This window comes from Chitinophaga agri (assembly GCF_010093065.1).
Taxonomy (GTDB): domain Bacteria; phylum Bacteroidota; class Bacteroidia; order Chitinophagales; family Chitinophagaceae; genus Chitinophaga; species Chitinophaga agri.
Window position 1 is genome coordinate 5,075,089 of sequence record NZ_CP048113.1, and the last position, 230,686, is coordinate 5,305,774.

Annotated in this window: 193 protein-coding genes and 1 tRNA gene (2 of these 194 running past the window's edge); 131 read left to right on the forward strand and 63 right to left on the reverse strand. The window is 44.4% G+C overall.

All coding sequences use genetic code 11. From position 1 onward, the window contains the following. On the reverse strand, positions 1-2,115 hold the 5' portion of the coding sequence (locus GWR21_RS20215) for a S41 family peptidase (RefSeq protein ID WP_238429908.1). The gene continues 1,230 nt to the left of window position 1, outside the view; only the first 2,115 of its 3,345 coding nucleotides appear in the window; the start codon lies at positions 2,113-2,115; its stop codon lies off the left edge, out of view. A 634-nt stretch (positions 2,116-2,749) separates the two neighbouring features. On the opposite strand from GWR21_RS20215, the gene GWR21_RS20220 reads away from it, so the two are divergent. The 4 genes from GWR21_RS20220 to GWR21_RS20235 all read left to right on the forward strand — a co-directional run bounded on the left by GWR21_RS20220 (position 2,750) and on the right by GWR21_RS20235 (position 8,436). Further along, entirely contained in the window at positions 2,750-4,843 is a 2,094-nt protein-coding gene (locus GWR21_RS20220; RefSeq protein WP_162333500.1) for a ComEC/Rec2 family competence protein, read from the forward strand. Between the two features lie 12 nt (positions 4,844-4,855). Continuing rightward, the gene (gene purH, locus GWR21_RS20225; RefSeq protein WP_162333501.1) at positions 4,856-6,367 is read left to right on the forward strand and encodes a bifunctional phosphoribosylaminoimidazolecarboxamide formyltransferase/IMP cyclohydrolase; all 1,512 of its coding nucleotides are present in this window, start codon (positions 4,856-4,858) and stop codon (positions 6,365-6,367) included. Positions 6,368-6,461: 94 nt separating this feature from the next. Next, positions 6,462-7,040, forward strand: a complete 579-nt coding sequence (locus tag GWR21_RS20230; protein WP_162333502.1) for an RNA polymerase sigma factor — start codon at positions 6,462-6,464, stop codon at positions 7,038-7,040. Beyond that, on the forward strand, positions 7,033-8,436 hold the full coding sequence (locus GWR21_RS20235; RefSeq protein ID WP_162333503.1) for a TonB family protein: 1,404 nt from the start codon (positions 7,033-7,035) through the stop codon (positions 8,434-8,436). Before GWR21_RS20230 ends, GWR21_RS20235 begins: the two co-directional genes overlap by 8 nt. On the opposite strand, the gene GWR21_RS20240 is transcribed toward GWR21_RS20235, so the two are convergent. The 7 genes from GWR21_RS20240 to mutY form a co-directional block, all read right to left on the reverse strand. Further along, the gene (locus GWR21_RS20240; RefSeq protein WP_162333504.1) at positions 8,437-8,637 is read right to left on the reverse strand and encodes a YqaE/Pmp3 family membrane protein; all 201 of its coding nucleotides are present in this window, start codon (positions 8,635-8,637) and stop codon (positions 8,437-8,439) included. A gap of 12 nt (positions 8,638-8,649) precedes the next feature. Next, positions 8,650-10,026 carry a LutB/LldF family L-lactate oxidation iron-sulfur protein gene (locus tag GWR21_RS20245; RefSeq protein WP_162333505.1) on the reverse strand — a complete coding sequence of 459 codons (1,377 nt, stop codon included), beginning with the start codon at positions 10,024-10,026 and terminating at the stop codon, positions 8,650-8,652. A gap of 132 nt (positions 10,027-10,158) precedes the next feature. Next, a complete protein-coding gene (locus GWR21_RS20250; RefSeq protein WP_162333506.1) occupies positions 10,159-10,734 on the reverse strand; it encodes a DUF3109 family protein in 576 nt (191 codons plus the stop codon). A 97-nt stretch (positions 10,735-10,831) separates the two neighbouring features. After that, the gene (gene gldD / locus GWR21_RS20255) at positions 10,832-11,428 is read right to left on the reverse strand and encodes a gliding motility lipoprotein GldD (RefSeq protein WP_162333507.1); all 597 of its coding nucleotides are present in this window, start codon (positions 11,426-11,428) and stop codon (positions 10,832-10,834) included. A 29-nt stretch (positions 11,429-11,457) separates the two neighbouring features. After that, a complete protein-coding gene (gldE, locus tag GWR21_RS20260; protein WP_238429910.1) occupies positions 11,458-12,819 on the reverse strand; it encodes a gliding motility-associated protein GldE in 1,362 nt (453 codons plus the stop codon). 170 nt (positions 12,820-12,989) lie between these two features. Further along, positions 12,990-13,445, reverse strand: a complete 456-nt coding sequence (locus tag GWR21_RS20265; RefSeq protein WP_162333509.1) for a single-stranded DNA-binding protein — start codon at positions 13,443-13,445, stop codon at positions 12,990-12,992. Positions 13,446-13,626: 181 nt separating this feature from the next. Further along, entirely contained in the window at positions 13,627-14,691 is a 1,065-nt protein-coding gene (gene mutY, locus GWR21_RS20270) for an A/G-specific adenine glycosylase (RefSeq protein WP_162333510.1), read from the reverse strand. A 570-nt stretch (positions 14,692-15,261) separates the two neighbouring features. On the opposite strand from mutY, the gene GWR21_RS20275 reads away from it, so the two are divergent. The 4 genes from GWR21_RS20275 to GWR21_RS20290 all read left to right on the forward strand — a co-directional run bounded on the left by GWR21_RS20275 (position 15,262) and on the right by GWR21_RS20290 (position 20,207). Beyond that, a complete protein-coding gene (locus tag GWR21_RS20275) occupies positions 15,262-15,549 on the forward strand; it encodes an HU family DNA-binding protein (RefSeq protein ID WP_073084475.1) in 288 nt (95 codons plus the stop codon). A 23-nt stretch (positions 15,550-15,572) separates the two neighbouring features. Next, the gene (locus GWR21_RS20280) at positions 15,573-16,415 is read left to right on the forward strand and encodes a tetratricopeptide repeat protein (protein WP_162333511.1); all 843 of its coding nucleotides are present in this window, start codon (positions 15,573-15,575) and stop codon (positions 16,413-16,415) included. A 434-nt stretch (positions 16,416-16,849) separates the two neighbouring features. Then, the gene (locus tag GWR21_RS20285; protein WP_162333512.1) at positions 16,850-18,400 is read left to right on the forward strand and encodes an Rne/Rng family ribonuclease; all 1,551 of its coding nucleotides are present in this window, start codon (positions 16,850-16,852) and stop codon (positions 18,398-18,400) included. 244 nt (positions 18,401-18,644) lie between these two features. After that, on the forward strand, positions 18,645-20,207 hold the full coding sequence (locus tag GWR21_RS20290) for a L,D-transpeptidase family protein (protein ID WP_162333513.1): 1,563 nt from the start codon (positions 18,645-18,647) through the stop codon (positions 20,205-20,207). A 39-nt stretch (positions 20,208-20,246) separates the two neighbouring features. Here GWR21_RS20290 and GWR21_RS20295 read toward each other — a convergent pair whose 3' ends face one another. Then, positions 20,247-20,627, reverse strand: coding sequence for a RidA family protein (locus GWR21_RS20295; RefSeq protein ID WP_202928969.1), 381 nt, complete (start codon positions 20,625-20,627; stop codon positions 20,247-20,249). Positions 20,628-20,688: 61 nt separating this feature from the next. On the opposite strand from GWR21_RS20295, the gene GWR21_RS20300 reads away from it, so the two are divergent. The 6 genes from GWR21_RS20300 (at position 20,689) to GWR21_RS20325 (ending at position 25,672) form a co-directional block, all read left to right on the forward strand. Then, a complete protein-coding gene (locus tag GWR21_RS20300; RefSeq protein ID WP_162333515.1) occupies positions 20,689-21,366 on the forward strand; it encodes a 3-hydroxyacyl-CoA dehydrogenase family protein in 678 nt (225 codons plus the stop codon). A 20-nt stretch (positions 21,367-21,386) separates the two neighbouring features. Further along, positions 21,387-22,064 (forward strand): tRNA (adenosine(37)-N6)-threonylcarbamoyltransferase complex dimerization subunit type 1 TsaB, encoded by a 678-nt coding sequence (gene tsaB, locus GWR21_RS20305; protein ID WP_162333516.1) that lies wholly within the window; start codon positions 21,387-21,389, stop codon positions 22,062-22,064. A gap of 294 nt (positions 22,065-22,358) precedes the next feature. After that, positions 22,359-22,718, forward strand: a complete 360-nt coding sequence (locus GWR21_RS20310) for an ArsR/SmtB family transcription factor (protein ID WP_012788619.1) — start codon at positions 22,359-22,361, stop codon at positions 22,716-22,718. Positions 22,719-22,956: 238 nt separating this feature from the next. After that, entirely contained in the window at positions 22,957-24,360 is a 1,404-nt protein-coding gene (locus tag GWR21_RS20315) for an MBL fold metallo-hydrolase (RefSeq protein ID WP_162333517.1), read from the forward strand. Between the two features lie 96 nt (positions 24,361-24,456). Then, positions 24,457-25,266, forward strand: coding sequence for an SDR family oxidoreductase (locus GWR21_RS20320; protein ID WP_162333518.1), 810 nt, complete (start codon positions 24,457-24,459; stop codon positions 25,264-25,266). Positions 25,267-25,339: 73 nt separating this feature from the next. Further along, positions 25,340-25,672 carry a BON domain-containing protein gene (locus GWR21_RS20325; RefSeq protein WP_162333519.1) on the forward strand — a complete coding sequence of 111 codons (333 nt, stop codon included), beginning with the start codon at positions 25,340-25,342 and terminating at the stop codon, positions 25,670-25,672. 37 nt (positions 25,673-25,709) lie between these two features. On the opposite strand, the gene GWR21_RS20330 is transcribed toward GWR21_RS20325, so the two are convergent. The 5 genes from GWR21_RS20330 to GWR21_RS20350 form a co-directional block, all read right to left on the reverse strand. Continuing rightward, on the reverse strand, positions 25,710-26,579 hold the full coding sequence (locus GWR21_RS20330; RefSeq protein ID WP_162333520.1) for a lysophospholipid acyltransferase family protein: 870 nt from the start codon (positions 26,577-26,579) through the stop codon (positions 25,710-25,712). Between the two features lie 11 nt (positions 26,580-26,590). After that, positions 26,591-28,189: an L-aspartate oxidase gene (nadB, locus tag GWR21_RS20335; RefSeq protein ID WP_162333521.1), complete on the reverse strand. Its 1,599-nt coding sequence runs from the start codon at positions 28,187-28,189 to the stop codon at positions 26,591-26,593. 61 nt (positions 28,190-28,250) lie between these two features. Beyond that, positions 28,251-28,949 (reverse strand): lysoplasmalogenase, encoded by a 699-nt coding sequence (locus tag GWR21_RS20340; protein ID WP_162333522.1) that lies wholly within the window; start codon positions 28,947-28,949, stop codon positions 28,251-28,253. A gap of 49 nt (positions 28,950-28,998) precedes the next feature. Next, positions 28,999-30,336: a sensor histidine kinase gene (locus tag GWR21_RS20345; RefSeq protein ID WP_162333523.1), complete on the reverse strand. Its 1,338-nt coding sequence runs from the start codon at positions 30,334-30,336 to the stop codon at positions 28,999-29,001. 9 nt (positions 30,337-30,345) lie between these two features. Further along, entirely contained in the window at positions 30,346-31,698 is a 1,353-nt protein-coding gene (locus GWR21_RS20350; RefSeq protein ID WP_162333524.1) for a sigma-54-dependent transcriptional regulator, read from the reverse strand. Between the two features lie 292 nt (positions 31,699-31,990). Here GWR21_RS20350 and GWR21_RS20355 point away from each other — a divergent pair, with 292 nt between their 5' ends. From GWR21_RS20355 to GWR21_RS20425, 15 genes are all read left to right on the forward strand, one after another. Then, on the forward strand, positions 31,991-33,238 hold the full coding sequence (locus GWR21_RS20355) for an efflux RND transporter periplasmic adaptor subunit (RefSeq protein ID WP_162333525.1): 1,248 nt from the start codon (positions 31,991-31,993) through the stop codon (positions 33,236-33,238). A gap of 93 nt (positions 33,239-33,331) precedes the next feature. Next, on the forward strand, positions 33,332-35,731 hold the full coding sequence (locus tag GWR21_RS20360; RefSeq protein WP_162333526.1) for an ABC transporter permease: 2,400 nt from the start codon (positions 33,332-33,334) through the stop codon (positions 35,729-35,731). 34 nt (positions 35,732-35,765) lie between these two features. Further along, the gene (locus GWR21_RS20365; RefSeq protein WP_146303326.1) at positions 35,766-36,455 is read left to right on the forward strand and encodes an ABC transporter ATP-binding protein; all 690 of its coding nucleotides are present in this window, start codon (positions 35,766-35,768) and stop codon (positions 36,453-36,455) included. Positions 36,456-36,713: 258 nt separating this feature from the next. Continuing rightward, entirely contained in the window at positions 36,714-39,104 is a 2,391-nt protein-coding gene (locus GWR21_RS20370) for an ABC transporter permease (protein ID WP_162333527.1), read from the forward strand. Positions 39,105-39,199: 95 nt separating this feature from the next. Beyond that, a complete protein-coding gene (locus GWR21_RS20375; RefSeq protein ID WP_162333528.1) occupies positions 39,200-41,542 on the forward strand; it encodes an ABC transporter permease in 2,343 nt (780 codons plus the stop codon). 22 nt (positions 41,543-41,564) lie between these two features. Then, positions 41,565-43,976: an ABC transporter permease gene (locus GWR21_RS20380; RefSeq protein WP_162333529.1), complete on the forward strand. Its 2,412-nt coding sequence runs from the start codon at positions 41,565-41,567 to the stop codon at positions 43,974-43,976. 3 nt (positions 43,977-43,979) lie between these two features. Beyond that, positions 43,980-44,642, forward strand: coding sequence for an ABC transporter ATP-binding protein (locus tag GWR21_RS20385; RefSeq protein ID WP_162333530.1), 663 nt, complete (start codon positions 43,980-43,982; stop codon positions 44,640-44,642). 169 nt (positions 44,643-44,811) lie between these two features. Next, the gene (locus GWR21_RS20390) at positions 44,812-46,167 is read left to right on the forward strand and encodes a TolC family protein (RefSeq protein WP_162333531.1); all 1,356 of its coding nucleotides are present in this window, start codon (positions 44,812-44,814) and stop codon (positions 46,165-46,167) included. Between the two features lie 32 nt (positions 46,168-46,199). Beyond that, on the forward strand, positions 46,200-47,555 hold the full coding sequence (locus tag GWR21_RS20395; RefSeq protein WP_162333532.1) for an efflux RND transporter periplasmic adaptor subunit: 1,356 nt from the start codon (positions 46,200-46,202) through the stop codon (positions 47,553-47,555). Positions 47,556-47,812: 257 nt separating this feature from the next. Further along, positions 47,813-48,352, forward strand: a complete 540-nt coding sequence (locus tag GWR21_RS20400) for a hypothetical protein (protein ID WP_162333533.1) — start codon at positions 47,813-47,815, stop codon at positions 48,350-48,352. A 254-nt stretch (positions 48,353-48,606) separates the two neighbouring features. Then, positions 48,607-48,915: a hypothetical protein gene (locus tag GWR21_RS20405; protein ID WP_162333534.1), complete on the forward strand. Its 309-nt coding sequence runs from the start codon at positions 48,607-48,609 to the stop codon at positions 48,913-48,915. Positions 48,916-49,029: 114 nt separating this feature from the next. After that, positions 49,030-51,072 carry a glycoside hydrolase domain-containing protein gene (locus tag GWR21_RS20410; RefSeq protein ID WP_162333535.1) on the forward strand — a complete coding sequence of 681 codons (2,043 nt, stop codon included), beginning with the start codon at positions 49,030-49,032 and terminating at the stop codon, positions 51,070-51,072. 66 nt (positions 51,073-51,138) lie between these two features. After that, on the forward strand, positions 51,139-52,140 hold the full coding sequence (locus GWR21_RS20415; RefSeq protein ID WP_162333536.1) for an NAD(P)H-dependent glycerol-3-phosphate dehydrogenase: 1,002 nt from the start codon (positions 51,139-51,141) through the stop codon (positions 52,138-52,140). Between the two features lie 90 nt (positions 52,141-52,230). Continuing rightward, positions 52,231-55,512 (forward strand): SusC/RagA family TonB-linked outer membrane protein, encoded by a 3,282-nt coding sequence (locus tag GWR21_RS20420; protein ID WP_162333537.1) that lies wholly within the window; start codon positions 52,231-52,233, stop codon positions 55,510-55,512. A 23-nt stretch (positions 55,513-55,535) separates the two neighbouring features. Next, complete coding sequence (locus tag GWR21_RS20425; RefSeq protein ID WP_202928970.1) at positions 55,536-57,050, forward strand: SusD/RagB family nutrient-binding outer membrane lipoprotein; 1,515 nt, start codon at positions 55,536-55,538, stop codon at positions 57,048-57,050. Positions 57,051-57,103: 53 nt separating this feature from the next. On the opposite strand, the gene GWR21_RS31705 is transcribed toward GWR21_RS20425, so the two are convergent. The 4 genes from GWR21_RS31705 to GWR21_RS20445 form a co-directional block, all read right to left on the reverse strand. Then, entirely contained in the window at positions 57,104-57,226 is a 123-nt protein-coding gene (locus tag GWR21_RS31705) for a DoxX family protein (RefSeq protein WP_262888461.1), read from the reverse strand. A gap of 175 nt (positions 57,227-57,401) precedes the next feature. Next, positions 57,402-58,712: a DEAD/DEAH box helicase gene (locus tag GWR21_RS20435; RefSeq protein WP_162333538.1), complete on the reverse strand. Its 1,311-nt coding sequence runs from the start codon at positions 58,710-58,712 to the stop codon at positions 57,402-57,404. 35 nt (positions 58,713-58,747) lie between these two features. Beyond that, positions 58,748-59,893, reverse strand: a complete 1,146-nt coding sequence (locus tag GWR21_RS20440; protein ID WP_162333539.1) for a FecR family protein — start codon at positions 59,891-59,893, stop codon at positions 58,748-58,750. Between the two features lie 66 nt (positions 59,894-59,959). Then, a complete protein-coding gene (locus tag GWR21_RS20445) occupies positions 59,960-60,508 on the reverse strand; it encodes an RNA polymerase sigma factor (protein ID WP_162333540.1) in 549 nt (182 codons plus the stop codon). 370 nt (positions 60,509-60,878) lie between these two features. Here GWR21_RS20445 and GWR21_RS20450 point away from each other — a divergent pair, with 370 nt between their 5' ends. From GWR21_RS20450 to GWR21_RS20460, 3 genes are read left to right on the forward strand one after another with little or no spacing between them, the layout of a single operon-like run. Further along, entirely contained in the window at positions 60,879-64,265 is a 3,387-nt protein-coding gene (locus GWR21_RS20450; protein WP_162333541.1) for a SusC/RagA family TonB-linked outer membrane protein, read from the forward strand. 15 nt (positions 64,266-64,280) lie between these two features. Beyond that, positions 64,281-65,702, forward strand: coding sequence for a RagB/SusD family nutrient uptake outer membrane protein (locus GWR21_RS20455; protein WP_162333542.1), 1,422 nt, complete (start codon positions 64,281-64,283; stop codon positions 65,700-65,702). 26 nt (positions 65,703-65,728) lie between these two features. Continuing rightward, positions 65,729-68,299 (forward strand): metallophosphoesterase, encoded by a 2,571-nt coding sequence (locus GWR21_RS20460; protein WP_162333543.1) that lies wholly within the window; start codon positions 65,729-65,731, stop codon positions 68,297-68,299. A gap of 170 nt (positions 68,300-68,469) precedes the next feature. On the opposite strand, the gene GWR21_RS20465 is transcribed toward GWR21_RS20460, so the two are convergent. The 9 genes from GWR21_RS20465 to GWR21_RS20505 all read right to left on the reverse strand — a co-directional run bounded on the left by GWR21_RS20465 (position 68,470) and on the right by GWR21_RS20505 (position 77,417). Then, complete coding sequence (locus GWR21_RS20465; protein ID WP_162333544.1) at positions 68,470-69,594, reverse strand: DUF4221 family protein; 1,125 nt, start codon at positions 69,592-69,594, stop codon at positions 68,470-68,472. An 18-nt stretch (positions 69,595-69,612) separates the two neighbouring features. Further along, on the reverse strand, positions 69,613-70,773 hold the full coding sequence (locus GWR21_RS20470) for a DUF4221 family protein (RefSeq protein WP_162333545.1): 1,161 nt from the start codon (positions 70,771-70,773) through the stop codon (positions 69,613-69,615). Positions 70,774-70,824: 51 nt separating this feature from the next. Beyond that, positions 70,825-71,736 carry a metallophosphoesterase family protein gene (locus GWR21_RS20475; protein ID WP_162333546.1) on the reverse strand — a complete coding sequence of 304 codons (912 nt, stop codon included), beginning with the start codon at positions 71,734-71,736 and terminating at the stop codon, positions 70,825-70,827. Positions 71,737-71,750: 14 nt separating this feature from the next. Continuing rightward, a complete protein-coding gene (locus tag GWR21_RS20480; protein WP_162333547.1) occupies positions 71,751-72,263 on the reverse strand; it encodes a hypothetical protein in 513 nt (170 codons plus the stop codon). A 98-nt stretch (positions 72,264-72,361) separates the two neighbouring features. Beyond that, complete coding sequence (locus GWR21_RS20485) at positions 72,362-72,676, reverse strand: hypothetical protein (protein ID WP_162333548.1); 315 nt, start codon at positions 72,674-72,676, stop codon at positions 72,362-72,364. Positions 72,677-72,849: 173 nt separating this feature from the next. After that, positions 72,850-74,982, reverse strand: a complete 2,133-nt coding sequence (locus GWR21_RS20490) for a protein kinase domain-containing protein (RefSeq protein ID WP_162333549.1) — start codon at positions 74,980-74,982, stop codon at positions 72,850-72,852. Between the two features lie 29 nt (positions 74,983-75,011). Beyond that, positions 75,012-75,278: an HTH domain-containing protein gene (locus tag GWR21_RS31710; RefSeq protein ID WP_162333550.1), complete on the reverse strand. Its 267-nt coding sequence runs from the start codon at positions 75,276-75,278 to the stop codon at positions 75,012-75,014. Between the two features lie 383 nt (positions 75,279-75,661). Beyond that, positions 75,662-76,369, reverse strand: coding sequence for a hypothetical protein (locus GWR21_RS20500; protein ID WP_162333551.1), 708 nt, complete (start codon positions 76,367-76,369; stop codon positions 75,662-75,664). A gap of 67 nt (positions 76,370-76,436) precedes the next feature. Continuing rightward, on the reverse strand, positions 76,437-77,417 hold the full coding sequence (locus GWR21_RS20505) for a helix-turn-helix transcriptional regulator (RefSeq protein ID WP_162333552.1): 981 nt from the start codon (positions 77,415-77,417) through the stop codon (positions 76,437-76,439). Positions 77,418-78,068: 651 nt separating this feature from the next. On the opposite strand from GWR21_RS20505, the gene GWR21_RS20510 reads away from it, so the two are divergent. The 3 genes from GWR21_RS20510 to GWR21_RS20520 all read left to right on the forward strand — a co-directional run bounded on the left by GWR21_RS20510 (position 78,069) and on the right by GWR21_RS20520 (position 80,630). Then, a complete protein-coding gene (locus GWR21_RS20510; protein ID WP_162333553.1) occupies positions 78,069-78,500 on the forward strand; it encodes a response regulator transcription factor in 432 nt (143 codons plus the stop codon). 59 nt (positions 78,501-78,559) lie between these two features. Further along, positions 78,560-80,029 carry a sigma-54-dependent transcriptional regulator gene (locus GWR21_RS20515; protein WP_162333554.1) on the forward strand — a complete coding sequence of 490 codons (1,470 nt, stop codon included), beginning with the start codon at positions 78,560-78,562 and terminating at the stop codon, positions 80,027-80,029. Positions 80,030-80,144: 115 nt separating this feature from the next. Continuing rightward, positions 80,145-80,630, forward strand: a complete 486-nt coding sequence (locus tag GWR21_RS20520) for a low affinity iron permease family protein (RefSeq protein WP_162333555.1) — start codon at positions 80,145-80,147, stop codon at positions 80,628-80,630. A gap of 64 nt (positions 80,631-80,694) precedes the next feature. On the opposite strand, the gene GWR21_RS20525 is transcribed toward GWR21_RS20520, so the two are convergent. The 3 genes from GWR21_RS20525 to GWR21_RS20535 are packed head-to-tail and all read right to left on the reverse strand — an operon-like array spanning position 80,695 to position 83,968. Next, on the reverse strand, positions 80,695-82,128 hold the full coding sequence (locus tag GWR21_RS20525; protein WP_162333556.1) for a hybrid sensor histidine kinase/response regulator: 1,434 nt from the start codon (positions 82,126-82,128) through the stop codon (positions 80,695-80,697). Positions 82,129-82,131: 3 nt separating this feature from the next. Beyond that, a complete protein-coding gene (locus GWR21_RS20530; protein WP_162333557.1) occupies positions 82,132-82,587 on the reverse strand; it encodes a response regulator in 456 nt (151 codons plus the stop codon). Continuing rightward, a complete protein-coding gene (locus GWR21_RS20535; protein ID WP_162333558.1) occupies positions 82,580-83,968 on the reverse strand; it encodes a sensor histidine kinase in 1,389 nt (462 codons plus the stop codon). The genes GWR21_RS20530 and GWR21_RS20535 overlap by 8 nt, the downstream gene beginning before the upstream one ends. Before the next feature lie 453 nt (positions 83,969-84,421). On the opposite strand from GWR21_RS20535, the gene GWR21_RS20540 reads away from it, so the two are divergent. The 4 genes from GWR21_RS20540 to GWR21_RS20555 all read left to right on the forward strand — a co-directional run bounded on the left by GWR21_RS20540 (position 84,422) and on the right by GWR21_RS20555 (position 87,467). After that, positions 84,422-84,766 carry a hypothetical protein gene (locus GWR21_RS20540; protein ID WP_162333559.1) on the forward strand — a complete coding sequence of 115 codons (345 nt, stop codon included), beginning with the start codon at positions 84,422-84,424 and terminating at the stop codon, positions 84,764-84,766. A gap of 27 nt (positions 84,767-84,793) precedes the next feature. Beyond that, positions 84,794-85,453 carry a YciE/YciF ferroxidase family protein gene (locus tag GWR21_RS20545; RefSeq protein ID WP_162333560.1) on the forward strand — a complete coding sequence of 220 codons (660 nt, stop codon included), beginning with the start codon at positions 84,794-84,796 and terminating at the stop codon, positions 85,451-85,453. A 77-nt stretch (positions 85,454-85,530) separates the two neighbouring features. Then, positions 85,531-86,397, forward strand: a complete 867-nt coding sequence (locus GWR21_RS20550) for an SDR family oxidoreductase (protein WP_162333561.1) — start codon at positions 85,531-85,533, stop codon at positions 86,395-86,397. A gap of 17 nt (positions 86,398-86,414) precedes the next feature. Beyond that, a complete protein-coding gene (locus tag GWR21_RS20555) occupies positions 86,415-87,467 on the forward strand; it encodes a DNA topoisomerase IB (protein ID WP_162333562.1) in 1,053 nt (350 codons plus the stop codon). A gap of 194 nt (positions 87,468-87,661) precedes the next feature. Here GWR21_RS20555 and GWR21_RS20560 read toward each other — a convergent pair whose 3' ends face one another. Beyond that, complete coding sequence (locus GWR21_RS20560) at positions 87,662-88,009, reverse strand: hypothetical protein (protein ID WP_162333563.1); 348 nt, start codon at positions 88,007-88,009, stop codon at positions 87,662-87,664. Between the two features lie 94 nt (positions 88,010-88,103). On the opposite strand from GWR21_RS20560, the gene ku reads away from it, so the two are divergent. From ku to GWR21_RS20575, 3 genes are read left to right on the forward strand one after another with little or no spacing between them, the layout of a single operon-like run. Then, positions 88,104-88,892 (forward strand): non-homologous end joining protein Ku, encoded by a 789-nt coding sequence (gene ku, locus GWR21_RS20565; protein ID WP_162333564.1) that lies wholly within the window; start codon positions 88,104-88,106, stop codon positions 88,890-88,892. Next, positions 88,889-91,456, forward strand: a complete 2,568-nt coding sequence (ligD, locus tag GWR21_RS20570; RefSeq protein WP_162333565.1) for a DNA ligase D — start codon at positions 88,889-88,891, stop codon at positions 91,454-91,456. The genes ku and ligD overlap by 4 nt, the downstream gene beginning before the upstream one ends. 53 nt (positions 91,457-91,509) lie before the next feature. Continuing rightward, positions 91,510-91,971 carry a hypothetical protein gene (locus GWR21_RS20575; RefSeq protein WP_162333566.1) on the forward strand — a complete coding sequence of 154 codons (462 nt, stop codon included), beginning with the start codon at positions 91,510-91,512 and terminating at the stop codon, positions 91,969-91,971. On the opposite strand, the gene chrA is transcribed toward GWR21_RS20575, so the two are convergent. Next, positions 91,963-93,117, reverse strand: a complete 1,155-nt coding sequence (chrA, locus tag GWR21_RS20580) for a chromate efflux transporter (protein WP_238429914.1) — start codon at positions 93,115-93,117, stop codon at positions 91,963-91,965. The genes GWR21_RS20575 and chrA overlap by 9 nt on opposite strands. A 260-nt stretch (positions 93,118-93,377) precedes the next feature. On the opposite strand from chrA, the gene GWR21_RS20585 reads away from it, so the two are divergent. Then, positions 93,378-94,418, forward strand: coding sequence for an alpha/beta hydrolase (locus tag GWR21_RS20585; RefSeq protein ID WP_162333568.1), 1,041 nt, complete (start codon positions 93,378-93,380; stop codon positions 94,416-94,418). A gap of 69 nt (positions 94,419-94,487) precedes the next feature. Here GWR21_RS20585 and GWR21_RS20590 read toward each other — a convergent pair whose 3' ends face one another. The 3 genes from GWR21_RS20590 to asnS all read right to left on the reverse strand — a co-directional run bounded on the left by GWR21_RS20590 (position 94,488) and on the right by asnS (position 97,855). Next, positions 94,488-95,444: an isopenicillin N synthase family dioxygenase gene (locus tag GWR21_RS20590; protein WP_162333569.1), complete on the reverse strand. Its 957-nt coding sequence runs from the start codon at positions 95,442-95,444 to the stop codon at positions 94,488-94,490. Between the two features lie 28 nt (positions 95,445-95,472). Then, entirely contained in the window at positions 95,473-96,006 is a 534-nt protein-coding gene (locus GWR21_RS20595) for an ExbD/TolR family protein (RefSeq protein WP_162333570.1), read from the reverse strand. Positions 96,007-96,415: 409 nt separating this feature from the next. Continuing rightward, a complete protein-coding gene (asnS, locus tag GWR21_RS20600; RefSeq protein WP_162333571.1) occupies positions 96,416-97,855 on the reverse strand; it encodes an asparagine--tRNA ligase in 1,440 nt (479 codons plus the stop codon). A gap of 485 nt (positions 97,856-98,340) precedes the next feature. Between asnS and rho the strand changes: the two genes are divergently transcribed. Beyond that, positions 98,341-100,068, forward strand: a complete 1,728-nt coding sequence (gene rho / locus GWR21_RS20605; RefSeq protein ID WP_202929129.1) for a transcription termination factor Rho — start codon at positions 98,341-98,343, stop codon at positions 100,066-100,068. 37 nt (positions 100,069-100,105) lie between these two features. Here rho and GWR21_RS20610 read toward each other — a convergent pair whose 3' ends face one another. From GWR21_RS20610 to trmB, 7 genes are all read right to left on the reverse strand, one after another. Then, positions 100,106-100,861, reverse strand: coding sequence for a LytR/AlgR family response regulator transcription factor (locus tag GWR21_RS20610; RefSeq protein WP_162333573.1), 756 nt, complete (start codon positions 100,859-100,861; stop codon positions 100,106-100,108). A gap of 20 nt (positions 100,862-100,881) precedes the next feature. Beyond that, positions 100,882-102,966, reverse strand: a complete 2,085-nt coding sequence (locus tag GWR21_RS20615; protein ID WP_162333574.1) for a histidine kinase — start codon at positions 102,964-102,966, stop codon at positions 100,882-100,884. 17 nt (positions 102,967-102,983) lie between these two features. Further along, positions 102,984-103,214 (reverse strand): 4a-hydroxytetrahydrobiopterin dehydratase, encoded by a 231-nt coding sequence (locus GWR21_RS20620; RefSeq protein ID WP_162333575.1) that lies wholly within the window; start codon positions 103,212-103,214, stop codon positions 102,984-102,986. Between the two features lie 75 nt (positions 103,215-103,289). Then, on the reverse strand, positions 103,290-103,733 hold the full coding sequence (locus GWR21_RS20625) for an IPExxxVDY family protein (RefSeq protein ID WP_162333576.1): 444 nt from the start codon (positions 103,731-103,733) through the stop codon (positions 103,290-103,292). Positions 103,734-103,764: 31 nt separating this feature from the next. After that, positions 103,765-104,193, reverse strand: coding sequence for an MGMT family protein (locus GWR21_RS20630; RefSeq protein WP_317165745.1), 429 nt, complete (start codon positions 104,191-104,193; stop codon positions 103,765-103,767). Further along, a complete protein-coding gene (locus GWR21_RS20635) occupies positions 104,096-104,296 on the reverse strand; it encodes a DUF5522 domain-containing protein (RefSeq protein ID WP_162333578.1) in 201 nt (66 codons plus the stop codon). Before GWR21_RS20635 ends, GWR21_RS20630 begins: the two co-directional genes overlap by 98 nt. Continuing rightward, positions 104,268-105,083 carry a tRNA (guanosine(46)-N7)-methyltransferase TrmB gene (gene trmB, locus GWR21_RS20640; RefSeq protein ID WP_238429916.1) on the reverse strand — a complete coding sequence of 272 codons (816 nt, stop codon included), beginning with the start codon at positions 105,081-105,083 and terminating at the stop codon, positions 104,268-104,270. Before trmB ends, GWR21_RS20635 begins: the two co-directional genes overlap by 29 nt. A 616-nt stretch (positions 105,084-105,699) precedes the next feature. On the opposite strand from trmB, the gene GWR21_RS20645 reads away from it, so the two are divergent. From GWR21_RS20645 to GWR21_RS20715, 15 genes are all read left to right on the forward strand, one after another. After that, a complete protein-coding gene (locus GWR21_RS20645) occupies positions 105,700-106,167 on the forward strand; it encodes an Lrp/AsnC ligand binding domain-containing protein (RefSeq protein WP_110053192.1) in 468 nt (155 codons plus the stop codon). 96 nt (positions 106,168-106,263) lie between these two features. Then, positions 106,264-107,190: a tryptophan 2,3-dioxygenase family protein gene (locus GWR21_RS20650; RefSeq protein WP_162333579.1), complete on the forward strand. Its 927-nt coding sequence runs from the start codon at positions 106,264-106,266 to the stop codon at positions 107,188-107,190. A 418-nt stretch (positions 107,191-107,608) separates the two neighbouring features. Beyond that, positions 107,609-108,331, forward strand: a complete 723-nt coding sequence (locus GWR21_RS20655; RefSeq protein WP_162333580.1) for a DUF4290 domain-containing protein — start codon at positions 107,609-107,611, stop codon at positions 108,329-108,331. After that, positions 108,328-109,641 carry a UDP-N-acetylglucosamine 1-carboxyvinyltransferase gene (murA, locus tag GWR21_RS20660; protein WP_162333581.1) on the forward strand — a complete coding sequence of 438 codons (1,314 nt, stop codon included), beginning with the start codon at positions 108,328-108,330 and terminating at the stop codon, positions 109,639-109,641. Before GWR21_RS20655 ends, murA begins: the two co-directional genes overlap by 4 nt. Before the next feature lie 127 nt (positions 109,642-109,768). After that, positions 109,769-110,335 carry a guanylate kinase gene (gmk, locus tag GWR21_RS20665; RefSeq protein WP_162333582.1) on the forward strand — a complete coding sequence of 189 codons (567 nt, stop codon included), beginning with the start codon at positions 109,769-109,771 and terminating at the stop codon, positions 110,333-110,335. Between the two features lie 82 nt (positions 110,336-110,417). Continuing rightward, complete coding sequence (locus GWR21_RS20670) at positions 110,418-111,683, forward strand: hemolysin family protein (RefSeq protein ID WP_162333583.1); 1,266 nt, start codon at positions 110,418-110,420, stop codon at positions 111,681-111,683. A gap of 737 nt (positions 111,684-112,420) precedes the next feature. After that, positions 112,421-113,272: a twin-arginine translocase subunit TatC gene (gene tatC, locus GWR21_RS20675; RefSeq protein ID WP_162333584.1), complete on the forward strand. Its 852-nt coding sequence runs from the start codon at positions 112,421-112,423 to the stop codon at positions 113,270-113,272. Between the two features lie 109 nt (positions 113,273-113,381). Beyond that, on the forward strand, positions 113,382-113,843 hold the full coding sequence (rpiB, locus tag GWR21_RS20680) for a ribose 5-phosphate isomerase B (RefSeq protein WP_162333585.1): 462 nt from the start codon (positions 113,382-113,384) through the stop codon (positions 113,841-113,843). A 715-nt stretch (positions 113,844-114,558) separates the two neighbouring features. Then, positions 114,559-115,059 carry an RNA polymerase sigma factor gene (locus tag GWR21_RS20685; protein ID WP_012788694.1) on the forward strand — a complete coding sequence of 167 codons (501 nt, stop codon included), beginning with the start codon at positions 114,559-114,561 and terminating at the stop codon, positions 115,057-115,059. A gap of 174 nt (positions 115,060-115,233) precedes the next feature. Continuing rightward, a complete protein-coding gene (locus GWR21_RS20690; RefSeq protein ID WP_162333586.1) occupies positions 115,234-117,585 on the forward strand; it encodes an ATP-dependent helicase in 2,352 nt (783 codons plus the stop codon). 64 nt (positions 117,586-117,649) lie between these two features. Beyond that, on the forward strand, positions 117,650-118,111 hold the full coding sequence (locus tag GWR21_RS20695) for a regulatory protein RecX (RefSeq protein ID WP_162333587.1): 462 nt from the start codon (positions 117,650-117,652) through the stop codon (positions 118,109-118,111). A 168-nt stretch (positions 118,112-118,279) separates the two neighbouring features. Continuing rightward, a complete protein-coding gene (locus GWR21_RS20700; protein ID WP_162333588.1) occupies positions 118,280-119,074 on the forward strand; it encodes an amidohydrolase in 795 nt (264 codons plus the stop codon). Further along, positions 119,074-119,457: an SMU1112c/YaeR family gloxylase I-like metalloprotein gene (gene gloA2 / locus GWR21_RS20705; protein WP_162333589.1), complete on the forward strand. Its 384-nt coding sequence runs from the start codon at positions 119,074-119,076 to the stop codon at positions 119,455-119,457. Before GWR21_RS20700 ends, gloA2 begins: the two co-directional genes overlap by 1 nt. Before the next feature lie 69 nt (positions 119,458-119,526). Beyond that, on the forward strand, positions 119,527-120,633 hold the full coding sequence (gene nagA / locus GWR21_RS20710; protein WP_162333590.1) for an N-acetylglucosamine-6-phosphate deacetylase: 1,107 nt from the start codon (positions 119,527-119,529) through the stop codon (positions 120,631-120,633). Between the two features lie 21 nt (positions 120,634-120,654). Beyond that, positions 120,655-122,328 (forward strand): ArnT family glycosyltransferase, encoded by a 1,674-nt coding sequence (locus tag GWR21_RS20715; protein ID WP_162333591.1) that lies wholly within the window; start codon positions 120,655-120,657, stop codon positions 122,326-122,328. A gap of 82 nt (positions 122,329-122,410) precedes the next feature. On the opposite strand, the gene thiL is transcribed toward GWR21_RS20715, so the two are convergent. After that, complete coding sequence (thiL, locus tag GWR21_RS20720; protein ID WP_162333592.1) at positions 122,411-123,445, reverse strand: thiamine-phosphate kinase; 1,035 nt, start codon at positions 123,443-123,445, stop codon at positions 122,411-122,413. A gap of 16 nt (positions 123,446-123,461) precedes the next feature. Beyond that, entirely contained in the window at positions 123,462-124,235 is a 774-nt protein-coding gene (locus GWR21_RS20725; protein WP_202928971.1) for an inositol monophosphatase family protein, read from the reverse strand. A 157-nt stretch (positions 124,236-124,392) separates the two neighbouring features. Here GWR21_RS20725 and GWR21_RS20730 point away from each other — a divergent pair, with 157 nt between their 5' ends. Next, on the forward strand, positions 124,393-125,925 hold the full coding sequence (locus tag GWR21_RS20730; protein WP_162333594.1) for a GH3 family domain-containing protein: 1,533 nt from the start codon (positions 124,393-124,395) through the stop codon (positions 125,923-125,925). 110 nt (positions 125,926-126,035) lie between these two features. Further along, positions 126,036-126,677 (forward strand): LysE family translocator, encoded by a 642-nt coding sequence (locus GWR21_RS20735; protein ID WP_162333595.1) that lies wholly within the window; start codon positions 126,036-126,038, stop codon positions 126,675-126,677. Between the two features lie 80 nt (positions 126,678-126,757). Here the strand turns inward: GWR21_RS20735 and GWR21_RS20740 are convergent, their stop codons facing one another. After that, positions 126,758-127,792 (reverse strand): 2-oxoacid:ferredoxin oxidoreductase subunit beta, encoded by a 1,035-nt coding sequence (locus GWR21_RS20740; protein ID WP_162333596.1) that lies wholly within the window; start codon positions 127,790-127,792, stop codon positions 126,758-126,760. 101 nt (positions 127,793-127,893) lie between these two features. After that, positions 127,894-128,247, reverse strand: a complete 354-nt coding sequence (locus tag GWR21_RS20745) for a carboxymuconolactone decarboxylase family protein (protein WP_162333597.1) — start codon at positions 128,245-128,247, stop codon at positions 127,894-127,896. A gap of 291 nt (positions 128,248-128,538) precedes the next feature. Here GWR21_RS20745 and GWR21_RS20750 point away from each other — a divergent pair, with 291 nt between their 5' ends. The 3 genes from GWR21_RS20750 (at position 128,539) to GWR21_RS20760 (ending at position 134,477) form a co-directional block, all read left to right on the forward strand. Next, positions 128,539-130,176, forward strand: a complete 1,638-nt coding sequence (locus GWR21_RS20750; RefSeq protein WP_162333598.1) for a tetratricopeptide repeat protein — start codon at positions 128,539-128,541, stop codon at positions 130,174-130,176. A 399-nt stretch (positions 130,177-130,575) separates the two neighbouring features. After that, complete coding sequence (locus GWR21_RS20755; protein ID WP_162333599.1) at positions 130,576-133,392, forward strand: TonB-dependent receptor; 2,817 nt, start codon at positions 130,576-130,578, stop codon at positions 133,390-133,392. Positions 133,393-133,424: 32 nt separating this feature from the next. Then, a complete protein-coding gene (locus tag GWR21_RS20760; RefSeq protein WP_162333600.1) occupies positions 133,425-134,477 on the forward strand; it encodes a phytase in 1,053 nt (350 codons plus the stop codon). Between the two features lie 80 nt (positions 134,478-134,557). Here the strand turns inward: GWR21_RS20760 and GWR21_RS20765 are convergent, their stop codons facing one another. From GWR21_RS20765 to GWR21_RS20775, 3 genes are all read right to left on the reverse strand, one after another. After that, positions 134,558-134,890: an SdpI family protein gene (locus tag GWR21_RS20765; protein ID WP_162333601.1), complete on the reverse strand. Its 333-nt coding sequence runs from the start codon at positions 134,888-134,890 to the stop codon at positions 134,558-134,560. 20 nt (positions 134,891-134,910) lie between these two features. Beyond that, positions 134,911-136,647: an N-acetylmuramoyl-L-alanine amidase family protein gene (locus GWR21_RS20770; RefSeq protein ID WP_162333602.1), complete on the reverse strand. Its 1,737-nt coding sequence runs from the start codon at positions 136,645-136,647 to the stop codon at positions 134,911-134,913. A gap of 85 nt (positions 136,648-136,732) precedes the next feature. Then, entirely contained in the window at positions 136,733-138,526 is a 1,794-nt protein-coding gene (locus GWR21_RS20775; RefSeq protein ID WP_162333603.1) for an acyl-CoA dehydrogenase family protein, read from the reverse strand. A gap of 72 nt (positions 138,527-138,598) precedes the next feature. Here GWR21_RS20775 and GWR21_RS20780 point away from each other — a divergent pair, with 72 nt between their 5' ends. The 10 genes from GWR21_RS20780 to GWR21_RS20825 all read left to right on the forward strand — a co-directional run bounded on the left by GWR21_RS20780 (position 138,599) and on the right by GWR21_RS20825 (position 146,819). Further along, positions 138,599-139,402, forward strand: coding sequence for an alpha/beta fold hydrolase (locus GWR21_RS20780; RefSeq protein ID WP_162333604.1), 804 nt, complete (start codon positions 138,599-138,601; stop codon positions 139,400-139,402). A gap of 63 nt (positions 139,403-139,465) precedes the next feature. Beyond that, positions 139,466-140,608, forward strand: coding sequence for a glycosyltransferase (locus GWR21_RS20785; protein WP_162333605.1), 1,143 nt, complete (start codon positions 139,466-139,468; stop codon positions 140,606-140,608). Positions 140,609-140,612: 4 nt separating this feature from the next. Next, on the forward strand, positions 140,613-141,758 hold the full coding sequence (locus GWR21_RS20790; RefSeq protein WP_162333606.1) for an ABC transporter permease: 1,146 nt from the start codon (positions 140,613-140,615) through the stop codon (positions 141,756-141,758). A gap of 57 nt (positions 141,759-141,815) precedes the next feature. Next, positions 141,816-142,238, forward strand: coding sequence for an outer membrane protein assembly factor BamD (locus tag GWR21_RS20795; RefSeq protein ID WP_162333607.1), 423 nt, complete (start codon positions 141,816-141,818; stop codon positions 142,236-142,238). 258 nt (positions 142,239-142,496) lie between these two features. After that, complete coding sequence (locus tag GWR21_RS20800) at positions 142,497-143,591, forward strand: glycosyltransferase family 4 protein (RefSeq protein WP_162333608.1); 1,095 nt, start codon at positions 142,497-142,499, stop codon at positions 143,589-143,591. Positions 143,592-143,637: 46 nt separating this feature from the next. Then, positions 143,638-143,994, forward strand: coding sequence for a gliding motility protein GldC (locus tag GWR21_RS20805; protein ID WP_162333609.1), 357 nt, complete (start codon positions 143,638-143,640; stop codon positions 143,992-143,994). A 24-nt stretch (positions 143,995-144,018) separates the two neighbouring features. Beyond that, on the forward strand, positions 144,019-144,471 hold the full coding sequence (locus tag GWR21_RS20810; protein WP_162333610.1) for a GatB/YqeY domain-containing protein: 453 nt from the start codon (positions 144,019-144,021) through the stop codon (positions 144,469-144,471). Between the two features lie 71 nt (positions 144,472-144,542). Further along, positions 144,543-145,085: a CvpA family protein gene (locus tag GWR21_RS20815; RefSeq protein WP_162333611.1), complete on the forward strand. Its 543-nt coding sequence runs from the start codon at positions 144,543-144,545 to the stop codon at positions 145,083-145,085. A gap of 71 nt (positions 145,086-145,156) precedes the next feature. After that, positions 145,157-145,924 carry an alpha/beta fold hydrolase gene (locus GWR21_RS20820; RefSeq protein ID WP_162333612.1) on the forward strand — a complete coding sequence of 256 codons (768 nt, stop codon included), beginning with the start codon at positions 145,157-145,159 and terminating at the stop codon, positions 145,922-145,924. Between the two features lie 235 nt (positions 145,925-146,159). After that, positions 146,160-146,819: a CBS domain-containing protein gene (locus GWR21_RS20825; protein WP_162333613.1), complete on the forward strand. Its 660-nt coding sequence runs from the start codon at positions 146,160-146,162 to the stop codon at positions 146,817-146,819. Positions 146,820-146,894: 75 nt separating this feature from the next. On the opposite strand, the gene GWR21_RS20830 is transcribed toward GWR21_RS20825, so the two are convergent. After that, positions 146,895-149,135, reverse strand: a complete 2,241-nt coding sequence (locus GWR21_RS20830; protein ID WP_162333614.1) for a sensor histidine kinase — start codon at positions 149,133-149,135, stop codon at positions 146,895-146,897. Further along, positions 149,135-150,520: a sigma-54-dependent transcriptional regulator gene (locus tag GWR21_RS20835; protein ID WP_162333615.1), complete on the reverse strand. Its 1,386-nt coding sequence runs from the start codon at positions 150,518-150,520 to the stop codon at positions 149,135-149,137. Before GWR21_RS20835 ends, GWR21_RS20830 begins: the two co-directional genes overlap by 1 nt. Before the next feature lie 322 nt (positions 150,521-150,842). On the opposite strand from GWR21_RS20835, the gene GWR21_RS20840 reads away from it, so the two are divergent. The 13 genes from GWR21_RS20840 to GWR21_RS20900 all read left to right on the forward strand — a co-directional run bounded on the left by GWR21_RS20840 (position 150,843) and on the right by GWR21_RS20900 (position 163,965). Beyond that, positions 150,843-151,598, forward strand: coding sequence for an SDR family oxidoreductase (locus GWR21_RS20840; protein ID WP_162333616.1), 756 nt, complete (start codon positions 150,843-150,845; stop codon positions 151,596-151,598). Between the two features lie 201 nt (positions 151,599-151,799). Then, positions 151,800-152,687, forward strand: a complete 888-nt coding sequence (locus GWR21_RS20845) for an NAD kinase (RefSeq protein WP_162333617.1) — start codon at positions 151,800-151,802, stop codon at positions 152,685-152,687. Positions 152,688-152,816: 129 nt separating this feature from the next. Then, positions 152,817-153,683, forward strand: a complete 867-nt coding sequence (porG, locus tag GWR21_RS20850) for a type IX secretion system protein PorG (protein WP_162333618.1) — start codon at positions 152,817-152,819, stop codon at positions 153,681-153,683. Positions 153,684-153,914: 231 nt separating this feature from the next. Then, positions 153,915-154,676: an isoprenyl transferase gene (locus tag GWR21_RS20855; protein ID WP_202928972.1), complete on the forward strand. Its 762-nt coding sequence runs from the start codon at positions 153,915-153,917 to the stop codon at positions 154,674-154,676. Next, positions 154,657-157,398: a BamA/OMP85 family outer membrane protein gene (locus GWR21_RS20860; RefSeq protein ID WP_162333619.1), complete on the forward strand. Its 2,742-nt coding sequence runs from the start codon at positions 154,657-154,659 to the stop codon at positions 157,396-157,398. The genes GWR21_RS20855 and GWR21_RS20860 overlap by 20 nt, the downstream gene beginning before the upstream one ends. A gap of 182 nt (positions 157,399-157,580) precedes the next feature. Beyond that, a complete protein-coding gene (locus GWR21_RS20865; RefSeq protein ID WP_162333620.1) occupies positions 157,581-158,117 on the forward strand; it encodes an OmpH family outer membrane protein in 537 nt (178 codons plus the stop codon). A 62-nt stretch (positions 158,118-158,179) separates the two neighbouring features. Further along, entirely contained in the window at positions 158,180-158,689 is a 510-nt protein-coding gene (locus GWR21_RS20870; RefSeq protein ID WP_162333621.1) for an OmpH family outer membrane protein, read from the forward strand. Positions 158,690-158,863: 174 nt separating this feature from the next. Further along, positions 158,864-159,019 carry a 50S ribosomal protein L34 gene (gene rpmH, locus GWR21_RS20875; protein ID WP_012788729.1) on the forward strand — a complete coding sequence of 52 codons (156 nt, stop codon included), beginning with the start codon at positions 158,864-158,866 and terminating at the stop codon, positions 159,017-159,019. Positions 159,020-159,117: 98 nt separating this feature from the next. Next, complete coding sequence (locus GWR21_RS20880; RefSeq protein WP_162335773.1) at positions 159,118-159,507, forward strand: ribonuclease P protein component; 390 nt, start codon at positions 159,118-159,120, stop codon at positions 159,505-159,507. Then, positions 159,507-159,737 (forward strand): membrane protein insertion efficiency factor YidD, encoded by a 231-nt coding sequence (yidD, locus tag GWR21_RS20885; RefSeq protein ID WP_162333622.1) that lies wholly within the window; start codon positions 159,507-159,509, stop codon positions 159,735-159,737. The genes GWR21_RS20880 and yidD overlap by 1 nt, the downstream gene beginning before the upstream one ends. A 120-nt stretch (positions 159,738-159,857) precedes the next feature. Next, the gene (locus GWR21_RS20890) at positions 159,858-161,528 is read left to right on the forward strand and encodes a S41 family peptidase (RefSeq protein ID WP_162333623.1); all 1,671 of its coding nucleotides are present in this window, start codon (positions 159,858-159,860) and stop codon (positions 161,526-161,528) included. Positions 161,529-161,777: 249 nt separating this feature from the next. Further along, a complete protein-coding gene (locus GWR21_RS20895) occupies positions 161,778-163,166 on the forward strand; it encodes a Gfo/Idh/MocA family protein (protein WP_162333624.1) in 1,389 nt (462 codons plus the stop codon). 10 nt (positions 163,167-163,176) lie between these two features. Further along, positions 163,177-163,965 (forward strand): 3-keto-disaccharide hydrolase, encoded by a 789-nt coding sequence (locus GWR21_RS20900; RefSeq protein WP_238429920.1) that lies wholly within the window; start codon positions 163,177-163,179, stop codon positions 163,963-163,965. 59 nt (positions 163,966-164,024) lie between these two features. On the opposite strand, the gene GWR21_RS20905 is transcribed toward GWR21_RS20900, so the two are convergent. After that, positions 164,025-164,630: a superoxide dismutase gene (locus GWR21_RS20905; RefSeq protein WP_012788735.1), complete on the reverse strand. Its 606-nt coding sequence runs from the start codon at positions 164,628-164,630 to the stop codon at positions 164,025-164,027. 353 nt (positions 164,631-164,983) lie between these two features. Here GWR21_RS20905 and GWR21_RS20910 point away from each other — a divergent pair, with 353 nt between their 5' ends. The 3 genes from GWR21_RS20910 (at position 164,984) to GWR21_RS20920 (ending at position 167,126) form a co-directional block, all read left to right on the forward strand. Further along, on the forward strand, positions 164,984-165,688 hold the full coding sequence (locus tag GWR21_RS20910) for a LuxR C-terminal-related transcriptional regulator (protein WP_162333625.1): 705 nt from the start codon (positions 164,984-164,986) through the stop codon (positions 165,686-165,688). A 153-nt stretch (positions 165,689-165,841) separates the two neighbouring features. After that, positions 165,842-166,051, forward strand: a complete 210-nt coding sequence (locus GWR21_RS20915) for a hypothetical protein (protein ID WP_162333626.1) — start codon at positions 165,842-165,844, stop codon at positions 166,049-166,051. Positions 166,052-166,196: 145 nt separating this feature from the next. Further along, the gene (locus tag GWR21_RS20920) at positions 166,197-167,126 is read left to right on the forward strand and encodes an SPFH domain-containing protein (protein WP_162333627.1); all 930 of its coding nucleotides are present in this window, start codon (positions 166,197-166,199) and stop codon (positions 167,124-167,126) included. A gap of 55 nt (positions 167,127-167,181) precedes the next feature. Here GWR21_RS20920 and GWR21_RS20925 read toward each other — a convergent pair whose 3' ends face one another. Both GWR21_RS20925 and ligA read right to left on the reverse strand, forming a co-directional pair. Next, positions 167,182-167,622 carry a nucleoside deaminase gene (locus GWR21_RS20925; protein ID WP_162333628.1) on the reverse strand — a complete coding sequence of 147 codons (441 nt, stop codon included), beginning with the start codon at positions 167,620-167,622 and terminating at the stop codon, positions 167,182-167,184. A gap of 14 nt (positions 167,623-167,636) precedes the next feature. Continuing rightward, positions 167,637-169,739, reverse strand: a complete 2,103-nt coding sequence (ligA, locus tag GWR21_RS20930; protein ID WP_238429922.1) for an NAD-dependent DNA ligase LigA — start codon at positions 169,737-169,739, stop codon at positions 167,637-167,639. Between the two features lie 659 nt (positions 169,740-170,398). On the opposite strand from ligA, the gene GWR21_RS20935 reads away from it, so the two are divergent. After that, on the forward strand, positions 170,399-170,656 hold the full coding sequence (locus tag GWR21_RS20935; protein WP_162333630.1) for a hypothetical protein: 258 nt from the start codon (positions 170,399-170,401) through the stop codon (positions 170,654-170,656). A 199-nt stretch (positions 170,657-170,855) separates the two neighbouring features. On the opposite strand, the gene GWR21_RS20940 is transcribed toward GWR21_RS20935, so the two are convergent. Then, positions 170,856-174,182 carry a methylmalonyl-CoA mutase family protein gene (locus GWR21_RS20940; protein WP_162333631.1) on the reverse strand — a complete coding sequence of 1,109 codons (3,327 nt, stop codon included), beginning with the start codon at positions 174,180-174,182 and terminating at the stop codon, positions 170,856-170,858. Positions 174,183-174,359: 177 nt separating this feature from the next. Here GWR21_RS20940 and GWR21_RS20945 point away from each other — a divergent pair, with 177 nt between their 5' ends. The 6 genes from GWR21_RS20945 (at position 174,360) to GWR21_RS20970 (ending at position 183,497) form a co-directional block, all read left to right on the forward strand. Then, positions 174,360-175,793 carry a glycoside hydrolase family 125 protein gene (locus GWR21_RS20945; protein WP_162333632.1) on the forward strand — a complete coding sequence of 478 codons (1,434 nt, stop codon included), beginning with the start codon at positions 174,360-174,362 and terminating at the stop codon, positions 175,791-175,793. A 96-nt stretch (positions 175,794-175,889) separates the two neighbouring features. Continuing rightward, complete coding sequence (locus tag GWR21_RS20950) at positions 175,890-177,671, forward strand: MutS-related protein (RefSeq protein WP_162333633.1); 1,782 nt, start codon at positions 175,890-175,892, stop codon at positions 177,669-177,671. 50 nt (positions 177,672-177,721) lie between these two features. Then, entirely contained in the window at positions 177,722-178,804 is a 1,083-nt protein-coding gene (locus tag GWR21_RS20955; protein ID WP_162333634.1) for a PA0069 family radical SAM protein, read from the forward strand. A 794-nt stretch (positions 178,805-179,598) separates the two neighbouring features. After that, on the forward strand, positions 179,599-180,222 hold the full coding sequence (locus tag GWR21_RS20960) for a DinB family protein (protein WP_162333635.1): 624 nt from the start codon (positions 179,599-179,601) through the stop codon (positions 180,220-180,222). A gap of 830 nt (positions 180,223-181,052) precedes the next feature. After that, positions 181,053-182,114: an AAA family ATPase gene (locus GWR21_RS20965; protein WP_238429924.1), complete on the forward strand. Its 1,062-nt coding sequence runs from the start codon at positions 181,053-181,055 to the stop codon at positions 182,112-182,114. A gap of 183 nt (positions 182,115-182,297) precedes the next feature. Continuing rightward, on the forward strand, positions 182,298-183,497 hold the full coding sequence (locus tag GWR21_RS20970; protein ID WP_202929130.1) for a sterol desaturase family protein: 1,200 nt from the start codon (positions 182,298-182,300) through the stop codon (positions 183,495-183,497). Here the strand turns inward: GWR21_RS20970 and GWR21_RS20975 are convergent. Then, the gene (locus GWR21_RS20975) at positions 183,494-183,982 is read right to left on the reverse strand and encodes an RNA polymerase sigma factor (protein ID WP_162333638.1); all 489 of its coding nucleotides are present in this window, start codon (positions 183,980-183,982) and stop codon (positions 183,494-183,496) included. The genes GWR21_RS20970 and GWR21_RS20975 overlap by 4 nt on opposite strands. Positions 183,983-184,331: 349 nt before the next feature. Between GWR21_RS20975 and glf the strand changes: the two genes are divergently transcribed. The 23 genes from glf to GWR21_RS21090 all read left to right on the forward strand — a co-directional run bounded on the left by glf (position 184,332) and on the right by GWR21_RS21090 (position 212,483). Continuing rightward, positions 184,332-185,435, forward strand: a complete 1,104-nt coding sequence (gene glf, locus GWR21_RS20980) for a UDP-galactopyranose mutase (RefSeq protein WP_162333639.1) — start codon at positions 184,332-184,334, stop codon at positions 185,433-185,435. Between the two features lie 32 nt (positions 185,436-185,467). Continuing rightward, a complete protein-coding gene (locus tag GWR21_RS20985) occupies positions 185,468-186,454 on the forward strand; it encodes a hypothetical protein (protein WP_162333640.1) in 987 nt (328 codons plus the stop codon). Between the two features lie 408 nt (positions 186,455-186,862). Continuing rightward, entirely contained in the window at positions 186,863-189,256 is a 2,394-nt protein-coding gene (locus tag GWR21_RS20990; RefSeq protein WP_162333641.1) for an SLBB domain-containing protein, read from the forward strand. A gap of 58 nt (positions 189,257-189,314) precedes the next feature. Beyond that, complete coding sequence (locus tag GWR21_RS20995; RefSeq protein WP_162333642.1) at positions 189,315-190,388, forward strand: lipopolysaccharide biosynthesis protein; 1,074 nt, start codon at positions 189,315-189,317, stop codon at positions 190,386-190,388. Positions 190,389-190,435: 47 nt separating this feature from the next. Then, positions 190,436-191,434 carry an NAD-dependent 4,6-dehydratase LegB gene (locus GWR21_RS21000; RefSeq protein ID WP_162333643.1) on the forward strand — a complete coding sequence of 333 codons (999 nt, stop codon included), beginning with the start codon at positions 190,436-190,438 and terminating at the stop codon, positions 191,432-191,434. Positions 191,435-191,440: 6 nt separating this feature from the next. After that, positions 191,441-192,595: a LegC family aminotransferase gene (locus tag GWR21_RS21005; protein WP_162333644.1), complete on the forward strand. Its 1,155-nt coding sequence runs from the start codon at positions 191,441-191,443 to the stop codon at positions 192,593-192,595. Between the two features lie 33 nt (positions 192,596-192,628). After that, positions 192,629-193,273, forward strand: a complete 645-nt coding sequence (locus GWR21_RS21010) for an acetyltransferase (protein ID WP_202928973.1) — start codon at positions 192,629-192,631, stop codon at positions 193,271-193,273. 25 nt (positions 193,274-193,298) lie between these two features. Further along, positions 193,299-194,303 carry an N-acetylneuraminate synthase gene (gene neuB / locus GWR21_RS21015; RefSeq protein ID WP_162333645.1) on the forward strand — a complete coding sequence of 335 codons (1,005 nt, stop codon included), beginning with the start codon at positions 193,299-193,301 and terminating at the stop codon, positions 194,301-194,303. Further along, positions 194,300-195,457: a UDP-N-acetylglucosamine 2-epimerase gene (neuC, locus tag GWR21_RS21020; RefSeq protein WP_162333646.1), complete on the forward strand. Its 1,158-nt coding sequence runs from the start codon at positions 194,300-194,302 to the stop codon at positions 195,455-195,457. The genes neuB and neuC overlap by 4 nt, the downstream gene beginning before the upstream one ends. Then, positions 195,458-196,510, forward strand: a complete 1,053-nt coding sequence (locus GWR21_RS21025; protein ID WP_162333647.1) for a nucleotidyltransferase family protein — start codon at positions 195,458-195,460, stop codon at positions 196,508-196,510. 10 nt (positions 196,511-196,520) lie between these two features. Next, positions 196,521-197,210 carry an acylneuraminate cytidylyltransferase family protein gene (locus GWR21_RS21030; protein WP_162333648.1) on the forward strand — a complete coding sequence of 230 codons (690 nt, stop codon included), beginning with the start codon at positions 196,521-196,523 and terminating at the stop codon, positions 197,208-197,210. Positions 197,211-197,212: 2 nt separating this feature from the next. Beyond that, positions 197,213-198,430 carry a sialidase family protein gene (locus tag GWR21_RS21035; protein ID WP_162333649.1) on the forward strand — a complete coding sequence of 406 codons (1,218 nt, stop codon included), beginning with the start codon at positions 197,213-197,215 and terminating at the stop codon, positions 198,428-198,430. A gap of 28 nt (positions 198,431-198,458) precedes the next feature. Next, positions 198,459-199,730 carry a lipopolysaccharide biosynthesis protein gene (locus GWR21_RS21040; protein WP_162333650.1) on the forward strand — a complete coding sequence of 424 codons (1,272 nt, stop codon included), beginning with the start codon at positions 198,459-198,461 and terminating at the stop codon, positions 199,728-199,730. Then, positions 199,727-200,878, forward strand: coding sequence for a hypothetical protein (locus GWR21_RS21045; protein ID WP_162333651.1), 1,152 nt, complete (start codon positions 199,727-199,729; stop codon positions 200,876-200,878). The genes GWR21_RS21040 and GWR21_RS21045 overlap by 4 nt, the downstream gene beginning before the upstream one ends. A gap of 41 nt (positions 200,879-200,919) precedes the next feature. Continuing rightward, complete coding sequence (locus GWR21_RS21050) at positions 200,920-201,969, forward strand: glycosyltransferase family 4 protein (RefSeq protein WP_162333652.1); 1,050 nt, start codon at positions 200,920-200,922, stop codon at positions 201,967-201,969. Continuing rightward, positions 201,970-203,043: an EpsG family protein gene (locus GWR21_RS21055; RefSeq protein ID WP_162333653.1), complete on the forward strand. Its 1,074-nt coding sequence runs from the start codon at positions 201,970-201,972 to the stop codon at positions 203,041-203,043. A 142-nt stretch (positions 203,044-203,185) separates the two neighbouring features. Continuing rightward, on the forward strand, positions 203,186-204,076 hold the full coding sequence (locus GWR21_RS21060; RefSeq protein ID WP_162333654.1) for a glycosyltransferase family 4 protein: 891 nt from the start codon (positions 203,186-203,188) through the stop codon (positions 204,074-204,076). A gap of 13 nt (positions 204,077-204,089) precedes the next feature. After that, positions 204,090-205,223, forward strand: a complete 1,134-nt coding sequence (locus tag GWR21_RS21065; protein ID WP_162333655.1) for a glycosyltransferase family 4 protein — start codon at positions 204,090-204,092, stop codon at positions 205,221-205,223. A gap of 162 nt (positions 205,224-205,385) precedes the next feature. Further along, positions 205,386-206,708, forward strand: coding sequence for a glycosyl hydrolase family 28-related protein (locus tag GWR21_RS21070; RefSeq protein ID WP_162333656.1), 1,323 nt, complete (start codon positions 205,386-205,388; stop codon positions 206,706-206,708). Between the two features lie 32 nt (positions 206,709-206,740). Further along, entirely contained in the window at positions 206,741-207,853 is a 1,113-nt protein-coding gene (gmd, locus tag GWR21_RS21075; RefSeq protein ID WP_162333657.1) for a GDP-mannose 4,6-dehydratase, read from the forward strand. A gap of 6 nt (positions 207,854-207,859) precedes the next feature. Continuing rightward, complete coding sequence (gene fcl, locus GWR21_RS21080; protein ID WP_162333658.1) at positions 207,860-208,792, forward strand: GDP-L-fucose synthase; 933 nt, start codon at positions 207,860-207,862, stop codon at positions 208,790-208,792. A gap of 120 nt (positions 208,793-208,912) precedes the next feature. Then, positions 208,913-210,484, forward strand: a complete 1,572-nt coding sequence (locus GWR21_RS21085; RefSeq protein ID WP_162333659.1) for a hypothetical protein — start codon at positions 208,913-208,915, stop codon at positions 210,482-210,484. 94 nt (positions 210,485-210,578) lie between these two features. Then, the gene (locus tag GWR21_RS21090; RefSeq protein ID WP_162333660.1) at positions 210,579-212,483 is read left to right on the forward strand and encodes an ABC-F family ATP-binding cassette domain-containing protein; all 1,905 of its coding nucleotides are present in this window, start codon (positions 210,579-210,581) and stop codon (positions 212,481-212,483) included. Between the two features lie 273 nt (positions 212,484-212,756). Here GWR21_RS21090 and GWR21_RS21095 read toward each other — a convergent pair whose 3' ends face one another. Further along, a complete protein-coding gene (locus tag GWR21_RS21095; RefSeq protein WP_162333661.1) occupies positions 212,757-213,059 on the reverse strand; it encodes a hypothetical protein in 303 nt (100 codons plus the stop codon). Between the two features lie 125 nt (positions 213,060-213,184). Here GWR21_RS21095 and GWR21_RS21100 point away from each other — a divergent pair, with 125 nt between their 5' ends. The 6 genes from GWR21_RS21100 (at position 213,185) to GWR21_RS21125 (ending at position 222,147) form a co-directional block, all read left to right on the forward strand. Next, entirely contained in the window at positions 213,185-213,793 is a 609-nt protein-coding gene (locus GWR21_RS21100; protein ID WP_162333662.1) for an RNA polymerase sigma factor, read from the forward strand. A gap of 99 nt (positions 213,794-213,892) precedes the next feature. Further along, positions 213,893-214,894, forward strand: coding sequence for a FecR family protein (locus GWR21_RS21105; RefSeq protein ID WP_162333663.1), 1,002 nt, complete (start codon positions 213,893-213,895; stop codon positions 214,892-214,894). A gap of 70 nt (positions 214,895-214,964) precedes the next feature. Further along, positions 214,965-218,390, forward strand: coding sequence for a SusC/RagA family TonB-linked outer membrane protein (locus GWR21_RS21110; protein WP_238429928.1), 3,426 nt, complete (start codon positions 214,965-214,967; stop codon positions 218,388-218,390). A gap of 10 nt (positions 218,391-218,400) precedes the next feature. Further along, complete coding sequence (locus tag GWR21_RS21115; RefSeq protein WP_162333665.1) at positions 218,401-219,870, forward strand: RagB/SusD family nutrient uptake outer membrane protein; 1,470 nt, start codon at positions 218,401-218,403, stop codon at positions 219,868-219,870. A 17-nt stretch (positions 219,871-219,887) separates the two neighbouring features. Further along, complete coding sequence (locus tag GWR21_RS21120; RefSeq protein WP_162333666.1) at positions 219,888-220,715, forward strand: DUF4843 domain-containing protein; 828 nt, start codon at positions 219,888-219,890, stop codon at positions 220,713-220,715. Between the two features lie 16 nt (positions 220,716-220,731). Then, positions 220,732-222,147 carry a PKD-like family lipoprotein gene (locus tag GWR21_RS21125; protein WP_162333667.1) on the forward strand — a complete coding sequence of 472 codons (1,416 nt, stop codon included), beginning with the start codon at positions 220,732-220,734 and terminating at the stop codon, positions 222,145-222,147. A 96-nt stretch (positions 222,148-222,243) separates the two neighbouring features. Here the strand turns inward: GWR21_RS21125 and GWR21_RS21130 are convergent, their stop codons facing one another. Beyond that, positions 222,244-222,714, reverse strand: a complete 471-nt coding sequence (locus GWR21_RS21130) for a hypothetical protein (RefSeq protein ID WP_162333668.1) — start codon at positions 222,712-222,714, stop codon at positions 222,244-222,246. A gap of 179 nt (positions 222,715-222,893) precedes the next feature. Between GWR21_RS21130 and GWR21_RS21135 the strand changes: the two genes are divergently transcribed. The 4 genes from GWR21_RS21135 (at position 222,894) to GWR21_RS21150 (ending at position 225,094) form a co-directional block, all read left to right on the forward strand. After that, positions 222,894-223,304 carry a MarR family winged helix-turn-helix transcriptional regulator gene (locus tag GWR21_RS21135; RefSeq protein WP_162333669.1) on the forward strand — a complete coding sequence of 137 codons (411 nt, stop codon included), beginning with the start codon at positions 222,894-222,896 and terminating at the stop codon, positions 223,302-223,304. Between the two features lie 97 nt (positions 223,305-223,401). Further along, positions 223,402-223,683: a hypothetical protein gene (locus GWR21_RS21140; protein ID WP_162333670.1), complete on the forward strand. Its 282-nt coding sequence runs from the start codon at positions 223,402-223,404 to the stop codon at positions 223,681-223,683. A 67-nt stretch (positions 223,684-223,750) separates the two neighbouring features. Next, on the forward strand, positions 223,751-224,539 hold the full coding sequence (locus GWR21_RS21145; RefSeq protein ID WP_162333671.1) for a PhzF family phenazine biosynthesis protein: 789 nt from the start codon (positions 223,751-223,753) through the stop codon (positions 224,537-224,539). A gap of 105 nt (positions 224,540-224,644) precedes the next feature. Beyond that, the gene (locus GWR21_RS21150; protein WP_162333672.1) at positions 224,645-225,094 is read left to right on the forward strand and encodes an ester cyclase; all 450 of its coding nucleotides are present in this window, start codon (positions 224,645-224,647) and stop codon (positions 225,092-225,094) included. A gap of 30 nt (positions 225,095-225,124) precedes the next feature. Here GWR21_RS21150 and GWR21_RS21155 read toward each other — a convergent pair whose 3' ends face one another. Together GWR21_RS21155 and GWR21_RS21160 are read right to left on the reverse strand one after the other, a co-directional pair. Continuing rightward, the gene (locus GWR21_RS21155) at positions 225,125-225,736 is read right to left on the reverse strand and encodes a hypothetical protein (RefSeq protein WP_162333673.1); all 612 of its coding nucleotides are present in this window, start codon (positions 225,734-225,736) and stop codon (positions 225,125-225,127) included. Between the two features lie 184 nt (positions 225,737-225,920). Beyond that, positions 225,921-226,181 carry a hypothetical protein gene (locus GWR21_RS21160; RefSeq protein ID WP_162333674.1) on the reverse strand — a complete coding sequence of 87 codons (261 nt, stop codon included), beginning with the start codon at positions 226,179-226,181 and terminating at the stop codon, positions 225,921-225,923. A 126-nt stretch (positions 226,182-226,307) separates the two neighbouring features. Between GWR21_RS21160 and GWR21_RS21165 the strand changes: the two genes are divergently transcribed. Then, positions 226,308-227,135, forward strand: coding sequence for a hypothetical protein (locus GWR21_RS21165; protein WP_162333675.1), 828 nt, complete (start codon positions 226,308-226,310; stop codon positions 227,133-227,135). A gap of 282 nt (positions 227,136-227,417) precedes the next feature. Here GWR21_RS21165 and GWR21_RS21170 read toward each other — a convergent pair whose 3' ends face one another. The 3 genes from GWR21_RS21170 to GWR21_RS21180 form a co-directional block, all read right to left on the reverse strand. Beyond that, entirely contained in the window at positions 227,418-229,184 is a 1,767-nt protein-coding gene (locus tag GWR21_RS21170; protein ID WP_162333676.1) for a WD40/YVTN/BNR-like repeat-containing protein, read from the reverse strand. 145 nt (positions 229,185-229,329) lie between these two features. Beyond that, positions 229,330-229,401, reverse strand: a tRNA-Arg gene (locus GWR21_RS21175). A gap of 88 nt (positions 229,402-229,489) precedes the next feature. Further along, on the reverse strand, positions 229,490-230,686 hold the 3' portion of the coding sequence (locus tag GWR21_RS21180; RefSeq protein WP_162333677.1) for an AMP-dependent synthetase/ligase. It continues 585 nt past the right edge of the window; 1,197 of the gene's 1,782 nt are visible here — the last part of the coding sequence; its start codon lies beyond the right edge, outside the window; its stop codon occupies positions 229,490-229,492.

Genomic DNA, 230,686 nt, shown 5'->3' on the forward strand with positions numbered 1-230,686 from the left:
ACCTTCTCCCGCATTGGATTTACTGCCTGTACCTACGATGCCGCAGGCGGAGTTAGTAACATACAGTAATTTCTCCCCGTTCTGACTTACGGTATAGCTATTGATACCACTCATCAGTACATCACTTTTCCGCTTGCTGATATCATAACTGTATAATGTATTGCCGGAGCGGTATAAAAGTTTGTTGGCGACATGGCCATTCAGTTGTTCATAGCCTTCAGCAGGCAATGCCAGTGCCACAATACGCTGATCTATGTTGTCAAGATCAATGCGGGTTTGTGGTTGTTTGGATGCGTTCTTTGCAGTGTCTTTAGCCGGTGCTTTTTCGTCTTTGGGGGCATCTTCTTTTTTTTCTGGTTCATCGTCGCTTTCAGGCGCCAATAATGAAGGAGCATTGTCGGATAATACGATCGCATAGATACTGTTGCGGGTATTGCGCTCATAATTCGACATGTCCAGCCAGCCGGTATTCTGCGCGTAGTTGGTACTGGCAACAAAGAAAATATATTTACCACTCTGACTGAACACAGGTTCTACTGCTTCACTGCGACCGTCAGTGATCTGATAGCTTTTTTTATCAGCTGTGTTGTAAAGGAATATGGCACTAAGGCTGTTAGGCAGGCGTCTGTTATAAACGATCCAGCGTGAGTCCGGACTCCAGTTGGCGTTGAAAGTCTGATCAGGACGATCGTAACTGTCCTCATCAATCTGAGTGACTTTTTTGGTGTCAACATCTACATAATAAAGACGCAGTCTTTTATCGCTGTAGAGTATTTTCTTACTGTCAGGAGACCATACAGGACTATAGTAAAAGCTGGGATCTCCCAGGGGGATGATCGTCGCCGGTTTCTCCGCTTTCTGATCTCGGATATGTAATGCGTATTCGCCATCTGCATCGGAAAAGTAGGCGATAGATTTACCATCCGCCGACCATGCAGGATTACGTTCGTGTGTACCTGTAGTAGCTGTGATACTGCGTACATCACCTTTGTCAGCAGGAATTGTAAGTATGTCACCACGGAACTGCACCACAGCTCTTACACCGGTAGGAGAGAGACTGATACCACCGATGTTGTTCAGCGAGGCGTTGACGAAGTGGGGTCTTTTATATGGCAGGTCTGATTCTATGCTGATAGTAAGGGGGGTACTTTTACCGGAAGCAGCCTCCCATTTATGAATTTTACCGGCTTGTTCATATACCAGTGTCTTACCATCAGAAAAAAGTGTTTTTACATCAAAGTCTTTATGAGTAGTGATCTGTGTAACTGCTTTAGTAGAGGTCGTATAACGGAAGATGTTCATCGTGCCGTTACGGTCACTCAGAAAATATACATCATTCCCTAACCATACAGGATGGACGTTGTTGGAACCTGCATCAGGGATGGCTATTACAGCACTCGTCTGGTTGTTGAAGATCCAGACTTTAGGCATATTACCACCTCTATAATGTTTGAACGGGCGATAGGTGCCTGCTCTTTCAGTAGGATCAGGATGTTTGATGTATGCTGTGTATAACCCGTCAGGAGAGATATTACCCTGGTGCGCCTCCGGCATCTTTAATTTTGTGGGCATACCTCCATTTATGCCAACTTCAAACAGCTGCTGAAAGCGGGTCGTAAAAGAACTGCGGGTAGACGAAAAAATGATCTTATCATTGCCATGCCAGCCACGTATGATATCCGCATCAGGATGATGCGTGATGCGCCTTGGCATACCACCATTGACCGCTACAACATAGATATCTACATTACCGTCATAGTTGCCGCTAAAAGCAATCCATTTGCCATCAGGAGATAACATGGGGTCAAGTTCCACGTCCGGGTTAACGGTGATACGTTGTGGATGTTGGCCATTTTCATCAGTTGTCCAGATATCACCTGCATAGTTAAATGCAATCTGATGCTGACTGATCGAAGGAGAACGCAGTAACAGCGTTTCAGTGGACTGTGCCTGAGCAGTGGCAGTTGCGCAGGCAATGCCTGTCAGCAGAAGTAGAGAAATAGGTTTGTGTAACATGTGGGTCTGGTTAAACTGTTGAAGTGTATGTACTAATTTATACTTTTTCTCAGTACCGGCCGTACCAGCCATCATTTGGGTATTCTTTATAAATGCCATGGTATAGTTTTTCAGGATTAACAACAAAATGCCTGTTGCCGTAGCCGCTGTCTGTAGCAGAAAGGGAGATACTTAATGTTACAAATGCCGGCTGTGGGATGACGCACAATGTACTACTGGCAAGGATTTTAAGAGGATGCTGGAGAAAGTACACGAGTCGTCCCAAAGCTTACGAAAGTTTAACTATTATGTTAGTAGAGATAATAAAAGATTTGCCTGGAAGATACTTAACGGGATGTGACAATTGCCTTAAAGAAGTACAGGAAGCGCTTAAAATAATCAGAGCCTGATGAAGATCAGGCTCTTTCTTTTCCCTCAAAATAACCATTAAAGACACGACTATTTATGTGTATAAATAGCGTGACCGGTAATGCAGTTTACTATAAATATTAAATATTAAAAAGATGTTAACTAATCAATAACAGATGTGGAATTGTTTAATGATTATATAGCTGTAAAACAATTTATTAATAATTTTATTAAATGGGAATATATAAAATGCATGTTATTTTAGAAAAAAATTCCGTGTCGTAATCTTATCAAGTGGGTAGATATTTATCATACCTTAAAAACATATTTCATGTGTGAAAGCCTTACATTCACTGCTTGAATTGGTTAACCTTATCCCGTTGTCATGTTTGTTAGCTTAGTGAAGTCTGCGCCATTTCTGCGCCTTGTCCTGTGTTTATCCACAGGTGTATTTATACAGGTATTTCTGCCTTTAAGACTCCTGATAATATTATCAGCAGCAGGCTTGGCGACGATCGCCCTCTGGTTTTTATCCTTTTTAGCACTGCGTTATCAGTACAGGGCCGACTGGCTGAGAGGCATCGCTTTGCAAATGCTCGTTATCTGTAGTGGAGGTGTGTTATTTCATCTGTCAGATGTGCGTGATCACCCGCATTATTTTGAAAAGATGGTAAAGCCGGGAGATTATTTGCTGGTGCAGATCACAGTGCCTGTCCAACATGCTGGTAAACGCCTGAAAACAATGGTGGCAGTACGATATATTGTACGTGACAACATGTGTATTGCAGCTGAGGGAAAGTTACTGGTTTACCTGGAGGCAGATAGTAGTGCCGTGCGCTTGCAGACCAGCGATCAGTTGCTGATAGATAGTCATACGGAAACAGTGGGGCGAAACGGTAATCCGGGTGCATTTGATTATAACAGGTATTGCGCTTTGCAGCAGGTTTACCGGCAGGCATATCTGCGGGAGAAGCATTGGTATAAGTTGCTGTGGGGGGACGAAAATGTATGGCGGAACAGGTTGCAGCAAAGTCGTTCCTATTGTTTGCGGATACTTCAGCAGTATATCGGTGGAAAGGAAGCAGGGCTTGCATCTGCACTGCTGATCGGGTACAGATATGATCTGGACAGGGAATTGGTACGGGATTATACCAATACCGGAATTGTGCATATTATTGCCATCTCAGGAATGCATCTCGCCCTGATATATGGTGCATTGTTGTGGCTCACGCAATGGTGGCCACAGCAACGGTATACGAATATTGTCAAAGGAGTACTGATCATACTGGTGTTATGGGCGTTTACATTGCTGACGGGCGGGGCGGCATCAGTGTTACGTGCGACCGTGATGTTTACTTTTCTCACTATCGGGAAGTGTATGTTAGCACGGCATACAAATGTATACAATACACTGGCAGCATCTGCATTCATATTGTTGTGTTATGAACCCAGATTGCTGGTGGATGTGGGTTTTCAGCTATCCTATCTGGCGGTATTGAGTATCGTCGTATGCTATCGCAGATTGTATCACCTGATACATATTGACAATAAATGGCTCAGTAAGCTGTGGGATATGACGGCGTTGACACTCGCGGCCCAGCTATTTACAATACCTGCATGCCTCTATTATTTTCATCAGTTTCCCTTGTATTTTCTGCCGGCTAATTTGCTGGCCGTGCCTTTATCCACAGTGGTCCTGTATGCAGAGATCTTCCTGCTGCCATTTGGGAATATGCCCGTTATTGCAGATAAGATTGGCATGCTGCTAAAGGGCCTTATGCAATGTATGAACAGCCTTACAGGTATCATCGGACATCTGCCGGGAGCATTGATCACCGGAGTGGATATACAGCTGATCAGTGTCGTTTGTATGTATGGTTGTATCGGAGCACTGCTGATCTTATTGTCACAAAGGTGGCGCATCGGCGTACTACTCATGTTAATCAGCACGGCCTGCTGGAGTGCAGGCGTAATGTTTCTGCGGATAAGTGAACAACATCAGCATAAAATGGTTGTTTATAACATACCCGGACATACTGTGATAGACATCATACAGGGCCGGAGTGCCGCCATGGTGTCAGGAGAGGAGATAGCAGACTCTTTATATGAGCGTTACCTGCGTCCGGCGCATGCCTTATATGGAGTGAAGCACAGGCCATCTTTCAATGACCGGGAAGAAGACAGCTGTCAGTTGCCGGGATTTCGCATACGGGCTGTAGGCGATAAGCGGCTGGTTGTGGTAGATAGTTTGCTGCCAGATAGGTATCCGCAGAAAAAAATCAGGACAGATTATCTTTTACTTTCACATAATCCGCGCGTGGATATCAGACAATTGGAGCGGATGTTCTGTGTGGATCGCTATATTTTTGATGCTTCCAACTCCCGGCTGAACATTCAACGGTGGAAAAGTGATTGTTACGTGCTAACTTTGCGCTTCTTTTCGGTTCCGGATCAGGGAGCCTTTGTTATAAATTTCTAATGATTGCCATACATGCAAAAGCAAATTAAATCTGCATTGATCTCCGTTTTCTATAAAGATAACCTGGAGAACATTGTTAAAAAATTAGGTGAACAGGGAGTAACTATTTATTCAACTGGCGGTACTCAGCAATTCATTGAGGACCTGGGCGTGAAATGTGTGGCGGTGGAAGACCTGACAGCGTATCCTTCCATCCTGGGCGGACGTGTAAAGACTTTACACCCGAAAGTATTTGGTGGTATCCTGGCGCGCCGCGAAAATCCACAGGATCTGGAGCAGCTCCAGCAGTATGCTATTCCTGAGCTGGACCTGGTGATTGTTGATCTGTATCCATTCGAAGAAACAGTGAAGAGCACTAACGTGGAGCAGACCATTATCGAGAAAATTGATATCGGTGGTATTTCCCTGATCAGAGCAGGCGCTAAGAACTACAAAGATGTAGTGATCGTAGCTTCCAAAGATCAGTATAGTGATCTGGAGCAGGTACTGAACAACGGCGGAGCTACCAGCATTGAAGAGCGCAGAACGTTTGCTGCCAAGGCATTCGAAGTATGTGCCAACTACGATGTGGCGATCTCTCAGTACTTCCTGAACAATGAACCTGCCGCATACTTCCAGGTATCTGCACCACAGGGTCAGATCATGCGTTACGGAGAGAATCCGCACCAGAAAGGCGTGTTCTACGGTAACCTGTCTGAAATCTTCAATAAACTGCACGGTAAGGAGTTATCTTATAACAACCTCGTGGATGTTGATGCTGCTTGTCAGCTGATACAGGAATTCACAGAGACTACCTTCGCTGTGATCAAACATACCAACGTTTGCGGTATCGCAAGCCGCCCTACACTGAAAGCAGCATGGGACGGAGCACTGGCGGGTGACAAAGAAAGCGCTTTTGGTGGCGTACTGGTGACCAATGCCGTTATTGATAAAGCTACAGCTGAATCTATCAGCGAGATCTTCTTCGAGATCCTGATCGCTCCGGGTTTTGATGCAGATGCACTGACAGTGCTGCAGGCTAAGAAAAACCGCATCCTGCTGCAACAGCTGCAGCCGGTAAAAGCACCTTATGTGTATAAGAACGTGCTGAATGGTGTATTACTGCAGGAAAACGATAAAGGTAACTATCAGGAGTGGAACGATGCAGGTGCGCGACCAGCTACAGCGGCTGAAAGAGCAGACCTGGAATTTGCCAACCTGGTATGTAAACATCTGAAATCCAATGCTATCGCACTGGTGAAAGACAAGCAGCTGATCGGTAAAGGTTGTGGACAAACTTCCCGTATTGACTCACTGCGCCATGCTATTGCAAAAGCTGCTCAGTTCAATTTTGATCTGAAAGGTGCTGCTATGGCTTCAGATGCATTCTTCCCATTTGATGACTGCGTACGTATTGCGCATGAAGAAGGTATCACCGCTGTGATCCAGCCGGGTGGTTCTGTAAGGGACAATGACTCAGTAGAATTCTGCAAACAGCATGGTATGGTAATGGTAATGACCGGCACCCGCCACTTCAGACACTAGTCTGTTTTCTGGATAGCAAAAGTATATTTAAAAAAGCACTGGCTGTCGCCGGTGCTTTTTTGCTAAAAATTCTTTACTATTGTCCATCTAATCTATGGCCTTTTTACACCAGAATATCATGAAAGATGCTGATGATGCCGGCTTGATACAGGAGTTTAAGCGCTCCGGTAAGCTGGATTATCTGGCAGCGCTATACCAGCGCTACATGAACCTGGTATATGGGGTATGCCTCCGCTATTTCGATGAAGAAGAGAGTAAGGATGCGGTCATGCAGATCTTTGAGGAACTGATAGTAAAGTTGCAGCAACACGAAGTACAGAACTTTAAGAGCTGGTTGCATGTGCTTACCAAGAACCATTGCCTGATGAAACTGCGTGCTATGAAAAACCGGGAAGGGAAAGAAATTTCTCTGGATGGAATGCCGGTTATGGAAAATGAGTCTTTTGGACATCATGAGAACGGAGTAAACATAGAAGCGCATTTACAGGGCATGGAGAAATGCCTGGACGCCTTGCCGGAAGAGCAAAAGCGAAGTGTTGACCTTTTTTACCTCAAAGAGAAAAGTTATCGTGAAGTCTCCGATTTGACAGGATATGATATGAAGAAGGTGAAGAGTTATATACAGAATGGTAAGCGCAACCTGAAAATTTGTATGGAACAACAAGATGTCTGATAAACACAGTCATATTAACCATAATGTGGATGCTGAGTTGATCCGTAAATATCTGGCTGGTGAGCTGGATAATAAGGCAATGCATGCATTGGAAAAACAAGCCCTGGACGATCCGTTTCTGGCGGACGCACTGGATGGTTTTGCCGAGTATAAGCCCGATCAGCGAATGAATCTGTCCGACCTGCACAAGCGGCTGGAACTGCGTACGCAGGGACAGGGAAACGCCGGGAATAAGGGTGGACAGGGACGTGTTTTCAGACTGGATACCCGCTGGCTGGCTGCTGCCGCTGTCGGGGCTGTTATTGTGGCCGTGTTGGTGTGGATGTGGCAGGATGGAACAAAAGATCCTTCGCTGGCATTAAAAGAGACAAGTGTAGCAGACAGCGCTATTACAGATACCTTGCAATATTATAATCAGGAGGAAACCAGTGGACTGGTGTATAAGTCAACAGTTGAGAATAAACCGGGTATTCATATCTCTTCGGATAGCATCAGTAACATTCCTACTATTATACAAGCGCCATCTGCTGAAAGTAAACAGCTGGCAGATGCCGTGGAGAAGATCCAGCACCGTAATGACAGTGTTGCACTCGCCGTTGCACCAACACCAGTCGCCGTTGCAGCCGCTGCTCCTACATTGACGGACGATCGTCAACATCAATATGCGATGGATTCCGTTACCACGAAGATCATTGATATTGCAGGCGTAACAAAAATGAAAGAGCCTGAAATTCCTGTCACGACCGGCAGGAACGTCACCTATGCCTCTGCAGGCGCAGCATCTGCTAAATACACCGGACCAATGCGTACCATACAGGGTCGAGTGATCGATGGTGAGAGTGTACTATCCGGCGTTACCGTGAAGGTAGAAGGCACCAGTAATGGCGTACTGACCGACGCCCAGGGCCGCTTTTCTCTCAGCGTACCGGATACCATGCAGGATTTAAACCTGATGGCCACCATGTTAGGATATGATTCCAGGAAATTAAAGGTACGTAACAGGCAAAATAACCTGAAGATCATATTGGAACCGAACGCCAATGCATTGAGTGATATGCTGATCACAGGCTCGGATAAGACAAACTACACCAAAAATAAGAAAGGATATTACCAGGCACCATTGCCTGCGGAAGGATACGATAGCTACAGACAGTATCTGTCAAAAAATACAAAATACCCAGCTTCTGCGGCTGCCGCCGGCGTGAAAGGAAAAGTGAAGGTCTCCTTCAGGGTATCACCTGATGGAGCACTTGATGATATCAGGATCACGAGACGTTTACAGCCGGATTGCGATGCGGAAGCATTACGCGTCATTAAAGAGGGACCGGGATGGACCCCTGCGTCCGACGGAACTGCAACCCGCGTACAGATTGAGGTGGAGTTTCCGCCCAAATAATTATCTGCCCTGCTTCATTGCTTTTACTATTTTCCGTGTTCTACGGTCTTCCCTGGCATTCTGTAGGGATATAACAGCCCATATAGCTGCGGGAATCCAGCCAATAAGTGTGATCTGAAGTATAAGGCATAGTATACCTGTAAGGATCCTTCCCCTTAACATAAAGGAGAGCCAGGGCAACAAAATAGCGATTAGTGTCATGTCAAAAAGATACTATTTTTTTCTCTCTTTCCATTGCTGATTGAATGATTTCGAAGCGAAGACAGGTAGGGCTCTGTCGTCTCCCCAGGCTTCGGAAAAGAATTTTTTCATGAAGAAGTTTTTGGTATTGCCTCCTACAAGGTTCATCATCCGGCGGCTCAGACTTGCCTGTTTCCAGCCAAACCAGGACATTTTTTCTCCTCCGGACGTATGGTTCTCTTCCACAGCCTTATGACGATTGTGGAGCAGTAACTCGTGGATATTGATCCTTACAGGGCATACTTCCGTGCAGTTCCCACAAAGAGACGATGCATAGCTAAGGTGCATGAACGAGTCCATGCCCTGCAGGTGTGGGGTGATAACAGATCCGATAGGACCACTATAGGTCGTACCGTAGCTATGTCCGCCGATGTTCTTATAAACGGGGCATGCATTCAGGCAGGAGCCGCAGCGTATGCAGTAAAGGCTTTCGCGGGCATCTACGTCCTGTAGGATATTGGTACGGCCGTTATCCATCAGGATGACATACATTTCTTCCGGACCGTCAGTCTCATGTTCCTGGCGGGGACCGCTGAAGATTGAATTATAGACAGTTACCTGCTGACCGGTACCATAAGTGGCCAGCAAAGGCCAGAACAGTGCGAGGTCATTGATGGAGGGCAGCATTTTCTCTATCCCTACGAGTACAATATGTGTTTTGGGAAATGCGGTGCTCAGACGTGCGTTGCCTTCATTTTCAGTGACAGCTACACCACCGATATCTGCAATAATAAAGTTGGCACCTGTAATACCGATCTCCGCATCCAGGTATTTCTGACGGAGTTTCTCTCGGGCCACCAATGTCATTTCTTGTGGCGTGAGGTCGGGAGGAGTGCCTAACTTTTCGGCGAAGAGTTTGGCTACGTCTTCCTTGCTTTTATGCATCGCAGGCGTCACAATATGATAGGGGGGCTCATCATCCAGCTGTTGGATATACTCGCCCAGGTCCGTCTCCACACATTCTATATTATGTTGCGCGAGGAAGTGGTTCAGGTGTACCTCTTCGGTTGCCATGGACTTGCTTTTTACAATGCTCTTGCACTGTTTGGCTTCGCAGATAGCGAGTATTTCATCCAATACCTGCTGGGAGTTCTCCGCCCAGATCACTTTTCCGCCTCTGCGGGTGAAGTTACTCTCAAATTCCTCCAGGTGCTTGTCAAGATGCTCGATCGCTCTCCACTTAATATTTTTGGCCCTCTCACGCGCGATAGTCAGCTCAGTAAACTGTTGTTTACCTGCTTTAACGGCAGTATTATACTTGCCGATATTAAAGTTGATAGTCTGGCGGTGTATGAGGTTAGTCGCTTTTTTCTCGCTGTTTTCGAGAAAGGTGGAGGCGTTCTGATGCATAAGTTGTCGAGTATTGCTGATTTCGGAATTACAAAACCCATACCGCTTTACGGTTGGGGAATGAATGAACAACTGTCAGTTAGTAAAAAGTAAAGATAGGAAATGCAGAGATAGCATCAGCAGGCAGTTCCACTACTCTGGCTTATATTGTTTCCGGGCGATCTTATCCAGCACCTGATAGAATTCCTCTCCGTATTTACGGATCAATGCATCTTTAAGGAAGCGGTATACCGGTACACGAAGGCTTTTACCGTTCTTACACGCAGGTTTACAGATGTCCCAGCGGTCGTAGTTCAATGCTTCGAAGGATTCGTATTTTGTCACTCTGATGGGGTAGAGGTGACAGGAAATAGGCTTTTTGTAGTCAACTACACCTTCGTTGTAGGCCTTTTCAATACCGCAACCTACGGTACCGTGGTCGTCAATGACGGCATAGGCGCAGATGCCTTTATTGACGATTGGTGTTACATAGCCATATTCGTCGTCAGTGGTATGTGTTCCTGTTTTTTCTATTTCAGCGATGCCATCGGGCCGAAGGTATGATTTGATCTTCGGATAGATCTTCTTCAGTTTCTTCACTTCCTCTTTATCGAGCGGCGCTCCGCAATCACCTGCAACGCAGCAGGCGCCTTTACAGGCTCCCAGGTTACAGACGAACTGTTCCTCAATAACTTCGTCGCTGATGTACTTATCGTCAATGATGATCATAAAAAATTGATGGCCGATAGACCGGCAGCGTTGGCATGGCTGACGGTATCGGTATTCCTTAAAACTGCAAAGTTACAAAATAGTCGCAGTTCCTGGATTATCTCCATTTCAATGTTTGTACGAGGTGCCACATGTCTTCCTGGAGGAACTGTTGCACAGGTGCGAGGGAGTCTGCATTGGGAGCGGCATCAAAGTACAGTGCGCCACGTAGGAAGTGTGCAGAAGAATCAGTAGCATAGAATTGTTTGGCGGAGGCGGCATTACCACCTACATCATAGAATTCTCCGGTTACATGATTGGGGGTGCTGATTGTTTTTTCGTCGATATATTCAGCCTTGTAAGTGTGTTTGTAAGTCATCTTAAAGGCGTCATTAACGAGTTGCTGGAAGCTGTTCTTATCGCCTTTACCGATCTCCTTGTAGCTCATATATATTTTGCCATTGAGCGTAGGGAATTCAACATTGATCCAGTAGGGATTTTCGGTTTTCTCACCGAAGAACAGGGTGTCTTTGACGATATTGGCGTAAGCAGGATACTCGAAGGTATATGGATAGCCGGGCACGTCGAACACTCGGTATTCCCTTTCAGGGAAGTTGATGTGAAAATAGCCGCGGGGCTTGGGTGTATAGGATTGTTCGCAGGCTGCAAATGACAGCAGCAGCAATAGACAGATGATATTCCCGGTTAATTTCATAGTAGCTTCTTGTAATTAGGTGTCCTGCACTATTTCTCGTCGTCCACGTTTTGCCTGATGGTGACCTGTACTTTCTGGATACGCATTTTGCTTACTTCCAGTACGGTAAAGTCGTATCCATCGTGGGATATTACGCTGTTTTCCTCAGGGAATTTACCGGCAAGTTCCAGTATGAGACCACCGATAGAATCGCTTTCTCCTTTTACGACTTCAAACGTATCGGGAGCGATGTTCATTATACGGCAAACATCATTTAACATGGTTTTGCCTTCAAATACGTAGGTATTGCTGTCTACTTTACTGTAGTTAAATTCTTCTTCATCGAATTCGTCTTTGATATCGCCGATCACTTCTTCCACAATGTCTTCAAGGGTGACGATACCGGAGGTACCGCCGAATTCATCTACCACTACGGCAAAATGCATACGTCTGCTCTGGAATTCGGAAAGCAGGTCTTCTATCAGTTTATGACCATGTACGAAGAAAGGCTGGCGCATTACAGTATGCCAGTCGAAGTTCTTGCCTTTATCGAGGTGGGGCAGGAGGTCTTTGGTGTGAATGACGCCTACGATATTATCGAGGTTGCCTTTGTATACCGGGAGACGGGAGTAATGCAGGTCGGCCACTCTTTTCACAACGATATCAAAAGTATCGTCATATTCTATCCCCGATACGTCCAGGCGGGTGTGCATGATCTGCTTAACAGTGATATTCCCGAATTTAAGGATGCCTTTAAGGATATTCTTTTCTTCCTGGGAGGCGGTCGGGTCTACGCTCATTTCGATAGCCTGGTCTATTTCCTGGTAGTTGACAGCGCCACTGCCTCTGTGAAAGAAGCGGGCTTCAATGCTTTCGCTGATGCTTACATAGAAGTCGCTTACGGGTTCCAGGGTAGCGTGTATCAGGCTGACGAACCAGGCGAAATAGGTCGCAAAGCGGATATTATTCTGCGCTGCCCATACTCTTGGGAGTACCTGTCCACAGAACAGGAGGACAAACAGGATAATGGCTATACGTACTACAAAAGATACGACCGGAACGGTCTGCAGGTCCTCCATCTGTGTGATGAGGTAGCTGGTCACCATGATAAAGGCGAGGGAGAGCAGTACGCCGGCTATCTGGAGGGAGGCCAGCAGGGAGCGTGGTTTTTCCAGTAGTTTGGTGATCAGCTTTCCGCTGGTGTTCTGCCTTGTTTTCAGGGCATTCAGGTCTTTATAGTTCAGGGAGAAGAAAGCTACTTCTGCGCCGGATACGATAAAGGCCATGAGGAGGAGGACGAATATCACAAGCAGATAGATAACCACGTTAGGAGTGGCGATGGGCGCCGCTGCTTGTAACAGGGTAAGCTTACCAGGTAAAATGCTTGCCGGATAGGTGTACAAAATGTTCAACTTTGACGTGATAAATATTAGAACCCCGAGCATATAGCAAAGTAAGTTCCAAAAAAATGGGAAAGTAATTCAGGTCTTTAAATGAATCGCTTTCCCTATATGCAAATATAAGTAATGTCCCATAAAGGGATTATCAATCAAAAAAGAATATAGTATTTTTTATTGGATAGTTAAAAAGGAAGATCGTCCGCTGTGTCGTTCAGTTGGGGGGGTATTTCCATATTGGGGAAATTATCACCTGTATTGCTGCCTGTATTGCTGTGATGTATGGCATGTTCGGCATTGTTCAGGTCCATACGTTTATCGAGCATAACGAGGTTATCGCCTACTACTTCAGTGGCAAACTTCTTATTACCCTCTTTGTCTTCCCAGCTACGGGTACGGAGGCGTCCTTCAATATATACAAGGCTACCTTTGTGCAGGTACTTTTGGGCTAATTCAGCCAGTCCGCGCCATAATACAACTGTATGCCATTCTGTTTGGGATATCAGCTTACCAGCCCTGTCTTTGAATGTTTCTGTTGTAGCCAGCGAAAACTTAGCTACTGCGATATTACCTTCTAAAAACTGTACGTCTGGATCTCTACCCAAGTTGCCAATCAGGATTACTTTATTAACACCTCTCATTGTTGCAGGTTTTAATCTATTGATTTTAAACTATTGAAAATATACGCTTCTTATAAATGAACAACCTTTCTAAAGTTAATGTTTTTTTCAAATCGACAGTGAAAATTTTACTGTATAGTTTTTAGCTCAAATACCTTGCCGTAGCAAGTTGAGCGCTGTTGACAGGCAGTAAGTTTTCGTATCAGAACAGGGTCAGTTCCCTGTTCTTTAGGAAGTCGGTTATGGTTTTGGGAAAGGCGTAGCTGTCCAGCTGATTACGGGGGACTGCGGTATAGCCCTGTATTTCAGGCTTTTTACTAACAGAAAGGAGTAGGAACTGGCTATGAATTGTCTGGTGTGTAAGCTGCTGTTTAAAGGTAGCAGAAGCCGCATCCATGTTGTAACGTATATCACCCATGATCGCTTTAAAGGCTGCGGATGACTGTAACGTGGCCGGATCTTCAGGACCGGAGGTCTCTATCAGTATAAACTCGTGAAGGTTTTGCCAGATATCATTTTCGGTACGTTTGCGGATATAGACGTTGTCTTTATGCTGCAGGACAAGGTAGTAGAAGTACCGTTTTTTGATAACGAGTTTCTTGGTTTTGACAGGCAGGAGGGCGGTCAGGCCCTGTTGATAGCCTTTGCATTTTTTAGCCAGGGGGCATGTGTTGCAGGCAGGTTGCTGAGGTTTGCATACTACTGCACCAAAGTCCATAATGGACTGGTTATACGAAGCCGATAAACCGTGGGGGAGTAGTTCCTGTGCCAGCTGTGCAAATTGCTTTTTACCTGCGGTACTGTCAATTGGGGTGTCTATATCAAAGAAGCGGGATAATACACGGAACACGTTGCCATCCAGCACGGCATGTGGCAGATTAAATGCGAAGGATGCAATAGCAGCCGCCGTGTATGGTCCTATGCCTTTGAGTGACAGGATGCTATCATGCGTATTGGGAAAATGACCATGATACTGTGATACGATCTGTTTTGCAGCGGCCAGCATATTCTTACAACGTGCATAGTAGCCCAGGCCCTGCCAGAGGCGGAACACCGCTTCTTCCGGCGCAGCAGCCAGGTCCTGTACCGTGGGATAGTTTAAGATAAACTTTTCGTAGTAGGCCCATCCCTGTTCCACACGTGTTTGCTGGAGTATGATTTCAGACAGCCATATCCGGTAGGGGTCTTTCTCGCCTTTCCAGGGCATGGAACGGGTATTCTCGTTATTGTTCCAGTCCAGGAGTGCATTCGTAAAAAACTGCTTCATTTCTGCAAATATAATAGGATGAGTTGTAACCGGAATAATGGTAACGGCGAGACTGTTTGTATAGTTATTTATTCAGGAGAGTGGAGTGAAAAGGGGATAGGGAAAATTCTTCATCTGCGTTAGATATATTTACGATAATTTTCAACTGTAGGGCGGTAGCAGTTAATTGGAATGGAAGTTGTTGAAATATAGACGAATATGTGGAAAAACGCGTTATAATAAGCAAAGAGTGTTTATTTGTTAACGGTTGAGCAGGAGAGATCTTTTTCATTAAGTAAAGAAAAAAAAGGCGAAATGAATATATTTTTTTGTATATTCGTTAATGTGTGGTTTAGTGAAATATTGTGATTTACCCTAATGAATATGTACTTGTACTGGCCTGGCGCAATGGATCCCTCTCTTTTGGTGATAGCCTGTTAAATACGTATTTTAGAAGTAAGTAACTGATTCGCAAATAAATACATTAGATAATTGCTTGGTATAAGAAAAAAAGTTAAAATTTATTTGCTTAAAATTCAGCAATTAGAAAAAAATAAATAATTTTGGGACAAGTAATCCTTCGCTTCAATTATGAGAAAAGCTGACTTAATTAACAATATTGCTGAAAAAACCGGCATACCTAAAGTAGATGTGTTAGTAACACTAGAGGCCATGTTTAAGGAGGTCAAGGAAGCGTTGGCTAATGGCGAGCATATCTATATCAGGGGCTTTGGTAGCTTCATTACGAAAAAGAGAGCTGCTAAAATTGGCCGTAACATCAAGAAAAACGTTGCCGTTGAGATTCCGGAGCATTTTATTCCAGCGTTTAAGCCTTCTAAAGAATTCGTTGCAGAAGTAAAGAAGCTTAAAAGTTCGTAATTTTGCAGCCTAATATTTAAGGCGTGCAAAAATCACAAATTCTCCTGGTCGGTGCCGCAGCGACATTACTTGTAGTATTAGTCGCCTTCGGCCGCACCGTGCCTCATTCGGATAAAAAAGCGATGCCAACTGCCGATCATATGCATGACGGACAGAGTGGAACACCTATTGCCTTTGATGAATTGCTGGCATCTGCCAAGCAAAAAATCCCTGCAGACAAACTCGTTTCGATCACCGCCTTGGAGAACAAGACGGTGCGAGGCGACGTTAAAACACAGCAAATAGACGCTTACAAACAATTATATGCCTCCTGGGACAGCCTTAACCAACTGCCCATAGCTGCGTATTATCTTGGCGAATCTGCTAAGTTGGAAAATTCCGAAAAAAGCCTCACCTTTGCAGCCAATTTATTTTTAGAACATCTGGAACACGCAGAGGACCCTGCTATTGCCAAATGGGAAAGCGAACAGGCCATCGGCCTGCTGGAAAAAGCTATTAATCTGAATCCGGCAAACGACTCCCTTAAAATTAAACAGGCGCTGCTGTATATGAATACAGGAGAACCTATGGTAGGTGTCCAAAAACTCAGGGATGTGGTGGCAGCCAATCCTGATAACGCAGATGCTCAGATCACGCTGGCAAATCTAGCTATTCAATCAAATCAGTTTGATAAAGCCATAGAAAGGATGGAAGCGTTCACGCAGAAACATCCTGAAGAGGCTAAAGCTGTATTTGTATTAGCAGAAGCGTATCGCGGCAAAGGTGATATTAAAAAGGCAGTTGAATTGCTGGAACACTGTAAGACACTGTTACAAGATCCCTCACTGAAGGCCGAAATAGACACGTATATTAAGAGTATTAAATAATATTCATTTTTTCAAACATTAAAACTTATTAGCGTATGCCTTGCGGTAAGAAAAGAAAAAGACATAAGATAGCAACTCACAAGCGTAAAAAAAGACTGAGAAAGAACCGGCATAAGAAGAATAAGAAATAATTTTCTCCTATTTCCCGCCATTTATACTAACCAGGTTTTATTTGCGGCGCGGTGATCGGATAAAAATTTTTATATATCCTGCATGATTTTAGCGATTATTGTTAAATTGCTGAAGTCATGCAGGTTTTTCCACAAATCCCGCTTAGAATTCCGGATATTACCTGCTGATCGCTAAACCCTTAAGCAATCCATCATCACGTACGCTGGCTTTCCGCCAGCAGTAATCTGGTATGCAGTACGCTGTTATTAAATAGCCCGTGCATAACTCAAAGGTGAAGTTATAATGGTTAAAATTTTGGACGCTTGAACAAGGAACTTATTATAAATGCGGCACCTACCGGTGTGGAAATAGCGTTGCTGGAAGATAAGAAATTGGTTGAATTGCATCATGAGAGCGGCAATCCCAATTTTTCTGTAGGGGATTTATACCTTGGGCGGGTGAAAAAACTGATCCCAGGCCTCAATGCGGCTTTTGTTGATGTGGGTTTTGAAAAAGATGCCTTCTTACATTACACAGATCTTAGCCCATATATACGTTCTATACTCAAATTTACCCAGCAGGCTATTTCGGATAAAACCCCCGAAGGGTTTGACTTTACAAAGTTTAAGAATGAGCCGGAAATCGTAAAGACCGGCAAAATCACAGATGTGCTGGGCGGAAAGCCCAACATCCTGGTGCAGATACTAAAAGAACCGATTTCCTCTAAAGGTCCTCGTCTTAGTTGCGAAATTTCTCTTCCCGGAAGATTTATCGTGTTAACACCCTTTAATGACATTGTCGCAGTATCTAAAAAGATACACTCTTCCGAAGAAAGAAAAAGATTACAGAAGATAGTCGAGGCGATCAAAACGCCCAACTTTGGTGTAATTGTCCGCACGGCGGCTGAAGGAAAGAAAACGGCTGAACTGCATGAGGATCTGACCACTCTTGTGGAAACCTGGAAAAATATACAGGCCAACCTGCGTGGCTCACAGCCTCCGCAGAAAATCCTGAGTGAACAGGCCAAAACCACCAGCATCTTACGTGACCTTCTTAACGAAAGCTTTAACCGGATCGTGATCAATGACCGGAACATGTTCGCTGATACCAGGGCCTATATTCAGAAAATAGCTCCTGAAAAACAGGATATCGTTCAGCATTATCACAACGGCGCTCCCATTTTCGATCACTACGGCGTGACCCGCCAGGTAAAAGCATCCTTCGGGAAGACCGTCAACCTGGACAGTGGCGTATACCTGATCATAGAAGCAACAGAAGCATTACATGTCATAGACGTTAATAGCGGATATAAAAGCTCCAGCAATAACCAGGAACAGAATGCACTCGCATCCAACCTGGAAGCCGCCGGTGAAATAGCCCGCCAGCTACGCCTCCGTGACCTGGGTGGTATCATCATCATCGACTTCATTGATATGAAGTTGCCCGAAAACAAGAAAGTAGTATATGAAGCCATGGAGAAATTCATGGCGCAGGACAGAGCCAAACACACTATCCTGCCTATTTCTAAGTTCGGTTTGATGCAGATCACCCGCCAACGTGTAAAACCTGAAGTCACCATATCAGTGGCGGAAGATTGCCCTACCTGCCACGGCACCGGTAAAATAGGCGCTTCTGTACTGATTATTGATGAAATCGAAAAGAACCTCCAATACCTGATCAACCATCAGCATAAAGGTCTTACGATCAGGGTACACCCTATATTTTATGCCTACCTGGCTAAAGGTTTCCTGACCTCCCGCCGGTGGAAATGGTATTTCCAGTATAAAAAATGGGTCAGGATCAAAGCTGATTCTAACTATCATCTGACAGAATATCGCTTCTTTGATGCCAACGAAGAAGAGATCAAATTATAATTACATCCTAACTGCTTTATCTAAAACGCTTAGCACAATATTGTGTTAAGCGTTTTACATTTGTACTATCAAACATTTCAGCAGCAATGGCTGTTGTTCTTTAAAATGCTACCTCCAGGGGACTTTCTCACTCATTACTAAAACTCCTATTACGTTTATGTTTTTGCGTTACACGTGTCTTTTACTTTCCTCAATTATCTTCTTGACTGCCTGTGGCGGACGATTCGGCAGAAAAAAAGGGCTCGTGAGAGACACCTCCCATTATACCCAACAGGAATATATCGATCTCACGCTGGACAGTAACACGGTTAACAGGTTCCTCGAAACAGATACCGCTTATGCTGAATACATCCGTGATTTCTACCGCCAGCGTGATTTTCACTATGCATGGATCGGCAATGATGGTCAGCTGACAGAGCAGGCAGGTAACTTCATCAATATGATGAAAGCAGATGCGGAGTATGGGCTGCACGACAGTACCGTGATCAGTAAACCCCTCCGTGAAATGTATGATACATTGCTGATGGAGGGAGAAAAACTACGCCCAGGTGATAAAGCTGCCCCTACAGCAGAGCTGCTCCTCACCGCGCAGTTCTTTGCCTATGGAAATAAGGTATGGAGCGGGTTGACGTCAGATAGTGCCAAGTCGCTGGAATGGTTTATTCCACGTAAGAAAATAAACATGGAAAGCCTGCTGGATTCCATGGTGAATAAGCCTGCAAGCGCATTTGAAGAGCCGGTAAACAAACAGTATAAATTGCTGCGCGATCAACTGAAGAAACTGGATGTGCTGGAGAAAATGCAGTGGGATTCTTTAAAGGGAACCCGGAAAATATATAAAGCAGGCGAACAGGATATACTGATCGCAGGTGTAAAACACAGACTGCATCTGCTGGGAGATCTGGCCGTAGCCGATACCTCACAGTTGTTTACACCCGCACTCGACTCTGCTATCCGTAATTTCCAGGATCGTACAGGACTCAAACCCGACGGTACCATCCAGCAATCTTTGCTGAATGCCCTGAACATTACTCCTAAACAACGTATCCGTCAGATACTGATCAATATGGAACGTATTCGCTGGGTGCCTGCTGAACCACCGGCAAAATACCTGTTGGTCAATATCCCTGCATTTAAACTCTATGTATATGATAATAATCAGCTGGACTGGAGTTGCAATGTGGTAGTCGGAAAACCGGGCGCAAATACGGTCATCTTCAGCAATGAAGTAAAATATGTTGTCTTCGCTCCCTACTGGAATGTACCTCCCGGTATACTTGTGCACGAAGTATTACCTGCAATGAGGAAAAATCCAGGTTACCTCGCACGACAGAATATGGAAGTGGTGACTGGTTCAGGTGGCCCGGTAAATGCAGGGTCGCTGAACTGGAGTAAATACTCAGGCGGCAATTTCCCTTATATCATACGACAGAAACCCGGCGGACATAACGCATTAGGGAAGGTAAAATTCCTGTTCCCCAATGAGTACAACATCTACCTGCACGATACGCCTTCCAAGGGTTTATTTGGAGAAAATAAACGCACATTCAGCCATGGTTGTATCCGCGTATCAGCACCACAGCAGCTGGCAGAATGGCTGTTGCGCAGTGATTCTTCCTGGACAAAACAAAAGATTGTGGAAGCCATGAACGGTAGCAAAGAGAAGTTCGTCAGCCTCAAAGAAAGAGTGCCGGTATATATAGGTTATTTTACTGCGTTTGTAGACAGTGACGGCCGGCTGAATTTCCGTGATGATGTATACGGACATGATGCTAAACTGGCAGCCACATTGTTTGGCAGTAAGTAAAGAAAGAGGCCTGCACACGGGCCTCTTTCTTTTTACTAATTATTTGCTCGCAATGACAGAGATCTCTACATTCACACCTTTAGGCAGTGCAGCTACCTGTACTGTTTCACGGGCTGGATAATCGCTGGTGAAATAAGAACCATATACTTCATTGATCAGCGCGAAGTCATTCATGTTCATAATGAAAATGGTACTCTTAAGCACATTACTGAAGTCCATACCCGCCTCTGTAAGTATACCCTTCAGGTTTTTCATTACCTGATGGGTCTCAGTTTTGATATCATCCAGCACCAGTTGATTGGTTTCCGGATTGATGGCTATCTGTCCGGATACAAACAGCAGATTGCCTGATAATACCGCCTGGTTATACGGGCCGATAGGAGCAGGAGCGTTATTCGTATTGATGATCTGTTTTTCCATGAGCATAAAAATAGGGTCTTATTATTAGTTATTAATTAATAGGTTTGCGAAAATTTTGCACATGAATATCCTCGTTATAGGAGAGGAGCCACATTATGCGGCTTTTCTTGAAAAGGGTGGTTTGAATGGGCACCGGGTGCAGCAGGTTACATCGCTGGAGCGGACAGGCACACTGGCTGATCATGAGCTGGTAGTAGACCTGAATTTTGATGAGCATACCGGACGGGCGCGTATCTACGCCAAGTACCCACAGGTACCGGTACTGGCTTCCATCGTACGCACCTCTTTGTCAGAACTGATGAGCAATTACGCTTTCGAACAGGGATTCAGTATCATTGGATGTAACTGGCTACCTGGATTTGCAGCAATGCCCGTAACAGAGGTATCTGTGATAGGAGAAGAGCAAAAGCCGCTGCTGGCAGAGATAATGACTTCATTAGGTTGGGAATATGAAATTGTGGAAGACAGGGTCGGACTCGTGACGCCAAGAGTGATCTGTATGATCATCAATGAAGCGTACCTGGCTGCTGAAGAAGGAACCGCTTCCAGAGAAGATATCAATACTGCTATGCGACTGGGAACTAATTATCCGATGGGCCCTTTCGAATGGTGTGAAAAAATAGGTATCAGGCACGTATGTGGTGTGCTGGATGCGGTGTACAAAGCCACCGGTAATGAACGGTATAAAATAAGCGCATTGCTGGCACGTGAAGCCGGTATGAATGTGACTGTCATGTGAAATCATTAAACTGAAAAACATTGTCTTTAATACTGCACATAGATACAGCTACTTCGGTAGGTTCTGTTTGTCTTTCAAAAGATGGACAAGTACTGCAAACACTGGTAAACGATAAACAGCAGGATCATGCAGCATCCATGGTGCTGTTTGTGAAGGATATCATGCAACAGCAGGGCATCGCACCCGCTGATCTCGATGCAATAGCTGTAAGCGCCGGCCCTGGTTCCTACACCGGGCTCAGAGTTGGTGTGGCTACAGCAAAAGGACTGTGTTACACATGGGAAAAACCATTGATAGCAGTATCAACATTGCAGATGATGGCGCAGGGCATTTTGTCACGTACGCAAGACGTGAATGCGTTGTATTGTCCGATGCTTGATGCAAGAAGAATGGAAGTATACACCGCAATGTATGATGCTTCATTGAATACCACGATCGCACCGCATGCGCTAATACTCACTCCTGAGGCTTTCGCCGAACAGATAGCAAAACATAAAATATACTTCTTTGGGAATGGTAGTGACAAATGGCAGCAACTGATGTTACCTTCGGATAACGCAGTGTTTGTTACCTACACATTGAATGCTGCGGATATGGTGCCGTTAGCAACCGCTGCTTTTGCCCGTAAAGCATTTGAAGATGTAGCTTATTTCAGCCCGTTTTACCTCAAGCCTTTCCACTCTACAATGAAAAAATAGGTCATTTTCACAGGTTGAAAATCCATCCATCGATATGATAACAGGCTTTTTATGTCTTATTAAGAAGCGTAATTCCTACACTTGCGTCAATTTGTGTCATGAAACTGTCAAATTACGTTTATTTGGCAAGTAATCAGTGTGCATATATTAAAAAATAAGGTATAGAAGTTTTTTTTATTACGACTAATATTATATTTTTGTATAAATCGATACCCGGTTATTGTTGTCTAACAAGTTATGGGTTTACTGTCCGTTGATCCCTTTCATTTCATCATTTTTTAAAACTATTATGCGATGGAAAAAACATTATTAACGACCTCTTCTAATACTCTTATTATTTCTAGAGGTACCAATGAAAAAGACCAAATTAAATTGGATTACATTGCCGTTAAGAAGGCAGCTATGGTTTTACGTGCGATAAACCATAAGCTCCGCCAGCAGATGATTAAGCTGCTGGAAGATCACAAAAAAATGACAGTAACTGAAATCTACGTTAAGCTGCGTCTGGAGCAGTCAGTAGCTTCACAGCATCTGGCTATTCTGCGCCGTGCCGGCATTGTGATTACAGAAAGAGATGGTAAGTTCATTCACTATACGATCAACAAACAGCGTATAGCAGAAGTTGCCAAATTCGTGGAAGAGCTGGTAGGCTAATCTGGTTTTGGAATACTGGTCATACAGCATTACTTACATTAATCCGGGCCTAACTAAGAGTATATAAAAGGACTTTTAGTTAGGCTCTGATTTTTTGTAGTGATCTCATTTTCGTTTCGTACGATTTAATTAAAGGTATTATTCCGGTTATGAAGATAACGGGCGGACTGTTTTATGCCTGATCATCCTGCACGGATTTAAATCCGTATTTTTGCAGATAAATCAGAAATCAAAAACCATGTTCGTCAAGCAACTTTATACCAATTGCTTATCAGAAGCCGCCTACTTTATTGAGTCAGAAGGAGAAGCTGTTGTGATTGACCCGCTAAGGGATATTGACGCTTACCTTGATTTAGCTAAAGAGCGTAACGCTACCATTAAGTACATTTTCGAAACGCACTTTCATGCCGACTTCGTATCCGGTCACCTCGACCTGGCTGCAGCAACAAAGGCACCAATTGTATACGGTCCTGAAGCAGTGACCAATTTCCCGATATATCTGGCTAAAGACAAAGAGAAATTTACCATCGGTAAACTGACACTTGAAGTACTGCATACACCGGGACATACACTGGAATCAACCTGTTACCTTTTATATGATGAAGCAGGAAACCCTGACAGCCTGTTCACCGGCGACACACTGTTCGTTGGTGACGTAGGACGTCCTGACCTCTTCAGTGGTAACCTTACCAAAGAAGAACTGGCCGGTTACCTGTATGATTCATTGAACAATAAGATCAAGGTATTGCCGGATAACGTGACCGTATACCCTGCACATGGTCCTGGTTCATCCTGTGGTAAGAACCTGGGCCCTCATACCTACAGCACATTGGGAGATGAGAAAAGCGCTAACTATGCACTGAAAGCTGAAGATAAAGATGCCTTCATCAAAGAAGTAACATCTGGCCTGAGCACTCCTCCATCTTACTTTCCGATCAACGCCCGTATCAACAAAGAAGGATATGATGCATTACAGGCAGTAATGGAGAAAAGTAATCGTCCGCTGTCCGTAGCCAAAGTGAAAGAGAAACTGAAAGACGAAGTATTGATCCTGGATACGCGTCCTGCAGCTGAATTTGCGGAAGGTTTTGTACCTGGTTCCCTCAGCATTGGTCTGGAGGGCCGTTTTGCAGAGTGGGCAGGAAGCCTGCTGCCGTTTGGTGAAGAGATCATCCTGGTAACAAGCCCTGGTAAGGAAGAAGAAACCATCGTACGTCTGGCACGTGTAGGATTTGACCACGTAGCTGGTTACCTGGAAGGTGGTTATGAAGCCTGGATCGCAGCTGGCGAACAGCGTGACCTCATCATCACCGTAGAGCCGGATGAGCTGGCGATGGACCTGCCTCATGACGAGAACCTGGTGATCGTAGACGTTCGCAAGCCCGCGGAGTACGCAGATGGTCATATCGAAGGAGCAATAAACCTAAGCCTCAGCGACATGACAGATCCTGGAAATCTGGCTGATTTTGATGATAATCATAACCTGTATGTACACTGCCAGGGTGGGTACCGTAGTATCATTGCCTGCTCTATGATGAAGAGAGAAGGTATTCACAATATCCGCAACGTGGATGGTGGGTTCAATGCAATGAAAACACAGGAAGGACTGAAGGTGGTGCAGGAAAAAAATGTGCTGAATTAATATCAAAATATTGATAATGAAGGCTCCGCAGTACCGCTGTGGAGCCTTTTTATTTTCGCAGGTATACTTTTTGACCCTTTTCCCGAAAACCTTGCAATGGGAAAACTCTTAAACGGACAGATTGCGCTCGTTACCGGTAGTAGCAGCGGTATTGGCGCGGCAATAGCAGTGGCCTTCGGTGAGGCGGGTGCTACGGTGGTAGTAAATCATCACAGCGACAAAAGCCTGAAAGACGCAGAAGAAGTACTGGCAAAGATTAAGGCGGCAGGTAGTGACGGTTTCATTCAGCAGTGTGATATCAGTAAGGAAGACGAGGTGAAAGCCATGTATGCGGAAATATTTTCCCGCTTTGGTACGATAGACATAGTCGTAGCAAATGCCGGTATCCAGCAGGATGCCTCTTTTCTTGATATGACACTGGAGCAATGGAACAAGGTGATCGATACCAATCTTACCGGACAGTTCCTCTGTGCCCGCGAAGCTGCCCGTGAGTTTAAACGCAGAGGGGTGGTAGAAGGCCGGTCAAAAGCCGCGGGTAAGATCATCTGCATGAGTAGTGTACACGAAGTAATCCCCTGGGCTGGTCATGTGAACTATGCTGCCAGTAAAGGCGGGGTGAAGCTGTTAATGGAGTCCATGGCACAGGAACTGGCTCCGCAACGTATAAGGGTGAACAGCCTGGCTCCCGGAGCCATTAAAACCCGTATCAATGAAGATGCATGGGATACGCCGGAAGATGAAAAGAAACTCCTGGAACTCATTCCATATGGCAGAGTAGGAATACCCGAAGACGTAGCTAAAGCAGCCGTGTGGCTGGCCAGCGACGAGAGTGATTATGTGACCGGAACGACACTTTTTGTGGATGGTGGAATGACCCTTTACCCGGGGTTTGCAGATAATGGTTGATTAACAGTTGTTTGTGGCAAAACAATATAATGGTTTAGCATGTTATTTGTTTTACTTAGTTAAACTTTTAACCATGAAATGTAAAGCTTTCCTCATGGCGGGAATGATGTTCCTGGCCGTATGTTTATTCTCCTGTTCGCCAAGTGATTCCAGCGTTCAGCAATCTGTTAACGAGAAACTCACCGCTAGCCCCGGCGTAACTGCTGAGGTGAAAGAAGGTGCAGTAACCCTTAATGGTGAAGTAGCTGATGATGCTGCAAAGATGGCCGCTGAAGATGCCGTTAAAGGCGTTAGCGGCGTAAAATCTGTGACTAACAATATTATGGTGCAGGCAGCAGTTCCGCCGCCTCCTCCTCCAGCAACAGCTGATACTGCTATGAGTGCAGATACCACTGTTAAAAAGTAACTGACCCGGCTGAATTGGTGAGTTAATACTAGCCAATTCAGCCTTTTTGTTCCTCTCTGTACTCATGTTTCCACCTTCTGTGGCTCCACACCCATACCTCAGGTTGTTCCCTGATATTCCCTTCCAGAAATCTCACAAACGCTTCTGTAATTGTTCCCTCTGGTACTGCTGCTGGTTCTTCGAAAGCAAGTTTTAAGGTGGCGTGGTAATAACCGCGCCTGGTTTTACGGATATCCACAAATACAACAGGAATATTATTTCTACGTGCCGTCATTTCCGGACCCTTATAAAACGCGGTCATTTTATTCAGGAAGGGCACCCAGTAACTTCGCCTTGGATTACCGGGATTCTGATCGGCTACCAATGCGATCAGGTATTGTTTGTCCATCCAGGGCAACATGCTGTTCTTGATATCATTGGCAGGTAATAATGTACTACCGAACTTCTCACGGAAATGCCTGAATACCCTGTCGCCGACCTTACTGGTCAATGGCATATATACTACCAGGAAAGGATAATTCACGCCCTGCATACAGAACAGATTAGCCCATTCCCAGTTGAAGTTATGTCCGAGGTGCATCTGGCAGCTCTTCCCCCTGTTATACAGGTCGTGCAGTACACGCAGATCGCATATAAAGCGGCGTTGTAATTCCTTTGGGCTGATGGTCAGCAGTTTGACTGTTTCCACCATCATATCTGTCAGATTGAGATAATACTTCTTTGCAAGCTGTGTGATCTCCTGCTTGTTCTTTTCAGGAAATGCCTGCTTCAGGTTCTCAAATACAACCGATCTGCGATAACCAACAACGTAATAAATGATCAGGTATAAAACATCACTTATGCGATATAATAACCATAGCGGCAATATTGAAATGCCGTACATAAATGCCAGTAACAAATAATACATGTCATCAATTTCTATAACACAATATTCTGTACAAGGGCGCTCTTCTGAGGATAGTCTGTATTAAAATGTAAACCGCGGCTTTCTTTACGGAATGAAGCTCCCTTTACAATGAGATAGCCAACAGTGATCAGGTTTCTTAATTCACATAGCTGAGGAGATACTTCTGTTCTCTCGTACAACTGCTCCGTCTCTTCATGCAGAATGTCAAGCCTGCGGCTCGCGCGCTGCATACGTTCATTTGTACGCACGATACCAAGATAGTCACTCATGATCTGCTTCAGCTCTTTCAGGCTCTGGGTGATGAGGATCATTTCTTTGGGAGCAGTGGTGCCGCCGGCATTCCAGTCAGGTACCTTCGCTTCAAATGAGATGGTATTTATTTTCTCAATACTGTCTAAATAACAACGATGTGCAAATACCATTGCCTCCAGTAATGAATTGGATGCAAGTCTGTTGGCCCCATGTAAACCTGTGCTGGAACATTCTCCGCAGGCATACAGGTTATTGATGGACGTACGGCCGTATTCGTTCACTTTAATACCGCCACAGCTATAGTGTGCAGCTGGCGCTACCGGTATCATGTCTCTCTGTACATCTATACCCGATTCCAGGCATTTATCATAAATGTTTGGAAAGTGGTGTATGAACTTCTGCATGTCCATATGCCGGCAATCCAGGTATACGTACTCGGTACCGGTTATTTTCATCTCACTGTCAATCGCTCTTGCCACAATATCACGTGGTGCCAGAGACAGACGTGGATCATACTTATGCATGAAATCCTCTCCATGTATGTTGCGTAAGATACCGCCATCGCCACGTACTGCTTCCGTGATCAGGAAGGCATTATTGACGCCTGGCTGATACAGGGCGGTAGGATGGAACTGGATAAATTCCATATTCTCGATCCTGCCTTTTGCACGGTATACCATGGCTACACCGTCACCGGTAGCAATGGTCGGATTGGTAGTACTACGGTACACCTGTCCGTTACCGCCGGTAGCCAGCACAGTGATACTGCTTAATACCTTTTCGATCTTATTGGTCAGCAGGTTCAGCACATATACACCATAACATTCTATGTCAGGAGTAGATTTTGTAATGAGATAGCCGAGGTGGTGCTGGGTGATAAGGTCAACTACGAAACAATGTGTGACCAGTTCGATATTGGGCTGTTTGTGTACCGCATCCAGCAGGGCGCGTTCAATTTCCTTACCAGTGACATCCTTATAGTGGATCACGCGAAATTCGGAATGACCGCCTTCTTTACCCAGTGAAAAGTCGCCTGAAGAATTTTTATCAAAGTTGGCGCCCCATTCAATGATCTCATTGACACGTTCCGGACCTTCTTTTACAACGATTTCCACAATTGCCTCGTTACACAGGCCGTCGCCGGCAATCAGTGTGTCTTCGATATGCTTTTCAAAGCTGTCATTCTCGAGGTCGTTCACTACGGCTACTCCACCCTGTGCATATTTTGTATTGGTCTCGTCTTCACGCGATTTGGTGATGATGGTAATTTTCTTGTCAGGACATGCGGCCGCAACCTTGAGGGCATAGGTCAATCCTGCTATACCGGAACCAATTACTAAGAAATCTGTTTGTTTCATAAGCTGTTCTCATCAAGCAAGGACCAAATGTACGGTTTATGTGCGGTTTATGTGTACCGATTTATTGCGTAGCATAACCCCTGCGCATGCGCAGGTAGAGTAGCCCGCCCAGTACCAGTCCCCATTGCGCCAGTCCATAGGTCAATACGATAAAGAAAGGACCTGTCTCCATGGGGTGATAGAAGTGATGGATCGCGATAAGCGCACAGGATATGATATATAGCCCAGCCCCTGCCAGGGCATACCATCCTGACGGTTGTTCTTTTAGCCTGAACGCATGTTTCACCGCCTGCAGCATTACGGAGGCAATGATCGCAAACCCCAGTACTGGTATTGTCATGGATCCCAGATAAGGCATTATGAAGAACATAAAAGCAATAATAGCTGCCTGCATTCCAATGATAAATGCCCACTGACAACGGGGGAGTGGGTAGTTAGAATACCTGATCTTCAGGAAAAAGGCAATGTACGCAAGTAATGACACGCCGAATGTGGCCAGTGCAAAAGTGAAAAAGAGGGGATACTGATCAGAGAAAAGCAGGAAAATATCACCAAATCCTGTCAGGAAAAGTGCGGCCACCATAGGAACCCGGAAAACCGAAGGCACACCCTCTGTTCCCAGAATAAACTGTATAACCAGTATAAATGACAGCAGGAACTTGGATGCGTAAGACAGTACTTCCAGATGGAACACGATGGCTAGCAGGTGAACAAATAACGTGACGGCATATAAGATGTTAAAGACACTTCTTCCTTGCATAATAAAGAGGAATAATGCCTTAAAATACGATTTCTTTACCTAAATGGTTTCAGCTTACAGGAAGTAATACTGAAAAGGTGGTGCCATTGTTGCCGGAACGACTCACTTTCAGTTGCCCGCCATGCGATTGTATGATCTGCTGTGAAAGGCTCAAACCAATACCACTGCCTTTTTTCTTGGTAGTATAGAAAGGTATAAAGATCTTATTCATTGCTTCTGCATCAATACCCGGACCATTATCAATGATCTCAATATGCAGCTGATTAGGGCTATTCATGGTCGCCTTTACCTCTATGGAAGGTGTGGGCGTCTGTTCCAGTGCATCCATGGCGTTTTTGATCAGATTGATCATCACCATCTGCAGCTGGGCTACATCCGCATGGATCTCCGTTCCTGAAGACTCAATCTCGTAGTGGTAATAAATACCTGCCTGCTTTAACTCCGGCTGCAGCAAACTGCTTACTCCAGTGATCAGTTCTTTCACATTAACATGGGTGAACTGTGGTTTAGGCAATGTCGTATAATCCCTGTAAGCGTTGACAAAGTTCATAATACCCTTGCTCCGGCTCTTAATGGTTTCCAGGGCTTCCTGTAAATCGGCAATGGCCTCTTTCTGGGCCGCCTCCGGAGAAATGTCCTGCTCTACGATATCCTGCATGGTGCCTATCAGCGATACAATAGGCGTGACGGAGTTCATGATCTCATGACGGAGTATCTTGGTCAGATTCTGCCATGCTTCCAGTTCTTTTTGTTGCAGCTCGGCATGAATGTTCTGCAGCGAGATCAGCTTGATCAACCGGCCCTGCAGCCTTACACTGGCGGCATGAATCGATAATTGCTGTTCCTGTCGTGTGCGGTATAGTAATTTGCTGCCGGAACGTATCTCCAGCAGATATTCTGCTAACCCCGGGTGGGTGTTTTTCAGCTCAGAAATATTCCTCAGCCGGTAAATGCCCAGTAACCGGAAGGCGGCAGGGTTAATGAGTTCAATACGCCCTTCCGTATCAAATGACAGTACGCCGATGCTGATATGCTGAACGATCGTATCAATATATTTCAGGTTCGCCTCTTTTTCAGCCCTGGTTTGCCGGAAAGCTTCCAGTACTTCATTGAACTGGTGGTTCAGTGCCTGGAAACTCTTACCCAGTTTATTATCAGCACTGAACCTGATCGAAAAGTCTTCATACCGGATAGACTCCAGGAACAGGGTGAGTTTCCTGTTTACCCGGTTAATATAGTAGTACATGCCATATATCTGCATACATATAAGGATGGCCATGGCAATGCCAGGGAAGGCGCCCAGCACAGACCATACCCACACACTGGCAATTGTGCTGACGGTAAGCAGGATGATACGCAGTAATATATTGACACTGAACTTGTTCATTGTAAGCTACTAGATGTTATATTTTTCCAGTCTTCTGTACAGGGCGGCTCTGCTTAATCCCAGTTCCTTTGCAGCTTCCGTAATATTGCCATTACATTTTTTCATGGCCTGCGTAATGATGTTGCGTTCCATTTCCTCCAGGTTATAACCGGTATTGAGGGTCTGGTCCTGTACAGGGTTCTTCACAAACACGTCCTTAGGCATCAGGATCTTACCCTGGCACAGAATGACCGCTCTTTCCATGGCATGTTGCAGTTCCCGGATATTACCCGGCCATTCATACTGTCTTAATTGCTGTGCCAGTGTTTCATGGATGGACGTAACGGTGCGTTTATATTTTGTCGAATATTTCTGAAGGAAATATTCTGCCAGTGGTACGATATCTTCCAAACGTTCCCGTAAAGGAGGGAGCTGGATCTCTATGGTGTTGATACGATAGAGTAAGTCCTGCCGGAACTGATATTCGGCAGCCATACGCTGTATATTCCGGTTGGTGGCCGTAATAAGCCTGACATCCACCGATATGGATTTATTACTGCCTACCCTGGTCACAGCCCTGTTCTGGAGTACAGTCAGCAGTTTGGCCTGTAACGGCAGGGAGATGTTTCCCAGTTCATCCAGAAAGATCGTTCCACCGTTGGCTTCTTCGAAGCGGCCGGTACGGTCTTCCCGGGCGTCGGTAAAGGCGCCTTTCACATGTCCGAAAAGCTCACTTTCAAACAGCGTTTCACTGATCGCTCCAAGGTCTACACTTACAAATGATTGTTTATTACGGAGTGACAGGGCATGTATATGTCTGGCAAGAAGGTCCTTTCCGGTACCGTTTTCTCCCAGGATCAGGACGTTGGCGTCGGTACTAGCCACCCTGGCAGCGGTATCGAGTACCTCCTGCATAGCAGGACTGCTACCGATGATCTGAATGTCCGATTGTGGAGTGGCCACTGCAACCGGTCCCTTTTCCTTATTACCATGCTTCTTATTGTAGGCTGCCTGCATGGTAGCCAGCAATTTGTCATTTTCCCAGGGCTTGAGCACAAAGTCGACTGCGCCGGCTTTTATAGCCCTTACTGCCATTTCCACATCTCCATAGGCGGTGAACAGTACAACGGCTACTTCCGGCCTGATGTCCAGGATGCGGTCCAGCCATTCAAACCCCTCTTTCCCGCTACTGAGGTCGCGGGTGAAGTTCATGTCCAGGAGAATAACATCATATTCGAAATTGGTAACGAGGTAGGGTATCTTTTGCGGATTACGTTCGAAATCCACCTGTTCAAAGTGGCGCTTTAACAATAAACGTGCAGCACGCAGCACGTCCATGTCATCATCTACAATAAGAATTTTACCGGGCAACGGTGTGGTCATAAAAGTAACGTCTTATCTAAGTTATTGCTGTAATGAATCCGCAAACAGTGTTCCCGACAGGGCTTGTGGAATGGCTGCCCGTGGCGGATGCGGCCACTGGCAATATTATAAAAAGATTTCGGTTTTTACAGACTGCCCGGAACTTAGCGCCCGAATTGTCCGGAAATGGACGTCTGGTGTGCGCTTCAGGACGATTATAAGAGGGGGTGTGCCGCTGTAATGCCCTGCTGTACTGTATTTCGGGCTTTGGCATGCCCGTTGCCTTACCTGGTCAGGAAAGTAAGTAAAACCTATGGACAGAAAAATAGAAAAGAAGTACTGGTCTAAAAAGAGGATCGCCCTGATCAGCGGGGGAGCTGTAGTAGCGATGTTACTTCTGTACAATCTGATATTTGCTGATCACCGCTCTAAGTTGAATGTAGAGAAAGACAAGATCACAATATCCACCGTAAGCAAAGGCACCTTTGATCAATATATTGCTGTTACAGCAGTGGTATTACCGCTCAAGACCATCCGCCTCGATGCCATCGTCGGTGGATATGTTAGCCAGAAGTACCTGGAAGGTGGTAGCATGGTCAAGAAAGGCGACAGTATCCTGCGCCTAGAAAACCAGAACCTGATGATGGACTTTGTAAACCATGAAACAGAGATCTACCGCCTGATCAATGAACTGCAGAATACCAGGCAATCACTGAAACAAAACCGTTTTACCATGAAGCAGACGGTCGCTAACCTCGATTATCAGATCGAACAGGCCAAAGACCTGTATGACCGTACCAAACAGCTGGTAGATGAAAAGATCGTTTCCAGACAGGAATTCAATAAGAATAAGATTGATTATGAGCGTCTTGTAAAACAACGGCAGATAGAAATAGAAAGCCAGCAGTTCCAGGAAGAGAACGCCAAAATACAGATAGACCGTCTTGAATCTACCATTCTGCGTACCCAGCGTAACCTTCAGATGATGAAGGATAACCTGAGCAATCTGGTGCTGAAAGCACCTATCGATGGACAGTTGTCTTCTGTTGACGCGGAAATCGGTAGCAGCATCACTTCCGGACAGAACATTGGCCAGATCGATGACCTCGACGGTTTTAAGATGCGCGCTGAAGTAGATGAACACTATATTTCCCGTGTGTTCCCCGGCTTGAAGGCCTCTTTTGAGTTTAATAATAAAAGCTATGCATTGTCCATTATCAAGGTATATCCGGAAGTGAAAAACGGACGCTTTAATGTGGATATGAAGTTTGAAAAAGAAACCCCAGAAGGTATACGCCGCGGACAATCTTCTCCTATCCGTCTGGAACTGGGTAAGTCCTCCTCTGCACTACTGCTTCCGGTAGGTGGTTTCTTCTCTGATACCGGTGGTAACTGGGTATATGTAGTGGATAAGGGTGGAAACAGGGCTGTGAAACGCAGCATATCCCTGGGACAGAAAAACCCTCAGTATTTTGAAGTGCTGGAAGGCTTGCAGGAAGGTGAGCAGGTGATCACCTCTTCCTACGAGAATTTTGGAGACAAAGAGGTTTTAGTATTTTAATATAGCAGTTACAGTTGTTTTAGTTCCGGTGCCTGCCTCTGCCCAGATGCAGAGGTGGTATCCTGAACGCCTCACCTGAAAATTTATATGCAGATGATCAGCATGTACATCACAATTGCCTTAAGGCACCTTGCCAAACGTAAATTGTTTTCGTTTATCAACATCGCAGGACTGGCCATTGGTATCACGTTCTCTTTGCTTATCGGGGTTTACATAGGCGAGGAGAAACTGGTCAATGGAGACATCAAAAATCTTCCCCGGCAGTACTATATGCAGTCCGCATGGAAGGCTGATAATATGTATATGCCACTGATCACGCCAGGCGCGCTGGCCAAAGGACTGCACGACCAGTACCCCTCCCTGGTGGCCAACTATTACCGTACTTTTCCCTGTTCAGCCAATGCTTCCTACCAGGATAAACATTTCAGGGTAGGTATGCAGCCAGGCGATACTACCGTTGTGTCTGCCTTCGGCCTGACGATGTTGTATGGTGATCCTAATCACGCCTTCCGCGATAACAATTCTATTGTTATCACAGAGGAAACGGCAATGAAATTCTTTGGTAAAGCCAACGCACTGGATGAAGTGCTAACAATAGATACAAGGAAGGACGGCAAAAAGGACTACACTGTTACCGGGGTCCTGAAGAAAGAAAGCCGGATGAATAGTGTCACTACTATCAACGGTTTTAAGAATGAGATCTTTCTGCCTATGCAGAGTGTAGACTACTTTGCTGCCCCTGATGCCGATAAGGACTGGAATAACGTGTGTATGGCCTCCTATCTGCAGCTGCAACCAGGGGTAACTCCCGCGCAGCTGGATGGACCTATCCGTAAACTGGTGGCTATGAACTGCAACCAGCAGCTGAAAGACAATATGACCATTCAGCTGGTCGGATTGGATACGTTCCATCTCGATACCAACAATGGACTCGTAAGGAAAATGATCTATATTCTAGCTATCATAGCGGGCTTTGTACTGCTGATGGCGGTGATCAATTATGTGAATATCAGTGTGGGTACTTCCATGTACCGACTGAAAGAGATCGGTTTGCGTAAAGTGTTTGGTGGCAAACGTAAGCAGCTGATCACACAATTCCTCGCTGAGTCGATCGTACTCACCGGCATAGCGGCCTTTCTTTCCATTGCGCTTTATGAATTACTCCGTCCGGTATTCGGACAGATACTCAACAAAACGTTACCCCATGTATGGTCTTTTTCCGGATGGATGGTATTGTTTTATTTGCTGCTGGTCGCAGGAGTCGGATTAGTAGCCGGTGCTTATCCCGCTTTTGTCCTGACAGCCAGCAATCTGCTGAAAGTACTGAAAGGGAAGATCGCTGTAGGTAAAGGCGAGCTGCTTTTCAGAAAGGCGTCTCTCGTACTACAGTTTTCCCTGGCTATTCTGGTGTTTGTGTGTACCCTGTTCATTTCCAGGCAGATCAATTATTTCTTTAAAAGGCAGCTGGGATATAACAAGGAACAACTCCTGGTGATCTCTTCCGTACCGCGTCAATGGGATAGTGCAGGACTGAAAAGAGTGGAACTGGTAAGAGATCAGATGATGCAACAGGCAGGTGTAAGCAGTGCTACGGTATCATTCGAAGTCCCCGATGGCATGAATGGGGGTAGTATACCCGTGTTGCCTGAAGGTGCTGCTAATGACGCTTTCGTCAATGTCGAGAGACTGGTGACCGATGGTAATTATGCAGCTGCCTACGGATTACAGCTACAGGCAGGACGTTTTTTCACCGATCAGGATAATCCGTTAGATGTTGTACTTAATGAGACCGCTGTTAAAGCGTTACACCTGAAACAGGGCGTCGGAGAAGAAATACGCCTTGCTGATAGTGATACCAAACTGACAGTAAGAGGTGTCGTGAAAGATTTTCACTTTACACATATAGGACAGAAGATCGCCCCGATGGTGATCTTAAGCCAGGAGACTGGTCCGATGTACCGCTATCTGAGCGTTAAATTAAAAACGACTGATATTAAAAAGCATATCGCCGGTATCGAAGCTATCTGGAAAGCCCGTTATCCTGATTCTCCATTTGACTATTTCTTTATGGATGAGAAGTTCCAGGCAATGTATTTCAGTGAAACCCGCCTGAGCAAAGCTGCGGATGTAGCAACTGCGCTGAACTTTGTGATCATATTACTGGGGGCTGTCGGTGTAGTCGCTTTCAGCCTTACACGCAGGGCAAAAGAGGTAGGTGTGAGAAAGGTACTGGGTGCAGATACCCGCAATATCATCTTCCTGTTCCTGAAAGAATATACCGTCGTGATCATCATCGCTAATCTGATAGCCTGGCCGGCTGCCTATTTTATTGCCAATAAGTGGCTCGATGAATATGCCTATCGTACAAGTATGAGTGTGGGACCTTTTATCGTCGCAGCGCTCATCACCTTCAGCTTAACCTATTTACTGATCGCGTTACAAAGTTTCCGTACAGCAAATGCCAGCCCTACCGGCTTGCTGAGGAATGAATAATAAACTATCATTCAAAATTTAATAAACCGAAGTCATGATACGTACAGTCAATCTGCAAAAGATTTTTACTACGGAAGAAATAGAAACCTCCGCGCTGAATGGAATTAATATGGAAGTGAAGGATGGTGAGTTTGTTGCTATCATGGGCCCATCAGGTTGTGGTAAATCCACCCTGCTCAACATCCTGGGACTGCTGGACAATCCAAGTGGTGGTGAATACCATTTCTGGGATCACGAAGTAGCCCGTATGAGCGAACGCCAGCGTGCACAACTCAGGAAAGGTTCTATCGGATTTGTGTTCCAGAGCTTCAACCTGATCGATGAACTGACTGTATTTGAAAACGTGGAACTGCCATTGTTATACCTGAAAGTACCTGCCAGCGAAAGAAAGGAAAAGGTAGAGAAGGTACTCGAGCGTATGAATATAATGCATCGCCGTAACCACTTCCCGCAACAGTTATCCGGTGGTCAGCAGCAGCGTGTGGCGATTGCCCGTGCTGTAGTGGCTAACCCGAAGATGATCCTGGCGGATGAGCCTACCGGTAACCTGGATTCTACTAACGGAGAAGAAGTAATGAAACTCCTGCAGGAACTGAATGAAGCAGGTACTACCATGATCATGGTGACCCACAGCCCGTATGATGCTGGTTTTGCTCATCGTGTGATCAACCTGTTTGACGGCCGTGTCGTAACTGAAAATATTAAAGAGCAGTTCCACGTATAGTAGCTGCCTGATATCCCCCCCTGACCAATGACCTTTTAAACTGACTCATATGCTTAATAACTGTCTGCGTGTAGCCTGGCCTAATCTCCGGCGTTGATGCCTACAGGATAACCATCAGCTGGTGGGTATTTCTTGCCGCCGGTGGACTGCCTATTATTGTAGCGTTGTGTACTCTCAGCTTTCAGGCGGTGAAGGCCGCATTAAGAAACCCCGTACGCTCATTAAGAACTGAATAGTTCACCAAATAAAAACACGGATATGTTAAAGAACTATCTGAAAATAGCCTGGAGGAATATCACCAAACAGAAATTCTATTCCTTCATCAATATACTGGGGCTAACAATAGGTATGACCTGTTGCTTCCTGATCTTTATGTACGTGAAGTTTGAGTTGAGTTATGATAGTTTTCATGAGCATAAAGATCATATCTACAGGCTTGTTACTGATGTGAAAACGCCTACTGAAGTGATCCCCGCGGGTATTACTTCAATGCCAATGGCGCCTAATCTGAAACAGGATTTTCCGGAAGTAAAGGAAGCTGTCCGGATTAATTTAACCAATATGCTGGTTCTTGTAGGCGAGAACAAGTACCAGGAAGATGAAATTGCGGTAGCTGATTCTAACCTGTTTAAAGTATTTTCTTTCCCATTGATAAGTGGGAATAGCAGAACTGCGTTGTCCGAACCTTTCAACGTCGTGCTGACGGAAAGTGCTGCCATGAAATACTTCGGTACGACCAATGTCATCGGTAAATCCATTCAGATCGGAGGCAGTCAGTACACTGTCAAGGTGACTGGTGTGATGAAGGATGTACCTGAAAATTCTCAGCTTCCTTTTAATATGGTGTTTTCCATGGCCACTTATAAAGCCCTGGGAGATAACTTCGATAACTGGGGAGGATTCGGTGTAAATACATATCTCCTCTTAGAAAAGGGCGTTGATCCCTTAAAGCTTGAAAGTAAGTTTCCCGCGTTTATGGAGAAACATGTGGGTGAGATGATGAAGAAGCAGAATATGTATTACACCTTGCACCTGGAGCATTTAAAAGACGTATACCTCCATTCCAACAGAAGGGATAACAGGGTATCACAGGGTAGCATCACCAATGTATACATCTTCTCTTTTGTTGCGCTCTTTATTATGCTCATTGCGGTGATCAATTTCGTTAATCTGGCCACGGCAAGAGCCACCGAAAGGGCACGGGAAGTAGGCGTGCGTAAAGCAGTAGGCGCGTTTGAATCTCAGCTGACATTCCAGTTCCTGTGTGAAACATTGGTGTTAAGCCTGTTTGCATTTGTGTTGTCAGTGGTGCTGTGTCAGTTGCTGTTACCCGGCTTTAATATATTGACCGGGAAAGAAATTGCCAGCAATATATTCCTGACTGGCACCGTAGGTATATTCCTGCTGATAGCTATCTGTGTTGGTTTGCTGGCTGGTATTTATCCTGCGCTGGTGCTGTCGTCCTATAAGCCGGTAGTGGTGTTGAAAGGTGCTTTCAGCAATAGTAATAAGGGATTATTCCTGAGAAGAGGACTGGTCGTATTCCAGTTTGTGATCACTATTATATTGATCGCAGGTGTGATCATTATCCACTATCAGTTACATTACATGCAGTCCCGGGATCTTGGATTTAAGAAAGATCAGCAACTGGTAGTAGAGTTTAGCAGCATAGATGCGATCAAGGAAAAATGGCCGCAGATAAAACGGGAGGTCGCTGCTATCACTGGTGTGACGTCTTGTTCCTTTTCTTCTGCTATACCAGGAATGTCCCACAATTCTGCCTATACCAATATGGAGCTGAAGAGTGGTGATATGCAGGCAAGTAATATCAATCTCTATTTTGTAGACTATGACTTCCTGAAGGTATATGATGTGAAGGTACTGGCAGGACGTGGCTTCTCTGAACAAATGGGCACTGACAGTACACAGGCGATGATCGTGAATGAGGCGACGGTATCTTCTCTGGGTTACAGCAAACCTGAAGACATAATAGGAAAGAAGTTTTCTCAGTGGGGACGGGAGGGAAAGGTGATCGGTGTGATCAAAAACTTCAATTACCATTCACTCCGGGACGAGGTGGCACCATTGAGCCTGCGTATTGAGCCCTGGGGGTATATGCCAATGACAATTACCATTAGCCCCTCCAAACTAAAAACAATACTGAAAGATGTAGAGGCTGTTTACAACAGATATGCGCCGGATGGAAGATTTAATTATTTCTTCGTAGATGAGTCATTTGACAGGCAGTATAAAGCTGATTACCGTTTTGGCCGCCTGGTACTGACATTTACCGTGCTGGCTATTTTCCTGGCTACTTTAGGTCTACTGGGACTGATTTCCTATATCGTTATCCAGCGTACCAAGGAGATCGGTATCAGAAAAGTATTAGGTGCTTCTGTAGGCAGTATTCTGTTCCTGTTGTCCAGCGACTTTCTGAAACTGGTCGTAATTGCCTTATTGGTAGCCACGCCGCTTGCCTGGTACCTGATGTACCAATGGCTGAAGGACTTCGCATACCGCATAGATATACAATGGTGGGTGTTTGTATTAGCAGGTAGTGTGGCCGTTGTATTAGCACTGGTGACAGTTTACATACAGACAGTAAAGACGGCACTGGCCAGCCCTGTAAAATCATTAAGGACTGAATAGTTTCTGTAGTAGTTACGTTTAAATATGACAAGTGAAATGTGTCATGGGCAGGTATCTACCAGCCCATTATTTCTTACACGCTTTAAAATGTTACTATGGTAGAGAGTTATATAAAGATAGCCTGGAGGAATTTGTGGCGCAACCGCACATTTTCCGCCATTAATATCGCTGGTCTGACAGTAGGTATGACCGTGAGTTTTACGCTGTTATTATACGTATTGTTTCAGTTCAGTTATGACAGCTTTCACAAGCAGCGACGGGATATTTATCTGATGCGTACAGGTGCTGAAGGTAGCCGGAATACACCTGTGCCATTGGCTGGTTATCTGCAGAAGAATATTCCTGAGATCAAGGCGGTAGTCCGTTCTACCTATACTGTCTCTCACTTACTGAAGGCGGGAGATAAGTCTTTAAAGCTGGCAGGACCTAATGTTGATCCTAACTTCCTGGATGTATTCACCTTCCCGCTCATTAAGGGGCAACGCAAGCTGAAAGATCCCAATGTCATTGTATTAACGGAAAGTACTGCGCGTAAGCTATTTGGAGATGCAGAGCCAATAGGACAGATCGTTACTCTCGACATGGCGCATCCGCTGGTCGTAGAAGGTGTTGTAAAAGACCCTCCTGCAAATTCCAGTATACGGTTCTCATACCTGTTAAGCTGGTCATTCTGTGAAGTGATCATGCCGTGGGTGAAAGAGAATCAATGGGGAAATTTTAGTCTGCAGACATATGTACAACTGCTACCAACCGCTGATCCTGCGGTGGTCTCCCGTAAGGTGAGAGACATTCTTCATAAACAGAATGGTATTGTAGCCGAGACATCTTTTTTGACTATCCATCCTATGAGCCAGTGGAAGTTATATGGAAAGATGAAGGAGGGGAAAGTAGTAGGAGGGGAGATTGCTTCTGTGCGCTTATTTGGTTTACTGGCACTGGGTATTCTGCTGATCGCCTGTGTGAATTTTATCAACCTGAGTACCGCCCAGAGTGAGCGCAGGGCAAAGGAAGTAGGCGTCAGGAAGTCTGTTGGGGCCGACAGGCACATGTTGATCGGACAGTTTATGTCGGAGTCCATGCTGGTCGTCTTTATCTCGCTCATCCTGTCAGTCGGATGCATGTGGCTCGTGTTGCCTGGCTTCAATGCGCTTGCAAACAGTGCCTTAAAGTTGTCTCTTGCACCGGCTTACTTCTGGATCGCTGTAGTAGGACTGGCTATTGTGACAGGTATTATCTCAGGCAGTTATCCTGCCTTTGTATTGTCTTCCTTTAGGCCTGTCAAAGTGCTGAAAGGCGGGTTAGTTGAGATCAAAGGGAGTTTCATATCAAGACAAACACTCGTTGTATTCCAGTTCAGTCTGGCTATTATATTAATACTGGTCACGATAGTTATTTACCGGCAACTCGATTTTATCCGTAGCCGTCCGCTTGGATACGATCCGAAAGGATTAGTGAACGTAGAGCTGGAAGGAAAAGTATATGATGATTATAATACGTTCCGGCAGGAAGCGACCGCAACTGGCGCTGCTGTCAATGGCAGTGTGATGATGTCTTCCATTGCGGAGGTAGGAGGTTCGGTATGGGGACTGAAATGGCCCGGGCAATTGCCGGGAGAGGAGAATACAACATTTGGTATCCTTACCGCTACAGAAAACTTCGCCGCTACGTTTGGTGTACAAATAAAGGAAGGACGTGACTTTCAGTCGGCCGGTGACTCGCTGTCCATACTATTGAACGAGGCCGCAGTGAAGGTCATGCATCTCAGGGAACCAGTGGTAGGGCAGCAAATAGTATTGAATGGTCAGACCAGGACGATCACTGGCGTTGCAAAGGATTTTGTATGGGAGATGGCGTATGTGCCTACCAGCGCAATGGTGATACCTTACAATCCTGGCTGGAGAGGTTCGATCACTTTTAAGTTAAATCCTCATTTATCTGTCAGTGAAGGAATGGCCCGCCTGGAAAAAGCCTATCATAAGCTGAACCCTGATTTTCCTTTCGAATATACTTTCGTTGATCAGGCTTATGAGCAGAAGTATGCATCTGAGAAATTACTGGGTACACTGATCAACATATTTGCAGGACTCGCTATTCTGATCAGCTGTATGGGATTACTCGGACTATCAGTATTTGCCGCTGCCCGCAGAAAGAAGGAGATAGGAATACGCAAGGTGATGGGCGCTGGTGTGGCACAGGTAACGATGCTGTTATCAAAGGACTTCCTGAAACCGGTATTAATAGCAATAATGATCGCTTCTCCGGTAGCCTCCTATATCATGCTGCAATGGTTGCATTTGTATACTTACCGTATCTCCCTGGAGTGGTGGATGTATGCATCAGCAGGTATAGCAGCGGTTATGATCGCCCTGCTGACAGTGAGTATACAATCAGTCAGAGCTGCGTTGATGAATCCTGTTAAAGCATTGAGATCAGAATAAAACATTTTAAATCCTGCAAGTGATGTTCAGAAACTATATCAAGATAGCATGGAGGAACCTGAAGCACAATAAGGTCTTCAGTTTTATCAATATCGGCGGAATGGCAGTCGCTATCTGCGTCGCGTTGCTGCTGGGTATTGCCGCTTATCATGAGTGGTCTTATGATCAGTTCCATGTGAACAGATCTTCGCTATATGAGCTGTACATGGAAGAGGGCCTGCCAAATGGTAAAATAGCAGTGGGGGCCAATCACCCTGCACCACTGATGGCAGCTTTAAAGCATGAATGTCCTGGCGTTGGGCAGGTAACCCGTTATCAGTCCAGTAAAAGAGGTATCAGCTATAATGGGAAGACTATATCCGGCATCATCGGATTTGCAGATACGTCTTTTCTGCGCATGTTCACTTTCCCTTTGCTGAGAGGGAATATAGACGCATTGAGGAACAGAGATCAGGTACTGATCTCCGAAGAAACAGCTAAAAATATCTTTGGTACGGCAGATCCATTAAACAAGATCATTGAAGTGAAGATCGGACAGTTAATGAAAAGCTATACTGTCGGAGGGGTGATGGCCAATGTACCTAAGAACTCAAGTATTTATTTTGAGGTGTTGGTAAACTTTTCCTCCCTGTTGGAATGGTACGGTAATGAAAGTTCCTGGTCTTACAGTTCTTATTACACCTTTGTGCAGTTACAGGAACATGCAGCCGTGCCGGGAGTATTGAAACAGATGCAGGCGCTCCCCGTAAAATATATGTCAGAGAAGCTGGAAAGTATGAAGAAGAATGGCGTGCAGCCGGGAAAGGACGGTCTTTTACTAAGGTATGGCCTTATTCCGCTGAAAGACATTCATTTTGATAATCGTGGCGGATGGGCTGGTATCAGTAAGTTTTATCCCTGGATGATGGTGATCATTGCTATCATGATCGTGATCATCGCCGCAGGTAACTTTATCAATCTCTCTATAGGACGGTCATTTACGCGGGCCGGAGAGATCGGTATGCGCAAGGCAATGGGTGCACAAAAAGGGCAGCTCATTGCCCAGTTCTGGGGAGAGGCATTTATACTGTGTAGTATCTCGTTGTTTGCAGGTGTTGTCCTGGCTTCCTTTCTGCTACCATCCTTCAATGAGTTATTCAGGTATCATTTCAGCATGTCAGCTGTATTCGGAGATATCCGTATCCTGGCGGGTATTATAGCAGGGTTCCTGCTGGTGACGCTACTGGCCGGCGGATATCCTGCCTGGATGATCTCCAGGTTTAAAATGCTGGAGGTGCTGAAAGGTAAACTGAATCTGGGCAGGAAGAATATATTCAGGAATGCCCTGATCGTTGTACAGTTTTCAATAGCCGTACTGCTGATCAGTTGTACGGTCATTCTGTGGCAGCAGCTAACCTATCTGCGGTCGAAACCACTGGGTTATAATGAGCATGAGGTGATCAGTATTCCGGTAACTCCTAATCTGCGTCCGGAGGTGCATGCGCTGGCCAGACTGAGAGCAGCCCTGGCAGGAGATCCGCATATTATAGCTATCAGTGGGTCTAATACCAATTTCGGCGATGGCCTGGATGGCGGAAGGAATGCAGCTACCTACGGATTTGATTATAAAGACCGGAATGTGAAGACGAACTGGACGATGGTGGATTATGATTATCTTCAGACATTAGGACTTGAGCTGGTCGCTGGCCGCGATTTCTCCCGTGCCTTTGCCACTGATTCCAGTGCTGTGATCATCAATGAGCTGATGGCGAAACAGCTGGCCGAGAAAGACCCTATAGGGGTGGAAATGGATGTGATCAGGAAGATGCACGTGGTGGGCGTGGTGAAAGATTTTAACTTCCGTTCGCTGAAAGAAGAATCCGGTCCGATGACGATGGAGCTTGTTCCGGGAATGAAACCAATGTATATTTTTGTAAGGGTAGTGCCGGCCGATCTGCCGCTGGCAATGGATCGGGTACAGAAGGCCTGGCGTACCATTGACCCTGAAGGTGTGTTTGAAGCCTCTTTCCTGGATGAAAATGTAGACAGAATGTACAGATCGGAAGCCCGGCTGGCTAAGATCATTGTCAGTGGCGCCGTGATCGCTATTGTCATCTCCTGTATGGGGCTTTTTGCCATAGCAGTACTGGTCATCACACAACGTAATAAAGAAATAGGTATCCGCAAGGTACTAGGCGCTTCCGTGTCGGGCATAGTGGCCCTGATAGCCAGGGATTTCCTGAAACTGGTGATAATGGCCATCCTCATCGCCACTCCGGTGGCCTGGTACATGATGCATGCCTGGTTACAGGACTTTGCCTATCATGTGAATGTGCAATGGTGGGTGTTCGTGCTGGCAGGTGTTGCTGCGGTAGTGATCGCCTTTGTCACGATAAGTTTCCAATCCGTGAAGGCCGCATTAATGAATCCCGTTAAATCGCTAAAAACAGAATAACCAATGATACAATTAAGACATATCTCCAAACATTATCCCGTAGGATTTGGTAAGAATGAAATATTAAAAGATATTGATCTCCGGATCTTCGATGGAGAGTTTGTATCCATTATGGGGCCTTCCGGTTCCGGCAAATCGACCCTCCTGCATATCATGGGATTGCTGGAGGAGCCTTCCCAGGGAGAATACCTGTTTGACGGTGAGTTGGTGCATAAAATGAATGAAAAGAAGAGAACACAATTGCACCGGGGAGCGATAGGGTTCGTATTCCAGGCTTATCACCTGATTGACGAACTGACCGTTTATGAGAACATTGAGACACCACTGCTATATAAAAATGTTCCTGCCGCAGAACGAAAGAGCCGTGTGGCCGATATCCTGGACCGTTTCAATATAGTAGCCAAAAAAGACCTTTTCCCAAATCAATTGTCTGGTGGACAGCAACAGCTGGTGGGTATAGCACGTGCCCTCGTAGGAGAACCTAAAGTCATCCTGGCGGACGAGCCCACCGGTAACCTGCATTCCGATCAGGCGAAGGAAATTATGGAACTGTTCAAACAGCTGAATGAAAAAGACAAGATTACAATAGTACAGGTAACCCATTCCGAAGTGAATGCCACTTACGGTCACAGGATCATACAGATCCGGGACGGTAAGATCGCATAAGTTCTGGCTGGCAATTCCCGACATTAGGTAATCTTATCAAGCAGATACACGCCGGTGCATGCTGTTGTAAGTGACCTGATGTCGGGAATTGTGTATCTATAGCATTTTTACACCGTTCTTAAAGAATTTATTTATGTTATCATCACAATTATTATATTTTTGGAAGGTCATGAAATTATCCAAGATCCCGGGATGTCTCCTGGCACTGTGCTTATTGTTTGCTAACGCTGTCGCCCTGAAAGCGCAGGATACCTGGACACTGCAACGCTCCGTAGAATATGCGCTTCAAAATAACATATCTATCAAGCAGCAGGATGTACAGAAACGCTATGCAGCACTGACACTCAGACAAAGCCAGCTGTCGCAGATCCCAACATTAAACGGTGGCGTACAGGCCACAATAGGTTCCGGTCGTAACATTGACCCGTATACCAACGTGTTTGTTACCCAGTCGTATTTCAACCTCGGTGGAGGTCTGAATGCGAATGTTGATATCTTCAACTGGTTCTATAAACGCAATAACATTGCTGCCAATAACTATGAAACGCAGGCACAGATCCGCTTCCTGGAAAAGGTAAAGAACGATGTCTCTTTTAATATCGCCAGTACTTTCCTGCAGATACTCATGAACATTGAGCAGGTACACGTCAGTGAGTTACAGGTTAAACTGACCACTTCACAGCTGGAGAATACCAAAAAGCTGGTAATTGCCGGTTCTGTTCCCGAAAGTAATCAGGCTGACCTGGAAACAAAACTGGCCAGTGACAGTGTGACCCTGGTCTCTGCACAGAACCAGGTGATCCTTTCTACGCTTCAGATGAAGGCGTTACTGAACCTGGGCTTTGATCAGTCTTATGTGCCACAGGTACCGGAGAATATATCTCAGTTACCCGTACCCAGACTGGATGAAGTAGATCCTGAAATGGTATTCAGCGCAGCGCAGACAACTAATCCCCTGATCAAAGGCGATAAACTGAAGGAACAGTCCATGCAACGTGCCTATGCCGCACAGAAAGGCCTGTTATATCCTTCCCTGGCTGCCAATGGTAGCTTGAACACCAGTTATACTGACGTAGCGAAAGACGGGACAGGAAAGACCATCCGGTTCGGCGATCAGTTCAGTAACAACTTCCGCCAGTCCGCAGGATTGACACTGAATATTCCTATTCTCAATGCATGGCAGCAGCGTACCGCTGTTAACCGCGCAAAGCTGAATATTGAAAATCAGGAGCTGACAACCGCACAGGACCTCCAGAAACTGCGCCAGGATATCTATACTGCCCATGCCAATGCGGTAGCCGCTATTCAGAAATTCTCCGCTTCTTCGAAAGGCGTAGAGGCCTCCCAGCGTGCGTATGATTTTGCGACCAAACGGTATAACCTGGGATTAATGAATACTATTGACTATATTACTACCCAGACAAACCTGTTTAGAGCGCAGATAGATAAGGTGTCAGCGCAATACGATTTCATATTTAGAATGAAACTACTGGAGTTTTACAGAGATCAGAAGATCACGCTGTAATAGCTCCCCTCCTTTTGAAATAACGCCGTTTTATGAAGAGAAAGACTCTTTTTTGGATCCTGGGGATCATTGTTGTGCTCATTGCTATTATAGCCTTGAGCAAAGCCAACAAGGATGACAGCATCAAAGTCGCTGTGGACAAAGCAGCCGATAAAAATATTATTGAGGTGGTCTCTGCCAGTGGCAAGATCTACCCGGAGACAGAAGTAAAGGTAAGCTCCGACGTATCCGGTGAAATTGTAGACCTCCCAGTACTGGAAGGTGACTCTGTTAAAAAAGGCCAGGTATTGGTACGCATCTATGCCGATATATATGGTTCCGTACGTGATAAGGCCACTGCCTCCCTCAGTCAGGCCCGTGCACAGCTGGCAAATACTGCCGCCTCTCTCAACGCCTTTAAAGCCAAACTGGAACAAAGTAAAGCTGCCTACGACCGTAACAAGGAACTGCTGGCACAGAAAGTAGTGTCCCGTAGTGAGTTTGAAACAGCGGAAGCTACTTACCGCTCCGCACTGGCTGACTATAACGCCGCGGCAGAACAGGTGAACAGTAACCGTTTTGCCGTACAAAGCGCCAATGCAGGACTGACTGAAGCGAATACCAACCTGAAACGTACAACTATCGTCGCCCCGATGGACGGTGTCGTGTCCCTGTTACCTGTTAAAAAAGGTGAGCGTGTGGTAGGTACCGGACAGATGAGCGGTACAGAGATCATGCGTATTGCTGACCTGAACATTATGGAAGTACAGGTGGATGTAGGTGAGAACGACATCCCCCGTGTAAAATATAACGATACTGCTGTTGTAGAGGTAGATGCCTACAGCGATCGTAAGTTCAAAGGTATCGTTACCCAGATTGCCAGCTCCAGTAAAGGTGCGGCAACTGCTACTGCTACCACCACCTCTTCTGCGGAGCAGGTAACCAGCTACATTGTACACATCCGTATCCTGCCTGAAAGCTATGCGGACCTCATAGATCCGACACATCCCAAAAACTTCCCTTTCCGTCCGGGTATGAGCGCCAGCGTGGACATCCAGACCCGCAGGAAGAACAATGTACTGGCAGTGCCTATTAATGCCGTTACCACCCGCGATATTGTCGATACGACAAAAGCGGTGGGTGCCCGGAAAGAAGACCTGGCAGCAGAAAAAGAAAGCGGTAAGAACCAGAAAGAGGTTGTTTTTGTACTCCAGGAAGACAAGACAGTACGTGCGGTAACTGTTACTACTGGTGTGCAGGATGATGCAAATATTGAGATCCTCTCAGGACTGAAGAAAGGTGAGACAGTGATCAGTGCACCTTACTCTGCAGTATCTAAAGATCTGGAGCAGGGTAAAAAAGTGAAGGTTGTACCTAAGAAAGAACTGTTCGAAGGAACAGGTAAGTAAGCCGAAAAAGATAGTTTATTATAATAAGCCGAAGAGGGCGTATCAAGCAATTGGTACGCCCTCTTTTTGTTTAGTATCTGCTATCGGTCAGCTCCCGTATTTATAATGTTACTTTCAGGTCACTTATATATCACTTCAATATCTCCAGGATAATAAAGTGATATACAAATAACGTATAAGTACGCAATTTGTATGAAGACCTGACCGATTTCAAAAGACTAGTTGTACCTTAGGAGTATACCTCAAAAGCAACTATTATGGCCATTGTTAAAGACAATATTCTCCTGCAACTGGTGCGGGGCTCCATCGGGAAACAAATCACGATCTACGAACGGAACGGGCAGATCATTATGGCGAAGAAGCGCCGCCCTTCTAATAAAAAACCAACACAGAAACAGCTGGAAGCCAGGCATAAGATGCGCATAGCGGCAGATCTGGCGAGAGACATGATGAACGATCCGCAGATAAAGGCGTATTACGCCTCGCTGGCAGGTCCGGGACAGAATGCCTATAACATGGCTGTGAAAGATGCGTACCGCTCTCCTGAAGTGCAGAATATCCGCCTGGAAGATACCGACATAGTGGTGACGGCTAAGGATGAATTCAGGGTAGCCGAGGTAAAGGTACAGGTACTCGATACTGATGGCGTTGTTACTGAAGGCGGTCCGGCTGTATTGGGCAGGAATGGTGTAGACTGGTATTATAAAGCAGCATCGTTACCAGCAGGGGGGCGTGTTATCGTGGTGGCTGCAGACCTGCCGGGGAAGGAAACTGTGAAGGAATTGCTCCTTAACTAATGAGGGGAACCGGGCCTATGCCAGAATAGCCTGCATGGGATAGAGACCTCTATATAAATAAGCATACAGGTGTTTCTAAAACAACGCAAACAGTGGCGTGAAATAGCAGTAAAAGGTAGTACTTCTACTACTGCTTGTAGAGGTGTATCTATTTGTATTTCATATCATTATAAGGGTGATAAAAAACTTAACATTGTCCAGTGTTAATTTAACATTAAATTTATGTTATCACATCATTTAACGACTTATAAGTTATGTCAAGTACAGATACTGCGAAGCCCGCCAAACCTGCCAAATCATCCCGTAAAGATGCCCGCGACACTATAGAGAAAAAATTAGACCTCCTGCTGGTAGACCTGAAAACTGAGTTAGGAGAAACAAAATTCAGGAACAGGATCAGAAAGGCTGCAAAGCTGCTGAGTAAAGGCCTGGACAAGCCTAAGAAGAAAAGCCTGGTGAAGAAGAAAGCTGCGAAAGGTGCTGTGAAGAAGGCGAAACCGGTTAAAACCGCTAAAGTGCCTAAACCGGCAAAGGCAGAAGCAATCACTAAAACAGCAGAGTAAATATGTGCCGCAGTATGCGGTTACTGATATTTACCGGTAATAAATATTTAACGGCCCACACGTAACAGTTAACTGTTATTTGTGGGCCGTGTGCCATATATTTAGGGCTTTTGTATGAAAAAGTCGCTAATATATCTACTGAGTCTGCTATCGATCACCGCAGTCGCTCAGCCATCCAGTCAGGTGAATGTGTTCCTGGGTTCTTCCGGGGACAATGGGCAAATGTCTCCCGCAGCATCCTATCCTTTCAGCATGTTAAGCATTGGCCCGGAGACCTATCCCAATACCCATACGGGATATGAATATTACGCCAAAGAGTTTCTCGGGTTTACCCATAACCGTATGGAGGGCGTCGGCTGCCAGGGATGCGGAGGTAATCTGCTCATACGCCCGTTCCTGGGAGATGGGCCTGTGAAAGCAGATCTGATGAAATATGAGGAACAGGCCTCTCCTGGTTATTACCATGTAGGATTTACCAATGGTATCAAAGCCTCGTTTACTGTATATAAAAATGGCGGTTTACATCAGTATAGTTTTCCTGAAGGAAAGAAAGGTCTGCTGCTTGATCTCGCATATGCACACGTAGGACGTTTTGTGGCAGAAGAACATACCATTGAAGGCAATGCGGTCAGTGGCTGGGTAGAATCCCGGACTACCTGCAGTGCTGGTATCTACAGGATCTACTATTATGTGGAAGCGGATCGTCCGGTAACATGGACCGCTACTACTGCACATCAGCTGGTGGTGAATATGACTGATAGTAACCTGGGGCTGAGAGTGGGCCTGTCATCCGTAGGAACAGCTTATGCGAAAGCGGCTGTTACCAAAGAAGCTTTTGATGTTGTAAAGAATAAAAGTGCAAAGGAGTGGAATGATATGCTGGGACATATCAAGGTAAAGGGTGATCCGGAAAGGGAAAAACTTTTCTATTCACTGTTTTACAGGTCTGTTCAGTCGCCCTATGTTGTGTCAGAACCAGATGGTGCTTATGCTGCGACCGATGGAACGTTACAACATACCAGCAGCAAAATATATAATGGCTGGGCTATCTGGGACAATTACCGCACACAGTTGCCATTGTTATCAATCGCCTTTCCAACCGAATATCAGGACATGACGAACTCCATTGCCGGACTGTATAAACATGGCAAGAAGGACTATGCTACCCTGCATGAACCCTCTATTACTGTGAGGACAGAACATGCGGTAGTGGTATTGCTGGATGCACTTAAAAAGGACTATAAGCTGGATTTTAATGCTATTTCAGATTCGGTTGTCAGGGAGATACAAGGACTGGATTACGCGCATCCTGATAAGGCGTTAGAGTCTTCCTATGACGCCTGGGCATTGTCGGAGATCTATTACGCACAGAAAGACAAGGCACATGGCGATCAGTATAAGCAGCAGGCAGCAGACTATAAGAAATACTGGCTAAAAGACTTCCAGGACCTGACTAAGCGTGATGTAGACCGTATGCAGGCAAGAGGACTTTATCAGGGTACGATCTGGCAGTACCGCTGGTTTGTGCCATTTGATCTGAAAGGACTGATGGAATTATGTGGCGGAGAGGAGGCTTATGTATCGCAGCTGGACGAGTTTTTTGATAATGATTACTATTGTCATGCTAACCAGCCTGACCTGCAGGCCCCATTTATGTATAACGTTACTGGTCAGCCGTGGAAATCGCAGGCCCTTATCCACAAGATCGCTGTAGATACCATGGTGCAGCATTATTTTAATGATAATAGCCGTGGTATTGGTTCAGAGATTGATCTGATCTATAAGAACCAGCCGAAAGCCTATGTCAGAACGATGGATGATGATGCGGGTACCATGTCTTCCTGGTTTGTACTGGTATCAACCGGCATTTTCCCGGCGTGTATTGGTACGCCGGTATATTACCTGAATGTGCCTTTATTTGAGTCCGTAGAATGGCAATGGCCGGGTAGGAAGCCATTTGCTGTGCATGTGAAGAACTTCGGTCCTGAGAATGTATATATACAGGAAGTGTGGCTGAACGGCAAAAAGCTGGACCGCAACTGGATCAGTCATTCAGAGATCGCTAAAGGCGGGAAACTGGAAATAGTAGCGGGTGATAAGCCTGCGCAGCAACAGGGACAGGGTAATAAGTGGATCACTGATCTTACCCGTCAATAGGTGGGGACTTAACGATATGGTAATATTAGTTGCTAAATTCCTTACTTTGCGGAAAAAGACAGATACGTGAAAGCAGGTATTATCGGTAGCGGCAGTTGGGCAACAGCGTTGGCCAAGATTTTAACGGATAATGGTAATCAGATCTCCTGGTGGATCAGGAATGAGGATACGATCCGGTATATGCAGCTGCGTCATCATAACAGACACTATCTTACCTCCGTATATTTTGATACGAATTTGGTGAAGCTGAGCAGCCATCTTGAGGAGGTTGTAGCAGCAAGTGATGTATTGGTGCTGGCGGTACCTTCCGCTTTCCTGGAGGATGTGATGCTACAGTTATCGCCGGAAGCCCTGCAGGGCAAGAAGGTGGTGAATGCGGTAAAAGGGCTTGTGCCGGGAAGCAACCTGCTGATCAATGACTACCTGTCCGATATTTTTGATCTTCCGCTGGAGCAGTATTATGCCATTACAGGGCCTTGTCATGCGGAGGAAGTAGCCAATGAAAAACTCTCTTACCTGACCTTCTCCGGGTTACAGGAGGCAGCTGCGCAGTCCATCGCAGATATGTTCACCAATAGTTATTTACAGACCATTGTGAACCGCGATGTGATCGGCGTGCAGCTGGCAGCGGTACTCAAGAATATTTATGCACTGGGGGCGGGTATTGCCCATGGCCTGGAATATGGGGATAACTTCCTCAGTGTGTATATCACCAACTGTTTCCGGGAAATGCAGCAATTCCTGGACGTCTACGGGAAAGATCATACGGAAGCGGGTACGCATAATTACAATGCCAGTGCCTATCTGGGTGATCTGCTGGTGACCTGCTATTCTTTACATAGCCGTAACCGTACCTTCGGTAATATGATCGGTAAAGGCTACTCTGTAAAGGCGGCACAGTTAGAGCTGAATATGATCGCGGAGGGCTATTACGCCAGTAAGAGCCTGTTTGAGAAGAATATGGAAGTTGGCGCCTATATGCCTGTGGCACAGGCAGTGTATACTATATTATGGCAGCATCTCAATCCCAGAGAAGCCTTCCTTGCCCTGGAAAAGGGATTTATTTAACTGATTGTTAACGTGTTGTTAAAATGTAGATAAGATTGTAGTGTAACCTTCGCAGCAGAATTTAATCAACCAGTAAAACTATATTCTGCTATGCGTAAAGCACGTCTATGCCTTTTATCTTTATCCGCAGGCGTTTTCCTCCTTTTATTTTCCTTAAGTGTGATGGCCCAGCAGGCTATCAGTGGGAAAGTAATTTCAGGGGATGACAGGCAACCACTGCCCGGCGCCACCATCCAGGTGAAAGGTGCATCAAAGAAAACCATTACAGACAATACCGGCAGCTTCACTATCGCCGCTGGCAATAACGACATAATTGTCATCAGCAGCATTGGTTTTACTACCCAGGAGATAAGTGCCTCCCGGGCGGGTAATATCGTACTGGCTACAGATACCCGTGGATTGGGTGAGGTAGTGGTCACAGCTCTTGGTATCAAAAAAGAACGTAAGAAATTAGGTTATGCCCTGCAGGAAGTGAAAGGTGAAGACCTGACCGTAGCCAGGGAATCTAACGTGGTCAACCAGCTGGCCGGTAAAGTAGCCGGTGTAACCGTGATTGGTAGCCCTTCGGGCGTCGGCGGTTCTGCAAGAGTATCTATCAGGGGTGAGCGTTCCGTAGACCTTAATAAGAACCAGCCACTGTACGTGGTGGATGGTGTGCCTATCAGCAATGCCATCAATGGCGGTTCGGGCAGCAATAATACTGAAGTGGATTTCGGTAATGGAGCCAGCTTCATTAACCCGGATGACATAGAAAGTATGAACGTACTGAAAGGACCAGCGGCAGCGGCGCTGTATGGTTCCCGTGCGGCCAACGGTGTTATTATGATCAAGACCAAATCCGGCCGCAAGCAGAAAGGTATCGGTGTAGAGGTGAATAGTAACCTGACACTGGAATCGGCTTTGAAGCTGCCTGAGTACCAGAAGGTATATGGACAGGGTAATGCCAGCGGTGGTGACTTTGCTTTTGTAAATGGTGGCGGTGCTGGTTTAGCAGATGGTACTGACGAAGGTTGGGGACCTGCCTTCCGTGGACAGCTTTTTCCACAGTTCAACTCTCCTCGTACCCTGAATGGTCAGGCGATCCCTTATACTGGTGGTGATATGAATGCGCCTGCAGGTAGTGTCATCACCCCGACAGCCTGGGTGCCGGATAATGATAACCTGAAGAATTTCCTGGAGACAGGCCGTACATTCACCAATAACGTAGCCCTTGTTGGTGGTAATGATCATGGCGATTTCCGTCTGAGCTATACGAACCTGAACCAGACAGGCATTGTCCCTAATACTGATCTGAAAAGGAATACAACCAGCTTTTCAGCCGGGTATCACTTCACCCCTAAATTCACTGCCAAAGCTTTCGTAAGCTATATTAAAAGTGAAAGTGATAACCGTCCTTCCATCAGTTATGGTACAGAAAGTATCATGTACCTGTTTAACTGCTGGCTGCCGGCTTCTGTAAGCGTACGTGACCTGAAACGTTTGTGGCAGCGTGGCCGCGAAGACAGGCAACAGTACAACTGGAACTATAACTACCATGATAACCCGTATATGACCGTGTATGAGAACACAAATGGTCAATATTATGATCGCCTGATCGGGAATGTTATTTTAAGATATGATCTGACCAGCTGGCTGAACCTGCAGGTACGTACAGCTACTGACTGGAGCAGTGAGCGTCGTGAGTATCGCAGAGCATTCAGTACCCAACGTTTCCCATTTGGTGAGTACCGTGAGGTGAATATCATCAATGAAGAACGTAACACTGACTTCCTGTTCGCAGCAGATAAAGAAATAAATTCCAATTTCTCCTTCAATACCACTTTGGGTGGTAACCAGATGCGTCAGACTTCCCGTTTCTCCGAAGATGTGGCAGGGCAGCTGAATATTCCCGGAGTATATCGCTTAACCAACTCAAGAATTGCCCTGGTAGCTAACCAGAACAATGTTGGTAAACGTATCAACAGCTTTTACGGATCAGGTGGTATCTCCTACAAGAACAAACTTTTCCTGGATGTAACCGGCCGTAATGACTGGAGCAGTGCACTCACATTGCCGGAAGACCTGAAAGCTTTTGGTACGGAGCAGAACGGTTATTTCTATTCTTCAGTGGCCCTGAGTGCAATTATCAGTGATATGATCAAATTACCGTCTGTGATCAGCTTCGCAAAACTGAGAGGTAGCTTTGCACAGGTAGGTAATGACACGGATCCGTTTGCATTTACACAAACTTTCAACCGTAGCGATCCATTTGGTGCCTCCCAGGTATATGGGGAAACCAGCCGTTTATCTAACCTGAACCTGAAACCAGAGATCAGCTCCGCATTTGAATTTGGTGCAGACATCCGTTTCTGGCAGAACAGAGTGGGCCTGGACCTGACCTATTACCAGAGTAATACAAAGAATCAGATCCTGAATATCCCATTGTCTAATACCAGTGGGTATGAGAGCCGTGTGATCAATGCCGGTTCTATCCGTAACAATGGTTTTGAGGCGATGCTGAATGTAACTCCGGTCAGGAAGAATAACTTCTCCTGGGATGCTTATGTGAACTTCTCGATGAACCGGAGCAAAGTGCTTGAGCTGACTGATGGTCTGAGCAACTATGTGATGGCAGACAGAAGTGTATCAGTAGAGGCAAGGGTAGGAGAGCGTATGGGCGATCTGTATGGTATTGGCTTTGCCCGTGTGCAAAATACCAATCCGGAGGGACCTTATTATGACGCATCAGGTCAGTATACCGGTCAGATGGTGTTTGCAGCGAATGGTCGTCCGGTAGCTACTACTGAAAGGATCAGACTGGGTAACTATAATCCTGACTGGCTGATGGGTATTGGTAACACATTTAATTATAAAGGTATCCGGCTGAGCTGCCTGTTTGATGTGCGTCATGGCGGAAAACTGTATTCACACACCCAGACCGTAGGTCGCGAGGGTGGCATCATAAAGGAAACCCTGGAAGGTCGTGCAGACGGTTATGATATGAGCAAAGCCGGCAACGGTGTGATCGGTAATGGTGTGGTACAGCAGGCAGACGGCAAGTTTGCAGTTAACACGACCAAGGTAGCAGTACGTGAGTGGCACAGTGCCTGGACAGGTGGCCGTAACATTGCAGAAGGCGTGATGTACGATGCTTCTTTTGTAAAGCTGCGTGAACTGCAGATCGGTTATTCCTTCCCGGGATCATTTAAAAAAGGCGTGATCAAAGGCATGAACGTATCGCTGGTAGGCCGTAACCTCTTCCTGTGGGATAACGTACCGCACGTAGATCCGGAGGTAATGTCCTATTCCGGAGGTACAGCGCTGCCAGGTATTGAGTATATGAGCTTACCGAGCAGCCGTAGCTACGGTGTGAACCTGAGCTTCAAATTATGATGATCACCATTAAACAAGCAATCATGAAATTCTTAAAGATATTTTTATTAGCCGGCCTTTTATCATCCTGTACACACGACTTTAGTGAGACCAACACTAATGAGAATAATCCCACCAATGTAACGCCTGATCTGCTGCTGAGTGGCGTGATCAGGAATATGATGAACTCTCAGGTGAATACCGCCTGGGGCATCGGTAATATCGTAGTGCAGCATCATGCCAAGATACAGTTCGTTAATGAGGACCGTTATCTGTGGGGTGAGCAGAATGGAGTATGGGACGAGGTTTACAATAACTATCGCAATCTGCAGAACATCTTTACCGCAGTAGGAGCAGATACAACGAACCCATACCTGGGAGTATCGCTGGTATTAAAATCCTGGATGTTTGCACTGGCGACGGATACTTATGGAGATGTACCGTATACTGAAGCTGGCAGGGCCAAGCTGGAGGGCAAATATCAGCCTAAATATGATGAACAGGAGGCGATCTATGCCGGTATACTTGCAGACCTTAGGCGGGCGAACACCCTGCTGATGAACAGCAATACCAATCTGGATGGTGATATTCTATATGGAGGAGGCGCCAGTGCGATCCTGAAATGGCGTAAGCTGGCCAACTCTCTGAGGCTGCGTTACCTGCTGCGTTTGTCTAAAAGAAAGGATGTGAGCGCAGAAATGAATGAGATCGTGGCTAATCCGGTCCTTTTCCCTTTATTCTCAGATAATGCAGACAATGCAGAGCTGGAATACCTGTCATCGGCGCCTAACCAGTGGCCTTTATATGGAGCACGTGTAGGTTCATTTGATGAGTTCAGGGTGAGTAAGACCTTAAGCGATCGGCTGACAGCGCTGGGCGATCCTCGTCTGAAGGTATTTGGTCGTCCGTCACAGCGGTCGGTTACAGCAGGTACACCGAAGATAGAGGGTATACCCAACGGGCTGAGTGATGTGAATGCACTGGCCTATAATGGTGGTGTACAGGGTGTATCGAGAGTAGGGTATACATTTGCCTGCCTGGTATGCAATGACCAGGGGCAGGCAGCACCAGACCCGGCGGCGGCTAAGGGTACACTGATGACCTATGCAGAACTGATGTTTACACTGGCAGAGGCGAGAGAGCGTAATATGATCACAGTTGGAGAGGCGGCAACATATTACAATAACGGGATCACTGCCAACTTTAACTACTGGAAGAGCATCGTGCCTTCTCAGTATGGTATTGATGTGACGATGCCGGCAAATTATCTTACCCAGACAGGGGTGGCCTATACAGGCACCCAGGAGGAGAAACTCGCAAAGATCGCTTTACAGAAGTGGGTATCCTACTATTTTACTGGTTTGGAGGCCTGGTTTGACTGGAGACGTACGGGGATGCCTGAAATTGTTCCAGGTCCGTCCAACCTGAATAATGGTCGGGTACCGGTGAGATTTATCTATCCTCAGAGAGAACAGTCGCTGAATGGCATCAACCGTGGAGATGCGGTGAAGCGTCAGGGTGCTGATGATCTGAATACACGCATGTGGATCGCTAAGTAGCAGTGTATCTGTTTTGTATTGTCCGGCCATTTCTGCGAAGGGATGGCCGGATCTTATTTAGTGAACCGCCAGGCCCAACCGATCAGTGCCAGCTGAAAGGGGAGTCGTAGCAGGGCCAGCCAGAGCATGGAATGTCCTATTGCGTAGTAGTTGATGGCCACATGCCACTTCCACACCGCCACTGATATGAACCAATGCAGTCTGGAAGGGCAGCCAGGGAGGCATAATGCCTAGATAAATGTCTGGATTGATGAAGTGATTGATACCAGCAGCCACGTATAAGGCGGCCATGATATACAATGAGAGTTTGCCGAGCATATTCGTATAAACGCGAATACCCCTGTCAACTGTTTACTTGGCTACATCAATCTTTACTTTCTTATTCTTGATCTTCTCGTTTTGGATCAATACCAGGGTATGGGCAGCTCTGCTTTTTCTTACCGCCACAAAAGAGAAGAAGTCTTTTACTTCGATCAGTCCCACATCCTCTTTTTTGAGCTGTCCTTTGTTAGTGAGGAAGCCTACGATGTCAATCTTATTGACTTTATCTTTCTTACCTGCTCCTATGAAGAAGGTAGTCCACTTTGGTTTTTCCGGCAGCTCGTATTGTGCCTCAAGGGTGATGAGTTCCGGATCGTCCTGTACATAGGCCGGCATTTTTTCGTCCGGACCGATCAGGAGGATGGCGGTACCACTGGCATCCATTCTGGCAGTACGGCCATTACGGTGTGTATAGGTATCTTCCGTATGAGGGAGGTGGTAGTGTACGATATATCTGATATGAGGAATATCCAGTCCGCGGGCGGCCAGGTCGGTTGTGACCAGCAGGTTACTGGTACCGTTCCTGAATTTGCACAAAGCCGCGTCCCTGTCTCTTTGTTCCATAGCGCCGTGGTAGAATACGCTGGTCAGGCCATTTTCCTTCAGGAAACTGTTGGTGCGTTCCACAGCTTCGCGGTGGTTACAGAACACGATAGTGGACCTGTTGCCCAGGTAGCAGATGAGGCGGAATAAGGTGTCGAGTTTGTCTTTATCCTCACTTTCCACGTACTTGATAGCCAGCGCTTCGGACTTTTCTTCTGTGAGGAAGTTGAGTCTGATGGGTGCTTCGATGCCCACGAAGTCAGGGATGTCCACGGCTTCGGTAGCGGAAGTCAGGATCCTTTTTTTCAGGTTAGGCAGCGATTCAATGATAAAGGCGATTTCATCCTGGAAGCCAAGTTCCAGGGATTTGTCAAATTCATCCAGCACCAGGAGTTTGATACCTGCGGTTTTGATGTTCTCTCTGCGGATGTGGTCGCCCAGTCGTCCGGGTGTACCGATGATCAGCGCAGGGGCTTCGAGCAGGTTATTCTCTTCTGTTTCGCGCAGGTGTCCGCCATAGCAGCAGGTTACCTTGAATCCGGTGGTCATGGTTTTCCAGACCTTTTCGATCTGCATGGCCAGTTCACGGGAAGGCGCTATCACTAAAGCCTGGGTACCAGGGGTATTTTTGTCCAGTTGTTCCAGTATCGGGATCAGGAAACCGAGGGTTTTACCTGAGCCGGTATTGGAGAGTAGAATGACGTTGTCAGCCTTTTGGTTAGCATCAATAGAGGCGAGCTGCATCTCATTGAGTGCGTCGATTTTAAAGGCGGAGAGTATGGAGGCGTAATTTTGCATCGGAGCAAAAGTACGGATTTCTTAGTGAGTGGAATTTACCGGATGTGCAGTACACCATCTTTATAGTAGGATTCGGCGCCAGTGGTAAGCTGAATGGCATCCAGGAATTCCTGCATAGGTTCTGCTTTCAGAATAGTGCCGGTAAAGCGTTTTTCAGCAATTTCCGGGTTATCGATCACTACCTGTACACCATACCAGCGGGGTAATACTTTAGTGATTTCTTTCATTGGCGTGTTATCAAGTTTATATTTCCCTTTGATCCAGAGTAGTTCGTTTTGATTTAAGGCGGTCAGTGCTGTGCCTTTGTCCTGCTGATATGTGATGGCTTGTCCGGGTTTGAGAACTGTTTGTTTACCGGCTATAGCGACAGAAACAGCGCCTTCTACCAGTGACACCTTTATGCGTCCGGAGTCGTAAGTATTTACGTTAAAGGAGGTACCCAGTACTTGTACAGTACCTTTGGGCGTATGTAGTATGAACGGCCGGTTCTCATCTTTAGCGACCTGCAGCCAGGCTTCTCCATCGACAGTGATCTCTCTGGTATTGCCGGAGAAGTGGAACGGAAATCTAAGCGTAGTGGCACTGTTCAGGAATACGTGGGTGCCGTCAGATAATGTAATATGATAGTCCATTCCAGGAGGGACCCATAATTGGTTTACCTGGTCAGGGACAGCAGTATTTGTCTTAATGGTATATGTGAGGGAATTGTTTTGATTGTGGAGTTGTGCGGTACCGCCGTTAACAGCGATACTATCTTTCCGGGACGAGAGATCGACAATTTCCCCACTGGCAAGACGTAACTGTAGCGTCTTATTACCGGTTGACATCAAAGCTACCTGTGCTTTGCGTGGATGGCTGGTAATAAGTGGATAAGTAAATATGGCAAGTGAGGTAATAGTAGCGGCTATAAACAGGACACCAAACGTCTGGACGCTCCGTTTACGGAGTTTCCTGTGTTTTAGTTCATCTTCGACATAAGCGAAGTCTGCTTCACTGTTGAGTGTTCTTACAGTGGGGTTTTCGGACCAAATGGCGTATTCCTGTTGAAGCTGTTCGAATTCGGTTTGTAATTCCGGATACTCTTTTAATGCATTTTGAAGGAGTTGCTCATCTGTTTCGTTAATAACCCCCATCACTTTTTCATTCATCAGCTGATGAATATGATCCCTGTCTAATTCCATGAAGTATTATTAAATCAAGTATAAGAGTACCGTAGTCTGAAAATGGGTGATATAATTATATGATTATTATGACAATTTCTCGCGTAATGTTTTAATAGCTGTAGCAAGATGAGTCTTGATAGTATTATCACTTAATCCCATTACGTTGGCTACTTCTTTTCTTTTCATACCCTGAAGAACATAGAGTTGAAATGCTTTACTTCTTTGTGCTGGCATGTATTTAAGTAGCTCGTTCACTTTGTTATCAATGTAATCGCGTATGCCTGGTTCCTGTTCATCTTCGGGTTGAACAGTTGGCTCCTGTTGGGAGGAATAATACGCCTGTTGTGATTTTTGCAGGCTCTTCTGTCTTTTTAAAATAAGCATACAGTTATACCGGATGGAGATATACAGATATCCCTTGAGGTTGGTATGTATGCTATTATATCGTTTTTTCTCGAAGAAGTCTATAAAGAAATCCTGTACCACATCCTTTGCTTCTTCGACACTTCCTAAAAGCCGGCTGGCTTCAAACAAAAGAAGTTTCTCAAAACGGATGTACATCGTTTTGTAAGCCTTGGTATCGCCGGATTTTAGTTCTTGTAGCAGCAGATCGTCATTCACGTCGGTGTGCATGCTGATTGATTCAGGTATGAATGATTAGATGAAAAGCACGTGTAAACTTAGTTCCCTTTAAATTAATATCATTGCATTCTCTGTTAATTTATTGTTCTCTATTCTGATGTACGGCAGTTTAATTTACACAGTTTCTCCGGATTTATTTCTTAATAATCAGTTAACATAGCCGGAAATGACTGATTCTATTGGTGTTAGTAGGTGGGGTGAGTGTCTGGCGTACTTTTTTTTAATAAAGCTTTCACCCATATTCTGCTACTTCTACTCTTAGATATAAAATCAGTAAACCAGAAACAGGGTGCTGTACTACACTAGCTAAATTCATTACAAATTCATGTCAGGAATTAACTAACCATTTAGACTTGTCCTTATGCATCGAAACTTTACTTACTGCTACGCGCAGCGTAGCTTAATGGCTATGCTATGGCTATTACTTCCCTGTATTTATTCATTTGCGCAGCGAAGTGCGCAGCCTGGAAGAAATGTTACACTTACCAATGCCCGGATTCCATTAGGTGAAGTGTTTAATATTATTGAAAAACAGACGGGTGTGCTGTTGTTTTTTGGAGAGCTGAATGTGGATCAGACGGTAGGGGTAAAGTTTGTTTCTACACCCGTAGAGGAGGCGCTGGGGACGATATTGCCACCGATAGGACTGACGTATGAGTATGTGAAGGGGAACAGGGATAAGATATTTATAAAGTCGGTAATGCCGACGAAGAAGGATACGGTGATGATGACAAGTATTAGTGGCGTGGTGACGGATGAGAAGGGGGAGCCGCTGCCGGGGGCGACGGTGCGGATAAAAGGAGCACAGGTGGCAACAGCTACTAAAGACAACGGTTCCTTTACGTTGAATCATTCAGGAGAGAAGGACGTTTTACAAATCAGTTTTATGGGATTTGTATCTGCTGAAGTGGCGGTGGCGGGCAAAAAAAGTATAAAGGTGAAGTTGAGGCAGGGAGATAATAGCTTACAAGTGGTGACAGCTTATGGTACGACAACACAGCGTGCATTAACGGGTGCTGTTACGGTAGTGAAAGGAGCTGAGATACAGAATTTACCGAATAGGTCATTTGATAAAAGTCTGCAAGGTTTGGTGCCTGGGTTATTAGTGACAAGTGGTACTGGTCAGCCTGGAGGCGGGCTTAGTAATTTTGTTTTAAGAGGGATTGCGTCGGCAGTGAATCCTGTAGCTGGTACAACTGTCAGGAATCCATTAATTATAATAGATGGGATGCCCATATCCCAGGATGCGGCTCAGTTATATATAAACGAAAGAACCTCAATGACGCCTGTAAGTAATCCTATTGCCCAGATTAACCCATCAGACATTGAAAGCATGTCTATTCTCAAAGATGCCGCGGCAATTGCGTTATATGGCGCAAAAGCGAGTAATGGTGTGATATTGATTACAACAAAGAGAGGTAAAGCAGGTAAAACACAGTTTAACTTCAGGCATCAGACAGATATCGCATCAGCGCTTTTAGGAACAAATGATTTTCTGGATCAGACAGAATATATGGACTTGCTATACGAGACCTATAAGAATACTCCTCGTATAGTGAACGGTGTGTCGATGCCCTGGACAGATCCTGAAATACAGGAGGATCTTAAAAATAAATTCCCAACCCGCGCGGATGGTAGCTTTTATCCCGCTCCTGATTGGCGGAGGGAGATGTTCAATTCGGCGGCACTTACGGTTGGAAATGAAATTTCTATGTCCGGAGGTAATGATAGGAGTAATTACTATTTAAATGCGGAATATACAAAGCAAAATGGCGTCGTAAAAGGTACGGGTTACGATAGGAAGTCTGTCAGGTTTAATTTCGAAAATCGTCCTGCCGACTGGGTGAAAGTCGGATTTAATAATCTTTTTTCCTACAATGTGCAGGATTATGGGGGGGCTCTTCAGAATGATGGGAATGTTTATTCTTCCAGTGTAGGCAAATTATCTCCTTTATTGCCAATTAGATTAGAGGATGGCAATTATCTCAACAATTTTGCCTATGGTGGCTTAGTAAATAATCAGGCCAATCCTGCTGCTGTAAGAGAATACAATGTTAACAGAAATACGGCTTTCCGCACATTGAATAAGTTGTATGGAGAAATCGATTTCAAAAATGGTGTTAGAATCTCTTCTAATCTGGGACTGGATTTTATGTTGTCAGAAGCTAAAGAGATAGCCGATCCCAGATTGAAAGACATCGCATCTGGAGCGGTGCAGGGAAGAATTGAAGAGCAGCATACTCGTTTGTCAAATATCATAACTACGAATATTATTAAATACGATAAAATAATCCGGCAACGACATGCAATAGGTTTTCTGATAGGGCAAGAGGCCCAGATTTTATACCGTAAGATATTGGGGGTAGGCGTCAGAGGACAGCGATCACCATACTATGATCAAATAAGTAGCCCTGGTGTCTCTGCTACCGGGTTGCCAAGAGGATACGATAGGAAGGAGACGTTATTATCCTACTTTGGTCAGTTAAATTATGGATTTGATAATAAATACTTCTTGTCAGGAAGTATTCGTAAAGATGGCTCCTCCAGATTTGGAGCAGATAAAAGGTATGGTGTTTACTGGTCAGCTGGAATGGGCTGGTTGTTAAGTGATGAAGCGCTGTTGAAAGAGCATTTGTCGTGGTTAAATCAGCTTAAAATACGTGGGAGTATTGGTGCAGCAGGAAATGCTTCAGCAATTGACAGATTTACGCCTTATGATCAATTATCATTAGGTAGATACGACGGAAGTGCAGCAGTTTTTCCAGGGTCAGGGGCTGCTGGTAATCCGGATGTGAAATGGGAAAATACATTTACCTGGGACGCCGGTATAGAAAGCAGATTTCTTGATAATAGGATAGGACTGAATCTGGATTTCTATCAAAGAAATACTTCCAATTTAATATATAGTATTAACCTTCCACTCAACACTGGTTTTCTGACTACGCTGGCAAATATTGGTAGAATGAGAAATAAGGGAATAGAATTAACATTTTCAGCGGATGTTATTAAGAATACTGATTTTCGATGGAACTTGATTGCCAACTGGAGTACGAACAAAAACACACTGATAAAGGCTGACGTACCCGCGGCAAGTTTAATATCAGGCATAATTGCTAATCAGGAAGGGCATAATTTCAATTCTTTTTACCTGCCCGATTGGGGCGGTGTTAACGCTACAGATGGAAGTCAGCAATGGATAGATTCAACAGGAAAGCTCACTAAAGATTATTTAGCAACAACTAGCTCGTTTGTAGGAAAGTCCCAGCCTGACGGATTTGGATCAGTGACGAATGCTTTTGCATTCAGGAATATAGAGGTTTCTTTCTCTTTATATTATCAGTATGGATTTCAGGTCTACAATTATAATGGGTTAGTGCACGACGGCGCTACCCCCTATCTAAACCAGAGTAAACAGGCAAAAAATCATTGGCGTAAGCCAGGAGATGTTTCTCCTAATCCCAAACCGATACTAAATAATCCCATAAACAATGACTATTTCTCGACGAGAAATTTATATGATGGCGATCATATAAGACTTCAGAATGTATCGGTAAGCTATAGCTTACCCAATGTTCTACTTCACGATTTGCACATCAGCAATGTCAAAATATATCTTCAGGGAAACAACCTGGCTCTTTGGTCCAGATATAAGGACAAGGATGTGTCAAATGTTGACATGGCAGGTATTTCCGGACTTATATATCCTGCGCAGAAAACATACTCTATTGGTCTTAATGCAAGTTTCTAAATAATTATAAATATTATGTCTGTATGTAAATGCGGCTGGTACGCGATTTTAATGGCAGTCTTCTTTTTCTCCTGTAAAAAGAGCTTTTTGGAAGTTACGGATAAGACCGTTTTGTTAAAGCAAGCTTATGTCAAGGATCTGACTTCCACGCAGGATTACCTGAATGGTATTTATATCAACCTGGTAAGCGATTATGCTTATGGTACGAAATTGCCTTATGCGGAAATCATTGCCGATAATATGAAACCTGTTAATGGTGGCCGATATTTGATGACTGAGTATATGTGGACTCAACAGGCCAATAGCACAAGCGGTAAATCTAATTCTAATGAGCTTTGGCGTAAGCTGTACAGGATAATAAGAGACTGTAGCTTTGTGTCTGAGTGCGCCGACAAGTATAAAAACGAGAACGAAAGTAGTGCGAGGAGTATTAAAGGGCAGGCGCTTGGAATCAGAGCATTGATGCATTTTGTATTAGTGAATACATTTGCTCAATCTTATAATTTTACAAATGACGGTTCCCATCCGGGAATACCATATATCACAACATCCGATCTGGAGAGTAAAGAGACGAGACAAACAGTTGCTGAAGTATATCAGGGAATCGAGGATGATTTAAAGTCAGCAATTTCATTATTATCCCAAAGCGATATAAAAACGGAAGTATTTAATTATCAGGCCGCAAAGGGACTGCTTGCCCGTGCATATCTTTTTTCAGGTGAGTTTTCTTCCGCAAAGGAAATGGCTACACAGGTATTATCATCTGTGCCATTACTAATTGAGGGTTATCCGGAAAAACTTTATACGAGAGAAGAAACCGAGGCATTATTCCGGCTGCCACCAATTGTGTCAGAAGAGGATAACTACTATGGAATTTTTACAGGGTATTATGCTAGTCCTAAATGGGAAATGGCTTATTGGGCAACTGATGATATAGCAAAAATACTTCAGGAGAGCGCTGATGACAAGAGGGCGAATTGGGTGTCTCGATCACCAGATGGTTGGGTCATAACAAAGTTTCCAACAGGGGCCACAGGACTTTTCCCTGTTGTTGAAGGAGATCATTACCAGGTTCTCCTGCGATCGTCGGAGATGTGTTTAATCGCATCCGAATCTTGTGCACATCTTGGGCAGCTTGATAGCGCAAGAATATATCTTCAAAAGATACGCAGCCGTGCAAATCCTTCGGTGAGTCCAATGCCAATAGATCAGGGTAAGCCAGCCTTGCTTGATTCAATTTACAAGGAGCGACGCAAAGAGCTTGCATTCGATGGACTAAGAATGTTTGATCTGTTAAGATGGAAACAGGGTGTAAACAGATCAGATGCTAACAGTGATATGGCGAAAAGTTTGTCCTATCCCAATAATAAAGCAATTGCCCCTATTCCACAACAGGAAGTTGAATTGTCGGGATTTAGTCAGAACCCAGGTTATTGACCCTTAATTACTAAACAAACATTGGTATGAGAAACTACTATATATTGATCCTGTGTCTATTGATTGCGATAACAGAAGGCATAGCACAAGACAGGAGTAAAATGATTTTAGTTATTGAATGCTCTTCTGGTGTTGCCAAAGATTCTGTTGAATTGACGTCAGTTTCCAGTCAAAGGGAATTTGTGACCAGGGAAAGAAGCACATTATATCTTAGTCAATGTCCGGTAACTAAGGTGTTCAATGCCGATGCGCCTCTCCTTATAACAGGGAGAGGTGAGGAAACTGCCACCAGTTTCTATTGTATTTTGGAGCCAGGTGATAGTTTGGTGGTCAGTTATAAAAATGATGACATCGTTTTATCTGGTGTTGGGGTGGAGAAAAATTTGCTCAAGAGAGAACTCCTCATGATCACAGATGCTATGAAGCGACCATCGAATCCTTTTAGATACTATACGTATTCACTGGACGATTATTGGGAATGGAACGTGTATTTGGATAAGCAAATGTCTAATGCATTGTCATTAATAGAGCAAAGAAAGAATATCCTGTCTCCAAAGGTATATCAACTATTAAAAGTTGAAACAATTCTCCATACGCAGGAACAGAAACACGATAAATTTAGAGGTTTATATTCATTGTATATTAAAAATGGCAGCGTCTCAGGAATATCGAGGGAGATGCTGGCACAGATCTTTGATAAAACTTTCTTTAATGCCGATTTTAACTGGATGCGTTCTCAGAAAATAGGTCTTTCGGGCGACCTTGGTTTTGTAAAGGACTTAATAGAAAGAAACGGGTTATACCCCAGGGAGTATGATAGTCTGGCAGGCGGAGCTATTGGACGTCTACGGGAATATTATGAAGTTGGAAAGAAGATGTATGCTGGTGACGCGTTGGAGAGTTTTCTTATTGAGATGATGACGACAGAGGTAATTTACGATGAGGGATACAAGAAAGGATTTGGCAAGCAAGTTGATGACTTGCTGCAACATTTTTATTCAGACCCGGCAATAGATCTTAAAGCAAAGCAGATGGTACGCTCTTCTGAAGAAAAATATAGGCAGAAATCAGTAGGAGCCGGTGCTGTATTTCCTTCTTTTTCTTTTCGTGATAAGCATGGCAGATATTACAAGAACCAGGACTTTGAAGGTAAATTCATCATTTTTAACTTCAATACTGAAGTGGAAAAGAAATTAGATTTATCAGGAATTGAGGATATGTTAAGTAACGATCCACGAATGCTGGTAGTAAATGCAAAGATCAATAAAGTTGGAAAAGGCGTACACGTTAAAAAGACTAAAAATTCAAAGCCGTATGTTACCTATAACCAATTGGATCTGTATCCCTCTCCTGATGACGATATAAGCAGCCTTATAAAAACATTTCAATTACAGGAGCGGAAAAACGTATTTATACTTAATGAGAAAGGCACCATATTGGCTAATTTTCCAACTGATTTTGATCGTTCTGAATTGCGCACTATGTTAAAGGAACGCTTGAATGTATTGGCTGATGGTCCATATATCGTTAAGGAAGGAGAGCAAAATGCTTCGTATGAGATAGGGCAACATGGTGACCTGACGAGAGTAGTGTGCGGAAAGAATAGTTTTATAGAAGTTAATACGGATATTCTGGGGAAGTCCTTTGAGATCAAACTGAAAGATACAATTTATTCAGAGCCAGTGGAATTTGACAAACCTTCGAAGATAATGGCATTGTCTGATATAGAGGGCAATTTTAAATCTTTCAGGGAGCTGCTGCAGGCTAATAAGGTTATAGATACTAACTTCAGATGGTGCTTTGATAGTGGTCATTTGGTTATTAATGGTGATATGTTTGACAGAGGAGAACAAGTCACCGAATGTCTATGGTTAATTTATAAGTTGGAAGATGAAGCCAGAGAGGCTGGAGGATATGTTCATTTTATATTGGGCAATCATGAGATCATGAACTTGAGTGGCAATCATAGATATGTGAAGGACAAGTATAAGCGTAATTCGAAAAAGATAGGAAGACGCTACAGTGGACTTTTTGACGAATACAGTGAACTAGGTAAATGGTTGAGAAGTAAAAATATCGCTGAAAAGGTAGGGGATTTACTTTTTGTGCATGGAGGAATCAGTCCTGAGGTTTGTGACCTGGAGATTACTTTACACGATATGAACGCTATGGCGAAAAATTACTATGATAAGGATACCGTAGCCGCCCGGTCAAGTGATAATCGGTTAGCAGCCCTTTATAATGTTAAAATATCGCCATTTTGGTATAGACAATACTATTTGGAGAATGAAACCAAAGTTACCGTTAGTGCCAGGGGAATTGATACTACATTTAGAACTCCGGAATCAGTGATAGATAAAACACTTAAACTGTATAATGTTAACCATATTGTCACCGGGCATACTATTATTAAAGGAAATACATATGGTAAATACGTGACCACTCATTATTCTAATAAAGTGATTAATACGGATACACATCATGCAAAAGGTGACACTGAAGCACTCATGTTTGATAGAAATGTTTATTATCGGGTTAATAAAGAAGGAATGCGGGTTTTACTGTTTTCTCAACCGGCTGCTTACACGCTGAAATAGAAAACCTCGCATCAGTAATGCTGAGTGTGTCAATTATAATGATAGCCTACAGGCATTTTTCTCTTTACGAGGATCATGTCTGTAGGTGCTAGTATAGATCCCTGTGTATTTTCATTGTATTATTGGGGGATAACACATTAAATAAATGGGCGTTGTGTTTTTAACTACGTTTATTCCTGATATAACAGCTTGATAAAGCTGACACTATATTCGTTCCTTTTATTGACTCTGCAGTACATGTGCCCATCGTTCGCCCAAAATAGCTGATCTAGAGATATGTTGTTATCTATTGTCGACTCTCCGATGATTTGAAATTTATGATCAAGTATTATAATCGATTGCCTTTTTTGCCTGGGTAAGGCATGATTTTTTTCCTCGATAGGGTGTTTCGCCACCCGAAGGTATTTATGGTGTTGTGGATCGGCATATATATAGTCGTATGAGTAATTTGTGTCGTATAGTTTTTGCCCATGTTCATTTTTAAAATCTTCATCTGTCATAGGGCTTAAAATAGTTGCATGATGTTTACTTTTCACTTTGTAAGCCCGTAGATATTGGGTTGATGTTGTTTCGTAAATATTTGTATCTCCGGCAAAACTTAATAGGAACGTGTTTCTGTCTGTCTCACAAAAACTTGATCTTAAGAATCTATGTCCATACCTCTCTGTACGCAGAGCTTTGGGATAATTTATATTTAATGAGGTCTTTTTTTCATCTATATTAAATTCATACAGGTTTTTCCATTTTTTAATAGACTTAATGGAAGTCTCTTTTACAAAAGGACGTACGGCAGTGAAGAGGATATTATTTCTCTTTATGGCGGGATTATTAGTGTCAAAAAATGGCCATGCAAATTCAGGTGATGAGGCATAGGAGACTTTATTAACTATGCGCCCTGATTTATTTAGTAAGTAAAGATTTGTATTGTTTGTCACAAAAATACTGTCGAAGTTTTTTGTATATACCGAAACCTTATACAAATGAGAACTTCTGAGACATGTTTTTAAATTGATGCGGACAGTCCGGATATGTGTATTCCAATCATATATATTAATGCTTTGCGAAGTATGATCGTATAGGGAAATAAAATTATTACCTGATTCGGAGAAGAAGCTGATGGATCTGATATCGTTGTAAGTGCTGTCATCCAGCTGAAAAATTGTTGTGTCTTTCGATGTTATAATTCCTGTCTTATTATAATCAGGCGTTAGTTCAATTATTGCGGGGTCTTCGTTTTCAGATGAGCAGCAACATACAATAAGACATAACAGGAGTGTGGGGTAATAATACTTCATGAATGTTGTTTTATAGTATTACGCTTTCTTATATGTTAACCTTATGAAAGAAACTGCGCCTCTTTCTTTATTATTTAAGCGCGCGTATAATTTCCCATCTTGAGTGATCAATAAACCATAGTTTATCATTAAACTATTACTTATGATGGATTCTCCAATAACTTCAAGATCGTCGTTCAAGATTATCAGGGATTGTGATTTTACCCAGTTTTTTTGAGCGTAGTTGCCATCAGATATGCCCTGTTGCGCAACTCTCAGGTATAGCCTGGAGTTATTGTCATAGTAAATGTTCCCATATGTGTCACTTTTCCAGTACACTTCATTTCTGTCTGTCAATAAATCCTTCGTCGATGACACCAGATAATGATGCTGAAATTTGCTCTGTGCATAGTGTGCCAGATGGATGTCTTTAAAATCTGTTTCATAAATGCAGGTATCTCCGGTGAAACTGATCACGAATCTGCCATTGGCGTTGATACAGTAACTAGATATCAAAAAGCTAATATTTGAAATTGTGTCTCTAAATTTGGCCGGCAAATTATACAAGAGCTTACTGTTATTTTTCTTCAGGTCGAATTCATAAAGAATTTTCCAGTTTTTTAACTCGTTTTTTATAAAAGGTCTCATGTGGGGACGGACAGCAGTATAGATCTTTTGGTCTTTAAATGTCGCCGGATTTCCTGTTTGAAAGAATGCCCATGCTGAAGGGTGACTTGAAAGAAAGTCAGTGCTGTATCTTAGATTACCACTACTGTCGAATAAATTTATTTTGTTTCTATTAATGACAAATATGCTATCGAAGTTTTGTGTATAAATACTGATCTTATATAGTTCTGTCTTTTTGAAGAGTTCATTCAGTGCAAATCTTTTAATTATTGTGGTATTATTGAAGTCATAGATGCTGAGCGTTTCTGAATATGCATCATAGATGGAAATATAATCTTTGCCTCCATCGTTAAATATATTCATGGATTGAATATCCTTTTTGGGCATGGAAGGGAATAAGAAGCGTAGGGTGTCATCTGATTCCTTTAATTTTATTTTTCCATAGTCAGGAATACTAAAGACGTGCTTAGCTTCCTTTGATTCATTTTGTGAACAAGCAAACAGCACGAGTTGTAAGAATGAGAATAGTGTGTAAACGAAAATATTGTTAACCTGAATTGGAGCCTTGAACATACGGTATGAATTTTTAAGTTTCACGAGTCTTTTTCTGGATCGTATGGATTATTATAGCTGACGTGATCGGGACGGAGCATATTGAGTAATATAAAATTGGTTATTGCTAAAATATAGTGTCTGCCGCCGCTCTGTTGTTGGTAGTGATGGCAATAATATTACATTATCATTTTGTGCAAATTCTATTGTGTCCAGGTTCTTTTGTCCTAGAATAACATAAAATATCTCTTTGGGGGATAATGATGAGCGTTCTTTATCAGATCTTATTTCACGCGGCGATGACATCTTTTCGGATTTCTCATCTTCATTATATGAGCAGATATTTGTTTTTCTTATTTTATTAACATATTCAATCGCTTTAAGCGAAAAATGATATGGTTTATTCAGACGTTTAAAATTGTCACTTAATTCCGTTGAGAGTATTGTTGCCGTTGAGTGACCAATGAGAAGAGTGCCTATTTTTTCAACAACATTTTTTGTTTTTAGCCATCTCCAAAGTTCATTGTTCCCATCATATAACACGGTGTTCGTCGATCTTAGAGATAAGCTTTCAATCATGGCATAGTTGGGATGACTATTTCGCCATATTGTATCTCTAAGGAGTGAATTATAGTTGGACAGTATTAAGTGGATATATCCTCCTTGTTTTTTTGCCTTTTCCTCCAGCGAATATAATAGCCACAGACAATTTATCCTTTCTTCTTCGATGGTCTCAAAGTCTTCGATTATCACAATATGTTTGTTCGAGAATGTCCATTTGTAGTGTTTGTCTATTATTTCTTCTTTGAGTAAGGTTTTTTGTAGAGAAGCGAAGTTATGAGTGATGTTAGATAAAAAGATAATTTCGGGCGAGCAGTTAAATTCAATAGGTTCATTGATAAGATTTTTCTGTAGTCGAACAGAGAAATGCTTCGTATGTTCTTGTTTTCCTGGGACACGTATATGTAATCTTATTCTTGCCATTGCTTTTATAATGCTTAGTGGAAAAAATCAGCTAAATCATCCTTCACCGAATAGGGGATTGAAGCTACTTTTTTGTAGATTTTCCCTTTTGTGGAATAATAGAATGTTGGTTTGTCAGCGCAGAGCGCATATTCACTAGCTTTATTTGTACTGTCTATGCGGATATTGGATGAAGTGATTGGTAGATCATAACCTTGTTCTCTAAACAATGCTGCTATTGTCTTTAGTCCCTTATTAGCAGATATTATTATGTAATGCGAGGTGTCAATATTTTTATGTTTTTTAGCTATTTTTTCAATGGTTTTCTTTTTGCAATAAGGACAACTTGCATTGATTGGAAGAATAAGAAAAGCAAGAGAATCTTGAGATTTTACCTGAGGAATTCCTTCCAATAGGGAATCGATTTTTTTAAAGATATGAACTTGCACATTACTATCTAAGATCACTTCTGTATGTGTTACTTTCTTTTCGTTTCTACACGAAATCAGTATTAAAGCCACAAAGAAAATAATATTTGTTTTCATCATTGTGAGGGTCATGATGCAGTCATGAATGGTGATAGTTAAAACAACCTAAAGCTGGAATTGCCCTAGATTGTTTTAACTATTTGGATGTATTTAATCCATTATTTATCACCTGTTACAGTTGTGTTAGTATCTGCACCTGCACTTGGCGCATCACCAGAGGTTGCAGCTGCACCTACAGAAGTAGCAGATGCTCCGCCCGCAGTTAGCGTGTTGTGGCAATCTGCTGGTACGGTTGGACCTGATTCTTTTGGCTGGCAGGTAATAGAGTTGCCACTTCCGGTAAGTGTTCCATCCAGTGCGAATTTTGCATTGTCAGCTTTTGACTCTGATGGGATGAATGCAGCAGTGATTGCAGAAGCACCAAGCAGTGCCATGCCTAGAAAAGAGAATTTTTTTACAGATAACTTTTGCATAAAAAAAGGGTTAAAATGTTAATGATAGAAATTATTACAATGGCCATTATCAGTACAAAATTAGCGAAGGCTTGTCTTATATAAACAGACATAAAGTGTATGTCCGGTAATTATCTGATTTTATTTTTTCAGGATATCAATAGCCGTACATTTTTATAGTTTACAAGTTGTAATTAATGCGTGGATATTAGCGGAAAGCCCATGTCTGTGTTGCAATAGCGTATCAGAAAGTGTATAATTCCACAATTCCCTTTACCGAAATTTGGAACTGGTTGCTTTTCAATTTCAGTAAGCCAATATATTCCGTATGCCGGATGTTTTTTATGGAGGTGTAGTGTACTGGCGGCAATCCATTCGGCTCTTTTTAGCCACTGTTGATCTTTTAGAATGTTAAATGCTTCTAAATATACTTCTCCAAGACCGCTAAGTCCGGTTGCCTGACTTAGGTTGTTGTCAATCATTTCAGCATCATTTGATAAAAGACATTTTTCAGCAAATTTTTTGTAAGCTGGATTTCCCAAAATTTTGTAGGCTTGTAGAAACGTATATGCAATCCCGGCAACCCCTTCGAGTAGTCCATAGTTCAGGAAACCGTTTTTGTCATTATTCCAACAAATACGCTGACCCTTGTAGATTGATTTTTTCATCAGCCAGTTGAGTGCTTTTTCTATCGATACCAGCGTTTGTTTATCGGGAAATTTGGAAAAATGCTCCAGAAGGTAGACTATGATTCCAGAAATGCCACTGGATAGACTAAAGCTTCTTTTTCTCCTTCGTGATGTGTCGTTTATCCATGAACCATCGTCGTTTTGACATCCAATAAGATTGTCCGTATATATCTTTGTTGATTCTTTTAATAGGTCAGGATGGACAATAGACTTGCACGATAGCCATGCCAGGCCCTGGCCAGAAACTCCATATGCCAGATTTTTATCAGTGTTTTTAACACTAAGCAACCTGGTTATCCAATCTTGTATGTCATCTGTAGCGCTGTTAAATAGGTTAGTCGACGATTTTAACACAGTCGCAATTCCAGAGGCACCATAGTAAAGGCTTGGGCTAACACTATCTAATCGCTGAATATATTTTTGTTTTATTAAGTCAAGGGCATATGTAAGATATGTGTCATTGCAATCAATATTAAAACCTATTGATTTAGCTTTGCTCAAGGTATATACTACGCCAGAAGATCCTAAATAGAAACTTGAATACCATGCTTTGTTGATTCGGTTCGTGGAGTTCTTTTCTTTTATATAAATATCTTCGGAGAACCAGCCTTTATCTTCGTCTGCTAACAGCTTTGTTGACAATGTGTAAATACAGGATTGAACTGTCTCAGTTAATAGCTCCTTGTTTACTGTATATCTTGTGCCTGTCTGAAGTAGCGGTCTTTTTTTCAGTACTTCTTGCCTGCAATCAGCTAATACTCCTTTAATATCATCGATCGAAGGCCGTTCCATCATATCGGGACTTAGACATCGGCTGAGTAATGTTGATAATCCGGGGTTTGTAATAAAAAAGCGTATTTTTTCGCCTAATCTGTTGTCGTCAGAATCAACAATTTTCAGTGGATGAATGCCTGTAATTGCCTGAAACATAATTGCCCCTAGTGAGAATATATCATCTTCCTTTACGGGAGGGAGCATTGTTCTTTGCTGAGGTGACATATATCCATATGTGCCAAGTTGAAATGGTGTGCTAAGCTCACCTTTGAGACTGTAGCTTAGTTCCATATCAATAACAAATACTTTTCCCTGTGGAGTAATCATGAAGTTGGCAGGTGTAACATCTCTATGTATATATTCCTTTGAGTGGATATCCTTTAGTATGTTGGCAATCTGTACGAGGTAGTTCAGTTGCTTTATACCGGCTTTACCACCATACCTGAAGGCTGATTGTATTTCACGGAAATTTCTTTTTAGGTTGGTAGAGAGCGGCTCGCCATTTATATGCTCAATTACGAGGTAATAATTACCGTTTTCCTCAAAACTGTCAATTAGTTTTGGCATTTTTATTTGATGCGCTAACTGGGAATGTATATGTTTTTGCCACATGAGCCGGTCTCTTATGTCTCGCCCTTCCTTATCTTTAGAGTCACCTTTAGATCCTTCTTTTATTACACAGAATCCAAAATTTGTCAGTCCTTTAATAAAAAGACATTTGATTACATCGTTTTTTTGACTCTCCTTAAAGCTTTTTATTATTATATAATAATAACCAATGCGTTTGCCACCTTTTTTTTCTACTTTGGCTACTTGTAATTTGTCATCATCAATATCTCTTTCTGTTTTCTGGCTTATTTCCATTGTAATTGAATTAGAATCAAATAAATGAGTTAATCATGTAGCTGAGGGATTTCCAACACAGCGGCGTCTTTATGAATAAAGCATGTGTAGAACTTTCCTTCTTCGTTATAGAAGTAGCTTTGACGATATTTACAGTATTTAATTGGCGCACCTAATCCTTTCATAAGATTGATATATTCATATACCTGAGCCCTTGATATTCCGAGTCGTTCCGCAAGTTCTGCAGCTGTTCCGGTGCCCTTCATTCGAATTAACAGATCTATTCGTCTAATTCTATCAAAAATGTCTGTAGTCATTTCTATTAATAATTATAAAGGTTAATGATGTCTTGCGCATGTTGGCGTTTAATGAGTGGTAATTTTTCATCTCTATCTATATTGACAGAGATGTTGTAGAGAGATGTCGAATGAATGGCCTGTAGCTGGATGGCTATCAGGTTTTTTAAAAGCAAACTTATAGAAATGGCTTAAGTGACATTCCTATGATGCGGGATATCTAATAGAACGCAAAAAAGGTATTGAAATCGGGTTGAACAACAATCAACAGGGCTAAGGTTTCTCCTATAGGCTGATCTTCTAAGCTGTCTCTATATTAAAGTTAGGTTAAATTCAATCTTACAAATTATCCCCAGCGGCATATTTACTTATCCTGCGCGTTTTTCCCCGCGCTCCTGTTTCAATTATAGGCCAATAACACTACCATTACACCAATCGACTAACATCAGCTGAAATCTTTCTGTTAGTAGTGAAAATTCATCATCAACATATTCGAACCTGCGGAGAGCTAATGACGAAATAACTCCGTTTTCAACTATTCCATAATAACTATATCCATTTGATTCAGCAATGAAATAATCTCCGCTGTTTTCTACATCCTTGACATTGATCAATTCCAGGAACGCTTTCAATGATATGGCGAGGCTGTTTAACGAGCGATTCCGTTCATATACTGACGGATATCCTATCAGGTTGTTTCCTGACTCTAAAATAGCTGTAATCGCCGAAAGATCGTGCTCGAGCGCTGGCATCATATCAACGGGTAGAAACTGCAACTGCATCCATTGTGTTGGGGCGAAGCCGTTGATCGTAGTGGAGATGCCTGAGATAGTTGGTACCAACGAACGCTGATTTAATTTATCGAACTCTTCTTTCCGTTGCACTTTTAATGTTAGCTTCTTCGAATAATGAAAGTCATCACCGGAAACGGGGTGAGCATCGAGTACCTGCCAGGCCTCATTGTCTAAGGTCAGCACCGTTGGTTTATCAAATACCTCTGGTAGGTCTTCTTTCAGAATTTTGCGCTTAGAAAGTACCTGATTGGAAGTGGCGTCAACAAAGGTAACATTGATCTTTTTCGGGAACAATGTAAGTAAGGTTAAATAATTCATAGGGAGAAGTTACAAAAACCATCTCAGCACAAATTATCCTGAAAGGCAGACTTACTTATCCGTATCGTTATTCGCTGCCACCGTTTCGCCGCGTCTCGCTGGGAGGTTCTCCGTAATAGCTTTTGTATATTTTAGTGAGTGCAGATGGATTCTTATAACCGACGGTATAAGCGATGTGAGCGATGCTTATAGTTTCATTCAGACATAGATTGCGGGCGCGTTCCATGCGTACCTTTAATTGGTATTCAGAGAATGACATGCCGCAATATTTCGTGAAACTGTGCCTTAATTTCGATTCACTTATATAATAGGTAGAGGCCAGTTGGGATATAGTAAGATCTTTATCAATATTGTTTCGGATAAAGGTCTTTATCGTATTGAATGTCAGATTGGTATCAGTTGAGAGTATCTTGCTATCCTGGTGTTCAAGAATCAGGATAAGTAGTTCCTGCAGTTTAGCCGCCAACCATGAGCGTCTCAAACCTGAATTAACAACGCTGTATTTCAGTTCATGATTGAGGTGATGGAGCTTATCCCAAACAATCCCAGCCGTAGGAGTGAGGAGGTAGGGTATCTCTCCATCTATTTTCGAGAGCCATTTGGACACAAATGGGGAGTTTAGTCTGTAATGCATAAGTATTTCCCGGCTAAATGAATAATGTTGCACCTCATATATCCCGGGCGTAAACACAGAGGCCTGTTGCGGGCCTGTTACCTGAAAGCAGCTGTATTGTCCTTGCAGTAAAGTGACTATGTTATCATAGTGCATGATATTAATACTCCCCTGCACCATACAGCATACCGCACTCAGCGCCTCTCTCACCTTCGGTAACAACTGTACCGGTTCTTTGACGATAAATACGTTATTACTCATACTGCATCCATTCGCCATAGCGGTATGATATATAATATCCACTGCGGGGGATGTCACTAATACAGGATCGGCAAAGTCACAGCGGTAGGCTGCATATTGGGGTGGAAGCTGATGTGTCACTTTAATATGGTGTTCGGGAATGCCGACTATACCATATTCTATAGTCACGTTCATATGGGTTGAATTTGCTTTGAGGGCTGTTGGCGTAGATTCAGGTCGAAAGAATGGGTTTAAGCTGATAGTAATATTCGGCACAACGGAGGGGAGTACAAAAAAAAGTGGGTTAAGAAATTATTAATAAAAAGGAGCCAGGCTAAACAACCTGGCTCTTTACTTAAAACAAGAAAACAACCTGTTAAAATATTTAACACCTGCGGGGTGCACAGATGTGGATTAAACATTATTGGATGGCTCAAAAGTAGCTGCTAGGAAATTGAAATCTGTGAATGAGATGTTAATGAAAAAAAATTGTCCCGGGGACAGTGCTCCCGGGACAATAACTAAACAACAGCTATGAATGAAAATTTTAAACTCAGTTGTAAAAGTTCAATTACCATACCACCTGTGGACATGCCTGTTTATCCTATCTAATTAGCGCATTTAGTGGAGCGTCTACAAAATGTGTGGAAATATTTCTACAACTTTGTGGTGCAACGCAATATAAACCCTGTGGAAATCATGGGGTTGGTAATGGATTGATATTTGAATGGTTAGTGCGTAGGCATTTTGATAGGATAGGGTGGATTTTGTGCAAGCGAATAGGTTTTTTGTATGAATACATCTACAAGCATTTGATAATCAATTTTTAATGGAATAAGTGAAAGCATGGTACAGCATATAAAAACGGATGTGGACCACCCGTCCGATAAAATAATGACTACTGAGGGGAAAAAAGGATCGTTTATTCTGATCATTGATGATGAACCTGATATCTGTAAATTGTTACAATTAAGCCTGGTAAAACACGGCTATAAGGTAAAATACGTGCACGCACTGACTGAAGGAATGCAGTATTTACAGCAACAACAACCTGATCTGCTTTTCCTCGACATACATCTCCCTGATGGTTCAGGCCTGGAAGCCTTGCCTGCCATAAAGAAAAAGTGCCCTGCATTGCCCGTGATCACGATCAGCGCATATGATAATGGAATGGAAAAGCAAAAAGCCCTGAACGCTGGCGCCAGTTATTTTATGGCAAAGCCGTTCAACGTGACTAACCTGGATGAGCTAATGAGTAATATGTTAAGCCAGAAATAAGATAGGTGATTAATTAGTAAATTTAAAAACGCTGTTGTCCAACACCACATATAAATATTATGAGAAATATTCTGATAATTGACGATGAGATCAATATTTGTACGTTACTAAGCAAGTTTTTAGGTAAACATGGCTTTAAAGTAGATACCACCATGAGTGGTGCAACTGCTTTAAAGATGATGAAGGAAAAAACTTTCGACCTGGTGTTATGTGATTACCGGTTAAAAGATACCGATGGTGCGCAGTTGCTGCAGGATATCCTGCTGATCAACCCCCGTACGATCGTGATCATCATCACCGGATACACAGATGTCAGGGTCGCTGTAGATATGGTGAAGAATGGCGCGTATGATTACCTTTCAAAACCGCTTTATCCAGATGAAATATTGAACCTCGTGCATAAAGCCTTCGCGCACATGGATGCTGAACGCGAACGTGAATCATCTATGCCAATGCGCACTGTCAGTGCCGCACCTGCCGGTAACGGCTCAGTGCAATCTGCTGGTGATAATGGCGCAGATGGTGAGATGATGGAGAAAAGCCATAAATATGTATATGGTGAAAGTAATGGTGCGAAGGAGTTGTTCCGCCAGATAAAACTGGTGGCTCCAACTGATTATAGTGTGATCATCTTTGGTGAAACAGGTACTGGTAAAGAATCTGTTGCCCATCTGATACATCACCACAGTAAACGCCATAACCAGCCATTTGTAGCGCTGGACTGTGGTAGCCTCTCGAAAGAACTTGCAGCCAGCGAGCTTTTTGGACATGAGAAGGGCGCGTTCACTGGTGCTATTAATACTAAGATTGGTGCTTTCGAACAGGCGCACGGTGGTACGCTGTTCCTGGACGAGGTGGCAAACCTTTCATATGATATCCAGGTCGCCCTGCTGCGCGTGATCCAGGAAAAGGTGATCCGCAGAGTGGGTAGCCTGAAAGAAATACCCATTGATGTGCGTATCATTGTCGCATCCAATGAGAAACTCTCCGAATCTGTTTCCAAAGGGCGCTTCCGTGAAGATCTCTTCCACAGGTTCAACGAATTTACCATCTACATCCCGCCATTGCGCGAGAGAGTAGAAGATCTGCCGCTCTTCGTTGATGCATTCATGCGTCAGGTAGAAAAAGAATTACAGAAGAACTGTGGTAAGATCACCAATGAGGTGTGGGAATGTTTCAGCCGGTATAACTGGCCGGGCAATATCCGTGAACTCAAAAACGTTATACGTCGTGCATGTTTGCTTACGCCGGAGCATGATGACATTACCTTGTCCACATTGCCACTGGAGATGAAGGAATCCTTTGCACAACAACCATATGAGGAAGATCATCAGGTCAATATGTCCGGTGAACTGATCTCTATCACTAACGAAAACGATCTGAAAACAGTAGCGCTGCAGGCCGAGTACAACAAAATTATTAATGTACTCAAAGAGGTGAAGTACAATAAGACGAAAGCAGCACAGCTTCTTAACATCGATCGTAAAACCTTATACAACAAACTAAGGTTACTCAATATCAATTATTAGCGATATCAATATAATGTTTGTTTAATATTCAATCTGGGGCCTGTTTTCTAACAGGCCTTTTGCATTTTGACACGGTATGTTATTTGCACTTTTAAGAAATATAAAACCGTGCGTTATGACTTCCCCAACTAATCAGCAACAGAGATCATCAAACAATGGAAAGAAAAGCGTGAACTTTTTCGAGCGTTTCGCCAGTAAGGTAGCACAGGCTACCGGTTCTCCCTGGGCATTCTTTATCGCTATGGGGGCAATTATCATATGGGCGATCACCGGTCCCATTTTCCATTATTCAGATACCTGGCAACTGGTCATCAACACCGGAACGACTATTGTCACTTTCCTGATGGTATTTGTGATCCAGAAGTCTCAGAATAAAGACTCCAAATCTGTACAACTCAAGTTGAATGAACTGATCGCTGCTAATAAAATGGCCAGTAACAGGCTTATTGTAGTGGAAGATCTGACAGAACAGGAACTCGATACGCTGCATCAATATTATTGCAGACTAGTAGAAGAAACTAAGAAGAGAATGGATATGAAAGAATCACACTCTGTAGAGGAGGCGATTGAAAATACAGAGGAAAAAATGAAAGAATTATAAGAAATAATTATCCTCTGTTAATCTCCGCAAAAGAAAATTAACAGAGGATAATCTGCTCAGATCATTAGTTAGTCGGTAACACTATAGTGAATAAACTTCCTTCGCCCATCTCACTCTCCACATGCACCGTCCCTTTATGATTCATAATAATATTCTGTGTGCTTGTCAATCCCAGACCGGTTCCTTTTGGCTTATTAGTAAAGAAAGGGTCAAATAAGCGGCTCCTTGTCTCTTCTGGTATACCAGGACCATTATCTCCAATGGTGATAATGGCCTTGTCACGCTGTCTGGTTGTTTGCAATGTCAGCAAACCTTTACCCGGCGTCATCGCTTCCACTGCATTGATGATAATATTCAGCAAGGCAATGATCACCTTGTCCTCATCCGCAGGAATCATAACATCCTGTCTCAGATAATCTTTTTTGACATTAATCTCATTCAGCTGTAAGCGGTCCTGTGCCAGTGCCAGCGCTTTGTCTGTCAGTTCGTTAATGCCATGAGGACGGATATTAAGCTCTATCATTCTCGTTGAATGCAGTAGCTCTGTGATCAGCTGGTTGATACGGGTACAGTTACGCTCGATAATATCCACATAGACCTGACTTTCTTCCACGCTAACAGGCTCGCCCTTGAACTGGCTTACTGCCAGCAGGATATTCGTCAGCGGATTCCTTACCTCATGTGCAATTACACGGGCGATACGGCCCGTCACAACAAATTTCTGCTGTTGCTGTTTTTCCAGCTCCTCACGTTTTCTTTCCGTAATATCCTGTACTACACAAAGAAATATCTGCTCGGTTTCGTCCAGCATAACTGCACTCACCATCACATCCAGCTTCTTACCATGCTTGGTGACAAAGTTATACTCTGTTCGCAAACTGGAGTCCTCTCCGCAAATATGGTCGAAGAAATGTTTGGATTGTTCTTCCTGAAAGAATAACTGTTTCAGATTTAACTCCAGCATCTCTTCCTTGCTATACTGTAATGTTCTGATTGCAGAAGGATTTGCATCGATAACATTTTTATTACAGTCAGCCAGGATGATAAGGTCATGCGCTTTTTCAAATACACCAAAGTATTTCTTTTCATTCTCCTCAATGATACGTAGGTGACGCGCCTCATCCAACGCATAGCGAATAGACCTTTCCAGCAGGTCGGCGCTTATTTCTCCCTTTACAAGGTAGTCGGAAGCACCAGCCTGCATGGCCTCCTTATCAATGGAGTAGTCTCCTTTACCGGTTAGCATGATAACCGGCGCCTTGTAGTCCAGCTGCTGGAAATGATGCAGGATGTCAATACCTGTATAAGGTCCCAGCCGGTAATCGGCCAGGTAAATATCATGTACCTTCCTGTCTATTTCCTCTACTGCCTTGGAGTAGGTGGGCGCCCAGTCCAGCTGGTATTGCCCTGGCGATATGTCCTGTAACAACTGGCTGACGAGGTAAAAATCGTCCTCGTCGTCATCTATCATTAATATGTGTACGGGTTGATCTGTCATTCTCTAAACATTTGGCAGTTCTGCTATTTCGAACCAATATTGTCCTAACACGCGGGTGAATTCCACGAGGCCCGAATAGGTGACCGGTTTTATGATAAAGCTGTTCACTCCCAGCTCATAACTCTTAATAATGTCTTTTTCTTCCATGGAAGTTGTTAAAATGATAACAGGGATACTTTTTAAAACGTTATGTGCCTTTAGTTCGCGTAATGCCTCCCTTCCGTCTTTCTTAGGCATATTCAGGTCCAGCAATATTATCTGTGGAAATGGGTGTAGCGTTTCATCCGCATAGTGCCCCTCACGTTTGAGGTAATGCAGCAGCTCTTCGCCATTCTCCACAAAACTGATGTGGTGCTGTGTACTGTTTTCATCAAAAGCTGCCTGGATCAGCTCTCTGTCATCAGCATCATCATCAGCAATAAGGATGCTAATTTTTCCGGCAGTTTTAATTTTATTCATTGTAGAGGGTTTGTGTTAGTGGTAATGCTATAATAAAGGTAGCCCCCTTGCCGGGTGATCCTAACGCGGTTATATGTCCATGATGACTGTCCACTATTTTTTTACAGATAGCCAGCCCGATACCAGTGCCGGAATATTCGCTCATGCCGTGTAACCTTTGAAATAATAAAAAGATGCGCTCGGCATATGCGGGGTCAAAACCTATACCATTATCTTCTATATAAATACGGCACTGGTTACTTTCCTGTTCTGACCTTATATTGATGACCAACTGCCGGTCAGGATGCGCAAATTTAATAGCATTGGCAATGATATTCTGAAATAACTGATGAAAAGAGGTGAGATTTCCTTCAATTGCAGGCAGCGCTGAAATATTGACCACGGCTTTCTTTTCCTGTAAACTTACCTCCAGGTCGCCAATCACTTCCTGAACCATATCCTTCATATCTACCTTTACGATGTTCTCAGGTGTAATCCGGCCGGCCCGTGAAAAGAGTAACAGGTCGTTAATGAGCACCCGCATTCTGCCAACGGCGCCCACCATACGCATTATCAGATCAGATGCTTCCGGTGGAAGCTGCTCTCCGTATTTGGTCTGTAGCCGGTCGCTGAATGTAGATATCTTGCGTAATGGCTCCTGCAGGTCATGAGACGCTACATAGGCGAATTGCTCCAGTTCCTCGTTGGATTTGTTCAATAGCTTGATATTCTGCTGGAGGTCATGTTGATAAGACTTTAACCGCGATTCTATATGCAGCTGTAATCTGAATTCCCGCGTGAGCGTCACATAAGAATAGATGCCTATTAATATGGCCATCAGTGAAGAAATGAAAATCACCGGGATCCATATAGCAGAGAAAAAGTCCTGTAGCCGCGATTTCTGATGCAGTTTCGCATTTTCAATACGCAGCATATCCTGCACTTTGTTGTCTATTTTGTCCATCCACTTTTCTGCCTCCCGTACAGAAGCAGTATCTGACTGATGTGTTGATAACTGAGTCTCCCCAGCCATCAATTGCTGATACTTCTTCCCCAATAGCTTTTTCAGGGTGTCCAGATGTAGCTGTTGTTGCCTGTTATCTGCTGTGATACGGCGTAATAACATGTATTCTTCCTCGATCTTGATACTCCGTTCCCGCATGTCGGGTCGAAGGAAAGTACTGTCTCTTGTCAGCCTGTATCCCCTTAAAGACGATTCAGCATCTTTTAGTTGCTTGGTAATTACCTCCAGGCTTTTGGAGATCTCGATGGTGTGATTCATCCACCGGGCATTGTCCAGTAACGTTTTTGTTACAAGAAAAGAACATATCGATGCGACAATGATCACAGTGAATGCGACAAAGAATCCTAATCTGATCTTCTTCTGTACAGGTATATGCATTTTTTTTCCCGTTGATGGTGGTAGCTTCCTAATTTACGTTAATTACATGATAATCAGTAGTTCGGACAACTGCTGCTTTTCACAGGCTGCCAATTACGTGTAGTAATAGTGGCTGGCCATATGTATACAAATATTGTGCTATGTATTCATTCCCCACTTCCAGTTGCTTAAAATACTATCCATCAATTTCCACATTGTGAAATGCATATTCTACAGGCACTCCGGTCGTGGCTGCTTGTATGTTTCATATATGCGTAAGGGTAAGTGTTTAATGGTTGTAATCCTTTGCTGTAAAGAGTTTGATGTGAAATATACGGATGCCGGAATGACCTGTAAACTACTGTTGTCTGTCAATGGAATGAACTTTGTCTTTTGTATTCAACAGTACACGTTGAATACTAGCAGAATAACAGCACACTTATAGATGCAATCGTTCACCCAAAAATTAATCTTATGCAATACTATCATACGGTAACAGCGGGTAGTCCTAACCCGGGCGGAGTGCCTGAAAAGCAACCCATCCCGCAGGAAGAACCGCCAAGGCCCAATAATCCGGAAGTAACGCCTCCGCCTCCTCCTCCGGGTCCACCTCCTCCGGTGCCAAACGAGATACCTGATCACGATATCAAACGCTCGCCTCCTGATCCAAAAGCTGAAAATGAAAGAGCAGTGCTTATAGCAGAACAGGATAGAGAAGATGTGCAGGAAAGATCTCCGGAGCTGTTCCCCGATAGCACGATCATGGAAACCGGTCACTCCTACGATGAAGAAGATGCGAAGGTAATACCGGAAGAATAAATTTATCACTATTAAACTCCAAATAATATGGCAACAAGAACTCAAACCAAATCAAAGACATCCAGTCAGTCAAGAACTGCCGGAAGAAGTGCATCAGGTAGCAAATCTTCCGCCGGATCACGTACTGCTCCTAAATCATCATCCTCCTCCTCTTCCCGCTCCAGAAACAGCAAAAGCCAAAATGAGGATATGCCAAACTCTAAATTTCACGAACTGTTTGTTGATCAGCTGAAAGACATTTACTGGGCAGAAAAGAATCTCGTGAAAGCGCTTGGTAAAATGCAAAAGGCAGCTACTTCAGAAGAACTGAAGGACGCAATTGCTACTCACCTGGAACAAACCCGCGGACAGGTAGGCAGGGTAGAACAGGTGTTTGAGTCTATTGGACAAACAGCAAAAGCTAAGAAATGTCCCGCAATGGAAGGCCTGATCGCCGAAGGACAGGAAGTGATCGAAGATACAGAGGAGGACAGTGCTGTACGTGATGCAGGCCTGATCATCTGTTGTCAGAAGATCGAGCACTATGAGATCGCATCTTACGGTAGCCTGCGTACCCTGGCAGGAAGAATGGGGCACGACGAGGCCGTACAGTTACTGGAACAAACGCTGAACGAAGAAAAAGAAACAGACGTTCTGCTTACACAACTTGCTGAATCTTCAGTAAATGAAGAGGCCGCAGCTGAGTAAGATAAAATGATACAAATGAGAACCCTAAGGCCTCTGCATGTTATACACGTGAGAGGCCTTTCTTAAATCCATACGATATGCAAAAGTCAGAAGAGAAAAAGCCCTTACGGCCGGAACAGGAACAACCACGCCAACCTGGAATAGAAGCAGATATGGAACCTAAGCCGGTGTTTCAAAAGCAGGAGGGGCCTGTTGGCAAACTAATGGATAAAGTGGCCCTGATCACCGGTGGCGATAGTGGTATAGGACGCGCGGTGGCCGTCGCTTTCGCGAGGGAAGGCGCCAATGTGGTCATCGCTTACCTCGATGAACATGACGATGCCATGCTCACACAGCGACATGTAGAAGAGTACGGGCGCAAAGCGATACTTATACCAGGAGATATCAGTGAAGAAAAACATTGTGCTGATATAGTCGCCAAAGCTGTAGCCACTTTCGGCCGCCTGGATATTGTCGTGAACAATGCGGCTGTGCAATATCCGCAAAAGAACCTGGAGGACATTACGGCTGAACAATTGCAAAAGACCTTCGCTACAAACATATTTTCACATTTCTATATAACCAAAGCTGCATTGCCCCATTTAAAAGAAGGTGCTGCGATCATTAATACCACCTCTGTTACCGCTTACCGGGGCAGTAGTCACCTGATCGACTACTCCAGCACAAAAGGTGCGATCGTCAGTTTTACCCGCTCGCTTTCATCCGCACTGGCTGAGAAAAAGATCCGTGTAAATGCAGTGGCACCCGGTCCCATCTGGACGCCATTAATACCGGCCACCTTTGATGCCGAGCATGTGAAGACATTTGGTTCTGACGTACCGCTGAAGCGCGCCGGAGAACCGGTAGAAGTAGCTGCCAGCTATGTTTTCCTGGCCAGTGATGACGCCAGCTATATGACAGGTCAGGTCCTGCACCCGAATGGCGGAGAGATTGTTAATGGTTAGTGTAAAAATCAACTACTATGGATTTGCTTGCTGAAGCAATGGCTACTGCCAAAGCTGTCAAACTACGTTATGTGAAGTCTGGTACCAAAGGGTATAGCCGGGAAAGAGTAAAAGACGGCTTTCAGTACCGTGATCAGCATGGAGATATCATTAAAGACGATGAGGTATTAAAACGTATACGCGGATTAGTATTGCCTCCTGCCTGGGAACAAGTCTGGATCTCTCCATACGCTAATGGACATTTACAGGCAACAGGTATTGATGCCGCAGGCAGAAGGCAATACCGCTATCATTCCACCTGGGCTAAAGTCCGGAATGAAACCAAATACGACCGCCTGCTACATTTTGGGGAGAAACTACCGCAACTACGTGAGCAGATTAAGGCCGCATTGAGAAAGAAAAGCCTTGATAAAGAGAAAGTTACGGCCATCGCGCTCAGCGTCATGCAGGAAACGCTTATAAGGGTCGGCAATGTCTCTTATGAGAAATTATATGGCTCCTATGGCCTCACAACCCTCCATTCACAACATGTGAAAATAGACGGAAATACCGCCTTTTTTAAGTTTAAGGGAAAGAAGGGTGTATTACATAAGATCACGCTTAAACACGCCCAGTTAGCCAGATTACTACAGAAAGTAAGAGAGATCCCCGGGCAGGAACTATTTCAATATTACGAAGAGGAAGAACACAAAAGCCTCGATTCCGGGGATATCAATGAATATCTTAAATTATGGACTGGAGACGACTTTACCTGTAAAGATTTTCGTACCTGGTCGGGTACCGTCAATGCATTAAATCTGCTGGCTGATCTGACCCCATTCACTTCCGCACATCAATGTAAGCAGAACCTGGTCCAGATCATTGACAGTGTCGCTGGTAAGCTGGGCAATACAAGAGCTGTATGTAAGAAATATTACATTCACCCCAGGATACTTGATGCATATGAGCAATGTGAACTGGAACCATATCTGGAGGAACTAAGAGCGGGCAGAACAAAAAATTCTGAAGAGGGGCTGCATAATGATGAGAAGGTGCTACTGAAATTCATGAAAGAACATAAAAAGGGATAGCGTTGACCTGGAACAGGTCAACAGCCGCTATATCTTCTGTATAAAAAGCCGGGTGCAATCCATCATGATAATAGATTGCACCCGGCTTAATACATTTTAGCTGTACGTCAATAAGTAGTAATTACGATTTGCAGCGACTGTGATCGGATAGTGATAAATGTCTCCGCCGCACGAGCATTCGTAATCAAAATGATTTACGCGAAGATCAGCTGATCTTCTCTGTCTTCTACCGGTATTTTCTGGATAAACTCATCAAAACCGGATTCCTCGTGCGTGCTGTAAGCACCATAGGCATCCAGTACATAACCAATTTCTCCCTCTTTGTCCTCAATTAGATACAATACAGACATATCGCCCGGATCAGATTCCCCTTCAAACCGGTAGGTTTTAATGATCTTCAATTCTTCAGGATTGTAGATCTTTTGTTTCTCTGTATTCTGCATGCGCCCGTGATCACTCATCTTCAATTCGTGGTCTAGGCCTTTCTCATGCAGTTTTTGCATCACCCGGCTAAGGGTGGTCATTTCGCCTGGCTTTTCCATAAACAAAGGTTTTTGTTACATAACTAAAATCCAAAAGACGTGCCATGGCATATAGTTTGGTTTTCACTCAGTATCACTTCTAAACTAATTTTTTATGAGAGCTGTTTGGTCAGGAACAATCGGTTTCGGGTTAGTTAATATACCCATCAAATTGTACAGCGCCGTGCAGGATAGCAGACTGGATCTGGACATGCTGGATAGAAAAGATCACGCCCATATCAAATTCAAAAGGGTTAATGAAGACACCGGTAAGGAAGTAGCATGGGAGCAGATTGTAAAGGGTTATCTGTACAATGACGAATACATCATCCTTGAGGATGAAGACTTTCAGGAAGCCAGTCCCGAGAAAAGTAAGATCATCACTATCGAGTCATTCGTAGAACTGACTGAGATTGATGATATCTATTTTGAGACACCTTACTTTATTGAACCGGATAAGGCTGGTGTGAAGGCATACGATCTCTTACTGAAAACGTTACAGAAAACGGGTAAGGCCGGTCTGGGGCGTTTTGTACTCAGAACGAGTGAACACCTGGCCATTATACGTCCGCGGGAAGACTACCTGATGTTGCAACAACTAAGATTTGCCCAGGAGATCCGTTCTCCGGAAGAACTGTCTTTCCCCGCCAACACAAAGATCAGTAAGAAAGAACTTGACATGGCGATCCAGCTGGTCGACAGCTATACAACCGATTTTGATATCAGCCAGTATAAGGATACCTACCATGAAGACCTGATGAAGATCATAAAAGCGAAAGCCAGTGGTAAGCGCCGCACTGTCAAGAAAATGAAGGTTGTTCATACCAAGAGCAGCGACCTGTTCAGTCAGTTAAAAGCTAGTCTTAACCCAGGAGGTAGTAGTAGTAAAAAACGTGCATCATGAGTAGCCTGAGAACATACGACCAGAAACGCAATTTCAAGGAAACTGCGGAGCCCAAAGGCGGGAAAAGAAAGAGTGGTGGCAAGGAGCATATCTTCGTTATACAACGGCATCATGCTTCACGCCTGCATTATGACTTCCGTCTGGAAGTAGATGGCGTACTGAAAAGCTGGGCAGTGCCGAAAGGGCCTTCCATGAATCCTTCAGATAAAAGACTGGCCATGCAGGTGGAAGATCATCCATACGATTACAAAGACTTCGAAGGTGTCATTCCAGAAGGGAACTATGGAGCTGGTTTTGTCTATGTCTGGGATAAGGGAAGCTATGAACTTTTGCATGGTGATGGTGCCAGCTTCGACAAGGAAGCCGGTAAAGAGATCAGGGAAGGTAACCTGAAAATTCGCCTGAAAGGCCGGAAGGTAAAGGGGGAGTTCGCCCTAGTCAGAATGAAAAACTCAGATGATAATGCCTGGCTGCTGCTGAAACACAAAGACGATTACGCGGTAAAAGGTACTTACGATAGTGAGAATTATACCCCGCAGCGCATCAAAGACAGAGGTGTGAAAGAAAAGGAGAAGATGAAGACAGGTACTAAGAAAAAGGCGGCGCCAGCAAAAGAGAAAGCAAAGACAGCCACCAGGGCTAAGACGAAGCGCGAACTGTTCACACCCATGATGGCAACCCTGGTAGATGCCCCTTTCAACAGGGATGGCTGGTTGTTTGAAACAAAATGGGACGGATACAGGGCTATTGCAGACGTGAGCAAGGGCAAGGTAGAACTGTATTCCAGGAACCATCTTTCTTTCAATAAAGATTATGCACCGGTTGTGACAGCATTGGAAAAACTGAAGCATAATGCTGTGTTGGATGGGGAAATAGTCATTCTGAAAAAGGATGGTACATCGGATTTTCAGGCATTGCAAAACTATAAGAATGACGCCTCAGGTAACCTGGTCTATGTAGTGTTTGATATGTTGGAGCTGGACGGACAGGACCTGACAGCCATGCCATTGATCCAGCGAAAGGAACTGCTGAAAGAGGTGATTAAACAGCTCAAAAGCAAAACTGTGGTCTATTCAGACCATGTACTGGATACCAGTGACAAGCTGTATAATGAAGCAAAGCAGAAAGGCTGGGAAGGCATTATAGCGAAGGAAGCAGAGAGTTTATATGCGGAAGGGAAACGTACACTTTCCTGGCTGAAAATAAAGATCATTGGTGAACAGGAGGCTATTATCTGCGGATATACCGAGCCAAAAGGAAGCAGGAAAAAGATAGGCTCCCTCGTGCTGGGTGTGTATGACGATAAGAAAAACCTCAGGTATGTGGGTAATTGTGGTGGTGGTTTAGACGGAACGCTGATCAATGAACTGTATGAGAAGATGCAGCCACTCATCCAAAAATCATCTCCCTTTGATGAAAAGGTGAGAACGAATACGCCTGTGACCTGGGTAAAGCCGACGTTGGTATGTCAGGTGAAATTCTCTTCCTGGACAAGCGACAAACATCTGCGTCAGCCGGTATTCCTGGGGCTCAGGAAAGATAAACCAGCCACTGAAGTACAGAAGGAAACTCCTAAATCAGCTAAGATGGCAACAAAGAAAGCTGCTACAACGGCCCCGGCTAAAGCTGGTCGTGAGGATGAAAGCACTGTGGCATTGAATGGTAAGAAGGTTCCACTGACCAACCAGAATAAGCTGTACTGGCCGGATGAAAAGATAACAAAAGGGGAGTTGGTGGATTACTATATCACAATGGCAGACTACGTATTGCCGTATCTGAAAGATCGCCCTCTGAGCCTGCACCGCTTCCCGAATGGCATTAAAGATGCCGGATTTTATCAGAAAGATATGGATACCGCATCTGCTCCTGACTGGCTGAAAACGGTATCGTTACATGCTGCTTCTGCCTCCCGTGATGTAGATTACCTGGTGTGTAATAATGCTGCGACACTGGTGTATATGGCTAATCTTGGTTGTATTGAAATGAATCCATGGTTATCCCGTGTGAAGAAGCTGGATAATCCGGATTATATCGTACTGGACCTTGACCCTGAGAATATCGCCTTTAAATATGTAGTGGAGACGGCATTGGCTATCAAGTCCCTGCTGGATCAACTCGGGGTGACTGCATTCTGTAAGACATCAGGGGCTTCTGGTATACATATTTATGTGCCGACAGGAGGGAAGTATAATTATGAAACCTGCCGGTTATTTGCCGAGTATGTAGCCAAACAGGTACAGCAGGAATTGCCCCAAACAACCAGTGTGATCCGCACAAAGTCGAAGCGTAACAAGAAAGTGTATATCGATTATATGCAGAATAGTCGTGGACAAACTGTGGCCTCTCCTTATTCTGTAAGGCCTAAACCAGGAGCAACGGTATCGGCCCCGCTACAATGGGATGAGCTTACAGACGATCTTGCGATCAGCAATTTTACGATATATAATATGGCTGACAGGTTGAAGGAGATCGGTGACCTGTGGAAGGATATCGATAAAACAAAGAATGATCTGCGTAAAGCGATCAGTAAGATAGAAGATCTGGCACAGGCGGATGTGGAATAATAATTGTTTTACACGACACGGTAGTAATTTTTAGACCCTGAAAATGAACCGTTATGCAAACAGTTAATCATCGCAATCATCATGTTAATCTGGCTCCCGTATACGGCATCATCATATCGGTAATTGCTGTAGTGTTCACTATTATCTTCTACTTTACGAATATGGCGGGTAACCTTTGGACGGGATATTTCGGTAATCTGCTGATGTTTCTCGGTGTATTGTTCTCTGTTATCCACTATAATAGTCAGCATCATGAGAAAACCTCCTCGCTGGCTTTATTTGCTATGGGATTCAGAACAACATTATGGGCCACGATCATCATCTCGTTATTCACGATTATGATGCATTTTATTGCAACCTCTCAGATCGGCAATGATAATTTCAATTTCTGGATATACCTGGCGGGTAATGTATTGTTTACAAATATTGTATTAGGATTGCTGGCTTCCGCATTGTCAGCCATGGTGTTCAAAAAGAACCAGAAGACGACGAGACCGGAGCAAAGATCACATTAGCCAGCCTAATATAAGGCAGGCGAGGACTATAAACGGGGATGGTATACGCGACAGGAAAAGGATGGAGAGCGTACCCAGTGCGATAGCGATATTATACCAGGTATGTGGGATGGCCAGGAACAATATAATCGTGGCTGCCCACATAATCCCTACTACCGTGGCATTAATTCCCTCCAATGCCCGGTAAATAACTACGTATTTCTTCAGATTATGCCATATCGGGAAGAAGAATAGCACTAATAGCAGACTGGGTAAGAAAATGGCAACAGGTGCCAGTATACAGCCCAGTAACTGATATCCCGGACCAAGGCTCCGCATCACCATACCACCTACATAAGCAGTGATAGAAAACGTTGGACCTGGTAATGCCCGCATAATACCCGCTCCTGTCAGCAATTCTTCCGCATTCATGAATTGTGTCTTCGCGCGGGATACATACTGTTCCAGCATCATCGCGATCAGAATGTCTCCTCCACCAAATACAAGGCTCCCAAAACGATAGAAGTTCTCAAACAGGTTGAACGGCCTGCGGGTGATCCAGTCATGTGTACGCGCCAGTTCCGAGAAAAAACCCGCCAGAATAAACAGTAATGCAAATAGCCATATATTGGTCCACCTGATCTTCTTGGGTTTCTCATGGAAGTCGGGTATACGTTTATCACTGAAATTTGATACAACGCCCCCTAATATGATCAGACAGGGAAATGTCCATGGCGATTTAAGGAAATAGGAGGCCAGCAGTGAAACGACCATGATCACCCCCGTAGCCAGGTTACGTATACTGATACGGAATGCCCGCATGCTTCCATAGATCAGGAAACCGACAGCCATAGGTTGTACGTACTTAAATATATCAGTGTTGAGGGCTTTCTGGTCAAAATACTGTAACAGGAAGCTGAGTGAGCCCATAAGTATACAGGCAGGTGCGATCCATATCAGGAGTGTTGCTACGGCGAGTGTGACACCGCCTCTCTTGTAACCGATGAGTGTAAGCGTCTGGGAAGAAGAAGCACCGGGTAGCAGCTGACAGAAAGCATTGTATTCCATCAGTTCCTGTTCAGTCACATCCCTTCGCTGATGTACAAATGTCTTCAACATCATCGCCAGGTGGCCCTGAGGCCCCCCGTATGCTGTGATGCTATGCATGAAGACAGCTTTGAGGAAAGGTATATGACGAAGGAACACGTTTGATGTAATTGTTCGGCTGCCCGAATTTCAATAATTTCCGGACAATTACAAACTATAAAGCGACAAACTGTTGATTTTCTTCGGTTAATAGTAGAATGTACAGGCATAATACTTGTTGTACAGTATCAATACTTTGCAGGATATTGAACATTTCCCACCCTGATCTAATAGCCTGTTAATTTATTGGTAATGAATTATTTACTCATAGAACCGGTTATATGAAGAGATTTCTTATTCTCCTATGCATCACGATCTCGCTGAATGTACACGCCCAGTTATCATTCTATAACAGTGACGCTTATTGGGCAAATTTCTGCCTGCAGCCGGACTGTATTCAGCCTGCTCAGACGGATACCTGCCTCGTTTTCGTCAGTAACAGGCATCTCCACAAGGATAGTTTACGGTTTGTGGATGAATATGTGGACACGCTTGGCCTTAAATACTTCTTTTTGCAGAAAAATGCCGGCAAATGGAATGTTTATCAAACGGCTACACTAGCTGCCGCCATGCGTTTACTGCCTGAAAAGCGGGACATTGTCGTGTATACCGAGGGGATGGGTAAGATCTTCACCACCAATGTGGAACGTGCTTTACTCATGCGGTCACAGTATAATGTGAACGTGATCATGTTTGATTACGCCAGTATCAATACAACCTTTAAACCAGCCCGGAACTTCAGATTTGCACGGGCAAATGCCCGGTTGTCAGCCCCCCATTATTACAAATTGCTGCGCGAGATACAGCAGGCCCGCCGGGGGCAGGAAGACTGGATGCAGCAGGTAAAGGTCTCTACTTTCTGTCACAGTATGGGTAATATTATTATGATGGAGATGATGAAGGGACAGGATTATCAGCAGCTAAACAAAGAACCGTTTATTGATAATGTAGTGATCAACGCCGCCTGTGTGCCTTCCCGTGGACATGAGGAATGGGTAGAAAATATACGCTTCGCAAATAAGATATATATCCACTACAACAGGGCGGACTGGCAGTTGAAAGGTGCGCATTTAATAACAATGACTCCCCAGCTGGGAGAGAAGCTAAAAGGAACGCTGGCGCATAATGCTACTTATATCAACTTCAGGGAACAGGTAGGTAGTCAGCATAGCTATTTTCTGAATTTTCCGCAGAATGAATACCGGATGACGAATGAAATGAGGGATTACTTTGGGCAACTATTTAGTGGAAAAGTAGCCGTGCTGGAAGAGGAAAAGACGTTGGCCAAGAAACAGGGTAGTGCCGCCGGTAGTGTCAATTAAAGATAACGGGTATCAGCATACTGACTATAAACGAAAAACGCTCCTTTATGGAGCGTTTTTCGTTTATAGCTATTTTTTAAGACCGATCTCTCTCAGTCGTTCATCCAGGTATTCGCCGGCAGTAACCGGTTCATAAGCCAGTGGATGTTGGTCGGTGACACAGCTTTCCAGGGCATTCAGTGGCATCTCTGATTTGGGATGCAGGAAGAATGGAATGGAATAGCGGCTGGTGTGCCACATATCACGCGGTGGGTTTACTACGCGGTGGGTGGTAGATTTCAGGCGGTTATTAGTCAGTCTTTGCAGCATATCTCCTACATTTACCACAATCTGCTCAGGCAGTGACGTCACCGGTACCCAGTTATTTTGTTTATCGAGGATCTGTAATCCATCTGCAGAAGCGCCTACCAGCAGGGTTATCAGATTGATATCTTCATGCTGTTCTGCGCGGATAGCAGAAGCCGGTTCTTCTGTGATAGGAGGATAATGTATGGCTCTCAGAATAGAGTTACCATTATGAATAAACTGATCAAAGTAATGCTCATCCAGTCCCAGGTAGATCGCAATAGCCTGCAATAAAGCTTTACCCGATTTTTCAAAGCCACGATAGGCATCAAAGAATGTCGGAGTAAAAGCCGGAATCTCTTTCACGACTACGTTTGGAGGGTATTCACTGCCAATCGGATCGTCATCTTCTACGGTCTGACCAAACTGAAAAAACTCCTTCAGGTCTGGTGCTTCATATCCTTTGGCATGCTCCCTGCCGAACGAAGTATAGCCGCGCTGGCCTGCCAGTTCCGGGATCTCATAAGATCGCTTGGTTTCCGGAGGAAGTGTAAAGAAAAGCTGCACGTACTTGTACAGTTTCGCAATCAGTTCGTCAGAAATACCATGGTTTTTTACCGCAACAAAGCCTACTTCCTCATAGGCTTTACCAAGCTGCTCTACAAATGCAGCCTTGCTGGCGGCGTCGCCCGAGGTGAAGGCGGCGAGGTCCACAACTGGAATGGAATGAGTTATTGCCATATTATGAGTTTTACCTTACTAAGGTAACTCATTTTAAGAATGCTTCGTCCTCCGGTGTTATATCTACCACTGCATAACGTTGAACATGGTTGATCAGCATCTCATCCATAATATCCACCATGTTCTTATAGTTGGCGTTTTTGTCTGCCTTGATGAGTACCATCAGTTCATCTGCTTTGTGCTGCTGCATAACGCGGTCACGTTTATCGATGATCACATCACGTATGCCCTGGTTATTGGCATAAGATGAGTGTTTAACAACAGGCGGATGTGCAGGATCATTGCCAATGCCTTCATAGTAGCTTACTTTATCATTAGCTCCCAGCAGTATTGTGAGTGAGGTACTTTCAGGCAGTACAGAGGGATGTTCATGATCCTCCCTGGCTGGCATCAGCAGGTCGGTAGTCCTGTGTTTCATCATGGTAGTCGTTAACATGAAAAAGGTAATGAGCAGGAAGCCCAGGTCTACCATGGGTGTCATATCGACACGGGTGCTTGCTTTTTTGGAACGGGTGCCTCTTTTACGGCTACGTTCAGAGCCGCCGGTATTCATTTCAGCCATACAATTGGTTTAACAGGGTAAAGAATAAATGACTGAAAGCGCTTTCACATATATAGATGCAGCTCGTAATAAAATCCATAAAGCACTTTAAAATTGATAATCAATAATGGATCATTGGTTTGCTGTGTCTTATCAGGGTGATTGATTTTGAAGGAAAGTTGAACACCATGGTAACGGGACTTATTGCCCTTAAGAAAGATCGTTACATCATTTTCTTTTTATATGTTTCAATAATGTGTAGTAAGATGATCAGACCCTGATCAGGTACTTTTCAGCAGCCTGGGACGGTATAAAAAGAAGCGGGTGTATCAAAAGGACTTTGATACACCCGCTCTTTGTTATTTCGGGACTAGACAGTTAATATCCCTGTTCACCGGGTATCAGGCTGCTAACACTACTATTGCAGGAATTAAAACTCAGCGTTCTTCGGCGTTCTCGGGAAAGGTATTACGTCTCTGATGTTACCCATGCCGCTGGCAAACAATACCAGTCTTTCGAAGCCCAGACCGAAGCCCGCATGCGGTGCAGAACCATAGCGGCGGGTATCCAGGTACCAGCTCATTTCTTCTACCGGCAGGTTCATTTCTTCCATACGCTGAACCAGCTTATCATAGTTTTCCTCACGCTGAGAGCCACCTACGATCTCACCAATACCAGGGAAGAGGATATCCATTGCTCTAACGGTTTTACCATCTTCATTCTGCTTCATATAGAAAGCTTTGATAGCTTTCGGATAGTCGGTCAGGATCACTGGTTTTTTGAAATGTTTTTCTACCAGGTAGCGTTCATGTTCACTTTGCAGGTCAGCGCCCCATTCTTCGATCAGATAAGAGAATTTCTTGGTCTTGTTAGGCTTGCTGTTTTTCAGGATGTCGATTGCTTCCGTGTAGGTGATGCGAACGAACTCGTTATTCAGTACGAACTCAATTTTCTCGATCAGGCCCATTTCGCTACGTTCCTGCTGAGGTTTTTGTTTTTCTTCTTCCACGAGGCGTTGTGCGAGGAATTCCAGGTCTTCCCTGTTATGTTCCAGTGCATAACCGAGCACATATTTAATGAAAGCCTCTGCCAGGTTCATGTTATCTACCAGGTCGTAGAAGGCCATTTCCGGTTCGATCATCCAGAATTCAGCCAGGTGACGGGCAGTATTAGAATTTTCTGCACGGAAGGTCGGGCCGAAGGTATAGATATCACCAAAGGCCATCGCACCGAGTTCGCCTTCCAGCTGGCCGGATACGGTCAGGTTGGTCGCTTTCCCGAAGAAATCTTCTTTATAGTCTATCTCACCACTTTCGGTCAGCGGCGGGTTTTTAATATCAAAGTTTGTTACATGGAACATTTCACCAGCGCCTTCTGCGTCAGAAGCGGTAATGATAGGCGTGTGCAGGTATACAAAGCCTCTTTCGTTAAAGAACTTGTGTACTGCAAATGCCAGGGAGTGACGTAAGCGGAAGATAGCGCCGAAGGTGTTGGTACGGAAACGCAGGTGAGCTATTTCACGCAGGTATTCCAGGCTTGGGCGGTTTTTCAGCTGAAGCGGGTATTTTTCAGGATCACAATCACCCAGTATTTCCAGTTCGATTGCTTTTACTTCCACGCGCTGACCTTTACCCAGGGAAGGGACCACCTGACCTGAAACACTGATAGCAGCCCCTGTGGTAAGGCGTTTCGCCAGTTCGGGAGTGACTGTTTCCAGGTCCAGTACAATCTGGATATTATTATTGGTAGAGCCATCGTTCAAAGCTATAAACTGATTGTTACGGAATGACCGTATCCAACCCTTTACTACTACATTGTAGTCGGTTTTTTCGTCCTGCAGGATCTGCTTGACTTTTACTCTTTGGCTCATATAGATATATATTTTAGGATTGCAAATTTAAGAGATATGGATCATTCTGCATAGGGCATTAATATCCTTCCTGCGGGCCGGACTAAAGAAAATGTTAAAATAATCAGGGCGCCCTTACCGGGTGTTTGGCAGGAATGTTGATGGATATTCCGGGACCGGTACCACAGATAGGCTATGGGACGGGGTTTTCCAGGGGGATAGACCGGACGGACGCTTGTCTGGTAGCCATTGTAACACATTGGGACAGTGCTTTTTTTTTGGATAATAGCGAAACTTGTTTTAATCTTGCGTTACAAACCTGCCTGATAAAGTTCTAAATTTCCATATTTCCATCTTCGTCGGCAGTCCTAAACTCAACATTCCCTATCAGATTTAATAACCAGATTAAATTTATTGGACTCAAAAAACAATTATTTGTAATTGGTGTATGTTGGTATGTAGTGGTACCCACCTCACAACACTTTTAAATTTGACAACACACGATGATGTACGACATCTTACAATTGAACGACATGCTCGTTCCTGAGCTGCTTGACATTGCAGAGAAACTGGATGTGCCAAACGCCAAAAAACTGAGCAAACAGGATCTTATCTATAAAATTCTCGATAAGCAGGCAGTAATGGCCTCCGAAGGTAACCCGGCAAATGGTGAAGAAAAGAAAACACGTAAACGTAAGAGTAAAAAAGAAGAAGAAGAAGCTGAAATACCTGTAGCAGAAGCCACCGCCGCAGATGAAAAACCTAAACGTGGCAGAAAACCAGCTGCTAACGGAATCAAAACCAAAGACGCTGAATTGGACGAACCTAAAGCACAGGAAACCAAACCTAAGAAAAAGAACTTCGATATAGATCTCGATATCCCCTCTCTCACTTTCGACGATGACGATGATGTGATCATTCCACAATTCACTGAAGATATTGAAGACGAGGAAGAAGAGGAGGATGATGTAATTACTGCACTGCCACAGGCAGGACAGGCAGAGGAAGAAGATGAAGAGGAAGAAGATGAGGATGACTTTGTGATGCCGGAAGAGCCGGTGATCGCGCAGAAACAGCGCTTCACGCCAAATAAGAAAGAACCTGCTTTTAATATAGAATTTGATGGTATAATTATCAGTGAAGGTGTATTGGAAATGATGCCTGATGGCTACGGTTTCCTGCGCTCTTCTGATTATAACTACCTCAGTTCACCAGATGATATTTACGTTTCTCCTTCACAGATCAAATTATTCGGACTCAAAACAGGTGATACTGTAAAAGGTTCCGTACGTCCTCCGAAAGAAGGCGAGAAATACTTTGCACTGCTGAAAGTTGAAACCATTAACGGTAAGTCTCCTGAAGAAGTACGTGACCGCGTACCATTCGACTATCTGACGCCGTTATTCCCTTTTGAAAAATTACGTCTTACTACTACTTCAAATAACTACTCAACCCGTATCATGGACCTCTTTACTCCAATCGGTAAAGGTCAGCGTGGTTTGATCGTAGCGCAACCTAAGGTGGGTAAAACCATGTTGCTGAAAGAAGTAGCTAACGCGATCGCAACCAACCACCCGGAAGTGTATCTGATGGTCGTACTGATCGATGAACGTCCGGAAGAGGTAACGGATATGGAGCGTAGTGTAAAAGCGGAAGTAATTGCTTCTACCTTTGATGAACCAGCAGAGAAACACGTAAAAGTATCTGCTATCGCTTTGCAGAAAGCAAAACGCCTGGTAGAGTGTGGTCATGACGTAGTGATCCTCCTGGATTCCATTACACGTCTGGCACGTGCACATAACACAGTAGCTCCTGCTTCTGGTAAGGTATTGAGTGGTGGTGTGGAAGCAAACGCTATGCAGAAACCAAAACAGTTCTTTGGTGCTGCCCGTAAGATCGAGAACGGTGGCTCTTTGACAATACTTGCCACTGCACTGATCGATACAGGTTCTAAAATGGATGAGGTGATCTTTGAAGAGTTCAAAGGTACCGGTAACATGGAGTTACAGCTTGACCGTAAACTGGCTAACAGGCGTATCTTCCCGGCTATCGACGTATCTGCATCTTCTACCCGTCGTGACGACCTGTTGCTGGAAAAAGATATTCTGAAACGTATCCATATTCTGCGTAACCACCTCGGAGACATGAATACGGAGGAATCAATGCACTTTATGCTGCAACACATGAGGGGGACCAAGAACAATGAAGAGTTCCTGATCTCCATGAATGGATAAAATTGAAAGGTCCCGTCTCAGACGGGACCTTTTTTTATTACTTGTATTGTTTCCAGTGACTGATCAGATCTTTCTTTCGCCTGTCGGCTGCTTCCAGCCTGAGTCCATTCTTCAGCACTACTCTCATCCCATCTCCTTCGATGTTCCCTATCTGGGATAAATGCACCATCTGGTGGTTGTTGATCTGATAAAAGCGTAAACTGCTGAACAGATCTGTATAATACCGGAATGACCGGTCCGCCAGTACCTGCTGCTTATCAAATAAATGTATGGTACATTTTTCTGCACTCGCTTCAAGGTAAGTGATGGTATTTAATCCGATGATCCTGTCTTCATGTGGTGTAACCGGTATCACCAGGTCCATGTTGATGTTCTTTCCGTTATTGAAATTTTCAAGTAATACTTTATAACGGGTAGTACTGGCATGCGCATGTATCCGATCCGTGATCTTGGATACCGCATGCATCAAACTCTCCCTGTCAATTGGTTTAAGAATGATCTCCACTTCACTGAAGCGGATGGTATGCAGGAATTTCTTCTCAAAAGCAGTGACAAATACCGCTTCGAACGGCGGTACTTCTTTTGTGCCGAGTAATACATCAAAGCCGGTACCATCAGGCATTTCAAGGTCCAGGAATACCAGTTGGGGCTGATGTTCCTGAATAGTGGCAATGCCGTCTGCACAGTCAGACGCGGTAGCAGCTACCTGCACTTCCGGGCAGTATTTTTCCAGCATCAATGATATGATGTCCCGGCTGTTACGTTCATCATCTATTATTACTGCCTTTATCATAGTAGTTCGATATGCCTGGTCTAAAGTTGGGGTATCAGTATCCTTACAATAGTACCACTTTCTGTATTATTATTTTCTGATTTGTCAATGATGTCAATATGTATACCCGTGTTGTACATTTTATTCAGCAGCTCGGCACGGTTAAAACTTATTTCCATACCGGAGGACTGATGGTGTTTAGGCAGGGTACGTAGTGTTTTGGAGCGAATGATACCAATGCCATTATCCTCGATGAGACATTCCAGCATATCCGGAGCAGCCTGGTTAAACTTTATCAGTAATTTACCGATAGGATAACTACTGTTTGTCATGCCGTATTTGACCGCATTTTCCACATAGGGTTGCAGTAACATAGCCGGCACTTCCAGTTCTGATGCCGTTATATCAGGATCAACATAGATCTCGTATTCCATCTTATTTTCAAACCGCATTTTCTCCAGTCCGAGGTAAGTATTCAGATAGGCAATTTCATCTGAAAGTGAAATGAAATTACGACGGGAGAAATCAAGTGTTTTACGGATAAGATAAGAGAAGTCTGACAGGTATTTCTGCGCATATTCAAAGTCACGTTGCATAACAAACAGCTGAATAGAATTCAGACAGTTGAAAATGAAATGTGGATTGATCTGTGCACGGATAGCCTTTAATTCTATCTCGGTTAGCTTTTTATCATATTCAGTTTCCAGATGTGCCTTCCGTTGTTCTTCCAGTTCCTGTTTCTTACGGAGGATCTCAGTGGTTTGTTCTTTCACCAGTTCTTCCAGCTGTTCATTCAGCTTACGTTGCAGTTCCTTGTTTTTGTTCAGCTGCTTGATCAGCAGTTCCTGCGTACGTGTTCTTTCATGATGTACCAGTTTATTCCGGTAACTCAGGCCTGCAAGGAAAAACATAGATTGCAGCAATACACCTGCCACAATGAGCAGGGAAGGAGCGGAGATCTCACCCAGCGCATTGATCAGGCCCAATGGTCTGATGAGCATCAGGAATGATCCGAAGCTGGCCATATAGAAACAGAGTGATCCGAACAGGAAGAACCGCACCAGCGGATGATGGCGTGAGCGTCTGGCCAGTGCGACAAACACTACCAGGAAGGGCAGTAGTGTGGATATATACACATAACTGTAGATCATTACCGGTACCTGGTACTGTTCCAGTGCAATACAGTAAAAGCAGATAATGATGATACCGCCTATAACAGCGGCTACTGATGTAAATAGTTTCTCCATGAAAGGGTACCGTTCCTGAAGATTGAGGAAGGTATTACCAAAAGCCAGGTACATCAGGTAAAAACAGAACAGCAGCGCCGGAATATCCCAATAGTACTTCAGCATTGGCCACCGGTAGAACACAGAGAGCTGATAAGGCTGACTTTCCAGTCTGAGCGTAAAGAACAGGATGAGTCCAAGCATGTAGGCTGCGAAGTACATGTATGACTTGTCCGGCAGTTGAATATAGTTAATGACAGCAATGGCGAGACATACCAGCAACATGCCCAGTAATACGTGTATAAGAATAGTTTCTTTCCGGTAGTATTCGAACTGTGCGTTCCGGAACTGGCCGTATTGTAATGCATTATATAGAACAGGCATCAGCCCGTTCTCGTTATAATATTTGTTGTTGATATGCAGAAAGTAGGTATGTGTATGACCTGGAGGTACGGTGACCCTGAAACCATAATGCTCCCAGCGACGCACGTCGCTTTTATCGCGCATCAAGCCAGTATGCATGATTGCACGGAGATGATGATTGCCACTGTCCTGTATATACCAGCTCATGTAATCATGCCAGCCGGCAAATAGTGTAAGTGTGGAATCCTGGCTGCCTGTGTTTCTGACATGCAGTTTCAACCAGCAATTATTTCCCTTCCCAATATGCTTTTTTTCTACATGGAACAGGCTATAGTTGTGATTGAATGATGCCGAAGCAGCTTGCTGTGGTGTTAATGACGCTTCTTTATCTACCAGTGTGAGCAGGTACGTTCGCAGGTCGACAGCAGTGGGCAGATGATCAAAATCCGTCACCAACGTATCGTTTGCGGGTGCATCGGCTCTGGCAGCAATGGAGCAACAGAAAAACAACAGGAAAAGTAAATAGATACGAATCACTGTGTGCTAATAAAATTTTACAACAACCCATCAATGGCTTTTGCCAGCTTATGGTCTTTATCGGTGATCACATCTCCCGCATCGTGTGTATTCAGGTATATATCTACCTTGTTATAAACATTTGTCCAATTGGGGTGATGGTCCATTTTTTCAGCAACAAGGGCCACTTTCGTCATAAATGCAAACGCCTCTTTGAAATCTTTGAATTCGAAGGAACGGTACAGTTGGTTGTCTTTTTCTTCCCACATAACAAAAGCATTTTTATCATGAAACAAAGCCTTGTCCACGGTGTAAATTCGGTGAAGGAAAACCGGCAGTACCGGTTAGAAGATGAGGTTCATCTTATTCTTAATCTCTCTAATATCGAATAAAGATACTAATTGTACAAGCTCTACGTGGCGTAATTGTTCTATTAATTTTTTTATATCAGGTAACTGATAGTAGTCCCCTTTGACGATCCACAGGAAGTCTACATTTTTCAGTTCAGGCAAAAGATATTCGGCCTGGCAGTGATTATTGTATAGATAGTGGACGGTCGACTTTATTGGTTCCTCAAACTCGAAAACGCCGAAGTAGAACGCTCTGTTGTTTTTGGAGAGGTTAATTTCCAGGGAGTTATTGATCCGGAAATCAAGGTGCATGTGTTTATTGATCTGCCAGCATAATTGATAGTCACGAGCGGAGGAAACAATACCGATAACATGAGTAGATTCAAAGAAATCCTCCAGTAACTGTTCTTGATCCAGCTTTAGCTTTAGTACTGACATATGACAATTTGTTATATCTTGTTCAGTCTGACTATTTTCCTGCTCTAGGCTTTCCTGGTAACCAAAGTACATCTTTAAAGTTTAAAATCTTATCGTCTTTTATCGCAATTCCTTCCTGTTCGAGTAGCTCCTGCATCAGTGTCGGAGTGGCAAACTGGTGTTTGGCACTGAGCAGACCAACCCTGTTCACTACGCGGTGCGCAGGTACTTTGGGCTTGGCTTTACCGGCATTATTAAGGGCCCATCCTACCATACGGGCGGAAAGGCGGATACCGGCGGCTTCGGCGATGGCGCCATAGGTAGTTACCCTACCTTTAGGCACCAGCCTTACCAATTCAAATACACGGTCGTAGAAAGATACGTCACTTTTCTTGCTCTCCGTTGTGCCTATTGGCAAGGAGGGCGGTTCGTTTGGGTTCCGGTACTTTTTCATATGCGTATGGACAATGTTTACAGCCATTACCGCAGCAGTAACCCCGTTGAAGGTGATAATGTTCAGTGAATACCATGTATCCCTGTTCATTATAGTAAAAATCAATCTTCTCCTTCAACGGCGTCTGCATGAGAAGGCAGTTTTATGGAGCGCCAGTCAAGTGGGGCTTCAGGCAGTCTGAATTTCAGGTACCTGATGGTGCGGCCATCTTCGAGGTGCATTCCTTCGTAGTAAGTACGGATCTGCAGCAGCGGAGGTACTTCGGTCATCGCATAAATGTCCGGAATATCTTCTATTAACGTGCAACCGGCTGCTTCAATTACTTCCTGCGTGAAAGTATATAGTTCGGCGGAGTCTGTCTTAAGATTGATCGTGCCATCTTTTGCCAGTAGTGGCTGGTAAAGTTGCAGGAATTTAGGGTGTGTCAGTCGTTTTTTAGACTTTGAATTGCGGAGGAATGGGTCCGGGAAGGTAATCCATATTTCTGCAATCTCTCCCTGAGCAAAATAATTGCCCAGTTTATCGATCTGAGTACGGAGGAAGCCTGCGTTAGGTAAGGGCTCTTCCATAGCTGTTTTAGCACCACGCCAGATGCGGTTACCTTTCAGGTCTACACCGAGAAAATTTCTTTCCGGGTAGCGGCGGGCGAGCCCGAGTGTATAGTCTCCTTTACCACAGGCCAGTTCCAGTGTAAGTGGATGATCATTTTTAAAGAATGTATGCCATTGACCGGGCATGCCTTCCGGATAGATCAGCACATTCGGAAAGGTCTCAATTTCTGCAAAGCGTTGTAGTTTCTTTTGTCCCATCGCTGCAAAAATAATGTTTTTCCCGGGCGAGTAGGGCAGCGATTTATCTGAGGCAGGGCAGCACTGATCTCTGGTTTTCTGAGCCAGAGATACAACCCCTACGCTCATATTACGCCATTACTATTGCCCTGCTGGATTCTTCCTGGACAAAGAATGTGGATATAATAATGATATAATGAGCCTGTTCATCAGATATCTATACTATATTACTCAGGTAGCAGGAGAGGAAGAGGGGAGCCAGTGACAGCGGAAAGGAGGAGTCTGTGTGGGTATAAGAACGGTAAAGAACAGTAGTAACAGTTGAGAGCGGTAATAAGTGAAAAAGCCTGCTCCGCGTTACCGAAGCAGGCTTTTAATCAGCTGTAGGGGAAGGAGTCGAACCTCCACGAGGCAGTTAGCCGCAGCACAAATAAGATTAGTGGTCAACCCATTATGCTGTGTTTATCCTGTGATCCCCACCCCCGAGACAAGAGGGCATGTCTGCCAGTTTCATCACCCCACAATATAAAAGAACTAGTTATTCAATAATTTGCGGTAATTTTTCAAATCTATTCAGTTTTTAAGCCGACTGTTTGCTGAATGACCGCCGTTTGATGAACTATTATGATGCAAATCTAAAGACATCGCCCATTTCTTGCAAATTTTTTAAGAAAAATTTTTGAATTTTCGAAATTTTTCAAATATTTGCATATAGGTTTAATACATTCCAAAACAAATTGTAAAAATGAGCCACAATTTGAATATTGACAAACTAGATTTGCAGATCATCAGTGAAATGATGCATAATGCAGAAATCTCCTACGCTGACCTCGGGAAGAAATTGTTCGTTTCCGGTGGCACGATCCACGTTAGAATGAAGAAGTTGCAAGAACTGGGTATCGTTAAAGGTACAAAATTGCATGTAGACTTAAAAATGATTGGCTATGACGTGATTGCCTTCATCGGTATCTATCTTGAGAAGAGTTCCATGTATGACACTGTCGCTAAAGAACTGCGTAAGATCCCGGAAATGGTACGTTTAAACTATACTACGGGTAGTTATAGTATGTTTGCAGAGATCATCTGTAAAGATATTTCCCAGCTGAGAAGGATCTTGCATGATGAATTACAGAAGATCAAGGGAATTGAAAGAACGGAGACACTGATATCACTCGAAGAAAGTTTCTACCGCACTATTAATGTTGTGGAATAGGTATATGGGAGCGATCCCGGCACCCTTCCCCGTCAGCTTATATTATATTATCTGTAGATAAGCGGCCGGGAAGGGTTCTTTAATTTGTTATTTAATATGGTTACAACTGAAATCGCCGACAAAATCAAGCGGCTGGAAGAGAAGTATGCCGCTATGGGTCAGGATCTATCTTCTTATCTTGACGGGCTCCTGTATGCGGATTACCTTACCTATTGGGATTATATTCAACTGGATGTATTATTAAACCTGCAGCATCCCCGGACCCCAATACCGGATGAAAACATCTTCATTATCTATCATCAGATCACGGAACTGTACTTTAAGCTGACCTTACAGGCCATTGAACAGGTTTGTCAGGCGCCTGAACTGACGGCTGATCTTTTCAAAACACAGCTGAAACGTATCAACAACTATTTCCGGAACCTGATCAATTCATTTGAGATCATGGTGGATGGGATGGATAAACAGCAGTTCCTGCAGTTCAGGATGGCGTTGCTGCCAGCCAGCGGCTTCCAGAGCGGACAGTTCAGGAAAATTGAGATCTGTTCCACCGGACTGGTAAACCTGGTATATGAACCGCAGCGGGAGGAATTGAAAGGAAAGGGGTTATCCGAGGTACTGGATCGCATCTACTGGCGTAGTGGAGCTACTGAACTGGCCACAGGTAAGAAAACCCTTACCCTCCGACAATTCGAGGAAAAGTACATGCGCGACTTCCTGTTCCTGGCAGAACGTTATCAGGAAAATAATATGCAGCTGCGCTATAAACAGCTTCCTCCTGAAGTACAGGAAGAAGTAATGCCGCTGCTGAAGGAATATGATCTGAATATTAATGTCAGATGGCCTTTGATGCATTATAAGTCCGCCGTTCGTTACCTGAACCGGAAGCCGGAAGATATTGCAGCGACCGGAGGCACCAACTGGCAGCAGTATCTGCCTCCCCGCCACAAACGTATTGTTTTCTTCCCTGAGATATGGACAGCGGAAGAACTGGATAACTGGGGGAAACTGGCGTTTGAATAAAATAGAAACCCTGGCAATGGAGGACAGGCACTATCCTCCATTGCCAGTATATATAATGATCAGATAAGTCACTTCCCGCAATAACCGCTGCCAACCGGTGTAGCGACTGTTCTTAACCTCGTCGGTCCAATATCCCCACGAACATCTGTTTTGATGAAAAATTCAACGGCCCGGTAGTATTAAAAAATTGTTCCATGAGTGTTTGCCCGAATCCGTTTTAAGACGAATTTAACTATTGATATAATTGAACTATTTTTCATAAGTTTGCAAGGAACGGTAGCTTTCACATTAAAAGTCATTCCGTCCTGGCAAAGACGACCAGGTACAAAGATGTTCTCCAATCAGCTTTTGTTGCTTTGTGAATGCGCAAGCAGATCTTACCTTTCAAAAATTACACAAGACATTATTTAGTAGCGATATGGAATACAATACAACCCGTAACCATTTGATAATGAAGGAGTACGGTCGGAATATCCAGAAGATGATAGAGTATGTACTCAACATCGAGGATGACGAGCATCGCCAACGTAACGCGATGTCACTGATAGAGTTGATGGGTACGCTGAATCCTCATCTGCGTAACGTAGAGGATTTCAGGCATAAGCTATGGGACCATTTGTTTCTTATATCCGACTTTAGACTGGAAGTGGAATCCCCATATCCTATTCCAACGAAAGAAACACTGCGGGCGAAACCAGAACGTCTGGCTTATCCTAAGAAATATCCGCGTAACCGTCACTTCGGTAAGAACCTGGAAATGGTGATGGACAAAGCTATCCATGAGGACAATCCTGAGAAGAAAGAAGGATTCACCCAGTGTATCGGTAACTATATGAAGCTGGCTTACAGCAACTGGCATAAGGAAAGTGTTCATGACGATGCTATCAAGGCGGAGCTGAACAGCATTTCCAATGGTCAGCTGGAATATCAGACCGGCCACTCACCTGCACCAAGTGCAGCTGCAATTGCTAATGCACCTAACTTCAATACGAATGCTGAGTTTCAGCCACGTTCATCCAACAGCAACAGTGGTGGCCTCAACAAACGTAGTAAGAACTTCCAGCAGAAGTTTAAGAATAATAACCAGAAGAGCAGCAACAAGCACAATAACAACAAATACAATAAAAACAGGAACAAGTGAGTAGTGCTTTCGAAGTAAGAGGCGGCAACCGTCTTAAAGGGGAAATTGTGCCCCAGGGTGCCAAGAACGAAGCTTTACAGATTATCAGTGCTGTCCTGCTGACGGCTGATAAAGTTACTATCAGCAATATACCAGATATCCTCGATGTGAACCTGCTTATAGAGCTGCTGGGAGATATGGGTGTAAAGACAAACAGGATCGCCCGCGATACCTGCGAGTTTCAGGCTGACCAGATCAACCTTCCCTATCTGGAGAGTGCAGAATTCAAGAAAAAATCCGGACGTCTGAGAGGTTCTGTAATGATTGCAGGTCCTTTGCTGGCACGCTTTGGTAAGGCATATATCCCTAAGCCGGGTGGCGATAAGATCGGCCGCCGCAGGCTGGATACGCATATCATCGGTTTTGAGAAACTGGGTGTACAGTTCGTGTATGATAATGATGACAACTACTTCCGTCTGGAAGCTGGTGACGGTGGACTGAAAGGCGCTTACATGCTGCTGGACGAGCCATCTGTGACCGGTACTGCCAACATTGTAATGGCGGCAGTAATGGCCAGCGGAACGACCACTATCTATAACGCGGCATGCGAGCCTTACCTGCAGCAGTTGTGCAAAATGCTGAACAGCATGGGCGCAAATATTACTGGTATTGGTTCTAACCTGCTGACCATCCAGGGTGTTTCATCCCTGAAAGGTTGCAGTCACGCCATGTTGCCGGATATGATCGAGATTGGCTCCTTTATCGGACTGGCCGCTATGACCCAGTCTGAGATCACCATCAAAAATGCGGGTGTGGAACATCTGGGTATCATACCTGAGAAATTCCGTCAGCTGGGTATTAATCTGGAGATCAAAGGAAATGATATCTATATTCCTGCGCAGGATAGCTATGAGATCCAGACATTCCTGGACGGTTCTATTCTGACAATATCAGATCATCCATGGCCCGGATTTACACCTGACCTGCTGAGTATCGTACTGGTAGTAGCGACACAGGCAAAAGGCAGTGTGATGATCCACCAGAAAATGTTCGAGAGCCGTTTGTTCTTTGTGGATAAACTGATAGATATGGGCGCACAGATCGTATTGTGTGATCCGCATCGTGCCGTAGTGATTGGCCTTGGAAGGCAACATAACCTGAGAGGTATCACGATGTCATCTCCGGATATACGTGCAGGTGTATCTCTCCTGATTGCCGCACTGAGCGCAGAAGGAAAGAGCACGATCCAGAATATTGAACAGATCGACCGCGGTTATCAGTATATCGATGAACGATTGAGGAAACTGGGTGCAGATATCAAACGAGTGTAAAATATAACAAGGTATACTACAGGCTGCAAGAAATTGGCGCGAACGATCATATTCTATATGGTAAATGCCCGCACCAATTGCTTGCAGCTTGTGATTTATAGCGGAACCAGGATAATCAGACCAGAACATGAGCAATAAGATCATTATTATTACTGCCCCATCTGGAGCAGGGAAAACCACCATCGTAAAAAGGCTGTTGTCTGAATTGCCACAGCTGTCTTTCTCTATTTCAGCCGCTACACGTTCAGCCAGGGAAAATGAAGTGCATGGAAAAGACTATTATTTCCTTACCCTGGACGATTTTCATCAGAAGATCGATGACAATGCATTTGCGGAATATGAAATGGTGTATGCTGGTAAATACTATGGTACACTTAAAAGTGAATTACAACGTATTTGGGATGCCGGAAAAGTGCCCATGGTAGATATTGATGTGAAAGGCGCGCTTTCAATAAAGGAGAAATACCATACAGGCGTACTGACTATCTTTATCGCCCCTCCGACACTGGATACCTTACGGGTACGACTGAGTGAACGGGGTACAGAAACACAGGCTTCACTGGAAGAAAGGCTGGGGAAGGCCCGCTACGAGATGTCTTTCTCTCATGAATTTGATGAAATTGTAGTGAATGATGAACTGGAAACGGCCTATGCAGCTGTAAAAGAACTGGTGACACGGTTTCTTCAGCAGTAAACATACTGTTCCGGTGCAATCTTTGTATGAGGAATGACCGTACTTATTATGTGGAATCTATAATTCCTTACTTTTGAACTCTATGGATACTTATACACTCCTGATCCTGGCTATACTGGTGTTGCTGGCGGGTTTCTTCGCCGGACTTGAAACAGCCTTCGCCAATGTAAACAAGTTGAGCATTGAGTTGAAAAAGAAACAGGGGAGAGCTACCGGTAAAATACTGGCCAGCTTTAATGACAACCCCTCCCGGTTTCTGGCTACCAGTCTGTTAGGATTGACTATTGTTTTGGTGATATACGGAATCTTGTTTGCCGGCTTTTTTCAGCCGCTGTGGAACCAGGTATTACCACCCCAGCAGAACATGAATCTGCAACCTGTATTACTGTTCATCGATGTAATGCTGGGTACCCTGATATTGTTGTCTTTCGGGTTTTTTATTCCCCGTGCCATTTTCCGTTCACGGCCGGAAGCATTGCTCAGTTTTTTTGCGTTACCCATTTCCGTGATATCCAAGCCGCTGTTCGTGATCGGCAGTTTGCTGGTATCTATCTCGGAGTGGATTTTAAAATACCTGTTCAATGTGCGCATTGTTGAAACAACTACCTCCTTTCCAAGAGTGGATGTGGAACATTTCATACGTCAGTCGCAGCAACATATGACAGAAAACCAGGAGCTGAATACAGAGCTTTTTGAGAATGCTTTGTCCCTGGCACATGTGAAGATCCGCGGATGCCTGATCCCACGTAAAGAAATAGAAGCGTTGGAAATCAGCAGTCCGATTGGTGCCGCTCAGCAGAAGTTCATGGAAACCAAGCTTTCCAAGATCATTATCTACGAAAATTCCATAGATAATATACTGGGATATATTCATCAGCTGGATATGTTTAAAAGTCCTGCCGATATTTCGGCTATTCTGCATCCGATACTGGCAGTGCCGGAGACGATGAGCGCGATCGACCTGTTGAGCAAATTCAATAAAGAGCGCAGAAGCATAGCCTGGGTGGTAGATGAATTTGGTGGTACCGCAGGTATTGTTACGATAGAGGACGTACTGGAGGAGATCTTCGGCGAGATCAAGGATGAGCATGACGAGGAGGAATTTGTAGAAAAACAGATCGCTGAAAAGGAATATATATTCTCTGGCAGGCTGGAGCTGGATTACCTGAATGAAAAATACGGATTTGATTTTCCAGAGGATGAAAGTGAAACACTTTCAGGATATATTATTAACCATCATGAGAAGATTCCCCGTTTGAAAGAACGGATCATTATCGACGATTACGAGTTCGATGTATTGAATGTTACTGAAACAAGGATCGAAATGGTTAAAATAAAAGTACTGTAGTAAATTTTCCGTACGATCAGCCCTTTTTTCTCTGTGAAATAGTGCTTTTAGTTGCTTATTTTTCAGTTATTTAGGAGAACTTACTAGTTTTTTATAAAAGAAAAGAAATCAAGAGTTGATATTGTGATTATTTTTTTAATATATTTGCAGTGTGAATGAGCATCGCCCCTCGCTAAAACGATTTAAAAAAGTAGTAGGGATTTAACACGAATTGTATACATTTGCTACGGATGATGTAACACAATGATTTGATTTTTGTTAAAAGGATGTAAAAAAAATTGTTACAACATTGATAATAACATATTTCTTTCTATTTTTGTGATAGAAATTTAAAAGTAACCAGAAACACAGACATCTTGAAAGCTTGCCATCAATCGGATGCAATGTGAATCTGGAAACAAAGACATTCTCGAATTCAACTTTTTTGGGGTTAACAAACAATGGATGAAAGGCCGGCTCTTGATTCTTCTCGGGCTGGCTCTTTTTTTGTACCTACCTCAAAGATCACCATATATACACTTTCGCCACCTGCCGGTTAACGGAGATTTTCACTCCCCGGCCACGCTTCACTTTATCACCGGAAGGACATTTGAGCCTTCTGACACGATCAGCCTTTCGCAAGACCTTTAAATTCGCTTAAAACTTTCTACTAATAGTGGTAGTTGCTCTATTTTGTTGGAAGCAACCGCTATATTTGTGCTCCTTAGATCAAAATATTCACAGCCCGATTAACTGATATGTTCAAGAAAATTTTTGCGAGTAATGAGGAAAAGGCCGAGATGTCTTTTTTTGACCACCTGGAGGACCTGCGCTGGCATATAGTGCGCTCAGTAATAGCACTGATAGTGGTGAGCATCTTCGGTTTTGTATTTACTAAAGAAATACTGGATGGTGTCATCTTCGGGCCAACCAATAAAGATTTCCCTTCTTATGTGGCATTATGTAAACTCAGTCACCTGGTAGGATTGGGAGATAAACTCTGTATTACGCCAGTGCCGATCGTTTTCCAGAACCACATTCTGGTAGGTCAGGTGATGTTACAGTTCAAACTGGCATTTATATTTGGCTTCATAGTAGCCTTCCCATATATATTCTGGGAATTCTGGAGGTTTATTAAACCTGCATTAAAGGAGCGTGAGTTAAGAGGTGCAAGAGGTATTATTTTTTGGGTATCATTCCAGTTTTTTCTGGGGATATCCTTCAGCTATTTTCTGATGGCGCCGTTTACGATCAACTTCCTGGCAGGTTATACTGTTACAGATAAGGCAGTAAATCAGTTCTTCATTGACGACTATTTCGGATTGATGTCCCAGATCGTGTTAGGGATGGGCGTATTGTTTGAAATGCCGATCCTGGTATTCTTCCTGACGAAGATCGGATTCCTATCACCTGAGTTTCTCCGTACTTACCGCAGGCATGCGATAGTCGTGATCCTGGTGCTGGCGGCAGTGATTACGCCTCCGGACGTTATTGACCAGCTGATCGTATTTACACCATTGTATCTTTTGTACGAAATTAGCATATATATTTCGGCCAGAGCGTTGAAAGGAATGGAGAAAGCAGAGAACGAAGTAGAAGAATGGTCTTGATCTGACGCTGATAAATTATAAGGCACAACGCGGAATGCTCGGTATCTATACAAGGGACATTCCGCGTTGTGCTTTCTGACCTTTACTTCACTATTTAAATTTTTGTTTTATGGCATCACAACCACTATTTAATCTTACGCTGCCGGTGGCTATAGGTTCAGATCATGCCGGTTTTGAATACAAAGAAGAGATTATTTCCTATCTGGAAGGGAAAGGGCTAAAAATAAAAGATGTAGGCGCCTATTCCGCGGATTCTGCGGATTATCCTGACTTTGCTCATCCGGTGGCGACACTTGTAGAGAGGGATCAGGCGGCATTTGGTATACTGGTATGTGGTAGTGCGAATGGCGTAGCGATCACGGCTAACAAACACCAGGGCATACGCGCAGCGATCTGCTGGGGGGAGGAATTGTCGCGGCTGGCGCGTTCTCATAATAATGCGAATGTGCTGTGTGTGCCTGCCCGTTTTGTTGATGATGCTGTCGCAAAACAAATAGTGGACGTATTCATTAATACGCCATTTGAGGGGGGGCGTCATGAAAACAGGGTAAGAAAAATAGCCTGTCTATAGGCCTTTAGAACATATTTATCTTTCATAGCAATAACGCTGATCATCACGCCTTAATAGCGTGATAATCAGCGTTTATTATTTAAATGTTATACCGTCTTCTTTTTTTGGTAAATACAATTGCTTTTGTTAAATTGTGTTAAGAGTCAGTCAGTTGAATGTTAGTTCGTATTGTATTTAGCATATTAAGATGTGTGTGTTTAAGTATTTGATGTACTACGCAATAGATGAAAAACTAAGAGAACACTTTTACGAGTCTAACCGTCAGATACTTTAAAGTCGGGATCAGAAAACAATCGTCGAGAATAAGAAAACATTTCAGAACCTAAGAGAAAGTCACAAGACAGTACCCCAGTACTCACAACCAAAAATTATAATCATGGAGACACCTCACACAATCAGGTGGTATGATTCGCGCTTTTCTGAAAGGTCTCGGGATTACGATGTACAGCAACGATTGCGTGGTCAATGTATGTCATATGTGACTTAACTGCGCATTGTTCCTGTCGTGTCGTTTTAGTTTGAGAAAGCAACCTCTTAACAAGGATCCCCACAATCATTCGAATATTCATTCCATATGCAAACTAACTAGCTTAACCATTCTAATTATTAATACCCTTACATATGATAATCAACCTTTACATAAACGACTGTTTCCCTTAAAGCAGGTTTATCAGCTGAATCAATAATTATTTCAGATGCTTAAACAATCACCATTATGTCATCCTCAGATTTCAATACACTGCTACTCGGAAACGCAGATTTTCTCAGACCGTATGCAGTTACATTGACAAAAGATTCAGAGTCAGCGAAAGACCTTTATCAGGAAACGCTCTTCCGCGCATTGGCTAACCGTGACAAATACCTGGCGGGCACCAACATCAGGGCATGGTTGTATACCATTATGCGTAATATCTTTATCAATAACTATCGTCGTGGTAACAGACAGTTCCGCCTGCTGGATAACTCTGCAGGGGAATTTCTTTTACACCAGCAGCAACCCAGTATTGGCAATGCCGCCGAAACCAACCTGCGCATAAAAGATGTGCATATGGCAGTGTATAATCTGCCTGTAATATTTAAACAACCCTTCATGCTTTATTTTGAAGGATATAAATATTACGAAATAGCGGCCATGCTAAATGAACCGCTCGGTACCGTTAAAAGTCGTATTCACTTCGCCCGCAAAATGCTGAAGTCCCGTATTGCCAGATATTAATCCCCTTCAGAAGAAGTAAAAGGGTAAAATCGCGGAAACTACGCGTAGCGGCTGATCTATGCCCTTATGCTTTTTCCTTTTCTCCCTTTCTGCATTCTTTCGTACTTTTATGCCTTCCCTTTTTAATATTCAAACAGCATTTCCCGATGCAAGTCCGGGATTTTTATAAATAGCATGAAGGCAAATTATTTAGATGAACTGAATGAGCAGCAACGCCTCGCAGTAGAGCATATTAATGGTCCACTGATGATCGTGGCAGGCGCTGGCTCAGGTAAAACGAAAGTGTTGACCACGCGTATCGCACACCTGATGCGTCACGGGGTAGATGCGTTTAACATCCTTTCGCTTACATTTACTAATAAGGCTGCCCGTGAAATGAAAGAACGTGTGGAAAAGATCCTCGGTGGAACCGAAGCACGTAATCTTTACATTGGCACTTTTCACTCCGTGTTTGCTCGCCTGCTCAGGTCAGAAGCACATCGCCTCGGCTACCCCAACGATTTTACCATCTATGATTCTGATGATGCGAAAAGCGTGCTTAAGACCATCATAAACGAACAGAACCTGGATGATAAACATTATAAGCCTAATCTGGTGTATAACCGCATTTCTGCGGCTAAGAACAGCCTGATGGGCCCAGAGGAATATCAGCATGACTATGCCGTTCAGCAGGAAGATATGCGTGCTAACAGGCCGCTTACCGGTAAGCTGTATGATATGTACGCCAAGCGCTGCTTTAAAAACGGTGCAATGGACTTTGACGACCTGCTCTTCAAAATGTACCAGCTGCTGAAAAACTTCCCGGAAGTACTGCATAAATACCAGCATAAGTTCAAATACATCATGATCGATGAGTACCAGGATACCAACCCTGCTCAGTACGAGATCATCAAACTGCTCGGCGCCGCTCATGAGAATATTTGTGTGGTAGGTGACGATGCACAGAGTATTTATTCCTTCCGCGGTGCTACTATCCAGAACATCCTTCAGTTTGAAAAAGACTACGATGATGCCAAAGTGGTAAAACTGGAACAGAACTATCGTTCTACAAAGTCGATCCTGAATGTGGCCAATGAGGTCATCTCCAATAACAAAGGCCAGATAGAAAAGAACCTCTGGACTGATAATGGAGACGGCGAAAAGATCAAGCTCGTAAGGACAATGACTGACAATGAAGAAGGTAAATTCGTTGCAGACACGATCGCTGAACAAAAACTCCGTAATCACTACGCCAACAAGGACTTTGCTATTCTCTACCGTACCAACGCCCAGAGCCGTGCATTTGAAGAAAACCTGCGCCGTAAAGCGATTCCTTACCGCATCTTCGGAGGTCTTTCCTTCTATCAGCGTAAAGAGATCAAAGACTTTATTTCCTACCTGCGTATTGTAACCAATCCACAGGAAGAGGAAAGTATGAAGCGTATTATCAACTATCCGGTACGTGGTATTGGTAAAACAACGGTTGATAAGTTGTCCGTACTCGCCAATGATCATAACATCACCTTCTGGAACGTACTGGAAAGGGCGGGAGAATTTGGATTTAAAAGTGGTACGCTGGAAGCTATTGAGAACTTTGTTATCATGATACGCAGCTTCCAGGCGATGCTGGGAAAACACAACGCTTACGACATCGCTTTACAGGTTGGTAAATCTACCAACATCGTAAAGGAGCTGTTCAACGATAAAACAACAGAGGGACTTGCCCGCTATGAGAATATCCAGGAGTTGCTGAACTCAATCAAGGAATTCACCGAAACACCTACGGAAGACGGTGAATTGCTGGAGGCAGAGAAATCACTGGGTAGCTATCTGCAGCAGATCACGCTGCTTACAGATGCCGATAAAGGCAATGATGAGGATAGTGATGTGGTAAAACTGATGACCATTCACGCTGCAAAGGGACTGGAATTCCCGGTGGTATTTTCCGTAGGACTGGAAGAAAACCTGTTCCCAAGTGGACTCTCTATCAATTCAAGGGAGGAACTGGAAGAGGAACGCCGCCTGTTCTATGTGGTGATCACCCGTGCTAAATCCCGTCTCTTCCTTACCTACGCTAACAGTCGTTATCGCTTTGGTCAGCTGGTAAATAATGAATCCAGCCGTTTCCTGGAAGAGATGCCGGAGAAATATATAGACCGCAGCTATGCTGGCGGTAGCGGTGTAAACCGTAGTCCAATGAATAACGGTGGTGGTCTTTGGGGTAACAGCGGTAGTAACATATTTGACCGGATGCAGAAGAAAACACCGCAGTCTTCGCCACAACAATCTGCCGGTCCGCGTCCTGCACCAAGACCCATGCAGAATGCTGCGCCAAGTAACCATGTGCCTTCGCCTAACTTCACTCCGGACGATCCTGCTACGATGGAGGCCGGTATGGAGGTAGAACACCAGAAGTTCGGTTTCGGTACTATCGTCAATATGGATGGTCCGATGAACAACCGGGTGGCAACGGTTAACTTTCCCAAAGCAGGTGGTGAGAAAAAGATCATGCTGAACTATGCCCGCCTGATGATCGTAAAAAAATAATTGCACTATAACTGACTGCAAGAGAAGGGAATTACCCCTCTCTTGCAGTTTTCATTTATACAAGATGATATCTTCCGCTATATTAAAATTGCGTCATTACTGTGCATACCAGGAGCGGTGCCATAGTGAGGTAAAGTCCAAATGCTTTGAACTGGGATTAAGAGGCGAGGAGGTGGATGCTGCCATTGCTGCCCTGATCACTGACAACTTTCTGAATGAGGAACGCTTTGCCAAAGCCTTTGCCGGCGGGAAATTCCGTACTAAACAATGGGGACGCAAGAAAATACTGATGGAGCTCAAACAACGTCAGGTATCGCCATATTGTATCAAAAAGGGAATGGACGAGATTGATGCCGAGGATTATGACAAAACGTTGTATAGCCTGACGGAGAAGAAATATGCCTCCCTGAAAGGAGAACAATACCTTAAGAGGAAGTATAAAACCATGCAGTACCTCCTTCAAAAGGGGTATGAACCTGATCTGATCCAGGAAGCCGTTGAACAAATCGCAAAAGGAGGCGAATAGTTAGCCCATAATTTTCAAACTTTTTAAACGAAGTCATCGTAATTTGCAATGATCAATCAGGAGTTGAGATTAAGCAAAGGATGACATCGGCAATACAGACATTCCTTTGATATTAATCCAGCCAATATTCCTGATCCCAAATTATCAAATTCCTAATTAGAATTATATATGTCAGATCTGAAGGTCACGCTAATACAAACCAACCTGCACTGGGAAAACGTTGAAGAGAATCTTCGCATGTTCGATGAAAAGATCAATTCCATCAAGGAAAGGACCGAAGTAGTGGTCCTGCCCGAGATGTTTAGTACAGGCTTTAGTATGGCTCCCGAAAGACTGGCGCAAAAGATGGATGGTTCCGCTGTACAGTGGATGAAGCAGAAGGCGGCAGAAAAGAACATCATCATCACGGGAAGCCTGATCATAGAAGAAGATGGCCAGTACTGGAACCGCCTGATCTGGATGCAGCCCAATGGTGTGTTCGGCACATATAACAAACGTCACCTGTTCGGTTTCGGTGGGGAGCATGAACATTACCAGGCAGGCGATAAACGCCTGATCGCTTCTGTAAAGGGCTGGAAAGTGTGCCTGACAGTATGTTACGATCTCCGTTTCCCGGTATGGTCCAGAAATGCTATCTCACCTGAGACAGATGCTCCTGCCTACGATGTGTTGATCAACGTGGCCAACTGGCCTGAGCGGAGAAGCACTCCCTGGAAAACACTGATTCATGCACGTGCTATCGAGAATCAATGTTATGCTATCGGTGTGAACAGGGTAGGTAATGATGGCAATAACATTTATCATAGTGGCGACTCCAGCCTGATAGATCCACTCGGTGAGATCATCTATCGCAAGTCACATGATGAAGATATTTTTACAACGACACTCGAACGCGCCCGCCTCGATGAAGTGAGGAAAAATTTCCCGTTCCTGAAGGATGCTGATAAATTCCAGATATTTTAATGTTGAAGGGCGTACATCATATTGCTATCATTTGTTCTGATTACGAACGAAGTAAGCGTTTCTATACAGAAGTACTCGGTCTGAAGATCATCCGCGAAGTTTACCGGCTTGAACGCCAGTCATACAAGCTGGACCTGGAACTGAACGGGACCTATGTCATCGAATTGTTCTCCTTTCCCGATCCTCCTTCAAGAGTCAGTGGCCCCGAGGCCGCTGGATTAAGACACCTGGCTTTCACTGTCGATGATATCGACGAGGTGGTTGCCCACCTGGAATTATGTAACGTAACGCCAGAACCTGTACGTGTTGATCCTTACACAGGCAAACGATTTACTTTCTTTACGGATCCTGACGGATTGCCGCTGGAGCTATATGAAGCATAAAAACAGGTGAAGAGAAACCATTTGGTATTGACTTTGCCTGTTATCCTATAGATACTAAAAACATTGTCAATGCTTAGGGCTTATATCAACACCCGTGTTTTCAACGGTGACTTATGGCTGGACGGCTATGCCGTTATCACAGAGAATGACCGCATCCAACAGGTAGTTCCGCAGGTACAGGTGCCTGAAGCGGCTGAACTCATTGATCTGAAGGGCGATATACTGGCTCCGGCCTTTATAGATCTGCAGATCTATGGTGGTAATGGCCGGCTGTTCCCACTTACACCGGATACAGCGACCCTAAAGGCGACATATGAATACTGTCAGTCCGGTGGCGCTGCTTTCTTTATGCCCACCATCCCCACGCATTCAAGGGAAGTAATCAGCAGAGCTATAGCCGCTGTACGCCAGTATTGGCAGGAGGGAGGAAAAGGAGTATTGGGACTACACCTGGAAGGCCCCTTCATGAATGTGGAAAAGAAGGGCGCCCATCTTGAGCATTACATTGTAAAGCCAACAGCTGCATACATTGATGCACTGCTGGCAGAGGGTGAAGGCATCATTAAAATGATGACACTTGCACCTGAATGCTGTGACCCATCCCTGATAAAGCGTTTACAGGAAGCTGGAGTACTGGTCTCTGCCGGACATAGTAATGCTGATTATGCTACTGCCTGCAGGTTCTTTAATGACGGTATTACCACCGCCACACACCTCTTTAATGCCATGTCGCCTTTCCAACACCGTGCTCCCGGTCTTGTGGGCGCCATCTATGATCATCCTACTGTACATTCCAGCATAGTACCTGATGGTATACATGTGGACTTTGCCGCACTGCGCATCAGTCATAAAATAATGGGAGAACGCCTTTTCCTGATCACTGACGCTGTAGTAGAAGCGAGGGAGGGAGATTACATCTACGTAGAGGAGACGGACCGGTATGTGAATGCGCAGGGTACGCTGGCCGGCTCTAAACTGACCATGCATAAAGGGGTAAAGAACTGTATCCAGGAAGCGTGTATTCTACCAGAAGAAGCCCTGCGTATGGGATCTCTGTATGCGGCGAATGTGGCAGGCCTGTCTCATGAATTAGGTAAAATAGCGCCAGGGTATATGGCGGCAATGGTGGTATTGGATACCAGTTGGGAGTTGAAACAGTTAATTGGGTTATCTTAGCGGTTTCAACTTCAAACTCGCATGGCCATCATACAATACTTTAAGAAAAACCAGTACAAGAACCTTTTCTTCCTGATATGGCTTTTACTTGCACTGGTCCAGGCCGGGTTTACCGAGCTAATGGATGATGAAGCCTACTATTGGGTATATTCCCGCCACCTCGACTGGGGGTATTTTGATCATCCGCCGATGGTGGCACTGCTGATCAAAATGGGATATGCGCTGTTCCACAATGAACTCGGGGTACGCCTGGGAATGATCGTACTGAATCTGTTCACGCTGGTTATTACTGATAAACTGATCCCCCGCAAAGATAACAAACTGTTTTATCTGCTGCTGTGTGTCATGGGCGCAATGCAACTGGGAGGAATGCTGGCCGTACCCGATATTCCGCTGATCTTTTTTACTGCGCTGTTCTTCCTGGTATATCGTGATTTCCTGGAACAGCAAACCTGGAAGAATACACTATTACTCGCGCTGAGCATGGCTTTGATGTTCTACAGTAAGTACCATGGTATTCTCATTGTAGGCTTCACTGTTATCTCTAACCTGAACCTGCTGCGGGTCTTTAAGTTCTATGTAGCCTGTATCGTAACTGCTATCCTGTTCATGCCGCATCTTTACTGGCAGTATGCACATAATTTCCCCTCGCTGCAATACCATCTGTTAGAGCGGAACGCCAGCAGTTACAGTATCAGTTATACGATGGAGTATATCCTGGGACAGTTGCTGTTATTCGGTCCCATAGCCGGTTGGCTCATATTATACTATGCGTTTGTATGCCCAATACAAAATACATTTGAGCGCGCACTGAAATTTTGTGTAATTGGGGTACTGGCATTCTTCCTGATCAGTACTTTCAAAGGAAGGGTGGAGTCAAACTGGACTGTCATGCTGTTCACGCCATCGCTGATACTGGCTCATCAGTCTGTACGCAGAAAACGTTCGCTGAAATGGTCGCTGCGGGTCCTGCCTTACCTCGCTGTATTCACCCTCTTTCTGGTAGCAGTGACGAGAGTATACATGGTATGGGATTTTATGCCGGCGGTGACTGTTCGTCCGGAGATCCATCATAATAAACCATGGGCGGCTGAAATGAAAAGACAGGCTGCTGGTCGGCCGGTAGTGTTTATCAACAGTTATCAGTGGCCTTCGAAATATATGTTCTATAGCGGTGAGCTGGCTTATGTGATCAATAACCGGTACAACCGCAGGAACCAGTATAACTATTGGGATACGGAAAAACAGTTATGGGGCAAGCCTGCGATGATCACTTTCACGCCAGACAACAAGCTGCCTTTCTCCAACAGCTTTAATACTGTAAAAGGAGCATGGAATGCCTATAGTGCGGATCCTTACTATTCTTACACGCTGCTCACATTAGAGACTGCGATGCAGAAGGTAACAGTAAAAAGAGGAGAGCGCATGCCTTTTATACTGCATCTGAAAAATGGGTATAATGGTCCGGTACCGGTGGATAAGGAACATGAAGCTGTTCTGGGTTATGCGTTCCTGGAAGCACAGAGTGGTGTGAAATCCGACCTTACTGTCAGCAGGGCTATTGACCGCCGCCTGATCCGCATGGAAGTGACTATGCCGGATGAACCGGGCACCTATCATCTGAAATTCTGTGTGTTCTCAGGCATATTACCGCCGACGCATAATAGCCAGACCGTGCTGGTTGAAGTGAAATAACAAGCTAATAAGAACGAAAAATGGCGTATCAATCACTATTGATACGCCATTTTAATATAACCGGCTGTGGCCGGCGAATTACTTATTGCTGGAATGCATTCCACCCCTGTGATACCAGCTTGAACTTATTCCCACCCTTGGTGAAAATATGTGCACCTTCACTGATATCTGTCATATAACCGATCACACTGATCTGTTCAGATAGCACGATCTTATCATGGTCTTCCTGTTTGATGGTGAATAACAGTTCATAGTCCTCGCCACCGCTTAACGCTGCCGCGGTTGGGTCCAGACTGAATTTCAGCGCCTGTTCCTTCGTTTCGTTAGCAATAGGGATCTTCTCTTCGTACAGTCTCACCCCCAGGTTGCTTTGTTTGCAGATGTGCAGTATTTCAGAGCTGAGGCCATCACTCACGTCCATCATGGAGGTGGGTTGTATATCCTGCTGTTGCAGGAACTCAATGATATCGCGGCGTGCTTCCGGTTTCAGCAAGCGACCGATAATGTAGGTCTGGTTTTCCAGGTCGGGCTGCAGCTGAGGACTTTCCAGGTAGATCTTTTTCTCTCTTTCCAGTAGCGTCAGCCCCAGGAATGCAGCACCCAGATCGCCAGATACGCAAAGCAGGTCTCCTTTCTGGGCAGTAGAACGTTTAACGAATGTGTCCGGCGCTACTTCACCAATAGCAGTAACACTGATGATGAAGCCCTTATTGGAAGAAGAGGTATCGCCCCCTATCAGGTCTACGCCATATTTCTCACAGGCAGCATACACACCTTCGTAGAACTCACTGAGTGCATCTACGGAGAAGCGGTTGCTAAAGGCAATGCTCACCGTGATCTGCGTAGGTGTTGCATTCATTGCATAGATGTCAGAGAGGTTCACCACGACTGATTTGTAACCCAGGTGTTTCAGCGGGGTATACATCAGATCAAAGTGGATACCTTCTACCAGCATGTCGGTAGAGACTACTGTCTGGCGTCCGAAATGATCAATAACAGCAGCGTCATCGCCTACACCGAGAATCGTGCTTGCCTGTTGTATTTCTATATTTTTTGTAAGCAGTTCTATCAGTCCGAACTCCCCGAGGGAGTTAATCTCTGTTCTTTCTTCGCTCATGGTATATGATATTAGATCAGTATTTACCGTTTACAATATCTACCAGTGGCTCATGGATGAGGTTATTGGTAGCTATCAGTGTACGTTGATAAGGAGAATAGCGGTTGCCTTTGAAATCGGTCACCTTCCCGCCGGCTTCTTCCACAATCAGAAAACCAGCAGCTGCGTCCCAGGCATTCAGGCTGTGTTCGTAGTAACCGTCAAAGCGGCCACAGGCTACCCAGCACAGGTCAATGGCAGCAGAACCGAGACGGCGTACCGGCTGGCCCTGTTTAATAAAATACTCAAATATTTCTGCCGGGCTATGTGTATATTCTCCCCATGTATAAGGAAAGCCGGTTGCCATACAGGCTTTTTTGATGTCCGCTTTTGCGGATACCTGTATACGCTTGTCATTCAGGAAAGCACCCTGTCCTTTTTCAGCAAAGAAAAATTCATTCAGAAACGGATTATAAACCGCTCCCAGTATCATTTCTCCATCCTGCTCTACTCCGATAGATACACAGCAGATAGGGATACCATGCGCGAAGTTCACCGTACCATCCAGTGGATCGATGATCCATTTGACATTTGAGTCAGATACCAGTTCTCCTGATTCTTCACTCAGAATGAAGTGGTCGGGAAAGTTTTCCCTGATCACACTGAAAATGGCAGTCTCTGCATTCTTATCCGCTTCTGTAACAAGGTCATTTACTGAGCTTTTGCTCAATACCTCGAAAGAGCCATTAAAGTATTGCTGTAGAACATCTCCGCCGGCTTTTGCTGCTTTGAGTAGGGTTGCTTTTAACATGGGGCAAAGGTACGCGGGAATTTTTTTTCTAACCATATCGTTTTTGTTAATATGTTTGTGATAGATTGCCAGCGGTCAGATACAAGTAATTCAAATTCCGGCCGTCGCAATCTAAAATCGGCGTATTTTTGCAGCTAATAAATGAGAAGGAAAATTAATGGCCATTTTAGGTAATCTTATATCCAGGTCACTGCGCATCAGGAAGAAATTCACATTTAAGTTAGGGACACCTCGTCAATACCAGCTTCAGGTATTACGCAGATTGTTGGGCAAGGCGAAGGAGACGCAGTTCGGGCAGCACTATAAATTTCAGGAAATCCTGAACAGTCCGAATATCATGGCGCAGTATCGCGCGACCATCCCCGTGCATAATTATGATAAGATGCATGATGAATGGTGGCACAAATGCCTGGAAGGACAGGCGAATGTCAGCTGGCCTGAGAAAATAAAATACTTTGCGCTGAGTTCCGGTACATCGGGATCGGCCAGTAAACATATTCCGGTAACCAAGGACATGTTGAGGAATGTCAAGAAAGTGGGCGTTAAGCAGCTTTACTCCATGGCTAACTTCAATATCCCTCCCAAGTCCTTCGCCAAAGGTATTCTGATGCTGGGTGGTACCACCGCTCTCTATGAGAAAGGTGATTATTATGAAGGTGATATGAGCGGCATCCAGGCGAAGAATATTCCCCGTTGGTTCAGACGCTTCTATAAACCAGGTGGTAATATCTCCCAGAAACCGAACTGGGAGCAACGTATCAAACTCATCGTGCGCAAGGCGAAACAATGGGATGTGGGTACCGTATGTGGTGTGCCTGCATGGGTACAGATCGTACTAGCCGAGATCATCAAATATCATGGTGTAAAGAACATTCATGAAATCTGGCCAAACCTGGCTGTATATATTCACGGAGGTGTATCTTTTGAACCTTACCGCGATAGCTTCCAGAAATTACTCGGTAAGCCTATCAACTTCATCGAGACTTACATGGCTTCCGAAGGTTCCTTCGGTTTCCAGGCAAGACCAGGTGTAAGAGGTATCAAACTGGTATTGAACACAGGTATCTTCTATGAATTTATTCCTTTCAATGAAGAGAACTTTACTTCTGATGGAGAAGTGAAGGCCAATCCAAAGGCTTACATGATCCACGAAGTAGTAGAAGACGTTGAATATGCTGTCATGTTGTCTACCTGTGCTGGTGCATGGCGTTACCTGATCGGCGACGTGGTGAAATTCACTTCTGTGAAAGAACACGAGATCGTCATCGTTGGGCGTACGAAACAGTTCCTCAGCCTGTGCGGAGAGCATATGAGTATCGACAACATGAATAAGGCGATCGATATGGTGCAGAAGAAGATGGGTATTACCATTAAGGAATTCACGGTAGCTGGTTTCCCTTATCAGAGCCTGTTCGCACACCGCTGGTACATTGGTACTGATGATGTGAACGTCGACACCAACCGTATACGTGAGATCATCGATCAGACGCTTAGCGAAGTGAATGACGACTACGCAGTAGAAAGAACTTCAGCACTGAAAGAGTTGTTTGTAGAGGTACTTCCCAATGAGGTTTTCATTGATTATATGAGAGCAAAGGGGAAGGAAGGCGCTATGAATAAATTCCCACGTGTACTGAAAGGCGAAAAGCTGAAGGACTGGGAGCAATTCCTGAGCGTGAAGTCAGTTTAAGAATTTTAACGATTTTATTAATAAAAAGAGGGGTAACTTTCACCAATAAAAGTTACCCTTTTTTAATTAAGGATAGCCGTAAGAGTAACGGTAACGGAATTTTGTAGCGCATGATAGCAGCACTGGCAGCGGGCATGGTGTTGGGCCTCTTTCTTTCGATCTCAGTAGGTCCTGTCATCTTTGCCATTATAAAATATAGCATTAACAACGGTTTTAAGGCAGGGGTCAGCTTCGCTTTGGGAGTATCATTCAGTGATATCTTTTTTGTACTGACGGGCAATCTGGCTACGTCTTTTATTACCGGTCTTGAAGAATACAAACAATACATCGGCATCGTCGGGGGTATACTCCTCGTAGGCATGGGTATCTACGGCCTGCTTTTTAAGAAAGTGAAGATCAGTACCGGCGATGAGCGTCCTGAGATGTTCCGCACACATGACTATCTGAAAATATGGCTGGCCGGCTTCCTGATGAACACCCTGAATCCGGGCGTGATCATCTTCTGGTTGGGTGTGTCTGTAGCCAATAGTTCCACCACCGTCGGTCACCGTGTAGTCATGTACCTCACCTGCCTGGCCTGGGTACTGTCTACTGATATCCTGAAGGTATTTGTAGCTGATAAGATCAGGCACAAGCTGACACTGAGTAATGTAGTGTGGCTGAATAAGATAGCAGGGGTAAGCCTGATCCTGTTTGGGGTAATATTACTTTACAAGGTATTATTTGATCCTGCTGGTATAACCGGACATTAACACAAAAATACTCGTATAAAAGAAAAGCCATCCGCCGAAGAGGGGATGGCTTTTTCTTTTTATTGGTGGTGGTAATTTGCTTATCTGATAGTCCAGGTCTCTTTACCAGCCAGCAGTTTATCCAGATCGCCGGGGCCTCTTTTAGCCAGGGCATCTTCTGTCTGGAAGTTCAGCTGGTCTTCATAAGTAGGACGGAAAGCCTGGTAGAACACGCCAAATGGACGTGGCAGATGACCTTCAATACGCGGATCGTCAAACATACGGGTCAGGATCTGTGCTTTATAGAAATCTCTCTCATCATGTATCCAGAGGTCTTCAGCACTGTATTCACCACCCAGTTCCACAACCACAGGTTTTAAACCATCCAGGCGGATACCTTTATTCTTCTGCGCACCGAAGATCAGTGGCTGACCCTGTTCAACAAAGATCGTTTCCTCCAGTTTGCTGCCTTTCTCAGTGAATACCTCAAAAGCACCATCATTAAAGATGTTACAGTTCTGGTAGATCTCGAGGAAAGAAGCACCTTTATGCGCATGGCTGCGTTTCAGCATTTCCTGCAGATGTTTAGGATCACGGTCCATGCTGCGGGCAATGAAGGTCGCATCTGCTCCCAGCGCCAGCGCCAGCGGATTGAACGGATGGTCAATACTACCAAATGGCGTAGACTTCGTCACTTTGTTCTCTTCTGAAGTAGGAGAGTACTGACCTTTTGTCAAACCATAGATCTGGTTATTGAACAGCATCACATTGATATCGAAGTTACGACGCAGCAGGTGAATGGTGTGGTTACCACCGATGGATAGACCATCGCCGTCGCCGGTCACTACCCAAACGCTCAGTTCAGGACGTACTGCTTTCAGCCCTGAAGCAATAGCAGTAGCACGACCATGGATCGAGTGCATACCGTATGTGTTCATATAGTAAGGAAAACGTGAGGAACAACCGATACCCGATACGATCACAATGTTTTCCTTTGGAATGCCCAGACCGGGCATGATTGTCTGTACTTGTTTTAATATAGAGTAGTCTCCGCAACCCGGACACCAGCGCACTTCCTGGTCCGTTGCAAAATCCTTCGCCGTTAACGCCTGCGGAGCTATGGTAGCTGTTGACATCTGAATATTTTAAAGAAAAAGAAAAAAACGGTGGGCAAAGTTACGAATTGTTGCCCTTCGCGGTTTACGCAATAAGGAATACTTCTGTTTCCCCCTGTTATTTATGCCTGTTCCTGTTGCAATAACTCTTCCCAGTACTCGGCTGCTCTCCTGGTATGTGGTATTACTATAGTACCGCCAACAATGTTGGCTACGGCAAAGATCTCATACATTTCTTCTGTAGTAATACCCTGTTCGTGGCATTTACCCAGGTGATATTTGATACAGTCATCACAGCGGAGTACCATCGATGAAACCAATCCCAGCATTTCCTTCACTTTGGTACTCAATGCACCCTCAGCGTAAGTATTTGTATCAAGGTTAAATAAACGGTTAATGACTTTATTCTGTTTGCCCAGGATTACCTCATTCATTTTAGCGCGGTAATCGTTGAATGCTTTTATCTCGTCTGCCATTTTATTGTTGTTTACACACCTTAAAGCTATGAAACGATTCGCAAATATTAATCAATCTACTTGTTCAGTAGACTATGTCTTTGGTCAGGAAAAGTGCTGATTTGCATTTGTATTGTAAATGAGCGTGTTATGTGACTTTGAATAACCATTGGTTATTGCTCATAACAAGAAGTGATGCTGACATTGTCTCCCGCCCCGATGCTCATTTCAAGCAAAATGATCCTGGAAAGTATCCGCCGCTTAACAATAAGATAACATTCAAGCCTTTTCTTTGCGCTTTATCTGCTGATTATGTTTGTGATGCGTTTCTTTTTACTGCTGATTTTAGGCGGACTACTGTCCGGCAATCTTCCTGCTCAAAGCGATAAGCTCTCAAAATTTCAACAATTCGATGGAGACGACTATGAGCAGATAAAACCTGACTCTACCTTCCTGCAACTGAAGAATGCCTATAACAGGGCTATCGAAAAGAAAGATCAGCTTGCTGCTGCCAGCTGTCTCTCTCAGATGGGGCAGATCTGTTTCCATCTGGGGCATCTGCCACAGGCACTTGACTATCACATGCAGGCTATCAGCATTTTCCGCAAAGAACACGCTGCTCTTCAGTTGGCCGGTAACCTGAACGATGTGGGCATGCTGTATTATTATAATAAGCAGCCGGAATTATCCCGCGGTCAGTATGAACAGGCCCTCGAGATATACCACGCCGTACATAACACGCCGGGTATTGCCCTGACCTATGGTCTCATCGGTCACCTTCATGAAAAAGAACAGCATTACGACAGCGCTTTCTTCTATCAACGACTGGCATTGAGCACCTATCTGCTGGCAGACGATAAGAAGGGCATGTCCAAGATCTACGAAAATATTGGTAGTATCTATGAAGATCTGGCCGTATACGATTCTGCTGCCTGGTATTTCAATAAAGCTTTGGATCTCAATATTATTGCAGGTGAAGACCTGGCCCGTATTGAGATCTATAATAACCTGGGAGATGTATCCCGGAAAACCGGTCACTACGCTGAGGCACTTGCGCTGACCCGTCGTGCGCTCCTACTGTCGCTTGCACTGCATGAGCAACACCAACTGGCAGGTGCCTACCGCGATCTCGCCAAGGCACATCACCTGGCTGGTACGAACGACAGTGCTTATTTCTACCTGGAACTCAGCCGTCAGCATCTGCTGGAAACCTATTCCGACGAAAACAGTAAGCAGGTCGCTTTACTACAGTCCGTATATGATATCGAAAAGAAGAACAATGAAATAGAACGGTTGCAAAATGCCCGTAAAACCACCCGTATCATGACGGTGGCTATCATTATTGTGGTACTGTTACTGGTGGTCATGGGGGTGCTGATCATCAGCCGGCAACGCCTGAAGCTGCGCAACGAACAGATATTGAACACACAGCACCGTCAGACATTTGAAACAGAGAGGGTACTGATGGAAGCGGCCCTGCAAACCAAACAGTTACAAGAGGGTAAACTGAAGGAAGAACTGGAAGTACGTTCCCGGGAACTGACCACCCACACCCTCCACCTGATCCAGAAGAACCAGCTGCTGGAAGAGCTGCGTACACGCCTGGATGAAATGATCAGGGATGATAAGCGCGACCAGAAGAAACAGCTCAAGCAACTACTCTCCCAAATTAACCATAGTTTCAACCACGACCAGTACTGGGTGGATTTCCGCAACATCTTTGAACAGGTGCATCAGACCTTCTTCGATAACCTTAAGAAATACTGCCATACGCTCACTTCCAACGATTTACGTCTGGTAGCCCTGCTCAGAATGAACCTGGAGTCAAACGACATCGCCACTCTTCTCGGGATTTCCACTGACAGTCTGCGTGTAGTAAGGTACCGGCTCAGAAAGAAGCTAAACCTTCAACAGGGGGATAGCCTGACCGCCTTTATCCAAAGCTTATAGCGTTCATAACCTTCCTGACTTTACTTTCCTGGAAAATTTGATCAGTAGCGGTACCAATCGCGCTGAAAGACACTATTGCGTCCCTTATTTACCAGGAGAAAATCTGACCCCGTCACCGTATCCAACCCCTAACCATACAAAACAACGCTACGACCCAAGGCAAATAATCCCCCCGAAATTACCTGTTAATATACGCTTAATGTTACGGTAACATTTTCTTAACGGACAATCTGTTACGGTAATGTATATTGTAAACCAATTAGTTATGGTCGATTTGTTGCGCTTGTTGCCTCCTTGTTCACGCCTCTTGTAACGGTGTAGCCTTTTTGTAACCCCGTTAATTTGGCTTCCGGAGATCACCATCGCACCTTTGCGTCAACGGAATAACTCTCTACCGATATGCAAAAAATTCTATTCACCTTTCTCTTTTCCTGCATGAGCATTTTATGCTTTGCACAGACCGGCCTGGTGACCGGTAACATCGTCGACAAGAACCAGCATTTGAATTTGCCTGGTGCGACGCTTAAATTAAAACCCGGCAATCATTACACTGTCTCCAATCAACAGGGTAAGTTTGAATTTTTAAGTGTGCCTGCCGGCACCTATACCCTGGAAGTTACCTACATTGGTTACCAGACACTTTCCCAGGAAGTAGCTGTTACTGCTGGCAAGACCACTGACCTGCAACTGAAGCTTGAAGCCGGTGGTATTGCTGGTAAAGAAGTACTGGTAGTGGGAGACCGTTTGCGTGGACAGGCAAAAGCCCTCAACCAGCAGCGAAACAATCCCAACATCACTAATATTGTATCAGCCGACCAGATCGGCCGTTTTCCTGATGCCAACGTAGGAGACGCGATCAAACGTATCCCTGGTATCACGATGCAGAACGACCAGGGTGAAGCCCGTAACATCATCATTCGTGGTCTGGCACCCGAGCTGAATTCAGTAACCCTGAACGGCGACCGTATCCCTTCTGCTGAAGGCGATAACCGTCGTGTACAGATGGACCTGATCCCTTCTGATATGGTACAGACCATTGAAGTGAACAAGACCCTGACCCCGGATATGGACGCTGACGCGATCGGTGGTTCCGTAAACCTGGTGACCCGCGCGGCTCCAAATGGCCTGCGCGTATCTGCAACCGCTTCCGGTGGTGTAAACCCTATCCGTGGTAAAGCTTTATATACTGGCGGGCTGGTAGTTGCTAACCGCTTCTTCAATAATAAACTTGGGGCAGTAGTAAGTGCTTCCTATAATAATAATGATTACGGTTCTGATGATATGGAAGCTACCTGGAGCAAAGATGACTTCGGGAATGTTTTCGTGTCTGAATCAGAAATACGTAAATACAATGTACAGCGTATCCGCAGAAGTGCTTCTGCCTCATTGGACTATAAGATCAATGCGAAGAACACCCTCTACGCCAGCGCTATGTACAACTGGCGCGACGACAGGGAAAACCGTTACCGTCTGCGTTACACGAGCATAGAGCCAGAATACGACGCCAATGACGCTATTACCGGTTATACAGCTTCTGTGCGTCGTCAGACGAAAGGTGGTATTGACAACAATCGTAACAAGAACCGTCGTCTGGAAGATCAGCGTGTACAAAATTACTCCTTGCGTGGTGAGCACCTGCTGGGTAGCAAAGTAGATCTGGACTGGTCTGCCAGCTATTCCAAAGCAACCGAAGACAGACCTAATGAGCGTTATATCGAATATCGCGCTTCTAATGGTAGTCCGGTAAACATGGACGTGAGTGATCCGCGTTTCCCATTGGTAACTGCTCCTACCCTGAGAGATGAAGACTTTTCTTTCAAAGCGCTGAGCGAAAACCATGATTATACAAAAGAAGACGAATTCGGTTTCAAACTGAATGTACGTTTCCCATTCAGTGTGATCGCTGGTCAGAAAGGCCGCCTGCGTGTTGGTACACGTCTGCGTCTGAAAGACAAAGAAAGACTCAATAACTTCTTTGAGTACGAACCAACCAGTGATTTTGCTAACCTGGCAGGCATCTCCAACACCAACATGAGTGGCAAAGGGTATCAGCCGGGAGAAAAATATGTTCCAGGTACTTTCGTAACGAATACATTCCTGGGTGCACAGCAGCTGAATGATGCTTCCAAATTTGAAAAGAGCGATGTTCCTGCTGAATATCTGGCGGTTAACTTTAATGCAAAGGAAACTATCTCTGCTGGTTACATCCGTTGGGACCAGGACCTGACCAAACAACTATCTGTTATCGCAGGTGTACGTGTTGAAAATACTCAAACCAATTATGAAGGTAACATCGTAGCGGAAGAAGAAGACCTGGAAGGACAGCGTAATGTGAAGAACAGTTATACCAACGTATTGCCAGGTATTACGTTCAAATACAATGTAAACAGTGACCTGGTGCTGCGCGCAGCTGCCACCACTTCTATTGCACGTCCAAACTACTATGATATCGCTCCTTATGTAAGCAGCCTTGCTGACGATGCTGAACTGAGTGCTGGTAACCCGGACCTGAAAGCAGCTTATGCGTGGAACTTTGACCTGATGGCTGAGCAATACTTTAAATCAGTGGGTATCCTGTCCGGTGGCCTGTTCTACAAGAGCATCAGCCACTTTATCTACACTTACAGAGATAACACCTACACCAGAGAGAAATTTGCGAATGACTATAAAGATGTAGCTACTAATCCTATTCCTGCTGGTGAGGAGTGGGTATACAAACAGGCACGTAATGGTGACAATGTAAGAGTATACGGTTTTGAAGTTGCCCTGCAACGTCAGCTGGACTTCCTGCCAGGTTTCCTGAAGGGTTTCGGTGTGTACGTGAACTATACCTATACCAAATCTAAGGCGGACGGTATCTTCAATGCTGATGGTGACAAACGTACCGATGTAACCTTACCAGGTACTGCACCACATATGTTCAACGCTTCGCTGTCTTATGAGAACCCTCGTTTCACAGCAAGACTGTCCGGTAACTATACTGCTTCTTATCTGGATGAACTGGGTGGCGACAATTTCGATGACCGTTTTTACGATAAACAATTCTTCCTGGACCTGAATGCTTCCTTCAAGCTGACAAAGACGCTGAGAGTATTCGGCGAAGCAAATAACCTGACTAACCAGCCACTGCGCTACTACCAGGGTATCTCTTCCAGAACTATGCAGGCAGAATACTATCGCCCGAGATACAACTTCGGTGTGAAGTTCGATCTGTAGTTTATAGTTTTTTATAAAATAGAATAACATACATGCTTAAGAAAATCTTGGCGCCTTTAAGTGGTCTTGTCATCCTCGGCGCATGCCAGGTGGATTCTGCGAAGACTGTAGTAAGGCAGGATGGTATAAAGCCTGTGGTTGTAACACAGGAAACAGGGCACGATACTGACGACCCGGCCATCTGGATCAATAAAAAAGATACGCTGAAAAGCCTCATCATAGGCACAGATAAGGATAGTGATGGTGGATTGTATGCCTTTGATCTGGAGGGGAAAATTGTCAACAAAGTACTGGGTCTGAAACGCCCTAATAATGTGGACATCGCTTATGGCTTCAAATTAAATGGTCAGCTGGTTGATATAGCCGTCCTGACGGAACGAGAAACAAATAGTATCAGGGTATTCCGCCTGCCTGATCTGACACCGGTGGATAACGGCGGCATACCGGTATTTGAGGGGGAGAAGGAACGTGCACCAATGGGTATTGCGCTCTATACCCGTCCGCAGGATAGTACCATTTTTGCCATCGTAGGTCGTAAGAGCGGCCCTGCTGATGGATATATATGGCAATATCACCTGGCGGATGAGAATGGAGTAGTGAAAGGCCATGTGGTAAGAAAGTTTGGTGCCTATAGCGGGAAGAAAGAGATCGAATCTATTGCGGTAGACAATCAGCTGGGATACATTTATTATTCTGACGAAACAGTTGGTGTACGCAAGTACCTGGCAGATCCGGCCAGAGGGGATAATAAAGAACTGGCGCTGTTTGCAACCGCAGGGTTTGTGTCCGATCACGAGGGTATTTCCATTTACCCGACATCCGATTCTACAGGTTATGTACTGGTCTCCAATCAGCAAAACAATTCATTTATGATCTACAGAAGGGAAGGCGAGAATGGTGTAGCAAATGAGCATAAGCTGATAGCAGAAGTGCCGGTATCCACCCTGGAAAGTGATGGCTCGGAAGTGACGGCTGTTCCACTGGGCAGTAAATTCCCTAAAGGCATGTTCGTGGCGATGAGCAATGGAAGGGTTTTTCACTACTATTCATGGGAAGATATACTAGCTAAGATCAAGGATAAATAGACTGGAAAATAGAGACGAAAAAAGGCGTTCACCTGGGGTGGACGCCTTTTTCGTTTATAGTATCATCAGATACGCTTTTATTATTTTAGTTGTCTTTCTGTAAAGAAGAAGATCATCATTGCGGCTGCAACTGTCAATACTGCTGTTAATATCCCGGAGATCATCATATCTGACACAAGGAAGGAGAATACAAGTCCTGCTAATGCAAGCATAACACCAACCTTTATCATTAACTTACTGGAATACTTATTGGCCAACTGCCAGTTTTCTTCGTTCTGCATTGATTTCTGTGTTCTGTAGCCATAGGTGGCATTGATCTTTTTAGGTGGGTACCTTTGTGAGATGAATGCTGCGATGATAAAAACTACTCCTGGCAGTAAGGGCGAAATCAATAAGCTGTTTAGTGAAATCATGGGTCGTACAATTTTAAGGGTTATTTCCCGGCATCCTGCAGAAAGTCCTTCAGCCCCTGTACTATCTTGTCTGCGAGCACCAACCGGAAGTTCTCATCCAGTATACGCATTTCATCTTCCGGATAACTGAGGAACAGTGTCTCTATCAATGCTGATGGCATCTCTGTAGGCATGTTAAGAATAAAGTTAAAGTTAGCATTATTCTTAAAGTCTGCCAACCCCGTTTCCAGCAACCTGGTATGTATAAACCGGTTCAGCGGCTCACAGAACGTATGTTTATAATAGTTAGCAGTGCCTTTGATGTCTACCGGATTGATAGACGAGTTCATATGAATACTTAGCAGCAGGTCGGGCGCCAGTTGCCGGTAATTATACAACCTGGCCTGGTTGTCGACGAAGACATCACTCATACGTGTTGTGATCACCCGTGCGCCTTCTTTTTCAAGGGCAGCTTTGACGAGTAAGGTCATGGTCAGCGACAGTTGTTTTTCTGCTATGCCCATAGCGCCAGCAGTACCAATATTGCCACCTCCGTGACCGGCATCCAGTCCGATAGTCAGGTTTTTCAGCTCCAGGCTGGCTGGCTGGTGTTTGATGCGGATAGTGATCCGGTTACTGTCGGCGTAGTAGATCTTATATCCCCAGGGTTGTTTATGTGTCAGGGAAATGGCTATACGGAATACGTCCGGGCTTACCTGTTTCCAGTCTATCCGGCTGATCTCTCCCGTCGGCCGTGTGGCTGGGAGGAAGCCCGGTTCGGAAAACGCGCCATGGATATCTACCGTGATCTTACCCGGATTGACTTCCTGGGAGGAGAGGTAGGGTAGTTTATCCGCGAGTCCTACAGAGATATAATCATATTGTTTATCGCTCCATACCCTGGCTTCGGTGACGATGCTCTCTGGTACTGGCTCAGTAAGCGTCATGGTATCTACAAGTCCTTCAGGGATGTAGCCAAACTGGTTCTGACTCAGTCTTACCCTGTAGTGGCTACCTTCTTTTCCTGAGATGCGCAGTAGCACATTCCTGTCCAGGTACCCCATCTTTTCGGGCCCGAGTCGATCGCCATCGGGAGAGATGGTAAGGTAGCTCATATCATCAATGGTACGGGCGGTCAGTTGGGAATTCCGTTGATAGGTATACCGCGAGCTGCCTGCCAGTACGGCTGTCTGCCCTTTGTGTTTCAGCGTTACATTGATCTTCCCGTCCAGCAGTGAGTCTGCTTCTGTCAATACATAATAGCCTGAATAGAATCCCGGAATGCCACCTGACTGTGCGGCAGGCAGCTCAGGAATGGTTTTACCATTGAACCAGCTGGCCTGTCCGTCAGGATAGCCCTTCATGCGTACACGCAGGGTATCACCCGCTGAGAGGATGGTATTGGTCTTAGGGGATATATTAACGTAATCTATGCGGAACGATGGCGTTACACGCGCAGGGGGGAGCGGATTAAAATAGAAATGATACGTACGTGATACGAATTTACCGGTGCTGTCAGTTGAGGATAGCACATAGGTACTCTTGCCGTGTTTTATCTCGCGTTTGATGGCGAAGACACCATTAGGGTATACATAAATGCTATCATTGTTGAGCAACACTTTACATCCTACGCAGGTACGTCCTGACCAGTATTGCTTCGAGCTACTGGTATTGATTTCCGTCCTGAGTGGCTGTGCCATTTTCAGGTACGCCTGTGCATGTAGTTGCAGACCTGTATATGCTGTTTGTAACAGTAGTAGTAATGCGAATCTCCTCATAGTCCCGCGGCAAAGTAGTCCAAAAAAAGTGCCATCCGCTCTTACGGATGGCACTCGAAAGTATTGAAAAATTGCGATGGTCAGCTTACCAGGCGTATTTATTTTCTGCGATTAGTTTGTCGGCTATACGACGGCGGGCATCTCTTGTGTTGAATGGAGTGGTTTTCGTGAAGCGTTTGATACCCAGGAGCATCATTCTTTGTTCGTCACCACTACCGAAAGAGTTAATCGCATCTTTTGCATATTTGTTGATGCGGTCAGCCGCATCATTGATATACGTCCGTACGATGTCAGCCTGTAATGCATTAGCCGCTTCACCTTCCAGTTCTATTCGTTTCAGGAGACGGAGTAATGCACTTTCTGCGCCGAATGTCTCAATCGCCATGTCGGCAATATTCATGAGGATTTCCTGTTCATGCTGGATTTCCTGCATCAACTTCTGTACCGCGCCACCTGCTACCAGCAGGATGGCTTTTTTGAAGTTGGCAACTGCTTTTTTCTCTGCAGCAAAAGGTGTTTCATCATCATTACCGAAGTCCGGAATACTCATGAGTTCCTTCATGACATTCATGGCAGGGTTCATCAGGTCCAGGCGGCCTTTGAGTGCCCGTTTTAATGTCATGTCGAGCGCCAGCAGGCGGTTGATCTCGTTGGTACCTTCAAAGATGCGGTTAATGCGGCTGTCGCGGTATGCCTTGGAGATAACGTATTCATCACTGAAGCCGTTACCGCCGTGTATCTGCACGCCTTCATCCACGGAGAAGTCGAGTGCTTCAGAGCCCTGCACTTTCAGGATGGCGCATTCCACTGCATATTCTTCTGCTGCACCGAGCAGTGCTTCTGCGAACGGTTTGCCGGCGGCGATCAGTTCTTTTTCTTTATCGTCTATGAGCTGCGCAGTGCGGTAAAGGGCCGATTCACATACCCAGTTCCGGATCACCATTTCACCCAGTTTATGTTTGATAGCGCCGAAATTAGCGATGGGCTGTTTGAACTGCTCGCGGGTATTGGCATACTGCACTGTGATAGTGGTAACGTTCTTAGCCGCACCGATAGCCGCCGCACAAAGTTTCAGACGACCGATATTGAGAATGTTAAACGCGATGAGATGGCCTTTACCGATCTCGCCGAGTACATTTTCTGCCGGTACCTGGGCGTCCTGGAAATAGATCTGTCTTGTGGAAGATCCTTTAATACCCATTTTATGTTCTTCCGCTCCTAAAGTGAAGCCAGGAGTATCTTTGTCTACGATGAATGCGGTGAATTGCTCACCATCGATCTTTGCAAATACAGTGAATACATCTGCAAAACCCGAATTGGTGATCCAGCATTTCTGACCGTTCAGTATATAGAACTTGCCATCCTCCGATAGCTTAGCAGTGGTTTTGGCACTCAGTGCATCCGATCCGGAGTTAGGCTCTGTCAGGGCATAGGCACCCTTCATTTGTCCGCTGGCCAGGGATGGAATATATTTTTGTTTTTGAGCCTCTGTACCAAAATACAGGATAGGCAGGGAGCCAATGCCGGTATGAGCCGCCATTGCTACTGAAAAGGAGTGGCCTGCGCCCAGGGCTTCGTTGATAAGGGTGGCGGTGACGAAATCTTTTCCCAGTCCGCCATATTCTTCCGGAAATGCTGCGCCCAGCAGGCCCAGCTCACCGGCTTTGTCCAGCAGGGAAGGCATCAGCCCTTCCTCCAGTTTATCAATACGGTCCAGTACGGGAGAAACTTCTTTGGTTACAAACTGCTCCGCCATTTCTTTGATCATGCGTTGCTCTTCATTGAAATCTTCGGGTGTAAAGACTTCGTTGGCAGGGGTTTCTTTAACGAGGAATTCCACGCCTTTTAAGGCATGTTTGTTATCAACTGTAGCGTCCATCCTGAATTTTTTTTGGTCCTATTGTAATTTACTTGTTTTAGGGCAAATGGCAAAAGTTGATAAATTTGCGGCATGTCTTCTTTTTTTCTGCCATATCTGAAAAGCCGTTTCCATATCATAACGAGTGGAACAGGTGAGGAACTGCTCATCTGCCTGCACGGTTTTGGAGAGAATGCGGAGAGCTACAGTCGTTTACATGATACATTGGGTACCCATTATACCATTGTGTCGCTGGACCTGCCACTGCATGGGCAAACGGAGTGGAAGGAGGAGCGGGCATTTGCCATGGAAGATCTGAAAGAAGTAATACTACTCATTCTCCAGCATTACCGTTTCAAGACTTTCTCCCTGATGGGGTACAGTATGGGGGGTAGGGTATCGCTTTGTGTGGTACAGCTGCTGGCTGAGAGAATTGACCGGCTGTATCTGCTGGCTCCCGACGGACTAAAAGATAACCGCTGGCATATGTTTGCCACACAGACTGCAATAGGGAAGTGGCTGTTCAGGTACTGTACCTACCATCCGCAGTTGTTTTTCGGCCTGCTGCATGCCTGGCGGAAGTTAAGGCTCATCAGCCGGGGATTGCACAAATTCGCTTTTAACAGTATGGACACCCTCGAAAAGCGGGAAAGGGTGTATTTTGTCTGGACATGTATGGGGCAAATGATGCCCGACAGGGAATTGTGTAAGCAACAACTGAAAACGCACCGGGTGCAAACGCTGCTGCTTTTTGGTAAATATGACCGCGTTATTCCGCCAGTATTGGGCATTCGTTTTATGGATGGTACCTTCCCCTGTGAAATGAGGGTGCTGGAACGTGGACATCAGCTGATCAGTGAAGAAGCGGCAGAAGTGATCACCGCCTATATTTTTTAATCTATCAACAACAACATACCATCTGCTGCAGACCAGTAATGCTGCAGCCTATTGAAACAGTTTATGTACATTATTCTATCGATCCTGTCCCTGTTGGGTATTATTTACGGCTATTTAATGTTTCGTTATGGACAGGGTTGGAAAAAGTTGCAGTCCTTTCAACCTGCTCATGCTATAAGTGGCCGCACAAAGGTCACCGTGATCATTCCTGCGAGGGATGAAGAAGATAACCTGCCACCACTGCTGCAGGCACTGAAAGCACAGTCTTATCCGGCGGAATTATTTGAGGTGATTGTCATAGATGATTTCTCTGCGGATGCAACAGCTGACATTGTTCGCAGCTTCCCCGCAACTAACATTCATCTGCTGCAACTGAGCCAGCATCTGAGTGCTGAGCAACGGTTAAATTCGTATAAGAAGAAGGCAATTGAGATGGCAGTAGAACGTGCTACCGGCGATATCATCATGACCACCGATGCGGACTGCGTCATGGGGCCGGAATGGATCACCCGTATGGTACAGTTTTACGAGACCTATCAACCAAAATTTATTGCAGCACCGGTAAGTTTCTACAGGGAGGATAACTTCTTCAAGATCTTACAGTCGCTGGACTTCATGACGATGCAGGGTATTACCGGAGCACTGGCGGCATTGAAATCCGGTACAATGTGTAATGGTGCCAATCTCGCCTATGAACGCAAGGTGTTTTATGAGGTAGGTGGTTTCAGGGGGATAGATAATATCGCTTCAGGAGATGACATGCTGCTGATGTTTAAGGTCTACCGTGCTTATCCTAACGGTGTATTGTATATGAAAAATGACGAGGCGATAGTAAGAACATTACCGGTGGATACTTTCAGATCTTTTATGCATCAGCGTATACGCTGGTCTTCCAAAGCAGATAAGTATGATGATAAGCGCCTGATCTGGGTGCTGGCGCTGGTGTATTGCTGGAATGTGGGAATGCTGCTGGCAGGCATTGCTGCGCTGTTCCTGCCAGGATGGAGGCTGCTGGTGCTCGGATTGCTGACCTACAAGATCGTGGTGGAATTTTATTTCCTGATACCTGTCGCACGTTTCTTTGGTAAAACCACTTTATTGTCCCGGTTTATTCCCGGACAGTTGTTTCATATTCCTTACATTGTAGTGGCGGGATGGTTAGGAAAATTTGGTTCCTATCAGTGGAAAGGCAGAAAAGTTAAATAACGGTATGTCAGATACGAATAACTATACATCTTTCGGCCGGCAGGCATGGAAACGTTTACGGCGCAATAAGGGCGCTGTAGCGGGTATGTTGTTGATCGTACTGGCAGTCATATTGAGCATTTTCGCCTACCTGCTGGCGCCTGACGGTACGCCTTATGCAAATAGAATGATGCTGGAGGCTGGCGGACAAAAGCCGGGGTTTCACATACGTACACTGGCTTTAAAGCGCGAGAGCGCTATTGTACGAACCAGCTGGTTCACCCGGCTGATGAATGGCCAGCCAGATACGGTTAACTATATTCCTATCCGTGACTGGCATTTTGAAGGGGAATCCATTGTGGTAGCGCGTTATCTCGATGAAGAGGAAACCATGCCGGAGAAATATACGCTGAGCCGTGTATTGTATGCGAGGGAGATGCCGGCAGGGACCAGGCTGAAAGAGTGGCAGCAGCAGATACGGTCAGCGCACATTCAGGAACGCATTTACCGGCTGGGATCGGACAAGTTTGGCCGTGACATTCTGAGCCGGTTGCTCGTCGGTACGAGGGTGAGTCTCAGTGTGGGGTGTATTGCGGTAGTGATCTCGCTCACGATCGGTATTTTTCTGGGAGCAGTAGCAGGTTATTTCCGTGGAGTGACTGACGAGGTGGTAATGTGGCTGGTCAATGTTATATGGTCAGTACCGACGCTGCTGCTGGTGTTTGCTATCACCCTGGCGCTGGGGAAAGGTTTCTGGCAGGTATTCATAGCCGTTGGGCTGACAATGTGGGTCAATGTAGCCAGGATCATCCGCGGACAGGTACTGGCACTGCGTGAGTTGCCATTTATAGAAGCGACACAGGCGCTGGGTTTTAGTCATACCCGCACTATTGTACGTCATATACTGCCTAATATTCTGGGGCCGGTGATGGTCGTGGCGGCGGGCAACTTTGCCACAGCTATTGTAGTCGAGGCGGGGCTTAGTTTTCTGGGAGTAGGTGTACAGCCACCGCAACCTTCCTGGGGGCTGATGATCAAGGAGAACTACAATTTTATCATCACTCACAACCCTATGCTGGCCCTGATACCCGGGCTCGCTATTATGAGCATGGTGCTGGCTTTTAACCTGTTGGGAAATGGCCTGCGTGATGCCCTGGATGTACGCCGGTAAACACTTGGATCGCATTTAAAAAATAATTAATTTTACCACTATCCATAATTCTTTACTATGCCTTTGAAATCATATCTTTTTATTGTGCTCGCTTTCCTGGGGCTGACTTTAGCAGCCTGTGGCAAAAAAGGAGCAATCGAACCTAAACCAGAAGAAGAAGGCCTGAAGGTATCCCTCGAAAATGTGGCAGAAGGTCAGTATACCGCAGCGCCCGGCAGTAGTTATACTTTTCAGGTGAAGGTGAATTCCAAGATGCCCGATAAAGGTGTCAACGTCAAAGTGGATGTTATTACTGATCCGGGTGGGATTGTATTTCCCCAGAATCCGGTAGCACCATCGTCGGACAGTGTGATCAATGTTACACTGATCGGACTGGAGCCAATCCGGACGGTAAAGGTGACGTTGACGATCACATCTGTTGGGAATGAGAATAATAAAATTATCAAGACATTCTGGATCACTAATAAATCTGATGAATAATAATCAGTTAATATAGTATCAGATTGTAAATAGTTATTAAGAGCCGGATCCGCTACCAGCAAGGATCCGGCTTTTTTAATACTATCACGGAGGAACAGGCATAGAACTAGCGACGAACTAGCGACGAACAAGCCCTATAGCAGCAACGGCGTCAGGATCTCCTATTTTAATACTATTTTAACCGGACTGACAGCTAATTTCCCCTGCGTAATTCTTATTTCTCCCTAGCTTTGCAGCTCCATAATAAGCAGTCAAAATATGCGTATAGGAGTGAATGCTTCCTGTTTGTTGCAGGATAATCCTGCTGATACAGGAAATATAGCCAGGGATTTATTATCAGGACTATGCCGGAATCATCCTGAACATAGTTTTATCCTCTTTTTCGATCAGTCGCCACCCGCAGATCTGTCATGGCCTGCGAATGTGACGACAGTAGTGCTGCCGATTAAGGGAAACCAGGAGTGGCGGCGGTATATATGGCTGGAATGGAAACTGGCAGGAGTTCTTAAAAAGCACCAGCTGGATCTTTTCCTGGGTATGGACGGGCGGGTCCCTTTACGGAGTAAGGTACCGGCTCATCTGCTGATAACAGACATGGGCTTCCTGCATGGTGCGGCGGGTATACCAGCAGCCGAACAGCGTTCATTGAAGAAAAACCTGATCAGATATATCCGTCATGCGAAAAAGGTGATCGTGGTATCAGCAACATTGCAAAATGATGTACTGCAGTATGCACCGGAGGCCGCGGCTAAACTGACCGTGATAAAACCGGCAGTGGATAGCAGCTATCAACCGCTGGAGTGGGAGGCGAGAGAAGAAGTGAAGGAAACCTATGCTGGCCGTGTGGAATACTTTGCCGTTGTGGGTCGTATTCACCCAAGAAATAACCTGATGCCTTTGCTGAAGGCGTTCTCAGCGTTGAAGCGCCGGCTACATTCAAATATGAAATTATTATTAATAGGTTCGCAGACAGCTGCCGGAGAAGAAATTACCGCTGCTTTAGCATCCTATAAATACAGGAATGATGTCGTACTGCTTCCTGACACGGACCAGGAGACGCTGGCGAAGCTGGTAGCGGGCGCTTATTCACTGTTATACCTGCCTCGCTTTGACGGAGTGGCCATGCCGGTATATGCTGCGATACAGAGCGATGTGCCGGTTATTGCGCTGGAAGGCGCAGCTGCACGTGAAGCCGGTGGCGATGCGGTGCTGTTTGCTGATCCGGACAGCCTGGAAGATTTGGCAGATAAGATGTGCCTGTTGTATAAAGATGAAGAGCTGAGAAGCCGGCTGCTGGGAAAAATGAAGAAAGCGGACTGGTCTACGGCGTTTGGGGCGCTGATTACAGATTAGTCAATTAATACTAAATTTGCGGTTCTTAAAATTGGGAACAAATATCATGGGAAAGACATCTACCATACAGATTCAGGTTGCCCTGGACAATGACAGAATACCTGAGAAGATAGAATGGAGAGCTACTGACAGCTCTGAAGCGGACCGTTTCCAGCAGGCCAAAGCAATGATGGTCTCTTTCTGGGATGGTGGTGACAAAACCGCCTTGCGTATAGACTTATGGAATAAGCAAATGATGGTGGATGAAATGGCAGATTTCTTTTATCAGACTTTGATGACCATGGCTGATACTTATCAGCGTGCAACATCCGGAACTCCATACAAGGATCAGGCGGAAGATATCCGAGTTTTTGCCAAAGACTTCTACAAGAAGTTTGAAGAAAAACAAAAACTGGAACAATAGGCCGTAACCTTAAAACAACCACATATGTCATTAGAACTAAATATCAATGCTGCGATCAAGGCAGCTATGCTGGCAAAAAGTGAAGCAGAACTGCGCGCACTGCGTGCTATTAAAGCTGCTGTATTGCTGGCCAAAACAGCAGAAGGTGGTGGTGCAGAACTGACAGAAGCTGACGAAACAAAACTTTTGCAGAAACTGGCAAAGCAGCGTAAAGATTCCCTGGATATCTTCCGTCAGCAGAACCGTGAGGACCTGGCAGTGAAAGAAGAAGAGGAGCTGGTAGTGATCGAAAGATACCTGCCTAAGCAGATGGATGAAGCAGAACTGAGAACTGTTATTGCAGAGATCATCGCAACAACTGGCGCCAGCTCACCTGCCGATATGGGTAAGGTGATGGGTGTAGCTTCCAAACAACTGGCTGGTAAAGCCGATGGTAAAGCTATTTCCGCTGTGGTGAAGGAGTTGTTAGCCAAATAATCAGTAACAGGACCGGCGGGGATAACTACTTTACTGGTCCTGTACTTTCCCTTATTTATCCTATCGAAATCATGGGCATAGATATAGTTTTTGCCATCCTTATGGTACTGGCTATTTATAAGGGATACAGCCGGGGGCTTATTATAGCTGTTTTCTCCTTTATAGCCGTCACCCTTGGAATGGCAGCTGCACTGAAGCTAACCACTGTGACTGCCCTGTATGCTCAGGAACACTGGGGGATACACTCCCGCTGGTTACCCGTACTGTGTTTCATCGCACTTTTTGTCGGCGTTGTTTTTCTCGTCAGGTTTGGAGCTACGCTCATACAAACTATGGTCGAGGCTGTAATGCTGGGCTGGTTAAACAAATTAGGTGGAATTATATTATATAGTGCTATCTTTATCACTGTTTATAGCATCCTTTTATGGATAGCGAACCAACTGTACTGGTTAAGCCCGGAAATCAAGATGCAATCTGTAGTCTATCCTTACATAGAGCCTCTTGGTCCGGTAGTGATGAAGTTATGGGGTAAAATTGTTCCTTACTTCAAGGATATATTCGAAAATCTTCAGTCATTTTTCGACAAAGCAGCGAAGGAAATTCAATCTACTTAGCTCGCTTCAAAGATTATTTGAATTAATAAAAAGAATTATTTTAGCACAAAATTGACTTTCAAGCTTTGGCAATGGTTTACGAAATAAAAACACAGGGAAAGTTTAAATTCATCGAGGAAGGAGAGGGGGAGCCATTAGTACTGTTGCATGGTCTGTTCGGTGCAATGAGCAACTTTAGTGGTCTGATCGATTACTTCCGGAACTACAACAAAGTAGTAGTGCCGCTTTTGCCTCTGTTTGATCTGAACATTCTGGATACTTCCGTTTCAGGACTGGCTAAGTATGTACACAAATTCGTAGAAACGAGGGGTTATTCCAATATACACCTGCTGGGTAACTCCCTGGGAGGCCACGTAGGATTGGTATACCTGCTCAAACATCCGGAAGCTCCTGTTAAATCATTAACGCTGACTGGTAGTTCCGGTCTGTTCGAAAATGGTATGGGAGAGACTTATCCTAAACGTGGTGACTACGAATATATCCGTAAGAAAACGGAGCTGACCTTCTACGATCCGGCAATGGCGACAAAAGAGCTGGTAGATGAGGTATTCGACATCACTACCAACCGCCTGAAGGTGATCAAGATCATCACCCTGGCAAAATCTGCTATCCGTCACAATCTAGGTGAAGAGCTCCGTGATATCAAAATACCTACACTGCTGGTATGGGGGCTGAACGATACCGTGACTCCTCCGATGGTGGGAGAAGAGTTCAAGAAGCTCATCCCTAATTCTGAACTGCATTTTATTGATAAATGTGGCCACGCGCCAATGATGGAACGTCCGGAGGAATTTAACAAGATCCTGCATCCGTTCATCGAGAAGTTGAAAAAACAGTAGCCTGTTGCGCACTGATAAATAAACCTACTGCGAATAAACTTTTTAGGAGGCCGCCTTACAAAGGCGGCCTTCTCGTTTTAATCAGGAATTATTCTCTTTCTCTCATGTAACAAACCACCTTGACCCCGCGTTTCGTATATAAGTAAGAGCTTGCCCCGCTTATCATAATTCTTACTCCTTCGGGCGGGGTTCGCAATTCTTTTCTTATTATTGTATCATAATAGCTCACAACACAATGCTGGCAAGAGATCTCATATCAACCGTCGTTCCGATTCTGCATCCGTTGGATCCAGGTTCGAGAGCCCTGCGCCTGATGAATGAATATCATCTGACGCAATTACCACTCGTGTTGGAGAATAAATATCTGGCACTGGTAGAAGAAGACGATATTCTGGACCTGGAAGATCAGGACATCGCACTGGAAAACATGGAATATAATGGACCTAAACCCTCCATTGCAGAAAGCGCTCACTTCTTTGAAGCCGTGCGGCTTTTCCATGAAATGAAACTTACAGTGCTGCCTGTTATCAGTCATGAGAAGGAATACATAGGCGTGCTCACTAAAGACAGTCTGCTCACAGCCCTGGCCCAATATAATGGTGTAAAAGAGCATGGCGGTATTCTGGCGCTGGATCTCGATCCACGTGACTACAGCCTCAGCGAAATAGCACGTATTGCCGAGTCTAACGATGTGACCCTGCTCAGCGTGAATACCATTACGTTCCCTTCCGGCCGTCTTGAGGTACTGCTGAAGACGAACCGCCAGGAATTACACGGACTGGTAGCGACCTTCGAAAGATTTAACTACATCATTAAGTATACCATCACTGAAGAACAGGAGGAAGATCTCCTGAAGAAAAATTACGATCTGCTGATGAATTATATCAGCATGTAATTATATGACCTACTCAGTAAAATCGAAACGCATGGCGGAGTCTCCGTTATGCGTTTTTTTTGCAGTTTATACTGATCAGAATGACAGGTGTGGCCCGCTCGTCTTATAGCTGAAGATGATGTCGATCTGTAATCCGTTTTCGCTTTTAATGTTTAAGCTGCCACCTATATCCTCCGTTAAGCCCTGCAATAGCTCCATGCCCATAGAAGCGCCTGTTTTGGCGTTAAATCCTGACGGAAGACCTTTACCATTGTCTCCGATAATAAGTAGTAACTGTGCGTCTGAAATGTGCCTTAATGAGATTGAAATGTCACCGCTACGGTCTGCTTCAAAGGCATACTTAATAGAATTAGTGATCGCTTCGTTCAGTATCAGTCCTAAAGTGATCGCGTAGCCATGGTTCAGATCCACACTTTCCACATCCAGGTTAAAGTGGATATTATCACGAATAGCGAAGCTCTCCCGGAGATACTCTACCAGTTCATAAATATACTCCCGCATATTTATAGTCGACAACGTATCTGACTGATATAACTTCTGATGAATGATAGACATGGAGTGTATCCTGTGCTGGCTTTCCTTAATGGCTGTCAGTGCCTCCCTGTTCCTGAGGTAACTGGACTGTATTTCCAGCAGGCTCGCCACTACATGGAAGTTGTTTTTCACCCGGTGGTGGATCTCCTTTACCAGCCATTCTTTTTCTGTGATCAGCTGCTCCAGGCTGGCGTTCTTCTGGTTGATCAGTTTTTGTTTGTATTCCAGCTCTGCATTGACTTTCTGCTTCATACGATATCTGTTGTAAAACAGTGCAGCGATCAGTGCAAATGCGGCAATTAGGATGTAGGTGATATTGCGGATCAGTCTCGACTGCTGCAAACTCTTTTCCTGCAGCTGGATCTTGGCATCTTTTTTCTCGCTTTCAAACTGTACCTGTAGTTCTTCGATCTGGCGTGATTTCACTTCACTGAAGATGGAGTCTTTGATTGATATATATTGATTATAGTGTTCAATAGCTGTTGCATAATTACCCATGGCAGAGTCTATCCTGTAATGCAGATGGTAGATATCTTTCAGCAGCAGTGCTGCATTCACGATCTGTGCTTCTTGTAGTGATATCTGCAGATGACGCAGTGCGTTGTTGTAATCTTTTTTGGTGAAGTAGTATTGACTGATGTCAAAGTTCACCTCCTGTGTCACCTCGTTGTTGAACTGTAGGGTGTTAGCCCGCTGTATGGCTTTTTTCATATAGCGCTCACCATTTGCAGTGTCCCCCTGACTATAATAGTAATAGGCCCAGGTGGCATCAGCACTGGCAAGGGCATGGTCATCAGGCGACGGATAACGTTTCATGAAATCAGTGAAATACCTGAATGCTTCCGCAGCCCTGTTTTCCTTGATCAGCGCGCGTACAAGGTAGCCCGCATCCCTGGCAGGATAAGCCTCCGCTGAGGGGGGGATTTCGCGGGATAATTCCAGCTGGAAGTATTCGATACTGCTGGCTGTTTCTCCTAATGCGTAATAGAGATGTGCCAGTCTTGCATAGAAATTCATAGCCTGGCTGGTGTCCCGGGAGCTATGCATCTGTTTTACTGTTTGTAGCGCATAGTTCAGACTTGTATTGAAATTACCTTTGTAATAATTGATGACCGATAGCAGATTGTAGATCTCGTGTAGATAGGGATAATGACTCTTTTTGCCTGTCTCCAGCAATGTCAGCAATTCCTTTTCTGCCAGGTTTAAGTTCCCGTGTAACATGTGTACATCTGCAATATCAATGTCGGCACCCAGTGTATTGTTCCGGTCACCTTTTATCTGGTATAACGCGCGCAGTTTCTCAAAACAGGATACGCGTGTTAATCCGACAGCATCAAAGAGGGGGATGCGTTTACCGGTTTGTTTCAACACAGCTCCCTGATCTCGGTAATCATCAAGACGCGAGATCACGGTGAACAAACTATCGGATAGTTGATTGCTTTTAAATGTCTGACCAGTCTTCGCACAGTATTTACTGTAATCACAGTAGTAAAAGGCCCAGGCAGTAGCACGCTGTATATTGGTGAGTGGCAATGCGGTGCTTTGTAGCAATGGTAATTGCATATGGAGAAAAAGCACTCCGCTATCCAGCTTCTCCTGGTTGCTCCCTGAAGCATAGATGTAACGTTTTGCAAGTGCTGCATAGATCTCTAATCGCTCAGTATCCGTTGTTGCTGCTTTTATCTGGCTGATGACATCCTGGCCGGTCTGTGCATGTACCGGAAGCAGGAGGAATAATGTGACCGCTGCTGTAAAAAGGAACCGGTATATTGGTGCTATCATCATTTCTTTTTAGCAGAGATCACTTTTTCAATACCTAATTTTTTCATTCTTGATTGTAATGTATTCACGTTGATGTCAAGAATTTCGGCAGCGCCACCTTTGCCGGATATTTTCCATTTGCAGTGTTCAAGTACAGACAGGATATGGTCCCGCTCATTTTCCATCATTGTTTTTAAACGGTCCTGTTTGTCTGTTTCCTGGGCATAGAGATTTTTGGCTGTGGGCATCTCTACGTTTTCTATTACAGTACCTCTGCATAAGAGTACATTCCGTTGAACGGTATTTTCAAGTTCCCTGATGTTACCAGGCCAGGGATAGCGCATCAGTTGTTCCTGTGCATTATCAGATAATAGCGGTATAGTTCTGCCGGCTTCATTACTATATTTCTTCAGGAAATATTGCGCCAGGGCGGGGATATCTTCTTTACGCTCGCGTAATGGTGGAATAGTAAGCGGAAAGACATTTAGCCTGTAATAGAGGTCTATTCTGAATCGTCCTGCTGCTACTTCTTCTTCAAGATCTTTGTTGGTGGCGGCTATGACACGTACATTGATCTTTCTGGGTTTGCCACCGATCGGTTCAATCTCTTTTTCCTGTAATACCCGCAGGAATTTTACCTGCAGTTCCAGCGGAAGTTCTCCGATTTCGTCGAGGAAAATAGTGCCACCATCTGCCAGTTCAAACTTGCCGGTCCGTTTGACGGCAGCACCGGTAAAGGCCCCTTTCTCATGCCCGAACAGTTCTGATTCGATCAGGTTAGGCGGGAGTGTACCACAATTTACCACCACAAATGGTTGTGAGCGCCGCGATGATATCTTATGCAGGCTGTGGGCCATCAGCTCTTTACCAGTACCGCTTTCTCCGAGTATCAGTACGGAAATGTCTGAAGGACCAGCCATCTGTGCCTGTTCCAGCGCCTGCATAAACCGGTTGCTTCTGCCTATCAGTTGTGCAAATGCGGATGGCAGATGATCGGATATGCTTTTAGGAACGACAGGCGATTTTTCTGACAGCCTGTTCTGATGCAGGTACAGTGCCACGTCCAGCATGATCAGCACATCTTTTGAGCGGAAAGGCTTCACCATAAATCCATATGGTTTGGTCGCCTTGGCTTCATCCAGTATCTGTCTGTTGGAGTTGGCGGACAGATATACAAACGCAATATTTCTTTCATGAAGGACCTTCCCCAGATCAATACCGGTTTCTTCTCCCTGGAGGAAGATATCCACGAGCACCAGATCGGGTTTTTCCTTTTCAATTATGGACAATGCTACAGGTACAGACCTTGCAATGGAACAGGTATCAAATCCGGCATTGGTCAGGATCAGTTTCAATCCTTTGGCTTCGATAAACTGATCTTCGACAATTAAGATTTTCGCTTTCAATCAGCAAGTTTTTAGCGTGTTTTCTCACTAGTGATGTAACTAAAATTACAATAGTTACTATTCAAACAAACAAAAGAATTTTTGTTATTGTTTTTTTTCAGTGATTAACGAAATATCAGTAATAATGGCTGTTTTCGTATCTGTTAGTTGTTTGGTAATTAGTTCGTTATATCTATGGCATCGCATTGGTAACGATTGGCCCGGGAATCGTTATCCCCTCTGGGATCTATGGGTTCCGCAACATCGGTCATCCTTCACAGGGCGGTCAATGTTCAGAGAATTTCTTTTCACCCGTCCCTTACACAGGGCAAAAAAAAATATTATGAAAATTGTTGTCATTGGTGGCAGTGGCCTCATTGGATCGCAGGTCGTATCTAATCTTCAGCAACAGGGACATGAAGTAGTTGCAGCTTCTTTAAGTTCAGGCGTGAATGTCCTCACGGGTGAAGGCTTGCCGGAAGCGATTGCAGGTGCTGATGTCGTGGTAGATGTATCTAACTCTCCGTCTTTTGAAGACAAGGCAGTGATGAATTTTTTCGAAACTGCAGGCAGGAACCTGGAGAAAGCAGAGAAGGAGCATGGCGTAAAACATCATGTAGCGCTTTCAGTAGTAGGTACGGAAAGGCTGCAGGCGAGCGGTTATTTCCGTGCAAAGCTGGTGCAGGAAAACATGATCAAATCATCCGGTATTCCATATTCCATTGTACGTGCTACCCAGTTCTTTGAATTTGTAGAGGCCATTGCAGGTTCAGGTAGAACAGGGGAGGAGATACATATGCCTACCGGCGGTATTCAGCCTATTGCTTCGGCAGATGTGGCGGCGTTGGTGGCGGCAGCTGCGTTGCATGCACCAACTAATGCGATCAACGATATTGCAGGACCGGAAAGATTCCAGCTGGATGACCTGATCCGCCGTTATCTACAGTACAAAGGTGATGCTACGCGTGTAGTGACTGACGTGAATGCGACCTACTTTGGTACGCCGGTAGATGCCCTGTCGCTGGTACCACATGGAGACGCGCAGCTGGGAAGTATTAAACTGGAAGAATGGATGAAGCGCAAGCTTGCAGCTGTCTGATACTGCCATAGACGGCCATAAAAAGACACACTACATAACAGCACGCAAGTTATTGCAATTGATGAATGCAATCTGCGCCTGGCATCGCCTGCCGGCCGGATTGCATTTTATTTTGGCGGCGGCAGGGTAAAAAAGGCTATTTTTACGCACTAACCCGGATAGGTATCCGTTACCTGACCGGGGTGCTATTAAGATCAGATTATGCATATTGCCATTTATAGCCGAGGATTTGTAAAAGAAGACCTGCCCATTATTCAGCTATTGCTGGATGAGCTGGCGCGGGAGGAAATGGAGACTGTTATTTATCAACCATTCTGCGAGTCATTGCAGCCATATGTTCACTTTGCTAAAACGCCGGACACATTTTGTTGTGCAGGCGACCTGCATGGAAAGGCAGATATACTGGTGAGCCTGGGGGGCGATGGTACTTTACTTGATACAGTATGCTATGTAAGAGATACCAATGTGCCGGTGCTGGGTATTAACTTTGGTCGCCTGGGGTTTCTGGCAAGTATTGGCAAAGAGGCCATCAACGCAGCAGTGCAGGCATTGAAGGAGCGAACCTACGTGGTGGACAAGAGGACCCTGCTGCATCTGGACTCTAACGTGGGGCTGTTTGGAGAGGTACCTTATGCGCTGAATGATTTTACCATCCACAAAAAGGACACATCCGCCATGATCAAGATCCATACGTACCTGAACGGGGAGTTTCTGAACACCTATTGGTCGGACGGATTGATCGTTGCTACCCCTACCGGGTCTACAGGTTACTCCCTAAGCTGCGGTGGTCCGGTCGTATTTCCGGATGCAGGCAGTTTTGTGATCACGCCGGTAGCGCCCCATAACCTGAATGTGCGGCCGATCATTGTGCCTAATAATCATGTGATCTCTTTTGAGGTGGAGGGCCGGAGTGATCAGTTCCTTTGCACACTGGACTCGAGGATGGAGACAATTGACAATACGGTTCAGCTGGCGATCAAAAAAGAAGAATTCAAAATCAGCCTGTTACGGCTGGATGATAGTAATTTTCTGCATACATTGCGGAATAAGTTGCTCTGGGGAATAGACGCACGGAATAGATTAAAATAAATACTACTGTTCAGGGAATTGCAAATAAGCACATTAAGATTTTTCATTACATTTGTTTGATTTCTTTAATACCAAAAGCAGGGATAATCGCGTTTTAGGAATTATCGTCGCGTTAAGCTGTACCGATCTATGGGTAAACCTTACTTTTTCTTCAAACGTTTCTTAAAGTCCGGCCTCGTAGCAGTTATATCCCTGTTCCTGACGCCCGCTTTCGCTCAGAATGAGCTGTCATATACCGGAGAACTGGGCTTGTCAATAGGCGGGGCTCATTATTTTGGTGACCTCAATACAAAGGGAGCACTGAATGCAGCCAAACCGTCTGTTGGGATCTACTACAGAAAATACATGAACGATTATGTGGGCCTGCGTGTCCATGGCCGTTTCATGCAGCTGGGGTATTCGGATATTTATAACAAAAATGAGTTCCAGCACCGGCGAAACCTGAGCTTCAATACGGATGTATTTGAGCTGGCAGTGCAGGGTGACTTTAACTTTTTCCGGTTTGAGCCGGGTTCTCAGATCTATCGCTTTTCACCTTATTTCACGGGTGGGGCCTCTCTCTTTTATTACAATCCATATGCTTATCTGAATGGTCAGAAGTACCGTTTGCAGCCGCTCCGTACTGAGGGGCAGGGCAGCGCCATGTATCCGGAGCGCAAGCCTTACAGCCTGACTTCCCTGGCATTTGTGCTGGGAGGGGGCTTTAAGTATAACGTATCCCGCAAGGTGAACCTGGGGCTGGAGGTACTTTACAGATTTACAAATACGGACTACCTGGATGATGTCAGTACGACTTATGCCGGGGAGGCGGTGTTTCCGCCTGATGCTCAGGGACATAACACCGTTGCCTATCTTCTACAGGACCGTTCCTATGCTACGGGCGACCGTATCGGGGTGGCTGGAAGGCAGCGCGGCAACAGCCGGGACAAAGACCAGTTTGTTACGGCAGAGTTAACAATCAGCATTTTATTCACCTCTTACAGATGTAAATTCTGATTTCGCAGTCATGGATCGCCAGTTTGCAGTTCAATAAGGGCAATTGGCCTATTTTGTTAAATTTTCATTGCTTCCTTTTGGCTCAAAACAGCGATCAGTAAAGGATTTCGCTGTTAAAACTACGTTAAAACCCCACTCCCCCCTTTGCCGGGAAAGGCATAATTCTATTTTTGTATCTTTGCAAACTTTACTAAAAATCTGTATCGATATTATAATCCGCCAGAGATACTCATGAGTTTGAAGGATAAATTAGACTTGCAACGGTTACCACGACATATTGCCATCATTATGGATGGAAATGGCCGTTGGGCTAAAGAGCGTGGCCAGGACAGACTTTTCGGACACCATGAGGGGGTCGAAAGTGTTCGCAATATTACCGAGGCCTGTGCTGAATTAGGTATCGGGTATCTGACCTTATATGCTTTTTCGACAGAAAACTGGGACCGCCCCGTTTACGAAGTGAACGGTATAATGGAATTACTCGTAAATACCATCCGCAGTGAGGTAGGCACACTCATGAAAAATAATATCAGGCTGCATGTCATTGGGGACATGGACATGTTGCCGGGTAACTGTAAAACGAGTATGGAGGAAGCCATGACCATGACCAGCCAGAATACCGGGCTGAACCTGGTAATGGCGCTCAGTTACAGTGCCCGCTGGGAAATCGTCAATGCCGCGAAGAATATTGCCCAGGATGTAAAAGACGGTAAGCTCGCACCGGAAGCAGTAACCCCTGAAATGTGGCAGAAATATCTTTGTACTGCTACATTGCCCGACCCTGAACTGATGATCAGGACGAGCGGAGAATGCAGGATCAGTAACTTCCTACTATACCAGTTAGCCTATGCGGAGTTATATTTTACTGACACGCGTTGGCCGGATTTCCGCAACGAACATCTTTACGAAGCCATCCTCAATTTTCAGAACAGAGAAAGGCGCTTTGGCAAAACAAGCGAACAAATACAGCAGAATGAAGAAATTATTTCCTAAGAGCCTACTGGCCATAGTATTATGTTGCAGTGCTGGCCTTCGTGTGTCCGCTCAGAACAGAGACACCATCCCAGCGCCAACACCTGACCAGCAAGCGGCGGGATTGAATTTACCCTCAGGTCCTCTACAAGCGCAACCCTACGAAATTGCCGATATCACCATCGTAGGTACGCAGTACCTGGATAAGTCACTGCTGATATCCCTGTCAGGCCTTAACATAGGCGATAAAGTGGTGTACCCTGGTGGTGACCAGTTTGCAAAGGCCATCCAGAGTCTCTGGGGTCAGCGTTTGTTTGCTAACGTAGCCATTTATGTTACTAAAATAGAAGACGGAAAGATCTGGCTGGAAATAGAACTCCAGGAACGTCCCCGTCTGAATAATTTCGATTTCAGAGGTGTTAAGAAGTCTGAAAGAGACGAGCTGGTTAAAAAGTCTGGTCTGCGTAAAGGTTCCGTAGTGACCGAAAGCATGAAACAGAACGCTATCGGTATTATCTCAAAGCACTATGCTGATAAGGGTTTCCGTAATGCAACCGTTAATATTACCGAAAGGGTCGACAGCTCACAGGTGAATGCTTCTAACCTGACTATCAGTGTTGCCAAAGGTGGTAAAGCCAAAGTCGCGAATATTTATGTTGTCGGTAACGATAATATCAATGATGCGAAAGTGAAGAAGAAAATGAAGGGCACACATGAAGTATCCCGATTCACACTTCACCCTATCGATGAACCTGTGTATCCGGATTCTTCTGAACTGCAGGAAAATTATTGGAAAACCTTCGGTTTCCTTTATCCTTCCCGCACTCTTGAACAGTTAGACCCGTATTTCCGCTTCAAGTTATTCTCTTCCGCGAAATTCAACGAGAACAAATACACAGAAGATAAAGAGAAAGTCATTGCTTACTATAATACACAGGGTTACCGTGATGCGGTACTGGTAAGAGATACCACTTACCGTTCCGTGACTGGTGGTGTAAACGTGGCAATGGAGATCAGTGAGGGTAAGAAATACTATTTCGGTAACATCACCTGGAAAGGTAACAGCCGTTATAATGACTCCCTGCTGACCCGCGTACTGGGTATCAGAAAAGGAGATACCTATAACCAGGAACTGCTCCAGAAACGTTTGTTGTCTTCCGAAGGTGGTGACATCGGCGGTATGTATATGGACTTCGGTTACCTGTTCTTCCGTGCTGACCCGGTGGAAGTAGCGATCCATGGCGATACCATCGACTATGAGATCCGTATCTCTGAAGGTCCGCAGGCGACTATCAAGGAAGTACGTATCGCTGGTAACGAAAAGACCAACGAGCACGTTATCCGTCGTGAGTTACGTACACTTCCAGGTGAGAAATTCAGCCGTACTGACCTGATCCGTTCTAACCGTGAGATTGCGAACCTTGGTTTCTTCAACCCGGAGAAGATCGGTATGGATCCAATCCCGAATATTGCCGACGGTACCGTAGATATTAACTATACAGTAGAAGAGAAAGCGAATGACCAGCTGGAACTATCTGCCGGATGGGGTGGTTACATCGGTCTGACAGGTACGCTGGGTGTGACGTTCAACAACTTCTCCCTGCGTAACATCTTAAGAAAGGAAACATGGGATCCTTTACCAAGCGGTGATGGCCAGAAACTGTCTGTGCGTGTATCATCCAATGGTAAAGCTTACCGCTCCTATAACTTCTCCTTCACTGAGCCGTGGTTAGGTGGTAAAAAACGTAACCAGTTCTCCGTTAGCTTCTACAGTAGCTACCAGAACCCGAACGCTTACTCTGCATATATATATGGTAGCACCCTGTCTAACGACGCCTACTTTAAAGTATTGGGTGGTTCCGTATCCCTGGGTAAGCAGCTGAAATGGCCGGATGACTTCTTTACCCTGATCTACTCGCTGAACTATCAGCAGTACAAGCTGAAGAACTATAACTATTTCAATATTCCTGGTTTCTCCAGTGGTACGTCCAACAACATCAACCTGAAATTAACGCTTGCACGTTCTTCTGTTAACCAGCAGATCTATCCGAGCAGTGGTTCCAACTTCATGTTGTCCGGACAGTTCACTCCGCCTTATTCCCTGTTCAATCCGGACAGAGATTACAAACTGGAGACGATCAAGGATCAGTTCAGCTTCATCGAATACCAGAAATATCGTTTCAATGCTGAGTGGTACGTCCCATTAAGCAGACCTAAAGGTTCTGATAACAAGGTGTTCGTAATGAAGGTGGCCGCCAAATTTGGTTACATCGGCCGCTACAACAACCGTACAACATTATCTCCGTTCGGTCGTTTTGAACTGGGTGGTGACGGTCTGAGTAACTTCGCTATCTATGACCGTGATATCATCTCTCAGAGAGGTTATCCGGTGTATTATACATCCGATCCGAGGATGAATGCTGAAACAGGTCAGCCAACAGGTTATGAAGGTTTCACAGTGTTCAATAAGTATGTAATGGAGTTACGCTATCCGTTCAGCCTGAACCCAAGCTCCACTATCTTTGGTCTGGCCTTCCTTGAGGCAGCCAATGGTTACCGTGATGTAAGGGACTTCAACCCATTCAGACTGCGTCGTTCTGCAGGTCTGGGTATGCGTTTCTACCTGCCGATGTTTGGTTTGCTTGGATTTGACTACGGTATTGGTTTCGACCGTCTGCAGTCCGGTGGTGGTCTGAAAGACGCAGCGAAATTCACCTTCATGCTTGGTTTCGAACCAGAATAATCGTTACCTGACTGAGTACAACGCTACAGAGCGCTTGATACTCAGTCACTCCCGTGAGGAGGAGGTCGTTTGTTTTTGGACGTAAAGTGGTAGAGTGGAATGATGTTAGAATAAATTTTAAATTATATATTGCAATTTCGAACCCTGGTATCAATTTGGCAGGTAATTTGAAAACGACAAGTATGAAAAAAATATCCCTCATTGCCGCCGTTCTGTTCAGTTGCACCATTACGGCCTTTGCACAACGCTACTGTGTAATAGACACGAAATATATCCTGGATAATGTGCCTGATTATAAGGAAGCGCAAGGTAAACTGGACGCCGTAGCAGAACAATGGCAGAAAGAGATCGATGCAAAGTTCCTGGAGGTAGATAAGATGTATAAATCTTATCAGGCAGAACAGGTAATGCTGACAGATGAACTGAAACGCAAAAGAGAGGAAGAGATCATAGCAAAGGAAAAAGAAGCAAAAGACCTGCAGAAGAAACGTTTTGGTTATGAAGGCGACCTTTTCAAGAAACGTGAAGAACTGGTTAAACCGGTTCAGGATAAAGTTTACAACGCCGTGCAGAAGTTAGCCGCGCAGAGGATGTATGACTTCGTGCTGGACAAATCAGGCGGTATCACTGTTATCTTCTCCGATCCAAAATTAGACAAGAGTGATGACATCCTGAGATCCCTGGGCATCAAGAAAGACGCACCAGCTACAGGCGAGTAGTCTTAGAACCATTTTATAACCTTTGTATTAGTATTAAAAGTTTTTTAAACACAGACAACATCATGAAGAAGTATGTAATTATTGCTTTCGTGGCAGTTTCAGGATTGTTCAGCGTAAATGCAATGGCTCAGTCCAAGGTTGGACATATTAACGCTCAAGCTCTGATCGAGGCAATGCCGGAGGCACAGACTGCGCAGAAATCACTGCAGCAGTATGCAGAGGAGCTGGATAAAGATGGTAAAGGCCTGATCGAAGAATACCAGAAGAAAATGGCTGAATTCGAGAAAACTGCGGCTACTATGTCTGACAACATGAAGGAGATCAAAGCAAAAGAAATCCAGACTGCTCAGAAGAACATACAGGACTACCAGGAGTCAGCTCAGCAGAAGATCGAGCAGAAACGTGGTGAAATCCTGAAACCGATCTACGATAAAGCACGTAAGGCAATTGAAGACGTAGCAAAAGAAAAAGGTTACGGTTATGTATTAGACAGTTCTGCTGGTGTATTACTGGTATCTCCTCCTGCTGATGACATGGCTGCAGCTGTTAAAGCTAAACTGGGCATCAAATAATTGATTACAAGTAGTAAATTAATTTATAGCTGCCCCGGGGCCTCCGGGGCAGTTTTTTTTCGAAAACACTTTACTATTTGATATTTTTCCCTACCTTTGCCTTCCGTTTTAAAAACAGGATTCCGCAAACCGGGATAGTGTTTAGTATAGTACAGGTAAAAACAAAATATTAAAATGAAACGTACTTTTCAACCGCATAACAGACGCAGAAAGAGCGTTCATGGTTTTAGAAAGAGAATGGAAACTGCTAACGGCCGTAAAGTATTAGCTTCCCGCAGAGCTAAAGGACGTAAGAAATTAACTGTTTCTGACGAGCGGAAGCTGAAATAAGGACCGCTGTAACTGCGAGGTGAAGACCCGCAGGCTTTAAAGGCTGGTTCTTGATTGAACAGAATGTATCGCTATTGGGTAGATAAATCGAACTTGCCATAAAAACTTATTCTTTTAACAAGGAAGAAAGGTTAAAAAGCAGAAAACTCATTGAAACGCTTTTTCGCGAAGGAAAAGCGTTTTCTGTTTTTCCATACCGTGTAGTTTACATGCAGGTCGATGAACCTGCAGGTAAATATCCCGTGCAGGCAGGTTTTAGTGCCTCTACGAAACGGTTCCCCCATGCCGTAGACCGTAACCGCGTGAAGCGGCTTACACGTGAATGCTGGCGCCTGCAAAAGCAGGAGCTCTACAATGTATTGCAACAACAGCCCCGTCAGTTGCTCGTTTTCTTTATCTACACCGATAAGAAAATAGCCCCCTTTGCCACCCTGCACCATAAAATTTCGGTAATTTTAAAGAAGCTGGAAAAAGAAGTGGTGCAATAATGAAAGTCCTCCGATATTTAAGTTATCCGTTTATTTGGCTCATCAGGATCTATCAATGGGGGCTGTCCCCACTCTTAGGTTTTAACAAATGCCGCTATACCCCCACCTGCTCTCAATATGGTGTGGAAGCCCTGCAGAAATACGGGCTGTTCAAAGGTGGTTATCTGACCATTAAACGTATCTTGTCCTGCAATCCCTGGGGCGGGCATGGACATGATCCTGTACCCTGAGCATCCCGCCGGATATCATTTATTAGGATAGACTTCAATGTTTTAACAGTTTATATTTAATAGATTGACTAATTTCCACATCAGAAGACTTTTCTCTCTAACAGACTAACTGATTGACCTATGCGTGCATTTTTTCGCAGAAAAAGAAGAATAATCGTGGTATTGGTGCTGCTGGTCGCCGGTAGTATGAGTATCATGGCTTATTATAATGAGAAGGATAAATACTTCGAAATAGCTAAGAACCTTGACATATTCGCTTCGTTTTACCGCGAGCTCAATACCTATTACGTAGACGAGCTGCCACCGGAAAAGCTCATGCATAAAGGTATCGACGCGATGCTGGAAGAAACCGACCCTTATACTGACTTCATCCCGGAAGAAAATCTCGATGAACTGAAATTCATGGCTACCGGTAAATACGGTGGCGTTGGTGTATCTGTCAATACCGATAGCGAGCGTACTGTTATCACCGACGTGTATGAAGGCGGCCCAATGGATAAAGCAGGTGTAAAAGCCGGCGATATCATTGTCTCCCTGGATGGTAAGTCCCTCGAAGGACTTGACCAGGAGGAGATCAGCCGTATGCTGAAAGGGGCTCCAGGGTCCTCTCTGGACATGGTAACAAAACATCCTGTTACCAGTGCACAGACTACCAGGAGGATCACCCGCGAAGAGATCAATGTAAAGGCCGTTAGCTTCTCAGGTATGACCAGCCGTGATATCGGTTATATCCGTATGACACAGTTCACCGAAAACAGCGGAGAAATGGTGCAGAGCGCTTTTACAGAACTGAAAAAACAATATCCTGCCATCAGGGGACTGATACTCGATCTGAGAGGGAACCCCGGTGGACTGCTGGATGAAGCGGTGGTAGTATCCAACATCTTCGTAGATAAAAACAAGACCATCGTTAGCACCAGAGGAAAAGTAAAAAGCTGGGACAGAGAATATAAAACGGAAGCACCGGCTGTAGACGCGCACATCCCATTGGTGGTGCTGACTAACCGATCTTCGGCGTCAGCTTCTGAAATCGTCGCAGGTGCTATTCAGGACCTTGACAGAGGCGTTATTATCGGTCAGCGCTCTTTCGGTAAGGGACTGGTACAAACAACTCGTCCACTGCCTTATAATGCGAAATTAAAAGTGACCACGGCTAAATACTATACGCCTAGTGGCCGTTGTATCCAGGCGATCGATTATTCTCACAGGAATAATGAGGGAGAGGTAGAATATGTGGCCGACTCTATGCGTAAATCATTCAATACAGTTGCGGGCCGTAAAGTGAGAGACGGTGGCGGTATCGAACCCGATGATGCGGTAGACCCCACCCTTCTCAGCCAGGTGGCGATCACGCTGCTGCGTAAGCAATACATCTTTGACTACGCTACACAGTATTACTATAGTCATCCGAAGATTACCAATGCCGGCACATTTGAACTTAGCGAAGAAGATTTCTCTGATTTCCTGAAATACCTAGATGGCAGGAACTACAGCTATAAAACACGTAGTGAGGAAGCCCTTGAAACCTTCCAGGCAACCGCAAAAAAAGAGAAATACTATGATGCGCTGGCTAAAGAATTTGAGGCCCTGCAGGTGAAAATGAAACATGATAAGAAGCAGGACCTGCTGAAGAATAAAACAGAGATCAGGCGACTGCTGGAAGAAGAAATAGTGAGCCGTTACTATCTGCAGCGTGGACGTATTGAAAAATCACTCTCCAGCGATAACGAAGTGAATGAAGCGATTACAGTATTACATTCTCCTGAACGTTATCAGCAGCTGTTGAAATAAGTAATATTATTCATCATGATAAATAGTCCATAGACAGGATACCTCCGGTAACTGTTTATGGACTATTGTTGTTTAAATGCTGTCTCCCGCCTTGTCTATAACGGGATATCTGTACTCGCCGCCCATGTTCATATCAGCTGATATTTAAAGAGAATATCCAGGAAATTATGATTTACGGCTTTTTAATTCTAATTTATACTCCTCTTGTTTGCAGACACACGTTATCGTTAAACCAAAATAAAGAAAAGCATGCCTGAAAATGTAAACAACAACTCACGTAGAGGCTTTATTAATAAAATAGCAAAAGGAGTTGTGGGCGCATCTTTATTGCCCAACATTATTACAGCCGCTGACCGGCAGCGTAATATCCATTCTCTTTCCCGTCAGCATGAAAAGTACAGCCCAAATGACCAGATCCAGATCGCACTGATCGGCGCAGGAGGGATGGGTACCGCGGATGCCAATACCGCCATCACGGTACCAGGCGTTAAACTGATCGCTGCCTGTGACCTGTATGATGGAAGGCTCGCAGATGCGAAAAAGAAATGGGGTAATGATATTACCACCACCCGCCATTACCGCGAGATCCTTGACCGTAAGGATATCGATGCTGTGATCATCGCCACGCCTGACTTCTGGCATAAAGACATTTCAGTGGCAGCCATGAATAAGGGTAAATCTGTCTACTGTGAAAAACCGATGGTGCATGACATCACGGAAGGCCCTGCGGTAGTAGAGGCCCAGCAGAAGAATAGCAAGGTGGTGTACCAGGTAGGTAGCCAGGGTATGAGTTCCCTGGGAAACGAAAAGGCAAAACAACTGCTTAAAGAAGGCGCTATTGGCAAATTGAATTACGCGGAAGGTTTCTGGGCACGTATGTCGCCGTTCGGCGCCTGGCAGTACCCTATCCCTGCTGATGCTTCTCCGAAGACGGTAGACTGGGCCGCCTATCTGCAACATGCACCTAAAAGAGATTTTGACCCATTGCGTTTCTTCCGCTGGCGTAACTACAGGGATTACGGTACAGGTGTATCCGGCGACCTGTTCGTACACCTGTTTTCCAGTCTGCACTTCGTGACCGGTTCTATCGGTCCGGAGAAAGTAATGGCTACTGGTGGTCTTCGTTACTGGAAAGACGGCCGTGAAGTGCCCGATATTATGCTGGGTATGTTTGACTATCCTGAAACAGACGTACACCCTGCATTTAACCTGTCGCTGCGTGTTAACTTTGTGGATGGTACTGGTGGTACCAACTATCTGCGGATGGTAGGTAGCGAAGGTTCTATGACGGTAGAATGGGATAAGGTAACATTGTACCGTAACAAGGATTACGCGGCAACAGATGATCCTTTACTGCAAAACAAGCAGGCTACCGACAGCGGTAAGCAATATGTCTATGACCGTAAGTCGATGCTGCCTCCCGATAAAATGGAGTATGCAGCAGAAGAAGGATATAAAGGCGCGCATTTTGATCACTTCTACAACCTGTTCAATGCAATGCGTAACGGTGGAAAAGTAAGTGAAGATGCTCTGTTTGGTTATCGTGCAGCAGCACCTGCTTTATTGTGTAATGACAGCTATTTCAACAATCGTATAATTCAATGGGACCCGAAGGCCCTGAAATTGATCAACAAATAAATTAATAACCATGATGAAGAAATTATTTGTTCCGGCATTATCCTGCCTGGCTATCAGTGTAATGTCATGCGGCGGTAACAGCAATTCCACAACACAGGATTCCACTACAGTAACTACTGACACAACGGCTTCACAGGCGCCGGTAACAGATGCGGCAGATAATCTGCTGTCAGATACAGAGAAATCAGAAGGTTGGGTATTAATGTTCAATGGTCAGAACCTGGATGGCTGGCACATTTATAAAGGCCAGCAGTCTAACAGCTGGACTGCCGATAATGGTACACTGCATTGCCTCGGAAGCGAAAAAGATAAAAGTGATAAACGTGCTGACCTGACATCAGACAGTACATATGAGAACTTCGAGTTCCGTACCGACTGGAAAATAGCTCCTAAAGGAAACAGTGGTATCATTTACCTGGCTTCAGAGCAGTATGAATCAGCCTATCAGAGTGGTCCTGAATACCAGTTGATAGATGATGAGAATTTCCCTGAGAAGCTGGAAGGATGGCAGAAAACAGGGGCTAACTATGCGATGGGCGACCCGCTGGTAGCGGCAGCAAAGCCAGTAGGTGAGTGGAATCATACCCGCATTGTAGTCAATAAAGGACATGTAGAGCACTGGCTGAATGGTCAGAAAACAGCTGATTACCAGATAGGTTCTCCGGAATGGAAGAAGGCTAAAGCCGAAGGTAAATGGAAAGATACCAAAGGTTATGGGGAAACCAGGAAAGGTCATATCGACCTGCAGGACCACGGAAGTGAAGTGTGGTTCAAGAATGTGAAGATCAAACAACTGTAATAAGAAAGCCCGGTCGTTAATGGACCGGGCTTTTTGTTTATTGGAAAGCTGGTATTTGATTATTTAGCAGCTTCGTAGTTTTTAGCAACCTCGCTCCAGTTAACCACAGACCAGAATGCTTTTAGATATTCCGGACGACGGTTCTGATATTTCAGGTAGTAAGCGTGTTCCCAAACGTCGATACCCAGTACTGGTGTACCTTTTACTTCAGCAACGTCCATCAGTGGGTTGTCCTGGTTAGGAGTGGAAGTGATCTCGAGTTTACCGTCTTTTACGATCAGCCATGCCCAACCTGAACCGAAACGGGTAGCACCAGCGTTCGCAAATTTTTCTTTGAACTCTTCGAAAGAACCGAAAGTACTTTTGATCGCATCAGCCAGTGCGCCTGTAGGCTCACCACCAGCGTTAGGACCGATCACTTTCCAGAAGAAGCTGTGGTTCCAGTGACCACCACCGTTGTTTCTAACAGCAGGGCTGATCTTACCAGCAGATGCTACCAGTTCTTCCAGGGATTTATTTTCATTTTCAGTACCGGCAATCGCTTTATTCAGGTTGTCTACATATGCCTGATGGTGCTTACCGTGATGAATTTCCATTGTCAGTTTATCAATATGCGGTTCCAGTGCATCGTGTGCATACGGTAAGCTCGGAAGTGTAAATGCCATAACTTATGTTTTTATTGCGTTAATGAATATGTGCCTCAAAAAGAGTTTTCAAATTTACTGCCTAATATCATAAATATCAAAAAGGGTAGCGGCTGGTAACCTCCCGGTCAGTACCTGTGGTGCTACCCGCTCATGTGCCCGTTTATGGTGTCAGATGCGCCGTGATCCGCTCTGTCTCAGCGAAATAGGTAGTTTTGCCCAATTCGCATACCAACTATATTGGATATATGCTTTTTTATTTTATATTTACATTAAGCGTTGTAACAAATTTTCGCGTTACATTCCTGTTCGTTTTACAACTACGCCATTCCTGACCAGTGAGTTTCAGCTATTGTTTGTATAAAACTTAATGTATGTTGACAGATTCGAACATGGGCCAACACTATTCCCTCAACGCCCTGCAAAAGGAAAATGAACTATTAAAGGCGCGTATTCAGTCATTGGAGAGTCTTTTGAACCACGTCCCCGCAATGCTTTATACGCACCAGAACAATACCAAAACAATTAACTGGTGCAACCGCTATATGGAAGATGTAACAGGATACACCTTGGCCGAAATGAATGGCATGGGGCTGGACTTCTTCAAAAAAGTGATGCATCCGGACGATTTTGACCTGGCTGTTATAGCCCAACAGTCATTCAGGGAGAATAAGAACATTTTCGGGGGAGTATTGAGATTTCGTAAACGGGGTGCCGACAGCTGGCGCTGGCTGACAGGAATTGCCATTCCCTATACAAGAGACGATAACGGAGCAGTAAAAGAGGTGATCTGCGCCTTTGTGGATATGACAATGGCAATGGATACCAATGATCAGCTAACCGAGGCCATGCTGGATGTGATGCGTCGTAAACATGAAGACCTGATCAGTAAACTGACATCCCGTGAGAAGGAAATCCTGGAATTGACCGTAAAGGGATTGAATAACAAAGAGATAGCTGAGACGCTTACGCTTAGCAGATATACCATAGAAACGCATCGTAAAAATATCAGGATCAAATTAAAAGTGCGTAATACGACTGAATTGATCGCATTGGCAAGAAAGGTTGGTTACCAATGATTTATGTAGCAATAGAGGATAAGGACGTGAACAGGGGCGGGGCAAAAATACCCAAGCTTGGGTATTTGATGCCAGAGGGAAGTCGACTAATTTAGTGGCATAAAGAAAACTGAATTATCAAACGTTAGAAAGACATCTGAAACCCCTATTGCTATGATTACAGATGAGAGAGCGTTGAGTGTTTTGCAACTTGACCGTTCCGCTACCGCAGAGGAAATTGTTGCCAAATATGAAGCGTTAAAATATCAATATAAAAAAATCAAGGATGAAACCGGCGATCTCAGGACACGCCTGGCTTATCAGCTGAAGCAGATCGAACTTGACGATGTTTACATTTATTTCAGAAGGAAACAAAGAATATAACTAAAACGAATTTTATTATTCATTCGTTGTGTTTTTAACTCGGCTTTCGTTCGTTGTTTGTTTTTTTCTGTATTAACCTTCTCAGGTAAAGCCGTTTCCGTATTGCCGTATTTTATCATACATTTATGCCCATAAACTCCATATTATGGGTACTGCATACATCGCAATCGGCATTTTTGTCTTTTTGGTCATCCTGACCAGTTTTGTGACCGTACAACAAGGTACAATAGGTGTCACTACTATCTTCGGAAAATACAACCGTATATTATTCCCTGGCCTTAACTTTAAAATACCACTGATAGAGAAGGTATTTAAACGTATTTCAATTCAGAACCGTTCCGTAGAGCTCGAATTCCAGGCGATTACGGTCGATCAGGCCAATGTTTACTTCAAGGCCATGCTCCTTTATTCTGTATGGAACCAGGATGAAGAAACTATCAAGAACGTAGCATTTAAATTCCTGGATGAACGCAGCTTTATGCAGGCGCTGGTACGTACGATCGAAGGTTCTATCCGTGGTTTTGTGGCAACCAAACGCCAGTCCGAAGTGCTCGGGCTTCGCCGCGACATCACAGAACACGTAAAAGAGCAGATCGATCAGACCCTGGAAGCCTGGGGATATCATCTGCAGGACCTCCAGATGAACGATATCACTTTTGACGATGCCATTATGAAATCAATGGCACAGGTGGTTGCTTCCAATAACCTGAAAGCGGCTGCTGAAAATGAAGGGCAGGCATTACTCATCACAAAAACCAAAGCTGCAGAAGCAGATGGTAATGCTATTAAGATCGCTGCAGAAGCAGAACGCCAGGCCGCACAGTTACGTGGTATGGGTGTGGCCCTGTTCCGTGAAGAGGTGGCTAAGGGTATGACCATGGCTGCCAAAGAAATGCAACAGGCTAACCTGGATACTTCAGTAATACTGTTCTCTATGTGGACAGAGGCGATCAAACACTTTGCTGAAAACAGTAAGGGTAATGTGATCTTCCTGGATGGCTCTTCTGAAGGAATGGACCATACCATGCAGCAGATGATGGCTATGAACAAACTGATGGAAAATAAAACCAAATAGTAAGCATATACGCAAAGAAAGCGGCGTGTCTCTATCTGACAACGCCGCTTTCTTTTTATTTTCTTCGCTGTTCAAAGAATGTCTTCACTAACTGAAGACTTTCTTCTTCACAGGGCCCTTGTTCTACTTTCGTTTTAGGATGGAAAGGAGAGGTGCCGCCTGCCACTCGGCGATAACTGTTCTTGTCATCTTTCGCCGCATATACAATACGCCCGATCTTACTCCAGTAAAGAGCTCCTGCGCACATCAGGCAGGGCTCGAGCGTTACATACAACGTTGCTTCCATCAGGTATTTACTTCCCAGATAATTAAATGCAGCTGTAAGTGCCAGCATCTCCGCATGGGCGGTACAATCATTTAGCATTTCCACCTGGTTACTGCCTTTCCCGATTATCTTATCACTCAGCACGACCACGGCGCCTACAGGTACCTCTCCCTCATCAAAGGCTTTGCGTGCTTCCCGGAGGGCCTGCTGCATGTAGTATTTATCATCCATTGTTGTCGTCTGCTTTATGATTCGCTAACCGGTGTCTGTGATGCTATCAACTGCAAAAATTCATCTTCACTCAGTATCCTGATAGTGTTGATTTTTTTTGCTTTTTCCAATTTGCTGCCGGCATCATCACCAACGATCAGGAAGTTCAACTTACTACTTACACCACTCAGTATCTTGCCTCCCTGCTGTTCTACCATCTCCTCCGCATCACTGCGCTTCAGCTTGTTTAAGGTACCGGTGAAGAGGAAGTTCAACCCGTTCAGACTACCACCTGATGAATGATCTGCTTTATTGCTTTTCAGGTTCAAACCCAGTGATTCCAGCTCTTCGAGCATCTGGATATTATCATGTAACTGAAAGAACTGACTGATACTACCCGCTACCTTCGGTCCGATGTCCTCCAGTGCAAGTAGCTGCTCCTCTGTCCAGCCCTTGAAGTCCAGCAGGTGATTACATGCGTTGGCAAGTGTTTTAGCGGTTGTTTCTCCTACATAACGTACGCCCAGACCGAATATCAGTCTGTGTAAGGGCTGTGTCTTTGATTGCTCAATGGCACTTTGCAGATTGGTGAGCGACTTTTTACCAAATCCTTCCAGCTGTTCCAGTTTCGCAAAGTCTATTTTATAAATACCCGGAATGTCTTTCATCAGTCCGAGGGCATAGAATTTTTTTACGTTGCTTTCACCCAGACTACGGATGTCCATGGCGTCTTTGCTGACAAAATGGATCATTCTTTCCACTACCTGTGCCTCACAGTTAAGATTGACACAACGCCATACACTTTCACCCTCAGGCTTGAATAATGGATCATTACATACAGGGCAGTGCGTCGGGAATTTAATGTCCTCTTCGCTGCCATCACGCATGTCGGCCAGGGATTTTACGATGTAGGGAATCACATCACCTGCTCTTTCCACCAACACGGTATCACCGATCTTCAGGTCTTTTTCTCTCACTACATCTTCATTGAACAGTGAGATGGAACCAACCGTAACACCACCGATAGGTACAGGATCAATTTTCGCTACCGGGGTAACAGAGCCGGTACGGCCTACCTGGAACTCTACTTTACGGAGTTTACTGGTGGCCTGTCTGGCTTTGAACTTATACGCCATCGCCCAGCGTGGGTGATGCGTGGTCATGCCCAGTCTGTCCTGCAGTTCGTAGTCATTCACCTTGATCACCATACCGTCAATTTCGTAAGGAAGATTATCTCTTTCTTTCTCGAATTCTAGTACGTAATCAATAACTGCCTGTATACCTTTCACGACTTTCATTTCCTTTGCAGGAGACCGGAAACCGAGGTCGGCAAATAGTTGTAATGTATTACTATGTGTTGTGATCTCTTTCGGTTCTGTTTTACCGGGTTCCATCACGTGATAGCTCATGTGATAAAGGAATGCGTCCAGTCCACGTTTGGCTACTTCCCGGGGATCAACCATGCGCAAGGAGCCGGAAGCCGCATTACGGGGATTGGCCAGTGGCTGTAAGTTTTCTGCTACGCGTTGTTCGTTCTGTTTTTTAAAGGTGTCTTTATTGATCAGCACTTCTCCTCTGATCTCTATTGACTGAATGCCATATTTACTAAAGTCGGCTTTCTTAGGCACGGAACTGATCTGGTAGATGTTCCTCGTAATCTCTTCACCAGACACACCATCGCCGCGGGTGGCACCGCGTGAGAGTATATCGTTCTCAAATATTAATGAAATACTGGCGCCATCAAATTTCGGTTCTATACAGTATTCAATCTCTTCCAGTTTGCTTTGTTCGCGGTTCTTACGGTCCCAGTCATTAAGATCTTCTGCATTATAGGAGTTCTCCAGACTTAGCATAGGTACCAGATGTTGTACCGTTGGGAAATTTTTACCATTTCCCTGTGCTACACGCTGAGTGGGGGAGTCCGCGCTTATTTTGTCAGGATTGGCAGTTTCCAGTTCTTTCAACCAGGCAAACAACTGATCATATTCGTAATCACTTAAAACGGGGTCACTTTGCACATAGTAACGCCAGTCATTATAAATAATAACCCGGCGTAAGCCTTCCAGGGTACCATCCAGGTCCTGAATGCTTTCTTTTTGCTGCAATTTTCGTAACAGGTCCTTTGCTAATTGAAGCAAAGTGATTTCTATTTCTTTCGTATACATATAAAAACACTATCTGAACGTAAAATACAAATACTTTGAAAGTTATGGTTAAAATCGTTTAAATCCGCTGCTATGGCTGATTCGTATAAAATTTTGTACTTTTTACACTTATTATTTTTTAAAAAAAGATGTTAAAAATGTTTTTTATTAACAAAAATTTAATTAAGATTGTGTAACGAAACGAAAGTATCTGAAAGGCCAAAATTTAAGTCTGGATTTCTGAGGTAGCAATAGCCAATTTGAAGACCCGCTACGCAGAAATTCAAAAGAACGAAGAAATATAGATATTCAAACATATTGCTTTTATAATATTTCCATGTTACGTTAAAACAACGCTTTTATAAATTTCCATGTTAATGCTTTTATAGTTCTACGTTAATGCTTTTATGATTCTACGTTAATGCTTTTATGTAATTCCATGTTAGAATATTAGCTTTTATAAGTTCCACGTTTATAAATTCCACGTAAAATATTATCTAATTCCACGTCAATGAAATCTCGATGTGATTTTTACTCGTTGAGATTTTCTTCCCCTGCATAAATTTTTTATGCAGGGGCATTTTGTTTATAGGGGGTGTTAGTCGCGATTAAGCTGCTATCAAAAGAAACATTTCGAAATAACAGTTACATGTTTGTCATATCACTTGTTGCCAGGCGCATGGGGTGCCTGGATAGGGACGTCAACTGTATATGATAAACCCGAATGCCTCTCTGTGATCATAGCAATCAGTGTGACAGAATGGACCTCTCCGCTTTCACTGGAATTGCCCTTGGCTACGGTTGATAATGGAATTAGCGAGTATTTCAAAGCGATCCTGCAAAAGGTAAACCAGCTGTTGATTTCGCGTCACGAAGAGTTGATATCGCGTCACAAGGCGTTGTCATGGTAGATGTCTTCAACACCTGGCTGGTTGAACAAGGGTATGTTTGACCTAAGTTTGAGGTAAGTTTGAGGTGGCATTCTCTTACGTTTTAAAACGTAGGAGAAAGCCACCTCAAACTTACCTCAAACATACCCTGAAGCTGATTATTGGTCTTCTGCTTTCACAACATGCTGGAAAACATTTTTTCCGCATGATAATATAGGTATTACATATTTCTCCTGTACTGGCCACCTACCTCATATAGTGCATGGGTGATCTGGCCCAGTGAGCAGTGCTTGACTGTTTCCATCAGTGCTTCAAATAGATTGCCATTGCTGGTAGCTACCTGTTGCAACTGTTGTAAAGCGGCTTCGCTTTTCGCCGCATGCCGTTGATGGAATGCGGCTAGTGTGTTGATCTGAAATTCTTTTTCTTCCTGCGTAGAACGGATCACTTCTTCTGGAATGATAGTAGGAGAGCCTTTTTTATTCAGGAAGGTATTAACTCCAACGATGGGATATTGACCGGTGTGTTTTAGTGATTCGTAGTGAAGGCTTTCTTCCTGTATCTTATTGCGTTGGTACATCCGCTCCATAGCTCCCAGTACGCCGCCTCTTTCTGTTAATCGCTGGAATTCCGCCATCACCGCTTCTTCCACCAGGTCCGTCAGGTCTTCAATGAAGAAGGATCCCTGTGTAGGGTTCTCATTCTTCGCAGTACCCAGTTCGCGGTTAATGATGAGCTGTATCGCCATCGCTCTGCGCACACTTTCTTCGGTAGGCGTGGTGATCGCTTCATCATAGGCATTTGTATGCAGAGAATTACAGTTGTCGTAAATAGCGTATAGCGCCTGCAGTGTAGTACGTATATCGTTGAAATCAATTTCCTGTGCATGCAGGCTGCGGCCGGAAGTCTGGATATGATATTTCAGTTTCTGGGAACGGTCGTTCCCTTTGTACTTGTACTTGATGGCCTTCGCCCATATTCTGCGTGCCACACGCCCGATCACTGCATATTCAGGGTCCATTCCATTGCTGAAGAAGAAGGAAAGGTTAGGTGCAAAATCATCTATATGCATGCCACGACTCAGATAGTATTCCACATAGGTGAAACCATTGGCCAGTGTAAAGGCCAGCTGTGTAATGGGGTTCGCCCCTGCTTCTGCAATATGATAGCCTGAGATACTGACAGAATAAAAATTACGCACCTTACTGCTGATAAAATATTCCTGTACATCACCCATTAATTTCAATGCAAACTCAGTAGAAAAGATGCAGGTATTTTGTGCCTGATCTTCTTTCAGAATGTCCGCCTGCACTGTGCCGCGCGCCGTGGATAAAGCATGCGCCTTTATCTTTTCGTAAACATCCTTTTCCAATACTTCATCGCCGGAAATGCCTAGTAGCTGCAAACCGAGGCCGTTATTGCCCGCTGGTAATGCCCCGTTATAATGAGGCAGTGGATGATCCCCGAATTTCTGTTTGATAATAGCATTTACTTTATCCGTCAACCCGTTTGCTGTAATGTATTTTTCACATTGCTGATCAATAGCTGCATTCATGAAGAAGGCCAGCAATATCGGGGCGGGCCCGTTGATGGTCATGGATACAGATGTCTTCGGGTCACAGAGGTCGAAGCCACTGTATAGCTTTTTGGCATCATCCACAGTAGCGATGCTCACACCGGAGTTGCCCACTTTACCATAGATGTCCGGCCGGTGTGCGGGGTCTTCTCCGTAGAGGGTGACACTGTCGAATGCAGTGCTGAGACGCTTTGCCGGCTGGTCAATGGAAACATAATGGAAACGTTTATTGGTGCGTTCAGGACCACCTTCTCCTGCAAACATGCGGGTAGGGTCTTCTCCTTCGCGTTTCAGTGGGAAAACGCCCGCCGCGTAAGGAAATTCACCTGGCACATTCTCGGTGAGCTGCCACCGGAGTATATCACCCCAGTCATTGTATCTGGGCAAGCTGATCTTAGGAATGGAAGATTGTGAAAGGCTCTCACTGTAAAGCGGTAGCTTGATCACTTTGTCCCGTACCTTGTATTCGTAGAACTCAGCACGGTATTGTTTTTTAAGCGTCTGCCATTTGTCCAGCAACTGCCAGCATTCAGGATGCAGCTGAGCGCGAAGCTGGCTTGTGATATCCTCCAGGGCAGGCTGTTGGTTGTCATTCAGGAGTGTAAGTACACCCTTTAACTGGTACAGTCTTGATGCGATATGGCATTGTTCATCCACCCATTTACCATAATCCCGGATGCTCTCATTGATCTCAGCAAGATAGCGGGTGCGGGAAGGTGGTATGATCTGTGATTTTGTGGTAGTACTGTCAGGTGTTTCATGCGTAACGTCTCCGAAACGGACCTGTGTTTTTGTTTCAATCACCGCCAGTAGTTTTTCAAACAGCTGGTTAATGCCATGATCATTGAACTGTGAAGCGATAGTGCCGATGACAGGTAGTTCGTCATCAGTGGCTGTCCAGAGGCTATGATTGCGTTTGTATTGTTTGCGTACGTCGTGCAGCGCATCGAGTGCGCCTGCTTTATCAAACTTGTTGATAGCGATGACATCCGCATAGTCCAGCATATTGATCTTTTCCAGTTGTGAAGCTGCGCCGTATTCCGGCGTCATCACATACAGGGAAATATCACAGTGATCAGTAATAGCGGTATCACTTTGTCCGATACCGGAGGTTTCCAGGATGATGAGGTGGAAGCCGGCACTTTTGCAGATGTCGATCGCTTCCTGTACATGCGCGCTGACAGCCTTATCGCTTTCGCGGGTAGCGAGAGATCGCATGTACGCACGCGGATGGTGGATGGCGTTCATCCGGATGCGGTCTCCCAGTAAAGCACCTCCGGTCTTTTTCTTGGAAGGATCTACAGAAACGACAGCAATGGTTTTATCCTCAAAGCTGTGCAGGAAGCGGCGGACCAGTTCATCTGTTACACTGCTTTTACCCGCACCGCCTGTACCTGTAATGCCCAGTACGACCCCTGCTCCTTTTGTGCCGGCAGGCAGCGGCCCCTGTAGTTTATCATTTTCGGCTATGGTGATAGCCTGTGCGATCAGTTTGTCATTGCGGGAAGGTAATTCCTGCAGGTGACCGTTCAGACCATGGGTAGTGGTAAAATCACATTGTCTGATCACATCCTCGATCATGCCTTCCAGGCCCATTTGGCGCCCATCATCGGGGGAGTAGAGACGGGTGATACCGTATTGGTGTAATTCCTCTATTTCGGAAGGGAGGATGGTACCTCCACCTCCGCCGAATATTTTGATATGGCCACACCCTTTTTCACGGAGCAGGTCATACATGTACTTGAAAAATTCGAGATGCCCTCCCTGGTAGGATGTGATGGCAATGCCCTGGGCATCTTCCTGAATAGCGCAGTCTACAATTTCAGCTGCGGAGCGGTTATGTCCCAGGTGGATGACTTCTGCCCCTTTGGATTGCATAATGCGTCGCATGATATTAATGGCCGCATCATGCCCGTCAAAAAGCGACGCTGCCGTAACGATACGGATCTTGTTTGATAGATTCTCGGTCATATTTGTTCTGGTGTTTGAACGTGGTTCCGGCAACGTGGAGCCGTTAAATCTGTAATTTACGAAAATCGTAACTGTGGAATATTGCCGTATTTTTTTATTTTCACCCCCATTATTCACGTTTATGAGTTGCAGGTCGTAGAAACAAATGCAATCCGTAATAGAAAATCTATATCAGAAATGGTGGCAAGAAGAGATTTTATCAGGAACAGCAGTTTGCTGGCAGGCGCAGTGGCGCTGGGTTTCCCTAAAGCGGTATTCAGTAATCCGTTGGGATATACTTCCCAACGTCCGCCGCTGGCACAACGTAAATTTACCAGTCAGGCAGTGGAAAAAGCGATTGCTTCGATCAAGAAGGAGATCGCTGACCCGAAACTGGCCTGGATGTTTGAGAACTGTTTTCCGAACACCCTGGATACTACCGTACAGTTTAAAGTGGAGAATGGTCGTCCGGATACATTTGTACTGACCGGAGATATCCATGCAATGTGGCTCCGTGACTCCACTGCACAGGTATGGCCTTATCTGTCTCTGATAAAAGAAGACGACAAGCTGAAGCAACTGATTGCCGGTGTGGTGAACAGGCAGACTAAATGTATATTGATCGATCCGTATGCGAATGCCTTTAACGAAGGGCCGACTGGAAGTGAGTGGGAGTCAGATCTGACTGAAATGAAACCTGAGCTGCACGAGCGTAAGTGGGAAATAGATTCTCTGTGTTATACCGTGCGTTTGGCATATAACTACTGGAAAGTGAGTGGAGATACCAGTGTGCTGGATGATACCTATAAAAAAGCGGCTAAACTGATCGTGAAAACCTTCAAGGAGCAGCAGCGTAAAGAGGGTAAGGGGCCTTACAAGTTCCAGCGTAAGACGCCTATCCAGTCAGATACGGCACCTAACGGTGGCTGGGGGGCACCAATGCAGCCGGTAGGACTGATCGTATCACTGTTCCGTCCTTCTGATGATGCGACTGTATTCCCTTTCCTGATCCCTTCTAACATGTTTGCCGTAGTATCTCTGCGTCAGCTGAGCGAGATCAGTGAGTCCGTATTCAAAGATGCAGCCTTTGCCAAAGAGTGTATTGAACTGGCGGATGAGGTAGACAGAGCGATCAAGGCATACGCGATCGTTGAGCATCCGCAGCTGGGGCATATGTATCCGCTGGAAGTGGATGGCTTCGGTAACCGTCTGTTCCTGGACGATACCAACGTGCCAAGTCTATTGTCAATACCATACCTGGGCTATACAACAGTGGATGATCCGTTGTACCAGAACTCCCGTCACTTTGTATGGAGTACGTTCCATGCCTGGTTCTATAAAGGTAAATATGGTGATGGTGTAGGTAGCCCGCACACCGGCCCTGACTACATCTGGCCAATGAGTATTATTATGAAGGCGCTGACCAGCCACAATCCGGAAGAGATTGCGGAATGTCTGAGAACGCTGCGTAATACGGATGGTGAAACCGGCTTTATCCATGAGTCTTACCACAAAGATGATCCGACCAAGTATACCCGTAAATGGTTTGCCTGGGCGAACACCCTGTTTGGTGAGCTGGTAATGAAAGTGAGCCAGGAACATCCTCAGCTGCTGAAAAGACAATACGCTTAATAATTACTCACAATAAAGTCTTTCAAGATATGCATCCTTCGTAGTGATACGAAGGATGTGTATTTTTGGGACTATTTAAAACTAATCCGGACACCCATGTCTCCCCTGGCTACATACGAACAACAGATATATGATTATAAAGGAGCTATTTCCCAACTGCAACGCACATTGAGTATCCTTGGCTGGACTAGACTGGCTTTCTTTGCCCTGGCATTATTTTGCGGGTACAAGTTTTTCAGCATGCATTTCGACCTTAGCTGGCTGGTTGCCGCATTGGTTATGCTGGCAGGGTTTGTTGTGACGTTGGTGCGTTATCTCTCATTACAGGAGAAGCAGACATTGCTGAAAGCCCTGCTCAACCTGAATGAGAAAGAATGGCAGCTGGGCGGTACAGGACAGTCGGGTTTTGACGATGGCGTACGTTTTTCGGATGAGCAGCATCCTTTTACAGGAGATCTGGATGTATTTGGGCATGCTTCGCTATATACACATATCAACCGCACAGGCACGCTGATGGGAGGTGTAGCACTGGCAGATGCGCTGAAGTTACCATTGAAAGAGGAAGTGGAGATCAGGTTGCATCAGGACGTGATACGGGAACTTGCGCCCCGGGTGAAATTCAGGCAGCTGATCACAGCACATGCGTCACTGACGGGAGAGCAGTCAGAAGATGTAGCCGGATTGTACAAATGGTTATCCCTGCCGCTGGAGTTTATTAATAAGCGCTGGCTGAATATTGCGCGCTGGCTGATGCCAGCCCTGCTAGCTGGAGGCGCCGTGTTTTATTTCATAACTAACGAGTATTACCTTTTTACATTTTTCCTGTGTGTGAACTGGCTGATCCTGGGTATGCATGTGAAGAAAGTGAATGCCCAGCATCAGCTGATATCCAATAAGGAGAAGACGTTTGGCAAGTTTGCCCTGTTATTGCAGCTGATCAGTGCAGAAGATGCCGGTAAGGCAGTATTGCTGAAAGAGAAGCAGGAACAGGCAAAAGCCGCGAATACCGCTTTACACCAGCTGGCCAGGATCTGTAATGCACTGGACCAGCGTCTGAACCTGCTGGTAGGTGTGGTATTGAATTCATTTTTATTATACGATCTGCATTGTGCCTTTGCCATAGAGAAATGGAAGGCGCAGCACAAAGATGATGTCAAAGGCTGGCTGGATGTGATTGCCCGTATGGAAGTGTGGAACAGTATGGCCACATTTGCATATAATCATCCTGAATATATCTATCCGGAGGTGACGGGGGAAAGCTCCAGATTGATTGCAACCGGTGTGGGGCATCCATTGATTCCGGCGTCGGAGTGTATCCGGAATGGAATCAGTATTGGTGATCCGCAGCAGTTCCTGATCATTACAGGATCGAATATGAGCGGCAAGAGCACCTTCCTTCGTAGCGTAGGTAGTAATCTGCTGCTGGCGATGTGCGGAATGCCGGTATGTGCAGAAAGCTTCAGCTGCAGCCCTATGCAGATAATGACCTCGATGCGTATCAAGGATTCCATTGCGAAGCATACCTCTTATTTCCAGGCAGAGTTGTTAAGGCTGCAGCAAATAGTGGAAGTACTGAAAGGGGGGACACGGGTATTTATCCTGCTGGATGAGATCCTGAAAGGCACCAATTCAGAAGATAAATTATCTGGTTCCCGTCGTCTGATCGAGCATTTCCTGCAATATCACTGCCTGGGAATGATCGCTACCCATGACCTGGAGCTGGGACATCTGGAGGACACTTATCCGCAGCGTATCCGCAATTACTGTTTTGAAAGCACTATCAAGGATGACCAGCTGTTCTTTGATTATCGTATCAGGGAAGGGGTGGCGCGTAATAAGAATGCGACGTTCCTGATGCAGAAGATGGAAATAATATGATTTGGGAAATAGCTAACTAATTTAGTAATTTTACTAAAAATATTAGCTGTATGACCTTGCCATTTCAGGAGGGGATACCTGAAAATCCCTACTATAAAGGACGTGGAGCCCAATTGAATCCTAAGAACAAATTTCTCAGGAATGAGTATGTGCAGGAGCATTCTGAGGGCATTGATGAGTGGTGGCAGGCGGATGTGCCTACCCAGATCCTGGAGGAACATGCAAAGACGCTGGTCAATAAGGTGGATAGCCCGGATGTAGGGATGTGGTATTCAATGAACCCTTACCAGGGATGTGAGCATGGCTGTATATATTGTTATGCACGTAATGCTCATCAGTTCTGGGGGATGAGTGCGGGACTGGATTTTGAGCGAAAGATTGTGGTGAAGCGGAATGCGCCTGAGTTATTAAAGAAGTTCCTCGATAATAAGAACTGGGTACCGAAGCCGATATCCTTGTCCGGCAATACGGATTGCTACCAGCCACTGGAGCGAAAAATGTTTCTTACCCGCCAGCTGCTGGCCATTGCACTGGAATATAAACAACCCGTCGGGATTATTACAAAGAACTCGCTGGTACTAAGGGATAAGTATATCCTGCAGCAGCTGGCGCGCCATGACCTGGTATGTGTATATGTTTCGCTGACGACGATGCAGGAAGACCTGCGTCAGAAGATGGAGCCCCGTACCACTACAGCAGCGCAGCGTTTGAAAATAGTGAAGGAGCTGAGTGAGCTGGGTATTCCGGTAGGGGTAATGACCGCTCCGATGATACCTGGATTGAACGATCACGAGATGCCGGCTTTACTGGAAGCAGCGGCGGCAAATGGTGCGAAGTTTGCAGGGTATACGGTCGTTCGGCTGAACGATGCGGTGAAGATCATTTTCAATGACTGGTTATATAAGAACTTTCCTGACAGGGCCGATAAGGTCTGGCATCTTATAGAGAGTATGCATGGAGGTAATGTGAACGATAGTGACTTTGGTCGCAGGATGAGGGGAGAGGGCAATATTGCAGACCTTATCAGGCAGCAGTTCAGGGTACACACGAAAAAACTCGGGCTCAATCAGGAGCGGTTTGAGTTTAACACGTCGTTGTTTGAGCGTCCGCAGGTGCAATTGAAGTTGTTTTAATATAACTGGTGACAAATGCGATAGGCAAAGACCGGAGAACATATAAAGGTCGGTGCCTCGTTTGCCGTGACGGCAGTTCTTTCATAGAATGGAGACAGAAAGCAGGTGTAAATACCAGTGAGCGTTTGATCTATTAGCCTATCAGGACAAGTTGAGTGGCTGGTGTTATTAGAGCTGCCAAGGTTATTTTACCCGTCTGCAAAAACGCTGACAAAGCACAAAGCATATAAAGTATTGATACGCATACTCATTCAAGGTATACATGCCTGTTAACAAAAAATTGATGAGGATATAGAAAAAGTTTATTAGGGAAAATGCGGAAATAAAAAAAATAAAAAATACCTTTGTGCAAGCAATAAATGAAATGAAACGCAATCTAAAACATACTATTTCGGCGGCCTCCTGTAAGCAAAAGCAGGTCAGAAATGGTTTGCGGACATGTTGCACCAATTGTTAACGAAGATTAAGTTATCAAATGATATAACAAAGGTCCTGCAGGAATTGCGGGACCTTTTGCTTTAGAAGCATCTAAACAATGACTGAGCAAGACAACTGTGTGATAACTGTAATGTATACGTATCGTCAGGTAAAGCCTGCGATCATTGTACGAAAGGAAGGCTTCTCCTTAGGGAGGCTTAATGGGCGTGGTATATAGCGACATACTGATTATGTATATGCTACCCGGCCCATTTGATGGAGCCGGGTTTTTTATTTTTATTTTATAAATGCTGTTATGTGCCATAGCCATACAGAAAGTGGAGCTGGTCAGGTGCATAACCCCAAATTGAGAGATCATGAGAAACGTAATTCAATCAGTAAGAGAGGCATTGCTTACCAACTTCAGGGAGTTAGATACCTGGTTCGAAAAAGACTTCGACCTGTTACACTTTAAACCGGATACAGACCAGTGGAATATCCGGGAAGTGCTGGAGCATATCAGCCTGACCAACTATTTTCTGTTGCTTATTATTAATAAAAGCACCCGAAGGGCGCTGGACCGGAAAGCTGCCGCTAATTCCATTATTATACCGGCAGATTACATGGAGAAGTTTGATAAGATCGATGTGATAAGTGACCGTTCCTTCCAATGGGTAAGATCTGAACATCTGGAGCCAAGTGGCTTGCAGGATATGAGAGATATCAGAACGCTGCTGAAACAACAGTTTGCACAGTGTATGTATAATCTCAGTTTACTGAAAAACGGAGAGGGAATGCTGGTGTTAACAAATATGTCAGTGAACCATCTTGGTAAACTGGATATCTACCAGTATATCTATTTCCTTACAAAGCATATTGAGCGTCACATCCGCCAGATGCAGCGCCTTGAAAGCGAATATGCTGGTACGGTAGCAGAAGGAGCCACTCAAAATATCATGAATGCTGCTGATGAAGAAGCAGCAAGCATGTTATTAATATAACTAAGGTCGACCACTTTTTATCTGTTGATTTGGATACCCTGTGGCAATTAAGCATTAGGAATTAAGAATTAAGAATTTGCCAGACATCTGTATTATGAGTATAAATAAATGAGATGACGGCAAAGAGCTTATAGAGACAGGCCTGTTGTCGGAGAGAAAGGAAATTATACTTAATTCCTAATTCTTGATTCCTAATTTATCTGTCGCTGATAGGAAAAAAAGTGCAAAAAAATTGTTAAAGTCAAAATATTATTTCTATATTTGCACTATCATTAACGACTAAACTATTTAAAACATGCTCAATAAACACATTCAAATGAACACAGCGCCAGTATCCTTCGCGGAGGGTCGTGGCAACGAGTTCCGGGCATGTAATAGTTTTATGTAAAGGAGATTAATTCGTACATATAACAAGCCCCGGGACAAGCGCCCGGGGCTTTTTCTTTTCAGCAAAACTGGATGAAAGGCGAACGGATAAAAAGACATAAAAGCCACGGACATTCTGCGGAATGGAGCATAGCACTGATGTTATCAATGCTACATGGACCAGGTATGCTATGACGTAGTATATACGTGATAGTTATATAACCCGGTCTGCCATCAGCTGACCGGGTTTTTTTATGACATTTTGGATTGAGTAGGTACAATTAGTTAACGTAAAGCGGGGTAATCCTGCCCCGCTTAAAATTTACGATTATTCACAATTAAGATATTTTGTTTCATCTTCATTTGCATTAACCCCCTCATCGTTGTCAATACCGGGCGCCAGGAGCGTTCCGGTATATGATAACCCATTGAAACATGTACATTTGCAGACTTATTTGAACAGCATGGATAATATTTTACAGCAGCGGGTGATCGGAGGAGATAATATTTTCGGGAATGGATTGCTGGAGAGCAGACCTTTCTATCTGTATTATTTTAATGCCATACCTAATGTAAGTTTTGTATACACTATAAACGGAGAGAAATCCCTGGCCGCATTTAAAAAGGCCTATGAAAAGGATATAGTGAAGATATACACCAGAGAAGAGATCGGCGACAAAGACAGAGAATACAAGCATGATATTGCACTGATCGTACTGAACAATGAAACAATCATAGAGTTCGGGGACGATTACTGCGAAATCCTGCACAACGGGAAATCAACCGCCTTTGTGAATGAAGTCACCAGTCTCGTAAAAAAATACCGTACCCGGGAGAAAAGAAAAAAGTTTGAGATCAATCTGATCACTTCCGGCGAACGTGGACTGACCCTGAAAGCGATGGAGTTTAAGCGGACTAAGCTCGACCTCTCTGTCTACTACGAAGATGATTTTCGGGCTATTGATCAGTTGATCTACAAACGCCTGAATACCAATGATGATAAAGGGATCGTGCTGTTACACGGCGTACCAGGAACCGGAAAGACCACTTACCTGCGCTACCTGATCGGCAGGCTGAAGAAGCGTGTCCTGTTCCTGTCACCTTCGGTAGCGGCTAACCTGATGCAACCGGATTTTATCGATCTGTTGATTGATAATCCGAATACCATACTGGTCATAGAGGATGCAGAGAACATTATCATGGACAGGAAGACAACCGGGAATTCCTCTGTCTCGAACCTGCTGAACCTGTCTGATGGTTTGCTGGCTGACTGTATGAATGTGCAGGTGATCTGTACTTTTAACAGTGATCTTTCCCAGATAGATAGTGCGCTATTACGTAAGGGCAGGCTGATCGCCAAATATGAGTTTGGTAAGCTGTCGGTGAACAAAGCGCAGCAACTCTCTGCAAAACAAGGCTTTGAGACCGTTGTGTCCCAGCCAATGACCATTGCTGAAGTGATGAACCAGCATGAACCTTCCTTTGAGAAAAAGGAAATCCCAATCGGCTTCCGCGCCAGACTCTAAATACCTGATACCAATTGCAGATGTGTGCTCCGGTGCGCATTTGTAATTGGTGCTTTATTGTCTATAAAATTGGTAGACTAATTCTCGGAAATATTGTAATATTGTTTTGATTTCGCTCCGTTGGCCACCAGACAATAGAGAAAACCCGTAATTCGAAACATTATTCGCGTGCATCTAAATCACATGGCATGGGCCGTTCCGCTATTCCTTGGATTGATGGGAATTGAGTATCTGGTGGCAAGGAAAACAGGAAAAAACTATTTCGGCTTTAGTAGCTCCGTCAGCAACATTAACGTGGGTATCGCAGAAAGACTGCTCGATACCTTTACTGTAGGTATTTTTTACTTCATTTATGAATACCTGCATACGCATTTCGGCATTTTCAACATCCGCTCCAGCGTTCTGTTGTGGGTCGCCCTGCTTATCCTTACTGACTTTATCTGGTATTGGTACCACCGGTGGGCGCATGAAGTGAACTTGCTTTGGGCGGCGCATGTAGTACATCATCAAAGCGAGGATTTTAACTATACGGTTTCAGCCCGCATTACTGTATTTCAGGCATTCTTCCGGATGTGTTTCTGGTCGGTGCTGCCCATTCTGGGCTTTCCTCCGGCAATGATCATCAGTGTGCAGCTCGTACATGGCATCTATCCATTTTTCATACATACCCGGACAATCGGCAAATTGGGTGTACTGGAGTATATTTTTGTCACTCCTTCCCATCACCGCGTGCATCATGCTTCCAATGAGAAATACCTCGACAAGAACTATGGTGATGTGTTTATCATATGGGACATGCTATTCGGCACATTTGTCTCAGAAGAGGAGGAACCCGAATATGGACTGACCAAACCACTTGATACCCATAGTTTTCTATGGCAGCATTTTCATTTTATACTTGAAATCTTCTACACACTAAAACAAACAAAGGGATTCAAAGCCCGCTGGAAAGTAGTATTTGGCAAGCCAGACAATATAGATCCTGCTATTCGTCCGAAGCTGGAAGCGCGTTATTTATTCCGAGGTCCTATAGAACAGGGCTCCCGCAAACTACAGCAGTATGTAGTCTGGCAGGTAGGGGTAATACTGGTTGTCTTATTCCTCTTCTTGTTATTTGAGCACTACGTACCTGTATTTGTACAGGCATGCACATCCCTGGTCATTTTCCTGACCCTGATCAATAGCGGCGCCATATTGGAACAGCGACGCTGGGTATTTTTCCTGGAATATGCCCGTTTACTGGTGACGTTTGCCGCCTTGTTTTATATCTGGCCACATCCGCTGCTGCTACTGGTGTTGGCTATTGTGCAGCTACCATTTTTTCTGTACAGGTCCAGTCTGGAAAAAAGGTATCTGCGACTGGTATACGGTACACGGACTTAATGCCTGGGCATAGTGGTGCATAGCAACTTGCGGGCAAGATGTATACGGCTTTTGATGGTACCCATCGGCTCATGCAGCATTTCAGCTATTTCATGGTATTTGAAGCCATCGCAATATAACAGCAATGGTTTCTTAAAAGATAAAGGGAGCTTATAAAGGGTTCCCTTTATTTCTTTTGTGCTGAGCATGTTTTCGGCATTGACCTCGGCCTGTGTGTTGTTGGTAATATTGGGCGTTATTTCTGACGCAGAAGAATACTTGGCGGCACGTCGGTATTCATTGATGAATAGATTGCGCATAATAGTATACAGCCAGGCGCGAATATTACTGCCTTCCAGGTATTTGTCTTTGTTCTTCAATGCTTTGTATAAAGTTTCCTGGTAAAGATCTTTGGCTGCTTCGGGATCTTTGGTCAAAGCCATAGCGACAGGCTTAAGAAAATCTGCATTTTCCAGTAAATGAGTCTGAAATGTGGAAAAACTCATGGTTTTGGGGATGTTGTAGTTTGGGATTGATGTACAGTTGTGCTGACGGCGGGGCCGACAATTATAAGATACAAACGTAGAAACGGTGGGCCGTGGATTGAGAAAAGGGCGAAATTTCTATCATACAATCGGAATTTGGTTAATGTATTTGGTTTTCACTGGCGTAACATTTATATCTTATTTTTAATAGCTTTGCTTCCCAGTTGTATTAAATGATTACTGCCAATTCTAAGCGTTAAAAAACTATATATCGGGCCTGCATTAATTATCAACCAAAGCCGGTGTGAGAAACTACATGGATGAGAAACTAATCAATGTGACGGCCTGCCGCATAGACAAATGTACTTGAATGAATGACTTTGATTTTTTGATAGTCGGCAGTGGATTGTTCGGGGCTGTATTTGCCCATGAATGCCATAAAGCCGGAAAAAAGGTGTTGGTAATAGACCGACGTCAGCATAGTGGAGGGAATGTCTATTGTGAGCATGTCAACGGAATTAATGTACATAAGTATGGCGCGCATATTTTCCATACTAATGACAAGCCTATATGGGATTATGTCAATTCCTTTGTAGGATTCAATAACTACGTCAATTCTCCATTGGCGGTCTACAAAGACGAACTATATAACCTTCCGTTCAATATGAATACCTTCCACCAGTTATGGAAGGTAAGAACTCCGCAGGAGGCCAGGGCCAAGATTACCGAACAGGTAGCCGCATTGCAGATCAATGATCCTCAGAACCTGGAAGAGCAGGCCTTGTCACTGGTAGGGACAGATATTTATGAGAAACTGATCAAAGGATATACAGAAAAGCAGTGGGGACGGAAGGCAAGTGAATTGCCCGCTTTCATTATTAAAAGGCTGCCATTACGCTTTACGTATAATAATAATTACTTTAATGACCGCTACCAGGGTATTCCGGTTGGTGGGTATAACCAGTTGACAGACAGACTACTGGAGGGCATTGAAGTAAGATTAGGCATTGATTTCTTTTCTGCACGTGAAGCATTGACGGCGCTGGCCAAGACAGTTGTGTTTACTGGTCAGCTGGACGAGTTCTATAATTACCGTTTTGGAATGCTGCAATACCGGAGTCTGCGTTTTGAACACGAGCAGCTGGAGATAGATAATTATCAGGGGAATGCGGTAGTGAATTATACCGAGCGTGAAGTACCGTTTACCAGGATCATCGAACATAAGCACTTTGAGTTTGGCCAGCAGCCGTCTACAGTCATTACCAGGGAGTATCCGGAGGAATGGAAAAAAGGGCTGGAGCCGTATTATCCTATTAATGATGATATTAATGGGAAGATATACAAACAGTATAAGGAGCTGGCAGATCAAGAAACCAACGTGATCTTTGGGGGCAGACTGGCCGAATACAGGTATTATGATATGCACCAGGTTGTCGCGTCGGCTCTTCATACGGTGAGATTACATCTGAAATAAACGAATCAACCAATAACGGAACATTTACTTCAATGATCCAGATCTACAAGAACACCAGAATCTATGTCATGGCGCCCTCTAATATTGCGTCCGGAGGGCCGGAACTTCTACATCAGCTGGCGTACAAGCTGGAAAAGCTGGGATATGATGCCGTTATCTACTACACACCGGACGTTGAGAACCCTGTACATCCCAACTACACGAAATATCACTGTAAATACGTGACCACCCTGGAGGATCGGGAAGAGCATGTGCTGATCATGCCTGAGATCTACTTCTTCAGGACCGGCCATTTTAAAAATATACGTAAATGTGCCTGGTGGCTGAGTGTGGATAACCTTTTTAAGACCAAAGGAGAGCCTAAGCATTATCGCTATCTGAAGAAATTGGGGCTTAATGCTCTGTTTATCAAGGCTATAATGGTTGGGCAGATAAAAGGTCGGTTCACCTATCACCTCGCGCAGTCACACTATGCGATCGACTTTATCCGGAAATGGGGGATGGAGGCGGATTATCTCTCGGACTATCTGAGTGAAGGCCTTTTAAAGCAGTCCAGGGAAAATAACGGGGTTGTTAAAAAGCCCCAGATCCTCTATAATCCATTGAAAGGACTGGCTTTTACGGAGAAAATTATGGCGGCACTTCCGGAGGCCACATGGATACCGTTACAAAAGCTGACACCAGTACAGGTAGGAGAGCTGTTGAACGAATCCATGGTGTACATTGACTTTGGAGAGCACCCAGGCAAGGATCGTTTCCCCAGAGAGGCAGCTATTTACAGATGTTGTGTCATTACTGGCACCAGGGGTTCTGCTGCTTTTCAGGAGGATGTACCGATACCAGCACAATATAAAGTTGAGGATAAGGATGAGAATATTCCAAAGATAGTTAACATGATAAAGTCTTGTTTATCAGATTATAACAGGCATATTGAGAATTTTGAGTCTTACAGACAATGGATATATGGGGAGGAAGCAGGTTTTGAAAGGGATATAAAGACATTGTTCATCAGACAATAATAATCGGGAAAACATAAAAGGATCTCCAGGCGGGATCCTTTTTTTATGCTTTAATAAGGCCGTATTTGTAACATATAGGCTGCACCTGCGTTTGATTTATATATAAAGGCTTTCGTACTTATTGGTACTTGAGTATAAACTACTAAGACTGCTTACATATTTAATAGCGGTAAAATCTACATATAGCAATTATTTTGTTGGTTTCCACTATGTTAATATTTATATGTTATTTTTAATAGATTTGCACCGGATTTTCCGTATTTGGGCTCCAGGGCTTTGAGGAGGAACGGAATTGATATTTATTAATCCTAATATTTGTTACTCGAATAATTCATGTGGAAGAAAATATTACTGCTACAACTGTTATTGTTATGTACCGCTTTATGTGTTCACGGGCAAATATCAGGCATGTCTCCGTCTCAAATGAGCCAGATAAAAGTTGATAATTTAAGTGATGATCAGATCAGGCAGCTGGTAGCTCAGATGAAGCAAAATAATGTAAGTTACTCCCAGATAGATGGTTATGCTTCACAGCGAGGTATACCTGACGCCGAAGTTGTCAAACTGAAAGCCAGGATCAATCAACTCAATCTTGATACAGAATTAGCATCTCCCACAACTAATGATGCAGGTAAAATAACTGACGGTGCAGACAGGGCATATAATGACAGTGCGGATACTATCAGGAATCCGCAGGACTCTGAAAGAGAGCGCCGTCGCAAAAGGATATTTGGCTCTGAACTGTTTGGTAACAAGAATCTGACTTTTGAGCCTAATCTGCGTATGCCTACGCCAGCCAATTATAAGATCGCAGCAGATGATGAACTGATCATCGACGTTTATGGATATTCTGAAGTACAACATTCGCTGAAAGTAACTCCTGAGGGATATATCAGGATACCCTACCTCGGACCGGTGTATGTGAACGGGCTGACTATGGAGGAAGCTCGCACCCGTATTACAAAGCAGTTGAGCACCATATATGGAGGCATTAAAGAGGGGAATACATCTGTGCAGGTATCACTTGGTAATATTCGTAGTATTCGTATCACGATCATCGGGGAAATTATGCGTCCGGGCACATATACACTACCATCCCTGGCCACTGTAGCTAATGCATTGTACGTATCAGGTGGTCCCAGTGAAAATGGCTCATTCAGAGATATTGATGTAATAAGAAATGGCAAAAGGGTAGCCACTTTCGATCTGTATGATTTTCTGCTGAATGGAGACCTCAAAAATAACATAGTATTACAGGAGCAGGATGTTGTGAAGGTGTCTCCTTATAAGCTGAGAGTGGAGCTTGAAGGTGAGGTTAAAAGACCTGCCATTTTTGATGTGAAGAATAATGAAAGTTTACAGACTGTAATAGAATTTGCGGGCGGATTTACTGATAATTCCTACAAAGACGTTATTCGTGCTTTACGTGTTAACAGTAAGTCGAGAGAACTTGTAAATATTCCATATGATTCATTGACTAGTTTTAAAGTTAGATCAGGTGATAAATTCGTTATAGACTCTATAGCCCGCCGTTATACCAATCGTGTTTCCATAGCAGGAGCGGTGTTTCATCCGGGTGAGTACGCACTCGAGGATGGCATGACAGTGAAAGATCTGATCGGCCGTGCTGATGGTATTCTTGAAATAGCCGCCACTACGCGTGGCCTTATTCGCAGGTTACAGGACGATTATACGCCAGCTTTTATCAACTTTAATGTTGCAGATGTTGTATCGGGTAAAACATCAGTGAAACTGCAACGTGAAGATAGTGTGGTGATATTTTCCAAATTATCCATCCGCGAGCCATATGTGGTTAAAATACAGGGAGAGGTAAACCAGCCAGGTTATTTTAGTTATGGAGACAGTATGAGACTGGAAGACCTGATCCTGATGGCAGGAGGCCTGAAGGATGCAGCCAGTTTAAAACATGTTGAAATTGCACGTCGTATCCGTACATCAGGATCTTACGATTCAGCAGATGTGAGAATGTCTATTACAGAACAGTTTGACATTAGCGCTGATCTTGCGGGAAATGCTGCGGGCAATTATATCCTGCAACCATTTGATGAAATAACAGTACGCAGATCTCCATCTTATAACCAACAGTTGAATATATCTCTGGAAGGACAGGTTGTTTATCCTGGTAATTACACCATCACTACAAAAAGGGAGCGCATTTCCGATGTGATTAAAAGAGCGGGAGGACTGCGTCCTGAAGCATCAGCAGAAGGTGCATTGTTATTGAGAAGAACCTATTCAACAGAAAGTGACAGTACTTTCCTGTTGAGGAAACTGGAGATATTCAATAATACAGTAGAAGATAGTCTGGCTGCTGCTAAAACCCGTGCAGCAATACAGCGTAATCAACAGCTGCTCGGTATTCAGCTGGAAGAGATAATGGCTCATCCTGGTTCAAAATATGACTTTTATCTTGAAGAGGGCGATGTGATCAGAATACCTAAAAAGCTCCAGACAGTACAGCTTTTTGGAGAGATCTATTTTCCAAAGAAAGTCAGGTATGACAACAGCGTCTCTTTCAGGACATACATCAGGAACGCAGGCGGTTTCACCTCTCAGGCACTGAAACGCAGGAGCTATGTTGTATTCGCCAATGGTGAGGTAAAAAGTACCAAAAGACTTTTATTCTTTAATAAGTATCCAAAGGTGAAGCCAGGAGCAGAAATATATGTTCCGACAAAACCTGAACGTAAAGGTTTGACAGCTGCGGCTACGGTAGGGTTTGCAAGTGCACTGGCATCTCTTGCCCTGGTAGTTGTCACTATCATTAACACGACCAAATAAGCTGATTCCATATAAAAGGACAAAGTCAGCATCCTAGATTTTTAATGCACTAAACTACATGGAAGTACCGAATGACGCTTTAAAGAAAAGCGATGACATATCCTTGAAAGAGCTGGTATTGAAACTACTTAGCTGGTGTAAATATCTGCTTAGCAAATGGTTGATCATATGCATAATGGGGCTGCTAGGGGCTGGCCTGGGGCTTGTTTTTTCTTTATTCAGCAAACAGAAATATATCGGTGCGTTAACTTTTGTAGTGGAGGATACTAAACCCGGAGGTCTTGCAGCTTATGCCGGTCTGGCAGGCCAGTTTGGTATAGACCTGGGTGGCGGAGGAAGTGGTATTTTCGAAGGAGAGAATATCATGGGCTTTCTGCGCTCAAGATTTATTGTAGAGAAAGCATTGCTGAGTTCAATAGAGGTGAATGGTAAAAGAATGAATCTCGTAACCTGGTACCTGCAACATACAGAATTAGGTGAAAAATTACAGAAAGATACAGTGCTGAGATCAATTACCTATCCGCTGGGGCAGGACCGTAAGCAGTTCAGTTTATTACAGGATAGCTTATTACATATCATTCAGACACGACTGATCACAAAAGAACTGGAAATCAAAAAGCCTGATAAAAAACAAAGCTTTATTGAAGTACGGGCGACTACAGAAAACGAGCTTTTCTCAAAACTCTTTACCGAACGTCTGGTAAGTGAAGCTGCTGATTTTTATACCTATACTAAAACGAAGAGGTCTAAGGTAAATGTTGACAAATTACAATTTCTTGCCGATTCCTTACAAGATCTGCTGAATAAGAAAACCTATGCACTCGCGGCCGTTCAGGACGTCAACCTGAATCCTGTAAGGCAGGTGTCCAACGTTCGCGGAGAGCTGGTGGCGAGGGATAAAGTTGTGCTGCAAACCATGTACGGTGAAGTGATCAAGAATCTGGAGCTGAGTAAGCTGACTATGGCGCAGGAAACGCCGATAGTACAGGTGATAGATGCCCCTATTCTGCCACTTGAGAAAAAGCGGTTTGGCAAGTTAAAAGGTTTGGTGATAGGCGGGTTGTTAGGCGGTTTCTTTATTGTATTTATCCTGGTGTTTAGAAGAATATACCAGGAAATGATGGCACATTAATGCAGTCATCGCGTCATAAAAAGTAAGTGTAGTTAATTAACATATCAATGGAACTGAAGAATAAAAAAGTTTTGGTTACCGGTGCTGATGGATTCATCGGGAGTCATCTTGTAGAGAGACTTTTACAGGAAGGCTGTCATGTGAAGGCATTCGTATATTATAACTCATTCAATAGCTGGGGATGGCTGGACACCTTTTCGAAAGAGACACTTTCTAAACTGGAAGTTTTTGCAGGAGATGTAAGGGATCCCAACGGCGTAAGAACAGCAATGAAAGATGTGGATGTAGTATTCCATCTGGCGGCATTGATAGCCATTCCATTTAGCTACCATTCCCCTGATTCTTACATCGATACGAACATTAAAGGTACCCTTAACATTGTACAGGCTGCAAAAGACCTCGGAATAGAAAGAGTACTTGTTACCTCCACATCAGAAGTATATGGAACTGCCCAGTATATCCCGATCGATGAAAAGCACCCGCGTCAGCCTCAGTCTCCCTATTCTGCATCCAAGATAGGTGCTGATTGCATTGCTGAATCATTCTATCGCAGCTTTCATGTTCCTGTGACCATTGTACGTCCGTTTAATACTTATGGTCCCAGACAGTCTGCAAGGGCAATCATTCCTACCATTATTACACAGCTGCTGAACGGAAGGAAAGAGATCCAGCTTGGCGATCTTACACCAACAAGAGACCTGGTATATGTGAAAGATACTGCCAATGGTTTTGTAGAGATTGCAAAATCTGATGAGCTGGTGGGCCAGGATTGTAACATTGCTACTGAATCAGAGATCAGTGTAGGTGATCTTGCTGAGTTACTCAAGAATATTATCAATCCTGACGTGAAGATCGTACAGGACCCTGCGAGACTGCGCCCGGAAAAAAGCGAGGTGTTCAGATTATATGGCAGCAGGGAAAAAATAACCAGGTATACAAACTGGAAGCAGCAATATACGTTTCAGGATGGTTTGACGGAGACTATAGAGTGGTTTAAGGTAGCAGAGAATCTAAAAGGTTACAAGGCGGATATTTATAACATTTAGTACTTAATGGAAACTTCACATATACTAAACTTTATCAGAACTACTTTTATGGATGCAGACGGTTTTATTCCGCTGCATGCTCCTTTTTTCGGAGGGAGGGAAAAAGAGTACGTTACCGATACGATCGATTCAACCTTTGTTTCTTCTGTGGGCGCATATGTAACCCGCTTCGAAGAAATGATGGCCGAAATAACCGGCGCGCGGTATGCTATTGCAACTGTGAATGGTACAACGGCCCTGCATCTGGCGCTAGTGATAACGGGAGTGAAGTATGGGGATGAAGTGATCACACAGCCGCTTACATTTGTTGCTACGGCAAATGCCATCTCTCATGCGGGTGGTATACCGGTTTTTGTGGATGTGGACAGAGATACAATGGGATTGTCTCCAGCTGCATTGCAGGCATTTCTGGAAGAACATGCTGTAGTGACCGGGAATGGGCAGTGTATGAATAAAACAACGGGAAGAAGAATAGCAGCCTGCATACCTATGCATGCTTTCGGTTTTCCTGTAAGAATAAAAGAGATTGCCGCCATCTGCGCAAAGTACCATATTACACTCATTGAGGATGCCGCAGAATCACTGGGTAGTTACGTAGATGGTGTACATACCGGTGTCTTTGGCAATGTAGGTATATTCAGCTTTAACGGTAACAAAACAGTTACCTGTGGCGGCGGTGGTGCTATTGTCACTAATGATGAAGCATTGGCAAAGAAGGCCAAACATTTGTCAACAACCGCTAAGGTGGCACATCCTTACGAATTTGTACATGATGATGTCGCTTATAACTACAGAATGCCAAATTTGAATGCAGCCCTTGCCTGCGCGCAATTGGAACAGCTGAAAGATATGCTGGCAAACAAGCGTGAGCTGGCGGCGTTATATGCGGATTTCTTTAAAGGATCTGCTGTGAAGTTTGTAACAGAAATGCCTGGTACTACTGCCAATTACTGGCTGAATACCGTGCTTTTTGCTGATCGTGATCAACAACAGGCATTTCTGACAGAAAGTAATAATAGCAAGGTAATGACAAGGCCTATCTGGCGCCTTATGAACAAACTGCCTATGTACGCAGGATGTCAGCATGGCGATCTGTCAAATGCAGAATGGCTGGAAGAAAGAGTAGTGAATATACCGAGTAGTGTAAGGAAAATGTTATAACTGCAATCAGCTGATCACTAAAAAGGAACATTAATGAACGGAAAGCTTCCAGGAAACATATTTCTCTACGGGGCGGGAGGGCATGCAAAGGTGATACTTGAATTGCTTGAGTTGAATGGTCTTTCCTGTACTGGTATCTATGACGAATATGCTGGAAAAAAGCAACTGCTCGGCTATACCGTTTCTGAGATCTTAGATGATGCTTATAAACAGCCAGGGGCTGCTTTAATCATTGCAGTTGGTAATAATAAAATCAGGAAACAGTTAGCGTATTCGCTGGCAGCTGAATGGGGAATGGTGATTCATCCTGCTGCTAACATCTCATCCCGAAGCAGTATTGGTAAAGGTAGTGTGGTAATGGCTGGTGTAAGCATCAATAGTGAAGCCAGCATTGGCCAGCATTGTATTATTAATACCAATAGCGCTGTTGACCATGATTGCCGTATCGACGATTATGTACATATTTCGCCTAACGCGGCCCTCGCCGGAAGCGTGCAGGTAGGAGAGGGGACACATATAGGCATTGGAGCCACCGTGATCCAGGGGATTAAAATTGGTAAATGGGCGACTGTCGGAGCAGGTACTGTTGTCATCAGGGATATACCTGACTATGCGACGGTAGTTGGTAATCCTGGCAGAATTATCAGGATCAATGGTCCGGAGGATGCCGGGCTGTAATCTGGAACAAAGAAAAGATCAAAGTATGGACAGAATATTCATTATAGCAGAAGCAGGTGTTAATCATAACGGAGATATGTCTCTGGCAAAACAGTTGATTGATATTGCTGCGGACGCGAAGGCAGATGCTGTTAAGTTTCAGACTTTTGTAGCAGAGAAGCTGGTATCGAAGTTTGCAGAAAAAGCAGCCTATCAGAAAGCAAGTACAGATGCAGCAGAGACCCAGCTTAGTATGATCAAAAAGCTGGAGTTGAGTTTTGCACAGTTCGGAGAGCTGCGCGATTATGCTGAGGCTAAAGGTATAATGTTCCTGTCTACTCCTTTTGATTTCCCAAGTATCGACTTTCTGAAGTCGTTAGGTATGAACTACGGAAAAATACCTTCAGGTGAATTGACCAACCTGCCATATCTCATACAAATGGCAAAGAACTTCGAGCATCTTATCCTCTCTACCGGGATGTCAGAAATGTCTGAAATAGAGGACGCGCTGAAGGTATTGCAGGAGTATGGCGCCAAAAGAGAGAATATCGTTGTATTACACTGTAACACCGAATACCCTACACCGTTCGAAGACGCCAATTTAAAGGCAATGCTGAGTATTGAAAAAGAGTTTGGTATCAAGGTGGGATATTCTGATCATACTTCCGGTATTGAGGCAGCGGTTGCCGCCGCTGCACTAGGTGCCAGCGTAATAGAAAAACATTATACCATTGACAGGACAATGGAAGGCCCTGACCACTCAGCGTCACTTGAGCCACAGGAACTGAAAGCTCTTGTCAGCGCTGTACGTAATATTGAGAAAGCAATGGGTACAGGATTTAAGACACCTTCCCCATCAGAATTAAAAAATAAGGCTATTGCCCGCAAAAGCGTCGTGGCGGCCAGAGACATAAAAGCCGGAGAGGTCTTTACAGAAGATAATCTCACGATAAAGCGTCCAGGTAGTGGCATCAGCCCGATGAAGTGGTTTGATGTACTGGGTAAGAAGGCAATCAAAGATTTCCAGACCGATGAGCTGATCACCCTATGAGAAAAAAAATCTGCGTCATAACTGGTACCCGCGCTGAATACGGTCTGTTACGCCCGTTAATGTCAGCCATTGCAGAGCATACAGATCTGCAGCTGCAGCTACTAGTGACAGGCATGCACCTTTCACCGGAATTCGGTTTAACATACAGGCAGATAGAGGCAGATGGATTCCATATTGACCGGAAGATTGATATGTTACTTTCCAGTGATTCCGTATCTGCCATTACGAAGTCTACCGGACTCGGTATGTTAGGATTTGCAGATGCATTCGCCTCACTGGAGCCTGACTGGGTTGTCATATTAGGAGATCGTTTTGAAGCCTTTGCAGCTGCTACAGCAGCATATATGGCGAGAATTCCGGTTGTACATCTGCACGGAGGTGAGACAACAGAAGGAGCGATTGATGAAGGACTGAGGCATTCTATTACCAAAATGTCTTACCTGCATTTTACTTCAACAGAAGCATACAGGAACAGGGTAATACAACTGGGGGAAGCACCTGAGCGCGTATTTAATGTTGGTGCGATAGGCATTGACAGTATTATGCAGCTGGACAGAATGAGCCGGGAGGAACTGGAAGTTTCTCTTGGTATGAAACTGGATCAGCCTACCGTACTGGTGACCTATCATCCGGTTACATTAGAAGATAAAAGTGCAGAAGGACAGTTTAGCGTACTGATAAATGAGCTGCTGGCCCATTCTTCGCTGCAGATTATCATTACCTATCCGAATGCAGATGCTGATGGACGCGTGATCATCAGCCAGATCCAGGAACTGGTGAAACAAAACCCTGACAGGATACATGCCTATCCGTCCCTGGGACAGAGACGCTATCTCTCAGTGATGCCGTATTTGAAGGCTGTGATCGGTAACTCATCAAGTGGCATCCTGGAAGTACCATCATTCGGTATTCCTACATTGAATATAGGAGACAGACAAGGTGGACGTATTGCGGCAGAAAGTGTAGTGCATGCAGGTACTGAAGCTGATGCTATCAGGGAAGGGCTGAAGAAAGTGCTCTCAGATGCATTTGCAGCAGAATGCCGTCATGTAAAGAATCCATACGGTGATGGTTATGCAACTGTTGGTATTATGGAGGCACTATCCCGGTTTATTGAAGTAAAAAATATTAAAAAGAAGTTTTACGATCTGTAAATGAAGAATTGGCACCACTATATTATTGGAAATACCGCAACTGTTAAAGATGCAATGAAGCAACTGGACCAGCTTGGTCTGGTGAACGGCGTATTGTTCATTACAGATGAAAATGGTTGTTTGCTCGGCTCTATCACTGATGGAGACATCAGAAGGGGACTACTGAAGAATGTGAACGTAGACGATGTGCTTGTTGCGGCAGGTCACTTCCCATGCAAGTATCTGCATACGTTTGATCCATCTGCACGCGAAATAAAGGAGCTCAGGAATAAAAATATCCGCTTCATACCTGTGGTAGATGAGGAGATGAACATAAAGGGTGTGCTGGATCTGGAACACATCAAAAAGATGATTCCGGTAGAGGCAATATTGATGGCGGGTGGTAAAGGTCAGCGGTTAATGCCATTAACAGAGCATACGCCCAAGCCACTGCTGAAGGTCGGTCCCAAGCCAATTATTGAACATAACATAGACCGGCTTATCGGTTGTGGTGTTGAAAATATATACCTGAGCGTGAACTACCTGGGACATCAGATCCGTGATTACTTCGGTGACGGGACGAATAAAGGGGTGACCATCAGTTATATTGAAGAGAATTTTCCGATGGGGACGATTGGATCTGTGAAGAGAGTATCTCAATATAACCAGGAGCATTTACTGATCATGAACTCTGATATTCTCACCAATATCGATTTCCATGAATTCTATAATGACTTTATAGAACAGGGGGCTGATATGTCTGTAGCTGCGATCAGTTATAACGTTGATATACCTTATGCGGTGATGGAAACGAATGATCAGAACAGGATCACTTCATTGAAAGAAAAGCCTCGTTACACCTACTATTCAAATGCAGGTATTTACCTGATCAAGACTGAAATGCTTTCCTATGTACCGCATGACACATTTTTTAATGTGACAGATCTTATTGAAGATCTGATAGCGAAAGGAAAGAAGTTGATTACGTTCCCGATACTTGGATATTGGCTGGACATAGGACGAATGGATGATTTTAAGAAAGCACAAGAAGATATTAAGCACTTAAATTTATGACGTTACTGACATGAAAGTGTTGTTTCTTATTCCTGCCAGAGGCGGTTCTAAGGGAGTACCAGGAAAAAACATCAAGTCTCTTGGAGGAAAACCTTTGATTGCATATGCAATAGACGCAGTGAAGCCATTAACTGATATTTCAGATATCTGCATCTCTACAGATGCAGAAGATATCAAACTGGTCAGTGAAAATTGTGGAGTGCCAGTTCCTTTTTTACGGCCACCATATCTTGCAGCCGATAATTCAGGTACATACGAAGTGTGTCTGCATGCCTTAGATCATTATGCAGATCAGGGTATCCATTATGATGTGTTGGTAATTCTGCAGCCAACCAGTCCATTCAGAACCACTGAACATATCAGGGAGGCATTGGATTTATACAATGAAGAACTTGATATGGTCGTATCTGTAACGGAGACAAAATCGAACCCTTATACTGTCCTGTTTGAAGAGAATGAACAGGGTTTTCTCGCAAAGTCAAAAGAAGGGAATTTTATCAGGAGGCAGGATTGTCCCCGTGTATGGGAATACAATGGTGCCATTTACGTGATCAACGCCGCATCCCTTAGGCGTAGCCCAATCAATCAGTTCAGGAAAATTAAAAAGTATGTGATGGATGAACAATCATCTGTAGACATCGATACTCCTCTTGATTGGGACTTTTCAGAGTTTTTGATAAATAAAAAGCAATCCTTATAACTATGCCGCTCACTGCCACAACATCAAAGCACTATTGTTCGTACAATGCTAAGCAGTTGCTAAACGCCGTATTAATTTATTCACTGACCGCTTTATTATTCATCAGTGGATGTAAGAAGGCAGACAATCAACAATTTTATGAGGTAATTGAGAATACACCAATTACTGATGCCGATATTCATCTGATAGGAGATGTCCATAATTTGCCGCTCACCAGTCAGAAGATATTTGTTCCTGATAATGTGAAGACTGGTGGATATGCCTATGCCAGCGTGCTCAGATTGAACGATAGTTCACTCATGGTAGCATGTACCAGGTATCCGGCGAATTCATTTGGCGACTTCAATCACTCAGATATCGCAGCAAGGATCAGTCATGATAACGGCGCTACCTGGGAGCCGGAATTTGTACTGCAGGAGAATATAGGACTCATTAATACCTGCAACCCAAATCTGGTGAGAATCACCAATAAAAAAATTGTACTCATTTTCTGCGTAAAGGACAGCGATTCAAAGATAGACATCCTGATTAAAGAGTCTGAAGATAATGGTGTAACATGGGGCTCGCCAAGGCTGATCAACAAACTGACCTGGGGGTACCACATTGTGAATAATGATAGGGCTATTTACAATAACGGACGTCTTATCGTTCCCGCAGCATATGCAGTAAGTATTACAAAAGATTACGACAAGCAGGTGATTTTCTGCTATTATTCAGATGACCAGGGTAAGACATGGCGTAAATCAAGCTACCTGAAAGCTGACTTTGCGCTGATGGAGCCAGGTGTAACAGCTATTAACAAGAACGGGAAACTTAAAATGAATATCCGTACGAAGCAGGGATTCATTTATTTCTCGACAAGTGATGATAATGGAATGACCTGGAAAGGACTTTTCAAATCCAATATCAATACTCCGGAAGCACCACAGGTTGTAACCAGCCTGAACAAGTCTGATTCTCTGATGATGATATGGATCAATACTCCTTATACACCAGGTATGAATAACAGGAACCCATTAACATTTGCTTATAGTACAAATGCTGGACAGCAATGGCAAAATCCTGTCAACCTACGTAATAACAAGGACCTGAATTTCCTGTATCCGACAATATATAAGGATAGAAATGACACGATAATGGTGACGTATGGCGTGCGTGACATCACATTCAGGCCATCGATATACCTGGACAGATTATCATTGAAAACATTAATTAAATAGCATTATAGAGGAGGTAAGTTAGCGGGGTATGAATATTTTAAAACATCCACTATTTCAGAAAAGTATTATTTATACGATTACTGATGCAATTAATAAGGCAATTCCCTTCTTATTACTTCCTTTTTTAACACATTATCTGTCGCCAGCCGATTATGGTACGGTCGCTAACTATAATGTGTATATATCTGTTATACTGATCTTCACCGGGCTCAATCTCAATGGAGCCATGGCGACTAATTTCTATAAGTTCTCGAAACAGGAAGTTGCAGAATATGTGAGTAACATATTTGTTGTCATGATTTGCGCCGCCGTACTGGTCACATTGCTAATGGCAGCCGGTGCTCCATATGTATCTTCTCTCACGTCTATTTTGCCCTTTTTCCTGGTAATAGGAGTCAGTGTCGCAGTAAGCCAGGGTATCACTGCCGTAAATCTTGACTTGTGGAGACTGGAGGAAAAGCCACTATGGTTTGGGGGATATCAGATCGTGCAGAGCCTGATGAACGTGGGCCTGACTGTGATATTTCTGGCATTACTCAAAATGGGGGCGGATGGTCGCATGGGCGCAATGGCTATCACTTCTGTTGTATTTGCCCTGGTAAGTATCGCAATACTATATAAGCGTGGCTACCTGAAACTGCGGCTGAACAGGGCATACCTCCGGGATGCACTTGGGTTTGGCCTGCCCATGATACCACATACCCTGGGTATCTGGATACGGACAGGCATTGACCGCATCTATATCACAAAATTCTACGGAGTTGCAGAGGCGGGGCTTTATTCAACTGGTTTCCAGTTTGGCCTGTTGTTATCATTCCTGGTAATGGCTTTCCATAATGCCTATGTGCCATTTGTTTACAAACGACTGGCACTGAATGAGGAGGAGCAGAAGCTTAAGCTTGTCAAAATGACATATATCTACATGATGATGATCATAGCGCTCGCCTTTATCTTCTCTTTTGTCTCTTATTTTGTTATCAGCCATTTGCTATCAGACAAATACCTTGATTCTTCGAAATATATAGTCTGGGCCATGTTCACGCAGGCATTCCAGGGAATGTACCTCATAGTGGGTGTATATATATTCTATACCAAAAAAACAGCTAAACTGGCGATTGTCACATCATCCCTGTCGGTTTTGCAGTTGGTATTATCATATATACTTGTGAAATTTGTGGGACCTATGGGGGCGGCATATTCAGGACTGGCGGTTAGCATCCTGAATTTTGTGATAGTTTGGGTATTGAGTATGCGTGTTTTCCCGATGCCCTGGCTGAAGTTCAAGATATTTAAAGCATGAAGAAGATTATTTTCATTAGTCATGATCCACTGACGGATACAATTAAAAAGAACTTCTTCCTGGACAGGTTTAGGGAAGACGGTGTTCACATAGAGTATTGGTGTGTCAGGCATATACTGAAGTACGCCAATAAGTCGCCGCTGAATAATGAGATCAGCGTTCCTTATTTTGAAGAGATAAGGTCTGAAAAGGTGCTGCTGCAATTACTTGAACAGCGGGCGTCGGATGCCTGGATTTCTGTGGAATTGTGGTTTAACTGGGATACAGTTTCTATTTTTAAAATATTAAAACCTTACCGCGCCAGACTCTTCTCTATTGACTGGTACGGTAACATGCCTGCTATCTCAGTCAGAAGGAAGATCATCGATGATCTGAAAGCATTTAACTTTGTTAAGTTATTCCAGGCAGGGCAGCGGATACTGAGCAGAAAAATTTTTGGTGTATACAGTAAACTCACCGGGCTTCAACCGTCACCCCTTTTGTTCATCGCCGGCAATAAACAGATCAGTGACGCAAACAGGACCGTAGTATCTCTCAATCACCACGATTTCGATATGTTCCTGGAGCATACTCCACAGGACAGCACGATTGTTGAGAATAAATACGCGGTATTTCTGGATGTAATGTTACCTTATCATCCTGACTTTGAACGTTTGGGTTCAAAAGCACTTAGTGCCGATGTGTACTACAGTAAACTGAATACCTTCTTTGACAGGGTGGAAACAAACCTGGGGATTCCTGTAGTGATAGCTGCGCATCCTAAGTCTGCCTATAAGAAAGAATTTGGCAGCAGACAGGTGATCAAAGGAAAAACAACGTCGCTTGTGGCTGGCAGTAGTGTGGTGTTTACCCATCACAGTGTTTCTATGTTCTATGCGGTATTATTCAGAAAGCAGATCGTGCTGCTGACAATGAATGAGTTTATTCATGCAGGTGCAAAGAATTTTGCTATGCAGGTTATTCATTACCAGATGGAGCGTTATGTAACGGAATTAGGCTGTACGTTGATCAATGTAGATGAACCTGCGACGCTGGATTTTGATGCAGTTAATCCTGCAGTTTATGAGAAATTTGAAAGAACCTTTATAAGAGGAAATTCTGATAAGCCCAACTACAACGTAATTAAAGAAACTCTTCGGCTGCTGTAGCAGTTGGCAGGTGCTGGAGTAAATATTTTGAAATTAATTGTATGAAGAAGATCGGTTTTTTAATTAACACGTTGGCGAAATCAGGAGGTACAGAACGGGTTGCTACTGTGTTGGCTAATGCATTGTCCGAACTGGACTACGAGGTTGAAGTGATTTGTATGAGTAAAAGCACAGAAAGCTTTTACATCCTTAATGATCGGGTGCGGGTTAGCTATCTGAGCGAAAAATCTTCTGTTAAATTAACAGACTACTGGTCTCTCGGCAAAAGGCTCATTAAGGCTGCCGGTCATCTGGACTATATCATTGGAGTAGGAATGGACCTTTGTGTGCTTACAATACCCCTTAAGATGTTTGTTAAGACAATTAAGGTGATTGGTTGGGAGCATTTCAATCTGACCGTACGCGGGCCGGTTGTAGGACTTGGAAGAAAGCTGGGGGTATGGTTTGCCGATCATATCATTACTTTAACTAACCACGACTGTGAGCAGTACCGGAAAAGGACAAAAAAGGTCAGATGCATATATAACCCGGTGACCATTAATATGGACCCCGTTAGTAATTATACCAGCAGAAGGATATTGTGTGTTGGTCGTCTAACACATCAGAAAGGATTTGACATGATGGTCAATATATGGGCAGGAATACACATGCGTTATCCGGACTGGCAACTGGCCATTGTGGGAAATGGTGAAGATGAATCCGAATTGAAAACGCAGGCCGCTGCTGCAGGTGTAGGTAATAGTCTTGAATTTTTTGAGGCAACCCGTGATGTTGCGGCTTTTTATAGTTCAGCATCCATATATGCAATGAGTTCGAGGTATGAAGGGCTGCCGCTGGTATTGATAGAGGCACAGTCCGCAGGGTTGCCACTGATCGCCTTCAACTGTGAGACAGGGCCGAAGGAAGTAATAACAGATGGATACAACGGTTATCTGATCCCTGCGTTTGATGAAGAGGTCTTTAAAGACAAACTGCAGGCGTTGATGAAAGACGCCTCATTAAGACAAGAGATGGGGAAGAACTCCCTTGTTAATTCAAACAAATTTTCGAAAGCTAACATTGTACCTCAATGGTGTGAAATTCTGGTGTAAATGCTATATCAAATTATAAGTATACTCTTATCTGTTTTTGCATTTTTTGAAAGCCTGCACGTAAATGTACGCAAGCTGCTGCAGGCTGCCTACCTGTTCACGCTGGCATTTTTCATTCTATTTGCAGGTACGAGAATGGTCGGATTTGACTATCAGACCTACACTGATATATTTAACTATTCTTCTTCTGGTCAGTTATCAGAGGTTGATATTGAAATCGGATGGTCGTCTCTGTGTTATCTTTTCAGTGGCGCGGGATTTAATACATTCCTGTTGTTCATTGCATGCTGTTCTGTTTCACTATACGGTGTCTTTTTCAAGCAGTATTCTCCCTATGTTTTTCTCTCACTGCTCATTTATTATTCCACTTACTTCATTGTAAAAGAGATGGGGCAGATGCGTCAGGGACTTGCCATCGCTGTGGCTACGCTGGCTTTTACCGTTTCTATGAAGAAGAACATGTGGCAGTTCATAGCACTTTTTCTCTTTGCGTTCAGTATACACTATTCTGCGATCGTGCTTTTACCTGTGTATTACTTATGTAACCACCCCTGGAAAACGAATGTTATCCTGATATTTACATTTCTGGGTTTTTGTTTTATATATGTTGATGTCGCAGTGGTCATTTCAAAGGTAATTGGCCTATTACCGATTTCCGGTGCGCAGGAGAAAGTAGCTAACCTGCTTGTTTCGGACATACTTGCCAAGAAGTTAGGGTTGAACTCATCCACTATATTAAGGCTGATCATTATGTTGCTTATGCTCAGGTACCGAACTGCGCTTAAGGAACGCTTCCCGTTCTTTGAGGCATTTGTCATGCTGTATTTTTATGGGCTAATGTTGTACCTCGTTTTTAACTCACTCTCTGAATTCGCACAAAGAACATCCGCTTACTTCAGGATACTTGAAGCGGTTGTCCTGCCATGCATACTGGTACTCGTCCGCGACAGGAAAGAGCGTCTTATTATTATCGCGCTGCTGGTACTTAATTCCGTTGTATCTGTAAACCGGCTATTTTCGGAGAAAACCCTTTATGATTATTACAATCCGTATAAAACTTATTTACTAGATTGATGTTATGAAAGTCCGCGTCTGCTTTGAACCACATCTTGATAGCATCAATAATGCTTTCGTTAAATATTTCTCTTCACATCAAGAGCATGTTGACTTCAGCTTATTGAAAAAGCCTATGCGAAAAACAGGCGGACCATTTTTTATGGCTAAGGCTGTTCTTTATCGTTTTACCTGCATCTTCGATTTCATCAGAAATTATGATGTGGTTCATGTTAATTCCGCCAAATTTGGTATTGCCGCCTATATAGCAAGCTTCTTTGGCTGCCGGTATATTTATACGATCCACTCTGCAGTCACTAATGAGGATAAGGGAGGTATTTTAAACTGGGTTTACTACATGCTCGAAGTCGGGTTATTGAAAATAGTCGCCGGTCGTGCCATGGAAGTAACAGCCGTGTCAGCATTTGCAAGTGATGAAATATACCGTCGGTTTAAAGTCAGACCAACAGTTATTCATAATGGCTATGATGAAGAGAAATTTAATATTTCCAGGCAGGTAACTACAGATATCAGGGCCTCTCTGGGAATGAACGATAATGAGATATACATCAGCGTGGGTAGGATGATTGCCGTTAAAGAGCCGCTGGACGTGATTCGTTTCTTCTCTGAGATCTATAAAAAGAACAGTGCCGCCAGATTGATCTTTGTTGGCGACGGAGATCTTGTAGAGGCTGTAAAACAAAAGATCAGCAGTCTGGGGCTGGACGATGTGGTTACACTTATCGGCCGGGTTAATTTCGAAGACATCCCGGCTTACTATAGAGCGTCGGATTATTTCATATCCGCATGCAAAATAGAAGCCTTTGGCCTCGTCGCACTGGAAGCGCTGGCGTGTGGAGCAATGCCACTGGTTCCATGGAAAGGTGCGTTTCCGGAAATATTCGTTGACAGGATATTCTCCTATGATGTTGATCATCCTTGCGTAATACCTGCCCGTGAGGAACTGCTGGCGCATAGATCAGCGATCCTCAACAGGTTCAGATGGGAGGACAAAATCGAATTGTATCATCAGTTATACCAAAAAGCTAAATAATATAAAATTCCAAATGAGTAAAGGAAAAGCGTTCATTGTATCTAATTTAGACACCTTTTTTCTGGCAAACAGGAAAGAACAGGCGCAGGTGATGCGGGAGAAAGGTTATGAAGTACATGTGCTGGCTGCTGATACCGGTAGATCAGGCGATATAACAAAAATGGGTTTTGTTTATCATGAATTGCCGATGGCAAGATATAGCCTGAATCCTTTCCTGTCACTCAAAAGTATCAGAGATATAAGACGTATCTATCAGAAGGAATCTCCGGTAGTTATTCATCACCTTGGACTTAAAGTGATCATGCTCGGCACACTCGCCGCAATGAAAACAGGAGCGGCAGTCTTTAACACCTATACAGGATTAGGATATCTGTTTACTATAGATACACCCAAAACAAAGTTCTTCAGGAGCGTGCTGTTCATGTTCTCAAAATGGTTATACAGCCGGAAAAGGGTAGTTGCCATTTTCCAGAATATGACAGATTTCAATCTGTTTAAAAAACATAACACTATTGATGATACAAATGGCTTTGTGATCAGGGGGTGCGGCGTAAATACGGAGGAATACAGGTATGCGCCAATGCCCGATCAGCAGCCTTTAAAGATCATTCTGCCGGGTAAGATGTTATCTTCCAAAGGTATATATGACTTTGTAGAAGTGGCAAAGGCTATAAAAAATGATAAAACTATCTCCCAGGAAGTAGAATTTATGTTGTGCGGCGGAATAGAAGAGGGACATCCTTTTTCAGCAAAGAAAGAAGAAATAGAACACTGGCATAATCAGGGTTGGGTTAACTGGGCCGGCTTTCAGAAAGATATGCTGGCTATGTACACGAATGCAGATATCGTAATGCTGCCATCATGGAGAGAAGGAATGCCCAAGGGCTTGCTGGAAGCAGGATCAGTTGGGCGTCCAATTATCACCTATGATGTAGCGGGTTGCAGCGAAGCTGTTGAAGACGGTGTTTCGGGATACGTAGTGCCATTTGGTGATGTGAAATTACTGACCGAAAGAACACGCCAGCTGATAGTAGACCGCGATCTAAGGGTAAAAATGGGGGAGAACAGCCGGCAATATGTTTTGCGCCATTTCGAAACATATAAGATAATTGAAGAAAATTTAGCGCTTTACAATAAATTTCTTTAACGGTTAGCGTTGAGCTTTAGTGCCTAGTCGTTTGTTTATCAGTCACTTATTTGTTTTTTGTGGCCTTGTCACCTAAAACGATAGCCTGGTTGCAGATAGGGAAAAAAAATGAAGCATAATTATTGATAGGAACGGAGATTATAGCACTTAAATCAGTTAAACATGAAGAAGCTTTTTGCAATTTTCCTGATTATTCTCTGCCAGCGGGGAATAGCGCAGAAGAAAGAATTTTATCTGTCTGCTTATGGCGCAAAAGGAGATGGTGTCACCGACGATAAAGTAGCCATTCAAAACTGTATAAAAGATGCTTATGCCAATAACGGCGTTGCTGTTATTACTCCCGGAAAATATAAAGTAAACGGCGCCATCTATTTTTATCTGAAGAATGACAATCTTTTATCAATAAAAGGACAGGCCGACAAAAAAGGTAATTATCCACTCATATTTACAGATCAGCTACAAAGTTTATTTGTATTTGAGTCCGATCGTAATAAGCCCGCTGGTAATGTAGCAATGACCCGGCTCGAACTGAAAGGAAACAATGTGCCTTATTCTGCAGATCATCCTTACTTCGGTCGTGATAAATATGCCGGCGGTATAGCGTTCTTCAATCTCAGAACGGTCTCTGTGACTAATATGATAATAAGGGATATATATGGTCAGGGGATTGATGTGAAGAACTGGAATTATCAGGGTAATTCATTGGATAATCGGTTTACAAGCGTTAAAATACTAAACAATAAGATATTGAACTGCTGGGGATCCAATCCTCCCAAAAAGGCCGGGGGCCCTGGTGATGACTACGGAGATGGTATTTATGTCAGTAATGCGATCAATGTACTGGTCCAGGGAAATCAGGTCATCAATAATCTGGCAGTAACCAAACAGCTCGGACGTTCAGGTATCGTGATAGAGTATAACTGCATAGGTGCTGTAATAGAGAAAAATACAGTCAGTGGCTATGACAGGGATATTCATCTTGAAGCAGATTTTGGTGGTCATATCATCAGGAATAATAGGTTAATCGGATCGGACTTTGCAATATGTGTATGGGGTAATCTCACTACCGGTGAACAGAAGCCGATCTCGATCTTAAATAATTACCTGAGTAATGAAGGTATACCGACCAATCTGAAGCTGACTACTGTGCGTGGTCCGGATGGTAGGGCGATGATAACCTTCTATGCAGAAAAAGATACACGTAAAAACTCTGTCATATCAGGCAATACTTTCAATATGGTTGCATCTTCAGGTATCGTAGGCAAATCTTTTCTGAATGTCTATGAAAATGACCTGCAGGATACCAATAACATTTTCAATAATCAAACAAAGAATAAAGTGAGTGTCTATTATCAAAAGAAACCACTGAAGGTTTCCAATGATACGTACAAGAATGTGAATGTCTTCTTCAATGAGAGTATAAAAACTGACTTCATCAAGTCAAATAATAAGCTCTCTAACAGTACGGCCAACACCACACTATAATTGTATATTCGTTTGAATCATTCACCTCATATATGAAAATCGCATTAGTAACCGGAATAACCGGACAGGATGGCGCATACCTCAGTGAACTATTGTTAAGCAAGGGGTATCATGTGCATGGTATCAAACGAAGGAGTTCTTTGTTTAACACCGACCGTATTGACCATCTGTACCAGAATCCGCAGGAGGCTGATGTACGGTTCAAATTGCACTACGGCGATTTAACTGATTCTACTAATCTTATTCGTATCATTCAGCAGGTACAACCTGATGAAATTTATAATCTCGGCGCCATGAGCCATGTTCAGGTAAGCTTTGAAACACCTGAATATACTGCTAATGCAGATGGTATCGGTACGCTGCGAATACTCGAAGCGATACGTTTACTGGGACTTACAGAAAAGACAAAGATATATCAGGCGTCCACCTCGGAGCTTTATGGATTGGTGCAGGAAGTTCCCCAGTCAGAAAGAACACCGTTCTATCCACGCTCTCCTTACGCTGTTGCTAAAATGTATGCCTACTGGATCACTGTCAACTATAGGGAAGCATATAACATGTATGCCTGTAATGGTATATTATTCAATCATGAAAGTCCGCTCAGAGGAGAGACGTTCGTGACCCGTAAGATCACCAGAGGTGTTGCGCAGATCGTATTCGGAATGCAGGACAAGCTCTATATGGGTAATCTGAATGCACAACGCGACTGGGGCCATGCGAAAGACTATGTGGACGCCATGTGGCGGATATTGCAGCAGGATAAGCCTGAGGATTATGTGATTGCTACGGGCATTACTACCCCTGTCAGAGAATTTATACGCATGGCGTTTGCAGAAGCCGGGGTTGAAGTGGAGTTTAAAGGAACAGGTATCGACGAGAAAGGTATCGTTAAAAGTGTAGCTGCAGCTATTACAACATTGCAACCTGGTCAGGAAGTGGTCGCCATCGATGCGCGGTATTTCAGACCAACAGAAGTAGACCTGCTGATAGGTGATCCGACAAAAGCTCAAACCCAACTGGGATGGCAGCCAAAGTATGACCTGGCCGGACTGGTAAAAGATATGGTGCAGGCCGATCTGGAAATATTCCGCAGGGAAAAATTACTCAAAGACGCCGGGTTTAAAATACTCAATCAATACGAATAACAGGCTATGGAACAACAGGCGAAAATTTATGTTGCCGGTCATCGTGGAATGGTAGGTTCTGCCATTGTACGCAGGCTGCAGGCAGGCGGATTTACTAATATTATTACCCGCTCCTCACCTGAGCTCGACCTGCGTAATCAGGAAGCAACAGCTGCTTTCTTTGCGCAGGAACGTCCGGATTATGTATTTCTCGCCGCTGCAAAGGTGGGTGGTATTATTGCCAACAATACGTACAGAGCAGACTTTATTTATGAGAACATGATGATACAAAGTAATGTCATCCATCATGCTTACCTGAATAATGTAAAGAAGCTCATGTTCCTCGGGTCGTCCTGTATCTATCCTAAGCTGGCGCCACAGCCGCTGAAAGAAGATTATTTGCTGACCGGATTACTGGAACCAACAAATGAACCATATGCCATCGCCAAGATCGCCGGAATAAAGATGTGTGATGCGTATCGTGCGCAGTACGGATGCAACTTCGTATCTGTGATGCCGACTAATCTATATGGTCCCAACGATAATTACGATCTGAAGAACTCTCATGTGCTGCCCGCACTACTGCGTAAATTTCATGAAGCAAAACAAAGCAATACTGACGAAGTAGTGGTTTGGGGAACCGGCACTCCGCTGAGAGAATTCCTGCATGCTGATGATATGGCTGATGCCTGCTTTTACCTGATGCAGCATTATAACGAAGAAGGACTCGTGAATATAGGTGTAGGTGAGGATATCAGTATTAAAGACCTCGCATTACTGGTGAAGAAAATAACAGGCTATAAGGGCAACCTTGTATTTGATACGACCAAGCCGGATGGTACGCCCCGTAAACTGATGGACGTTAGTAAACTACATAGCTTTGGGTGGAAGGCAAAAATAAGCCTGGAAGAAGGGATCACAAGTGTCTACAATAGCATAAAGGATAACGCTTTCCTGTAAGATCGGAATATGTCAATTTCTGTGGTGAAATATGCCGGACTTCTTCATTATTACAGAATAAAGTACTATTGAAGCTGGCCTAAACCCTTATATTTGCACCTGGCAAGCAAATTCTTCTTTATGTTCAAGAAATGTATTACCCCTGTGTTTGTGCTGGTTTGCTTAGGAATTTCTATGAGCTCTACCGTACTTGCACAAAGCATCGGCCGTCAGTATTCTCTGGGATTCTATAAGTCCACTTCTGACAGCAATGGTTACCACTCTTCACAAAGAGATTATTCAATTGAACCCGCTTTTGATCTTCCTCAGGGAGATACAACCCGTAAACAAAGCTGGCTGTACCGTAAGCTGTTCAGGGAACATCTGGTAGAAGTGAAAGGTGATGATTACAACTTTTATGGAAGTATTCTTCCGGACCTGATCGTTGGTCACAGCGGTGACAACGGTACTGTCTGGGTAAATACCCGTGGTTTCGTGATAGGAGGTACAATTGGTAAGAACCTCACTTTCAGGTCTGAATTCTATGAGAACCAGGCTAAAATGCCGGCTTATCTGGATGCTTATGGCCGTGAAAACCGGATTGTACCAGGTCAGGGCGAATGGAAGGCATTTAATGGTTCCAAGTTTGACTACGCTTATGCATCTGCACTCATCGATTATAAGGCAGGTAAGCACTTCGATTTCCAGCTGGGGTACGACAGGAACTTCATCGGTGATGGTTATCGCTCTATGTTATTATCTGATGCCGCGTTCAATTATCCGTTCCTGAAAATTATTGCCAACGTAGGTAAGGTACAGTACACCACCATGTGGGCACAGTTCATTGATATGCAATATCCTAAAGCTTCCTACGATAACGGTTACCGTAAGAAGTGGGGGGTGTTCAACTACCTTGACTGGAATATTACCAGGAAACTCTCTGTTGGTTTATTCGAAGCCGTTATCTGGCAGGATTCTGACTCTACCGGCAAACGTGGCTTTGATGCCAGCTACATCAATCCGATCGTTTTCCTGCGTCCTGTGGAATTCTCCGTGGGTTCTCCTGATAACGCGATCCTGGGTCTGAATGCGAAATATGCTATTTCCAACAATAGTACTGTATACGGTCAGTTCATCCTGGATGAGTTCAAGCTCGACCAGGTCACTGGCGGTAAAGGCTGGTGGGGTAATAAATTTGGCGGTCAGTTTGGTTTCCGTTCCAATAACCTGTTCAAAGTACCTAACCTGAATTTCCTGACAGAGGTGAACGCCGCCCGTCCATATACTTATTCACAACGTAGTACACTGAATAACTATGGTCACTACAATCAGTCACTGGCTCACCCGATGGGTGCCAATTTTGTAGAGTGGGTGAATATTGCAGATTACAGATATAAGAGACTCTTCCTGCGCGGTCAGGTGACTATTGCTAAATATGGTCTGGACACTGCAGGCGTGAACTACGGTAAGGATATCAATAAATCCTACTTTACCCGTACTGTAGATTACGGCAACCATATCGGTCAGGGGCTTAAAACCAATTTCCTGTATGTGCAGGGAACTGCCGCGTATCTGCTGAATCCGAAATATAACCTGCGTCTGGAAGCTTCTGTAACTGCCAGAAAGGAAAGTAACAACAACTGGGATAAGAAAGAGCTGATCTTCCAGTTTGGCTTAAGAAGTTCCTTCCGGCAGCTGTATTACGACTTGTAACATAACTTATACATATATGAAGCCTCCCGCGTAGACCGGGAGGCTTTTTTTATTCCGGCCGTCAGGCATCCCTGTATTTTACTACCTTCGCGGCATGCATTATGTTACGGTCGAAGGACTCACGAAATCTTATGGCGCAGGGCCGCTTTTCAAAGACATTTCTTTTCATATTGAGGAAGGTGATAAAATAGCACTGGTCGCTTTAAATGGCGCCGGTAAATCTACCCTGCTGCGCATTTTATGCGGAGAGGAATCACCAGATGCAGGAACCGTATGGATACATAAAGGTGTAACCGTGGTAATGCTGGAACAGCAATCTGATTTTGACCCAACCAAAACTATCTCTTCCAATATATTTTCCCAGTCACATCCTGTACTGGCCGCCATCAGGGATTATGAAATGCTGACCAATGATGAGGACCAGGAGCCGGATCTTGATAAACTGACCGCTGCTATTGAGCGCATGGATGAGCTGAATGCCTGGCACTTTGATTCCAAAGTGAAGCAGATCCTGGGCAAACTGAATATTCATCACCTGGAGCAGCGTATGGGCAGCCTGTCCGGTGGACAGCTGAAACGTGTGGCCTTGGCTAAAGTGCTGATCGACATCGGCTTTGAACATCGTCATACGCTCCTGATCATGGACGAACCGACGAACCATCTGGATATCAATATGATCGAGTGGCTGGAAAACTATCTCGATCAGGAAAATGTGACATTACTGCTCGTAACGCACGACCGTTACTTCCTGGATAGTGTATGTAATGAGATCATGGAGCTGGACCAGCAGCAATTGTTCATTTATAAAGGCGATTACGAAAACTACCTGGAAAAGAAAGCTACCCGTGAGGAGAGTGAGCGTGCCAGTGTGGAAAAAGCCCGCAATACCTTCCGTAAAGAACTGGAATGGATACGTAAACAGCCTAAAGCCCGTACCACCAAATCTAAATCCCGTATTGACGCATTTGAAGATGTAAAGGAAAGAGCCAGTGTTCGCCTGGAAAAGCAGCAGCTGGAACTGAACGTGAAAATGAGCCGTCTGGGTGGAAAGATCGTCGAACTTAAAAAGGTATATAAGTCTTTCGGTGACCTCAATATCCTGAAAGGGTTTGATTATACATTCTCAAAAGGAGAAAGGATCGGCGTAGTAGGTAAGAACGGGGTAGGAAAATCTACCTTCCTGAATATGTTACAGGGCCTGGAGCAGCCTGATTCCGGTAAGATCAATACCGGAGAAACAGTGGTATTCGGTAACTATGACCAGCGTGGACTGATCGTTAAGGAAGACATGCGTGTGATCGAGTTTGTGAAGAATATCGCGGAAAACTTTCCACTGGCAGATGGTACAAAAGTGAGCGCAGCGCAGTTCCTGCAGCTATTCCTGTTTACACCGGAAAAGCAATATACGTATATCTCCAAGCTGAGTGGTGGTGAGAAAAGAAGACTGCACCTGCTGAGTATCCTGTTCAGAAATCCTAACTTCCTGATCCTCGATGAACCGACCAATGACCTGGACCTGCCAACATTGAGCATCCTGGAAGACTTCCTGCTGTCCTATCAGGGTTGTATCCTGATCGTGAGCCACGACAGGTACTTTATGGATAAGCTGGTGGATCACCTGTTTGTGTTTGAAGGAGACGGCGTCGTACGTGATTTCCCGGGTAACTATACCCAGTACAGGGAGTGGGAAAAAGACCAGTCTGAGAAAGGTAAGGAGGAAGTGCGTAATGAGCCCAAGGCAGTTGAAAAGCCAGTGGAGGAAGTAAAGCCTGCCGCGGCGCCTGCTAAAAAGATGTCATTCAAGGAGAAACGTGAGCTGGAACTACTGGAGAAGGAAATTGCGGACCTGGAGACAGAAAAGAAGCAGATCGATGAACAGATGGCTTCCGGCACATTGCCATATGAAAAGCTGGAGCCGCTTACCCGCCGCGCAGGAGAGATCATCGGCCTGTTGGACGAAAAGGGGATGCGCTGGCTTGAATTGAGTGAAATGAGCTGATAATTAAATATTTATATAGAAAGAGGGTGCGTACTGGCAGTGACCGGTACGCACCCTCTTTTTATTTGCCCTGATCTTCAAACCAGGTTAGCACCAACAGGTCATCAATAGGGCACCTCAAGGGCACTTCAATATCCCTGGGATATTGAAGTGCCCTTGAGGTGCCCTATTGATGACCTGTAAATAAGCCGATCAGGCAAAGTTGAAGGCATAAAAAAGCGACGGGCGCATCAGTATGTGCTGATACGCCCGCCGCTTCTATTCGAAAGTTGTCTAATCTTCTTTTTTGTCCCTGATCTCGGAAGGTTTCAGGTAGACCTTTTTTCCTTTCTCATCCACATAGTACTTTCTGTCTTTTTTGTCGATATAAACCGTTTGACCACCAGGCCCTTCCTTTCCCTTATATGTCTTATCGGTAATCTTCATAGCTCCTTTTACAGCAACGGAAGCCGTTTTATTGCCTATTTTCTTAGCTGTGCTATCGATGCCCTGCGCCATACCCGTTTGGCCCAGAAGCAGGGCTGCTGCCATTACGGAAGCGGCCACCAGTCCGGTACGCGATGTTCTACTGATCATAACAATAGGTTTTAAAAGTTGTGTAAAGTCAATGAATCTTATTATTCAATTTTGATGCCAGCAACATCTTCTATATTTTTAGACTGCCACCATATATGTAGTATATTTAAATTAAACGGTATTAGTTGGAAGAGATCTGGTATAGGGACCTTTCCGATCAGGAGCTTTGGAGCAGGCTGATAGATGGCGATGAGGGCGCCCTTGCCTTCATTTACGATACATGGTTCGCATCACTTTATAAATATGGCATGAAAATACAGGCAGACAGCTGCCTGATAAAGGATTGTATACACGATCTGTTCACCAGTTTGTGGCATAGCCGGCAGCATCTATCCGTGACGGACAGTATCAAATTTTACCTGTTCGCCAGCCTTAAAAGGAATATTGTCAAAAATACCCGCGCTGAAGGCATATTCAGACTGTTTAAGCAGGAACCCGCTCAGCAGGAAATGCATATGCCTTCCTACGAGGAACGGCTCATCTCTCAGCAGTCCAACGACGAACGTAACCGGAAACTGGCAAAAGTCATTGACCAGTTGCCCCGTCGTCAGAAGGAGATCCTCTACCTGCGGTATTACGAAGGTCTCTCTACGCAGGAAACAGCCGATATTATGTCACTGAGCGTAAATTCTACATATGTATTATTGTCAAAAGCAATTAATTATTTAAAAAATCACAGTGGTGAATTAATGACTTTGGTGGCAATTTGGGGCAATAGCCAAAAGGGTTTCTAAAAATTTTATAGTTTTTTTAAAAAAAAGTCGAAAAAGACGCTAAGATTTTTCGATTTCATTGCTTTATCTATTTAAAGCCTATCAGGAGTAGCGCTGATTATGGATTATAAAGAATACACAGTAAAGGATTTTCTTCATGATGAATTGTTTCGTAAATGGATCATCTATCCAGATCACGATACTACTATCTTTTGGGAAACCTGGCTGCGTGAAAACCCTGATCGTCGTGCCACAATAGAAGAAGCACGTGATGTGCTGCTGCTGATCGGACCGGAGGAACATCTTCCTTCGGCAGCAGAAAAGGCTGAGGTATGGAGCCGTATTGCATATTCTATCAGGCAGGTACCTGAAAAGAAAAGGCTATTCGTTGCCTGGCGGTATGCAGCTGTATTTGCCGGTATACTGGCGGCGGGTGCTGCCGGCTGGTTCTTCCTGCATAGGGAAAAGCCGGTTATTGTCAACTACGTTACTACCTATGGAGAGACCAGAAAGATCACGCTGCCCGACAGTTCTGTCGTGAGCCTGAACGCCAACTCTACCCTGAAATTCAGCATGACCCGTAATGGTAAACGCGAGGTATGGCTAAACGGGGAAGGCTTCTTTACGATCCTCCATGAAACAGATAATGCTCCTTTTGCAGTGCATACTTCTGATATAGATGTACAGGTGATCGGTACAGCATTCAGTATCAATACCAGGCGTGTGATGACACGGGTGGTACTGAACAGTGGTGCAGTTAATTTAAAACTGAATGGAGACGGCCAGCAGGATGTAAAGATGAATCCTGGGGATATGGTCATCTTTTCCACCAAAACAAATCAGTTATCACGCCGGAAAGTAAATCCGGCTGATTATAATGCATGGCTTGACAATATGTTCGTTTTCAATGAAACAACAATTGCAGAAGTAGCAGCAGTACTAAAAGAGAACTTAGGAATCAACATTAAGATAGAAGACGAAGGCCTACAGAAAGAGTTATTTACCGGGAGCATACCAATGTCAGACGTAGATATATTTTTTAAAACACTGTCACGGTCCTTACATGTGGTTATCGAAAAGAAGGACAATAATAACTACAGCATCAGGAGAAAGACAACCTAGTGAAGTTTAGTTTATAAATCAACCAACCAACCTTAATCTATTGCTTATGCCTGGAAATTACTTTAGGTGTATGGGGAATCGCATTGCCCTGTTGTTACTGTTGCCAGCCACGGGGTATGCTGCTTCAGATAACATGCACCATCATCCGCAGCAGGAATTACTGGCTGCAAATGGAATGAGCCAGTCCGGCGTCGGAAGGCAGATATTGAAGGATATCCTTGTTTCTATGGAAGCGAGGTACAAGGTGCGTATTAATTACGTGGGCCAGTCCATTGGTAATATTCAGACCGAAGCGCCAAATGTTAAAAATCCATCTGTTAAGTTTATTCAGTATCTCAACCAGTTCCTGAAACCACTTGGACTGGAAGCGGAGGAGGCGGGCGCCAACACGTTTATTGTATATAAACAGGAAGGAACAGCCCCGGTGCCTAAACCTGCACCTGCGGTAGAAAAAAAACAAACAGAAGAACAGGTAAAACCAGCCGCAATCACGCTTCACGGTATTGTTACCGATGAAGCAGGTGTGCCTTTGCCCGGTGTAACAGTGGTTGTAAAAGGTACTTCCAATGGTGTACATACCGCTAACGATGGTAAGTATGAACTGAAGAATGTACCGGAAGGCGCCCATATCTTATTCAGCTTCATCGGATTTAAAGCACAGGAAATTGTACTGAAAGGGCAGACAAAACTGGATATTCGTTTGAAAACAGATATCCAGGCAGTGAAAGATGTGGTAGTAACCGGATATTATGAGATCAAGAAGGAAAGCTTTACCGGTATTGCTACTGTACTGACTGCCGATGATATCAAGAGGGTGAATCCGCAGAACGTGCTGAGCAGTCTGCAGGCTTATGACCCTTCGTTTAAGTTGGTTGAAAATAACATCCTGGGTTCTAATCCCAACAGGATCCCTAATATCAATGTAAGAGGTACAACAGCCCTGCCAAGTGCTGACGTTTCCAAGCTGACCAGGAACAGTCTGACGAATGGTGTCACCAACCAGCCTACGTTTATACTGGATGGCTATGAGGTGAATGTACAGACTATTTTTGACCTTGATCCCAACAGGATCGCGTCTATGACCTTGCTGAAAGATGCTGCTGCGACAGCGATCTATGGGTCCAGGGCGGCGAACGGCGTTGTGGTGATCCGTACCAAAGCCCCAAAAGAAGGAAAGCTGGCGGTAAACTACGGTTATGAGATGACGGTAAATGCGCCTGACCTGTCAGACTATCATGTACTGAATGCGGGTGAGAAACTGGAATATGAGCGCCTGGCAAAACTATATGCAAGCGATGGGGTCACTGCTCCAATGGAACTTGAGAAGCTGTATTACGAAAAGAAAAAGAATGTATTAAGCGGCGTGAATACATACTGGTTATCTCAGCCTTTACAGGTAGATCTTGGCCATAAACATTCCCTTTATCTGGAAGGAGGCACACCGGTAGTAAAATACGGTATTGATGTACGGTATCAGTCGAATGCCGGTGTGATGAAAGATTCATATCGTAAGCGGTATGGTCTCGCTGCATCATTGTCCTATAATGTACAGAACAAGATCCAGTTCAGGAACCAGATATCTATCAACCAGGTAGATGGAAAAGAATCTCCCTACAGAGAGTTTTCTAAGTATGTGAGAATGAACCCTTATTACCCGAAAACAGATTCTTCCGGAAGACTTTTACGCGAGGTGGATAAATGGAGCTATCGCAAAAATGCTGAAGGTGAAGTACAGACCGATGCTGTATTGAACCCAATGTATGAGGCGATGACCGGTAGTCTGGAAAAGAATGAATATGTGGAGTTCATGGATGCTTTTTCCGGTGAATGGACCATCAATCCGGCATTCAGATTAAGGGGACAAATATCTTTGACAAAAAGACGTTCTACTGCTGATAAATTTACTTCTCCTTTTAGTAATGATTATTATAATGTAACCGGAAATGATCTGAAAGACCGTGGTATGTATACCTATGCTGACGAGGATTTCTGGCAGGCAGATGGAAGTCTGACACTGAGCTACGCAAAGCAGATCCGTTCTAACTTCCTGAACATCTCCCTGGGTACCAATATTCAGGACAGAAGCAATGACAGAAAACAGTTCAGGGCGCAGGGCTTCTCTAATGACAGGTTCTCCCAGATCGAGTTTGCCCGTATCTATGAAAGAGATAAATCTCCTGAAGGAGAATTTACACAGGACCGTCTGATAGGTTCTTTCCTGTACGCGAACTACTCCTATAAGAATAAGATCCTGATGGACGGTACTGTTCGTCTTGATGGTTCATCCAAATTTGGTACAGATTCCCGCATGGCGACCTTCTGGTCTTATGGTTTGGGATGGAATGTGCACAACGAGAGCTTTATTCCACGTAAAGTAATTTCACAACTGACGCTGAGGGCTACAACAGGATTGACAGGTGATGTGTCTTTCCCCTCTTATTTATCTAATACCACTTACCAGTATTACAGCAATGACTGGTATTCTACAGGTGTAGGTGCTATTTTCAAATCGTACGGTAACTCTTCACTGAAATGGCAACGTACCAAAAACTATGATGCAGGTATGGAACTGGATCTGTTCAATGGTCGTTTCTACATCGCTCCACGTTATTATTATAAGCTGACCAAAGATCTGCTGGCTGATATCATTGTACCGCCATCAGCGGGTTTCACCGATTACAAAGCGAATCTGGGTGAAATGATCAACAGAGGGTTTGAGGTGAATGTACGTAGTAACGTACTGAGAGGAAAGAACTGGTCTTTCAACCTGTTTGCTAACTTCGTCACTAACAAGAATAAGATCACAAAGATCTCTAATGCGCTGAAGAGCTATAACGATAAAGTAGATGACAAGCAGCAAAATGACGCTACGTTAAACTCAGTACCATTGCTTCGCTTCCAGGAAGGGCAATCCCTGAATACCATTTATGCCGTAAGATCTATGGGTATTGATCCTGAAAATGGTAAAGAGATCTTTGTAAAGAAAGATGGCACCTATACACATAACTACAGTGTGAAAGACATGGTGCCGGTTGGCGACATGACGACCAAGATAGAAGGTACATTTGGTGGTAGCATCTACTATGGTAACTGGATTGCAGAAGTGAGATTCTATGGTAAAGGTGGTGGTGACCTGTACAACCAGACACTCGTTGACCGTGTGGAAAATGCTGATCCGAGATACAATGTGGATAGCCGTGTACTGGAATCCAGATGGAAACAACCAGGCGATCACGCATTGTATAAAGACATTGCAGATCAGGGTTCTACCCGTACATCTTCCCGTTTTGTACAACGTGATAATGTGGTGGAACTAAAGTCAGTATACCTGGGATACAATGTACCTGTTGCAGTGGCTAAACGCTACAAAATGAATACACTGCGTTGTTCTCTGAATATGAATGACATCTGGAGAACATCTTCTATCGTGGCTGAGAGAGGTATTGACTATCCTTTCGCCAGAACATTTACATTCTCATTATCCACTCAGTTCTAAAAGCAGTAAGATGAAGAAATATTATACACTTATAATAGTGATGATGGCGGCTGGTTTGACTTCCTGCAGTAAATGGCTGGATGTGACGCCAAAGTCAGAAGTATCGCAGGGGGCTTTGTTCAGCACACAGTCTGGTTTTGAAGAGGCATTGAACGGTGTGTACAGCCGCTGTACACAGGAAGACAGTTATGGCAGGGAAGTGACCTTTGGTACCCTGGATGTACTGGCGCAGAATTATAATGTGAGTATCAAGGACCCTATGTTCTATAGTCAGACTATCAAGTATAACTATAATGATGAATGGTTCATGTTCAGAAGGGATAATACCTGGAAAGCACTGTATGCTGCTATTGCAAATAGCAATCTTATCATTCATCATATACAGGGGCAGGAGAAACTTTTTACCGGTAGAGAATATGAACTGATCAAGGGGGAAGCGCTGGCATTAAGAGGTTATCTGCACTTTGACCTGCTGCGTATGTTTGCTCCTTCCTATGCCTACGATCCCAATGCACAGGGTATTCCATACGTGACTGAGTTCACGAAGAAGATAACCCCTATGTCTACCGTGAAAAACGTATTAGATACGATCATACTGGACCTTAATGCAGCAAAAGCATTATTAAAAGTATCCGATCCGATCCTGAATGCCGGTTATAAAGTAGGTTATCCCGCTAAGGACTCCAGTACGGAAGAGAGTGGCGCATTGTTCCTGCAGAACCGCCGTCACAGATTGAATTACTATGCAGTGTGTGGTGAACTGGCGCGGGTATACCTCTACAAGGGAGACAAAGCAAATGCGCTGACCAATGCACTGGAAGTCATTAATTCCAATAAGTTCCCATGGACACGTCAGAACGATTTCCTCAATCCTGATGATGAAAAGAAGGACCGTATTCTTTACAGGGAATTGCTTTTTGGTTGGTATGTACCTAATAGGGCGGATAATATCAGAGACCAATTTCGCAAGGGAGAAAATTCATTGTATATCAATAGTAATGAAGGACGTAATATTTTCGAAACAGGTGGTGTAGGTGGTGATGACTTCCGTTACAAGCAATGGTTCTCAGAAAAGAGTAGTGGTATCGGTACCATTTTACAGGTAGAGAAGTACTATCGTGACGGAGATGCCAATATTCATTATCAGATGGCGCCGGCATTACGCCTGAGCGAAATGTACTATATCGCGGCAGAGTGTACGTTTGATAGTGATCCGGTAAAAGCATGGGACTACTTTAATGAAGTAAGATTCCACAGAGGTATAGGAACACGGATCACCAATGAAACATCAAAAGAAGTATTCCTCAATGAACTGATAAAGGAGTGCCGGAAAGAGTTCTTTGCAGAAGGACAGATCTTCTACATGTATAAACGCCTCAACAAACCTGTTGTGGGGCAAGGTGGTGCTTCATATCCTGCTACGAACAGGATGTTTGTGATTCCGCTTCCTGATGATGAAATTCAATTTGGTAACAGATAACTAAAACATACAGCCAGATGAAAAGAAGTATTTTATTCAGTGTTCTTTGCTGTATGGTGTTCGTTGCCTGCAGAAAAGACGAGATTCCTTTATTTGATACTACGGAGAATGTCTATTTTGATTTTCTGCCGGATGATCCTTCTGATAAAACAGATAGTCTGCTTTATTCATTTGCATACTTCCCTGATAAAGCAGAAGATACTGTATTTGTGCCTGTCAGGATCTCAGGTTTCCGTGTGCCTGGCGAAAGGAAATTTATCCTGGCGACAGTGGATAGTTCCACTACTGCGAAGGCAGGTATACACTATAAAGCCCTTGAAAAGGAGTATGTGATGGCTGCCGACTCGGGCCTTTGCCTGGTACCGGTGATATTGTATAATAAGGATTCTGTGTTGAAATCAAAAACCCTTACAATAGGGCTGACCTTAAAACCTACAACTGATCTGGGAGTAGCATTCACTTTACAGAATAAAGGGCTTATTAAGTTCTCCAACAGGCTGGAAATGCCTACCTGGTGGACGCTGTGGGCGAGTGAACTGGGAGACTATTCCAGGGTAAAGCATGAGTTGTTTATCAGGGCTTCCGGCACAATAGATATGCCAACGACCGTAGATTTCAATACGGTTCCCAAGGCCCTGTACCATACACGTCGTTTTAAAGCATTCCTGCTTGATCCATTCACCTGGGTGACACAGTATGCATCAGAAGGATATGTTATCACAATTGGGGCAGATGGTTTCTATTATTTCTATAATACCCATAACCCTGATAACAAATACAAGCTGGAGAAGAATCCTGATGACGGCAAATATTATTTCAAGGATGAAAATGGTAAACGTGTCTAACGTTAAATTCTTAAAGATGAAGAGATCATTTCTATATATATTGATAGTTGTATTGATTCCTGTCTTATCATCCTGTTTTAAGGATAAGGGGAACTACGACTACATAGACCTTGGTGAACCCGTGGTAACTAACCTGGACACGGTGTATAATGTTTTTACCGGTGATAGTCTGATCATTGAACCCAAGATCACTTTGCCGAACGGCAGAACAGCTGTAAGCTGTCACTGGAAAATTGAGATTCCCCTAGAAGCAAGGTCGGAAGATCATGACGGGCTGTCACTCCGTATTCTTTACGGTCTTGGCGCCAACAGGTACAGTGCGACACTGACGGTGAGAGATGAGGAACTAGGCGTAAATTACTACTATGGCTTTGTCATCAACGGTAAAACGCAGTTCTCCGTTGGTACCATTGTATTAAGTGACGAAGGCGGCCAGGCAAAATTATCATTCGTTAAGCCGGACGGCTCCGTACAGCCGGACCTGTATCAGTCCATCAATGGCGAAAGTCTTGGTACCAATCCTAAGCAGCTTATTCCTTTGCGTAATCAGTTCTATATGAATGTTACGTTTGCATACTGGATCGTGTGTGGCAATGGTACAAATCCGGCGGTCAAGATCAATAGTAATGACCTGAAGAAAATGCAATATCTGAAGGAGAATTTCTATGAGGAACCGGGAGCGCTGACGCCTGATTATTTTCATACGCTTACAGACGGTACGACCACTGCTATCCTGGACGGGAAAATGTACGTAGGTACTACAGAAACGGCCCCTTTTGGTACTTACTATGGTTACTTCAGCAGCCCTGTGCCGGGTGAGTATAAGTTAGCACCTGATCTGCTTTACAGCAGTACGGACAAGGGACTTTATTACCTTGGATTTGATAAGGTGAAGAGGAACTTTGTACGCCTTGACCGTACTACCTATTTTGGCGTAGACTATACACAGCAGGATTCTCTCTTCAATCCGAAGGACCTGAAAATGGATCTGCTGTCTATGGAAAAATTTACTGAGAGTGAGATGTATGCTTTTTGTGACAGCGTCGGACAAACGTATGAACTGAAGTTTGGTCTTGAGTTCCTGGATGGTAAAACCAGGTTCAGAACGATCTCGAAGCGCAAGTTCAAAGGAGATAGTTTGCTGACCGCCCAGACGCAATGGCAGGCCTCTACTGTGGGTACGTTCTATTTTACTTCTAATGACAAGATCTACCGGTATAATCCACTAAATCAGGAGCTGAGGCAGCTGGATGCCAATATGGGAGGAAAGCCGGTGACGATGATCAAAGTGGTGCAGGATGGTAACAGACTGGCAGCAGGTACAGAAGGAAGTCTTTACCTACTTGATATCAGTACCGGTAAAAACGGTAACATCGTGAGTCAGACAAATGGTATCCCCGGAAAAACGATTGACATTTTTATACGACAATAGCATCTATATCCTATCAACCCTATTAACCAACCATTACCATAACAAGACGCCCCGCGATTATTAATCGTGGGGCGCTGTTATTATGGGCAGTTGTGTTTATTTACAGTCTCCTTTCACAAAGGGAGTTTCTTCAAATTTCAGTTTCGCCGCATCTTTTTCAAATACCGGGATACCCTGATCATTAATGGAAGAAGGAATTGCTTCAAATGCCTGGTTGTTTTCCAGTTTGAATACCACCGGTCTTACACTTGTTACACCTTCACTCATGAAGCTGTACTGTGCTTCCAGGATATTATTGGCGATAGTACCGGTAATGGTACCCTGGTTTTTATCTTTTTCAAAGAGACGGTATTCCAGTTGTCCGCTGATCGCTTCATTCGTCGTCTCAAATTGCAGGTAGGATGTATCCTTACCTGAAATACGTGTAAAACATTGCGGACCTGCGGCTACCGGAGCTGTAGCAGGAGCAGTGCTGCTATCTTTTTCAGTTGATTCAGCAGTCTTGTTGGCTGATTCCTGGCAACTTAACATCGTTAATAAGGCTGCAGCTGCAAAATATAGTTTCATATAACTGGTTTTTGCCTTATAGAACGAATAGCATGCCAGAGAGTTACTTTTGCGTATTAATTTATTTTACCCGGAGGTGGTTTTTTCGTTGTGCCGGTGGAATGGGCTGTACCTACACCAATCAATATTGCAATGTGGTTTGGAGAGAAGTATTAACTTACTGTTATAATAGCTATACTATGGAATCTAACAAGCCGATAGGCTGGTATCTTAAAGAGGCAGACAAACGTATTACTGCTTTCCTGGAGGATGAATTTTCGGACCTGTCTATTTCCCGTTATCAATGGATGATCATGCAGCGTATTGCAACTGCGGGGAGCATCGATACCTGGCAGTATTTTCAGGAGCTGAAGGCACATATTACCGTACAGCAATATGGAGAGATCATACAATCAATGACAGAACGTGGCTGGATATCTGTTTCGGGGGAAGATCAGCGTGTCTTCACTGCAGCAGGAGAGGAAGCTTATCAGCAGATTGGGCAGTTGCAGCAGGAAAGGAACGCCCGTATGTTACATGGGATCAGTGAAGAGGAGTATAAACTGATGCTCAGTGTATTGAACCGGATTATTGAGAATATGAGTCAGTAGCTCTGATAAGGGGTAAATCTGTTTTTGGCTGTAAATGATTAATCAATACATTTGTCTGGTCTCTTAAGGGCTTTAAATTAAATTAAACAATATTAATATGGCAAAGTTACCCAAGTTTATGATCGCAGATGATCCAGTTACGGATCCAGATAATGAGTATATCTTTCATACTGAACAGCCCCGTTTCTTCGCTAAGCGTGTAGATGAGGATGAGGAAAACGGTCATATTGATATCGTGGTGGAGCTGGACAATGTGGATGAGTACTTTAAAAATGACCCGGCAAAGAAAGAGGAACTGCTGGAAGAGCTGGAAGAATGGTATTATTCTTATCTTGAATGGCTGGAGGAAGATGAGTTTGAAGATGAAGACGAAGAATAGTTAATGATATTTAGTATAACGTGTAAAGTCAGCATTTTGCTGACTTTACACGTTTAATACCCTTACTATGACCGAATTGAATTTATACCAGGTAGATGCTTTCACTGACCGTGTCTTTGGCGGTAATCCTGCCTGTGTGATCCCACTTGAACAATGGCTGCCTGATGAACAGTTGTTGCTGCTGGCCCGTGAGAACGCGGTAGCAGAGACAGCCTTTTTTATACCGGGGGAGGACCGTTTTTCTTTACGCTGGTTTACACCTGACATCGAGATGGACCTTTGCGGACATGCGACGCTGGCTACTGCACATGTTATTAAAACATTTCTTAACTATACTAAGGGTAGTATATTGTTTGACTCCGCCAGCGGACCATTGACAGTGACATTCCGAGATGACCGGTATGTGCTGGATTTTCCATCCAGGAAACCCCTGCCAGCCAATCTGCCAACAGAATTGAGGTATGCCTTCGCTACCACACCGGCAGCGGTTTTGAAAGCCCGGGACTACGTACTGGTGTATGAGCGTGAGGAAGATGTGCTGCATATGAAAGTGGACAGGCACTGGCTGGACAAGATCAACCTGGATCCTGGTGGCGTGATCATTACAGCGCCCGGGAATGACTGTGATTTTGTTTCCCGTTTCTTTACACCGCAGGCATCTATACTGGAAGATCCGGTGACCGGATCGGCACACTGCTCACTGATACCTTACTGGAGTGAGCGGTTGGGTAAAAAGGAGCTGAAAGCACAGCAGCTGTCCGAACGGGTGGGTACCTTGTTTTGTACAGATAATGAGGATCGCGTGCTGATAGCAGGTGATGCCCGTACCTTCTCAGCAGGTAAGTGCTGGATATAGTTTTTCCATCCCCGGGGTACAACCATTTTTACTTTTCCATATCAGATCAATGATTTTTTACAATTCCGGCCCCCGATGGTCAGGTAACTTTGTGATAAACAAACAATGAAATTTTTAACGTACCTGTGTGCGGCGCTGATCATGCCTTTATTATCAACCGCACAGCGTGTGAAAAAAACAAAGACTGATATGGATAACAAAGCGATCATCAGGAAGATGTATGAAGACGCATTCAACAAGGGGAACCTGACCGAACTCTCCCAATTTGTTTCGGATGCCTACCCCGGGAAATTTGCACAGCATTTATTGCCACTAAAGACGGCGTTTCCGGACGCGCAATGGATTATTAAGGACATGCTTGCAGAAGGCGATAAAGTGGTCGTATTTCAGCAGTTTTGTGGCACACATAAAGATACATTCCAGCATATTCCTCCGACGGGGAAATATGTGACAGGAAATGGCATAGTGACCTATGAGCTGAAAGGCGGTAAGATTGTCAACACACAGGTACTGACTGACCGTCTGGGCTTTTTAGAAGCCCTGGGCGTCAGATAATACTATATCAGACAATATTAATGAACGCTTCTATCTGATCTCATTGATGGAATAAAGTTTGAAGAGTCTACCAGGAGGAGGCAGGTAATAATATCCTTCTTTGCGCAGTTTAAATAATGCGGCATCAGTTTGATGCTCAGTGACCCTATACAATGAGTCGGACTCGTAGCGATAAATGCCCGGGCCATTCACTACCGGTATTTTACTGGCGGTGGGTGGCATTTTATTTACCTCCAGCATGGGATGTTTCTTGTCGGGATGCGCATAGAACCACACACCTTCTTCAAAGGTATTACTGAATCTGTCCCTTTTCAGTGTCCGGGTATAATGTACGATGGTAGAATCGTTAATGAAATCGGTCTTCGCGTCCAGTGCGTAATAACGTTTCTTTTCTCCGACAGGCTTTTCCAGTATGACAGGAGATGTCTCGGTACCGCAATAATGGACATTCTGCTTCGGCAGTAACATATAAGCTTTGTAACTGCCCTTGTTAATAACAGTGTCAAAAGTGAAGAACTTTTGATATTCACGTATCTGTTTTTCATGGAGCTGTGAATAATAAGCGGATACAGTTGTAGTCTGATTGCTTTTGCACGCTGCCAACAGGGAAACACAGATAGATAAGGATACAATCAGTTTCATGACGGTGGAATTATATATATAAATATACTAAAAGTATCTGAAGGTATCGTCTAATTTTACCGGAATATCGACCTCCTTTTTATGAAAGTTGGTTGAGCCTCCCCACCTTTCCCGGTGTCTTTATCCGATGGATTGTACCGGCTTGAGAAGGGGGGACATGAGGCAGCTTCTCCCGGAATGCGGTTCATCCTGTATGGTTACCATTGACATACCGGGCGTACATTTCTTTCCAGGTGTCCAGGTCAACGGCTGTCTCTTCTTTATCATCATCAAAGACGATCCAGCAGCCACATTTATCCACCATAGCCCATAGTGTATCCATCTCTTCCTGGCTGACGTAATATTGGCCGTACCTGTTATGCCCACCCTGCATAATTCGCCAGAGGTCGTATTCCAGATATCCCATCCAGCCGGCGCAAAAACCTTGTTCTGAGATATTGCTCATAAATGCCTCAAGTTCCCTTTGATCCTGTGTAAGGTCGTGCAGCATGATGTTGAAGGTATTTGATATTTCTGCTGTAATAGTAGTGAATGTAGTTTACAGGTACAAAAAAACGCTATAGATTTGGGTATGAAATGGCCCTGTATTTTATCCCTGCTCCTTCTTACTGCCTGTCATCAGGCGTCAACACATGATAAGTCCGATCGTGCTGCGGTAGCCGAAATGTCAGTAGACCCTTCTACGGAAGAGAAGAAATATATGTCAACCAACATCGCCGAGAAGAAAGCTTACTTTGAACAGACGTTTTTGCAGATGAGAGATACGGCTTCATATGAGGAAGAGACTATCTGGGGTTCATTGCACATAGGTAATCTTTTTGGGGAGGAACACAGGGCTGCTGTACTGAGAACGATGGTCAATGACTCAACAGCTAATGTTGTCGTGTTACGGCAAACAGGGAATAAATGGGATACCATTCTATTTAGAAGTTATCCGGAGATGGAAGTCGTAGCATGGGAGGATTACATCGATATAAAAGATTTTAACGGCGATGACATTCCTGATCTATTCATAGCAACGGGATGTTCTTACATAATGCATACCGCATCATGGGGAGAGTTATGGTTGTCTGTCAATGATCGTTTCAGGAAAGTGGAAGGCTTTGAGGATGTTGTTAATCCAACATACTATAAACAAGACGACAGGATTTATGCTTATCAGAGCAGGGGGTGTGCAGATATGAATATGTATTTTGGTGTGTTGAGGATCAGCAATTATAAAGTACAGCATATTACAGCTGTGAGTTGTGATTGTTGCAGTGAAGATAGCTGTATCATAAAAGCAGATGCGAGGAAGGCCATTACTGTTCCTATTCAAAAAGCATGTGAGTATGTGCCGGCGTACTATGCTGATGTGGTTAAAGAAAAGTGCGATTGGGTGATTGAACACCGTCAGTAAAAATTATCCTTCGTTAGAAATACTCATTATAAAAAAGAACAGTTGGTTGAGATCCGGCTGTCCTTTTGTATCGCTGATTATTTATTTATAACTATACTTTACCAGTTCATGTAGAATAGGGATTTTGTCCTGTACTGTGAATAATGAAGGAAGGATGTCCGCAAAGAACGCCGTGATAGCGGGCGAAGAAGATTGTATGTGACTACCATTAATTGAAATCGTCCATAGTGTGTAAAATTTATTGTTTTTTTCGTGGCGACACATAATAGTTAATATATCGCCTTATTTATTTTTCAGTGCGACGTCAATCCAGGTAGTCGAGTAACTATGTAAACCGTCGCTGTTTCGCAATGCGCGATTGAGTGTTACTGAATCCATTAGTTTAACACTGTCTACAGTTGATATGAGTCTGTTGAAATCGATGTTATTCCTGGAAAAGTAAAATGAGTTATTGCGGTAAAACTTGAGGTAGTTTCTTAGTGTATGTTCCGCATCCCGAAAAAATATGATATCTTTTTTAGATTGTTGATAATCGGCTTCAGAAAAACCAATATCTGTCATTACAGGTTGCCTGTTGTGGTATAAGCATACATCCGATACGAACTGTGTTATTTTTGCTTCGTCTAATGTTTGTGCTGCTGGTTCGATGGTATTATTCTTTTTGTTTCCCAATAAAGGTCTGAATAAGTTATTCTTCCGCATGTAGATGAGACTATTGGAATAGTTCATGAAACAATCGTTAACACCTTGTGAGAATGTAACAGTTTCTATAGGATGCTCACGAAATTCATCCAGTAATGCCTGCATAGTGGTTACCTGTTTTTGATGGCTGGAGAGGTCGTAGTAGTAGATAGAATCTGCGGTGGAATATACAATTCTGTTTTTATTAACTGCAATGGCGCTGGGGTCATATGCTGGGAATGGAAGCGTAAAAGCATATTCCCATTTATCGGGGTGAGCGAAGAGGCGATTAGTGTTAGTAAATATCATATTACCTTTGGCTGCATAGAATTTATCAGTCTCCTCTCCACGTATCGCAACCGGCTTGCTATCTTCTGTATCCATTGTTTGTAATAAGTGCTCGCGTACTTTGCCATCGGTGCCGCACTCGATGATGCTGTTAGCTGTCACCAGAAATAGCCGGCTGTTTCTGGTGAATATATCAACTGCAGGTGCGGAAGTAGGTATCGTAAATAATGGCCGCAGCTGCTCATCTGATCTTATGATCTGTCCAGCATTATTTAGGAAATATAGCACACTGTTAGCATCATCCGTGCTAAATGAAATGTAATCGGGAAGTGGCTTCCATTTAATAGAATCTTTTTTGGTATAAAAGATCATCCCTTCCTCGCTAACCAGCAGAATATCTTTGTAAATGCATACTTTATCTATCTCCGGACGACGGATTTCATCTGTTTTGTTATATGCGTTTTGGTCAAGTGGACTGGGAATGTTTTTCCAGCTTCTGCAGTTATCATTTGTATAGGCAATAGTGTTGTATACGGACCCAGCGATGCCCTCATGCTGTTGATTGAAGAAGATCGTTTGATAACGCTGTATACTGTCATAAATAGGGAGTAGTGTCCATGTAAACCCATAATCTTTTGAATACACTATTCCTTTTCCGCCAATAGTCATCCATGCTTCTCCATTCGGGAGGCTCCATGCACCATCTGCCCAACCTGATGTTCCAAAATTTATTTTTGACCAGCTTTTTCCTCTGTCCTGTGTGTGATAGATGATTTTATGTTCATGATCGCTAGAGAAAGAGCCTGAAACGAAGCCCGTATCGCGATTGAAAAAAATTGCAGCGTTAAACGAATTTGTAATTGATACTTCTGGTGTATTGAAATGCCAAAGTCCATTTAGTGAATCTGCCATTGCAATGTTGCCATCCGGGGTCGTGATTACGAATTGTTCTTCCGGCGTGACATGTAATTTTAGCATCCGGCTGTGGAGCTGCAATGGCATAAGGGTATTTGGTTGCTGCGCATAACAGTTCAGGGAGCCGGCTAAAATCAGCATGAATATGTATAAGGACCATTTCATATGGAGAGCATCGGGATTTATTACAGGATAAATTTAAAAAGCGATTTCCCTAAATCACCAGTATACACAGGCAATGTTTAGCGGAATGGGCTATTGAGGTATTAAAAAAAGCTGATAGCCTGTAATGCTATCAGCTTTTCTTTCGTAGCCCGGACAAGAATCGAACTTGTATCTAAAGTTTAGGAAACTTCTATTCTATCCATTGAACTACCGGGCCATAGGGCGAAACCCTAAAGTGGAGTGCAAAAGTAAACGTTTTTTGCATATTTCAAGCAAACCGGATAAAATTTGCACCCCACTATTCCTTAATTATAAATTTTTTCAATCTGTCGCTCATACTGTTGAACGATGACTTTTCGCTTTAATTTGAGCGTAGGTGACAGCTCGCCATTGGCAATTGTCCACTCTTTAGGTAGTAATTCGAACTTCTTGATCTGTTCGATATGACTGAAATACTGGTTGTATTTCTCTACTACCTGTTTGTAAAGTTGTTGAATATCATTGTTTTGTAGCAGTTCTTCATGTGTGGATGTGTGGATGCCTTTTTTGGCCGCCCAGCTTTCCAGCTGAGGAAAGGAAGGTACGATCAGGGCGCCGGTGAATTTACGGCCGTCTCCGACCACCATGATCTGTTCGATAAAAGGAGACTCCTTGAACTTGTTTTCGATAGGTTGGGGTGCCACAAATTTACCACCTGACGTTTTGAAGAGTTCTTTTTTGCGGTCGGTGATCTTAAGGAACTTGTTATTCACAAGTACACCAATATCTCCTGTATGGAACCAGCCATCCGTGATGGATTCAGCAGTAAGGTCGGGTCTTTTGTAATAACCAGGTGTAATGTTGGGGCCTTTACAACAGATCTCGCCATCCTCTGCCAGCTTTACCTCAATATTACTGATAAGAGGTCCAACCGTGCCGAACATGCGGTCTTTGACATCCACGCGGTTTACGCTGATCACCGGAGAGGTCTCTGTAAGTCCATATCCTTCCAGTATAGGAATGTTAGCCGCCGTGAAGATCTTCAGGAGCCTTACCTGGCAGGGGGCGGAGCCTACTACGACAGCATCGATATTACCGCCGAGGGCTTCCCGCCATTTTTTAAATACCAGTTTATTGGCAATGGACAGCTGGAAGTCGTACCACCAGCCCATTGATTTATTGATCTCATACTTTTTGCCCAGTTCTACTGACCAGAAGAACAGCGCACGTTTAATACCCTTCAGTTCCAGGCCTTTTGCCATGATCTTTTCGTATACTTTTTCCAGTAGACGGGGCACAGTGGTGAAGATACTTGGTTTGACCTCTCTCAGATTATCTGCGATGGTGTCCATGCTTTCGGCGTAGTAAATAGGTACGCCGGCCGTGAGATAAACGTAGGTCACCATGCGTTCAAACACATGGTTGAGCGGCAGAAAACTCAGCGCTCTCGCTTCCTGGCTTACAGGAAGGTAAGGTATACAGGCGGTAACGTTACTCATGATGTTGTTATGCGTAAGCATTAC

Coding starts and splice junctions, on each gene's coding strand:
- GWR21_RS20750 (WP_162333598.1), top strand. CDS start 128,539: ATGTTTGTGATGCGTTTCTTTTTACTGCTGATTTTAGGCGGACTACTG.
- GWR21_RS21035 (WP_162333649.1), top strand. CDS start 197,213: ATGCCGCTCACTGCCACAACATCAAAGCACTATTGTTCGTACAATGCT.
- GWR21_RS21130 (WP_162333668.1), bottom strand. CDS start 222,714: ATGAAACTATATTTTGCAGCTGCAGCCTTATTAACGATGTTAAGTTGC.
- GWR21_RS21010 (WP_202928973.1), top strand. CDS start 192,629: ATGAACGGAAAGCTTCCAGGAAACATATTTCTCTACGGGGCGGGAGGG.
- GWR21_RS20760 (WP_162333600.1), top strand. CDS start 133,425: ATGCTTAAGAAAATCTTGGCGCCTTTAAGTGGTCTTGTCATCCTCGGC.
- GWR21_RS20690 (WP_162333586.1), top strand. CDS start 115,234: ATGAAGGCAAATTATTTAGATGAACTGAATGAGCAGCAACGCCTCGCA.
- GWR21_RS20545 (WP_162333560.1), top strand. CDS start 84,794: ATGGCAACAAGAACTCAAACCAAATCAAAGACATCCAGTCAGTCAAGA.
- porG (WP_162333618.1), top strand. CDS start 152,817: ATGGGTAAACCTTACTTTTTCTTCAAACGTTTCTTAAAGTCCGGCCTC.
- GWR21_RS20895 (WP_162333624.1), top strand. CDS start 161,778: ATGCCTGAAAATGTAAACAACAACTCACGTAGAGGCTTTATTAATAAA.
- GWR21_RS20510 (WP_162333553.1), top strand. CDS start 78,069: ATGGTACAGCATATAAAAACGGATGTGGACCACCCGTCCGATAAAATA.
- GWR21_RS20560 (WP_162333563.1), bottom strand. CDS start 88,009: ATGGAAAAGCCAGGCGAAATGACCACCCTTAGCCGGGTGATGCAAAAA.
- GWR21_RS20725 (WP_202928971.1), bottom strand. CDS start 124,235: ATGTTAAAAGCAACCCTACTCAAAGCAGCAAAAGCCGGCGGAGATGTT.
- GWR21_RS20890 (WP_162333623.1), top strand. CDS start 159,858: ATGCGTGCATTTTTTCGCAGAAAAAGAAGAATAATCGTGGTATTGGTG.
- GWR21_RS20855 (WP_202928972.1), top strand. CDS start 153,915: ATGAGTTTGAAGGATAAATTAGACTTGCAACGGTTACCACGACATATT.
- gmk (WP_162333582.1), top strand. CDS start 109,769: ATGAGCAATAAGATCATTATTATTACTGCCCCATCTGGAGCAGGGAAA.
- GWR21_RS20235 (WP_162333503.1), top strand. CDS start 7,033: ATGTCTGATAAACACAGTCATATTAACCATAATGTGGATGCTGAGTTG.
- GWR21_RS21170 (WP_162333676.1), bottom strand. CDS start 229,184: ATGAAATGGTCCTTATACATATTCATGCTGATTTTAGCCGGCTCCCTG.
- GWR21_RS20995 (WP_162333642.1), top strand. CDS start 189,315: ATGGAAGTACCGAATGACGCTTTAAAGAAAAGCGATGACATATCCTTG.
- GWR21_RS20795 (WP_162333607.1), top strand. CDS start 141,816: ATGCCTTTGAAATCATATCTTTTTATTGTGCTCGCTTTCCTGGGGCTG.
- GWR21_RS21150 (WP_162333672.1), top strand. CDS start 224,645: ATGAAATTTTTAACGTACCTGTGTGCGGCGCTGATCATGCCTTTATTA.
- GWR21_RS20460 (WP_162333543.1), top strand. CDS start 65,729: ATGAGAAACTACTATATATTGATCCTGTGTCTATTGATTGCGATAACA.
- GWR21_RS20410 (WP_162333535.1), top strand. CDS start 49,030: ATGAAAAAGTCGCTAATATATCTACTGAGTCTGCTATCGATCACCGCA.
- GWR21_RS20920 (WP_162333627.1), top strand. CDS start 166,197: ATGGGTACTGCATACATCGCAATCGGCATTTTTGTCTTTTTGGTCATC.
- GWR21_RS20540 (WP_162333559.1), top strand. CDS start 84,422: ATGCAATACTATCATACGGTAACAGCGGGTAGTCCTAACCCGGGCGGA.
- GWR21_RS20325 (WP_162333519.1), top strand. CDS start 25,340: ATGAAATGTAAAGCTTTCCTCATGGCGGGAATGATGTTCCTGGCCGTA.
- GWR21_RS21045 (WP_162333651.1), top strand. CDS start 199,727: ATGAAGAAGATTATTTTCATTAGTCATGATCCACTGACGGATACAATT.
- GWR21_RS20910 (WP_162333625.1), top strand. CDS start 164,984: ATGTTGACAGATTCGAACATGGGCCAACACTATTCCCTCAACGCCCTG.
- gmd (WP_162333657.1), top strand. CDS start 206,741: ATGAAAATCGCATTAGTAACCGGAATAACCGGACAGGATGGCGCATAC.
- GWR21_RS20700 (WP_162333588.1), top strand. CDS start 118,280: ATGTCAGATCTGAAGGTCACGCTAATACAAACCAACCTGCACTGGGAA.
- GWR21_RS20405 (WP_162333534.1), top strand. CDS start 48,607: ATGTCAAGTACAGATACTGCGAAGCCCGCCAAACCTGCCAAATCATCC.
- GWR21_RS20805 (WP_162333609.1), top strand. CDS start 143,638: ATGGGAAAGACATCTACCATACAGATTCAGGTTGCCCTGGACAATGAC.
- GWR21_RS20250 (WP_162333506.1), bottom strand. CDS start 10,734: ATGATCATCATTGACGATAAGTACATCAGCGACGAAGTTATTGAGGAA.
- GWR21_RS20745 (WP_162333597.1), bottom strand. CDS start 128,247: ATGGCAGACGAGATAAAAGCATTCAACGATTACCGCGCTAAAATGAAT.
- GWR21_RS20230 (WP_162333502.1), top strand. CDS start 6,462: ATGGCCTTTTTACACCAGAATATCATGAAAGATGCTGATGATGCCGGC.
- GWR21_RS20470 (WP_162333545.1), bottom strand. CDS start 70,773: ATGTTCAAGGCTCCAATTCAGGTTAACAATATTTTCGTTTACACACTA.
- GWR21_RS20770 (WP_162333602.1), bottom strand. CDS start 136,647: ATGAGGAGATTCGCATTACTACTACTGTTACAAACAGCATATACAGGT.
- GWR21_RS20575 (WP_162333566.1), top strand. CDS start 91,510: ATGCAAACAGTTAATCATCGCAATCATCATGTTAATCTGGCTCCCGTA.
- GWR21_RS20490 (WP_162333549.1), bottom strand. CDS start 74,982: ATGGAAATAAGCCAGAAAACAGAAAGAGATATTGATGATGACAAATTA.
- GWR21_RS20245 (WP_162333505.1), bottom strand. CDS start 10,026: ATGCATCAGAACGCCTCCACCTTTCTCGAAAACAGCGAGAAAAAAGCG.
- GWR21_RS20635 (WP_162333578.1), bottom strand. CDS start 104,296: ATGCAGACGCCGTTGAAGGAGAAGATTGATTTTTACTATAATGAACAG.
- GWR21_RS21055 (WP_162333653.1), top strand. CDS start 201,970: ATGCTATATCAAATTATAAGTATACTCTTATCTGTTTTTGCATTTTTT.
- GWR21_RS20505 (WP_162333552.1), bottom strand. CDS start 77,417: ATGAACGTGACTATAGAATATGGTATAGTCGGCATTCCCGAACACCAT.
- GWR21_RS21070 (WP_162333656.1), top strand. CDS start 205,386: ATGAAGAAGCTTTTTGCAATTTTCCTGATTATTCTCTGCCAGCGGGGA.
- tatC (WP_162333584.1), top strand. CDS start 112,421: ATGTTCAAGAAAATTTTTGCGAGTAATGAGGAAAAGGCCGAGATGTCT.
- neuB (WP_162333645.1), top strand. CDS start 193,299: ATGGACAGAATATTCATTATAGCAGAAGCAGGTGTTAATCATAACGGA.
- GWR21_RS20345 (WP_162333523.1), bottom strand. CDS start 30,336: ATGAACAAGTTCAGTGTCAATATATTACTGCGTATCATCCTGCTTACC.
- chrA (WP_238429914.1), bottom strand. CDS start 93,117: ATGCATAGCATCACAGCATACGGGGGGCCTCAGGGCCACCTGGCGATG.
- GWR21_RS20975 (WP_162333638.1), bottom strand. CDS start 183,982: ATGAGTTTTTCCACATTTCAGACTCATTTACTGGAAAATGCAGATTTT.
- GWR21_RS20915 (WP_162333626.1), top strand. CDS start 165,842: ATGATTACAGATGAGAGAGCGTTGAGTGTTTTGCAACTTGACCGTTCC.
- GWR21_RS20870 (WP_162333621.1), top strand. CDS start 158,180: ATGAAGAAGTATGTAATTATTGCTTTCGTGGCAGTTTCAGGATTGTTC.
- GWR21_RS21085 (WP_162333659.1), top strand. CDS start 208,913: ATGTTCAAGAAATGTATTACCCCTGTGTTTGTGCTGGTTTGCTTAGGA.
- gloA2 (WP_162333589.1), top strand. CDS start 119,074: ATGTTGAAGGGCGTACATCATATTGCTATCATTTGTTCTGATTACGAA.
- GWR21_RS21125 (WP_162333667.1), top strand. CDS start 220,732: ATGAAGAGATCATTTCTATATATATTGATAGTTGTATTGATTCCTGTC.
- GWR21_RS20775 (WP_162333603.1), bottom strand. CDS start 138,526: ATGGACGCTACAGTTGATAACAAACATGCCTTAAAAGGCGTGGAATTC.
- GWR21_RS20625 (WP_162333576.1), bottom strand. CDS start 103,733: ATGTCAGTACTAAAGCTAAAGCTGGATCAAGAACAGTTACTGGAGGAT.
- trmB (WP_238429916.1), bottom strand. CDS start 105,083: ATGAGCGTAGGGGTTGTATCTCTGGCTCAGAAAACCAGAGATCAGTGC.
- GWR21_RS20375 (WP_162333528.1), top strand. CDS start 39,200: ATGGTAGAGAGTTATATAAAGATAGCCTGGAGGAATTTGTGGCGCAAC.
- GWR21_RS20740 (WP_162333596.1), bottom strand. CDS start 127,792: ATGTCAACAGCTACCATAGCTCCGCAGGCGTTAACGGCGAAGGATTTT.
- GWR21_RS20435 (WP_162333538.1), bottom strand. CDS start 58,712: ATGCAAAATTACGCCTCCATACTCTCCGCCTTTAAAATCGACGCACTC.
- GWR21_RS20265 (WP_162333509.1), bottom strand. CDS start 13,445: ATGAGAGGTGTTAATAAAGTAATCCTGATTGGCAACTTGGGTAGAGAT.
- rpiB (WP_162333585.1), top strand. CDS start 113,382: ATGGCATCACAACCACTATTTAATCTTACGCTGCCGGTGGCTATAGGT.
- GWR21_RS20765 (WP_162333601.1), bottom strand. CDS start 134,890: ATGATTTCACTAAACAGCTTATTGATTTCGCCCTTACTGCCAGGAGTA.
- neuC (WP_162333646.1), top strand. CDS start 194,300: ATGAGAAAAAAAATCTGCGTCATAACTGGTACCCGCGCTGAATACGGT.
- nagA (WP_162333590.1), top strand. CDS start 119,527: ATGCTTAGGGCTTATATCAACACCCGTGTTTTCAACGGTGACTTATGG.
- GWR21_RS20815 (WP_162333611.1), top strand. CDS start 144,543: ATGGGCATAGATATAGTTTTTGCCATCCTTATGGTACTGGCTATTTAT.
- GWR21_RS20620 (WP_162333575.1), bottom strand. CDS start 103,214: ATGTGGGAAGAAAAAGACAACCAACTGTACCGTTCCTTCGAATTCAAA.
- GWR21_RS20735 (WP_162333595.1), top strand. CDS start 126,036: ATGATAGCAGCACTGGCAGCGGGCATGGTGTTGGGCCTCTTTCTTTCG.
- GWR21_RS20900 (WP_238429920.1), top strand. CDS start 163,177: ATGATGAAGAAATTATTTGTTCCGGCATTATCCTGCCTGGCTATCAGT.
- GWR21_RS20610 (WP_162333573.1), bottom strand. CDS start 100,861: ATGATAAAGGCAGTAATAATAGATGATGAACGTAACAGCCGGGACATC.
- GWR21_RS20630 (WP_317165745.1), bottom strand. CDS start 104,193: ATGGCTGTAAACATTGTCCATACGCATATGAAAAAGTACCGGAACCCA.
- ligD (WP_162333565.1), top strand. CDS start 88,889: ATGAGTAGCCTGAGAACATACGACCAGAAACGCAATTTCAAGGAAACT.
- GWR21_RS20585 (WP_162333568.1), top strand. CDS start 93,378: ATGAAGAGATTTCTTATTCTCCTATGCATCACGATCTCGCTGAATGTA.
- GWR21_RS20990 (WP_162333641.1), top strand. CDS start 186,863: ATGTCTCCGTCTCAAATGAGCCAGATAAAAGTTGATAATTTAAGTGAT.
- GWR21_RS20785 (WP_162333605.1), top strand. CDS start 139,466: ATGTACATTATTCTATCGATCCTGTCCCTGTTGGGTATTATTTACGGC.
- GWR21_RS20800 (WP_162333608.1), top strand. CDS start 142,497: ATGCGTATAGGAGTGAATGCTTCCTGTTTGTTGCAGGATAATCCTGCT.
- GWR21_RS20860 (WP_162333619.1), top strand. CDS start 154,657: ATGAAGAAATTATTTCCTAAGAGCCTACTGGCCATAGTATTATGTTGC.
- GWR21_RS20970 (WP_202929130.1), top strand. CDS start 182,298: ATGGCATGGGCCGTTCCGCTATTCCTTGGATTGATGGGAATTGAGTAT.
- GWR21_RS20695 (WP_162333587.1), top strand. CDS start 117,650: ATGATATCTTCCGCTATATTAAAATTGCGTCATTACTGTGCATACCAG.
- GWR21_RS20475 (WP_162333546.1), bottom strand. CDS start 71,736: ATGGCAAGAATAAGATTACATATACGTGTCCCAGGAAAACAAGAACAT.
- GWR21_RS20355 (WP_162333525.1), top strand. CDS start 31,991: ATGGACAGAAAAATAGAAAAGAAGTACTGGTCTAAAAAGAGGATCGCC.
- GWR21_RS20525 (WP_162333556.1), bottom strand. CDS start 82,128: ATGACAGATCAACCCGTACACATATTAATGATAGATGACGACGAGGAC.
- GWR21_RS20955 (WP_162333634.1), top strand. CDS start 177,722: ATGACCTTGCCATTTCAGGAGGGGATACCTGAAAATCCCTACTATAAA.
- GWR21_RS20840 (WP_162333616.1), top strand. CDS start 150,843: ATGAAAATTGTTGTCATTGGTGGCAGTGGCCTCATTGGATCGCAGGTC.
- thiL (WP_162333592.1), bottom strand. CDS start 123,445: ATGAGCGAAGAAAGAACAGAGATTAACTCCCTCGGGGAGTTCGGACTG.
- GWR21_RS20350 (WP_162333524.1), bottom strand. CDS start 31,698: ATGACCACACCGTTGCCCGGTAAAATTCTTATTGTAGATGATGACATG.
- GWR21_RS20865 (WP_162333620.1), top strand. CDS start 157,581: ATGAAAAAAATATCCCTCATTGCCGCCGTTCTGTTCAGTTGCACCATT.
- GWR21_RS21115 (WP_162333665.1), top strand. CDS start 218,401: ATGAAGAAATATTATACACTTATAATAGTGATGATGGCGGCTGGTTTG.
- asnS (WP_162333571.1), bottom strand. CDS start 97,855: ATGAGCCAAAGAGTAAAAGTCAAGCAGATCCTGCAGGACGAAAAAACC.
- GWR21_RS20905 (WP_012788735.1), bottom strand. CDS start 164,630: ATGGCATTTACACTTCCGAGCTTACCGTATGCACACGATGCACTGGAA.
- GWR21_RS21090 (WP_162333660.1), top strand. CDS start 210,579: ATGCATTATGTTACGGTCGAAGGACTCACGAAATCTTATGGCGCAGGG.
- GWR21_RS20530 (WP_162333557.1), bottom strand. CDS start 82,587: ATGAATAAAATTAAAACTGCCGGAAAAATTAGCATCCTTATTGCTGAT.
- GWR21_RS21005 (WP_162333644.1), top strand. CDS start 191,441: ATGGAAACTTCACATATACTAAACTTTATCAGAACTACTTTTATGGAT.
- glf (WP_162333639.1), top strand. CDS start 184,332: ATGAATGACTTTGATTTTTTGATAGTCGGCAGTGGATTGTTCGGGGCT.
- GWR21_RS20590 (WP_162333569.1), bottom strand. CDS start 95,444: ATGGCAATAACTCATTCCATTCCAGTTGTGGACCTCGCCGCCTTCACC.
- GWR21_RS20330 (WP_162333520.1), bottom strand. CDS start 26,579: ATGTATTATTTGTTACTGGCATTTATGTACGGCATTTCAATATTGCCG.
- GWR21_RS21140 (WP_162333670.1), top strand. CDS start 223,402: ATGGCAAAGTTACCCAAGTTTATGATCGCAGATGATCCAGTTACGGAT.
- GWR21_RS21160 (WP_162333674.1), bottom strand. CDS start 226,181: ATGAGCAATATCTCAGAACAAGGTTTTTGCGCCGGCTGGATGGGATAT.
- GWR21_RS20845 (WP_162333617.1), top strand. CDS start 151,800: ATGCATATTGCCATTTATAGCCGAGGATTTGTAAAAGAAGACCTGCCC.
- GWR21_RS20685 (WP_012788694.1), top strand. CDS start 114,559: ATGTCATCCTCAGATTTCAATACACTGCTACTCGGAAACGCAGATTTT.
- GWR21_RS20395 (WP_162333532.1), top strand. CDS start 46,200: ATGAAGAGAAAGACTCTTTTTTGGATCCTGGGGATCATTGTTGTGCTC.
- GWR21_RS20500 (WP_162333551.1), bottom strand. CDS start 76,369: ATGAATTATTTAACCTTACTTACATTGTTCCCGAAAAAGATCAATGTT.
- GWR21_RS20830 (WP_162333614.1), bottom strand. CDS start 149,135: ATGATAGCACCAATATACCGGTTCCTTTTTACAGCAGCGGTCACATTA.
- GWR21_RS20400 (WP_162333533.1), top strand. CDS start 47,813: ATGGCCATTGTTAAAGACAATATTCTCCTGCAACTGGTGCGGGGCTCC.
- GWR21_RS20485 (WP_162333548.1), bottom strand. CDS start 72,676: ATGCAAAAGTTATCTGTAAAAAAATTCTCTTTTCTAGGCATGGCACTG.
- GWR21_RS20295 (WP_202928969.1), bottom strand. CDS start 20,627: ATGGAAAAACAGATCATCAATACGAATAACGCTCCTGCTCCTATCGGC.
- GWR21_RS21040 (WP_162333650.1), top strand. CDS start 198,459: ATGAATATTTTAAAACATCCACTATTTCAGAAAAGTATTATTTATACG.
- GWR21_RS20300 (WP_162333515.1), top strand. CDS start 20,689: ATGAATATCCTCGTTATAGGAGAGGAGCCACATTATGCGGCTTTTCTT.
- rho (WP_202929129.1), top strand. CDS start 98,341: ATGTACGACATCTTACAATTGAACGACATGCTCGTTCCTGAGCTGCTT.
- GWR21_RS20790 (WP_162333606.1), top strand. CDS start 140,613: ATGTCAGATACGAATAACTATACATCTTTCGGCCGGCAGGCATGGAAA.
- GWR21_RS20380 (WP_162333529.1), top strand. CDS start 41,565: ATGTTCAGAAACTATATCAAGATAGCATGGAGGAACCTGAAGCACAAT.
- GWR21_RS21025 (WP_162333647.1), top strand. CDS start 195,458: ATGAAGAATTGGCACCACTATATTATTGGAAATACCGCAACTGTTAAA.
- nadB (WP_162333521.1), bottom strand. CDS start 28,189: ATGAAACAAACAGATTTCTTAGTAATTGGTTCCGGTATAGCAGGATTG.
- GWR21_RS21060 (WP_162333654.1), top strand. CDS start 203,186: ATGGCTAAGGCTGTTCTTTATCGTTTTACCTGCATCTTCGATTTCATC.
- GWR21_RS21095 (WP_162333661.1), bottom strand. CDS start 213,059: ATGATCAGTAGAACATCGCGTACCGGACTGGTGGCCGCTTCCGTAATG.
- GWR21_RS21110 (WP_238429928.1), top strand. CDS start 214,965: ATGGGGAATCGCATTGCCCTGTTGTTACTGTTGCCAGCCACGGGGTAT.
- GWR21_RS20365 (WP_146303326.1), top strand. CDS start 35,766: ATGATACGTACAGTCAATCTGCAAAAGATTTTTACTACGGAAGAAATA.
- GWR21_RS20220 (WP_162333500.1), top strand. CDS start 2,750: ATGTTTGTTAGCTTAGTGAAGTCTGCGCCATTTCTGCGCCTTGTCCTG.
- GWR21_RS20320 (WP_162333518.1), top strand. CDS start 24,457: ATGGGAAAACTCTTAAACGGACAGATTGCGCTCGTTACCGGTAGTAGC.
- GWR21_RS20950 (WP_162333633.1), top strand. CDS start 175,890: ATGTCTCCCCTGGCTACATACGAACAACAGATATATGATTATAAAGGA.
- GWR21_RS21155 (WP_162333673.1), bottom strand. CDS start 225,736: ATGAAACTGATTGTATCCTTATCTATCTGTGTTTCCCTGTTGGCAGCG.
- GWR21_RS20550 (WP_162333561.1), top strand. CDS start 85,531: ATGCAAAAGTCAGAAGAGAAAAAGCCCTTACGGCCGGAACAGGAACAA.
- GWR21_RS20390 (WP_162333531.1), top strand. CDS start 44,812: ATGAAATTATCCAAGATCCCGGGATGTCTCCTGGCACTGTGCTTATTG.
- GWR21_RS20940 (WP_162333631.1), bottom strand. CDS start 174,182: ATGACCGAGAATCTATCAAACAAGATCCGTATCGTTACGGCAGCGTCG.
- gldD (WP_162333507.1), bottom strand. CDS start 11,428: ATGAAATTAACCGGGAATATCATCTGTCTATTGCTGCTGCTGTCATTT.
- GWR21_RS20650 (WP_162333579.1), top strand. CDS start 106,264: ATGGTTACAACTGAAATCGCCGACAAAATCAAGCGGCTGGAAGAGAAG.
- GWR21_RS20340 (WP_162333522.1), bottom strand. CDS start 28,949: ATGCAAGGAAGAAGTGTCTTTAACATCTTATATGCCGTCACGTTATTT.
- yidD (WP_162333622.1), top strand. CDS start 159,507: ATGAAAGTCCTCCGATATTTAAGTTATCCGTTTATTTGGCTCATCAGG.
- GWR21_RS20965 (WP_238429924.1), top strand. CDS start 181,053: ATGGATAATATTTTACAGCAGCGGGTGATCGGAGGAGATAATATTTTC.
- GWR21_RS21000 (WP_162333643.1), top strand. CDS start 190,436: ATGGAACTGAAGAATAAAAAAGTTTTGGTTACCGGTGCTGATGGATTC.
- GWR21_RS20820 (WP_162333612.1), top strand. CDS start 145,157: ATGGTTTACGAAATAAAAACACAGGGAAAGTTTAAATTCATCGAGGAA.
- GWR21_RS20480 (WP_162333547.1), bottom strand. CDS start 72,263: ATGATGAAAACAAATATTATTTTCTTTGTGGCTTTAATACTGATTTCG.
- GWR21_RS21030 (WP_162333648.1), top strand. CDS start 196,521: ATGAAAGTGTTGTTTCTTATTCCTGCCAGAGGCGGTTCTAAGGGAGTA.
- GWR21_RS20450 (WP_162333541.1), top strand. CDS start 60,879: ATGCATCGAAACTTTACTTACTGCTACGCGCAGCGTAGCTTAATGGCT.
- GWR21_RS20465 (WP_162333544.1), bottom strand. CDS start 69,594: ATGAAGTATTATTACCCCACACTCCTGTTATGTCTTATTGTATGTTGC.
- GWR21_RS20315 (WP_162333517.1), top strand. CDS start 22,957: ATGTTCGTCAAGCAACTTTATACCAATTGCTTATCAGAAGCCGCCTAC.
- GWR21_RS20595 (WP_162333570.1), bottom strand. CDS start 96,006: ATGGCTGAAATGAATACCGGCGGCTCTGAACGTAGCCGTAAAAGAGGC.
- GWR21_RS21145 (WP_162333671.1), top strand. CDS start 223,751: ATGACCGAATTGAATTTATACCAGGTAGATGCTTTCACTGACCGTGTC.
- GWR21_RS20985 (WP_162333640.1), top strand. CDS start 185,468: ATGATCCAGATCTACAAGAACACCAGAATCTATGTCATGGCGCCCTCT.
- GWR21_RS20715 (WP_162333591.1), top strand. CDS start 120,655: ATGGCCATCATACAATACTTTAAGAAAAACCAGTACAAGAACCTTTTC.
- GWR21_RS20360 (WP_162333526.1), top strand. CDS start 33,332: ATGATCAGCATGTACATCACAATTGCCTTAAGGCACCTTGCCAAACGT.
- GWR21_RS20445 (WP_162333540.1), bottom strand. CDS start 60,508: ATGCACACCGACGTGAATGACGATCTGCTGCTACAAGAACTAAAATCC.
- GWR21_RS20655 (WP_162333580.1), top strand. CDS start 107,609: ATGGAATACAATACAACCCGTAACCATTTGATAATGAAGGAGTACGGT.
- GWR21_RS20780 (WP_162333604.1), top strand. CDS start 138,599: ATGTCTTCTTTTTTTCTGCCATATCTGAAAAGCCGTTTCCATATCATA.
- GWR21_RS20520 (WP_162333555.1), top strand. CDS start 80,145: ATGACTTCCCCAACTAATCAGCAACAGAGATCATCAAACAATGGAAAG.
- GWR21_RS20730 (WP_162333594.1), top strand. CDS start 124,393: ATGGCCATTTTAGGTAATCTTATATCCAGGTCACTGCGCATCAGGAAG.
- GWR21_RS20385 (WP_162333530.1), top strand. CDS start 43,980: ATGATACAATTAAGACATATCTCCAAACATTATCCCGTAGGATTTGGT.
- GWR21_RS20440 (WP_162333539.1), bottom strand. CDS start 59,893: ATGGAATTAGACAGGGATCATATTCATCAGCTGATGAATGAAAAAGTG.
- GWR21_RS20515 (WP_162333554.1), top strand. CDS start 78,560: ATGAGAAATATTCTGATAATTGACGATGAGATCAATATTTGTACGTTA.
- GWR21_RS20670 (WP_162333583.1), top strand. CDS start 110,418: ATGGATACTTATACACTCCTGATCCTGGCTATACTGGTGTTGCTGGCG.
- GWR21_RS21050 (WP_162333652.1), top strand. CDS start 200,920: ATGAAGAAGATCGGTTTTTTAATTAACACGTTGGCGAAATCAGGAGGT.
- purH (WP_162333501.1), top strand. CDS start 4,856: ATGCAAAAGCAAATTAAATCTGCATTGATCTCCGTTTTCTATAAAGAT.
- ku (WP_162333564.1), top strand. CDS start 88,104: ATGAGAGCTGTTTGGTCAGGAACAATCGGTTTCGGGTTAGTTAATATA.
- GWR21_RS20755 (WP_162333599.1), top strand. CDS start 130,576: ATGCAAAAAATTCTATTCACCTTTCTCTTTTCCTGCATGAGCATTTTA.
- GWR21_RS21105 (WP_162333663.1), top strand. CDS start 213,893: ATGGATTATAAAGAATACACAGTAAAGGATTTTCTTCATGATGAATTG.
- GWR21_RS20925 (WP_162333628.1), bottom strand. CDS start 167,622: ATGGATGATAAATACTACATGCAGCAGGCCCTCCGGGAAGCACGCAAA.
- GWR21_RS20645 (WP_110053192.1), top strand. CDS start 105,700: ATGAGCCACAATTTGAATATTGACAAACTAGATTTGCAGATCATCAGT.
- GWR21_RS20370 (WP_162333527.1), top strand. CDS start 36,714: ATGTTAAAGAACTATCTGAAAATAGCCTGGAGGAATATCACCAAACAG.
- GWR21_RS31710 (WP_162333550.1), bottom strand. CDS start 75,278: ATGACTACAGACATTTTTGATAGAATTAGACGAATAGATCTGTTAATT.
- GWR21_RS20275 (WP_073084475.1), top strand. CDS start 15,262: ATGAGAAAAGCTGACTTAATTAACAATATTGCTGAAAAAACCGGCATA.
- GWR21_RS20960 (WP_162333635.1), top strand. CDS start 179,599: ATGAGAAACGTAATTCAATCAGTAAGAGAGGCATTGCTTACCAACTTC.
- GWR21_RS20425 (WP_202928970.1), top strand. CDS start 55,536: ATGAAATTCTTAAAGATATTTTTATTAGCCGGCCTTTTATCATCCTGT.
- GWR21_RS21120 (WP_162333666.1), top strand. CDS start 219,888: ATGAAAAGAAGTATTTTATTCAGTGTTCTTTGCTGTATGGTGTTCGTT.
- GWR21_RS20945 (WP_162333632.1), top strand. CDS start 174,360: ATGGTGGCAAGAAGAGATTTTATCAGGAACAGCAGTTTGCTGGCAGGC.
- GWR21_RS20420 (WP_162333537.1), top strand. CDS start 52,231: ATGCGTAAAGCACGTCTATGCCTTTTATCTTTATCCGCAGGCGTTTTC.
- GWR21_RS21135 (WP_162333669.1), top strand. CDS start 222,894: ATGGAATCTAACAAGCCGATAGGCTGGTATCTTAAAGAGGCAGACAAA.
- fcl (WP_162333658.1), top strand. CDS start 207,860: ATGGAACAACAGGCGAAAATTTATGTTGCCGGTCATCGTGGAATGGTA.
- GWR21_RS20310 (WP_012788619.1), top strand. CDS start 22,359: ATGGAAAAAACATTATTAACGACCTCTTCTAATACTCTTATTATTTCT.
- GWR21_RS20810 (WP_162333610.1), top strand. CDS start 144,019: ATGTCATTAGAACTAAATATCAATGCTGCGATCAAGGCAGCTATGCTG.
- mutY (WP_162333510.1), bottom strand. CDS start 14,691: ATGAAGCAGTTTTTTACGAATGCACTCCTGGACTGGAACAATAACGAG.
- GWR21_RS21065 (WP_162333655.1), top strand. CDS start 204,090: ATGAGTAAAGGAAAAGCGTTCATTGTATCTAATTTAGACACCTTTTTT.
- rpmH (WP_012788729.1), top strand. CDS start 158,864: ATGAAACGTACTTTTCAACCGCATAACAGACGCAGAAAGAGCGTTCAT.
- GWR21_RS20240 (WP_162333504.1), bottom strand. CDS start 8,637: ATGACACTAATCGCTATTTTGTTGCCCTGGCTCTCCTTTATGTTAAGG.
- GWR21_RS20455 (WP_162333542.1), top strand. CDS start 64,281: ATGTCTGTATGTAAATGCGGCTGGTACGCGATTTTAATGGCAGTCTTC.
- GWR21_RS20555 (WP_162333562.1), top strand. CDS start 86,415: ATGGATTTGCTTGCTGAAGCAATGGCTACTGCCAAAGCTGTCAAACTA.
- GWR21_RS20825 (WP_162333613.1), top strand. CDS start 146,160: ATGCTGGCAAGAGATCTCATATCAACCGTCGTTCCGATTCTGCATCCG.
- GWR21_RS21165 (WP_162333675.1), top strand. CDS start 226,308: ATGAAATGGCCCTGTATTTTATCCCTGCTCCTTCTTACTGCCTGTCAT.
- GWR21_RS20535 (WP_162333558.1), bottom strand. CDS start 83,968: ATGCATATACCTGTACAGAAGAAGATCAGATTAGGATTCTTTGTCGCA.